This is a genomic window from Thalassobium sp. R2A62, from assembly GCF_000161835.1.
Classification (GTDB): Bacteria; Pseudomonadota; Alphaproteobacteria; order Rhodobacterales; family Rhodobacteraceae; genus Thalassobium.
The window spans coordinates 57,506-287,265 of record NZ_GG697169.2 but is presented as its reverse complement, the minus strand read 5'-3'; the positions used below and the strand labels follow the sequence as shown (position 1 = coordinate 287,265).

The following is a 229,760-nucleotide window of genomic DNA, read 5'->3' as shown; positions in this document are numbered from 1 at the left end:
GTCGGTTTGACGAACAATCCGTGGCGGCCGGTGTCGCCACAACAGCGCGCTCGCGCGGGGCTGCATTGGCCGATCTTGACGGTGACGGGCGTCTCGATTTGGTCATCGTCAATCGGCGCGCCGCAGTCGAGGTTTACCGCAACGAGACAGAAGACACCGGCAATTGGATAAAGATCGCCCTGCCCCACTCTGCGCTGGGAAGTCGGGTCACAGTAGTCGCAAACGACCAAATCCTCAGCCAACAGTTCACGATTGGCGGCGGGCATGCGTCGGGCGATGCAACACCACTTCACTTTGGCATTGGAACTGCGAGTTCGGTAATCCTGCGGGTGTCCCAGCCCGATGGCACTGTTACGACGCAAACGACATCGGCCAATCAAACGGTTCACTACTAGGGGCGGTTACGGCCGGGCGAGAGGCTCGATAGGCAACCCGCTCGGAACCGTTTCAGGAATACCCAGACGCCCGGTGATTGCAATCGGATCAGTCAAAGCACCCAAGAACGCGACCAAATCCGAGACCTGATCTGCGTTCAATCTGATTACGGGCGCGCGTACAGCGGCCGAGATTGCAGCGACTTCAACCGGATCATCCATGACCCGCCAATCGGCAGCATCGAACGGCGGCAAAATTGCCCAATCTCGCTGGTACCGATCAATCGCAGCAACCGGATCAGCATGATCCGTGACGAACTGGGTCAAATCAGAATGCGATCCCGTGTGCCCGTATGGCGCGGTCAATGCCACGTTGCGTAGCGACGGGGTGCGAAATGCATACGCGTCAGCGTCGTTTCCGGTCACCCGTGCACGACCCAAATCGCGAGCGTGGCTTTCAAAGCGTGCGGCCTTGCCCGGGCCAAACTGGGGCACGGCCGTTGCATGAAACTGGTGATCGGTTTGGAAGGGACCTGCGTGACAACTGCTGCATCCCGCATGCCCATAGAACAAGGCGCGGCCTTTCTCGGCCGCGGGGGCGAGGGGCGACTGGCCACGCAAATACGCATCAAACGGGGATGTGTCCGATCGCCATTCCCACTCGATAAATGCCGCAATCGCATTTGAGATATCCGTGAACCCGATGTCATCGGCAACTGCTAGGTCAGAATAAGCTGCCATGAACTGATCCGCGTAAGCGTCAATCTCTGAAACTCGCTTGGCGATAATATCCCACGCACCTCCGGCACCAGTAATCCGCCCTTGGCGTACAGCTTGGGACACATCGTTTTCGCTGTAATGCCCTGCCATCTCGTCTTGGGACAGAACCGGAAACATGGTTTGCGCAGACAGGATCGATGCGAAGCCTTGCATCATATCTTCGCCCATCGGCGTGCGCAGTCCTGATGGGCGCTGTGGATCAGCCTCGATCCGGCCATCATGAAACAGCACCGTGAATTCCTTGGCCCCAAGGTTAAACAACGCCTGTGCATGGCGTGGAATACGTTGTTCGGGGGCGTTGTTTGTTGCGATTTTACGACCGGGTCCGATACCGATACCGCCCTCGCCAATGCCCAATGACAAACCGTCCCCCGTTCCCAATTCTGGGTGATGACATGTGGCGCAGGAAATCACCTGATTTCCGGACAATATAGGATCATAAAACAGCTGCTGACCCAGCATCGCTTCGGCCAAATAGACGGGTGCATAGTCGGCATTCGCGACCGGCTCTGGCACAGAATTTGCCTGCGCATCTGAGACGACATAAAATGCGGGCGCGGCAAGCGCAAAAAGCAGAGAAATATTTTTCATTTCTTGACCTTAATCCCTTATTTTCTTGGTGCAAGCGTTACATCTTTCCTGCGGCAAAAAGGGCAAACATAGGGGTAGAACAAAATAGGAACATATGCTAATTTTGATTCCACCCCAACCCGGAGAGAGATGTGCCGTGCCCGCCCACGCCCCCTGTTGTCACCCCGCCTGTTGCGGATCTGTTTCAGCCGATCCAATCCTTGTCCGAAGTGTTGTCAGATGCAGCCGTGGACGGGGCCGCTGCGGGCTTTGTTGCAGCACAGTTGCAGCCCGGCGCGCCCGTGCTTTGGATACAAGACCGTCTGTCACAAAAGGAGACTGGAGCGCCATATTTGGCGGGGTTCCCTATGGGATTGAAAATGATCCGCGTCGATGTCTCGCGCGCGGTCGATGTGCTCTGGTCCATGGAAGAAGGGCTGCGTTGCGCAGGGCTAAGTGCGGTCGTCGGCGAGATTTGGGGCGACCCTCCCGCGCTGGATTTCACAGCCAGCAAACGTCTTGCCTTGCGGGCCGAGGCGCAGAAATGTCCCGTGTGGTTGATACGCCGTGCGGGCACCTCGAACCTGAGTGCGGCACGCAATCGCTGGCGGGTCAAAAGCCTGCCATCCGCGCCCACATCACACGACATCAGCGCCGCAGGTCACCCCCAATGGCATGTCGAACTGTTCCGCAGCAGATCTCACAAACCCGGCGACTGGGTGGTGCAGTATGATGCAGCTGCGCAAAAAATTATCCCTATTGTTCAACAGGATAAGGTCGACGCACCACTGCTACGCGCAATTTAACCTCGCACTACACGTGATTGAGAAACGGGTATCTCTGCCCTCGAAACTCCCGAGTTTCAAGCAAAGATACAGCCCATGATGCAAGGTGATCTTGTTGCAGGCATCCGGCCTCTCTTGGGTCGGCGGGTAGTGTCGATGTGGTTTCCCCACCTCAGCATCGAACGCTGGCAACGCAGTATGGAACGTCAACATATCGAACCACCCCCTGATGTGGCGGTCACGCTGGCTGTGGACGGCGCGCATGGACCTGTGGTGCATGCTGCCAACCCTGCCGCAATCGAGGCGGGCGTTCACACGGGCGCGCGCATTGTCGATATGCGCAGTTTGATCCCCGAGTTACGCGTTGAATATGCAGATGTTGGCGGTGATCAGATTTTGCTGCAACAGCTGATGCTCTGGACGCGGCGTTGGTGTCCATGGACATCCCTAGATGGCTCTGATGGTTTGATTTTGGACACCACCGGATCGGATCATCTACATGATGGCGAGGCGTTGATGCTCGCGGATATGCAAGCACGGTTTGCACAGCTTGGACTGACCGTACGATTAGCCGTGGCCCCCACCCGTGGGGCTGCTTGGGGCTTGGCGCGCTATGGTCCGGAACGGGCGATCTGCCCAGCTGAAGACATCGAATTACGACTGGGCGCACTACCAGTCAAAGCCTTGAGATTAAGCGATAAAACTGACCTTTTACTCAATCGGTTAGGCCTTAAAACCATTGGTGCGTTGACCGACGTGCCACGGGTCGCGCTGGTCCGCCGCTTTGCCCGGACCGAGCTGATCCACAACCCTGTCATGCGGTTGGACCAGATGATGGGACGGTTGGCAGAACCGGTCAACAGCCCCGAAGACCCGCCCCGTTTCATGGTGCGTGCCCGCCTACCCGAGCCGGTTCAGGACCCCACACCGCACCTGCCCGCGCTGTGCGAGGCGCTCTGCGCTGAGCTATCCAGCGCAGGGTTTGGCGCACGCCGCATCGTTGTGTCAGTCTATAAAACCGATGGCGACATCAGCCATGTTGAGGCCGCAACTGCCACAGGGTCACGAGACCCTGCGCATCTCTTGGGGCTGTTCCGCGACCGGATCGAGGCGATAAACCCCGGGTATGGCTTTGATCTGATCACCTTGACCGCCGCCCATGTAGAAGAAATGGCCGATGTTCAAAGCCGTTTGGGGGGTGGCACGGATGAAGGCACAGAACTGGCCCAGCTGGTCGACCGGTTGACCGCAAAATTCGGTGCGGCCCATGTCACCCGCCCCATCCCAGGCAACAGCCATATCCCAGAGCGTCGCGAGGCATGGATCCCCGCCATGAGCGGGCCACCTGCCCCGCTTGAGACCGCGCTGTTGCGCCCGCTGCGGCTGTTCCACACGCCCGAGGAAATCCGCGTGCTCTATGCCGTGCCCGAAGGTCCCCCCGCCCAATTCCAATGGCGGCGCCAATTGTTGCGCGTGGTGCGGTTCAATGGCCCCGAGCGGATTTCACCCGAATGGTGGAAAGACCGCCCCACCAGCCGCTTGCGCGACTATTACCGCATAGAAGAACAGTTTGGTCGCCGCATCTGGCTGTTTCGCGAGGGGCTTCATGGTGACGGGCGTGGGCGAGAGGACCCGCGTTGGTTCGTGCATGGGGTCTTTGCCTGATGCCCAAGAACGATCACCAACACCCGCGCCGCACACTGGACCCTGACATTGGGTTTACCCCCAACGCCCCCTGCGACTATGTCGAATTGGGATTGGCCAGTTGCTTTTCCTTTTTGCGCGGTGCCTCTGATGCCGTCGATCTCGCGTCCGAGGCATGGGCGTTGGGCTATGACCAGTTGGGCATCGCTGATTGGAACACGCTCGCGGGTGTGGTCCGGCTACACACAGAGGCGACCAAGGCACATATCCGCCCTCTGATCGGGGCGCGGATCGTATTGGTTACAGGCGAGGCTTTTCTTGCCTACCCCAACGACCGTGATGCCTACGGCCGCCTTTCGACCCTGATTTCCAAGGGGCGGCGTTACGATCCAGATGGGGTCTGGCAGGCCAAAGGGGCCTGTGACATCACCCTTGCCGATCTCGCCGCCACCAGTGACAACATCCAGCTGATTGTCATCCCACCGCGCAATCTGGATCTATTTGCGCGTGACCTCACGCGCATTCAGCATCGGTTGCCAACCTGTCGTCATGTGGCAGCCAGCTATCTCTATCACGGCGATGACGTCGCACGGCTCACTCAAATCGACTCCATCGCCCGCGCCCGTGGGCTGGACATGCTTGCCACCAATGACGTGCTCTACCATGCGCCTCATCGTCGCCCACTTCAGGATGTGATGACCTGTATCCGCGAAAAAACCAGAGTCGACCGCGCGGGCTATCTGCTGGAACCCAACGCCGAGCGGCATCTTAAATCCCCCGCCGAGATGCAGCGCCTCTTTTCCCGTTGGCCCCATGCAATTGCCGCCCCCCGCGTGGTCGCCGATGCCATCACCTTTGCGCTGACCGACCTCAAATACGAATACCCCAGCGAAACACTGCCCCCCGGCACCACGGCCAGCGCAGAACTGCGTCGCCTGACCTATCTGGGTGCCGACGACCGCTATCCCGCAGGTCTGCCAGCAAAGGTGCGCAAGATTATCGAAAAGGAACTGGCCCTGATCGATAAGATGGACATCGCCCGCTATATCCTGACCATCGACGACATCGTGCGCTTTGCCCGCCACGAGGCGACCCCACCGATCCTATGTCAGGGACGTGGGTCTGCCGCCAATTCCGCCGTCTGCTTTTGCCTCGGGATCACCGCCGTGGATCCCAACGAACATGACGTCCTGTTTGAACGCTTCATCAGCGAAGAACGCGACGAGCCGCCCGACATTGATGTGGATTTTGAACATGAACGCCGCGAAGAGGTGATCCAGCATATCTATGCCAAATATGGCCGCGACCGCGCGGGGCTGTGTGCCACGGTAATCCACTACCGCCCCCGCTCGGCGATCCGCGAGGTTGGCAAGGTTATGGGCCTTTCAGAGGATATCACTGGGGCATTGGCCAAGACCGTCTGGGGCTCTTGGGGGAGCGAGCTCGACGAAGACCGCGCGCGCGAAACCGGTGTCGACCTAAGCGACCCGCGCATTCGCCGAACCATCACTGTCGCACAAATGATGATCGGGATGCCTCGCCATCTGGGTCAGCACGTGGGCGGCTTTATCCTGACAGAACGCCCGCTGACCGAAACTGTGCCCATCGGCAATGGCGCCATGCCCGACCGCAGCTTTATCGAATGGGACAAGGACGACATCGACGCCTTGGGGATTTTCAAGATCGACATTCTGGCGCTTGGGATGCTGACCTGTATCCGCAAATGCTTTGACCTGATGCGCGCGCATCATGGCGTCGATTACGACCTCGCGATGATCCCGCAAGACGACCCTGCGACCTACAAAATGCTGCGCCGTGGCGACAGTTTAGGCGTGTTTCAGGTCGAAAGTCGCGCCCAGATGAACATGCTACCCCGCCTGCGTCCGCGTGTGTTCTATGATCTGGTCATCCAAGTTGCCATCGTCCGCCCCGGCCCCATTCAGGGCGACATGGTTCACCCCTACCTGCGCCGTCGCAACAACGAAGAGGCGGTCGAATACCCGCAACCGGAGCCACCTCATGATCCTGACGAGCTGCGCAATATTCTAAACCGCACGCTGGGGGTGCCGATTTTCCAAGAACAGGCAATGAAGATCTCGATCGAGGCAGCCGAGTTTTCCCCCGCCGAGGCCAATGAACTGCGCAAGGCAATGGCGACATTTCGATCCCGCGGGACCATCGAGAAACTACAGGACAAAATGGTCGGGCGCATGACGCGGCGCGGCTATGATCCGGTGTTCGCCCAACGCTGTTTTGACCAGATCAAAGGCTTTGGCGAATACGGCTTCCCCGAGAGTCACGCCGCCAGCTTTGCCAAACTTGTTTATGTGTCGAGCTGGATCAAATGCCACTACCCCGATGTCTTTGCTGCGGGCCTCTTAAATTCGCAACCCATGGGGTTCTATGCGCCAGCCCAAATCGTCCGCGATCTGCGCGAACATGACTGCGAGGTTCGCGAGATTGATGTGAACTATTCCAATTGGGACAATACGTTAGAGCCAACAGCTGATGGGTTTGCTCTGCGCATAGGGTTCCGCCAGATCAAGGGGCTGCGCGCAGATGCCGCCCACCAGATCATGGCAGGACGCGATGCGCCCTATACCAGCGCCGCTGATCTCAAAACGCGCAGCGCGATTGGGGCGCCGATCATTCGTCGCCTCGCCGCAGCAGACGCATTACGTTCGATGGGCATGGACCGCCGTCAGGCGCTGTGGGACGCTCGCGCGCTGCGAGATGCGCCTGATCTGCCGTTGTTTCAGGACCATGCGGACGAAGGTGCCGACACTCCCGTCACCCTGCCCCAGATGCCCACCTGCGAACAGGTCGTGGCTGACTATCAAACCACCCGTCTCTCGCTCAAGGCGCACCCCATCGCGTTTCTGCGCCGCTCGATGCAGCGCCAAGGGTTCATCGCAACCGACGTCCTGAAACAATCACGCAATGGCAAACGGGTAAAAATGGCTGGCATCGTCTTGATCCGCCAACGCCCCGGTAGCGCCAAGGGCGTGTGCTTTATCACGCTTGAGGACGAGGTCGGCGTCGCCAATCTGGTCGTTTGGCCCAAAGTGATGGAAACCTACCGCAAAGTGATCATGACCTCGCGACTGCTGAGCCTTTATGGCTACGTGCAGCGCGACCGCGACATCATCCACGTTGTCTGCACCCACCTCGAGGATCGCTCGGATGCGTTGTTGCGCCTTTCCCAAGACATGATGACCCCCGCCTTGGCCCACGCAGACGAGGTGGCCAAACCGATCCCCAGCACCCGAGGGCGCCACCCACGCGACGTCGAAGTCATCCCGAAATCTCGTGACTTCCACTAACCGTTCACAAAGATTGCGCCGCTGCCAGGCTCTGTGCAACGCTTGGATCAACACCTCTTGATTCTGGATCCCACCATGACAACCCAAGCCCCAAAACAGACCAGCTATGACGTTGTGATCGTCGGCGGCGCAATGCTTGGGTCTAGCGTCGCATGGTTCTTGTCTGACAACCCAGATTTCGATGGCAGCGTTCTCGTCGTGGAACGCGATACGACCTATGCCGCCTGTTCGACCGTTCACACCAACAGCTGCATGCGTCAGCAATTCTCGACCGAAGTGAACATCAAGATGAGCCAGTTTGCTGCTGATTTTGTTAAGAACTTTCGAGAGTATATGGGGAATGACGAGCGCGTCCCCCAACCCGTACTGCAAAGCTATGGCTATATGTACATGGCCGACACGCACGAATTTGTAAGCACACTCAAGGATACGCAACAGGTACAGGCCCGGCTCGGCGCAGGCACCAAACACATGTCCCCTGATGATATCGCCCGCGACTATCCGTTCTACAATCTCGACGGCATTCTGGGGGCCAATCACAATCTCAAGGACGAAGGTTATTTCGACGGCAACACTCTGTTTGATTGGTGGAAACGTGTGGCCGGTGAACGCGGTGTTGAATACGTCAACAACACCGTCACGGGTATGGGTTTAAACACGGCAGGCAACCGCGTTGAAACGGTCACATTGGCCTCGGGTGAGGTGATTTCCTGCGACACTGTGGTCAATGCCTCGGGCCCCCGCGCGAGCCTGACCAGTGAAATGGCAGGTATCCATCTGCCTATCGAGCCGCGCAAACGCTACACGTTCATATTCGCCGCAGAACGCCCTCTCGACCGCGACCTGCCGCTTACCATCGATCCCTCTGGTGTCCATATGCGCACTGATGGCACCTATTATCTGGCCGGCTGTCCCCCCGATGATGATCCAGCCGTCGACCACGATGACTATATCGAGGACCACAGCATCTGGCAGGACAAAGTCTGGCCAGCCATCGCCAACCGCATCCCACAATTCGAGGCGATTAAACTAATCAACTCTTGGGCGGGGCACTATGCCTACAATACGCTGGATCAAAACGCCGTATTAGGCCCCCACCCTGACGTGACCAACTTTGTCTTCGTCAACGGCTTTTCAGGTCATGGGTTCCAGCAGTCCCCAGCTGTAGGTCGCGGCACGGCCGAGATGATCGCACACGGCGAATACCGCACGCTGGACCTAAGCCTGTTTCACTATGAGAGAGTAACTCAAAACAACCCCATCATTGAAAAGGCCGTAATCTAGACGCCACTTCCGCCATAAACGAAACGGACCGCACCAGATTTCCCTGATGCGGCCCGTTGTTTTTTGCCGGTCTAAATCAGGCCGCGCTAGAAATCCGCGGCACCAGTGCGACGACCAAATCACGCATATCGATCTGGCCAACAGCTTCGCCGTCTTCCATCACGCGGTACTTGTGCTTGGTATCACCACCAGACAACGCAATCAGGCTCTCTAGGTTGTCGTTCGCGTCGACATCAGCCGAGAATTTGCCCTTGCTCAATGGTTGCATCACCGACCGCACACGCAAAACGCGCGCACGGTTAATGTCGCTGACAAAGTCCTCGATGTACGGATCAGACGGGTTCAGCAAGATGCCTTGCGGCTCGCCCTGCTGGACCACGGCGCCGTCCTTTAGGATCACGAGGTGATCCGCCAGTTTCAGGGCCTCGTCCAAGTCGTGTGTGATGAAAACGATGGTTTTGTGCAGCTCTTCTTGCAGCTCAAGAAGCAAGTTCTGCATGTCCGTACGGATCAGAGGGTCCAGCGCCGAAAACGCTTCGTCCATCAACATGATGTCGGTGTTTGCCGTCAGTGCGCGGGCAATGCCCACACGCTGTTGCATGCCACCAGACAGCTGTGCTGGAAAATGGTTCTCGTAGCCGTCCAGACCCACACGCGCGAGCCACTTCATGCCTTCGGCATTGCGGGTCGCCTCGTCGACGCCTTGGACCTCTAGTGCCATCGCCGCGTTCTGCAGCACCGTACGGTGCGGCAACAGCGCGAACTTTTGGAACACCATCGACATTTTGTCCTGACGCATCTTACGCAATTCAGCGTCCGACAGCTTCATCACGTCGATCCCGTCAATCAGGATCTCGCCATCAGTCGGGTCAATCAAACGGTTCAGGTGACGGATCAGAGTGGATTTCCCTGAGCCCGACAAACCCATTACAACCGTGATCTCGCCCGCTTGCACGTCGACATTGATGTTTTGCAGACCCAACACATGCCCGTGGGTTTCCAGCAGTTCAGGCTTGCCCATCCCTGCCTTGACGTGTGGCATCATGTCTTTGTGCCGCGCCCCAAAGATCTTGTAGAGGCCGCTCAGACGAACTTTTGGCATATCGCTCATGTCATTGCCTCCAATCAGTGGGATTTATGGGTCATATCGACCCGCGACAGCGCCGCCTTGGACACGCGGTCCAAGATGACAGCCAACAAAACGATGCCGATACCCGCAACAATACCCACACCCAATTCAAGGTTCCGGATACCGCGCAGCACGTTCACACCCAAACCAGGTGCCGACACCAACGATGCAATCACAACCATCGCGAGGCTCATCATGATGGTCTGGTTCACACCAGCCATGATGTTGGGCAACGCCAGCGGCAGCTCAACCTTGAGCAGCTTTTGGTTGGAATTCATGCCAAATGCGTTGGCCGCCTCGATGACGTCTTGATCAACCAGACGAATACCAAGGTCCGTTAGACGGATCACAGGTACGATCGCATAAAGAATGATCGCGATGCCATAGAGCTTGGATTCCGTGACCGAGAACAAGAAGATCAGCGGGATCAAATACACAAAGGTCGGTAAGGTTTGAAGCAGATCCAAAATCGGCACGACGGATCTTTGCAGCCTGTCGGATTTGGACATCGCAATGCCAATCGGCACCCCAAGCACAATCGATATCCCCGTACAGACAAAGATAATCGATAGCGTCTGCATCGCCACATCGTAGTGATCGACAAACGCCAGCAATAGAATGGAAAAGGCGACGAAGATCGTCACCGGTTTGGACCGAGATGCAAACCATGCGATGGCAACTAGGATCGGCACCATGATGAACCACGGTGTCGCGCTAAACGTCCACAACGCCCCGTCCAACAACCAGCTGAGTGGTTGGGTGATCGGGTCCAGCACGGACTTTAGCGCCGGTTTCGCCGCAAGAAAGCCGTCTTCGATGCCCTTGGTCAGGTCACGGGTCTGGCTAAGATTGCCACAGCTTTCATTCAAATTATCGAGTGAAGGGAAGGGGAAAAACGCGCCTTGCGCTGAGTCCTCACCATTCGATTGTGCCAACAGATCAGCCATCGAGAGAGGTGCATCAGACGCTCCTCCTCCGCACCAATCCTCTAGCCCCAAGAGCCGGAAAAGCCCGTCATAAAACGCCATTTTTTGTTCCCTGATATGGTTGACCCTCCCGTACCATATGGCCGGAAGGGTCGTGTCGTATAGGCTTTGCTTACTTGAGCAGAGCGGACAGCTTGCCCTTGGCTTCGTCGTTCAGCCAGTCAGCCCAAACGTCCTTGTAGGATGTCAGGAAGTAAACTGCGGCTTCTTCATTGGACGCGTTGTTGTCCAGACGCCATGCCAGCACTTCGCCCATCTGAGCGTTCGTGAAGGATACGTTCTTGAGCAGCTCAGCAACCTCTGGCTCACGCTCCATGAACGCGCCAGAAACAGCTGTTGTCACTTTCGCAGCAGGATATGCCGAGAATGTTGGGTCGGCACAGTCTACGTCACCGTTACACGTGTGCGCATCTGCATTGTACTCACCAACCTGAACCTGAACCATTGGGTACTTGCCCAAAACAGCTGTTGGTGCCCAGTAGTAGCCCAACCAAGGCTGCTGGTCTGCGTAGGCTGCAGCGATAGATGTCTGCAGTGTCTCACCGGAACCGTGCTGGAACCGCTCGAGGCCAGTGCCTTCGATGCCCAAAGCAGTCAGGTTGTTGTTGTTGATGATGTCACACGCCCAACCCGAAGGGCAGTCGTGAAATTTGCCACCGACAGCTGCGGGGTTCGCCATGATGCCTTCCCAAGTGGTCAGCTCTGGGTTGCTCTCTGCGAGATACGCAGGGATCCACCATGCTTCTACACCACCGTCAGACAGAACGTTAGTCAGCTCGATCAGTTTACCCTCTTCGAGCAGGCCAGCGTATGCTGGTGTCGAGTTTGCCCAAACTTCGGTCAGGATGTCCGGCTCGCCAGTTTCAGCCAACGATGTCAGCGCAGGAACAGTCGAGGATGGAACTTTTTGGACTTCGCAGCCATAGCCTTGCTCCATCAGGAACGAAGCAACCGCAGTCACAACCTGAGACGATGCCCAGTCCATTTCAGTGATCGAAACTTCGCCGCAATCTGCCATTGCAGACGTCGCACCGAGGCTCGCAGTTGTCAGCGCAACAGCGCCCAACATTTTCATTTTCATCTTTTTAGTCTCCCTGAGTTTCGCCGGCGTGGCGATTAGCCCGCCGACTATGGGGTAGCTTCGCACGAGCTTCTAGCGTGAAAAGCTGAAAAGCGACATTTCTCAGTCGGTATTCGTCACTTGCCCGAAAAATGAAAAACGTGAACAGAATTTCAGCCGCCCAAATATGCAAATTACGTAATTTTAACCCCAAAATACGCAAATTACTAAAACTAGCTGTCTTGGCCGACATTCTGACGTTGCTCGCCCAACCCTTGGATTCGCAAGATCATCTCGTCTCCGGCGGACAAATAGACAGGCTCTGGTTTGATCCCCATCCCCACTCCGGGGGGCGTTCCAGTGCTGATCACATCGCCCGGATGCAGCGTCATCAATTGGGACAAATGCGAGATGATCTGAGCGACGGAAAAGATCATCTTAGAGGTGTTTCCAGTTTGCATACGGACGCCGTTTATATCCAACGACAAATCCAATTTTTGTGGATCAGCCACCTCGTCACGTGTCACGAGCCACGGACCTGTCGGCCCGAACGTGTCGCAAGATTTGCCTTTGGTCCATTGGCCAGACAACTGGGTCTGGAAATGCCGTTCAGACACATCATTGACGATGCAATATCCGGCCACATGATCCAGAGCGTCAACTTCGTCGACGTATTTTGCGGCAAGTCCGATCACGACGCCTAGTTCGACTTCCCAATCCGTTTTGGTTGACCCACGTGGGATCAGGACGGTATCGTTTGGCCCGCAAACTGCTGAATTTGCTTTGAAAAACAGGATCGGATGTTCAGGTTCAGCCATACCCGCCTCTGCGGCGTGATCTGAATAGTTCAGACCGATGCACAGAAATTTCCCAATATTCCCTACACATGGGCCGATACGTGGGGCACCTGCGACTGAGGGCAATGCGCTTAGATCCAAACCGCGGAGCATGTCCAATTTCTCATCCGACAGAGCGTCACCGTCGATATCCGAAATCACACCGGACAGGTCACGTAGTGTGCCATCCTCGTCGATACATCCAGGCTGTTCTGCGCCGTGTTTTCCAAACCGTACCAGCTTCATTTTTTTGGTCCTTTAGTGACTGTCGCGCGGCAAGTACTTGCGCGAAATATCTTGGTATCCGTCCGCATCTCGCAGGATCATGCCTTCGTCAAAGCGACCAACAAGCTCGCGGAAATACTGCTGCCACGGCGTCTGGCTTTCAGGATGGGCATACCCGCCGTCAGCCACCAGCTTGGCGGCACGATCCGCCAACTCATCCATTGGAACCAGCATGTTAGCCGTGCAGGTGTTCAGATCAATCCGCACGCGATCACCGCTCTGCAACAGCGCCAAACCACCGCCGTCAGCGGCCTCTGGTGCGGCGTTCAGGATTGATGGGCTACCCGACGTCCCAGACTGGCGCCCGTCCCCAATACAAGGCAACGCATGAATGCCCTTTTTGATCAGATAGCTTGGGGGCCGCATGTTCACGACCTCAGCGCCACCCGGGTACCCTTTGGGTCCTGCGCCACGCATGAACATGATGCAATTCTCATCTAGCTCTTCCGACGGATCATCGACGCGGTGATGGAAATCTTCGGGCCCGTCATAGACAACCGCACGCCCCTCAAACGCATTCAGGTCGTCAGCATTCGACAAATACCGTTGGCGAAAATCTGCACTGATGACACTGGTTTTCATGATCGCGCTGTCGAACAAGTTACCAGAAAGGTTAATGAAACCGGCTTGCTGCATCAATGGATTTTCAACCGTCATAATGACGTCTGTATTGCTCGAACGGTGTGCGTGACAGTTGTCGCCCATCGACTGGCCATTGACCGTCACTGCGTTCGGGTGGGGCAACAAGTCCGCAGCCAGCAGCTCGGACACAACGGCAGGGACACCGCCAGCCTGCTGGTAATCTTCACCCAGATATTTGCCTGCTGGTTGCAGGTTTACCAACAGCGGGATGTGATGTCCGTGCGTTTGCCAGTCATCGTTGTTCAACGGCACACCCAGATGCCGCGCGATGCCATTCAAATGGATCGGCGCATTGGTTGATCCGCCAATGGCGGAGTTGATAACAATAGCATTTTCAAAAGCTTCACGCGTCATAACATCAGTTGGGCGCAGATCTTCCCACACCATATCGACGATGCGTTTGCCCGTTTCATAACTGATCTGACCACGTTCGCGGTATGGGGCTGGGATCGCGGCGGCGCCCGGCAACTGCATGCCCAGCGCCTCGGCCAGAGAATTCATCGTGGTGGCAGTGCCCATCGTGTTGCAGTACCCGACCGACGGAGCCGAGGCCGCCGCAATTTCCATGAATTCATCATCGTCGATTTCGCCAGCAGCGAGCTGTTCGCGTGCCTTCCAAATCACGGTGCCGGAGCCTGCACGCTCGCCCTTCCACCAGCCATTCAGCATTGGACCGACGGACAGTGCAATCGCCGGAATGTTAACTGTCGCCGCCGCCATCAAGAGCGCGGGCGTGGTTTTGTCACATCCGATATTCAGCACGACTCCGTCCAACGGATAACCAAACAAAGTTTCGACCAATGACAGGTAGGCAAGGTTTCGGTCCAACGATGCGGTTGGGCGTTTGCCCGTCTCTTGGATCGGATGTACCGGTACTTCGATTGGCGTGCCCCCTGCCGCAATGATCCCGTCGCGCACCCGTTTGGTCAGCTCCAAGTGATGGCGGTTACACGGGCTCAGATCGCTACCAGTTTGCGCAATCGCAATGATCGGCTTGCCGGACTGCAACTCTTCGCGCGTCAGGCCGTAGTTCAAATAGCGTTCGAGATACAGCGCGGTCATCTCCGCGTTGTCTTTGTTCATGAACCATTTGCGCGACCGCAGTTCTTCGATGTCGATTTTTTTCATCCCGAGGGTCTCCTATTCGTGGGCCATCAGCCTTTGAACACAACACTAGGCCTCAGTCTCGCAACACACCAGAGCGGCGCAGGTAAAAAATACAAATATTGGAACTCAGTTTCACTTAGTGGAACCTAGTTTGGTAGAAGGGCGCGAAGGCCATTGCTCAATGACCTGTCGCCAATACCGCCAACCACCTCACAATTAGACTGCGGATAGCCACGTCTTGTAGTCACTGACCAGCAAATGGGTCGGATCAACGTCTTCTTCGATTTGGGCAAAACGTCCAATCGGTTCGCGAAAAATGTTGTCGGTCTCGTCGTCGTTCACAGTCGACACTTCGCCCATCAATACATCGCCGCCTTCGCCCCAGAACGCATGCCAATCCCCGGGCATAAGAGTGACGCTTTCACCCGCTGCGAGCTTTAGCTTTTCTCCAGCGCCGAACTCACGGCGGATGCCATCGCACATGACCACACCGCCACGGTCCTCGGCAAAATTGCCGTCGTCATCTGAGCCGAACAACTCGATCACCAAGGTGGCCCCACCCCGATTGATTATGTCTTCCGCTTTGATGACATGCGTGTGCATGGGTGACAGTTGATCCTGCTTCGAAATCAATAATTTTTCAGCATAACACATGCCGCCTCCGCGCTGCAGGTCGGTCAGGCGACCGTTGCGCAAGGTGAACAGAAACAGGCCCATCTCGTCGTAGCGTCCAGCACCATAGTCGGTAATGTCCCACCCGCAACGTGCGGTGATCACGGCCTCCGCAGCCTCGGCATTGGCGCGGAACACATCAGCTGTCCAATAGGCCCAAGGCGGCAATGCAAAACCGTGATGGCGGATCAATTCATCCGCCTCTGCCATGATCGAATTAATAGTAGAACGTTTCATCTAAGCCTCGGCATTGGTTGCGCATTATTGCGCAGGTGGTTTGGCCTTTTGCAAGTAGTCGTCCATCGCTGGCGCGTAATGCGCAAGCTCGATTTCGACAGCCTCAAATCTATCCAGTCGCGCACGGTAATCCAACACCGATTGCGGCCAAACCACGGGCAAGCCCATCACGTCTTCAAACGCTGCTATCCATGCAAAGGTCACCGCAAACCCGCAATCGGACAGCCACAAAGTCTCGGCATCTAGCGGATTGTGGGCAAGCAGCAAATCCAGCGCATCAAGGTGTTTGGAAATGATAGCGCCGCCCGCGGCCAATGCCTCGGCGTCGCGTGTCGCATAGGCCACTTGGGGGTACATTGCGCGCACCGCAGGTTCGAGCCGTGTATCATGAAACCGCCCCATCTCGCGCGCCTTGGCACGCAATTGCAATGTCTCTGGCAGCATCGGCGTTTCGGGAAAGGCTTCGTTGAGGTATTCAGCAATAGCCTCGCTATCCGCCAACATAAAACCGTCATGGACCATCGCAGGTAAATTGCCCGATGGAACAATCGCCTTGTATTCGGCGGAACCGTATCCACCGGGTGGCGGCAGTTCGGTCCACTCAATGGATTTGTGCCGCATCATGACGCGCAGTTTTGCGCAGTAGGTCGCAACGGGGACGGTATAGATATTCAGCATGTGACTTCGATGATCCAAGTGTAGCAGGCAAAAAAAGGGCCAGTCGTTTCCGACCGGCCCCTAGGATGTATCACAATCCGACTTAGTCAACAGTCAGCTGCCACTTGTCGCCGAGTTCGTCAAAGAAACCCTGCTCTTGCTTGAGCGTGATCCACGTATTGATGTAGTTGATCCAAACCTGATCGGCCTGCGGCAACAGCATCGCAACCGGTGTTGGCGCGCGACCAGCCTCAACAGGAACGATCATCAATTGGTCGTATTGCGCGACCAATTTGTTCGCCTCGACATTCGACGTGATGCTTGCATCAGCACGGCCCGACAGGACCTCTTGGAAATCACGTGCTGGGGCCTCGACGATGCGGTGCTCGGCATTTGGGAAGAACTGTTTGACCTGCGTCTCTTGGGTTGTTCCCAAAGTCGCGGCAACGGATACGCCTTCCATGTTCAGACTTTCCCAGCTGTCGAAATTATCCATGTTGGATTTCAGCATCAGCGGCACAGTGACCAACGAGAAATAGCTATTCGAATAACCAGCGGCCTTGGCGCGGCTTGGCGAAACTGAAGCGGACCCTGTGATGTGGTACTGGCCCGAGGTCACACCGCTGACCAGAGTTTTCCAGTCTGTTGGCACGAACTCTACCTCGACACCGAGATCTGCAGCCAGTGCAGTCATCACATCGATGTCATAGCCTTCGTAAGTGTTGGTCGCGACGTCACGCATCGTCATCGGGTTCCAGTCACCTGTTGTGCCAACCTTGAGCACACCGGAGGAGAGGATTTCGTTCAAAGATGACTGTGCATTAGCAGCTACAGCAGAAGTCGCCAAAACAACGGCGGTGGCAGCAATCTTAAAGAATTTCATGGGTTTCCCTTTTCTCATGTGCGTTGCAATCTAGTGTGCCTGACGTATTTGCAAATGCAAAGGGACGTATTTTATTTCGCGCTCACGTCCGCGCGATCATCTGGGGTTCCAGAGAAAAGAGCGATCGACCATGGCCAAAACAGAGCCGTTAATCACCATTAGCAACGTGTCAAAGTTCTTTGGATCTTTTCAGGCTCTCAAAGATGTTAATTTGACAGTATCGTTAGGCGAACGTGTGGTGGTGTGTGGTCCATCAGGATCTGGCAAGTCGACATTGATCCGCTGCATCAACCGTTTAGAGGCGCATGAAGCGGGCGACATTGTCGTGGACGGCGTTACACTGACCGACAGCGATGAGAGCCTTGATAAAATTCGGGCCAATGTCGGTATGGTTTTTCAACAATTTAATTTGTTCCCTCATTTGACCGTTCTAGAGAATCTGACATTGGGGCCGCGCCGTGTGCTGGGCCTGTCGGTGGCCGAGGCCAACGAACGTGCGATGACATATCTAGAGCGGGTCCAAATCCCTGACCAAGCACACAAACTGCCAAGACAACTGTCAGGTGGCCAGCAACAGCGCGTCGCGATTGCGCGGTCATTGTGTATGGAGCCACGGATTTTACTGTTTGACGAGCCGACATCGGCGTTGGACCCTGAGATGATCGCCGAAGTTCTTGAGGTCATGACCGAGCTTGCAAGCTCTGGAATGACAATGATCGTCGTTACACACGAAATGGGGTTTGCTCGTCGTGTCGCCGACACCATGGTCTTTATGGACAAAGGTGAAATCGTCGAGGTCGGCCCACCAGACGACGTGTTTACAGCGCCCAAGTCCAAACGCTTTGGCATCTTCCTTCAACAAATTCTAAACCACTGAGAGGGGCCGATATGAAACGTCTCATAACACGCCTCGCACTGATCTTTGCCGTGCTCACCCTTGCGGGATGTTCGGGAAATTGGGGATGGTACGTCGTCGATCCCAGCACGCCAAAAGGCTGGAGCAACCTGCAATTTATGATGACGGGTGCGTACAACACGATCCTGATGTCACTGACGGCGATCTTAATCTCGGTCGTGGTCGGATTATTGGTCGCCCTGCCCGGTCTGTCAGACAAACGCGGCTGGCGCATCTTCAACCGCACCTATGTCGAAGTCGTCCGCGCAGTTCCGATCCTTGTTCTAATACTTTGGGTCTACTACGGCCTGCCGACACTGACCGGCCTTACGCTCAATGTCTTCTGGGCTGGTGTTCTAGCGCTTGCGTTGTCGGACAGCGCGTTTCAGGCCGAGATTTTTCGCGCAGGCATCCAATCTATTGGCAAGGGTCAGTATGAGGCCGCGCAGTCAATCTCGCTGAACTATCGCGACACGATGCGTTATATTATCCTGCCCCAAGCGATCCGGCGTATTCTCCCAGCCTTGGGGAACCAACTGGTTTATATGCTCAAAATGTCTTCACTGGTGTCCGTCATTGGTATGCAGGAATTGACCCGCAAAGCAAATGAACTGGTGGTCTCAGAATACCGGCCACTGGAAATCTACACCATTCTGGTGCTCGAATATCTGGTTCTCATCCTGATCGTTTCGGCAGGTGTACGGTGGCTAGAAAGCCGCATGACCGCGAGCGAGGCATAGGCATGGCGCAGGCAAAGGACGATCTAACGACCGGTGCGATCTCAGGACATTTTCGCAACCTTGCGATCCCCGCGGCCATCGGGATGTTGTTCACAACTCTCTACAATGTGGTCGACACGTATTTCGCAGGTAAAATCGGGACAGATGCGCAGGCGGGCCTGTCAATCGGCTTCCAAGCGTTCTTTATCATGATGGCCGTGGGGTTTGGCCTTAGCTCAGCCCTGTCGACATTGGTCAGCAATGCCAAAGGCGGCAAGGACGACGACAGCGCCCAGCGCTATGCGGCCCAAGGCATCAGCTTTGGCATCATCGCGACGGTCGTCTTGATGATTGGCGGCGCAATCTGGGGGCCTTGGCTGATCACGCTAGTGTCCGAACCCGGCAGCTATCGAGACGCAGCTACTGGTTACTTTGGCGTTCTTCTTTTCTCACTCCCAGGCTTTATGCTGGCCTATGGGATGAACGGGATTTTGCAGGCACATGGCGATACAAGGTCGATGCAACGGGCCTTGATGGTCGCGTTTTTCGCCAACGTCGTCCTGAACCCATTGCTGATATTTGGCATTCCGACTGTTTGGAACGGCATCGGGTTTAACGGGATCGCGTTGGCAACCGTCATCAGCCAAACGGGCGTGATGGCCTATATCCTGCTGCAAATTTCCAAACTCAAGACGATGGCCGGTGCACACCGCGCAGCATTCCGACCCGAGCTATCCACGTTCAAAGAAATCGCAGCACAGATGGCTCCGGCCAGCACGGCGATGATGGTTATGTTTATATCGGGCTTTGTCGTGCAATTCGCCCTCAAAGGGTTTGGCGGAGAAGCGATCGCAGCCTACGGCGTAGCACTTCGGATCGAACAAATCCTGTTGCTGCCTGTCTTGGGCATGACGGGTGCACTGTTGCCAATTGCGGCACAGAACTTTGGTGCAGCAGATCACGAACGCGTACGTGAAGCACTATTTTTCTGTTGGAAACTCGGCTTTGCCATGACCGTCATTGCGGCCCCTGCCCTTTGGTTCGGCGGTGGATACGCGATGGGGCTGTTCACCCAAGACGCACAAGTGATCGAAATTGGTCGCAGCTATCTGCGCATCGACAGCTTTTTGTTCCCGTTCTACATGATGCTGTTTTCTATCAACTCCTTCCTCCAAGCGCTGAAGAAACCGATTTGGACACTCTGGATCGGTATCTACCGCCAAGGGTTCGGCGTGGCGTTCTTTATCTGGCTGTTGGTCGGGATCGTCGGTATGGATGTTTGGGGCGTTTGGCTGGCTATTGGCACTGCCGTCTTTACCGGATGGATCATTGCTATGTTCGTGGCGATCCGAGTTGGGCGAGACAATATCGGCGGACTACGCCCCGCCACGTAAAGGAAGCGACACATGAACATTCTGTTTATCATGTATGACCAACTGCGGTTCGACTACCTCAGCTGTGCTGGGCATCCACATTTGAAGACCCCGAATTTCGATCGTGTCGCGGCCAAAGGGGTTCGATTTACCAATTGCTACGTCCAATCCCCGATTTGTGGCGCCAGCCGGATGAGCACCTATACAGGCCGCTATACGTCGTCTCACGGCGCACAGTGGAACGGATTTCCATTACGTGTCGGCGAGCAAACTATGGGCGATCACTTGCGCCGCGCTGGCATGGATTGTTGGCTGATCGGCAAAACCCATATGAAGGTTGACGCCGAAGGTATGGCCCGTCTCGGTCTAAGCCCAGACAGCATGATCGGTGCGCGCCAGGCCGAGTGCGGCTTTGACGTCTGGGTGCGGGATGATGGCCTATGGGCCGAAGGTCCAGACGGATTTTATGACGAGAAACGATCGCCTTATAATGAATTCCTCAATTCGCAAGGATACGCCGCTGAAAACCCTTGGGCGGATCATGCAAACGCGGGCCTAGACAACGGCACGGCGGCCTCTGGCTGGATGTTCGAGAACGCGGACAAGCCCGCAAACATCCGCGAAGAGGACAGTGAAACGCCGTGGCTCACATCCGAGACCATTCGGTTCATGGACCAAGCCAAAGGCCCGTGGTGCGCGCACGTCAGCTATATCAAACCACACTGGCCCTATATCGTTCCGGCCCCCTACCATGACATGTTCGGCCCCGAGCATGTCCCAGCAGCCTCGCGGCATGCGGTCGAGCGCGAGGACCCCCACCCCGTCTACGGCGCATACATGGGCAACAAAGTCGCCGCTGCGTTCCAAAATGACGACGTACGCGACAAGGTGATCCCTGCCTACATGGGCCTGATCAAACAATGTGACGATCAACTTGGACGGCTCTTGGATCATCTCGAGTCCATAGGTCAGGACAAGGAAACCATGATCGTTTTGACGTCCGATCACGGCGATTATCTCGGGGATCATTGGTTAGGCGAAAAGGATCTGTTTCATGATCCATCAGTTAAGGTTCCGCTGATTGTATTTGACCCGCGTGCGCAGGCCGACAACACGCGCGGCACGACCTGTGATGCTCTGGTCGAGGCTATTGATTTGGCCCCAACCTTTGTCGAGACCGCAGATGGCACCGTTGCAGATCATATCCTAGAGGGGCGCAGCCTCGTCCCGTATTTGACCGGGGTCGACACCACCGACCGGCGTTATGCGATTAGCGAATACGATTATTCGTCGACACCGCAATGCGCCAAGCTGGGCCTAGAGCCCCGTGATGCACGGCTCTTTATGGTCTTTGACGGGCGATACAAATTGATGCACGCCGAAGGCGGTTTCCGCCCGATGCTGTTTGATCTCGACACCGATCCTGACGAATTTGATGATCTGGCCAAAGACGACACCCATCAAAGCGAAATTGACAGGCTCTATGGGTATCTCGCCGAATGGGGCCGCCGCATGTCACAGCGTGTGACCAAGTCCGACGCCGAAATCGTCGCAAGCCGCGGTGCATCCCTGCGCAAGGGCGTTCTTCCGTTTCTCAACGACGGGAATGAAGTGCCAGAGGATTTGACCGAACGGTATCGCAGTACTGTTTCGCAGGATCATACACCCGAAGACTAGTTGCCATGCGCACAGCCACCAGAACCGGTGGTCACGTGGAAAACCGTTAGTTCAGACAGTTAGTCCGACGAGAGCGAAGCAGCCAACGGTCCCTGGGCCAAGGATGTCGCACCAATTTGCGCAAGCGTGATGCTCGTTTCATCACGCAGTACGCTCCACAGTTGGCTCAGCCCCTCTTCGCCGCCAGCGGTAATCGCGAATTGTAGGTTGCGCCCAAGGAACGCAAAGTTAGCCCCCTGCGCGTAGGCCTTAACCACGTCTTCGCCACCTAGCAGCCCACTATCAAAAAACAGCGGGTAGTCTGGGCCGACGGCTGCCCTGACCGCGCTCAATGCGTGAATAGGTGCTGGTGCGCTTTCAAGCTGGCGGGCGCCGTGGCTTGAGACTTGGACCGCATCAACACCCGCATCCCGCAGTGCGACGGCATCGTCAGGATCCAACACACCCTTTACGACCAGATTGCCTGGCCACATATCTCGCAGACGGCGCAAAGTGTCCCAATCCGCCCTCGTGCGGCTTTCGGTACGGTCAAATTCATAGCCGTCCCGCTGAAAATTCGCCATCTCAGGACGGCCTTTGAACAAAGTCGACAAAGACCACACAGGGTGCGCCGCGAAATCCAGAAACTGTTTTGGGCCAATGCGAAACGGCATTGTAAATCCGTGCCGCAACTCGCGAGGGCGTCGCCCAACCTCCGCCACATCGACCGTCAGGACGATCGTTTTATATCCGGCCGCCTTAGCCCGTTCGACAAGCTTGAACGTGCCGACCCCATCACCGCTAAAGTAGAGCTGGAACCATGCGTGACCTTCGGCCTCTTCTATCAGCGACTCCATTGCCGTCGAGGCGACCGTTGAAACACCAAGCGGCACCTGTTCGCGCGCAGCGAGCCGAGCCAGCATCAAATCCGCACCCGGCGCCGACAGATTGCACATACCCATCGGGCTGATCCCAAACGGTGCCTTTGTCGAGGTGCCAAAGACATTTGCCCCTAGATCACGCTGGCTGACATCACGTAGAATGCGGGGCGCAGGTCATTGCGTCAAAGGCGGCCCTATTACGCGCAGCCCCTGTTTCGCGGCCAGCGGCACCGTCGATATAGTCGAAAACCATCCACGGCAGTTTACGCTTGGCAATCCTGCGGGCGTCGTCGCTAGAATGTAGTTTCATATCAGGATCCTATCGGTCAGCCCTGCCTTGGGAACTAGGCCGCGACGAACCAAAAGACCAGTGTATTCGCTTTGGACAGTTTGCAGCGCCTTGGATATACATCCCGTGCAGCAGTGGCCCCCGACGCCGCAAGGAGAACGTATGATCGCGGCAGGATTAGACATTGGCGGAACCAAGATCGAGTGTCAGGTGTTTGATGCCGCTTGGACGCCAATCGCCCGCCAGCGCTGCGCGACACCTGATACGTACCCCGAACTCGTCTCCGCCATAGCAGATCAAATCGCATGGGCGGACGCGCAATCGGGAACACCATTGCCGGTTGGGATTGGCGCGGCTGGTGTGTTCCACCCGCAGACAGACCTGATCATTGCCGCCAATCTTGCCGCAAACAACATGCCTATGCCCCGCGATATTCATGCGGCAATCGGGCGGCCGATTTCCTATCTAAATGATGCCGATGCATTCACCATGTCGGAAGCCGTATTTGGTGCTGGCTGTGCGCACCGCACAGTTGCGGCCGTCATCCTAGGCACAGGATTGGGTGGCGGTGTTTGCATTGATAAGCGCCTCGCGGGCGGCCCTTCTGGGTTGGCTGGAGAGTTCGGACATATCGCGGCACCGGCGCACGTAATCGCAAACTATGACCTGCCTATCCTGCCCTGTGGATGCGGGCGCGATGGATGTTTTGAAAGCTATCTCTCTGGCCCCGGCCTACAGAAAATTGCCCAAATCATCGCCGGTCTAGATCTGACACCTACTAACATCGCCCAACGACGCACGGGCGATATGCACAGAGTTTGGACCGCATGGTGCGCAATCGCCGCCGAGCTTATCCAGACACTGACACTAACCATCGATCCCGATGTGATTGTCTTGGGCGGTGGGCTAAGCCAGATCGACGGCTTGGCAAACGAACTCATGCATGCGGCACAGACAATCCAAATAGGGACGTTCCCGCATCCCCCTGTTGTATGTGCCGAAGGTGGCGACGCCAGTGGCGCACGAGGTGCGGCCTATGCCGCATGGCAGGCACAAACCAATGAATGACAGGATTTTTAAACCGAACGCCTTGTTCGACGGGCTGCACTTGCAACGTGATGCTGGGTTCCGCATCTCGAATGGTAGGATTGCCGAAATTGTCGACGCAACACCACAGGCGCGCCAACTTGCTGGATGCGTTTCGCCCGGATTTGTAGACCTCCAAGTCAACGGGGGTGGTGGCGTCATGGTCAATACGACCCCCACACCAGATGGATTTCTCACGATTGCAGCCGCACATCGCAAACATGGCACAACGGCGATTCTACCAACGGTGATTACCGATCACCCTGACGTGCTAGACCGCGCCGTCCAAGCCGCGATCGCGTGCATTGGACAAGACGGGCTGCTGGGATTGCACATCGAAGGGCCCCACATTGCACAGGCACGGCGCGGCACTCACGCCTCAGAATTCATTCGTCCAATGGATGAAAGAACCTTGGACTGCGTCCGCGCGCTTCGTGCACATGATGTGCCGGTGATGATTACGGTTGCCCCAGAGGCTGCGACGACAGCTGATATCAGTGACCTGACCAATCTCGGCGCGATCGTATCTCTCGGCCATACAGATGCAACCGCTGGTGAAATTGACGCCGCGCTGAGTGCAGGTGCGCGATGTGGCACCCACCTATTTAACGCAATGTCGCAGATGCAAGGGCGCGCGCCGGGTGCGGTCGGTGCCTTGTTAGCTTCAGACGCTCATTTCGGGATGATTTGTGACGGACATCATGTCGACGACCGCATGATCAAACTGGCGCTAAACGCAGTTGCGGGCCAAAACCGCGCCTTTGCCGTGTCAGACGCAATGGCGACAGTCGGTGGGCCGGATCACTTTGTCCTCTATGGGCAAACCATAACACAGGCTGACGGCCGGCTCGTAAACTCGGCCGGAAATTTGGCAGGCGCGCACCTGACCCTGCATGAGGCCGTCAAACGTTTGGTGGATAGTGTTGGTGTTTCTCTTGGCACGGCCTTGCGGATGGCGACCTCTACCCCAGCGGCCGTCATTGCGAAGCCTGCTCTTAGGCAATTGGTTGGCCAACGCATCGAGAACGTAATCGTGTTGTCTGAAGACCTCGCAACCACCACCCCATTGATGACAATTCTTTAAACGCAAGCCGTCACAGATTTGTTATTTGATAAATCCCTACCTACTGGTAGGTAAAGGCAAACAAGACATAAGAGAGCGAAATGGACCTCAACACAGATTTTGACAGCCGCATTGTCGTGCATTCAGAACAAACCGACTGGATCGCCTCACCTATGCCTGGGGTCGACAGGCGGATGCTCGACCGCATCGGTGGTGAAGTCGCCCGCGCCACAACCATCGTCCGCTATGCACCTAACAGTGCATTTTCTGCGCACACGCACACTGGCGGTGAGGAATTCATCGTTCTTGATGGAGTGTTCCAAGACGAACACGGCGATTACCCTGCCGGAACATACGTACGCAATCCTCCGACGACGTCGCACACCCCCCGCTCTGACGAAGGCTGTACAATTTTTGTAAAGCTCTGGCAGTTCGACATGGAGGATCGCACCCAGTTCCGAAAGACGATGGCCGATCTTGTAGGCAGCTCTGTTGATGGTATTGCCAGCGCCGAGCTGCACCGTGATGACCGCGAAAACGTGAGCTATTGCGCATTGGATGTGGGTGCCGCGTTCAGCAATTCGGACACCGGCGGGACAGAGATTCTGGTATTGAGCGGATCCGTGGTTGAGAGCAACGAAACATTGGGACGCGGAGCATGGCTTCGCCTGCCAAACGGTGCGCCGCTTGAGGTCCAAGCCGGACCAGAGGGCGCAACCCTTTGGCTCAAAACCGGGCATCTCCCGTTTGCCAAAGCCCCCGCCCCATGAACAATCACCGCCTCGCGGACCAAACTGGAACCGTCATCATAGGTGGCGGCCTTTCAGGACTAGCGCTTGCTGATATCCTCGCGACCGCAGGCGAAGACTTTGTCGTGCTTGAAGCGCGTGACCGGTTTGGCGGCCGCATTCTGACACAGCAATTTGGTGCTGGTGGTTTCGACATGGGGCCTGCGTGGTTTTGGGACGGTCAACCTCGGATCGCCCGGATGATCGAACGGTTTGGTCTGTCTGTGTTCGAGCAATTCTACGACGGAACACTGACATTTGAGGATCAGGCCAGACAGGTTCACCGCGAGCGTGGCTTTGCGTCGATGCGTGGATCATACCGCTTGGACAACGGGCTCGCTGCGCTGATCCACGCCTTGGTCGCAGCACTGCCCCCTGAGCGGTTGCATTTGCAGTCCCAAGTGACTGCGGTGTCTCGCGAAAACGAAAGGTGCCGCGTCACGCTTGCATCAGGGGATAGTATTGTCGCCGATCACGTTGTTTTCGCCCTGCCTCCTAGGCTTGCAGCCACACTGACATTCACGCCGCCCTTGCCCATTGCGGCGACCAACGCAATGAGCAACATCGCAACTTGGATGGCAGGTCAGGCAAAAGCACTGGCCGTTTACGACACGCCGTTTTGGCGAGAGGCTGGATTCTCTGGCGATGCCCACAGCCGAGTTGGCCCAATGGTCGAAGTCCACGACGCGTCTCCTGCCGATCACGGGCCCTACGCATTGTTCGGCTTCATTGGCGTTCCGCCCCAAGGACGAAAAGACGAGGCGCTGTTACGCGAGCATCTGAAACGGCAATTTGAGCGACTGTTTGGCCCCAAGGCTGCCGATCCGAACGAGCTCTTTGTCAAAGATTGGGCGTTTGACCCTCACACTTCGACGCAAGCAGATCTCGAACCGCTTTTTGCGCACCCAACCTATGGATTGCCTGACGCGATGCAAAATCTGTGGGCTGGTGCGCTACATTTCTCGGGAACCGAGGTCGCCCCCCAGTTCGGTGGATACATCGAAGGCGCATTAGAGGCTGCAGAAAATACAGCCGCCACGCTCTTGTCCGAAAAGGTAGACTCATGAGTCCTGATACCAAAACAGCATTGTTGCAAGCCGCAGAACGTGTTGCACGGGCACGAGGGTTTGATGGGTTCAGTTATGCCGATCTGGCGCAAGAGGTCGGCATTCGCAAAGCCAGTGTCCATCATCACTTTCCGACCAAAGAGACCCTGTCAGTCGCTTTGCTTCAGCAGTATTGCGCGCATTTCAAAAAGCTCCGAAATGACATCGATCAAAGCCACGAAACGGGTGCCGGACGATTGAGGGCATTGGTTGATGTCTATCATGATGCGCTTCAAGACGGGGCAAGCATGTGTTTGTGTGTCGCGTTTTCAGCGAGCCGAGATAGCCTGTCGGGCGCTGCATTGACCGAGATTTGTGCGTTCCGGACAGACCTCAGACAGTGGCTGCGCGACGTGTTCCAAGCGGGACAACATGATAACAGCATCGCGGGCGTCAGCGATCCCAGATCAGAAGCTGCAGCAACCCTTGCTTTGCTCGAAGGTGGACAGCTGGCCGCCAGAGCCCAACGAGACCCCTCACTGTTTACAGCGTCTGTCGAACACATGTTAGCCCGCCTGAAGCACAACCAGACGCATTGAGTGGCCCAAGCGCTGATCTGCTTCAAAACAAAAATCAAACGATGGATCGTCATTCTGAATTTCTGCGATTCCAGCGTTGGCACCCTCTGCATGAACCGTGCCGCACCTTGTCTGCTTGTGATGACGGTTTCCTATGCGATCTAAAACATTGAGCGAAAATATTCCGCACTGTGCAGGCTTTTGCCAACGGCCTTTATAGGGCCAGAATGGGTCAGTTCTAAGGCCAGTTTAGATGTTGATTTTGACCAACCCGCCCAATTTTTGCGAGTTTCTCTAATGAATCTCCGCATTTTGGGACCACTTGGGCACAATTCAGAGGCTATTCCTATCATGTGTCACGCAAACTCAATCAAGGCAACTTGTTGCGCATGACTGCCTGATGTGCCTAGAAATTGTGTGACGGGATGAATGTCTCAACCTTAGTCACGCACTTCGAAATGCGGGTTTTACAAAATTGAAACTGTCCGGTGCCCGTACGCCAAAGGATAGTTCAGGGAGAACAAGATGAAAAAAGCAATTTTGGGTACGGTCCTCGGCGCTGTCGCTGCTCTGTCCGGCACAACGGTTATGGCCGGTGGCCATGGTGAAATCACTGTTGGCTATTTCCTCGAGTGGCCAATGCCGTTCTTGGCAGCAAAAGCCTCTGGTGCATATGACGAAGCGCTCGGCGTAAAAGTGAACTGGGTCTCGTTCGACACAGGTACTGCAATGTCCGCAGCTATGGCATCTGGCGACGTTCAGCTGTCCGTATCTCAGGGTGTTCCACCTTTCGTTGTTGCTGCATCAGGCGGTCAGGACATCCAGATCGTTGACGTTGCTGTGTCCTACTCGGACAACGACAACTGCGTTGTAAACTCGGGCCTCGAGATCGACGCTGCATCGGCGGCTGAGCTGGCGGGCAAAAAAGTTGCCGTACCACTGGGTACAGCTGCTCACTACGGCTTCTTGCGCCAGATGGACCACTTCGGTGTTGCTCTGGGCTCGTTGACTGTTGTTGACATGGCACCTGCTGAAGGCGCTGCTGCACTAAGCCAAGGCGACGTTGACTTCGCTTGTGGTTGGGGCGGCGCCCTGAACACAATGAAAGAGAGCGGCAACGTTCTGTTGACTGGTGCAGAAAAAGAAGCACTGGGCATCCTAGTGTTTGACGTCACAACAGCACCTGCTGACTACATTGCAGAGAACGGCGAAACAGTCGCTAAGTTCCTTGCTGTAACTGCTGAAGCAAACGCTTCTTGGGCTGCTGACGGTTCCGATGAGATGCTGGCAGTGATCGCTAAGGAGTCTGGTATGGACGTTGAAGCGACTGCAGCTTCGCTGTCGACATTCAAGTTCCCAACAGTTGAAGAGCAGCTGTCTGACGCTTGGTTGGGCGGAAACGCTGCGGCCTTCATGAAAGGCGTTGCAGACGTATTCGTCGAGTCCGGCTCGATCGATAGCTCGCTCGACAGCTACGAAGGCACTGTAAACCTCGGTCCACTTCAGTCCGCGGCAAGCATGTAAACCAAACGCAAAGGCCCGGCGCGTTCTGCGTCGGGCCTTTCGCTACTATTGAATAATTTTTGCGCTGCGCCCGGGACATAACCTGCGAGCTGCGTGCAATAGGGGACAAAATGACCGGTTTATCCATAGACAATCTATCAATGCGCTTTGAGCTCCCAAATGGTGGAGCTGTCCAAGCGCTTGAGAACGTTTCGCTGGACCTGAAAGAAGGCGAGCTGCTCAGCGTGCTCGGACCTTCGGGTTGCGGCAAGACAACATTGCTAAATATTGTGGCCGGCTTTCTGGCCCCCACCGGCGGTAAACTTATGCTGAACGGCAAACAGATCACCGGCCCCGATGCCGAACGTGGGATGGTGTTCCAACAGGGCGCTTTGTTCGAATGGATGTCCGTCCGTGACAACGTGAGCTTTGGCCCTCGCATGGCTGGCAAACCTGCCTCGGATTATAATTCCGAAGTTGATAACTTGCTCGATATCGTCGGCCTTCAGGACTTTAAGGAAAAGATGGTCTACGAACTGTCTGGCGGCATGCAGCAACGTGTGGCTTTGGCCCGCTGCCTCGCCAACGAGCCCGACGTCATCTTGATGGACGAGCCACTCGGTGCGTTGGACGCGTTGACTCGTGAAAAGATGCAGTCTCTTGTGCTAAAGCTATGGAAAGAGACCGGCAAGACGATCATCTTGATCACCCACTCGGTCGAAGAAGCATTGCTGCTGGGCGAGCGTCTGATTGTTATGGCGCCCCGTCCCGGTCGTATCCACACCGAATATCAATTGCCGTTCGCCGAACTTGGCGTCGGAGCAGACCTACGTGAGGTCAAGAAGCACCCCGAATTCAATCCGCGTCGCGAAGAGATCCTATCGATGATCTGGGACATGGAAGAAGAAATTATGGGCCGTACGGAGACAGGATCATGATCCCTCTTATTCTATATATCCTGATTTTCGCAACTGCGTTTTTCGTAGTCACCCGCATCCAAGGTGCCAGCGCGTCCGACTATACGTCGCTCAAGACAGTGACGTTTGGTGATGAAAGTGCAGTACGCCCTAACCGTGCTGCTGGTGTCATCTCTGTCCTGACATTGTTCCTGCTTTGGGGCATGTTCACAGGCTCCGCTCTGATCCCGCGTTTTCTACACGCTCCGGCCCCGTTTGAAGGACAGACGTCCTTTACATACTCAGCCGAAGCAAACGGTGAGCGCGACGATGCGACGGTGACGTTCATCGTGCACCCCCGTGCCGAGGATCCAGATCCTGTAGAAGTCGAACCCGGTGACGGTTTTGCTAAAAACGATACCGCGACCGTTGCACAATGGCGCTCGGCTCTCGTGCGTGTTGATAGCAACGATGACATTACCAAATCGGACGGTGCGGTCGTTGTCGCCATCAATGGCGAACCAATCAAACGCGGTGGTACTGTCGAAGTAGACGGCGGTGAAGTCACCTTGTCGGACAAGGGAACACCAAACTTTGTCCCATCCAAAGGGTGGCAGATGCAGCCTCTGTATCTTCCTTCGCCTGAAACAGTTTGGAGCCGGACGCTCAAAATTGCCAAAGAAGGTTTCCGTGACTTTAGCCTTTGGGAGCACCTCGGTTACTCGCTATTCCGCGTGGTCGTCGGCTTCTTCTTCGGTGCGTTGATCGGTATCCCACTAGGCTATGCCATGGGCCTGAGCAATTGGTTCCGCGGTTGGTTCGATCCAATCGTTGAATTCATGCGCCCTGTGCCGCCGCTTGCGTTGATCCCACTGGTCATCATCTGGTTCGGTATCGGAGAAAGCGGTAAGATCATTCTTCTGTTCCTTGCCGCACTCTGGATCATGGCGATTGCAGCCCGTTCAGGTGTCTCTGGTGTGAACATCAGTAAGGTACACGCGGCCTATTCATTGGGTGCCAGCAAATGGCAACTGATGCGTCACGTGATCATCCCGAACTCACTGCCCGAGATCTTTACCGGTGCACGCGTTGCGATGGGTGTTTGTTGGGGTACGGTTGTTGCCGCAGAACTCGTCGCTGCATCGCAAGGTGCAGGTATGATGATCATGACCGCGGCCAAGTTCCAGAACACTGACATTGTGATCATGGGCATCATCTTGATTGGTGTGATCGGCTTTGGCATCGACATGTTGATGCGCTACGCCGAACGCCTTTTGGTTCCTTGGAAGGGCAAGGCGTAAGCGCCTCACCCTACATCAAACTTTTGAAACAGGCCCCCTCTTGGGGCCTGTTTTCGTTTGGGGGCACCTTATTAGCTGAAGATTGCCTTGTGGCCTGTCACAACGGGCAGAACCCGTCGATCCACGCGGGCCTCTAATCGGTCTGTCCGCCTTCTAGACTTGGTGGCAAGCCGAATTTCTTGCTGTAGTCGCGGCTGAAGTGTGTCGGACTTTCATAGCCGACCGCATAGGCGGTATCGGTCACTGAACGGCCATCCTGAACGAGCAATGTGCGTGCCGCGATCAGGCAAAAGTCCTTTTGATACTGCAGCGGCGTCGTGCTCGTGAAAGCCTTGAAATGCGTATGAAAGGATGACGTGCTCATCCCTGCCCAATCTGCGAGTTCCGCCATGCTAATCGAGGTCCGGAATTCGTTTCGCAGCATTTGGATTGCCTTCGCGATACGGTTCGCATGGCTGTCAGCCGTCATCATGCGACGCAGCATGCCACCAATAGGTGAGAGCAAAAGACGATAGTGAATTTCGCGCAAGATCGACGGCCCAAGCACCTGAGTGTCCATCGTATTTCCGGTCAATTCCGCATATCTCGTCAGCGGCCCAAGCCATTTAGGATCAGCCTGCCAAACCGACAATGTCTGTGGGCTTGCCTCGGGCAGGTCTGCATCCGCGACCTGGTTACAGAGACTACGCACCACCCCAAGATCGAGAGCGAGGATCAAAGCGATGTATGGCTCGCCCACGCTCGCCTTGGTAATCCGCGACACAACCGGCAGGTCATGGCTGACCAATAACGCATCGCCGGCGGTCAGAACCGCAATCTCGTCACCAATGGACGTGGTCTTGCTGCCTTGTAGGATTAGGCAAACGAGTGGTTCGTAAATTGTGGCCTCAATCTCGCTCTTGCTGGATCGAGAATACAGCGTCAGATTTGGCGGGGTGGCAAAATCTGCATTTAAATCTGACTTTGCCCATGCCAAAATTCGGTGCCGCAACTTGGCGCACCCGCAAGATCCCTGCCCTAATGTCGTCAGCCACGACAAACTCGGGCAAAAGAGTGATGCCGAGGTCGCGTCGAACAAAGGCTTTGAGGGCCGCGATAGATTCAGTTTCCATCACTGCGCGCGCGCGAAATCCATAGGACGCTTCCATTTCGGCAATCACGGCCCCGACACCATATCCTCGGCTCAGAAACGCACAGGGAAGTTTGGCAAAATCCGCGACATTCATCGCGCCGTCCGCATAAAACTTGCCACCACTACGGCAAATCACAACGAGTTGGCGTTCCGTTTGGGCAATGACGTTCAGCCGTGGGTCGGGTGCCATATCAAAGGCCAGTCCGACATGAGCCAAATCCTCGGCCACCGCATCTTTTACTTGCTCGGTCGAACCAACATTTAGAGAAAACGTAATCTCGGGATGATCTCGGGAAAACGCCGCCAACACCGATTGCGAAAAATCACCGACAAACCCTTCGCCCAAAGCAACCGAGATTGTCCCACGCTCCATGTTCGCGTGAGCATCCAGTTGTGATCGCAACGTTTCCATTTCGCCACTTTGCCTTTGGACGTATTTCAACAGCAGCGCACCCGCCTCTGTCGGCATAACGCCTTTGCGGCCCCGCTCGATCAACGCCGTCGCCAGATGCTTTTCCAATGACGATATGTTCCGGCTAACGGTCGATGGTTCCAGCCCAAGCTGATCTGCCGCTGCGCGGATTGTGCCGGTCACAAGGGCGGTTCTAAAGCTCAAGATGTGTTTTGGTTCGAGCTGCATGGCGTTACCTCTCGCGCAACAGATCGTAACCTATGTTGCAACTGACGCAAGGAGCCAGGGGTTTCTTGTGGACAAAGAACAATGTTCAGCGCGAAAACAGAACGCGCCGATCATTCCACCCTGTGTCGCAGAAGCCAAACAAAGAACACGCCGCCGGCCAGCCCTGTCACGATACCGATCGGCATGTCGTCCGGCGCCATAACTGTTCTGGCAATAATATCCGCCCACACAAGGAACACAGCGCCGCAGATAGCAGCGATAGGCAAAAGACGACGATAGTCGCCACCCATCATCAGACGCACAATATGGGGGATCATAAGGCCAACGAAACCGATGATGCCAGAAAAGGCGACCATGACACCTGTGATCAATGCACCGATCACAAAGACCGTCAGCCGGAACCGCGCGACAGGTATGCCCAGCGTTGTGGCCGTTTCATCGCCAACCGTCATGGCATTGAGCGATCCAGATTTGAGCCACAGATATATGCCGCAGCCAAACAGTGTGACACCCGGGTAGAGCAGCTGGTCCCATTGCGCCAGGCCCAACCCACCTAACATCCAGAACACCACAGTATGTGCGGCCTTAGGATCACCGAGAAAAATCAGGACATTCGCGGCGGACATAACGATGAAGGAAACCGCGACACCGGCCAGAACCAATCTGTCAGCACTAGTGGCTGATGCAAATTGCGACACGGCTAGAACGATCATTGTGGCCCCAAGCGCGCCAAGAAATGCCAACAACGGGACAGTCAAGAGACCGATAAATAATCCCGTATGCAGCAATGCCAAAATTGCGCCAAATGCCCCGCCGGACGAGATGCCCAGCAGATGCGGATCGGCCAATGGATTGCGTGTCACGGCCTGAAGGCTTGCCCCAACAATCGCCAAGCCCGCACCAACAAAACACGCAAGGATCGCCCTCGGAAAACGGATATCCCAGACAATGGCTTCGCGACCTTTAGACCAGTCTACTGGCACAGTGTCTGGCGCGATCTTGTTGATTAGGATGCCCCAAACGGTCTCAAGCGGGATCGAGATTGCCCCGACACTGACAGCAATCGACAAGGATGCCACAAGGGCAAGAGCACCTAAGATGCCCGTGACCCAAACTCTGCCAAAGAGCTTGGGGTGTCCTTTATTCGATGGTGCTGTCGGTGTCATTTTCAATCACTCAGCACGAAAGGCCGCGGCAAGAGTTTTGACCGCTTGAATGTTGCGTGGCCCGGGGGTGGCTTCGACATACTCGAGCACAACAAACCGATCATTGCGCACAGCATCGATATCTGCAAACGCCGAGTTTGACATCATAAACTCGCGCTTTTGGACTGCTGTGACTTCACCGTAGTTCACGATCATGATGACTTCGGGGTTCCGTTCAACAACGGCCTCCCACCCGACTGTCGCCCAGCTTTTCTCAAAGTCGTTCATGATGTTGGTGCCACCTGCAGCTTCGATCAGCGCGTTTGGCATGGCATAGCGACCTGCAGTGAATGGAACGTCTTCGCCACTGTCATAGACAAACACCCGAGGAGCCGCATCAAGAGCAGGCTGTTCAGACAAGAACGTCGCCAGATCTGTTTGATAGCCTTCGATCAAGTCCTCGGCGCGGTCGGACACCTCGAAGATGGCACCGAGATTGCGAATGTCGTTGTACATGTCATCCATCGAGGCGGCTTCTTTTTCGCCAATGTGGATGCAGCTTTCCGTGAGTTCGTACACTTGGATACCAAAGGGGTCCAAAGTCTCGGGCGTGACTTCCCCCCCAACTTTCATGCCGTAGTTCCAACCCGCAAAGAAAAAGTCGGCGTCTGCACCAATCAAGACCTCTTTGGAAGGGTATTGTGATGACAGTTCGGGTAGCTCGGCCACCCCTTCGGCCATTTCTGCGTCCAACTTGTTCCAGCCGGAAATACCTGTGTAGCCCACCATCTTGTCAGCGAGGCCCAGAACCAGCATCATTTCAGTTAGGTTCACATCGTTCGAAATCGCCGCTTGCGGCGGGCCGTCAAAGCTTACTTCGCGATCACAGCTCTGGACTGTCGTTTCAGCCGCGACAGTGCCCGCAATCAACATGCCCGAAAGAGTTGTCAGTGTGAGTTTCATGTTCGAGTTCCAACCTTAATTAGGAAGAGTAAAAGTGAAATGAGATGACCCGCTCGTCGCAAGATTTTCGCGCCGGGCATCTACGTGAAAAGTGTCTGACACGAGCCTATCGGTTAGAAGTGTTTCGGGCGGGCCAAACCCCTTCGGGTGACCGTCCTTTAGAACGAGAACGTCGTCACAAACGCCAACAGCCATATTCAGGTCATGCAGCGAGACAACGATTGTCAGACCGAGACTGCGGATCAGCGACACGACCTCTAATTGGTGACGCACGTCGAGATGGTTGGTCGGTTCGTCAAGGATCAGAACCTGCGGTTCCTGCGTCAAAGCACGCGCAATCATAACCCTTTGGCGTTCGCCGCCCGAAAGAGTGCCAAAGACCCGACCCGCCAAATGGTGCAGGTCCAATCGCGTCAGGACAGCATCAACAACCTGTTCGTTCCCTGCCCCGCCGAACGAAAAGCCTGATAGATGCGGCGTACGGCCAAGGCTGACAATTTCCCGCACCGTCAGGCCAAATGCTGAGACTTGTTCTTGCAAGACCGCCGCAATTTGTTTGGCACAGTCGCGCGCTTTCATGGACCAAATATCGGTGCCACCGATTTGAACCTGACCTGTCGCCGGTTGCTGAAAGCGGTACAGCAGACGCAGCAGCGTGGACTTGCCTGCGCCATTTGGCCCCACCACACCTACGACACGCCCAGCGGATACTTTGAACGTCGTGGAATGCAAGACTGGCGCCATCGCTTTGGCGGGTCCCCAACTTACATCTTGCACGTCGAGATCGGCGGCGATCATGATGCCCGCGCAGTGCTGGCTTCGATCCCAATGATCGCTGATGGAATCCGCGCAAGTGTCGAGCCCCGCAATTTCCCGGGACGATCAACAGACGAACACCACCCGTCATGAAGATAGGCATATTGCTGGGCAAAGGTGACAAGGTCGTCCACATCGACATCTGGGTCGATATCGCCAAACAAATAGGTCGCTTTGTGGCTGCCATGATAGGCGACAGTGCACGGACGATCACAACCCGCCATGCAAGCCACGCCTGAGACCTCGAAATTCTCGGGGATCGTGTCGCCAGCAACCTCGATCGCTTTTCGCAACTTTTCAATCAGCTCGTAGCCGGGTCGGCATACGCTGCCTTTGTGCTTGCAAGACGTGCAAACCGTTATTCTATGGGTCGCTTGTTTGTCCATTTCGCCCTCCGCGATCACGCGGTGCCGATAGGTTGGATGTCATGAAGAACGAGAAATAGTGGCCCGTTTAACCATCATGATCCCCGAACCAGACACCCCGCCTGAATTGAGTAACGTGCACAACGCCGAAACGTCGCGTGATGGCAGGTCTCCTGACTTGCGGATCAGCGTTTCCTCGAGCCTTCCCAAGCCGAAGGCTCAGTGGCATCAATCGAGGTTACTCGCCGCATACAGTTGCGGGGGCAGTTACGGATTTGGCGCGTATTCGCTCTTCCTTACCGTATTCCCTTTTCATTCCAAACGCATGTTCGGCGCCTGAAAACCATCAGAGATTCTTGTGGGAGATTCTCGCTGGTTCGTCAAGTTGGGAAAAAGTGCCCGCTCGGCGATATCTGGCCAAAAAGATGCGCGAAGGCGGCACATCGCAGTAGAACAACTGCAGACTACCCCACTCTCAGGCTGGCGCTGGTTTCGTACCATCCAAGAGTGTCAGAAATTTCTCGCGCCATGTCCTGCAGTTCTTGCCCCATGTCTTCCCGCTTTTTGGCGGTGAGCACTCGCGTTGATGCGGTCACACCAATGGAAAGCGTTTTGCCGTGCCCAGATTTCATCAGTGTGGTCGCGACAGAACAAATACCTCTTTCGAGCTCTTCTATGCATTCGGCATAGCCTCGTGACCTGATGGCACCGAGCTCTTGTTCCAAAGCTTCGAGACTAGTGATGGTGTTTTCAGTGTATTTCTTGAGATGGCCCGTCAGGTCGTTTTTTGTGAGCAGCTCTGGTGAAAACGCCGCGATGACCTTGGAGCAAGAGCACGCATGAAGCGGACGTTTCCCGACACCCGGGTGCAGGTACGACACGCCGTTGTCAGGTGTCTCGACGTGGATGATTTCAACCGATCTCCCCCGAAGTCTTGAAACGAAAAAGGCCGCACCATGTGCCTGAGCCGCACGCGCAAGCGTGGGTGAAATGATCTCTAACAAGGCTGGATCGGAATCTTCGTTTCGAGTTATGCGGTTCAGTCGGCTACCAAGGGCGAAATGCCCCCGCTCAACCGAGCTCAACAACCCCACGGAAACGAGATCCTGCACCAACCGATATACCGTCGGCTTAGGAAGCTCTGTGTGGCTACAAACTTCAGCCACTGTCGCCACATTTTTCTGTCCGACAATTTCGAGAATACTGGTGAGGCGCTCTAAGTGCATTTTTTACCTTGTAAGAATCTAATTATCGATTTACGAGAATTGCGACTTGATCGCAAGAGAGGAATGTGATGATGGACCTAGAATGTTGTGGCCCCGGCTACTCTAGCCCTGCGGCAGCGATCAAAGCGCCTCGTGAAAAACTGCTTTACACCATTGCGATCTACACAGGTACGGGCATTCAAAAACCCGACTACCTCGCAACTGTAGATGCGGATCCCGATAGCCCCACGTACAGCCAAGTCATTCACCGGCTCGAGATGCCGGGCATTGGGGACGAGCTACACCACATGGGATGGAATGCCTGTTCGTCATGCCACGATGACGCAGGAATGAGCCGCAAGTACTTGCTGGTCCCCGGCGTGCGTTCCAACAACATTCACGTCGTTGATACCGCAACTGACCCCTATGCGCCGCGTTTGCACAAAGTGATTGATGGTGCCGAAATCAAATCAAAGACCGATCTAAGCGGGCCCCATACTGTCCACTGCCTAGGTTCAGAAATCATAATCTCCTTTCTGGGCAACGCAAAGGGTGAAGCCCCAGGTGGGTATCTGCACCTGAACAAAGATTTTGAAATTGTAGGCCGCTGGGAAGAGACGATGGGGGACATCCCCTTCAGCTACGATTTCTGGTACCAGCCGCGCCACAACGTGATGATCTCATCCGAGTGGGCCGCACCCAATACGTTTATGCCGGGCTTTGACCTCGAAGAGGTTGGACATCTCAAGTACGGGCGGCGTCTCCACATTTGGGATTTTGAGAAGAAGAAACCGATCGAGACGATGTATCTCGGCGAAGATGGCTTGATCCCACTAGAGGTAAAATTCTTACACGACCCTGACAGCAGTCATGGATTTTGCGGCGCGGCCCTAAGTGCAAACGTCATCCACTTCTGGAAGACTGACGAAGGCAAATGGGAATGGGAAAAGATCATCGATGTTGAGAACGAGCCGCATCCTGAATGGCCCATTCCTGTCCCGGGCGTGATGTCGGCAATCCTCGTTTCGATGGACGACAAGTACCTCTATTTGAACAACTGGCTGCACGGCGATATGCGCCAGTATGATATTTCAGATCCCCACAAGCCGGCACTGACGGGTCAAGTCTGGATGGGCGGATTGCTGGGCAAAGCGCCCGAAGTGAACGGCGTAAAAGTTGCAGGTGGCCCACAGATGTACCAGCTCTCGCTTGATGGAAAACGGCTCTATGTAACGACATCCCTCTTTTCGACTTGGGACAATCAGTTCTACCCCGAGATCCGCACCCAAGGTGGTGTCATGTTGATGATTGACTGCGACGTCGAAAATGGCGGCATGAAGGTCAACAAAGACTTTATCGTTGATTTTGGACAGGAACCTAATGGTCCCAGCCGTTGCCACGAAACCCGGTATCCGGGCGGTGATTGTACAAGCGACATTTGGCTGTGAGCGAGACACATACAATCACAATCGCCAATCGCGATGCTGCCACATACGAGATTGATGCACGCCGCCCCCTATTGGACAGCTTGCGCGACCACGGCGTCGACCTGCCCTATGGCTGCAAATACGGCGGCTGCATCACCTGCGCAGCCAAGCTAACGTCTGGAGAGGTCGATCAACGTCGCCAAGTTGCCCTTAACAATCGGCAACTCGACAACGGGTATGTCTTGCTGTGCGTTGCACGCGCCACGTCGGACTGTACCCTCGAGATCGGTATCGAAAGCCACGACAAACTCTATCGCAATCCCTTTCTTGATCCGCTCGAACCACACGAGTTGAAAGCGGACATCGCGACACCAAAGGAGGTCTGATCCATGCCAGCCAATGCATTGGACGAACTGTACGACTACGACGCCAAATACCTCGCTGATATCCTTAAATCGGTCAAAACCATCGCAATGATCGGGGCCAGCGCGGACAAGACAAAATTCAGCTATGGCGTACTGCGGGTGCTGCATGAAACCGGCTACGATATGATGCCGGTTAACCCCAACCCGAACCTCTCTGAGATCAGAGGCATCAAGGTCTTTCATTCGCTCGAAGAAATTGATCGACCTGTGGACATGGTCGAGGTCTTCCGCCCCAAAGAAGAGCTGTACGGGATAACGGAACAAGCGATCGCGATTGGCGCCAAGGTTTTGTGGGGCCAGATCGGCGTCTACGACGATGCGGCAGCAAAGCTAGCCGAGGATGCCGGATTGCAAGTCGTGATGAACAGATGCCCCAAGATCGAGCTCTTCCGTCCGTTTTGGAAGCCACGGCTTGATCTGGCGATATGAAGCAAAAATCGACGACCATGCGCGTACCTGCGGCCTGTGGCTGCGGATGCGGTGAGGCCGTTGATTGGCCAATCGGGGCGATGCTGAAATGGTATCGCTCGAAACGAACAAGGAATTCGGAAATGCCGCAAAACATCACAAAGAGCGCAAAGGACATCGTCAAAGATGCATTGTCCCAAGTCACCGCAATCAGCGCAGAAGAAGCGATGTCGCTGGTCGGCTCACCTGACCACGTCTTTGTCGATCTTCGCGATGGGATAGAACAGGCGAAAACGGGCATCATCGCTGGGGCCGTCGCCTCTTCGCGTGGAATGCTCGAATTTCACATCGACCCAGATAGCCCTGCACACAAGCCAGAGTTCAATCAAGACAAGACCTATGTGTTTTATTGCGCATCTGGCGGACGCTCGGCCTTGGCCGCGACAGTCGCGATGGAAATGGGATTGTCCCCATTGGTCAACCTAACGGGTGGCGTTGGCGCATGGAAAAAAGCCGGCGGCGACCTCGTTCAAGAATAGCACTTTCTCCAATAAATCCTGTCTGGAACATACAATGACCAACGACCTCGACTTCTCTCAATTCAGCTTTGGTACTCAGGTGCGCAAGTCACCCTTTTCAGACGCGGCGCTGCGCTGGGGGGCAAAGGGATTTTCCGTCTACAACCACATGTATATCCCGCGCGATTTTGGTGATCCGGTCCAGAACTTTTGGAACCTCGTGAACGAGGCGATTTTGTGTGATGTCGCGGTCGAACGTCAGGTCGAGATCAAAGGTCCCGATGCCGCCAAATTCACGCAATTCCTCAGCTGTCGTGATCTTTCCAAATGCGAAGTCGGCCAATGCAAATATGTTCTGATCACAGACCAAGCAGGCGGTATTATCAACGACCCAATCTTGTTGAAATTGGCAGATGACCATTTTTGGCTCTCAATTGCAGACAGCGATGTTTTGCTATGGGTGCGCGGTGTGGCCGTGAATGCAGGAATGGATGTTGAGATCTCCGAGCCTGACGTGTCTCCGTTGCAGCTGCAGGGCCCGAAATCGCGTGATGTCCTGCGCGCGGCCTTTGGAGATGCTCCGACCGAACTCAAATACTACCGGTTCATGGAATATAACTGGGACGGGGTTCCTCTCATCATCTCTCGCACCGGTTGGTCAAGCGAACTTGGATATGAGATTTTCCTGAGGGACGGTTCTGCCGGCGACGAGCTATGGGAACACATCATGCAGGTGGGAACGCCGCTTGGGCTAAAGCCAGGTCACACATCCAGCATTCGCCGCATCGAAGCTGGGATGATGTCCTATCATGCAGACATGACGCTTGCGAATAACCCCTACGAGCTAAACCTTGGCCGCTTAGTCGATTTGGGTATTGACGCTGATTTTGTCAGCAAGGCCGCTCTGAAAGACATCAAGGCAGAAGGTGTCGCACAGCGGCTCATCGGTCTCGAAATTGACGGTGAACCGCTTGTTGGCTCGAATGATTTTTGCTGGCCTGTTTTGGTAGAGGGCGCGCAAGTCGGTCAGGTAACCTCGGCAATCCACTCTCCAAGATTAGGCAAGAACATTGCCTTGGCTATGGTTCAATCCGAACATGCATCAGTTGGCGGGGTCGCTTGCGTTGACATCTTGGACGATCAGCGGATGTGCACGGTTGTGCCTATTCCATTTTACGATCCCAAAAAATCACTCGCCTCAACGAGCTAGTATGCTTGGCTGAATCAACATCCGGAACACAACGGACGCACTGCGCCGGTTGTGAATTTCAAACGACACCAAACAATATGCGCCCAGCCCTGTCATAGCAGTGCTGGCTAAACCTAGCGAACCCGTGCTTGAGCGAAAGAAACCAAACGTCTGGCATCTGCGTCCCACAACCGCAGCCGAACACTGTGAAAGCTTTGCCGGATCGTCATGCGATTGCTCTCTGCAAGCTCCGCATGATCACGCAACACCTCTGGCAGTCGATAGAACGGAATGCGGCTATAGAGGTGGTGAACGTGATGAATTCCAATGTTCGCACTGACCCATTGCAACATGGGCGGCAGGACATAATGCGAGCTTCCTTCGAGCGCAGCCTCGTGCAGCTGCCAATCGCTCTCAGGTTCCCAATGCGTCGTTTCAAACTGATGCTGAACGTAGAACAACCAGACCCCTGCCGTCGCGGCAAGAAGGGTCGATGGCAAGAAGATCAGCAAGATCGGTGCCAAACCACCAAAGTACAGAACCAATGCAACCCAAACAAAGATTGCAGCGTTCGTACACATTGCACTGACCCAGTATTTCCCAATACCCATCAGACCCAAAGGCAACCGGTTTTGAGCGAGGAACAGATACCCCGGACCAAGGCAGAACAAGACGATCGGGTTGCGGTAAAGCCGGTAAACCAGGCGATTGATCGGAGCCAGATCGCGGTACTCGGTCACCGTCAAAGTCATGATATCGCCGATTCCACGCCGTCCAAGATTTCCAGACGAACTGTGGTGAATAGAATGCGACCGGCGCCATACGTCATAGGGTGTCAAAGTCAGAACACCAATCACACGTCCGATCCAGTCACTAACCGTACGATTCTGAAAGAACGCCCCGTGGCCGCAATCATGCTGAATGGCAAAAAGGCGCAACAAGAACCCCGCGTTGAACAGAGAAATCGTGAAAGTCAGCCAGTAGCTGACCGACATCGACCACCATGCAAGCGCCCACAATAGTATGAAGGGGCCCAATGTAATCGCGAGCTCAAACGAACTACGCGACAAGCTGGGATCACGGTACTTAGACAGTACTTTGACCCAATCCCGCCCAGACTGGGTCTCGGCCTTTTGCAGGGGCGTCTCTGATATATCGAACATGTGCCTGTTTTCTTGTTGTTGATCGGTAGATGCATATACGGTTGGGCAGCATTCGCAAAGGTTAGTTCTGCAGGCGTTCACGACCCGTTGATGCCCACACCTATTCACCTGCCCCACCAAGCGCCGCAGCACGAATAGCTGACGCGTTTCAGAGTTGGAAATGAATTTGATAGAAGCACGTGTCGCACTGAGCGTCGGCACGCCCGGCAATCTCACAAAGTCATCCACTGACCGTTCGTTGCAAGCGCAACCGATCAGCTGCGACTTCAGAAAGTCACCCTCAGAAACTAGGTTTAGGCTTTCCTCGTGCAAAATCTCTAATCAAGGCCAGCCAATCGCCCCAAGCGGCGAGCCCTTTTCAACGCTCCCATTCCATTGCGCGTCGCACGGTCCACATGTGACCCCCATTCGTACCATGACGCCGAATGAGCGCCGACACGCAGGATGACAAGCTCTCCGAGCGGCTGACCCAGCGCCCCACCATCAACCGCGTAGTTCCGAAATCCCCACCACGCACCCAAAAGATCAGGACTATGAGCCATCAACTTGTGAACGTTGATGGGCGCGCCGTTCATATCTGCATAGACGTTTCGCAGGTCTTGCGCCCATTGATCCGGTTCAAGCGGTTTAATCGGCGCCTGTGTGTCATCGCCCATTGCCAATCCTTACACTCTTGCATTCACGTCCCTAAATGGAACCGTGCACAATGTAGACTGCAGTTCAAGCCGCAGCAGAATTTTGGATAAATCTGGGTGGTGACGTAGTCCCCCACACGGCCCACAAATAACACCACATTTCCCTCAAAAGTATTGACGATATGGACCACTCTTTTGGCTCGAACGGCCTCGAACATATCAATAGCTTAGCAGAATTGTGGACTACGTTTTCCGTCTGCTTTTTCGCTCAATGGCCGATCAAGTCGTATGATACATCTATCTCCTCTATTAGTTGAATTAGTGACGTGGCGTTTTGTTTGGTCTTAACCGAACAAACTTTACAGCCTCATAACTCATGAACTAAACGCTCCTCACAGACGAGGAGCTTTGCATGGCCAAAGACGCATCAGACGATCCAGTTAGGACCGATTTCATCGAGAAAACGGGTCTAATCACGCAGGCCGAAGGGTTACCACGCATTGCAGGGCGGGTGTTCGGCTTGTTGATCTATGACGGTGACGTTGTTTCCTTCGGTGATTTGGCAACCAAGCTTCAGGTCAGCCGTGCCAGCATCAGCACTAGTATTCGTATTCTTGAAGAACGCGGATTGGTGAAGCGGGTCACAAAGCCCAGTGAGCGTCAGGATTTTTTCCAGCTTGCCGCGAATCCCTACGGCACGATGTTGAAAGGTATCCAGAAGCGGAACCGTTCCATCCAAGATGACATTGCACAGACTATTCAAAGCCTCCCAGCCGACGCTGATACCGTAGGCAGGCTTACGGCCTACGCAAACTTCTACGCATCATTGGATGCGGCGGTTGCAGTCGCCCTCAGCGAACTCAATTCTTTCGACGACCCAACAACGGGGCAGCAGCCCACAGCCCTGAAGGATTAATAAAATGACCAATAAGAGCGACACGACGCCCCCCAAGGATGCAGCGAAAGATATTGCATCTAACGATTCGCCAGAGGTTAAGTCCGCAGAGACATCACCAGCGTCGCAGGACAAGACGCCTCAGAAAGATAACCTTTCTGAGGCTGACGAAGCACCACAGCGCCTGACATTCTCGTCGGACAAAGGTGCGTCACGTTCTAGCTGGTTCGCGGCGGTGTTGGTATTGGCCATCGTTGGCTGGATGGGAAGTGGATTTATCATTCCGTCCGAAGACACTGATACTGTCATCGGCCGCGAAGACCCGAAGCCCGTAGCGGTTGCTGTCACAACATCACTCGCTGAAACGGTCACGCAGTTTTATCAGGCCGAGGGTCAAGCCTTGCCTGATCGAGACACCCTGATGCGGGCCGAAACTTCTGGCGACATTGCAGAGGTTCTGGTGAGTAAGGGACAAGATGTATCAGCGGGAGATGTCATTGCCCGTTTTGATCCGACCAACAATGAAGCCGACGCGAACCGTGTGGCGCAGGAATTGGCATTAGCGCAGCGAGAGTTGGAAAATGCCGAGAGCCTGTTGCAACGTGGTGTAGCGACCGCGGACCGCGTTGCGGATGCACGGGCTGCACTGGTGGCAGTGCAAAGCCAAGTGACTGCGGTGGAGCAAGCCGCAAAGTCACTTACGATCACAGCGGCTTTTGACGGTCGTATTGAAACGTTGAACGTCGATGAGGGCGAGTTTGTGTCAGCTGGAACCGAGGTCGGTCGCCTGGTTGACATCACACCATTGACGGTTGCCATTCAGGTGCCACAGCAATCGCTTACCCAACTTTCTGTTGGTCAGCCTGCAACGGTTCGTTTCATCACAGGTGAAGAGCGTGATGGGGTTGTGACGTTTGTTGGCACTTCTGCTGCGTCAGAAACCCGCACGTTCCTTGCTGAGATCGAGGTTGAGAACGAAGATAGCGCAATCCCCGCAGGTATCTCTGCTGAGGTGATTATCCCCACAGGCGAAGTCACGGCGCACTTCCTGTCCCCCTCTATCGTGTCGTTGAACTCAGTGGGTGCGTTGGGCATCAAAACCGTCAACGCCGACAACGTGGTCGAGTTCTTTCTGGTCCAAGTCGTCAAAGCACAGATCGATGGTATCTGGGTCACGGGCCTGCCCAAAAGCGTGAATGTCATCACTGTTGGCCAAGGTTTTGTGAATGAGACTGAAACTGTGGCGCCCATGGCAGGGGAGCAAAGCGAATGAACGCTATCATTGATTTCGCCTTTTCGCGGTCTCGCGTTGTGGTCATGGCGCTGCTGTTGATCCTGTCGGTGGGGGCCTATGCGTATTCTGCTATTTCTAAAGAAGCTAACCCAGAGATCCCGTTACCTTTATTTTACGTCTCGTCAGGATTGGACGGGATCAGCCCGTCCGATGCCGAACGTCTATTGTTGGAACCAATGGAGTCGGAGTTCGGGTCTATTGCTGGCCTGATTTCGATGAACTCTGATGCGACCGAAGGGTTCGCATCTATCCAGCTTGAGTTTGCGCCAGGCGGCGATAATCAAGAGGCACTTGATAAGGTGCGCGAAGCGGCGAACCGTGCGCAGGGTGACCTGCCCGAAGATGCCCGTGACATTACGATTACCGAGATCAACACAGCTCTTTTCCCGATCATCACCGCAATCCTGTCTGGACCCATGCCAGAGCGGACTTTGAACGATCTTGCCAACGAAATGCAAGAAGAAATCGAAGGCCTGAGCGGTGTTCTTGAGGTCGATATTGGTGGCCAACGTTTCGAATTCCTTGAGGTGCTGATCGACCCCACAGTGTTTGAAACCTACAACCTGTCGTTCGATGAACTGATCGGCCAGCTTCAACGCAATAACCGTCTGATTGCTGCTGGTGCGATTGAGACAGGCGTCGGGCGTATTGTCCTGAAAGTCCCTGGCCTGATTGAAGACCTAGAGGACGTGATGTCCATGCCCGTAAAGGTGCGCGGTGATGCCGTGGTGACCTTTGGCGATGTGGCCACGATCCGCCGCACATTCGAGGACCCTACATCCTTTGCGCGCATCAACGGCCAGCCCGCTTTGGCGTTGGAGGTAACCAAACGTTCTGGTGCCAACATCATCGACACAGTAAATGAAGTAAAAGCACTGGTTGATGCGCTCAGCGTCGATTGGCCGGATAATGTTGAAGTCACCTACCTGCAAGACCAATCTGTGCAGGTTAAGGACTGGTTGTCTGACCTTGAGGCGAATGTGATCGCCGCCGTTATTCTTGTAATGATCGTGGTCGTTTTTGCGCTTGGCACACGGTCTGCCTTGCTGGTCGGTCTATCCATCCCTGGTGCGTTCTTGGCGGGTGTTGTCGCGCTTTGGGCGATGAGTTTTTCCATGAACATCATCGTTCTGTTTGCATTGATCTTGGTTGTGGGAATGCTGGTCGATGGAGCCATTGTGACCACCGAACTGGCCGACCGAAAGCTACAAGAGGGCTTGCCCGCAAAGCAGGCATACTCGGAGGCAGCCAAACGCATGGCGTGGCCAATCATTGCATCAACGGCGACCACGCTGTCCGTGTTTTTCCCACTCCTATTCTGGACAGGCATGGTGGGTGAGTTCATGAAATCCCTGCCCATCACAGTGATCCTGACTCTCTCAGCATCTTTGTTTATGGCGCTGATCTTCATCCCAGTCATGGGCGGTTTAATCGGCAAACGCCCACCGCAATCGGCCAATGCCAAGGCAGCCCTGTATGCTGCTGAACTTGGTGATCCACGCGAAATGGGTGGATTCACTGGCGGCTATGTAAGGCTGCTGGAATGGGCGATCACACGTCCTGCTGCTACGCTACTTTTAGCGATAGCTCTTTTGCTGGGCGGGTTCGGTGCCTACGGGCAGTTAGGCAAAGGCGTCAGTTTCTTCCCATCTATTGAGCCTGACTTCATGCAGGTGCAAGTTCGTGCCCGTGACAACTTCTCGATCTTCGAAAGGGACGCACTGGTGCGGGCTGTCGAGGATCGCATCCTACCCTATAAAGAAATCGCAAGTGTCTATGCACGATCCCTGATGTCCGCAGGCCAAGGGGACGAAGAAACGATAGGCACGTTGCAATTGGAACTCATGCCATGGGACACCCGTCGCACTGCCGCAGAGATTGGTGTTGATATCCGTGAAAGTGTGTCCGACATCGCAGGTATCGACGTGCAGGTGCAAACGGAAAGTGGCGGCCCGACGGCTGGAAAACCAGTGAACCTGCAAATCACAGCCCGCAATCCTGATGTGCAGAACGAAGCGGTGCAGCAAGTGCGCGACATCATGGACGGTCTTGGTGGGTTCAGCGATGTAACTGATACCCGCCCAGTGCCAGGTGTCGAGGTTTCGATCCTTGTGAACCGTGCGGAAGCAGCACGTTTCGGCGCAGACGTGAGCCTTCTGGGACAAGCCGTGCAATTGCTGACTCAAGGCATCACCGTGGCCGACTATCGACCTGATGACGTAGATGGCAGTTTGGATATCCGTGTGCGGTTCCCTCGTGAAGAACGCACATTGGCAGAGCTTGGCAGTCTGCGTGTGCCAACATCGGCGGGTCTAGTCCCGATCGCGAACTTTGTGACCTTCACACCGTCAGACCGTACAGGCGTAATCCGCCGTATAGATGAAAAACGTGTGGCTACAATTGAGGCAAACGTCGCACCAGGTATCTTGGTAAATGATCAGGTCATTGCACTTAATGCTGCGTTGAACGCCACCGATCTACCCGATGGTGTGGAGTTCAGCTTTGCTGGTGAGGCAGAGGATCAAGCCGAAAGCATGATCTTCCTCATCGGGGCATTTGCAACGGCCATCTTCCTGATGTTCGTGATTTTGGTTTTGCAGTTCAACAACTTCTACCAAGCCTTCGTTGTGATGTCGGCCATCATATTCTCTATCGCAGGTGTGCTGTTGGGCCTCATTGTTACAGGACGCCCATTCGGCATTGTCATGGGCGGGATTGGCGTCATAGCCTTGGCAGGGATCGTGGTGAACAATAACATCGTGCTGATTGATACATACAACGATCTCAAGAGGGCGGGGCAATCGCCACTAGAAGCGGCGCTTCGGACAGGCGCACAGCGTCTGCGGCCCGTGATCCTGACATCGGTCACAACAGCTCTTGGCCTGATGCCGATGGTGATCGGGGTGAACCTGAACTTCTTCACACGCGAAGTTGTCTATGGCGCACCGTCAACGCAGTGGTGGACAGAACTGTCATCAGCGATTGCAGGCGGTTTGGTGATTGCGACGATCCTGACGTTGGTCGTGACACCTGCGATGTTGATGCTGGGTGAGAAACGGGCAAGTCGACGTGTTCCCACCTCAGCTGTACCTGCCAAATAAGCTTTCAAGCCGACATTCAATTTAAGAGACCGAGTGTCGGCTTCGTCCGCAAAGCAGACATCGGGGCAGAATGTAGCAAAGGGCTGCTTCCTACCGTTTCCACCTCGGGCAGAGTGGCAGCCAGCTATGGTTCAGGATATGCCTTGTAGGTCATGTTGCAGCATATGCAGCGGGTGGCGTGATTGATATTCTGCTGGATATCTTTTGAATGAACAAAGCCCGCGCATTTAACCCGTTCTTGTGTTTGAAAGCAGATAAGTTGATGGCGCATGAAACGAAACACGCCAAAGGCAGTCTTGGACATCTTTTGGCTCCCTCTTCTTGAGCAGCCGCACTTGAGTGGTCCATGTTGAAAGTTAGTGCATGATTGGCCTTTGGTCCATCGGTACGATGGCTTCTGGCGCTGGTGGGCGGTAGCCCAATGCACTGTGTGGTCGCTTGGTGTTGTAATGGTTCCTCCATCTTTCGATAATGATTTTGGCCTCACGCAGCGAGTAGAAGATTTCGCCGTTCAGCAATTCATCCCTCATTCATCCGTTGAAACTCTCGCAGTATCCGTTCTCCCAGGGCGATCCGGGTTTGATATATGCGGTCTTGGCTCCAACAGCGTTGATCCAGTCCCTGACAGCCTCAGCGATGAACTCGGGACCGTTATCTGAACGGATGTGGGCAGGAACCCCTCGCAGGATGAACAGGTCTGTAAGAGCGTCGATGACCTCCGTCGAGTTCAACTTCCGTTTGACCCGGATCGCCAGACATTCCCGGCTGTGTTCGTCCAAGATGTTCAATGTCCGGAACGCCCTGCCATCGTCAGTTCGGTGATGAACGAAGTCCTTCTCAGCAGATTGCTACGCAATCGCCTGTCAGACAGTGCATAAGACCAGACATGATTGCGATACTCGGGGCGCAGCCGGACGCACGACCCATCATTGAGCCAGAGCCGCCCTTTCTTCGGTTGTTTCATGGGCACTTTAAGCCCCTCACGCCGCCACAGACGTTCCACACGTTTGTCATTCACTTGCCAGCCTGCGTCTCTCAGCAGGGCTGCAACCCGACGATAGCCATATCGACCGTATTGGCGTGTCAGCTCAATCATATCCGCGACCAAGCGTTCTTCGTCAGCACGCCCATGTGGCAATCGACGTTGTGTGGATCGGTGCTGGCCCAGAACGCGACAAACCCGTCGCTCTGAAACTTTGAACTGACTGCGAACATGGTCGATGCAGGCCCGCCGACGCGAGGGGCTCAGAAGTTTCCCGATGCGGCCTCCCTCAAAATCAGCTTGTCCAATGTCAGGTCGGATACTGCACGCCGAAGACGATCATTCTCTTTTTGTAGCCGCTTCAGTTCCTTCAGTTGTTCTGTGCCCATTCCGCACTCGACCGTTATTCTCGAACCAATGGCGAAAAGGTCTCGTTTCTTCTTCCAGCGATAATAGGTTTGTTCAGTCACACCGATCTGTCTGATTGCATCAATCCGGGGCATGCCTTGTCCCATCAGAACTTCAACCTGCCGTAACTTCACGACTATCTCTTCGGGCTTTGGTCTCTTAATGGCCATCGTTGGTCCTCCGCTTTCCTAACGATAGGGGCGGACCACTTCAAAGGGGGAGGCTCAGCGGCACAGTTCGGAAACCGGCACACCGTCCTCCGCCTGTTTCAAAATGCCCATGATCTGCGCGTCGCTATATCGTCCGTTCTTCATCGTAAATCTCCTCAGATATCTTGCCGAAAAAATCCTACTCGTGAACACCACTAATTTTAGGGGGGATTACCGCCCCAACAGGACTTCAACCTGCCGTAACTTCACGACTATCTCTTCGGGCTTGGGTCTCTTAATGGCCATCGTTGGTCCTCCGCTTTCCTAACTATAGGGGCGGACCACTTCAAAGGGGGAGGCTCAATCGGTTGTTGATTTACTTGTTAGACGTATTAACTACCGCACGAACCAACAAAGATAGGTAAAACTGTGCAAACTCATAAGTTCGAAGCCGATACAGGCAAGATTCTCAACATTGTAATCAATTCTTTGTATTCGGATAGTGATATTTTCCTTCGGGAACTTCTTTCTAATGCGTCTGATGCTATACACAAACGTAAGTTTATGGGGCTGTCACAGCCAAAGTTGCTAAACTCCTCCGATGACGAGATTTTCGTCGAGGTCGATGAGAAGGCTAAGACGATCAAGATTACTGACACTGGTATCGGGTTGAGCGCAGATGATCTGACTGAAACGCTGGGTACTATTGCTCGTTCAGGCACCTCATCTTTTTTAAACAGTATAGAGGAAGCATCTGACAACAAGGATGCCGCCAAAACTCTAATTGGTAAGTTTGGCGTTGGTTTCTATTCTGCCTTCATTGTCGCAGAAAAAGTATCTGTAACAACTAGAAAAGCAGGTGAAGCGGACACAAGCAGTTGGGAAAGTGATGGGCAATCAGGCTACACGCTTTCTAAGGTTGAGGAAGAGCATGAAGTAGGAACATCGATCAAACTGTTTCTTCGCAAGGATGCGAAGAAGTATGCTGATTTAAGCAAGATTAAAAGTCTTATTAGAAAGTATTCGGATCACATTTCGGTTCCAATTTTTGTCCAATCCAAGGATGTGGAAAGAGAGCAAGCTAACAGCGCACAGGCTTTATGGAGCAAATTGCCATCTGAAATTACGACTGAGGAATATACTGATTTCTATAAGAGCAGTCTTGGGTTCTTCGATGACCCCTACATTACGTTACACAATAAAACAGAAGGTTCGATTGACTTCACAAATCTCCTTTTTGTACCCAAAACGGCTCCTTTTGACTTATTTGAGCCTGAACGAAAGACGAAGGTAAGCTTGTATATCAATCGTGTATTTATAAGCAGTGACGTAGCAGGCGTTGTTCCTACATGGCTCCGATTTGTTAAGGGTATTCTTGATACAACAAGTCTAGATTTGAACGTCAGTAGAGAGATGGTTCAAGATAGTCCTGTGATCAAAAAAATCTCGAGGTCTGTGACTAAAAGGATTCTATCTCAGTTAAAGAAAAAGCTCAAAAAAGATGACTTAGAATATGATGCCTTTTGGGATCAATTTGGTAAGGTCCTTAAGGAAGGCCTATATGAAGATTTTGAGTATAGAGAAAAGATTGCTGAGATTACTCGAGTGTACTCCTTCAAGCATGATAAATTGATTAGCCTAGATACCTACGTCGAAGAGATGTCTGAGAGACAAGATAGGCTCTTTTATTTGACTGCCGATAGCTTGAAGCAAGCCAAATCCAGTCCCCACCTAGAAGGTTTCAAGGCAAAGAATTTGGATGTCTTACTGATGACCGATCATATTGACGCTTTTTGGATGTCACAAATGGGTTCTTACAAAGAGAAATCCTTCCTCTCCATTTCACGTGATAAATATGATCTTGCAGAATTGTCTGATGACACAATTGAGCCAAAAGCAGATAGTGAAGAAACCAATGTTGTATTGGCACTAATTAAAGATTGCCTTGGCGAACTTGTTGAGGACGTCATATCAACGTCTTCGCTGGTGGAGAGCCCAGTACGACTAGTTGCTGGTGAAGGCGGCCTAGACTACAACCTTGAACGCATTCTCAAGGCACAAAATTCAGATTTTGAGGGAAGTAAAAAATTATTGGAGGTCAATTGTGACCACGCATTAATTCAAAAGCTGCCAAGCCTAACAGCTAATTTGCAAAAATCTTTAAGCAGGGTTCTTTTCGAGCAAGCAAGGGTCTTGGATGGTGAAATGCCATCGGATCCACAGCAATTTTCTAAGGACCTTATTGCAATGGGTGAAGCAATTTAAGCTATTGGGTGAGTGTATAGAATGTATACTCACTCGCAGCTCCGACAAAAAGTTACTGATAACTTTGCTCATTTGGGATAACCCCACGCACCCCGCCTCTGGGATCAACGACCTCACCAACACGTCTTGGGATCAAGTGTACGTGTATATGAAACACAGTTTGACCTGCTGAGGCTCCTGCATTGATACCGACATTGAAGCCTGTGATGGTGTCATCTTGTTCAAGGATCGAATGTCGCTGCTCATGTAGCATTGCCTCAATAGCATTACGTTCAGGCTGATGCAGGTCGGAGTAGTCAGTTAAGCAGACTCAAGAGCGCCATTCCTGCGTTCAAGCACAATATAAGTTGCTATGGCGGCAAGCACTACTGTACCACCAATCACCATCATCCTATTTGGGCTTTCACCTACTCCCCACCAAACCCAAAGCGGACCTAATACAGTCTCTGACAGCATGATCAGACTAACCGTTGAAGATTTTACATTTCGTGCAGCATACGACAGCGCAATGAATGACAGCGGTAAAATGCAAATGCCAGTCAATCCAATGGACAGCATATTTATGGGAGGAAGCCACTGTAAATTGTTGGCGCACACGTAACCCACACAGGCTGCGCACATAGCCCCCAAAGCCATTGCTAATACGAATGGTGCGTCCTGATCTTTTCGTATCATGGTGAAATTCATGGCTAGCGCAAAAGCTACCCCTAAGCCCAGCAGCAAGCCAATGACGCTCGTTTCATTTATGGTGGCCCCATCGACGTCATGTCCTAGAAGGGAAATCGACAATCCAGCAAGCACCACAAAAGCAGTTACGAGCGTTAATTTAGACAGCGGCTCGTTTAGGATGAACCTTGATAAAAGTGCTGCAAAAACTGGGACTGTAGCCACGCCCAATAGAACTATCACAACTGGAGCCAGTGCAATCGCTAAGCTAAAAAATAAGACGTTGAGTAGCTGGCAGCACAGAAGAATGCTAAAACTAAGCGTTGTAATTTTTGACAAACTCTTCCAGCCGTCAAGCATCGCCCAAATGATCAAGTAAGCTACGCCACTTAGGCTTCCACGCCAGATAAGCATATTCCAACCATCCAACTGAGAAAGACGCATCAGCAACGTATCGGGCGTTAACAGCAACGCACCAATTATCGCTAGGGTAACCCCCAATGTCGTTTTGCGTGTTTGATCTGAAATCTGCTTAATCTTTCTATTTCCTCTAGTAATGGGAGAGGCATAGGAGACAGCCCTAAGTTCTCACATTTACTAGCCTACTCACTCAGCTTATACTCTGTCAGGCCTAGCCACTTAGCGAACTTAGCCTGTCGATCAAGATACTGACTGGTTGGATCAATACGGATAGGCGTGTGGTATGCAACAACTACAGGTTCTTCATATCCTTTAATATTCCCAGTCACCTTACCTGTATGGGTATTTCTCTCATTCTTAATTTCGTGATTGACAGTGTAATTGGTGACCTGATGGGTGGCTTGATCTAGGACACGCCGCAGTGAGCAGCCCCACTTGAGTGGTCCATGTTGAAAGTTAGTGCATGATTGGCCGTTGGTTGAACCGCCCCGGTTTTACCGGAGACTGTTTAGTTCTTCTCAAGCGACTTTATCGAGTGTGTTCATGTTTGCATAGAAGGCCTCCTCTGCCTCAGTTGGTGTGATGTATCCGATGGGTTCGAGCAGTCGGCGATTGTTGAACCAGTCGACCCAATTGAGCGTTTCCCACTCGACCGCGTCAGCGGATTTCCATGGCCCCAATCTGTGGATGACTTCGGCTTTGAACAGGCCAAACATCGTCTCGGCCAGCGCGTTATCATAGCTGTCACCGACTGTTCCAACAGACGGCTCCAAGCCCGCATCAGCGAGGCGTTCGGTATATTTGATCGACAGATACTGGCTGCCCCGATCGCTGTGATGGATCAGGCTCTCTGAAGGCCGTCTTTCGTAAAGGGCCTGTTCAAGCGCGTCCAAGACAAACTGTGTCTGCTGCGATCTGGAGGCCTTCCAACCGACGATCTTGTTGGCGAAGGTATCGATGACGAATGCCACATAGACAAACCCTTGCCAGGTCGAGACGTAGGTAAAATCTGACACCCAGAGTTGGTTGGGCATTATTGCGCGGAACTGCCTGTTCACTCGGTCCATCGGGCACGGCAAAGCCTTGTCTGCCCAAGTCGTTTTGACCTTCTTGCCGCGACGGACACCTTCGATACCGATGTCACGCATGAGCCGCTCAACCGTACAGCGCGCCAAATCATAGCCTTCGCGGCGCATGGCATGCCACAGTTTACGGGCACCATAGACAGACTGGTTATCGTCCCAAATCCGCTTCATCTCAGCGCGCAATTCAGCATCACGTTTGGCGCGATCCGACGCTTTGTCTGGATCATCCTCGACGGCCAGATGCGCGTAGAACGTCGAAGGGGCAATCTGCAAAACGCGACAAATCGGCTCGACCCCGCAGACATCACGATGTTCTTTGATAAAGCTGATCACTTCCGAAACGGGCGGTCGAGCTCCGCCTGAGCGAAATACGCTGATGCTTTCTTCAGTATCTCATTGGCTTGCCGAAGCTGGCGGTTCTCGCGCTCCAGGGCTTTGATCCGGTCACGTTCAGCCGTCGTCACACCATCACGTCGACCGCTGTCCGCCTCAGCTCGTCGAACCCACGCCCGAAGCGTATCAGGCCCACAACCAATCTTAGGCGCGATCGATTTGATCACTGCAGACTGACTGTCAAATTCGCCCTGATGCTCAAACACCATCCGTACAGCACGTTCGCGTACCTCTGGCGAACATCTGTTTCCACATTTGTTCTTTTCCATAACCCAGTATCCTTACTTCTGGGTCTCCGGCAAACAAGGGGCGGTTCACACGAAGAGACTGGAGAACTCCAGACAGTCGAACAAGCTTTCGAAGCAGGGTTCCGTCTAGGTGAGCAACAGGGACGCGATCAAGGGTATGTCGATGGGTATCAGGAATGCAGCAGATCTTCGACATTGCGGAGAGACAACGAAAATCGAACATATATCATCACCGCCAAGTGGATGATCTCCGGACTGGTTTAAAAGTAGCGGAATGGGCAACGTTTTGTCATCCACTGGGGCTACGGAACCACCCCGCCAACCTCAAGCTGATTTCTTCTGACAGTGCCGACCGACCCCCCTAGCGGCTAAACTTGATCGGCTTCACAGCTGTCTATATGCGGTGTACCGTTTCAAATAGATAAAGATAGCGAAGTAGAGGACCGGAACCGTGCGTGTCGTAACGATTGTCTAATCCTCGAAAAGGAAGCGACTAAATAAACCACGACCGATTCAGATGACCCGGCCACACGTCACACTCAATATATTAGGATCACTTCAATGACCGGAAAAGGCCCGCAGGTAGACACCAAATCCAAGCCAAACATCACGCGGCTTTCGCGCAATCCATATTCACTGGGCTTGGCCGTGCGCTATCTGGCGGGGATCGATCCGTTCACCCAATTCGAGTTTGGCGGAACCGTGTCGTCCATCATGCATCAGATAAACGACGGCACGCATCTTATACTCGAGCAGAACGATCTCATCGTCGGCTATCTAGGATGGTTACGGACGTCCGTGGAGCTTGCCGAGGCCTGGAGCAACAAAGGAGCGCGCTTGCTCAAGGTTCACAACGGCGATGCGATCGTCGTGACGATCTTTCATGCCGAAAACCCGGCGTATATAATACGAATGATCCGGGCCGCTAAGCAGGTGGAACCAGATACGCCCGTCTATTGGAAGCGATTCTATTCGGACGATCGCCCGCCCGCGCCACGTGCAGTCAAACTCAATCGGGCATATCAGACGCAAGACAGCGGATCGTAAAATCTGTGATGCGATCTACATCAGCAGGTCGCGACAAGGATGGGGGATGTGCCTCTCCGGCACAGATATGTTCGGCAAGTTCGATTAACTGCGCACGGGCATTTTTTTGGTCTTCGTTCGATGCCAGATGGCTATATTCGCCAAGCAAGGCCAAAGTCGGAATTTTCGACGCCGCCAGCGCGTCGGTCATGTCGAAATGGGACGTCCTGCCAATCTTATCTGCGAGAGCCGGATCATACCGCATTCGAAAAACATCGCCGACGCGCATTATGGACGCGGACGTCAGATCGTTCAATTGGTCGACCGGTAAATGGTAAAGCATTCGCGTAGACGTCAGATAGATTTGCGCACTCGACAAAGTACGAAAAATCAAGACCGCTTCGTCTTTCAGAAAGTCCTCATGTGGATAGGACAAATCCAGCAACGAGCGTATGGGGGTATCGTTAAGGACCAGTCCAACGGGATGCTTTTTAAAGTACGGTGCCATCAGCCCTGTCACCACGCCACCCCACGACGTCCCGACCATAATGAACGGCCCCTTCACCAGGGCAAGAGCTTCGAACAAGACTAACTGCTGCAATCGCATCGTATACAGCGACGCATCTCCTAGGAAATCCGACGCGCCACGGCCGGGCATGTCGATCGCCATAGTTGCGACCCCGCGCTCCGCCAGTGCTTTTGCGAGTACCGCAAAATCCATAGCGTTTCCAGCAAATCCGTGCAGGCAGAACGCGGTGGCGACCGGTCGCTCTACCCGCCATTCATGGATTGCAACCTTTACGACCAGCTGACCGCTGACGACCCTCAGGTGATGCGTCGTGTCGGGTCGGATGGAGGAAGTCATACGGTTTGCCTTGTCTGGAGCAGGATTTCGTTGCCCGATCTGCAAGAGGCGGTCAATTCGGCGAGGTCATCCGCTGTCAAATCTTGAATTGTGGTATTCTGGGGCTGTACCATTGCCGTGGCCCGCGCCAACCAATCTGTCGGCGCGTCTACGCCCAGAACGCCGGTAAGGGCGCGCAGGACCCGGTCCGGATCCTCGCACAGCTCTTCGTAGTCAATCCTTGCAACAGAGCCGTGCAAGAGCTTCTGACCATTGCGAATGGCACTGGACCACGACAGGCCAAATGCGCGAATGGGGATTTTGATACCGTGGAACCGCGCGGGTGTGACCATTTCCGGCAGCATACCGCGCAGGGCGGGCGGCAAAGTCTGAGCGCCTTCGAGATGGCCGCTCAGATATGGGTCGTGGCCCAGCTTGTTCCGCAAAATAATCCGAATAATATAGTGGCGAAAGGCAGGGTGCTTGCTCATCGACAGAGCGGTCGCCAAACCGTCACGCAGAAGAACGACGGGCTTCAGATTTGGCATCAAGTTGAACACACGACTGACGTTTGCGAGGGAACCGCCGGAACGCTCTACGATGATCTTACCCGAACGGGTGCTGGACATTACCTTCAACACAGCCTCGATATGTTGCCCCGCCACCTCTCCCTCACGCTTCTGAACGGCGGCAATTATGGTATCGAACAGTGCGTCAGGATCGTCTGAAAGTCGTGGCAAAGCAGATAATAGCGGAAACGGCAAGGCGTCCGTTGGCCCGTAACGCACACCCTGCTTGGCAAACGGGTAGCGGTTTTCGTCAATGCTTATACCAAGGTGCGCCAGCAGATTTTGGGTGGGCAGCCCCGATCTCAGGATATGGCAAAAATCAGGTGCGTCGATCGGTTGGTCGCGGTGATGTATCCCGCTGGTCCAGAGGCCCAGAAAAAATTCCGAAACGCTCACGACATCGGGGTGTTCATCCAGCATGTCGCTGATCAGAGTAGAGCCGGATCGCCCCGCGCTGAATATGACATGGACAGGGGGCAGCTGTGACGGGTTCTCCATCGCTATACGGCCTCGATGCTTACGCCAGCGAAAGATGCGGGACGCATTGCAAGCGCATATTCAAAGTCGACATCTGGCACTTTAGTCGAAAAGCGCCATTTGCGAAGGATCGCCGTCATGGCCGACATCATTTCCAGTTCGGCAAGACGTTTGCCACCGCATACCCGAGGACCGGACAGAAACGGGCGATAGGCTTTCGGGGTGGAGGCCGATGGCGCAAATTCGGGCCGCGCGGCGTGAAACTGGTTCGGATTCGACCATGCGTTGGGATTTTTGTGAAGGCCAATGATCGACAGGATGATTTGCTGGCCGGCCGGATAGGACACGCCGTTTCCGTCGTAGGCCTGCTTCGTTTCCCGCACGACAAACGGAATGGGTGGTATGCAGCGCATGACCTCGAACATGAAGCTCCTTAACAGCGGCGTATCCGCTTCACCTAAGCGAGCCTCGGTCCGCAGTTGATTCTGCAAAGTTCGGTTCTGCCCCATCAGTCGGACGGCCCAGCATAAGGTCGCGACGGTCGTTTCGGTCCCCGCGAATGCGTTCTGCATCAAATCCGTAATAGCTGGATGCCATTCTTCGGGGTGGGTGCCGCCGATGGCCTCCCGCACGAAATCACGACTGAGCGGATCGTCCATGAAGATCGCGTTGAAGCGTTGATCCAGCCAATTTGCGCGTTTCGCCAGAACCTCCGGTTCTCTGACCCCACTCCACGAGAAATATTGCAGCATTTTGGCGTGTATCCTGACCTGTGGAAACAAGTCCACGATTTGGTTGATATCCGGCGAGATACCCAATGCGTCGACAAACACCGACATCGCAGCGTTCGAAAGTAATGGTTCGACAGAGTCCATATCCCCGGGATCGAAAGCCTCTACAGCGCGATCATAATGGGCGGCAATATTGGCTCTTTCGGTCTTCCTACTTGCCTTGTTGTAGGAAGGTTGGGTTCGGTTCCTGAATAATTCCCATTGTTCGCCGTTGAGATTGAAGCGACTTTTGCCCAACGCCGCCACCAGAGCAAAATTCTTTTGGAAAATGGCCGGATTACGCATCATGTATTCAGCAAGGTGGGGATCCTCGACGACGGCCAAGGTTCCAAGATCTTTTGGTCGCTGATCGAACGGTTGCGTCGTCCGTGCCATCAGTTTCAAAACGAGATTGTTCAGGGTCCACTGTGCTTGAACCTCGACCGAAGGATCGGAGAACGGTTGCAGTCCATCGTGACATTCAGTGACCTGTGGCATTCCAGAACTCTTCGAGAAAGGTGTTTACGGTTTCTGGGTTCGTTAGATGCGGAAAATGGCTATCACTATCCAGAAACATGGTTTTCACCGGCCCTGCGACCAGCTCCGCAGATCGTTCCATCGTGTGCGGCCCCAAAACAAAATCGTCACGGCCAGCAATTAGCGCAATAGGCACATCTATACCGACGGGATCAGTCGAAATCGATCTTTGGCCACCTGAAACTATGTCGGAGTAGAGTGTCGAAATCCGGGTGAAATCAGTGTCTTTCAGATGTGCGGCGATTTGATCGCTTCCTCTCTCGCCACTTTGAACGAACGGCGAAACATAGGACGTGGGATCACGCAACAAATTGTCGATATAGCCCGTGCGTGTTTTGTAGTCGGGTGACCCGGTAAATTCTAGGTAGGCCTGTGGATGCGGGCACGACAGGATGCTCATGCTCGCCAAATTGCGGTTGGTTTCACCTTGCGACAACTTCCAAAGGACGAGAGCGCCGATATCGTGGCCAACAACGTGGGTCGGTTTCGCCATATGTTCATCAAGAATGGTGCGACAGTACGCGACGACGTTGTGAAAATTCAAAGTCCATTCGGGGATATGCGCAAGCCACGGCATCGGAACCGACAGGAAATCGCGGTCCGTATCGTGTGCGAGAAAATCCCAGTCAGTTGGATGGCCCGGGAAACCGTGCAAACAGATGACCCGAGCCTTTTTATCGACGGGATCGCCCAACCTAACGCCTTCTTCAGAAGTTAACATCCATCCCGATATATGCTGATGTCAGGCCGGACCGCACGGTAGAGATAGCATCATCGCCCTCGTATGTCACATGCTCCATCGAAGTCATATCGCGTCGGACACCGAACCGGACAGCGGTCGCATCACTTACCGCATATTTGATACCGACATATGCGCCAGCTGTCAGAAGCTCGCCGTCCTGACTGACCGATGACCGCATGGAAGAGAATTCATCGTCTTCGAAGGCGTTCAGGCCTTTGCTATGGGTATACTGCCCCGCGAGATAATTTACGTCAGCACCGCCGACAATCGTAAAACGCCCATCAGACGATATGGGCGCAGATTCCGCGTCTAACGTCATGCGTGGACCGATACCCTGAAACTCGGATTCGGTTTCGGCGTCAATAGAGTTCAGACCCTTGTTAGTCGTCTCGCTAAAGCTTAAGGAGCTGCTTGAGTTTGCGTTCGCATACGCCAGACCAAGACCGAAGCGCGCCTCTGAAGAGCCCAGCCTGAACGTCTGACCGACGGTAAATCCAGCCTGCGTACGATTTCCGCCATCGTTATTTAGCGAGAAGCTATCACCACCGTCTTCTACGAGAAAAACGTTAGCTTCAAAATCGGTTTGCGACACCGACAGCGCCCAGTCCCATGTGGTATCGAACGAACCACTGAGGCCGACAGACCCTGCGAACGCCCTGTCTGAATCGAATTCGTCAAAGCCATCAGCGCCAAACTTTTCGGAATAAAGCTCATTGCTGAAATCACCGCTTCCAGCGCCGAAATCTACGCTGAACGTGAGTTCGCCAACGTCCTGAGCCGTTGCCGGCGAAACACCTGCGCCCAACGCACCCAGTGCGGCGGTCGACGGAATGATGATTAGACTGCGATTCATAATCTTTACACTTTCTCAATAAGCGGCGGGCTATACACCCGATACCACTGCCAGTAGATGACGCTACGTAAATTATTTGTTGGCAACGTCGGAAGTTTTTGCGGTGTAGCTTCACGGCAACGCGCAGAGGCGTCCGCTAGAAAATGGGGCTGCCCGGGAGCTGCCAAACTAATTCGAACTCGTCTTGGCCAGAACAGTGACGCTACGATTGGGGCGGAGGGATCGCGCCACTCGGCAAAAGCAACAGTGCGGTTGAGCTTAAAGTGATGTCTGCTGTAGAGGCTGCGCGTAGTTGAAGTGATTATGAAGCGGAGAATGGACGGATGCGAATTTCTGCAGACATCACATTTGTCTAAAGTGAAGCATGGCCCTTACACGTCGTCGAAACGGCAGATGGGCATTTTCAACACGATTGTTCGACCATTGGCCAATTCCCTGCCTTTCCGCGTTGCCAATGACTTTCATAGCAGCACCGTATGATCTCAGTGTGTCGATCACGCTGATCTCTGGTTGGCCGTAGCGTTTCATTGATTTTCAAAGGGATTTCAATGCCGCTTTGCGATCCCGGCAGTTGGTCACGTAGCTTTCAAGCACCTCGCCCTCATGATCAACGGCGCGCCACAAGTAATGCGTTTCACCGCTGATCTTAACAACAACCTCATCGAAGTGACACGGACAGTTCGATGAGGGTCGCATCCGGCTGACAATGTTTTTGCAGATCTCAGATGCGAAAAATGGGCCAAATCTGTCCCACCAGAACCGAACCGTTCCATGACTAATCTCAATGCCACGCTCATGCAGCAGGTCTTCAACGTTGCACAGAGACAAGGAAATCGAACATACATCATTACTGCCTAGCGGACAATCTCAGGGCTGGTGTTGATGTAGCGAAATGGGGAGCGTTTTGTCATCCGGAGACGCTACGAAACCACCCTGCCCGACGCAACCAATTTTGCTCTGACAAGACCAGCGCGACAGGTGCTAACTAAGGGTCTTCGAGCTCCTCCAAGAGGCCGATAATCTCTTCACCTTGCAGGTTGACGTGATGGCACATTACGATTCGAGCGGCTCTTGCGTCGCCTTTTTCGATAAGAGAAATAACCTCTGCGTGTTCTACCACCGATTTTTTCATATAGCCGGGCACGCGCGTCAGGTGATGCCGGTACGGAAATGTAATGGGGCGGGCAGTGCTTAGTTGTTCTTGAAGCAGCTGGTTGTGTGAGCCTTCAATCACTGCATTATGAAACGCCATATTTGCTGCGTTGAATGCCTCTGGTGTGCTGGCCACACGGCACTCTTTATTCGACTGCTTAGCAATACATAACTGGTCTGGCGTCATGCGTCTCGCAGCCAAACGGGCGGCGATGCCTTCAAGTTCTGACACAACAAGAAACGCGTCAAGGATTGCCGAAACGTCTGGTTTTGCGACCTCAATTCCACTGCGCCCATAATCGTTTAACAGCCCAATAGAGGCGAGTTGGCGGATGGCCTCGCGGACGGGTGTGCGGGAGACATTGAACTCCTCAGCCAGACCACGTTCGTCCAGGCGGGCGCCCGGTGGGCGAATACCCTCGATGATCTCAAACTTGAGCTTTTCGACAATGATGTCAGCCTTGCGAGATGCAGCCATGAATCACCCGTACCGTGTTGAACCAGCGAACCAGTCATCGTGGCCCGGGGCGGTCCGCACAACAACGGATTTCTTGGTCATATAGGCCTTCAATGCGTCCCATCCGTTTTCTTTGCCAAAGCCGCTATCGCGCAGGCCACCCCAAACCGAGCGCGGGTCGTTGCGGTGATGATCGTTAAGCCAGACAACACCGCCCCTCACGCCAAGTGACAGGCGATGCGCACGCGCAATGTCACGTGACCAGATCGAAACGCCAAGCCCAAATGTGCCAGTATTGGCCAGCGCCAACGCCTCTTCCTCGTCTTTATACGGGGTTATCGAAATCACCGGGCCAAAGACCTCTTCAAGGAACAATTCCTGATCTGGCGACACGTCTTTGAAAACGGTTGGGCGCACGTAAAACCCTTTGTCAAAGGGTGCTTTTAGATCTGGATCGGAGTGACCCGCGATCTGAACCGCGCCATCTGCCTTGGCCCGGGCGATCATACTTGCACAGCGGTCTTGACTGGTTTTTGAAATCACTGGTCCCATTTGGGTCTCGTCCGCCATTGGATCGCCTATTGTGATAGCGTCGGCGCGCGCGGCAAGACCTTTTGTGAAACGATCGTAAATGGAATCATGAACAATAAAACGCGCGCCAGAAACGCAGGTCTGCCCGGAGGCGACGAAAGCTGCAAACAAAGTCCCCGCAATTGCGGCCTCAAGATCTGCATCTTCACAAACGACAATTGGGGTTTTCCCTCCAAGCTCCATCGTGGTGCGGATCAGGCGTTGGCCGGCCTGCGCCGCCACTTTGCGCCCTGTGGCCGTGCCGCCGGTCAAGTCGATATAATGAATGTCCTCTGCGCCGCACAGCGCGGCCCCCGTCTGTGGACCGCCCGTGACTACGTTCACTGCACCATCAGGCAAACCAGCCTCCGTAGCGAGAGCTGCAAGCACTATGGGAGAGCACGGCGCAAGCTCGGACGGTTTGATCACACAGGTATTCCCCGCAGCCAAGGCTGCAGCCATTTTCTTGACCAAAATCAGGATCGGATGGTTCCAGGGGGTCAGCAATGCCACCGGACCAAGGGGTTCGTAGTGGGTCATCGTGACGTAGCCACCTTTGACCAAGTTACTTTCGCCTTCCAGCCCCATGGCGATACCTGCGAAGTATTCAATCCACTCAGGGATACGGGCCATTTGCGCACGCATCTCCCTGATGGAGCGCCCTGTCACGGTCGTTTCCAGCAACGCCAGTTTCGGGATGTTTTGCTCAATAATAACAGCAAATCTGCGCAAGTGACGGGCGCGATCAATCGGGTCCAACTGAGACCATTCGTCAAATCCGGCCCGCGCAGCACTTACCCCCCGCGCAACGTCGCTTACATTGGCGCACGGGACAGTTGTAAAGACCTCTGCCGTGGCCGGATTGTAAACTTCTATAATGTCGTCACTGGCTGGAGACCGAAAGGTGCCGCCATAGAACAGGCCCTTGTTCACACCGGGCTTCAGGTATTCATCAACGATGTTCGTCATCTTCGCCCCTATTCTTTGGTATACCAAAATATGACGATCAGCAGCTTAAACATCAACAAATTTCTCGAATATTAACAGATAAGTACATGTTATATGTGCACTTGACAAATTTCATCCCCCACATTTTGGTATACCAAACAAATTGAAGGATGCAACTATGCCTATCCCATCAACGATGAAAGCCGCTGTCTTGCGAGAATACCATCAACCTCTCGCGTTGGCTGAAGTATCCACACCACAGCCAAAAGATGACGAGGCACTCGTGCGCATCGAAGCCAGCGGCTTATGTTTTACCGATGTCCACATCTGGAAAGGGGAACATGCCCCGCCCATATTGCCATTGATCATGGGGCATGAGGGCGTGGGCCGCGTTGTTGCACTAGGGCCAAATGCCAAACGGCTAAAGATCGGGGACCGCGTTGGCATCGGTTATTTGTATAGCGCGTGTGGGCACTGTCGCGATTGTTTAACAGGGGGCGAAAATTATTGCCCCGATTTTGATGCAACAGGGTTTTCGACTCAAGGGTGTTTTGCCGAATATGTCTGCCTACGAGATCAATGGGCCAACATTATCCCCGATGGAATTGACCCTGTTGAGGCCGCCCCCTTGATGTGCGCGGGAGCCGCGGCCTTTGCGTCGATCAAGAAAACCGAATTGCAGGCAGGGGACACGGTTGCAATTTTTGGCATGGGTGGGCTTGGCCAATACGCTGTGCAGATCGCCAAGCTGATGGGGCTGCGCGTGATTGCTGTTGATATCTCTGCCGACAAGCTGGCCACAGCCAAACAATTGGGCGCAGATAAAGCAGTTGTGGCTGATGAAAAGGCCGCAGAAAACATCATCGCGTTGGGCGGCGCGCACGGGTGCGTAAATTTTGCACCCGTCATCGCAACATGGCCCATCATGCTTGACGCCTGCAACCCACGCGCGCGGATCGTTTTGACAGGGGTGCCCGCCAAAGAGATGTCGTTTTACACCTATCAGGTGGTTGAACGCGGCCTCAGCGTGGTTGGCAGCTCTGCCTCTAACCGGCAGGAGATGAACGAGCTTTTAGCGTTGGCGGCCAGCGGCAACGTCAAGGGCGTCATCAATGCGGTTCCGTTTGATGATATCAACGACGCGCTCACGTCATTAATTGAAGGGCGCGTAGAGGGGCGTACCGTTCTGGCCATGACTGCAAGAGACAGCTTATGGACCTGAAACTAGACGGCAAAACGGCGTTGATCACCGGGGCATCCATGGGTATTGGCGAACATATTGCCGAAACCCTTGCGGCTGAGGGGGTGCACTTGCATCTCACAGCGCGCAGCGCGGATAAGCTTAAGGCTTTGAAGGCGCGCATCGCTGAGATATCTGATGTGTCGGTCACGCTTCACCCATTGGATTTAACTACAGACGGGGCCGCTGATCAGCTTGCCAATGCGACTAAGGGGATCGACATTCTGGTCAACAACGCAGGCGCAATTCCCAGTGGGGATTTGTGGGATGTTGACGAAGCCGCTTGGCGCAAAGGGTTTGACCTCAAGGTGTTTGGTTACATCAATATGTGTCGGCTGTTTTATAAGAAGATGAAGAAGGCAGGCGGCGGCGTCATTATCAACATCATTGGCAATGGCGGTGAAGTTCTGGATCGGGATTATATTGCGGGCGCGTCTGGCAATATTAGCCTGATGGGGTTCACGCGCGCGCTTGGTGGCTATGCTTTGGATGACAATATGCGTGTTGTTGGGATAAATCCGGGGCCCGTGAATACAGACCGCATCTTTAATATGTTGAAGAAATGGGCCGAAAAGGATTTGGGCGACGCAGACAGGTATCAAGAACTCGCTGACGGTTATCCGCTGGGCCGCCCCGCACATTGCCACGAAATCTCGGACCTTGTGGCGTTTTTGGCTTCTTACCGCGCGGGCTATACAACTGGAACCATTTTTACGGTAGATGGTGGCATCTCTGCGCGCACGTCAATTATATGAGGCGGTTTGGGCTGCTTATTCCGTCCTCAAACGTGGTGCTTGAACCTCTGATCAAACAGGCTTGGGTTGGTTCAACAATCCATGTTTCTCGGCTTGGCGTTCTGGATGTAAAGCTTAACGCGGCATCGCGCGCGCAATTTGAACAAGAAACGCAGCTCACTGCCGCCAAACTTCTGTGCGACGCAAAAGTCGAAGCTGTTGTTTGGGGCGGGACATCAGCGAGTTGGCTTGGGCTAGACCATGACATCCATTTTGTTGATTTGATGCAGCAGAAAACGGGCGTGCCGACGGGCAGCTGCGTGTTGGAGATTAACCGACAACTTCGCGCGCTAGGCGCAAAACGATTGGGAATTGTCACGCCCTATACCTTGGACGTGGCCGCGCAAATCAATCGCAACTACGAAGCCATGGGGTTCCAGATAGCTACATCAGTCAATGATGGCGGCGATCTAAGCAATGATTTTGCCGGCATCCCCCAAGACACCATCGCACGGATGATCCGAACCGCAGCCGCTGCGGGTCCCGATGCAATCATCATCATGTGTACCAACGTTGCCGGAGCAGCTTTGGCGCAGAGCATGTCTAACGAGGTGGGCTGTCCAATCATTGATAGTGCGGCGGCAACTTTGGCAGCGTTTGAGCAATTCTTATCTCGCTAAGCCCACCAACGCATATGTGCAACGATAACACGGAAAAATCATGCCTGAGTTAACGTCTAAAAACGGGGCCATGAAATTACCAGCTAGGGGGTACTGAAGGGCGAATGCGAACTCGTCTCTACCAGGACAGGGACGCTGCGAATTATTCCGCGCAGAGATTGTCCCAATCGGTGAGAGCGGCGCTTCTGTTAAGTTTGAAATTGTCTCGTGAGTAAAGGTGGCGTTCCTCCTTGAAATGTTTAAGGATCGAGGCCTCGACAAAAACTTTGCAAGGTTAGCGTTCATCATCGAAATAGCAGGTGTAAGTTCTTCTCTCGGTTATCTACCCACGCTTATACCCAACACTGAAGTTATGGTCCGTGTCACAGGCATCACCTGAACAGCACTCGAAGATGTTCGACTTACAAACAGCACACTTCTCATGCCTATAGAAGACTACTACTCAAGGGCGACTGGCATCTGGGGCATCGTTGCTTGTGTGCGTTGGCTGGGTGAAGGGGATTGTCCACGGGTGCGATAACTTAAAAAGGGATAACATCATTGTCCAAAGTGTCGCTGCCTTCAAAACAGCCATATACAGGCCCCTATCCAGGTATGAATTTCAAATGTGTTGCCAGGCCGACTGGTAGCTCGGCGCTGAACCCGACCCAATGATCAGGTGTTGCCAACCTTGACGACCATCTTTCCAAAGCTCTTGCCAACAAGGAGGTCGCTGAACGCAGATGGCGCATTTTCAAGCCCTTCCACAACCTGCTCCTTGTATTGAACTTTGCCCTCTTTCAGCCAACCCGTCATGTCCTCAACAAATTCCTTGTAGGTCTCGGGACCGAAACTATCGAAAATGATAAAGCCCTGTACCTTCACTTTCATGCGCAGGATTGTCCCCATGATAGCCGGGGCCATATCGGGCCCATCCGGCAGGCCGGTAAGATTGTACCAGGCGACGACGCCGCAGACCGGCATGCGGGCAAACGGATTAAGCAGAGGCAGAACACCATATAGAACCTTGCCGCCGACATTTTCAAAATAGACATCAATGCCATCGGGACATGCTGTCGCCAGTTGCCGGGCATAGTCGTCGGCTTTGTGATCAATGCACGCATCAAAGCCGAGGTTATCAACGACGTGGTCGCATTTTTCCGCACCGCCTGCAATGCCCACTACACGGCAACCTTTGATCTTAGCAATCTGGCCAACAGTGGCGCCAACCGGGCCAGAAGCCGCAGCGACCACGACGGTCTCCCCGGGTTTCGGCTCGCCTATTTTCAGTAGACCCGCATAGGCCGTGTATCCCGGCATTCCCAATATGCCCAAAGACCAGGAAGGGTTTTGCGGGTTCTTGCCCAGGTTTATAACCATTGACCCGTCCGAGATCGCATAATCCTGCCAGCCGCTACCTGCCAGGACGTAATCACCCGGCTGATACTCTTCGATATTGCAAGTGACGACCTCCGCGACGACTTGACCGGTCATTTCTTCACCGATTTTCACGGGCTCGGCATAGGACTTCGCATCATTCATCCGGCCACGCATGTAGGGATCCAGCGACAGATATTCGGTCCGCAGTAGCATTTCGCCTGCGCCTACAACGGGCACGTCTGACGTCTCAAGACGCAGAGTATCTGCATCCGGGGCGCCAACAGGGCGCTGGGCAAGGACGATCCGACGGTTTGTGCCAGCGGTTTGTGTCATTGAAGTCTCTTTTTCAAGATGAATGGTTGAGATGCAGGCGGACGTCGACGTTGCCCTGCGAGGGCCTTTGTTGCACAAATCTGCCTGAGGTCGATCTCCCCTTACCCCAGACGGATTTAGCCTTCCGCGACGGTACTTGATAGGCCAAGCTCTGTGAAGGGGTTTAGGATCGCAGCGCGGATTTAGATCTCCGCAACCAGGCGATCAAAGTCGCGCGCCGAGAGGCGCTGACCGAGTAATTTCACACAATGCATCTTGGTCTCGACGTGGCTTCTGCAGTGGTATCCGCCCACCTGTCGCCAGAGTTCGCGGCCTAGATACTTTGAGGCTCTCACCGCTTCGTTGCGTGCTCAGGCCCCCTCGGGTGTCGTGCTTCCACAATTTGGCATTCTCGCGCGGCAGTATGACTGCATGGACATCTCGTGCAGCAATCGCATCGTGACATTTGCGTGTGCCGCCGAAATCGTCTCCAGCAGATGTGGTCGTATTCAACCTAGCGATGGCATTGGGACGAGGCTTTTATGAAGATCAACGGCGAGCAGCGTTTTCTCTGGCGTGCCGTTGATCATGAACGGGAGATCCTGGAAAGTTTCATCACGAAGATAAGAGATCGCAAGATAGCATTGACCGGTTTCAATCATCCTGAGAAGCGGCTTCGCAATGGTCCAAGTCGGAATACATATCTGCAATACATCTCTGTAACTCGTCGGCAAAGGCCCGGGCGTCGTCCTCGGTCATGCCTGATGTTGAGATTGGTTCACCGAATTTGATACGGATAGTACCGGGACGGGCGCGTATTGATCCTAGCGGCATGGTTTGGTGGCCCCCGTGAATGGCAATTGGAATAACGGGCACACCCGCGCGTATGGCGATCAGACCCGCCCCTATTTTGAAACGATGGACGCCGTTGATACCTGAAAGGCGGCCTTCACCACCCCAGGATACGCGTTCACCATCGTCGATCCTTTCGATCATCTTGGCGATCAAGGCGTTCGTATTGGCCCGGTTTCCTCGCTGAACCAGTTCAAAACCTACACGCGGGAGCGCAGCGTGAGTGAATGGGAAAAACCCGTACAGATTAGCTGCAGCTGCGCGGTCCACGTGGTCGAGCACCGCTACGACGTAAGCCATCACGTCGGGAAAAGACGATTCGTTGTAGCATAATACACATCCCCTCCCTCGCATTGGCTGCGGGCCTTCTATTTCCACCGCAATGCTGCAGGTATCTAGAAACCGCTGGCAGTGGCGAACCAGCATCTCACGCCCATCACTTTTAGATCTGGCAAAATAGGCGATACGGGCATTGACTAAAGGAAGACCGAAGATCCAGTTTGCGCAGGCCAATATGCCGCGAGCGGTTTCGATCAGTGCCCTCATGAAGAGGAGTATTGAACCGAATGCCTTCATCTGCAAGCCCAGCTTGAGATATGATCAGAAAACTTGTTGTTTTCAGACGCCCTTGAGACGCTGACCATACAGAATCTTGTCATTCTTTTGATTGCGCCGAACCATTTTTCTTATCAACTTGCCCCTCTTTGGTATATCGCGAGCAGCAGCAGGTAAAAACCCTTTTTTAGCTATTTTTGAGAACAACGTTTGGATTTCGAAATATGCTTCGGCAGACAGCACTTTCATTGCCTCTGGCCCAGCCAATAAACTTTCGGATGGCATCCCGTTTGACCAGACTATCTCGTGCTCAGCAAACAATATTTGCCAATACTCTACAGCATCAGGGTTACGGTCTATTGTCTCAATGTCTGACGTCAGACACTTAAATCAGTGACGAAATCTCTTGCAAATTTATCAATATTACTCATCGGGGAGAAGAGCGCATTGCGCTAGTTGGCGACGCTCATTCTCTATAAGAAGACTAATTCTAGCGTCGAGCTGCCTTAGCTTAGCTTCTTCTCGCTCCATATCTATCGCAACTGGAGTTTCCTGAGTGCGGGATGCATTAATTGTGCATGTATAGTAATTTAAAAATTCGTCCTGACATTGCCCTTGATACGAGTAAGGAACCTGTTGCGTATGGACGGCATAGCCTCTTTCAAGGTTTTCTGCTATGTGCTCTCTTTCGCTCATAGCCAACCGTTGTGGTGCTTTGGCGTCTAAAACGCACTGCTCTCTTGGCGATAGGCAACCTGACAGCATTATGACTGCAGCAAGGCCAGATACGGTCAGTTTGTTCATAGCAATACCGTTATGTTATGAATGGTAGAAGGAGTATGTAACGAATTTCTATAGTGATTTAAAGGAATTTTAATTCTGACTTTGCTAATGACTGGGGCTGGAAGTTTATCAATGCCAAGTTATCACTGCTCTAACAACAACAGAGCATGTCTGACGTCAGCGCATGCTGGTGTCATGCCGCCTTTTGAGTTCGCAGCCCTGAGGCCATAAAAGCAATCCGTACCACATACTACTGAAGGCCTAGTCTAACCGCTCAAGGGTCACCTGCATCAAATCTCCTTCTTCCCAAGTTGTGCGGATCGCAGGAGCGTTCAGATCACCTTCAAAGCGGGTTGGATAAGCGCGTCCCGGGTCAAACAAATCAAGATCACCGGAGATGATCACCTCACCAGACGGACGATATCTCAATGAAAGCCCCTGCCGCAACGCGGGTGAAGGCTGAAAGCCCGCTCGTCCTTCAAAGCGTCCAATGCCTTTCTCTAATGTAATGAACTCAATGCCTTGCTGCTCCAGCATATTGCCCTGATTGACATTCCCAATGGACCATGTCGCGCGATAGTTTCCAGCAAACCTGTCCTCCACCAACGACCAATCCACTGGTGCCACCGGTGCAATCAAGCGGATTTCAACATTGCCATTGCTTTGGTCGATTCCCACGATATCTGTCAGGCCGTCGCCATTGAAGTCCCCAACCACCAGATCATCCAGACCGATCAAGGCCGACATATCGCGCACAGTATGATCAATCGGCAAATACCCGGCGTCTCCCTCGTTGATAAAGACAAATGGAAATGCCCGGTTCTTGCGATTTTGCGTCCAATCGGCATGAGCACCATCGGTCTGCAACACCAAATCGTCTCGCCCGTCGCCATTCACATCGCCCAGATGAAAGTTGTGAATATAAGGGCTCGTCCCATCGACCTGATACCGCCTGTTGCTGGTCTGATTGGGAAACAATTTCGCGGTTTGATCCTCAAAACAATCGCCGCGATTGATATAGGCCTTAAAACCAGAGCTCAGCCATAGACCGGAGGTCGAGAAATATTGCCCCTCCAAGATATCCAAACGTCCGTCCCCGTTGATATCCAAAAGCTCGATATTTGAATTACCCGTCAGGATTTTCTTAGGATCGTGACTGGCACCAGCAGTGCGCCGCGTTGGGGCGCGTGCAACGATCTCGCGACCGGCCTCATCACTCAACCAGATCGTTCCCAGCTTCAGCTCCAGATTATCCCGAAAATCGAAATCACCATCGCCATAGACGATGCGGAGCGTACCAATCTCGTTGTTCTCCGACGGCGTGCGTTTGTTGTTATTGGTCACCACAACAACAAAATCGGCAAAGCCATCACCGTTCAGATCTCCCGCATCCATGTCTGAACTCAGATAATAGCTGATTTCGCGTGAGTATTCGTGCGGCCCGAGCGTAAAGCGCCCTTCACCACGGTTTTGTAGCGGCACCGTGCGTTCGCGCTCTCCTTCGCTGAGCGGCAAAATATCTATCAAACCATCATTATCAAGGTCCGCCGCTGTTCCACCATGGTTCCAATCATTGCGCCGCACCTCAGGCAGGGCGACCGTGCGAAAGGACTGACCCGCTTCATTGATCAGCAAAACATCTGCCTCGCCACGCGGAATCTTTCGTCCATTCGTGCTGTGACCATTCTCAACCCAGCGATTGCCTGGATCGCCAGTCGTAAAACCCACAAAATCAAGCCAACCGTCATTGTTTACATCGACCACTTCAGCATTGCGAATATGACGGCGCTTGGCATCAGATCCATCATAGTTCAGCGTTTGAAATATTCCCGACGGATCGCCCATCAAAACCAAAGGCTGCACAGCAGTTTCAAAGTAATCCAAAATGAGATCATCGATCCCGTCTTGATTAAAATCCGCGACCCCTTTGATCTCGGGCGAGGGAGGTCCACCTATCCCCAGCCCAATTTCTCCAAAGGTAAATGAGCCATAGTTCGGAATATCGGTACGTATAACGCGATGCTGGCTTAGATCGAGGCTCTCAGAATACAGCTCATGCAAAGGCGCGCCATAGTCCTGAGCGTCTAGACAGGTTCCATAGGATGCCGGCACGCCGCGCCGTGTGGACACCGCGGCAAGCAACTCAGCAATATCGGCATTCTCAATCGTGCCATCGAAACGCCCGCCCTGGTCTTTATAAAAAACATCAAAAGCAGCCCGCGTTTTCTTGCCGGCCTGCCCATCAACCGTACCTGCATTGTACCCCAGCTCATTGAGATAAAACTGTGCGAGCTTGGCATGGTTGCGCGCGTCATAGGCCTGACCCGGCAGCGCCATCGAACTCATTATAACGGCGAAAAAAATAGCACGCATGGTGTCTTCCAGTTAATGCGCGCCCAGCGATAAGGCGGGCGCCTTCAAAATTACGTTAAAACAAAGGAACTGTTCACGTGTCTGTCATCAATCAACGGCAGGCTGTCTGGTCACATCCAGCTCTTCGCACGAATTCCCAATACGCACCTCATCATAATACATAACATGGGTCGGAACCGGTCCCTCCCATTCATGCAGACCCGCACGGTGTAGCCTAGACGAAGCTGTGGGACAGTTCCGTTGTTACTGTAGCTTGTCTCTGAGCGCTTCGTAAGGGGTTTGGGGTGCTGACAGATGAGCAGGTCAGTGACGGGATACAGCTGTTTCGTCAGCCTTTTTTTTTGCGAGCTGTAGCTTCCGACTTTTCGCGTGATTTCCACACTTTCCGCATTACTCGCTTTGATTCTTCTTTCGATAAAACGTGAAAGCCGGGAGCATGCGCCGACTTCTTTTTGTTGGGTTAGTTACTACCAGGGATTGAGCGCTTACGATTAAAACGCTCCAAGATTAACTGAAATCATTTTTTTTATTCTTTAGGTAGCGATGAATAACTAAAATAACGAAAAGCAGAAGCGCTGATGGTATTAGAAATATTGGGAGCAATACCACGTAGTAAACTGTAAATATGCCTGCCCCAGCTACACCAGAATTAATTTCGCTAAGAAAAATTAGTAAAAAACCAGTAATGTAAACAAGCAAAGCTAAAAAGAGACAAAGGCATAAATCTCCAAGATAGCTTTTGGGAGAGAATATTTTTTTAAAAATTTTTCTCATAATATTCCGCTTCCAGAGCAAATTGTACCTTTGATTTTAAATCATAGCCCAACTTCGCCTGTGTGGCTACCACCTGTGGAGAAGTCTATCGACAACTCGACACAACCCTCCGAAGAGATCGCCGAAACAGCACTGGCAGACACGCAGAAGGCTCTCTTTGAAACACGGGCCGCCCTCCTGTCTGCCGAGGCCCGTCTTGCGGAGCAAGATAAAATACTCGCGTTGTTCAATTCCTCAAATCTGTCCCAAAGGCGCTGACGTCAGACAGCTAAGGATTCTATCGATCGTGATGTCATCAGCAACATGATCACCGCTGGATCATCTCTTACATCGATAGCTAAGTCTCTGGGCATCTCTCGGCAGAGTGTCCACCGTATCAAAGCAGAGCTAGGGTTGTGATCTAGGCGATTAGGGTCCCCCCAGATTATCACCAAAGATTTTGGCCTGATCGGGTTTGCCCCTCGCAATCCAAGAGGAAGATTTAACTCTAAAGTCTCAATTTGATCTAACGGTAAAGTAACGCCGTACTTCATACGATGTTTTTTAATTCCCTGTTGGACATCTAAACTTTGTGGCTGGGCCTTCGGGTCTGGCCTTTTTCTTTTGGACGTGTCCGCAAATCGTGTTGGCTGGACGATGAACACAAAGCAACCATTCGCGTGTTGGTCACCTCATTAGTGATTTCCACGCCGTCATCTCACGCATTTTTTATTCAATGAAAACAGTCGCTTGGAAGGTGATAGTTTAGGGCGCGTAACAGGCCCAAATACATCCAATTGGATACTTAACCTATTCGAAGGAGTCGTGGCTTAGGGCGGGAGTGCTGTTTTATTCTCTGACCAAGAGCAAAAAGCACAAGCTAAAGCATGAGGCAACGAAATGACCACTCCCAGAGACCTCCCCATAATCAGTTTGGCAGATTTTGGAGCTAGCGGTTACGAGCAAGTTCAGAATAAAACCATAACCTTATCAAATAGCGCCCAAACAATTAACGCCAGTATCTTAGATGCCGACGATGCTATGCAAGACGAACCTGGCGGTAGTGGTCCGAACGATCCAGACGGGGCGCAGCCACTAGAAGCACCAATCACTGTCGGTGGTGTGACCTATAATGCGGGGACCAATCTTTGGAACCTTGGCGAAGCGACGATCACCAATACGACCACTGGCGAAACTGGCAAACTTTTGATGATTGGGACGTCCTTTAATACTACCACCATCTTTGGCGTGGCTAGCACAATTACAATGATCCCTGGCCAGTCCTACACAGTCAGTTCGGTGGCTTTTAGTGTCAACGACTATGAGTGGACTGAACTCGAACCTGTCGTCTGCTTCACCCGTGGCACCCTGATCAAGACCGATCAAGGCGAGCGTCCGATTGAAGAGCTTGCTGCTGGCGACATGGTGCTGACAATGGACCACGGCTATCAGCCTACACGCTGGATCGGGTCGTCCAAACGAGCGGCCACAGGCGATCTTGCCCCCATTTTGATCCGCAAGGGTGCTCTCGGGAATGACCGTGATCTACGCGTCAGCCCACAGCACCGTATGCTCCTGCAAGGCTGGCAGGCAGAGATGCTCTTTGGCGAACTTGAAGTGCTGGCAACAGCCAAGTCTCTGCTGAATGACCAGACAATCCTGCGTGACGAAGGGGGTGAGGTGGAGTATTTCCACATGCTGTTTGATACCCACGAGATTATCTACGCTGAAGGCTGCCCTTCTGAGAGCTTCCACCCGGGCAAACAGGGCTGGACAGCCTTGGATCAAGCCACACGGGATGAGATCCTCACGCTCTTCCCACAGCTTGCTGACGGCAACTTCAACGACTACGGCCCCGCCGCCCGCATGAGCCTCAAGCACAAAGAGGGCAAGCTCCTTGGGTCCTATATGGCTGGGAGCGTTTAGCGCTTGATCTAAGTCAAGTCACGGCTTGTCAGAGTTTTGGCCCGAGGACCGCGTAAGCCAAGAGTGTGGCTTAGGTCATCTGGTTGGTTCGAGTAGCTGTTGGCCCATACCAAGATGACAACCGTCCCAGCCAAGTGCATCTCGCAGTCATACCATTGGCACTACTGGTCGAGACTTACGTTAACCTGACGTCTTAAGGCGCAACCCATGAACACAGAGCTATCTGCGGTATCTGACAAACGGATGGACATCACGTGCAGTGCCTGTGGCCATAAGTTCAGTTACAAGGTTGATGATTTAGTCCTCGCAACCAGTGACGACACCACCACCCATGAGGTGCGTCAGAGGGCCGTGTGCAGGGGTTGTGGAGTTAGGGGTAATAACATCTATGTCATCACTTAGATGAGCCTGTGCGGGCCTCTGTGTGAGCATAAGGGCTATCGCTAACGTAATGACCAGTCGACATGGTTGATTGCTTCGCGTAGCCCCTTTGGCGCAAGGCCCTCTGAGTAGTTCCCAAACGTCGGCATGTCTTGGGTGTAGCCCATGAGGCGATCAACAACATTTGTTAGGTACGGAAATCACCCCAGTCTTTACACGCCAGTGCAGCTGAGCAGCCGCACTTGAGTGGTCCATGTTGAAAGTTAGTGCATGATTGGCCTTTGGTCCATCGGTACGATGGCTTCTGGCGCTGGTGGGCGGTAGCCCAATGCACTGTGTGGTCGCTTGGTGTTGTAATGGTTCCTCCATCTTTCGATAATGATTTTGGCCTCACGCAGCGAGTAGAAGATTTCGCCGTTCAGCAATTCATCCCTCATTCATCCGTTGAAACTCTCGCAGTATCCGTTCTCCCAGGGCGATCCGGGTTTGATATATGCGGTCTTGGCTCCAACAGCGTTGATCCAGTCCCTGACAGCCTCAGCGATGAACTCGGGACCGTTATCTGAACGGATGTGGGCAGGAACCCCTCGCAGGATGAACAGGTCTGTAAGAGCGTCGATGACCTCCGTCGAGTTCAACTTCCGTTTGACCCGGATCGCCAGACATTCCCGGCTGTGTTCGTCCAAGATGTTCAATGTCCGGAACGCCCTGCCATCGTCAGTTCGGTGATGAACGAAGTCCTTCTCAGCAGATTGCTACGCAATCGCCTGTCAGACAGTGCATAAGACCAGACATGATTGCGATACTCGGGGCGCAGCCGGACGCACGACCCATCATTGAGCCAGAGCCGCCCTTTCTTCGGTTGTTTCATGGGCACTTTAAGCCCCTCACGCCGCCACAGACGTTCCACACGTTTGTCATTCACTTGCCAGCCTGCGTCTCTCAGCAGGGCTGCAACCCGACGATAGCCATATCGACCGTATTGGCGTGTCAGCTCAATCATATCCGCGACCAAGCGTTCTTCGTCAGCACGCCCATGTGGCAATCGACGTTGTGTGGATCGGTGCTGGCCCAGAACGCGACAAACCCGTCGCTCTGAAACTTTGAACTGACTGCGAACATGGTCGATGCAGGCCCGCCGACGCGAGGGGCTCAGAAGTTTCCCGATGCGGCCTCCCTCAAAATCAGCTTGTCCAATGTCAGGTCGGATACTGCACGCCGAAGACGATCATTCTCTTTTTGTAGCCGCTTCAGTTCCTTCAGTTGTTCTGTGCCCATTCCGCACTCGACCGTTATTCTCGAACCAATGGCGAAAAGGTCTCGTTTCTTCTTCCAGCGATAATAGGTTTGTTCAGTCACACCGATCTGTCTGATTGCATCAATCCGGGGCATGCCTTGTCCCATCAGAACTTCAACCTGCCGTAACTTCACGACTATCTCTTCGGGCTTTGGTCTCTTAATGGCCATCGTTGGTCCTCCGCTTTCCTAACTATAGGGGCGGACCACTTCAAAGGGGGAGGCTCAAGGGTATCATTATGAGACCTCCTGTGTTAGCCGAGATTCTGCAACAAACTTAGTCTCATTTAGAGATTTATCAGAATGATATGAAATTATAGGGTCTAACAATGAAAAACATTCTACTAATGAGCGCGATTCTCGGTCTTTCTGCATGTGTTCAGCCTGTAGCGTCTCCTGCGGAGCGGGCGTCACGAGATGCTGCCGCCTTGCGACTAACCAACTCTCAGTGTGTCATCTATATGGGGGGTATTTCTGAAATGAGAGAGGTTGCGAGCGCTGCTAGTGATAAAGAAGCGTTAGCTCGCAGTTTGGGTGCAGATGATGCTTTGATAGCAAAAGGTGCCCAAGACGCACAGTCAACATTTAGCGCGATGGAAGTCCTAGCCGGAAAGAAAACGGCCTGTGAAAACTTCGTTAATATGACGGTTAATTTGGTAATGTAACGAATTTGTAGCCCTGATCAGGATCAATTCCTGAGCCAAAAGATCACCAGCTACTAAGGGCGCAAAGCTCAGCTGGGATCTTTTTTTGGGGGAGCTATGCCAGCTATCGTTAATGCCTCTAAGCAAGGTGTTATGGATGCTCGTAGACGTGGTGGTTCTATGAAGAACGCCTTTAGTTAAATAGCTATCCGGCGTAGGTACTCAGCGAGTTTAGGCAGACTATAGCCTTTACCATAGTTGGTTCCTACGCCCCCTACACTAGACCATCCACCAGCCTGATCTATGGCTTCTAAAGGCACGTCACAGTCTCTCAGGCGGTCCCTGAAGCCATGTCTTAGGCTGTGGGTGGTCTTACCGTCAAAGGACTGCTTGAGGTGTTTAAAGAACGTTGCTGAGGCCGTTGCACTGTTCAGGTAGCCACAAGAAGCATAACGCCGGAACAGGTAAGGACTGTCGCTCTGAGCCTCTAGTAACTTCTGTAGGGCTTTTGTGGCACTATCAGACACGACATGTAGCGACCTCTTGCTATTCTCAGTCTTGAGACCCCTGCAATCATTCTCTCTGATATTAATAACCAGTAAGTCCTCAGTGTGGATTACATCCTGTTTCATGAGGCCAAGAACCTCAGACAAGCGACAACCAGTTTCACCAAGAATAGGTAGTATCAAGCGTAGCTGACCATAGGCTAGAGAGGCGCTGTACAGCTTCTTGAGTTCAGCCACAGAGAACGGTTCCCTTGAGGTCGCATCCTTGACTTCACCCTTGATAATGATCCTAGCGAAAGGGTTCCTGTGCGGTAAATCCAACTCTTATATCGCGTAGTTAAACACTGCGTTCAGACTATTGAGCCTTCTACGAACTGTTGTGGTGGTTACTTTACCGAATCTGCTCACGTCCTTGTAGCTATCAACAAAAACTCTGGCATCCTGACGGGTGTATTCTTCTACAGTCTTAGAACCACAGACCGCAGCCAACCTATTTACAGCAATAAAAACAGGCTCAGGGTTTATGCCCTTCAGTTCAACGTATTCTTGTGTGATTTCGACTAAATTAGTCATTTTGTTATCCTTATGTTTTCCTAAGAGGAATCGACATAAGTATGGTGCCCCCACACGGACTCACTCGCCACGATAGATACTATCAAAGTACTTGATTATAAACAAAAGATTTAACACGGCCAAAATAGATTAGTACCATAATCGCAAAATATTTAGTACCAAAATTGGTCGCTCCTCCTGCAGACGGACCGACATTGACACCCCCTATAGGGATGTTCAGTTGTCCGGTGGGGAAGATTGGTATTGGGGTGCGTGCTTGCGGCATAGTGCCCTTCCTTGGGGGAGCTGGAGGCATTTTCAGCGTGAGCTCAGTATACTTTGTTTCAAGAATGGCAATACTGACGTTATATAGCATCATGATGCTATGATAACTTGTCTGCCCTGCCGCTTTTGAGAGAACCCAATGAAACTACTACTGCTCGTTCCTGTTGCCGCAATCGCAGCCGCCTTCATTGGCCAATCTGTGTCGAACATTTGCTATACGTTTTTACCAATGTGGCACTCATGCGTTGGGGCTGTGACACTTGATGAAGGGACTACCTACACCAGTACATGGGAGTGGAATGTCGCGACTGGAGAAGGAACGCTGCAGCGCACAGACGGAAGCAGCTATACCGGAGACGTAGTGGACGGGCAGCCCAACGGCGAGGGCGAGGAAATCCTTGCGGACGGTGACCAATACGTTGGTGAGTTCAAAGACGACACATACAACGGACAGGGCACCTACACTTATGCCGATGGCCGCCAATACGTTGGTGAATACAAGGATGGCCTAAAAAACGGACAGGGTACCTACACTTATCCTGATGACTCCCAATACGTTGGTGAATGGGCGGATGGAGACCGGAACGGACAGGGTACCTTCACTTTTGCTGATGGCGACCAATATGTTGGTGAATTCAAGGATGACCTACCGAACGGACAGGGCACCCTCACTTATGCCGATGGCGACCAATACGTTGGTGAAATCAAGGATGGCGCACCCCACGGCCAAGGCACCTACACTTATGCATCTGGCAGCCGGTACGTTGGTGAATTCAAGGATGGCGTATTCTACGGACAGGGCACCTACACTTGGCCCGATGGCCGCCAATACGTTGGTGAATACAAGGATGGCTTAAAACACGGACAGGGCACCTTCAGTTATGCCGATGGCGAACAGTACGTTGGTGAATTCAAGGATGGCGCATCCCACGGACAGGGTACCTACACTTATCCTGATGGCTCCCAATACGTTGGTGAATGGGCGGATGGGGACCGGAACGGACAGGGTACCTTCACTTCTACCGATGGCGACCAATATGTTGGTGAATTCAAGGATGGCGTAAACCACGGACAGGGCACCTTCACTTATGCCGATGGCGAACAGTACGTTGGTGAATTCAAGGATGGCGCATCCCACGGACAGGGCACCTACACTTGGCCCGATGGCCGCCAATACGTTGGTGAATTCAAGGATGGCGTAACACACGGACAGGGCGCCTTCACTTATGCCGATGGCGAACAGTACGTTGGTGAATTCAAGAATGGCGCATCCCACGGTCAAGGCACCTACACTTATGCATCTGGCGGCCGGTACGTTGGTGAATGGGCGGATGGGGACCGGAACGGACAAGGTACCGCCACTATGGCCGATGGCTCCCAATACGTTGGTGAATGGAGGAATGACGTACCGAACGGACAGGGTACCTACACTTGGCCCGATGGCCGCCAATACGTTGGTGAATTTAAGGATGGCCAAATAGCCGACTAACCAGACCCCTCAACACTTATGAACATGTACACGCTGATGCTACAGATGATGGGAAGTTTTGCTCAGTTCGAGAGGTCGATGATCCTCAAGAGACAGGCAGAGGGTATTGCAGCAGCTAAAGCAGGACCTGATGCCAAAGAGAAGTATGCTGGCCGTAAGGCTTCTATCGACCGTGATGTCATCAGCAAAATGATTAAGGCTGGATCATCTCTTACATCGATCGCCAAGTCTCTGGGCATTTCTAGGCAGAGTGTCCACCGCATCAAAGCAGAGCTGGGGTTGTGATCTCGGTTCGATAGGGTCCCTGACGATTCTGAGCGTAGGATCAGACTAGATCGGGTTTCCACCTCGCAATCCAAGAGAAAGATTTGGCTCTGAAGTCACAATTTGATCCAACGGCAAAGTGTGTGATTTCAGGGCTTATGGATCCAAATGGGGCAATTTGATAAGAGAGTGTTTCTGGCTCGTCGTGAGCACCAAAGATTGGGCGATGAGAAAGACAACCAAGACGAGGTCAAAGACCTGCGCCGTGAAGCCCGCGATCCGAATGAAGTTTGAGCCGAGAAAACGTTGGAATTGCGTCTTCTCAAAGAAAGTATGTCAGGGAATGGGGGCGACCACGATAAGAAATTAACTTCGTAGGTTGATATATATTTCCAGCGTATTTTATGCCACAATACGATCCTGATTATAAAATATGGAAGGTATTCGTTATGAAAGATACGGCCCCAAAACTTACTGGAATGATAGTCGTCGCTGCAATGTTTGGCTTACTTTCAGTAGGTGTATCCTCTGTAATATTTGAGCTTGAACAGGGTAGTCTAGCATTGGCTGGCAGTGGTGTGTTTGCGCTAGTGTTTGTTATATTGGCACTCGGATGGAGAGAGCCACAAAATGGCCCAAATCGTCCAACTAAGTGATAGCCTTACTGGTGAAGGGGCTACGTTAACCTGACGTCTTAGGCGCACCCCATGAACACAAAGCTATCTGCTATATCTAGCAAACGTATGGACCTCACTTGCTGTGCCTGTGGCCATAAGTTCAGTTACAACGTTGATGGGTGGTGTCAGACCAATTCGAACTCGTCTCTGCAAGGACAGTGAGGCTGTCCCTTATGCCGCACCGAGATCGCGCCACTCGGCAAGAGCGGCGGCGCGGTTGAGCTTGAAATTGTCTCTGCTGTACAGGGCGCGTTCCTTATTGAAATGGTTGCAGACAGAGGCATGAACGGAGGCGAATTTCTGTAAACTTCGCATGCTGCGGAAACGTTGCATGGCCCGTTCTCGTCGTCGAAACGGAAGGTGTGAATTCTCCGCGCGATTGTTGAGCCAGCGACCGGTTTCCTGCCTCTGCTCGTTGCCGATTTCCTTCATTGCAGCACCGTAAGACCGGAGTTTGTCGGTCACCAGGATATGAGGGTGACCGTGACGCTTCATAGTTTTCCTGAGGAATTTCAACGCTACTTTGCGATTCCGGCGCTTTGTGACATAGCTTTCCAGCACCTCGCCCTCTTGATCCACGGCACGCCAAAGATAATGCGTCTCGCCATTAGTCTTCACAAATACCTCATCCAAATGCCACTGCCAGTTCGAGTATGCGCGCATCTGCTGAACTCGCTTGCGGCGGATTTCAGCGGCGAACATTGGGCCAAATCTATTCCACCAATATCGAACGGTTTCGTGGCTGATGTCGACGCCGCGCTCGTGCAAAAGATCTTTGACGTTTCTCAGCGACAAAGGAAAACGAACATACAACATGACGGCGAGGCGGATAATCTCAGGGCTGCTATGAAAGCCCTTGAATGGGTCTGTTTTAATCATGTGGACAGGCTACGCAACCACCCTGCCCGCCTCAACTCAAATCCTTCTGACAAGACCCACGTCTATACTAGTGAATTTCACTTATCTGATATATCGATTTAGCCAACCATTCGGGATTGATTTCGACACCCCAGCCAGGGGCTTCAGTCACGCGCGCTTGACCGTTTTCGATATCGTATGGAAAGTTGACATAAAGGTCTTGTTGCCAAGGGTAGTAATCTGCGCCCTCTATCGAAAATTCGAGGTACTTTCCTGCGTTTGGAATGGCCCTCAGCAGGTGCATGGTGAACAGGGTCACCAAGGACCAGTTGGCGCAATGGGGGGTGACTGGTAAGTTTGCTTTCATTGCCATTTCGACAACACGCAAAGTGCGGGAAATGCCACCGATGTAAAGAATGTCAGGTTGGACGATGTCCACAGCGCGCATGTCGATCATACGTTTCCATGTGGGCAGATCGCAGTCCTGTTCGCCACCTGTCACGTCGATGTCGAGCCTGTCGGTTACTTGTTTGGTTTGCTCCAATTCCCAGTATGGGCAGGGTTCTTCGTAATGGCAAAAGCCATTGTCTTGCAGGATGTGGCCGACTTCGATAGCGCGTTCGGGCGTGAAGCAACTGTTGGCGTCGATGAGTAGATCTACGTCGTCGCCCAATTCGCGCCGCATGGTTGGGATGATCTCTTCTGTGCGGCCAGCCCATTCGTCTTGGTTGCGGCCAACTTCGGCACCTGCGCGCATTTTAAAGGCGTCGAACCCTTGGGTGTCGCGCAGATGTTTGAAGCGGTTAGCCTCCTCTGCTGGGGTGATGTCGCGTTTCATCGAGGACGCATAAGCGCGGATCGGTCCCGCTGACCCACCAAGCAATTCAGCGACGGATTTGCCCTGTTGTTTGCCGCGCATATCCCAGATCGCCGTGTCGAGGCCGGCCATTGCGCGCCGCAAGTAAGACCCCGGAAATTTGTGTTCCCGCTCAGCGACAATATCCAGCAAGTCGTCTAGGTCGGTTGTGTCCTGGCCTAAGGTCCATGGTGCAACTTGGCGATGCAATACTTGGCAAGTGATGTCAGAATTATAAGTGGAGACTTGACCCCAGCCTTGTGCGCCGTCCTCCATCGTGACGCGTACAAAGCCAACGGCCTCATTGGTGAAGGTTTCGATGGATTTCAGTTTCATGGCGTATCCTTTTTAGCCCGAGGCATCCGCAAGGATAAGGTCAGAGGCTTTCTCGCCCACCATAATGGTAGGAGCGTTGGTGTTTCCCGTTGGAATAGTCGGGAAGATGGAGGCGTCCGCCACGCGCAAATTTTGGACACCATGGACGCGTAAACGTTCGTCTACAACCGATGTTGTGGGATCACTGCCCATTCTGCAAGTTGAGCATTGATGGAACACTGTCCATGATTTCTGACGGACGTAGTCCGCAATTTGGTCATCAGTCGTCACATCTGCGCCCGGAAATAATTCGTTGGCGATTATCGACTGCATGGCCGGGGTTTGTGCAATACGGCGCATCAGTTTAGTTCCCGCAACCATCATCCGCAAATCGTATTCAGTGTCGAGATAATTTGGATGCATTTCCGGCTTTGCCAGCGGATCAGGCGAGCAAATTTGCAAGTGCCCGACGCTGGTTGGTTTGCACGGGTTAAAGCCCATCAGAAAGCCGGGGAATGGGTCAGGGTTTAGCAGCGGGCGGACGCCAACCGGCGCGCGGGTATAGCTGACAGGAGAGAAATATAGCTGCAAATCAGGGGTATTTGCGGTTTCATTGAGGCGGATGAAGCCACCGCCTTGGTTAAGGCTAAGCGACAGAGGGCCAGTGCGTGAGAGCGCGTATTGAAGCGCAACTTTTACCTTACCCAGAAAGGGGCGCAGTTGCTGGTTCAGCGTTGGCACAGTTGCACGGTAATAGTTGTCACTGCCAAGATGATCTTGCAAATTGCGACCAACTTGCGAGGATTTCTGTACGACTGGGATGCCGTGATTTTGCAGAACTTCGCTGGGTCCGACACCCGAGAGTTGCAGGAGTTGTGGGGAGTTGATGGCGCCGCCGCAAAGGATAATCTCAGCGCGTGCTTTTGCAGTTTTGCTTTTACCATTCTGGACGTAATCAACGCCTGTCGCGCGTTTTGCATCAAACAAAATGCGGGTGACGTGGGCCTTGGTTTGGATGCTTAGGTTTTGCCGTTTTTTTGCAGGGCGCAAATAGGCTCGAGACGTCGAGGCGCGCAGGCCATTTTTGGTGGTGATTTGGTAAAGGGCAGCGCCTTCCATATCCGCACCGTTATAGTCGGAGTTGATCTTGAAACCAGCCTGCTGTGCAGCTTGTAAATAGGTACGCGTAATGGGGTGGACTTCAGCAGAAACGTCGTGCACGCGGAGGGGACCTTCTGTTCCGCGTACGGCTGACACAGGCCCATCCCAGTCTTCCATCCGGTGAAATACCGGCGCGACTTCATCCCATCCCCAACCCGGCGCAACCGCATTCCATGCGTTGTAGTCCTCAGCGTGACCGCGCACATAAACCATCGCGTTAATAGACGAAGACCCACCAAGAACTTTGCCACGAGGCCAATACGTACGTTGATTAGCATGGTTTGGGCTGCGTTCTGTGATGTAGTTCCAGTTGACGCGCGCATCGTGAAAAACTTTGCCATAGCCTATGGGAACTTGGACCCAAGGGCTGCGGTCAGTACCACCTGCCTCTAGCAGCAAGACACTGTTTTTGCCACTTTCGGTCAACCGATTTGCCAACACGCAACCCGCAGATCCCGCGCCAACGATCACATAATCAAATTCGCTCACGTATGTTACTTTCCACTGTCCGTCGCCAGAGTTTTTGGTTCCAAAGGCGGTCTAACCTTAGATAGAGTTCGCCTCATCTGGTTGGTTTGATTATGCGGCGCGCTGTCTTTGATGCAAGCGCCGCGTTTCGAGCGTCTTTCGTTTGATCCTTTCCCTTTGCTGTAGAAGGGCTTTGTCGCGTCCGAAGTAGACGTCTGATGGTGTGACGTTGTTCAGGCTCTCGTGGAAGCGCTGATGGTTGTAATGGTCGACGAAGGCTTCCTCCCTCACCGGCCAGCAGGCCAGCCCTCACTGCACCGCGACGTCTTACGGGCCTACACAGCGACGCGCACGCGCGCGGGGGGCGGTGTGGCGCGGATGGGTTGCTAATTGCAGGCGTGAGGAAAGAGTGCGTTTTTACGGAATTAAACCGCTGTTCAACGCTCATTTGTCTCGCTGAGCGTCTCGCTGAACACATTTCAGGGAATTGCAATTTCGAGCTAAGTTATTGATTTTAATGGCGCCCCCACACGGAACCACACGGAACCACACTAATCTGTAAGTATTTATTTTTAAACGAAAATCTAGGACGCGAAATTCAAAAACAACCTCGTAAGGAACCCCGTAACACCACTGAAAAGAACTGACCAAGCGTCAAAAACTGACCTCGAAAAGTCAGAAACGGACGAACCCTGAACAGTCACTCTGGGCATTGTTTTCGCAACAGCCAAGGAGACAGTTTTGGACCATACTTTCAGAGAAGAAGACCGTGTTGTGATCGCAGAGCTCCACGGTGTTGGACCGTTCCGAGGAACAGTCATCCAAGCTGATGTTGAACAGGTCAAGGTTGGTGTACCAGTCGACTTGATCGATTTCCGCCACGATCCAACTGCGAATACTGTTCTGTCAATGCTTATGGTGTGCCGCGGTGCCAAATATGACATCAACCTACCTAAATTAAAGGGAACAACCAGCTCCGCCAGAGACCGGAAGACCGTCCAAGTATAATGAAACAGACCAGTTGAAAAAACGGTCTACCATCGAACTGGACGTCATTTTATCTTCGACAAAAATTACAATTTCATTTCCTGAATTGCTGACGCCACTAATTAGGTGGTCGTTCCCGAAGCTTTCGACTTTTGATGTTATGTAGGTTCGGTCTTGATTGGCCATACTTTTTATCTGGATTTGACCACTGTTCAAAGTCACTGTCCAAAACGGCTCTTCACCATAGCATTTTAAACCGTTCGGTAGATTTGTATGCAAAAAAGTTGGCACATTTACAGCCTCGATATAGCCCGAATGAACCCAGCCCGAATATTCTCCTAAGTTGACCCTGACCCATCTCCCATCTCGACCGTTCACCTCAAACAAAGGATGGTTATGGTGAAAAGCTCCGATGATTTCAGACCGTGATGTGGGCTGAGCGCGGATATTTAAAACGTCATTTGAGGCTACGTCGACTACTCGATAAAATACTTCCTTCATGGGCTGGATGGGTTCAGCAACCCCAGGAACCCCAACAGCCATCAGCAATCCAATCGCAGCAACAAAAGTCTTAATCATTTTCATCTCTCCCTGTTTGATGTAGATTTTAAAGATATTTGGCGGACTTACAATTCGTACAGCCTCAGCTACTGTCCGTGGGGCCATCTCCCCAGCTATCCCTCGTCACAAAATAAAACAATTGCTGCTAATTCAGAGTTCTCGGCTGGCTACATTTATCCCGATTTTTACACAAAAAAGGAATGACCGCCAATGACAACCCTGCATCACCTTTGCGCTGTCGAACTCGCAACCCTGGAGGACGAACACATTCAAATAAGCACTCAAAACTTGAACACTCAGCGGTTTCTCCGCACGAAGCGGATGAACAGCCTCTTGGCCTTGAAGCTAGAGTTTTTTTGCGACGAACTGTATATCTATTTCTGACGAATTTTGGTCTGTTTGTGACGTTGCTGTCAAAAAATGACGAGGTGGCTTCCAACCGTACCCGTAGGTGACCTTTACGATCTTTCCGAGTATGGCATTCCAACGGAGTGCCGTCCTGGGATCAAGAAGGTGATGCAGGCAGTCATCAACAGCCCAGAGATCCCAAGACTTTATATGACGACGGACACATCTAGGGCATCACTGCTTGTGTGCATTGGCTGGGTGCTGACGTCAGACAAGTGGGGCTTGGTAGCCAAAACGCTTGATCTCTTCCTGACAACTTTCTTCTATCAGTTTCGCAACGGTCGGATATTTTTTATACATCTCAACCGTTCCAGAACCGCTTCTAGGCCGATGGCCAGTCTTTGCACGCACGCCTTGAAAGGTCTTCCAAAGAAATCCCAGGTTATTTTTGTGCATGTCGTCTTCAAGATACTCATAGCGCAGGTGAAAATTCAGTTGGGTTGTGTCGTTCAGTGGAGCTATTTTTATATTTTCATGAAGGCGTTCAGGGAACTTTTCATAAAACTCATCAAACGCAATGTCTTCTACTTTACCGCGACTTAAGTCCCAGTAATATCTGGAAATTGCTCGATCAAACGGGTCACGTACAATCGTAAACTTGCAATAGTTGTCCCAGACTTTCTTTGGCAACAGCGCTCTGGCGTCGTTTACTGACATATGCTTCCGAAACTCTACTCTTTCCCGCCAAATGATCTTTCGTCTTTGCTTGAACGAATAATTCTGCGGACCAGGATATCCGAGAGCTTGTCGCAAACTCTCGTCAGTCTCAGAGATTTTGGTTATGATGCATCTTGGGCCGCAGTGACCGGCAAGCGCGATCTCAAGCGATGTCCCGGCCGTCTTTTTGGTCTTTAAAAAGATCAGCTTTTTTTCGTGGCAAACGATCAATTGATACTGCTCCCTGTGATTTCAATACAGCGAGTAACATCGGATTAGTTCTCGCTTAGAGTATTTTCAGACACTTACAACTAAAGATTCTATTCTCCACGAAAATTAGCGCGCAGCCAGGCATAGCGTGTGGTCGCATGTGACTGCTCTGGTGTCGTGCGACGCGCATGAAATTTATAGACTGGCGCATCATTCCCGCTGACGGCAGACCGAAATTTTTCATCAATCGGTTGCCCAAGTGTCTTGCTAAACATTAAAGCTTCTGTGGCAGAGATAGCAGGGACCTGCTCCCAACATTCTTTAAACTTGGGGCTTGTTCTCAGCAGGCGTGCAAAATGATAGTGGAATATGAAAGTTGGGTATCCGCCAAGCCTGCGAATAAACGTTTCGCTTCCCATGAGAGAGCTCAGATATGCATTTCGACAAAAGGTCTTCATAAGGCGTCTCCGTACAAATCCAAAAAACCTTTTCCGCCCATTTGCCGCTTCTTTAAGCAGATTGAAGTGTTCTCTGCAAAGCTCAGTGCAAATATAGTTATAAGGCTTTCCGGCAAGAAACCAGTTTGCCATTATGCGATCCGTTGTTTTAGAGAAAATTCGACTTCTTAAGTCTTGCTGTGTATCTGAATACCAAGCATCGCTATCAACGAAGCGGAAAGCGAAGAACCCAGATTGCGCCGCCTCGTAAACCCAATGATCAAGTGGTTTGGCGCAAAAGCAATCAGCATCCACCCAAACGCCGCCATGATGCGCGATCAAAGCAAGCCGGAGAATATTCGCTTTTTTCTTGTGAGGCAGTTTAAGCGCGAGAACTTCATTGCAGAATTCATCATCAAGATAGTCACTTATGTTATCGGCGCATAGCAGTATTATTTTCCATTCCGGGTTTCTTTGCTCCCATGACCTTACACACACATGCACAAGAGGCGAAGCAGATTCAAAGCCCTGCAGCCAAAATATCCAAACGATCTTAGGCATGGAAAACTCCTAACTTTTACAAAAAAAGGATCAACTAACTACGCTAACAGGCTATCAGACGTCGCCAAAGCGGGAATTGGCAAAGCTGCCCACCCAGTAAATTATTTGGTAAAGATAGCAACCATTTTGATCCCGAACGATTGGGTGACCATGGAGAATTCGCCAGGCGCGTGATCATAGTAGCAAGCCTATCTTGGTCGATATCTACAAAGTCGGCAACATCGCGACATTTTTCGGGCTTCGGAGCAAATTGGCCGCTCGCCAAGCGAGGATAGTCAAAATCAGAAAAAGTAATGTGATGAAGATGGTGCAAGCGTAAAGCTTGATCATTGCCGTAGTCAAAAAAGTCGCGCCATTCGGCCGTCAAAGTAGGCTTTTTTCTATCATCTTTTGCGTCCATGCGTTTGAGAACACGCATAAGCTTTCTTGTCTTTCCGTTGAAAACATCTTCCTGGTCGGCAAAATGAACGCGTCGAAAATTTTGCAAAACGGCCATAGCCTCTGCAGAAAAGCTCTCATTTACCTCAGTACTTTCCTGGACATTCTCAAGAATAGTCCGACATTCAGGAATATACGTTTCTGCAAAGTCAGAAACGATGTTTAAGCCGACAAGTGCCGGGCGCTCGAACAGACGCACACTTATCGTATGGCTTGCAAACAGCTTCTGGAAACCGGCAATGATTTCATTCAGCCGCCAATGGAAGATGGGTTTGAATTGATGCGAAGCACGCAGTCGTTGTTGCGAGGCCGAAAGGAAAAAATTTGATGGTCTTCGTGCGTATAATAGAACTTCAATGCTATCGGGCATTAAGCTGTCTATGAAATCCGAGAATTTATGCGCATCCTGATGATCATAGGCGCTGGCAAGCCACTCGGATGACAATATCAGTATATCAGGGCAGATCGTTTGAACGTCTAGCTTGATCCTTTCTTGCAACGATTTTCCGGCATCATAGTATTCTGCCTCGCTTAACTTCTTTAAGCCGCGTGGCGCGTCGCCATAAGGAACGAAAAGTGCACATAATTTGCCGTGGTTATAGTCGTTTTTATCCAGAGTATCGGGATACAAAACAGAGAAATCAACAAGTTTCTCTCTCGCAGAATAGAGTGCTTTTTGAAGTGCTGTCGTCCCTGTTTTCGCTGGACCAATGTGCAAGATAACCTTCATTCCGACTAAACGGATGCCATCCAAAATACAATCATGTCAAGCCGTAGATTGCGATGATGCAAAATGTCTGACGTCAGCACCATTGGGACAGATTTGAGGATTTGAATAAGGGAGGATTTCTGGTTCATCTTATCGATTAGGAGATCGAGATGACGAAGAAGCCACAGACATCGAAAGACGCCGCCGACAAGGTGGTCAAGAACATCCGCCGCAAGACGCGCCAAACCTATTCAGCTGAAGAGAAGATCCGCATTGTTTTGGCTGGTCTGCGTGGCGAGGAAAGCATCTCGGTTCTTTGCCGTCGTGAAGGCATTGCAGAGAGCCTGTATTACAGCTGGTCGAAGGAATTCCTTGAAGCAGGTAAGCGGCGGTTATCTGGAGATACAGCCCGCCAGGCCACCTCGCCTGAGGTAAAGGATTTGCGTTCTGATTCCTTGGCCCTGAAAGAATGCGTGGCTGATCTGACCCTTGAAAATCGTTTGCTCAAAAAAAGCATGACAGGAAATGGGGAGTACGGGGAATGAGGTATCCCGCGTCTGAAAAGCTTGAGATCATCCGCACAGTTGAGAGCTCGCACCAGCCAGTCAAACAAACCCTCGATATGCTATGCATTCCGCGTAGCACGTTTTACCGGTGGTACGATCTTTATGTCGACGGTGGCCTGGACGCATTGGCGGATCATTCGCCACGCCCTGGGTCAGTCTGGAACCGCATTCCGGATGCCCGCCGCGATGAACTCATTGAGTTTGCTCTGGAGCATGAAGCGCTGACCACGCGGGAACTGGCCGTCAAATACACTGATGAGAAACGGTATTTTATCTCTGAATCATCAGCTTATCGCATTCTCAAAGCAGCTGACCTGATCACTGCGCCGGAGTACGTAGTGATCAAAGCGGCCGATGAGTTCAAAAACAAAACCACGGCAATCAACGAGATGTGGCAGACCGACTTCACCTACTTCAAGATCATCGGCTGGGGATGGTATTATCTCAGCACGATCTTGGATGACTACAGCCGCTACATCATCGCTTGGAAGCTTTGCACGAACATGCGGGCTGAGGATGTGACAGACACGATCGAACTGGCGCTGGCGGCATCGGGTTGCGACCAAGCCGTCGTGCGCCACAAGCCGCGTCTTCTGAGCGATAACGGCTCCTGCTACATCTCGGCGGATTTAGCTGAATGGCTGGAAGGGCAAAATATGGCACATGTGCGTGGTGCTCCGTTCCATCCACAGACCCAAGGTAAAATCGAACGCTGGCATCAGACGATGAAAAACCGCGTGCTGCTGGAAAACTACTATCTTCCTGGCGATCTCGAACGCCAGATCGGGGCATTCGTCGATTATTACAACAACCAGCGTTACCACGAGAGCCTGAGCAACGTGACACCTGCCGACGTCTACTTCGGGCGCGGCAAAGCCATTCTCAGAGAAAGGGAAAAGATCAAGGTCCGTAGGACGACAATCAAACACCGCCGCTTGCAACATCAAAAACAAGCCGCATAATCAATCACACATAAGAGCCAGAGCCTCCATTGCTCAAACCGCTCTCATGTCCCATTTTATATGACGACGGACACACACAAACGAACCAGAGCCTCCAATACTTAAGCCGCTCTGATATCCAACTTTATATGACGACGGACAAAGATACCGCGCACAGGGTTGTTGAATGGCCGATATCAGGAAAAAATCGCCGATCCCGATGGGCTCTGTCACCCTAGCGGTGGTTCTCAGTCTTGTTTCTCTTTTATTTTTTGATCTGATGGGACTGGTCATCAAAAGTCTATCTGCGGATTACGGTGCCGCGGAATTGTCCGTATACCGCAATATCTTTGGGCTGGTACCCAGCTTTATCGCTCTTTGGTCATCGCCAGCCTGGCACCGAAGCGGCCGCCGCTTGCATGTCCGCCAATGGGGCTTGATCTGCGCGCGAGGTCTGATCGTTACTTTCGCACAGTTGATGTTTTATCTATCGCTCGGTCTGATCCCCTTCGCCATTGCAACGACAATTTCCTATTCCAGCGGACTTTTCATGACGGCCTTTGCGGTGCTGCTGCTGGGTGAGAGAGTAGGTTTAATCCGTTGGGTCGCAGTGTTGATCGGCTTTGTCGGCGTTGTGATGGTGATGGGGCCGGGGCGTGAGACATTTACTTTGGCGTCCCTCTTACCACTGGGCGCCGCTGCGCTCTACGCGCTGACTGGAGTAACGGCACGACTGATCGACGAAGAAGTGCCAAGCGCACTGATCAACTTGTACTCCACGGGCTTTGCCGTTGTCGGATCGGTGGTACTCGCGCTTTTCCTTGATGGTTTTTCCCCTGTCCAATCTGCGTCCGATCTCGCGTGGATTATGGCGATGGGAGGCTTTGGGGGTGCCGCTGTATTGCTTCTGATTGTCTCCTTCAGGATGACTGAACAAAGCAACCTTGCCCCATTCAGCTATTTCGGTATTCCGATGGCGTTCTTTTTCGGCTGGGTGTTCTTTGGCGAAGCGCCAATACGGGACCTGTTCCCCGGCTCCATCCTAATCGTCTTCGGTGGGGTGTTGGTCGTTTGGCGAGAACGCCGGCGGAACAAACCGGCCTAACCGACGTGAGCGACCCAAAACAGACGTTATCGCGTAACTTTAGGAATACACAGCAAGGACACCACGCCGCAAGCAGCCACCCCAACGCCTAATCTCCCCCACCGGACAACTAGGTACCCCTATAAGGGGTTGTCCGTGTCTGTCCGTCTGGATCGGGCGCTGACAAGGGTCGGACATGTCCGCTAGGTGGGCTGTGCGGGGCCACGTTGCCCCGCGCGCGTAGGCGTCGCTGTGTAGGCCCGTAAGACGTCGCGGTGTAGTGAGGGCTGGTCAGCAGGGCGCATCTGGTGGTCAGCCCCCCTTACGCCCCTCCCAGATACAAGCTGCAACAGACCGCTAGTTTTCCCCCGCGTCAGCCTCGGTTGCGATGCCAGCGGATTGAGCACATGCGTCTGGCGTGAGGGGTCTCAGCCTGTGGCGAAGGCGGGTGCCACCTCCCCATACGGGTTGACGTCAGACATGGCTTATGACTTGCCACGCTATTGTCACGATAAGTAGGCGTTTAAAGGCATGGATTATTTAATCCTGTCATGGGCCGGTCGCTTAGCATACATAAACCGCAATTAAGTTTTGCTTGGAGAGCACTATGAAACAGACACTCATCTCAGCGTCCATTGTTGCTATGCTTTCAAGCGGCGCAATCGCTGGCAACATTGATTTGGCAATCGCAGATCCGGTCATTGCGATCCCCCCAACCTCAAACGTGACCGACTGGTCCGGTAGCTATTGTGGCTTGTCCTATTCTTCCGCTGGTGGAACACTAAGTTATTCCTTCGGCAGCCCTTATGACTACGTTGACGAAACCGCGATTGGCGGCTTTTGTGGTAACAACTGGCAGCGCAGCAACCTTGTATATGGTGGAGAGCTGAACGTTACCGGGGGCTCGTTAGGCCATGACGACATTAACGTTGTGGGTGAACTGGGCACCAGAATCGAACTGCGTACTCGTGTAGGTTACGCGCTGGGCGACGCGCTGGTTTATGGGTTCCTCGGCTATGGTAGATCCGAAATCACGTGGGGCGGCAATGCCCCCGGTGAATACGGCGTCGCCGGCGGGACGTATGGACTGGGTGTTGATTATATGGTCACCGACAGCATGTTTGCTAGTTTTGAGGTGTCTAACCTTGAGCTGAAGGAAACGGTGACAACTGGCATCGTGACACACGACATCAACGTGATCTCTCTGCGTATTGGTTGGAAATTCAACTAAGCAACGCCGCATGTGAAACGCGAAGGCCGCACCTACCTAGGGCCGCCTTTTGCGTTTCAGGCCGTCAGTGCAAGTTGTGGGGACAGAACATCAATTCCCAACGCCTTGCCAACCGCATAATACGTCAACTGACCGGCATGGACGTCCAGCTGCCTGACGTCAGACAAAAGCTTCGGCTCTATAGAACAAGCTCCTCATGTTCGTAACAGAGGACGTGTCCCAGCTTCCAATGTCCTGATTGAAAGCGTCGGCACGAGAGAACATACCCCACATTCTCGTCACTGATGACGTATCCCAGTCAGTAATGTCTGGAATTGCGTTTCCATTCGGATCAGTTCCGTCTCGGAAATATTCATAAAGGTCATTTTGGGGTGCTGGCGTCGACATGATTCAATCCCTTAAGCCGGTCCTCAGTTGCGCATCTGCACACAACTGAAGAATCTCAATTTGAGATTAAGTATAACCTTTAGGGTATTCTGTCTATTCTGTCTGATGGGATACACTCTGATGAGCCACGCCCGCCATGAACTATTCGTTATGCTGATCGGACCAGGAGCAAACGGCAAGAGTGTGTTTCTGGCGATTTTAGAGGGCTTGGTGGGCGAGAAAAATGTTGCGGGCGTACAGCCAGCTAACTTTTCAGACAAATTCCAACGGGCTCATCTGCACAAAAAGCTCGCCAACATCGTGACCGAGCTAAAACAGGGTGAGATGATTGCTGACGCTGAGCTTAAGGGGATTACATCTGGAGAACCATCCACAGTAGAGCACAAACACCGTGACCCGTTTGTGCTGCGACCCTTCTCGACTTGTTGGTTCGGGACGAACTACATGCCTCGCACTCGCGACTTCTCGGACGCATTGTTTCGGCGTGCAGTCATCCTTCAATTCAATCGAACCTTCACAAAAGAAGAGCAGGACCCGCTCCTCAAAGACAAGTTGCTGACAGAACTGCCCGGCATTCTCAACTTGGCTCTCGACGCATACGACAGCGCGCTTGTCAGCGCCTTCACGCAGCCCGGCTCAACTGAAACCGCGAAGCAGGAGTGGCGTTTAGAGGCCGATCAGGTTGCGCAGTTTGTGGATGATGTTTGCAAGCGCGATCCCGATGCTTGCTCGAAGGCTTCTAAGGTCTTTGAGGCATATTTGAACTGGGCGCAGGGGAACGGCATCAAACAAACGATGAGCCAAAGAGGCCTGAGGGATCGGCTTACTCGGCTGGGCTTTGGACACAGGAGGGACAAAACCGCCCGATACGTGACTGGCCTGCGTGTGCCAGCGAGGGTGTCTGTCTTTCTATGACGCTGGTGACGCATGTGACGCATGTGACGCATGTGACGCATATTTCTACTGCACGGCCTATGGTGAAAAAATATATTCATTAGAAACCATGTTTTTTTGAATAGAGAGCGCAGTAAGAAAAAGCGTCACCAGCGTCACCCGAAAGCTTTTTGCACCTGCCCGCGGTGGCCCTCCCTACAGCGGACTTGCCCCCCTGCGCTGCGGTGTGCTTTATGCATGACGATCAGTATGTGTGGAGACTGTTATTCTAGAGCCGACATTCATACGTGACGCAGCGAATGGCCGTTGAGAGCCCAAAGTGACTGATGCTGCGCGCTCCACAAATGTCCGGATTGGTCAAAGGAGGGGGCAGCCGGAGCCGCTCCCGGCTTCCGGATCGGATCCGACGGGATTGCCAACTTGGTCAGTTGAGCATGCCGAACATGGCGTTCTTGGTCGCGGCCTATGTCTTGAAGAAGATGCAAATCAATGCGCCGAAAACGATTCTCCAGATCCCCTAATGCTAGCAAAATCCACTTTCTAGCATTAGGGGATTGTTTGGAACTCGACCCCGCTTAGCCGTCGGCCTCAGTGAAGTAGCGGCGAATGTTGGGGGTCAGCAGGAAGGCAAGCGCTACAATTTCAAGCACCATGTTGAAAACGAGCCAGGCCGTGAGAGCTGAAGATGGTGCGTTTGACGGAACATTTGCTGGGTAAAGCGCTTCGACGACCAAGCCATTGGTGAAATCCACAATTCCGAATATGAAAAATGAAACCCCAAGTGCATAACTGAGCACAGATGGGCGCTTGGCCATCATGAAAACAATTAACGGCGCAAGGAGGCCCGTGGCGGTGTCTTGCCATAACGGGATAACCCATGCGTTGGGAAACACATCCCCGCCGGACAAATGGAGGTCACCCCAGCCCACCGCGCCAACGACACGGTAGGTTTGCCAAGCGGCTATAATGAGAATGAATTTGAAGTAACGGGGGAAATGCGTCGTCATGATACTGTTCTTTCTTTGGAGCCGCGGCGTTGAGCTTGCAGTCGGTAGACTTTTTTGTCGTCGGCTGCTTGTCTCATGCAGCAAAAAGAAGATATAGTTGCTAAAATGCTCATTATACGTGCGAAAAAGTGACATCATACACAATGGATAAATGGACTGAGATCAAGACCGCCTACCAGGTCGCCCGCCTTGGGACAGTGAGCGCTGCCGCTGACCTTCTGGGGGTACACCGGGCAACGGTGATCCGACATATTGACAACTTGGAAGCCGAACTCGGCGCGAAGATTTTTCTGCGTCACAAAACTGGGTATGTGCCCACCGAAGTCGGTCTGGATCTCTTACGGGTCGCGCAGGCCACTGAAGAACAGTTTGATCAACTGGCCGGGCGAACACGGGGCCGTTCCGCCCGTATTAGCGGCGATCTCATCGTAACAGCGCTTGAGCGCATTGCCCCGCTTGTGTTGCCTGCAATCAAGAGGTTTCAGGAGGAAAACCCGAACACGGTAATCAAGTTCGTCGCAAGCGCGGCCCTGCTCAAACTGGAATATGGCGAAGCCCATGTGGCCATTCGGTCGGGTCCGAAACCAGATCAACCGGACAATGTTGTGCAACCTTACATGGATCTAAAACTGGGCCTCTATGCGCATCAAAGCTATGTGGCGCGTCGCGGTGTGCCACAATCGAAGGACGACTACAAAGAACACAAGTTTGTCTGCTGGGAGACAGCCAACGCCAACTTTCCTTTCACCGCGTGGATCAAACGCAACGTTCCCCAGTCGAGCAAATCCTTGATCAGCTCAAACCAGGGCGTTGCGGATCAAGCGCTATTTGCAGGAATGGGGATCGGATTTCACCCTGAGATATTCGCGCAAAAACGCGCCGATTTGGTCGAGGTGCTTGCGCCGAAACCAGATTGGGTGGTCCCGCTTTGGCTCGTGACGCACACCAATTTGCACCGTTCCGCAAAGGTGCAAGCTGTCTTAAAGTTTATTAAGAACGACCGATCATCGCGTTGAGACCGAAGCTAGAAAGCCGCCCTTGGTGCAGCCGCAGCGAAAGCCCTCTTCGTCCGCAAGGCAGACGCTCTTGCGATGTGCATTGAAGGTCCGCTTTCGGTTTGTTCCAGCTCTAATAGCTAGACTTCGCCACCCGAAGCCTTCTGAGCCGCGTACTCTTCCGCCGACAACTCGAACCGACTGCGCACCTGGTCAATGCAGGCACGTCGGTGCGAGGGGCTCAGAAGTTTCCCGATGCGGCCTCCCTTAAGATCAACTTGTCCAATGTCAGGTCGGAAACTGCACGCCGAAGACGTTCGTTCTCTTTCTGAAGGCGCTTAAGTTCCTTGAGTTGTTCCGTGCCCATTCAGCCATACTTCTTCTTCCAACGGTAATAAGTTTGTTCCGTCACGCTGATTTGCCTGATTGCATCAATCCGGGGCATGCCTTGCCCCATCAGAACTTCAACCTGCCGTAACTTCACGACAATCTCTTCGGGCTTGGGTCTCTTAATTGCCATCTATGGTCCTCCGCTTTCCTAGCTATAGGCGCGAACCACTTCAAAGGGGGAGGCTCAACGCCATCAACTTCATTGATCATATCATCGAAAAGTTCCCTTTCCGCATTCGCGAGGTGCGCACGGATAATGGTCATGAGTTTCAGGCCAAATTCCATTGGCATGTCGTAGATCTCGGGATCAGGTATGCATACATCAAGCGCGGCACACCACAGTTGAACGGCAAGGTCGAGCGATCACACCCCTCCGATCAGCAGGAATTCTACCAGCTCCTCAGTTACAAAGGTGACGTCGACCTAGAGGTCAAGCTGGAACAATGGGAGCAGTTCTACAACTTCTCCAGACCTCACGGCGCACACAATGGCCAGACCCGTTACGAAGCTCTCAGAGACAAGCTACAGTAACCTGACAAGTGTCCCGCAGGTCCGTTCAGGTTACACAAAACCGTCATCAATCTGCGCGGTCCTGAACTTGATCTAAACCTAGGCACATGATTGGATAGAAATCATGACAGTCGACAGCCTTGCCGTTCTCTTCATTGCAGCATGTATCGGTGCGATCTCCTTCCAGATAGCGATCGTGGCTGGCGCGCCTTGGGGGCACTTGACGCAGGGCGGCAGATTTCAGGGCAAGCTACCGATTGCCGGTCGAGCCGCCGCGTTGGTCTCGATAATCATCTTGCTCTTGATGGCTCTCGCCATCGGTTCGGCGGCAGGTGCTCGGCCAAATTGGCCCGACTGGACAGGTTGGGTCGCCCTGGTTCTGCAAACTGCTTCCACGGTGGTGAACTGGATCACCCCATCACGGCCGGAAAGACTGCTTTGGGGGCCAATTAACTCAGTCATGCTTGGTTTGGCTGCGGCAGTCGTGCTCTCGGGCTGACACATGCCTTATCTACACGTCAGTTGAATCATAGACCACTATCGCCCCGCCTCAAACTATGTGTGCCGCGGCCAGCCAGCAAAGTGCCGCCAGTGCCGAACCGGTGGTTCTTGAGTGGTTCAGCCGTGTCCATCGCTGCACATAGCGGGGCCAGCAGTTAGCAGTTTCGTCAGGCTGGCCGTCCATGGCGTCGAGGCGCACGTTCATCGGGATATTGCCCAATCCGGTCACGGCAAGGACACCAACCAAATATGCGACGCCTCCTGCAAGGGTCAGCGCCCGTCCGGCACCGTCAAATTGCCAGAACGCCCACAATCCCAGTGCAACCGATACTGGCACCAAACCCAGAAGCAGCACCATAAAAACGGACCGATAGACTGTGCGGTTTAGCGCGATCATGCCTGCTGCTCCTTGAGATGCGGGGGCTCGGATGAGTCCTCGCATGATGAAATCGGAAAACCCGAAGAAAACGCCAGCAACTAATGCAGCCGCGCCTCCTGCAATCATCAAAACCCATTCCATTTTCTGCCCCCTAGCTTGATAGGCCGACAGCGCGACCGATGTATTTGCGGTCAGATAGCTGACGGGTCAGGAACCTGGCCAATTCACTACGTGCGATTTTCAGATCAAGGCCACGGGCCGTATTGGGCACATCCTCGATCACTGGGCGCGACGTTGCTTTGTCGGTGAAGGCACCGGGGCGAACAGTAGTCCAATCCAGACCGCTGGCTTCAACAAGTTGTTCCTGCAATTCGTGGTCGCGGAAGACAGGGGCTAGCAGAGCACCAAACATGACGCGTTTCCACCAAAAATTCAATGTGGGCCAGCTATCGCGAGCGCCCAATGTGGATTGCACGATCAGCCGGCGGATACTGTGGTCATGCATCGCCTTGATCACGTTCATCGTGCCTTGCGAGCGGATCGTGCTCTTTCGTGACATGCCTGCACCAAGGGTGACAACAACAGCGTCGTGCCCTGCAACAGCATCTGACACGTCGGAGCGTTTCATCGCATCGCCCGCAATCAGACGCAGCTTTGGATCATTCAGGTTCAGTTTTTGGGGCGAGCGAGCAAAAGCGGTAACTCTGTGGCCCGACTTCAGTAGGTTTTCAACAGCGAGACGCCCAACGGTCCCGGTGGCTCCAAATACGATGACTTTCATTGTGGCTTTCCTTTCGAGGTTGTTACCGATCAATTGCTTGACACAGTGTAAAGTTGACTTGCCATCGATAATCGTTAACTTGACACCATGTCAAGAAATTCATCCGATACCCGCGCCCGCATCCTCGATTTCACTTGGAAACTATTGGAATCAGGCGATAAAAAAGTTCGTATGTCTGATATCGCCAAGGCGGTCGGCATTAGCCGTCAGGCGCTCTACCTACATTTTCCAACGCGGGCAGAGCTTCTCGTCGCCACAACTCGCCGCATCGATTCCGTCAAGAACGTTGATGCGCGATTGGCCGCAAGCAGGGCGGCAATCTCTGGCCATGAGCGACTGACAGCTTTCATCAACGCCTGGAGCGGCTATATTCCTGAGATCTACGGCATGTCCGTCGCCCTGCGCGCCATGCGCGCCAACGATGCTGAGGCCGCTGCGGCGTGGGATGACCGGATGCAAGCCGTCAGGCACGGGTGCGCGGCCGCAGTTCAGGCTTTAGCCGCGGACAAGATGCTAAGGTCCGACCTAAACGAGGACGTTGCAACCGATCTGCTGTGGTCGCTCTTATCGGTTGAAAATTGGGAACAGCTGGTCCGCGACTGTGGCTGGTCCCAAAGGGATTACGAGAGCCAGATTGGGCGTCTTGCTGAGGCGGCGCTTTTGGCACCGAATTGAGGAACCATCGATATCATCAAGTCTACAGCATCTAACGGGAACGCAGGCATACCAAAGCGGGTCCGCTATGGGCTCTTCGCGGCCATTAGATCGACAGCAGCATTCTTGGGCTTGGCCACTCGGTGAACGGCAGCTTTCGCGAGACCACCGTAGATACCGCGCATCCGCAGCGAACGGCTCCTTCCCGCCATTAGATCGGTCGCAGTATTTTTGCATCAGGGGCGTACAGTCACAGGCAAGGACGGCCCAAAGAAGACGTTTGCATTTGCAAAAATGCTGCTCCGCAGCGGTCGGCATTTCAAAGGCAATCAATCGAGATCAACCAGACAGATACTCTAACAATTCTGCAGTCGCCGCGTTTTTCATCAATCTAGCGCGAACAGGACCTACTCGGGTGGTGTCAGACCAATGCGAACCAGTCTCTACAAGGACAATGACACTGTCCCTTATGCTGCGCAAAGTTGACCCCAGTCAGCGAGAGCGGCGGCACGGTTGAGCTTGAAATTTTCGCGGGAGTAGAGGTGGCGTTCCAGATTAAAGTGGTTGTGAACGGAAGAACGAACAGCAACTAATTTCTGTAGACTGTTCATCTGCCGGAACCGCAGCATCGCCCGTTCTCGTCGTCGAAACGGAAGGTGAGAATTCTCAGCTCTGTTGTTTTCCCAGCGGCCCGCTTCCTGCCTCTGCTCGTTGCCGATTTCCTTCATTGTCGCGCCGTAGGACCGGAGTTTGTCTGTCACCAGGATATTAGGATAACCGTGACGCTTCATGGTTTTCCTGAGAAATTTCAATGCCGCTTTTCGATCCTGGCGCTTGGTCACGGAGCTTTCAAGTACCTCCCCCTCGTGATCCACGGCTCGCCAAAGGTAGTGCGTCTCGCCGTTAATCTTTACAAAAACCTCATCCAGATGCCACTGCCAGTTCGAGTATGCGCGCATCTGCTGAACCCGTTTTCTGCGGATCTCGGCTGCAAACATCGGTCCAAATCTGTTCCACCAGAACCGGACCGTCTCATGGCTGATCTCGATGCCGCGTTCGTGCAGCAGGTCCTCAACGTTTCGTAGCGAGAGCGGAAATCGGACGTAGAGCATAACAGCCAGGCGAATGATCTCAGGACTGGTTTTGAAGTAGCGAAATGGGGAGCGTTTTGTCATCCTCAAACGCTACGAGACCACCCTGCCCGTCTCAAGCAGCTTTCTTCTGACAAGACCTCAGCTAGGGTAACCATCAAACTACCCATTTTGGTCCAAGAAAGGGACGGCTTCATACTAGGGTGATGTCGCTCAATTTAACCACGCCCAGATACGCTCTTGCAGAGAGCCACCCTCCAACGGGAAATCATAAAAATCATTGAAAAGCATTCCATGAACCCAGTCGCCATAGTTAGGGTGTATCGCTTCGCCGTTCTGGATGGATAGGCCTTGCCCGTAATAGGCTAAATCACTTTCAATGCTCGCTCGATTGGCGTTGGTGTCGCCTCGCATGTAAGGATCGCCCATGTTCCAAATGAAGAACACGTTCTCAAATCCATATCGGTCAAAATGTGTTCTTTGTGGAAAACAACTAGCCCACTGTGACGCACATTGTTCAGGCATGTTGGCGTATACAAACTGCTCGATTGCATCCCAATTGGGCCCGCTCCAGCTATCTCGGACAGCTCTGGATTCAGTATCGAGCCAAAAACTGTCTACTAGCAGGTATGGGTTTTCAAATTGAGCAATCAAGTCAGCATTGTAACCCAATCCAATTGCTCCAGCACTTGAGCCACCAAATACTAAACGAGATGCAGTTGATAAATCAGGAGCCAATTGTTCGATGACATTTTCTACAATTGCTCGTCCTCGGAAATACACCGTTTCACCCCGGATAGTGTGCGTGTGAAAACCTTGGTATAGGTCATTCGAGCAATAGGGGATTACTGCCACATTGTAGCCTTTGTTAAGAAAATCTTCGACGGCGGGCATATCCTGAAGATAACCGGGTTGAGTGCGGGGTGTTGTCCAGGTCGGAATACGAGACAAATACTCTTCAGAGTTTGAAGCTAGGCCGCCACCCTGCAGGTATACGAACCATTGATCAGAGCCAGTGCGATAAACATGAAATGCTGCCGGTTCGCCATTACTACAAACTGCATCTGAAGAGCTGGTATAGAGAACCGAGCTTGATGTTTCCTCTGAACTGGGCTGACCGTTGACTTCCGCCACCTCAATGGTTTGTTCGTTGACAAGCATGTCTATCAATTGACCACCAACTGCAGTAAGGATTTCACTCCGTTGCTCGTTGGTGAGCATTGGCATTTTTACGATCAACTCTAGCCCAATTTCCTTACTATTCAGGTCGCTTAAAACTGCGTCTAAGCCGGTTGCTGAAATGTCAGGGTCAGCTTCCCAAGCGCCGACAGCGACACGACCTTGATAGAATGCGCAAGAGTTTGTTGCGAATTGCGCCAATTGATCAAAACCACCGAAACCCTGATCCGCGCCTAAAACCAGTCGGTTCGCAAGAAAGTCATACTGAGGGTAATATTCTTGGCACAACGTAGCGACAAACTCTCGTCCGGCCCACTCAATGATCACATCGTATTTGCCAGCCAGAACACGATCATGGATCTCTAAATTGCCCATTGCTGTGATGATAGCGCCAGAGGTTGGTAACTCGATTGGTGCATCCAAAATGGAGAAATCATCAAGAGAAAATGGCCGGCTGGAGTAGCCACTCACGAAGTCATCAAATGCTGCAGCATAAATATTACCAGAGGGAATATCTGAATTTCGCAGAATTCTGCCCTGGGCACCCGACCCGCCGAACAGGCTCTCAGGAACGCGAAGCACATGGTTTTGTGGGTCATTCGCCGGAATGTGTGAAAAAGCCAACCCACCAAGATTTTTGAGATACGAGCCTCTGACCATGGGAGCGTTTTGTTGATCGTCTCCTCCTCCGCCAATAAATGCCACGTCCACAAGGCCATCCAAATCAACATCATGAAACCGGAAGTTCTCAATGAAATTGTTCCACTCATTGCCTTCATGTTCTGCAACATATCCAGCTGGCGCAGTAACGATTGGATAGAATGAGGAATCGTAGGAACCATCGCCGAGGTTCTCGATAACTTGCACACCGGTGCCAACGTATAGGATACCCGCACGTGATAAGACGATGTCGAGATCACCATCTGTATCTAGGTCCCATAGGCTCAGTTCGGGAACTGTTCCCCAATCTTCAACAACAGGCAGCCGCACAGAGCGAATAAAATTGCCTCGGCCATCATTTAAAGCGATACCTGTTGGCGATGAGCCTCCATATTCATGACCAGAATGAACCAAATCCAGGTCACCATCTCCATCCATATCGCCTAGCTCAATAGCGAACGCATTAACATCGCCACATGTCCGCCTAGACATGGATCCAGAGCCATCATTGATCCAACAAGTCAGCTTGTTTGCAAGTTCGGTAAGGACAATGTCTACATCTCCATCTGCATCTATGTCTCCGACAGCACCACCATGATCGAAAATTTGGTAGCTTGGATCGCTCAGATGCGTGTTTGAGCTTTCAAACCATGTCCCATCGGGTTGGCTCAGAAAATAACTGTCCCGAATACCTTCATGATGACCGATTGCATGATCAGCAATGAAAAGGTCTGGAATATCGTCACCGTTAAAGTCAGCGACCAAGTTTTGTCTTGCTAAAGACTGGCCAGGAACACTGCGCAAATCTACAAAGAGGTCACTTCGGTCGATGAAAGCTCTATTTTGATCCTGCAAGAACAGCGTTGGCCCGGGCATGTCGCCCTCGCAATCACGGCCGCCGCACAGTCCCGCAGTATCTTCGCCCGTCACCTCAACGTTTTCTGGGTTCATGGTTCCCGTGTAGATGAAATCGAGAAGCCCATCGTTGTTGAAGTCGTAGTTCGACCAAAAATGCCCGAACCAATATCGCTCTCTAGTGATCGCCGGACTGATAGGTGGATAGAGAAATTCAGAAATAGAATTCTCGTGTTCAAAGCCAGAGAAAGGGACGGTTCTTAGCCCTGCTTCTTCCGCAACATTGATGAGAGAAAGCAGGTCTGAGGTATCGACTACAGTGGGGTCGTCATCATCGAGATTTGTTTCCTGATAAAATTCAGAAATTGCGGCAGCTGTTCTAGGGCCATAGTCGCCATCAACACGACCAGCGTCATATCCAAGCTGGTTCAATACGAACTGAGCTGTGAAAATTGGATGCTGTTCGAAACCTTTAGTCTCTACTTGCTGCGCATCGAGTGCTTGCGATGCCGCGGTCAGTGCTATTGCAGAAAAAATGACAAACTTTTGCATGACTACTCCCAAGATTGTCCGTCGTCATATAAAGTTGGACGGTGGTGTCAGACCAATTCGAACTCGTCTCTGCAAGGACAGTGAGGCTGTCCCTTATGCCGCACCGAGATCGCGCCACTCGGCAAGAGCGGCGGCGCGGTTGAGCTTGAAATTGTCTCTGCTGTACAGGGCGCGTTCCTTATTGAAATGGTTGCAGACAGAGGCATGAACGGAGGCGAATTTCTGTAAACTTCGCATGCTGCGGAAACGTTGCATGGCCCGTTCTCGTCGTCGAGACGGAAGGTGTGAATTCTCCGCGCGATTGTTGAGCCAGCGACCGGTTTCCTGCCTCTGCTCGTTGCCGATTTCCTTCATTGCAGCACCGTAAGACCGGAGTTTGTCGGTCACCAGGATATGAGGGTGACGCTTCATAGTTTTCCTGAGGAATTTCAACGCTGCTTTGCGATTCCGGCGCTTTGTGACATAGCTTTCCAGCACCTCGCCCTCTTGATCCACGGCACGCCAAAGATAATGCGTCTCGCCATTAGTCTTCACAAATACCTCATCCAAATGCCACTGCCAGTTCGAGTATGCGCGCATCTGCTGAACTCGCTTGCGGCGGATTTCAGCGGCGAACATTGGGCCAAATCTATTCCACCAATATCGAACGGTTTCGTGGCTGATGTCGACGCCGCGCTCGTGCAAAAGATCTTCGACGTTTCTCAGCGACAAAGGAAAACGAACATACAACATGACGGCGAGGCGGATAATCTCAGGGCTGCTATGAAAGCCCTTGAATGGGTCTGTTTTAATCATGTGGACAGGCTACGCAACCACCCTGCCCGCCTCAACTCAAATCCTTCTGACAAGACCAATGTCAGGGCTGCACAATTTTCAGACGTTGGCTTTGCGAATGTGAATTCTTACTTCGCGATACCCTCAATTGCCGACCCCTCAATCCAACTCCACTGGCCTTAAGCGAGTACCATCGCCCAGCAGGCCCACCACGCAGTCAAAACCTGTATTGAGGCAGTTTAGAACCACTTTTTCCATGATGTCAGGGTCCCAGCCATTCATCCAATCGGCGTGGATGCTTGAGCCGGGGATTGCTTCCCCCATATCTGATGAAAACCGCCACGCGCTAGAAGCCCCTAGGTGTTCGCTGACATATATCGAAAAGTTATATGAAATCTCGGGGATGGCGATGGGGTGTGATCGCGGGCATGCTCCTGTGCCTACATGCGGCGGAGTGGCGGGGCGAGGGTACGCCATATGGCTTTGATTGTCAGGTGCTGACAAGTGTATGCCATCCCAACATTGGGGAAACACGATCCGGATTTCCAACTGATCGCCTACGTCACAGTCGGGCAGGTAATTCACATGATCTAACGGGTCGGTTTGATCAAACCAAACCTGATTGGAACGCCACCCTGAACAGCGAAATTTAGCGACATGTACGCCTTGGGGGCGTGTGGCATGAGCGTTTCCCGCAATCATTCGCAACCCTTGGGGAGGCGGGCGGATGGACGCGGCCAGCACATGGTACCCCGTTTTATAATAAAACAGCGGATCAATATACCTTATCCGTTCACCCTGTTGGTCATACAGCGCAGGCACCCAATAGGCAGATCGGTTCAGTCTACCGCCATCGCATGTGGTGGTGGTGGCCCTTACTAGTGTCTCGATTGTGGTCTCATGATCTACGTTTGGATTTCCAAAAAAGACATGGCGATGCGTGGCCCCGGGCCGTCCGGGCCAGACCAACGGGTCATTATGGCTGTCGTGAGACTCAACGCAATGGGTGCGGAATGCACCACTGCCGTCTTCCCGGGGACCCACGTCGTCGGGTGTGCGTTGGATCCCATTGGGTGCATATTGCGCCAAGGTTGGGAAACCCGCGACCCCAAGTGCAATAGCAGCCAAAATCACTCGCAGGAGATAGGTCATGAATACTTCCCAAGTAGTCTTTCGTTATCAAGCGCTCAAAATTTACGGTGCCAGTTTTCATTGGTAACGGCAAGGTATTGCTTTTGAGGCTGCACTCCAAATTTAACAGGTTGTAGATCGAGGCATGGACAGCGCCGAATTTCAGTGCTGTTAGACCAATTCGAACCAGTCTCAGTTTACCGCCAAAGGCCGGAACGGTGCTGTCAGACGAATGCGAACCAGTCTCTACTAGGCCAGTGAGGCTGATCCTTATGCCGCGCCGAGTTGACGCCACTCGGCAAGAGCGGCGGTGCGGTTGAGCTTGAAATTGGTGCGTGAGTAGAGGTGGCGTTCCTGATTGAAATGGTTGTGAACTGAAGAATGGACGGTGGCGAATTTCTGTAAACTTCGCATGCGCCTGAACCGAAGCATGGCCCGCTCTCGTCGTCGAAATGGCAGGTGTGAATTCTCAGCGCGATTGTTTAGCCAACGGCCTGTTTCCTGTTTCGGCGCATTGCCGATGACCTTCATAGCAGCACCGTATGATCTCAGTCTGTCGGTCACAATAATCTGCGGTCGACCACACCGCTTCATTGATTTTTTTATGAATTTCAATGCTGCTTTGCGATCCCGTCGCTTTGTGACGAAGGATTCAAGCACTTCGCCCTCGTGATCCAAGGCCCGCCACAGGTAATGCGTCTCACCATTGATCTTCACGAAAACCTCGTCCAGGTGCCACTGCCAGTTTGAATAGGCGCGCATCCGGCTTGCCCGCTTTCTGCGGATCTCGGCTGCGAACATCGGACCAAATCTGTTCCACCAGAACCGGACGGTTTCATGGCTGATCTCAATCCCACGCTCATGCAGAAGATCTTCCACGTTCCTCAGCGAAAGCGGAAACCGAACATAGAGCATCACCGCCAGGCGAATGACCTCTGGGTTGGTTTTAAAATAGCGAAATGGGGAGCGTTTTGTCATCCTACAAGGCTAGGTCACCGCCCTGCCCGCCTCAACTCAAATCCTTCTGACAAGACCCCCCCTTGTGTTAAATTTCCGACTAATTTAATCAGGTAATATACAGCCGGTCCTAGTCAACCTATTTGGAGAGCCCGGACCAGAACCACTCAGGAGAAACGTCATGGTCTGGCAAACGCAAAAACCATCCAATGGACTAGCAGCGAAGACACCCACGCTGAACAAGAACGAAGTACTTGAAACGATGCTTGGTGAAGGGTCCGCGTCATTGGGTGTAGCCGAACTTGTTCTGGACAGGCTCGTGACCGAAGGGCGCGTTCAATGACCGACGTCGCAGTGCTTACCACCGCCAATGAACCTCCCCGCCCCAAGACATACGACGCGCATGAGTTGATGCCCGATGGGAATCCCGCCTGCATCGTTCTCGGTGATCAATCATATTATCTGCGCATCACGCGTGCAGGAAAGCTGATCCTCACAAAGTAACTCACACTGCGATCAAATACCGAGTATCGAGCAGCAATACGGCTGCTTGCTAAGCAAGGAAAACCGAATGCCGAAAACGCCCAGCCCTTGTGTTGATGTGTGTAAGTTCAAACGAGAAGGCCATTGTCTCGGATGTTCTATGACCAAGGCTCAGAAGTCTTTGTTTAAAGAGCTAAAGAAGAACAAGAGCCGCGAAGCCTTTGTTGAAATGTTGATCGAACAACAGAATAGGCTCGGGAAATACAGTCATTGGCTATCGAAATATAACAAGAAATGCGCAAAGAAAAAGGTCAATCCAGTCGCCGTGGAAAAGGACGTGGCTTGACCCCGCTTGGGTGGCGACCGGGCTTGCTTGCTGCCGATAGGTGGCTGTCTGGCTCGGTGGCTTCCTTCGCATTTAAGCCGCGGGGACGCGGCTGTTAGCTGAGGTGGGCCCGCAAGAACCACGCGAATTTTTCGTGGGTTTGGCCGCGTGCAATGCAAAGGTCTTCGGTCAACGTATCGCCGTGATCAGCCGCGATGGCCCCAGCACCAGCCAGCGTCGCGGCCAATGTTTCTTGGGCGATCTGCATCGCTTTGATCATTTCTTTATCCGTGGCGTGGCCGTCATGTTCCTTAACCTTTGAACGCGCCAACATACCAGCAAGCGTGCCTGCAGCGTGGGCATCAAGTGCTTTGATCCGCTCTGCCAGATCATCCTGTGCGATGAAGTGATCTTCATATATCTTCTGGAACAGGTCATGAAGCGGGCCAAAGCCCATGCCTGTCACGTTCCAGTGGAAATTCTGCGCCAACATCGTCGCGACCGCCGTCTCGGCAACGGACTGGTTCAAGGATTCGACAATTGCGATTTTTGCGTCCGTAGACAGCGCGACTGCAGTCTGTGTCATCTTTTTACTCCTGCTAATGAAAAGCTGGCTTGCGACAACGTCACTGGCTTGCTGTCGCTGACAATTAGCGCCTGCATCTCGTATTGCAAGAATTTTTAGAATAATTCTAAATCAGAGGGAAACAGTCAGCTATTCGCCTGATTAAAAAAGTGATCAATCTCCGGTTTTCATGGGCCACCCGGGACCGCAACAGAAAAGCGAGGCTCAGATCATCACCATCAGCACAGGCCGTTCCCACTTGAACCAACCATCGTTCATCAAATGTCAGTTCCGCCGTGCCAGGCGCCAACAACCGCGCCGGTTGCCCGAGCGCCTGCCCCAAACACCGCATCAACGCCTCTGAATGGGCCACTTGGCAATCACTTTGGGACACCTGAAGCAAAGCGCAGGCTTGAAACAACTCCGTTTGGGGTTTTGTTCGACACTGCATGGCTGTGAAGCGAAGATGATTCAAAAACGCGCCCGCCCCGACCTCATGGCGCTGAATAGAAACTTCTTCAACCACTTCAATCTGTTGGACTTGGGTCATGGGGCCCTCTGTTTAGGTTGCTCATCGCAGAAAGTTCATAGTTGACTATTATTGTCAGAAATTTCAAGCCCCACTTGAAAACCTTCCTTACTGATTTTCAACGGCAGAGTTGAGCATGCCAGAAAACGTTGGAATTGGACGGCATTCGTGGCGCACCTTTACCAACATTTACAGTCATCGGCTGCACTATTAGCACATAGACGGGTGGTGTCAGACCAATTCGAACTCGTCTCTGCAAGGACAGTGAGGCTGTCCCTTATGCCGCACCGAGATCGCGCCACTCGGCAAGAGCGGCGGCGCGGTTGAGCTTGAAATTGTCTCTGCTGTACAGGGCGCGTTCCTTATTGAAATGGTTGCAGACAGAGGCATGAACGGAGGCGAATTTCTGTAAACTTCGCATGCTGCGGAAACGTTGCATGGCCCGTTCTCGTCGTCGAAACGGAAGGTGTGAATTCTCCGCGCGATTGTTGAGCCAGCGACCGGTTTCCTGCCTCTGCTCGTTGCCGATTTCCTTCATTGCAGCACCGTAAGACCGGAGTTTGTCGGTCACCAGGATATGAGGGTGACCGTGACGCTTCATAGTTTTCCTGAGGAATTTCAACGCTACTTTGCGATTCCGGCGCTTTGTGACATAGCTTTCCAGCACCTCGCCCTCTTGATCCACGGCACGCCAAAGATAATGCGTCTCGCCATTAGTCTTCACAAATACCTCATCCAAATGCCACTGCCAGTTCGAGTATGCGCGCATCTGCTGAACTCGCTTGCGGCGGATTTCAGCGGCGAACATTGGGCCAAATCTATTCCACCAATATCGAACGGTTTCGTGGCTGATGTCGACGCCGCGCTCGTGCAAAAGATCTTTGACGTTTCTCAGCGACAAAGGAAAACGAACATACAACATGACGGCGAGGCGGATAATCTCAGGGCTGCTATGAAAGCCCTTGAATGGGTCTGTTTTAATCATGTGGACAGGCTACGCAACCACCCTGCCCGCCTCAACTCAAATCCTTCTGACAAGACCAGATTGGCGTATTGAGAGGTCGTGGCCACAGCGAATTGACAGATCGGTGACCGGCAGGGCTCAGGCGGGGATCGCTGTTGTATCGCCATTTTGTTTCATGAATTTTCCTCTGCCCCCTCTTTCGACAGCAGCACATTCAGCCACCGTTCATCACGCTCTGGGCGGACATCCTCGGTTTTCCATGTGTTGACCACTGATAGGCGCTGAATGGCGTCTACAGCCGCATCTAGCCGCCCAACATCCATATCATTGAAGAACCGGCCATTGCGGATTTGCTCACTCTCACCGATCTTAAAGGAGGCAAACATCCACCCGCTATCGTTCAACAGTCCGCTGAGGTGGTTTAGCGTCTTGGGGAGATCGGTACTTGGTACGTGCAACAGTGACGCACAGGCCCAGATGCCATCGAACTGATCGCCATCCGAATAGCCCAAGAATGTTGAGTGGATCGCTGGTCCATTGGAAAGACGACGCGTAGCCTCCACCATCTCCTTCGATGCATCAATTGCGACTACGTCATGCCCCATGTCACGGAACGCTTTGGTGTCGCGACCTGATCCTGAACCAGCATCTAAGATACGTGCACGTTTCGGCAGCTTTGAAAGAAACGGTACATAAAGCCCAGTCACATCTGCCTTGACCGTCTGTGCAACAAAAACATCCGCGTTGTCGTCGTAATACTTGACTGTATCAGAAACGTTCTGGCCCAAGCTGCTCTGGCTCCCATTCGTGTATGAGTATTGATTTGGCGTTGTCGAATTGTCGTTGCAAATACCGTATGCGATCTGCGGGTGATCGACCAGTTTGCTGGATCAGTGTTTCCCGAAGTGGGTGATGGCTGGTAATCAAGAATTCATTTCGCGTATTGAGCCGTTCCAGTAGTTTGAGAGAAGGCAGTTTGGCAAACTTTCCATTCTCACCACGATTGCAGTCGCGACATGAAAGGGTCAGATTCCAAACCCCGTCATAATTGGTTTTGTGATCATAGCTCCCCAACACGTGGGGGAAGAAGTGATCGACATCGGGCTGCAACGCGATCTGTGTCAGAGAGATGGGGGCGAAACAGAAGAAGCAGTGCCCCTTTTGATACCCGTTCAACGCGTCACGGGCCGAGGTTACGTTTATCCGATGGTTTTCTTTGTCCACAAACAGTGTGTGGCTGTCGGTGTCGTGTTTAACCGAAATCAGGTTCCGGTTCATGTTTAATTCCCAAGCGGTCTCGACCAATCGCCACCGTGATTGAACTTCACTATCCAGAGTGCCCACCATGTTTTCGTTGAGAAGGTTGAATGCGGCGGTGGTTAGTCGAATACCGCCATTGGTCTTTCGTTCATCAAGAAAAAACCGAGTTGGCACATCGTCTCCGTTCACCACATGGAACGCATCGATGACGTTGTTGAATCCAAGACGCACCGTTGTATCACGAAGCTGGGTCGCGTCGATGTGTCCATCGTTGAAGTTCTGACACGCCTCCAAGAAACGGCTGGATTTGGATGTTGCTTGAACCGGAGCATCCTTGATGTGCTGGCAGATGTGTCGAGCGAACGGTTCCGCCAGATCATCCAACCGAACCAGATCATCATTGTTACGAACGACCTCAACGAGGCTTCTGGCCAGCGCAAACTTGTACGATGCAACATTCCGACCAAACAGAATGATCGACCGCCAATATGTTGGATCGTCCAATGTCTTGTCGATGAAGTTGCCCATCAATCCTCTTTTCGAAAAGTGTTTTCTTATGGGTACTGTGCGCTCCGCAGCACCTTTTAGAAGAACACCTTGCCAGAGACTTCGCGGATGTCCTTCGGGACGTTGCGCTTGAAGCGAAACACACCAAAGGCAGTCCTGAACACGTACTTTGGCAACTTGTCTTGGCTAGTCTTGGACATCTTTCGGCTCCCTTTTCTGACCTTACGGGTACTATGGGAACACTTCCACCGAGGAGTTTGTCAGTTTCTGACGAAGCTTGGTTAGTTTTCGACGCTTTTGACGAACCATACAGAGACGTTTCTGAAGGAATCAACCTTGTGAAGCGATGCTGAGTAGCAGACTTTCGAGAACTCCCCGTAAACCGCAAAGAGTTCCCCAAAGCGTTCCCGTAAAATGTCCCCATATCGCTGATTATAACTGATAATCTATGATTTTATGGGAGTTTTGGGTGTAAAGTGGTGCCCCCACACGGACTCGAACCGCGGACCTACTGATTACAAATCAGTTGCTCTACCAGCTGAGCTATAGGGGCACTGCGAGAGCTTTTAGCAAAGATTCGCGGCAGTGCAAGCCCTACCTGTTCGCGCGCGCAAGTAATCCGACAGCGACCAGTCCGACGACAACAATTAGCAATGCGGGAGGGGCTGCTTGGGCGATATCTTCGAGCGACGCTTGATAGTGAACACGAGTTGCCAAGGTGTCGACATAGGTCGGCTTGAGCAGCAGTGTGGCGGGCAATTCTTTGATGCAATCGACAAAGACCAACAGCAAAGCAGACGCCACCGATGTTCGGATAAGCGGAGCATAGACAGCGGCCAAAGTGCCACCTGCCGTCCGCCCCAAGGACCGTGCCGCCATTGGCAGGCTGGGGGTCACGCGCCCGATTGCTGCGTCAGCGGTACCTTGAGCAATCGCAAAGAACCGCACAAAATACGCGATGACCAAAGCACCGATTGATCCCGTCATGATCAATCCGACCTCGAAGCCGGTGATGGCAACAATTGCGTCGGCAAGGGCGTTGTCGAATGCGGCCATTGGGATCAGGACACCAATTCCCAAAACCGCCCCCGGGACAGCGTATCCGATCAGCGTCGCTGGCATTAGCAGTTGCGGCAAACGGCGACCAGATAGACGGACCCCATAAACCATAAAGACCCCGCCCAAGACCGTGACGACCGCGGCAACACCACCAACAAGAACAGATGTGCCGAGTGCAGACAACAGGCCCTGAGAAATCCAAACCTCGGGGGCGTCCAGAGCATGAGACAACAATACGGATGTTGGCAGAACAAACCCCAACAGGAACGGCATCAAGCACAGTCCCCCTGCAATCCACCCACGAACACCGATGATCCGAGGCCGAACAATAGGTCGAACAGACCGCGCGGCGCCAAAGTAGCGGCTGCGCGCGCGCCCTACCTGCTCTAACACAACCAGAACCACAACAAGCGTCAAAACGAGACACGCGATCTGGGCCGCGCCTGCAGCATTGCGGCTCTCGTCCCAAAGCGAAAAGATTCCAGTCGTCAGCGTTTGGACAGCAAAGTAGTCGACTGTTCCAAAATCATTCACGGTTTCCATCATGACCACGGCCACACCCGCAGCAATTGCAGGTCTTGCAAGCGGCAGACCAACTTTGAAAAACCTGCGCCATGGCCCCACCCCTAACGCTTGGGCGACTTCATAGGCTGCACCTGACTGTTCTCTAAACGCGGCACGCGCCATCAGATAGACATAAGGGTAGAGCGACGCGGCAATCACGAGTGTCGCCATCGTGCGCGTTCGCACCTGTGGAAACCAATATGCGCGGGCGTTTTCCCAGCCGAACAGATCACGTAGCAACGTCTGGACAGGGCCCGCGTATTCCAAGAAATCGACCAACGCATAGGCCCCGACATAAGCAGGGATCGCGAGCGGCAACAGCAATGCCCATTCGAGCCAACGCACCATTGGAAAACGGTACATTGAAACCAACCAAGCAGTGCCGACCCCAACAACAATGGTCAGCCCGCCGACCCCCAGCATCAAAACAATCGTATTCCGCAAATATCGCGGCAGCGTGGTGGATACCAAATGGGGCCAGACGTTCGTTTCCGGATTGGCCGCGATCCAGATCACCGAAACAATCGGCAACAGCACGATCATCGCGATAATAATCGCCCCCAAACCCCAACGGTCTAGGCGCAAGCGCCGCCTGTTCTTTGGCAATATCTGACTGGTTTGCTCGGACATAGAACGCGGCCTATCTGAAAGAGGTTTGCCTGTCCAGAAAACCCCTGTAGTCTGGTCGCAAAGTTAAGTGTCTCACAGTTAGGTCCTCTATGCAGATCGTCTATCATATCGGTGCGAATTGCACGGATGATGACCGCCTCCTCAAATCGTTGCTCAAGAATGCCGAAGCGTTTCTAGAGCTTGGTGTTACTGTACCCGGCCCTAGCCGGTACCGCGCGATTATTCGCGAGACAATTCAGAACCTTGACGGCGCAACACCTGCCACTGACACGCGAGATATCTTGCTAGATGCGATTTTGGACGAAGCAGAAGCTGACCGTTTGGTGATGAGCCACCATTCATTTATCTGTGTGCCTCGCCGGGTGTTTTCTGACGGGCGTTTCTACGGCATGGCCGAACAAAAAATTCTGGCTTTGGCCCAGTTGTTTCCCGATGACGAAATCGAGATCTTTTTGGGCGTCCGCAACCCTGCGACCTTTGTCCCTGCGGCCTTTGAACGGGTCGAGGGCATGACGTTCCAAGAGTTCTTGCGCGGTGTACATCCCGGTCAAATCAAATGGTCGGATCTGATCACTCGGATCAAATCTGTTTGCCCCCAAGCAAACATCACGGTTTGGAGCAATGAGGACACCCCACTGATCTGGGCGCAGCTCATTCGCGAGATCGCAGGCGTCGATCCAATGACCAAAATCTCAGGCGGGTTCGATTTGTTGGGCCAGATCATGTCGGTCGAAGGGATGAAGCGTTTTCATTCTTATCTAAAGAGCCATCCCCCGCGTACAGAGGTGCAAAAACGCCGGATCATCGCCGCGTTTCTGGACAAATACGTCATCGACGATGAAGTCGAAGAGGAATTTGACCTGCCAGGTTGGACAGAAGAGATGGTTGATGAGTTGACCGAGCTCTACGAGGAAGACCTCTATACCATCGAGCGTATGGCGGGCGTGAACTTTATCGCCCCATAACATCCACAGCCTGCAAGAATGGGCTGCGGACGGAAACTTTAATCACCTCCCTGCTCTGCGGGCACTGGTCAGATCGCCTTGATCAACGTTAGAGTGACTGAAATTCAGTCCAAGGAGACCGCCATGCCCTCTTTCAAACAAACCTTCGCAACGGCTACCGCCATTACGCTGCTCGGCTCAGGCGCCGCGTTTGCACAGGCTACGGCCTGCGGCGGCCTCAATGGCCAGTGGATCGGCGGCAACGCGGCTGCGTCTGACATTGCGGTGGCTTCAACTGGTGTCGAACAGCTCACGCTTTTGCCCCTGAACACCGATTATGTTTCGCTGTTTACGCTGTCGGCTCCGGCCAGCGTTCGTGTCGAGGCAACGGGCCAAAACGGTGGCGATACCGTCATCGAATTGCGCAACGACACTGGCGAAATGATCCTCGAGGATGACGATTCAGGCGGCAATGGTGCGTCGCGGGGTGAAATGGATCTCGCTGCTGGAACATACTGTTTGTCCACTCGCAGCTTTGGTGGCGACGTCATGATGGCCCAAGTTCGCGTCGGTTTGACCGAGCACGAGCCCCTGACCGCCGGGAACCCCAACACCGAGAGCGCACGGTGTAATCGCGACACCCCTGCCAGGGCATTGGGTGACGCTGCACTTAACGCTATGCTTGCAGGCGACGGCATCAGCGCCTCGAACAACGCGACAAACGTCCCGTTTTATCGCTTTACGCTGGACGAAGCGTCCCCACTTAGCTTGACCGCGACAAACGAAGATGCCGACCCAGTGCTGTATCTCTTCGACAACGACGGGACTTTGCTGGCCGAAAACGACGACTTTGACGGGCTCAGCAGCCGCATCGACATGGCAGAGCCTCTTCCGGCTGGCAACTATTGTATCGGTATTCGCGCGCTATCAAATGCAGATGCCCCAATCGAGGTGTCCGTTTTTGAATACGACGAAGAAGCGATCATGACAGCGATGTTCGACAAGGGCGACGCAAGCCCGACACTGGACGGAAGCCACCCCGTCGAGAACCTTGGCGCATTGGAAGGCCGCACGCGTTTGGACGTTCGCACAACTGGGCCAGCGGTCTGGTACGCGATTGATGTTGAAGAAGCCGGGCTGTTGCTGATCGAAGGAATTGCTGTCGCGGACACTGATCCAATGATCGTTCTGTTTGATGATGTAGGCCGGGAAATTCAGCGCAATGATGACAACGCCGGTTCACTGGACAGCCTTGTCGCCGCACGGGTGTTTCCAGGCCAGTATGCCTTTGCAGTTATGCAGCCGGGCGGCTCGGGTAAAACAGGAACGATCCGCGTCGTGATCGAACGTTACGTACCAGCAGACTAACAGATTAACGCTCAGATTTTTGCGCCGTCCGAGACATCGGGCGGCGCTATTTATGTCCGCTAGCTGCGGATGTCGGGGCCATCTCGACCCGTCAGCTCGGTGATCCGAGCAAGGCGATCTGCCAATGCAATCATAGGTTCAAGCATCACTTGAACATCTCCATCCAACGCATTTTTATCATTGATGAAATCTTCGATGTAGACTCGCAATGTCGCGCCCTGCGTTCCAGTGCCTGACAGGCGGAAAACAATCCGACCACCACCCTCAAAACTCAGCCGCAAGCCCTGCGCGCTCGCCGTCGATCCGTCAACAGGATCAACATACGAAAACTCATCTGCGGCATCGATCGTGCGGCCCGCGAATGTTTGACCAGCTAGCATGCCCAGCTGGGCACGAAGTCCGTCCATCACGGCATTTGCTCGATCCACTTCAACCGCTTCATAGTCGTGACGGGTATAATAATTCCGACCGAACGTCGCCCAATGGCTGCTCATGATATCCCCGACGCCTTTGCCGGTTTCGGCCAATATGTTCAGCCAAAGCATCACTGCCCACAGCCCGTCTTTTTCGCGGACATGGTCGGATCCGGTGCCTGCGCTTTCTTCGCCACACAATGTGACCCGCCCGTCGTCCAGCAACGTGCCAAAGAATTTCCAACCTGTTGGGGTCTCATAGCACGGCATGTCCATCGCAGCGGCCACGCGGTCAACGGCGCGGCTGGTTGGCATTGAACGGGCAACTCCGGCTAGCCCAGCGCGGTACCCTTTGGCCAAATGCGCATTCGCCGCCAAAATTGCCAAACTGTCAGAAGGAGACACGTATTGTGACGGCCCAACAATCATGTTGCGATCCCCGTCCCCGTCTGACACCGCGCCAAAGTCAGGACCATTTTCTTGGTACATCACGTCCATCAGCGCGTGCGCCCAAATCGGGTTTGGATCGGGATGGCGACCTCCAAAATCAACCTGCGGCGTACCGTTCATCACTGTGCCCGGTGCGGCCCCCAGGCGACGTTCGATCACCTCAGTCGCATAAGGTCCCGTCACCGCGTGCATCGCGTCAAAGGCCATGCGGAAACCACCAGCAAACAGGCCCCTGATCTTGTCGAAATCAAATAGCTCTTCGAGCATTTCAGCATAGTCGGCCACCGGATCAACGATCTCGACTGACATTTCGCCAATCTTGCCCTGACCAACCAGATCAATCGAATAATCGGGCGTATCTAGCATCAGGTAGTGGTCAATCGCTTGCGAGGCCACAACCATGCGATCGGTCACCGCTGCTGTTGCTGGACCACCATTGGCACCGTTGAATTTGATCCCAAAATCCTCATCAATGCCGCCGGGATTGTGGCTCGCCGACAGAATGATACCTCCGTCAGCACCACGTTTGCGGATCAAATGAGAGGCCGCAGGCGTCGACAAGATACCACCTTGCCCAACGACGACCCGTGCGGCACCAGACGCCGCGGCCATGCGCAGGATCAATTGGATCGCTTCGGCATTAAAATAGCGGCCATCGCCACCCAAGATGAGTGTTTTACCAGAGACGCCGTCGATCGCGCTCCAGATAGATTGTACAAAGGCAGCAAGGTAGTGCGGTTCCATCATTACCCGCGTCTTTTTACGCAGGCCCGACGTACCAGGTGATTGGCCGCCAAAGGGGGTAACTTCAATCCGCTCTATTTGCATCACATACCCAGTGCTTCTTTATACATGTCCATGACAGCTTCTTCTTCAGCGATATCATTGCTGTCCCGTTTACGCAGAGCGATTATTTTGCGCATCACCTTTGTGTCGTAGCCACGGCCTTTGGCTTCGGCCATCACTTCTTTTTGCTGCTCGGCGAGGTCTTTCTTTTCCGCGTCCAGCCGCTCGACCCGTTCGATAAAGGCGCGCAATTCATCTGCGGTCACGCGGTAGCTTGCATCCAATACGTCGTCATTCATCTGCCATTCTCCGAAGCGAAATCTATAGGTCCGCCATCCCTATCTTTCCCGCCCGATTGGGACAAGGGCCAAGCCTCTTGCCAGCTCTCAAAAGCCTCGTTAGCAACAACGCAAAGAGGAGAAGACACATGGACGCACTTATTTGGATTGGGGCGTTAGTCTCGCTCATTGGTTTGGGCGGCATCCTCTATTGTATTTATCTGGTGCGCCGCGCCAAAAAGACGGCAGGCGACGATGATGGAATTCTCCGCGACGCTTTGCAAAAAGTTCTACCCATGAACCTCGGCGCGCTGTTTTTGTCAGTGATCGGCCTGATGATGGTGGTGGTTGGGGTTCTGCTCGGATGACCAACCTCGGCGCAATGAAGACCCAACTACACGGGTTGCTCGCCGATCTAGCGGCGGGTGCTGATGTCTCGGACATTTATCACGATGACGCGACACTATGGGGTTCGCACCCCGTCGGCGACATCTCGGGCTTGTCCAACATCACTGAATTTTGGGGCCGGTTGCGCATGTCCCTTCCGGAGATGGAGCGCCGCAATCTGATTTTTGTCGGTGGCGAGAACATGGATGACCCGCGTGTGCCTGACCGGTGGCGCGCGCCGCATCTCGTTGCCTCTATCGGGCACTATCAGGGAACATTCAAATCCCCTCTGTTCGACATCCCCGCGACACACGGGGCGATCAATCTACGGTTTTCCGAAGCACATTACCTCGACGGTGAAAAAATTCGCCGGTCATGGGTTTTCATCGATCTGCTCGACCTGATGCGACAGGCAAATGTCTGGCCCCTTCCCCATTCACTAGGGTCCGAAGGATTGTGGCCAGGTCCAGCCAGCAATGACGGCGTGCGACTGACCAATGACGGGCCCAGCGACACGTTGGCGACCGTGTTCAAGATGCACAATGCTCTGCTATCCTTTGACGGCAAAACGCTCGATAGCATGCCCCACAGTCAATATTGGGATCCGAATTTCATGTACTATGCCGGTGCAGGAATTGGCTCGATGCGGGGTCTCGCTGGCTTTCGCGCGCATCACCAAATCCCGTTCCTACACGCATTTCCGGACCGCGATGCAGAAGGGCACTTTATCCGGATCAGCGATGGCGACTATGCAGTGACGGGCGGGCGGGTCTTTGGTACCCATTCCGCAGCCTACCTAGGTATGACAGCCACCCATAAAACCGCGTGGATGCCGGTGATGGATTTTTACCGGCTCAAAGACGGCGTGATTGTCGAGAACTGGCTGCCAATTGACATCCTGGGGATGGCACATGGATTGGGCAATGATCTGCTCGCACGGATGCGGCACTATCTGGGTGAACATCCAACCGATCTTTAGAGAACATCGAACCCTTGGGGTGTTTTGATCGCTTCGGCCCACAACGGATGCGGTTTAAAAAAATCATTTCTGTCGGATAATGCATTCATTTCATTGCGTATTTTCAACAATCCATTGGATTGCGCCAGCCGCATAGGCCCACCATGCCAGCGCGGGAAATAGTAGCTGGACACCAACGCGAGATCGACCATCGACGTTGATACAATTTGGCGTCCGTCCAGCATCTCTAAACCTTCGTTGCTCAATGCCCCAAGCACCAAGTTTACAATCTGTGCATCATTGAATTCACTGGTCGGTTGGTCTGGCCCATCAATCCGATCCAGAAACGGGCGGGTGTCCCAATCAATGCTGTCGATCGCATTGGCCAGCTGGGAAATACTGACCCCCAAGCCCGCCAGATGTTGGGCCGCCTTGCGCAATGTGGCCATCGTGCGCGGCCCGACGCCCCACGCTTCGGGGCCGATCCACATGACCCGTTTGCGCATCTTTTGCGCCAGATATTCGGCGGTTGCCCGAGCCTGCGGTCCCGTCTTGGGACTACAGCGCACCTCGACCAAACGAGATCGGCGCGCACCTGTGGCGAAGCCTAGGCCAATAACATCAGAACTGCGGTCAATCTCGGCCCCGATATTACCAACAACGTTCCGGTATCCAGCCAACGCCAGCACACTGTCCGGCGCCATTTGCGCGGCCATTTTGCGCAGCCCGTCTTTGGCGCCCTTACCTGTGTCTTGGCCTGCATAAATCCCTAGCCCGACCCCAACCAGCGCATTGAAATCCGTGGTCAAAACCAATCGTTGCTGCTGCGACACGCGCACGGCGTCGGTCAGCGCGCCGCGGCTTACATCCGCGTCTAGCGATTGGTTGATCGCATCTCGTGTGGCGTCGAGGGTTTCAACATCTTCGCAAACCACCGTCACATCTGTCGCAGCCGCCATCAAAGATAACGCCCAGGACGATCCACTGCCGGGGCCGCCATAGACACCAACCCGATCAAGCGCTTCGACTTTACCCAAGGGTTTGGGGGATCGTCCAGCAGTTCGTTCGGCCAAGAACATATGACGCAGCGCGCTTGATTGGGCGCTCGCTTGGCAATCGTCAAAGGCAGCCGCTTCGAACGCACAGCCGACATCAAACGGCAGCAAACTCGCTGCTTCAATACAGTCGACAATCTTGTGCATAGCCAACGTTTTGGATCCTTTGATCGCGGCCCGTCTCTTGCTGATGTCAGCCTGATATCCGGCGAAATTCCCAAACCCACGGCGCATCTTGGAAACTGGGCGCGGCCCTTTTCCCGCCTCAAGCAATGCTTGGGCAAATTGAAAGGCTTGGGTCAGGACATGTCCCTCGGCCAAGGCATCAATCATTCCGCGGGCATGCCCTTCTCTCGCTTTGATTGGTCGCCCTGAAATCAACATGCCGAGGGCCACACCTGCCCCCACCAAACGGGGCAACCGCTGGGTCGCACCTGCACTTGGCAACATCCCCAGTGTGACCTCTGGCAGACCCAAAAGGCAGGCAGGTTCGGCCACTCGGTAGTGGGCAGCCAGCGCGATCTCGAACCCCGCCCCCAGTGCACGCCCATGCAAGGCGGCAACCACGGGCAGCGTGCAGTCTTCGATCAACTTGCAGATTTTGGCAAAGCTAGGCTCAGCCAAAGCCGCTCCTGTCTCGCGGACGTCTGCGCCTGCCGAAAAGACATCACCCTCGCCCGTCAGCACAACTGCTTTGACAGCATTTCGGCGTTCGATCCGTTCGAACACATCGGCCAGGCCCAATCGAACTTCTGCGGACAATGCGTTAACTGTCGGGTTGTCGATCGTGACAATAGCCACCCCGTCTTTCACGCGAAACCGTACGACCTTTGCCATGGGTGCCTCAAATTTGCCTGTTCCCATACTATTTTGGCAAATTTTGCGCCCCTTGCCCAGCTAGAACCCACTTTGGCTAGTCCTCTGAGCAAAACACCTCGTAAAGCCGCTCTAGAACGGGGCGGACACGGTCATCCCGCAGCCGGTATGTTATGGTCCGTCCCTCACGGTCACACGTCACCAAACCATCCACACGCAATCGCGCCAGTTGGTTTGATACATAGGCCTGTGGGGCATCCAGAATTTCGATGAGATCGCTGACACTGCGGTCTTGGGGAACCAGCGCGCACAACAGCCGCAACCGCGCAGGATTGGACAACGCCTTCATTATGGCGGCGGCCTCGGTTGCTGCTGCATCCATCTGATCGAGCTGACTGTCTTTCATTTCGGCATCTTGCCACACGGCCCAATACATTTCAATATTGAAATGTATTCCGGTTTGAAACATATTTACACGACTCATTTGCAAGGAGACCGCAATGTCCCCCGACGTTCATGCCTTTTTCGACACTGCAACCAACACCGTGTCATATGTTGTGCGCGACCCTGCAGGAGTATCCTGCGCGGTGATCGATAGTGTTCTCGATTTTGACTATGCTTCTGGCCGGACCGCGACGAAATCGGCTGACGAGATTGCCGAGTTTATTACGAAAAATGACCTACGGACCGAATGGATCATCGAGACCCATGTTCATGCTGACCACCTCTCCGCCGCGCCCTATCTCCAAGAACGCTTGGGCGGTAAAATTGGGATCGGAGACCAGATCACCGCGATCCAAGATACGTTTGGCAAAGTCTTCAACGAAGGCACCGCCTTTCAACGGGACGGCAGCCAATTCGATCAATTGTTCCAAGACGGCGACAGCGTGATGATCGGACAAATGCGCGTCGATGTCTTGCACACACCGGGACATACGCCAGCCTGCCTGACCTACGTGATCGGTGATGCCGCCTTTGTGGGCGATACGCTGTTCATGCCAGATTTCGGTACGGCCCGTTGCGATTTCCCCGGTGGATCTGCTCAAGATCTCTACGCCTCGATCCAGCGCATTCTAGCGCTGCCAGACGAAACGCGGATCTTTGTTGGTCACGACTACAAGGCCCCCGGCAGAGAAGACTTTGCATGGGAAACAACGGTAGGCGCTCAAAAAGCCAAGAACGTACACCTTGCTGGCAATACTCCAGAAGGGTTCGTCGAAATGCGCGAAGCTCGTGACGCGACGCTCGCAATGCCCAAGCTGATTGTGCCGTCTCTGCAAATTAACATGCGGGCGGGCAACATGCCCGAACCCGACGACCAAGGGGACGTATTCCTCAGGGTCCCAATCAACAAACTCTAAAGGACAACTCATGCCAATCGATTGGATTTACGGCCTGCTCGGCGGGCTGCTCATTGGCGCGGCTGGCGCCGTGTTCCTGCTCGCCAACGGGCGCATCATGGGCGCCAGCGGGATCATTGGTGGTCTTGTGGACGGCACAGGTCGACACAACAAAACCGAGCGGCTTAGCTTTCTTGCGGCCCTCATCTTTGTGCCGTTTGTGTTGGCTTTCGTCTTTGGCGGCGCTCAAACCTATCTCACAGGGAACATCGGTCTGGTGATTATCGGCGGATTGCTCGTGGGTCTCGGAACGCGGTTGGCAAATGGGTGCACGTCAGGGCACGGAGTTTGCGGCATTTCACGTCTATCAGTTCGTGGCATCGTCGCGACCTTGTTCTACATCGGTGCAGGCGCAGTGACTGTCCTATTGTTCAAACACACGTTGGGGATCATCGCATGAGAAACCTATTTGCAGCACTTGCCGGTGGGCTTTTGGGAACCGGGCTTTTGATCTCGGAGATGACCGATACCCGCAAGGTACAAGGATGGCTCGATATTTTTGGCGATTGGGATCCAACGCTCGCTTTTGTCATGGGCGGCGCGATCGTTCCGATGGCAATCGCATGGCAGCTAACACGCGCGCGTGCACCGATCGTAGGTGGCGCCTTTCCAGTACCAACTGACGCGGAAATCACACCAAAACTGACTATTGGGTCGATATTTTTCGGCATGGGTTGGGGACTAACGGGTTTGTGCCCAGGTCCTGCGATGGCATCGCTAGGTTTTGGTGGAACCGGAGGTCTCATTTTTCTTGCGGCGATGCTTGCTGGGATGATTGCCGCACCAAAACTGGCCATTAGGCTGGACCCCGCAACGGCCTAAGCTTAAAAAGCCCTATGGATATTCGACAGCTGACCCCCGACTTCGCCGTTTCGCCGCAAATCGACCCAACAGATGTGCCCCAGATTGCCGCTGCGGGTTTCAAAACAGTGGTTTGCAATCGCCCTGACGAAGAGGTGCCAGTCGAGCTTGGGTTCGAGACGATGAAAATTGCTGTCGAAGCAGCCGGGCTGACGTTCATCAATCTACCCGCCACCCATCAAACCTTATCGCTAAATATGGCACAACATCAGGCAAGCCTCGTTGATGATGCCGGTGGACCGGTCCTTGCATATTGCGCGTCTGGCACGCGTAGTTCGATCATCTGGTCCTTTGGAATGGCAGGTCGCCTGCCCACGGACGAAATCATCAGTGCGACGACCAAAGCTGGCTATCAATTGGGTCAGATGCGCCCGCAGCTAGACGCGATCGCGGCGCAATAACATCGGATCGTTTCGCGCCTAGTCGCCTTCTAGCGGTTCTCCGCCTTGATTTCTACATCAGACGCTAACGCTTGGATCTCTTCCAAAATATCTTCTGGCAGGGCCAATTCGTTTGTCTGAGCTGGTGTAAATGGCTGCGAGCCAGACACCTGCCCTCCGTTCAGGCACAAGGCACGCGTGCCATGAACCTGTCCTAGACGAGCCGTCGTGATCGTTTGGCTATCGAGCCCCCGAACCTGAACAGTCTTCAGCGAACTCGCCGCCATTTTGATCATGTCGCCAACTGCGAATGCACGCACCTCAGACAAAGGCATTGACACGGTATGTAGCACCGCATCGAGTTGCGAGGGTAGATCCAAGACGGTCGCCTCGACAGAGGCCTTCCAATTCTTGGCCGTGTCTTGTGCTATTTTCTCATCTTGCGACGCGCGCTTTGGCAGGCACAGCATGACGCGCCCTGTCTTGCTACCCTGCCCCAGTTCGAGAGACAGATCATAGACGTGGTACTGCACTTGCGGCATGATCAGCTCGACGGTGCATACGTCCAAAACACGCGTCATTTCATCATAACCTGACATCAAACTTGTCACGGGAACATCCGCGTCACCGCCGCTCACCTCGACCAACACTTGGCCCAAAAACGGAGTGATCAACGCCACATCTGTACGGGTCATCCGCCGCGCGGCTGAGTTGGCCGTTGTGACATGACCTATTGTCGACATTTCGATCAGGGCCGAAACCATTGGCCCGTCACACGTCATGATCGCCCGCGCACCGTCGCGGCCAATCAGCATCATGGTCAGATCTTGTTCGTTAAGCTGTTCGGCAAGCTCAACCAGCGACACCTCGCTTGCCTCGCCCCCCTTTAGCAGAACGGGCATTCCCACCACAAAATCCGCCGCACGACGCATCGCACGGGCCAGAACGTCCATATCTGTTGGACCAGATTTTGGTGGATCAGCTGGGCGCAGCATGCGGCGCAGCGGGTTCAGGGCTTCTGTGTCAGTCATGAGGGCTCTCACAAGGAATACCTTAATCTAGCCCTAGTTGGTTACCAACCGTTTAAGATGTCATTGCGCGGCGAGCGCTTGCGCACGGGGCAGAACCACGCGAAACGCGGCACCGCCTTTACCCGGTAGATAGGTGACCGAGCCACCCAAACGTTCCATAATTTCACGGCAAATCGCCAGCCCGAGGCCCGCACCACCAGCCGCCGCCTGATCGCTAAGCCGCGAGAATTTCTCAAAGATGACCGCCTGATGCTTGCGCGGGATGCCAGTCCCATTGTCAATAAAATCAACAAAAACATCCGGCTCCGATCGGCTGACCGCGATCTCGAGCGTCGGTCGATCCGCATCACAGTATTTCTGCGCATTCGCGACCAGATTGATGAACACCTGCCCCAAACGGTCCAGATCCGTGTGCAGCAATTCGCGTTCATGATCTGGTGCGCGGACGACCTTGAGCGATGCATCTTGTTTGCTGGCAACCAACGCCCGATCAATGATGTCGCGCAGGTTTCCGTCCTGTAGATTCAGGTGGACTTGACCGTTTTCCAAAACACTCAGATCTAATAAGTCATCCAACAGTCGTGTCAGGCGGATCGCCTCGTCATGCATGATACCCGCGAATTTCTGACGCTCTACATCGCTCACATCATCGTCTCGGAGCAGTTCCGAGAACGAACGGATCGACGTCATTGGTGTCCGCAATTCATGAGAAATCTGGCTCAGAAACCCATCCTTTTGAATCGATAGCGCAGTCAGCTTGTCATTGGCATCGCGCAGCTGTCGCGCCGTCCGAGTGAGTTCAACAGACTGCGCTTCGAGCCGACTGGAATATTCCATCATTTGCGCCGTTTCATCGGCCACAGCAATCAGGTCTTCAACTGATACCGCCGCGCCACCTAGTATCTGGCTGATCATCGCGTGGGCCGTCGCGGCCCCCACAGAACCGGCCAATTCTCGTTCAAGCCGCTCTAGAAAATCTGGAGTAATTTCAGGTAGATAACCCGACAACTCTTGTCGGTTTGCCTCTTGTTCGAACACCGTTTGGGCCTGTCGTGAACCTAGAATACGTTGCACCATCACCAACAAATCTTCGGCGGCAGGTGTCCCGCGGCTCCACCCACGCGGACCGCTGGAATGCTCAAAAACATTGACGATCTGCGCGCCCTGCAATCTCTCGACAGGCGATGGAAAACTAAGGACTGATCCGACACAAAACACGCTGGTGTTCAGCAACATAGACCACAAAACCGCATGTACGACGGGGTCTAACCCTTCGATCCCAAACAATGCCTGCGGCCGTAGCCAGCCAATTCCAAAGGGACCTTGGGCCAATAGCGCCTCGGACATAACGCCGCCTGCGCCAAAGCTGGGCAAAAACAATGCGTAGGCCCAAACAGCAAAGCCGGTCAGCAATCCACCTGCGGCGCCAAAACGTGTCGCGCCCCGCCAGAATATCCCGCCCAAAAGAGCTGGCAGGACCTGCGCAACACCACAAAACGAGATCAAACCAATTGCAGCCAGAGCCGTGCCGCCACCAGACATCCGATAGTACAACCATCCCAACGCCAGAACCGCCGCGATCGAAATACGCCGCGCCAAGATGACCACGCGGCGAACGTCGCCAGACACCGTCGCACCTTGTGGGCGCAATCCCAACCACAACGGCATGACAACGTGGTTGGATACCATCGTCGCCAGCGCCAAGGCCGCGACAATCACCATCGACGTGGCGGACGAAAAGCCACCTAGAAATGACAGGGTCGCGAGGCCATTGGCCCCTTGCGACAAGGGCAGTGTCAAGACAAACAAATCAGGGTTCGACCCCGCGGGCATCAAATCAAGCCCTACGACGGCAATCGGAATGACAAAGAGGCTCATCACAGCGAGATACAAAGGAAACGCCCAACCCGCAGTGGCCACGTGTTGTTCGTCGGCGTTCTCCACGACCAAAACCTGAAACATCCGAGGCAAACACAAGAAGGCCGCGGCAGACAGGAACGTCAAACCAACCCACCGGCCGCCATTGACCTGCCATTCGGCGATAGGCGACGCATCGATCCGCGCTAAGATATCAGTCGGCCCCGACGCGATCCCCCAAACGACAAAAACACCAACAGCGACCAGAGCGAAGAGTTTGACAATCGCCTCGACCGCGATGGCCATGACAACGCCATGGTGGCGTTCATTACTATCCAGCGTCCGCGTGCCAAATAGCACGGTAAAAGCAGCCAATCCCACAGCCACCCAAAGCGCCGTTCCACTCAAATCTTGGGCCGTCCACGGGCCGCTGTCACCTGCGAAGACGGAAAAACTAAGGGTGACCGACTGTAGCTGCAGCGCGATGTAGGGCGTTGTGCCGATCACTGCCAACACAGTGACAATGACACCCAGCGTGTTCGACTTACCAAACCGCGATGAGATCAAGTCAGCGATTGATGTGATCCGTTGACTGCGCCCGATCCGAACCAATTTGCGCAGGATCAACCACCAGCCTATCATGACCAACGTTGGCCCCAGATAGATCGTCAAGAACTCGAGCCCCGAACGCGCAGCATAACCAACCGCACCATAGAACGTCCAAGCGGTACAATAGACGGACAGCGACAAGGTATAAATCAAGGACGATCGCAGCCATCCCGTGTGCCCTTGGGCCGCGCGGCGCTCTGCGTAAAACGCAACCCCGAACAGCAGCACAACATACCCAAGTGCGACTGTGATCAGGATGTTAAAGCTCAGCATTTAGTCCGGTCCGTTGGATTGCTGAGCCACATCATCGCGGGTCTTCAACGGACGCGACAAGATTGCAGCCAACGCGATCAAAACGGCCCATGCGCCAAAGAGATAGACCATCGCCATAGCCGTGCGCGTCTCACCACCTGCGTTCCATAGCAGCGGAACGAGAAACAACAATGCCCCGATAAACGGCAACAGCCGCCCAACATCTCTGAGCCTGCGCCGTCGATAGGACGTGCGTTCCAGAAAGACTGCGGGTCGTTGTTCTGGGGGCGTGCGAGAATTCATGCGTCAGCCAGCGCGCGCACTTTGCTCAACACATCCTTGTTGGAAAACGGTTTGGTCATAAAGGCGGTGACACCCAATTTTTCCGCCAATTCGCGGTCCTTGGTTTGACCACGTGCCGTCAACATCATGATAGGCAGCGCGTTTGTCACCTTATCCTCGCGCAGCTCTCGCAAAATATCGAACCCACTGCGTCCGGGGAGCATGACATCAAGGATCAGAACTTCGGGCATGTCCTTGCGCACGCGTGCAGCGGCAGTTTCCCCGTCTGAATGTGTGTGCACCGTCCAACCATCGCGGCTCAGAATGAAACTGATCGCCTCGATGATGTTCGGCTCGTCCTCAATTAATAGAACCCTGCGGCCCATATTCGTTCCCCCTCGTGCAGCGCTAACTATTGCCGCAAAGACCACCTCTGTCAAAACCCCTCATGTCAAATTAGCGCAGGATCGACGTCTCGCGCCGCGCAGGGCATGGCTCGCGGGGACAAATCCGGCAACTTGTTCCAATGGGCGTGGCATTTGCATCTTCTTGTGCCGGCTCAATCAGCATAACGGCCTCCAGCACTTGGGGGGCATCGAAATCACCGGTAAACTTTGGCTCGGCGATGGCATGGCACACAAATTGCTGACGAGTGGTTCCTGGCACATCTACAGTCTTGCGCACAGGCACCATCGGACGGCTCAAGGCTTCAAAAATCGGCCAAAGGGCGCAGGCTGCACCAAGTCGCGGCATCGCAAAGCCTGCAATCTGTTTGTGCAAGGTCAGCGCACCAGACCCATCACACCGTACCATCCCCACGGTGCCGCCAGCGGCGGCTCGACGCCGCAGGACCAAAGCAAATGGCAGATTTAGCCGCGCCGCGGTGACACCCGGCGACTCGTCTGTTCGAAGTTCCGACAACGGCAACGCACGGGCGTCCTGTTTATACCGCGCCAGATAGGTGACCAACATCACACGCACAGCTTCGGATTGCGGAACACCCGGTTCGGCCATCACGTCCGCGACAACACCACCCTGTTCTAGGATCGGAAATGCAAACCCAACCTCTTCCAAGTAGGCCTCAAGGTCTTCAAGAGGCGTGATCGCTGCCCCACCTGCGTCTTGGCTTTGCTCTAGATAATCGACCAACGACTGACTGCTTTCGGCCAAACGTACGGAATCGTCGTAGAGGTTAGAATGGAACCGCCGTTGCCAATCGCTGTCCAAATCCTCGCCATTGACCAGAATGGATGACGTTGACCTGATCGAAGTCACTGACGAAATCACATCGTGCAGAGATCGCGCCAACAATGGATCATGGGTCATCCGATCACTAAGTGCTGCTATCCTCGCCTCGAGTTCGGTGATCCGATCATGCTGCTCGACGACCAAACCGGCCCAGCCGCGAAAACGTCCGGCAAACTCATCCGTACGCGCCAACTCAACCTCGGCCTGCCGCGCAGTCGCCGCTGCCGTACTAAGCTGGTCGAGCAAAACGGTCTCGGCACCCTCAGCCAACCCCGACGTTTCCACACCCAGCTCGCGAGCGAGGTTCGCCAACAGCTTGCCCCCGATTCTGCGGCGGTTGTGTTCAATCAGATTGAGGTAGGAAGCCGAAATTCCCGCTGCGCGGGCCAAGTCGGCCTGCCGCACCCCATTAATCAGACGTTGTTCCCGGATCCTTGAACCCGTCAAGCGCGAAGCTGGCATGTGGAATTCCTTAACCTTTTCAGCGGCTTTCTGCACTGCATTGAAAAAAAATTTACAAAGTATGCAATCGTATTGTGTAAGGATTTACATAAAAACCCAACAATCCAAAGCATTTGTTGAAAGGTTTTCGCCGCCTCCCCAATACTGCGTACACGCTGTCAAGCGCGCATGGGGGATGCGAGGAGGCAAATCCCGTGCAAAACACAAACGGGAGGATTTTATGTCCAATTCGAAACTGACCCGTCGTGGCCTCATCAAAACTGGCGCAGTTGCCGGTGCAGGTCTTGCGACACCGACGTTGTTCACCGGCAATGTATGGGCTGCGGCTCACGCTGGTTACACTAACGCACCACAGGGCGACACTGTCACTCTGGGCTTTAACGTTCCACAGACTGGTCCATACGCGGACGAGGGTGCGGACGAGCTTCGCGCATACCAGCTGGCTGTTGAGCACCTGAACGGTGGCGGCGACGGCGGCATGATGCAGACGTTCTCGTCCAAAGTTCTCGACGGCACAGGTATCCTGGGCAAGAAAGTCGAGTTCGTCACAGGCGATACACAGACAAAACCAGACGCAGCCCGCGCATCGGCACGTTCGATGATCGAAAAAGACGGCGCTGTCATGATCACCGGTGGTTCGTCCTCGGGTGTTGCTGTTGCTGTTCAGGCTCTTTGCCAAGAAGCAGGCATCATCTTCATGGCGGGTCTGACCCACTCGAACGACACAACAGGTAAGGACAAGAAGGCCAACGGTTTCCGTCATTTCTTTAACTCTTACATGTCTGGTGCTGCTTTGGCTCCGATCCTTGCCGACCGTTATGGTAACGACCGTAAAGCCTATCACCTGACAGCTGACTACAACTGGGGTTACACTACGGAAGAGGCTGTTCGTACGTCGACAGAAGCCATGGGCTGGGAAACTGTTGCAGCTGTTAAGACACCTCTCGCACAGACTGACTTCTCGTCCTACGTTGCACCAGTTCTGAACTCTGGCGCTGACGTGCTGGTTCTGAACCACTACGGCGGCAACATGGTGAACTCGCTGACTTCGGCTGTTCAGTTTGGTCTGCGCGCTGCGGAAGCCAACGGCAAGAACTTTGAAATCGTTGTTCCACTGTACTCGCGCCTGATGGCGAAGGGTGCTGGTGAGAACGTTGCCGGTATCTTTGGTTCCACAAACTGGCACTGGTCGCTCGAGAACGTTGCTGGCGCGAAATACGCAGGTACAAACGCCTTTGTTAAATCGTTCGGCGAAAAGTACGGCTTCCCACCAAGCCAGGCTGCTCACACAGTATACTGTCAGACACTGCTTTATGCAGATGCTGCACAGCGTGCGGGCTCGTTCAACCCATGTGCGATTGCCGAAGCTCTTGAGGACTATTCGTTCGACGGTCTGGGCAATGGCCCAACTATGTACCGTGGTGCGGACCACCAGTGCTTCAAGGACGTTCTGGTTGTGAAGGGTAAAGAGAACCCAGACAACGAATTCGACCTTCTCGAAATCGTAGACGTAACGCCAACCGAGCAGGTTTCTTATGACCCTGCAATCTTCGGCGGCGAGTTGGGCTCCTGTAACCCAGGCGCATAAGCTACTCCACGACCCTTGCCCCCTCGCCGTGTGCGTTGGGGGCAAGGCCATTGTGGCATCACACCTAAAAATTCAACCTTTCGATCGTGGGGACCGCAATGGACCAGATCATCCTGCAAATCCTGAACGGACTTGATAAAGGCAGCGCCTATGCCTTGATCGCGTTGGGACTTACCTTGATTTTTGGCACGCTGGGCGTTGTCAACTTTGCACATGGTGCACTGTTCATGCTGGGTGCATTTTGCACCGTCACACTCTCACGTTTGTTGGGCATCAGCCGCACCGTCATCGACGAGACGCGCACCGACTTTTTGGGCAACCCGCTCAAAGTTGAAATACCCTACCTCTATGACTGGTTCGGGGAAGCGACCGGTGCTGCGATCATTGATTGGGCGGTTCCGCTCTCGATCATCTTTGCCATTCCGATCATGATTTCCATCGGTGTCATCATGGAACGTGGCTTGATCAAGCATTTCTACAATCGCCCCCACGCGGATCAGATCCTCGTGACCTTTGGCTTGGCGATCGTTTTGCAAGAGATCATCAAATACTACTTTGGCGCAAACCAGATCCCTGCCCCTGCACCCGAAGCCTTTACTGGGTCATTCGACTTTGGTGCGGCCTTTGGAGCCAAAGCGGGCGCGATCATCTACCCCTACTGGCGCATCGTTTACTTCTGCTTTGCGATGATCCTGATCGGTGCCGTGTTTGCATTCCTGCGCTTTACCACATTCGGCATGGTTGTACGTGCCGGTATGGCTGACCGTGAAACTGTTGGCCTCTTGGGCATCAACATCGACCGCCGCTTTACCATCATGTTTGGTATCGCCGCTGCCGTCGCAGGTCTGGCGGGCGTTATGTATACGCCGATCAACTCGCCCAACTATCACATGGGTATGGATTTCCTCGTGATCTCCTTTGTTGTGGTTGTTGTGGGCGGCATGGGCTCTTTGCCTGGCGCGGTACTCGCCGGATTTGTTCTGGGTATTCTCGAAAGCTTTGCCTCGATGCGCGAAGTCATCGAATTCCTGCCCGGCATCAACCAAGTCGTTATTTATCTTGCAGCAATCATCATCTTGTTGACCCGCCCTCGTGGCCTGATGGGTCGCAAAGGCGTGATGGAGGACTAAGCCAATGTTCGGACTAGACAAAAAAGACGCACGGCTTTTGCTGATCGTCGCAGTGATGGTCGCACTTGCGCCCATCATCCTGAACCCCTTCCCGGAAGACTCGGCAATGGCCCAGTTCAACGCGGGCTATCCTGACCTGATGCAGCGATTTGTTATCTTTGGTATCTTTGCCATCGGCTTCAACATCCTCTTCGGTCTCACCGGCTACCTCTCGTTTGGTCACGCCGCCTTCTTGGGCGCAGGCAGCTATGCTGGCATGTGGATGATGAAACTCTTGTCGATCAACGTGATCCCAGCGATCATCCTGTCGACAGTTGTTGCCGGTGTTATCGCGCTGGCCATTGGTTGGATTTCGCTGCGCCGCTCGGGGATCTACTTTTCGATCCTGACCTTGGCCTTTGCGCAGATGGCCTTTGCACTGGCGGCTTCGGTTCTGACACCGATCACAGGTGGTGAGACCGGTCTGCAAACAAACCTAAACGACCCCCGGATCTTCCCCGAGTTTTTGGGTGGTGGCTCGTCGGTGGATGGTAACATTCCGAAACCATCGCTCTTTGGCATCGAGATGTCGTCCAGCTTTAAGGTGCCTGTTGGTGGCTGGGAATGGACGTTCAACTGGGGCTACTACCTGTGCGGCGTCATGATGCTGGTTGCATTCTATATCGCGATCCGGATCTTCCGCTCCCCCTTTGGCTTGATGCTCAAGGCTGTGAAATCAAACCAACACCGGATGAGCTATACTGGCCTTAACACACGCCCCTACATGCTGACATGCTTTGTCATCTCTGGGATGTATGCGGGTCTGGCTGGCGGCCTGATGGCAGCAATGGACCCACAGGTTGGCGCAGAACGGATGCAGTGGACTGCATCAGGCGAGGTCGTACTCATGACGATCCTTGGCGGTATCGGCACCTTGATCGGTCCGGTTCTGGGCGCAGGTCTCATCAAGTACTTCGAGAACATCTTCTCCAAGATCAACTCGTCGCTGTTGCACGAATGGTTCGCCTTCCTGCCAGACGGTCTGGAAAACTTTATCGTGGCGATCATCTATCCGTTCATTGGTAAAGGCTGGCACCTCACGCTGGGTCTGATGTTCATGGCTGTGATCATCTTCCTTCCTGGTGGTCTGGTTGAGCTTGGCAAACGTCTCAGCAAACGGTTCGGTAAAAAGAACCAAGACGCTGCTGGCGATACGAAACCCGCGGAATAAGGAACAGAAGAATGGGTATCCTTGAAGTAAAAGGCGTCAACAAACGCTTTGGCGGGTTGCAGGCCCTCGGTGATGTGAACCTTTCCATCCCCGAGAACACCGTACACGCCATCATCGGTCCGAACGGCGCGGGTAAATCCACCCTGCTGAACGTGCTGGTCGGAAAACTGATCCCTGACACGGGTTCGGTCATGTTCGACGGTCAGTCCGTACTGGGGCGCAAGCCGCACGAGATCAACCAGATGGGCATTTCGCGCGTGTTCCAAACGCCCGAGATTTTTGCAGATCTCACCGTTATGGAAAACGTGATGATCCCTTGTTTTGCCAAACGGGACGGCGCGTTTGAATTGAACGCGATTGGATCGGTCAGTTCGCAAAAGGACATCCGGCTCATGGCCGAAACGATCCTCGATGACGTGAACATGCTGGACAAGCGCAACATGCACGCAGCCTCGATGTCGCGCGGTGACAAACGTCGCCTCGAGATGGCAATGTGTTTGGTCCAAGAACCGCGCCTTCTATTGTTGGACGAACCGACCGCCGGTATGGCCCGTGCTGACACCAACAACACCATCGATCTGCTCAAAGAGATCAATGAAAAGCGCAACATCACCATGGCGATCATTGAGCATGACATGCACGTTGTGTTCTCTTTGGCCGAACGGATCACCGTTCTGGCCCAAGGAACGCCCCTGGTCGAAGAGACGCCAGAAAACATCAAAGGCCACCCAAAAGTGCGCGAAGCCTACTTGGGCGAAGCACAGATCTGATCCCCACACTTTGGACCAAGGCATGCACCTGCATCGTCTTGGTTCGGAACGTGGGCCTCGAACAAAAGGACGCGCTATGAACTCCTCATTCGACAAACGCCAGAACAACGCCGCGACACATCCGGCCTTTCTTTCGGTCTGGGACATCCAAGCCTACTATGGTGAAAGCTATATTGTTCAAGGCGTAAGCTTTAACATCCACGAGGGCGAAATTCTCGCGTTGTTGGGCCGTAACGGCGCTGGCAAAACCTCGACCTTGCGTACAATTGCCCGGATGGGTGATCCCCAGCTAAAGCACGGTGAGATTTGGCTCGATCACAAACCGTTGCACAAAATGGCCAGCCACGAAGCCGCGACAAACGGCATCGCGTTGGTGCCCGAAGATCGCCGGATTATTCCAGGCCTCACCGTTGAGGAAAACTTGCAGCTCGCACAAATCGCACCACCCATTGGTTGGAGCCTCGAGCGGGTCTATGAGTTGTTCCCAAGACTGAAAGAGCGCCGCAAGCAAGAAGGTGTGACCCTCTCTGGTGGTGAGCAACAAATGCTTTCGATTGCCCGCGCATTGTGCCGCGACATTAAGGTGCTGCTGCTGGACGAGCCCTACGAGGGTCTGGCCCCCGTTATTGTTCAAGAGATCGCCAAGACGCTCGAAATCATTCGCGACCAAGGCATCACAACGATTATCGTTGAACAGAACGCGGTCGCGGCACTCAAGCTTGCGGATCGCGCTGTGATCCTCGACACCGGCACGGTCGTCTATGACGGCTCGGCCAAAGAAGTGCTCGAAGATGAAAAATTGCGGGCCGAATACCTCGCAATCTAAATTGGTATAAGCGAGGCTCGACCTCGCCTATTCCCCCTGCCCTAGACCAATCGGGACCTATAACCATGACTGCCAAAACCTATGCCCCTACCGCTGACTTTGCCGCGAACGCCCATGCCGATGCCGCAAAGTACCAAGAGATGTACGACGCTTCTATTGCTGATCCCGCAGCGTTCTGGGGCGAACATGGTAAACGGATCGATTGGATCAAGCCCTATTCAGCCGTCAAGAACACGACGTATGAGTTCGGCAAGGTCGACATAAAGTGGTATGAAGACGGCAGCCTGAACGTCAGTGCCAACTGCATCGATCGCCATCTCGCGACACGCGGCGACCAGACAGCGATCATTTGGGAACCCGATAGCCCAGCTGAAGACGCCAAACACATCACTTACAACCAGCTGCACGCCGAAGTTTCCAAATTCGCCAACGTGCTCAAAGAACTGGGTGTCGGCAAAGGCGACCGCGTCGTCATATACATGCCAATGATCCCCGAAGCGGCCTATGCCATGCTGGCATCCGCGCGCATTGGTGCGATCCATTCCATCGTCTTTGCTGGCTTTTCGGCGGACGCGCTCGCCGCTCGTGTGAATGGCTCTGAGGCCAAGGTGGTCATCACGGCAGACGAGGCACCGCGAGGCGGCAAGAACACACCGCTCAAAACCAACGCCGATACAGCATTCGAGAAAATTACTGTTGGCGCAAAAATGCTCGTGGTTCAGCGCACTGGCGGCGACGTCCCAATGGTCGATGGTCGGGATCACTGGTTGCACGAAGTTTCCGCAACAGTCTCTGACACCTGCGAGCCAACCGAGATGAACGCAGAGGATCCACTCTTCATCCTCTACACCTCTGGATCAACGGGCATGCCCAAGGGCGTCGTTCACTCGACCGGTGGATATATCGTCTATGCCTCGATGACGCATCAGTACACATTCGATTATCACGACGGCGATATCTTCTGGTGCACCGCGGACGTGGGCTGGGTCACAGGCCACAGCTATATCGTCTATGGCCCCCTCGCCAACGGTGCGACGACTGTTATGTTTGAGGGTGTACCGACGTACCCAGACGCCAGCCGCTTTTGGCAGGTCTGCGAGAAGCACAAGGTAAACCAATTCTATACAGCACCAACCGCGATACGCGCGTTGATGGGGCAAGGCGACGACTTTGTCACCGGATCAGACCTCTCATCGCTCAAGCTCTTGGGCACAGTGGGCGAGCCAATCAACCCCGAGGCTTGGAACTGGTATAACGACGTTGTGGGCGGCGGCCGTTGCCCAATCGTTGACACGTGGTGGCAGACCGAAACAGGTGGTCACCTGCTGACGCCCCTACCCGGCGCAACGACGACAAAGCCCGGTTCGGCCACCAAACCGTTCTTTGGCATCCAGCCCGTGATCCTCGAGCCGACAACAGGCGAAGAAATCACTGAAACCGCTGCCGAAGGCGTGCTCTGCATCAAAGACAGCTGGCCTGCTCAAATGCGTACCGTCTGGGGTGATCACGAGCGATTCATGAAGACCTATTTTGCCGACTACAAAGGCTACTACTTTACCGGTGACGGATGCCGCCGCGACGCCGATGGCGACTATTGGATCACAGGCCGTGTTGACGACGTCATCAACGTCTCGGGCCACCGCATGGGTACAGCCGAAGTCGAATCCGCCCTCGTTGCCCACCCGAAAGTCGCCGAAAGCGCGGTTGTCGGCTATCCCCACGACATCAAGGGTCAGGGCATCTATGCCTATGTCACGCTGATGGGCGGCGAAGAGCCAACAGAAGAGCTGCGCAAAGAGCTAGAGGTTTGGGTCCGTTCTGAAATCGGCCCGATCGCCAAACCCGACTTGATCCAGTGGGCCCCTGGGCTGCCGAAAACACGTTCGGGTAAAATCATGCGCCGGATCCTGCGCAAAATCGCTGAAAATGACTTTGGTGCATTGGGCGATACATCGACGCTCGCTGATCCATCGGTGGTTGATGATCTGATCGAAAACCGCATGAACCGCAGCTGATCATACACACATATCTTTTGCAAAAGAGCGTCCCAATCGGGGCGCTCTTTTTGCATGAACGACAGCCAACCCATCACCCTTGGGCCGGAAATCAGCGTCTGTTGGCCGTTATCGGCCCAATATCCTGCAAAATATGGTGCCGAACATTGCAACAGTGCTGCCTTTCCACTACGTCACCCTTGATCTATGGTGCTGGTGGGAACCGGTGCTATGCCTTGCGACAAGGCACCAAAAAACAAGACAAATAGACGGGCTGAAACATCATGACCAAAAAAAACCAAGCTGACAGCGACGTTGATTTCATCCAAGCGCTGGCCGCAGTCCTGCGCGAGAACGATCTGACCGAATTGCAGGTCAAACGTGACTACGGCGAAAACGATACGCTGAACGTGCGTGTGAGCCGCCAACAGCCACAACAGATCGTAACCCAAGTTGCCGCTGCACCGGCCGCGGCGGCCCCTGTCGCCGCGCCTGCCGCAGCCGAGCCAGCCGCAGACCCAGCGTCGCATCCAGGTGCGGTGACGTCTCCGATGGTCGGAACCGTCTACATGGCCCCCGAGCCCGGCGCGCCCGCCTTTGCGACTGTCGGCGCCCAGATCAACGAAGGTGATACCATCTTGATCGTCGAAGCCATGAAGACGATGAACCACATCCCTGCACCAAAATCTGGTACGATCAAACGTATCTTGGTCGAAGATGGCGCACCGGTCGAGTTCGGCACGCCACTCGTTATTGTTGAATAATACCAACCACTTGGGGTCTGACATGTTCGACAAAATCCTGATCGCCAACCGTGGTGAAATTGCTCTGCGCGTCATTCGTGCGGCCCGCGAAATGGGTATCAAATCAGTCGCGGTACACTCAACTGCTGACGCCGACGCGATGCACGTACGCATGGCTGACGAAAGCGTCTGCATCGGGCCTGCCCGCGGCACCGATAGCTATCTTTCAATCCCTGCGATCATCTCGGCGTGCGAAATCACCGGCGCGCAGGCGATCCACCCGGGCTATGGCTTCCTGTCCGAGAACGCGAACTTTGTTCAGATCGTCCAAGACCACGACCTGACATTTATCGGCCCAACGGCCGAGCATATCCGCGTGATGGGCGACAAAATTTCGGCCAAGGACACGATGAAGCGTCTTGGCGTTCCTTGCGTGCCGGGCTCGGACGGTGGGGTGCCCACTCTCGAAGATGCCAAGCGTATCGGCGAAGACGTTGGCTATCCCGTCATCATCAAAGCAACCGCTGGTGGTGGCGGCAAAGGCATGAAAGTCGCTCAAACAGCTGCTGACATGGAAAGCGCATTCCAGACAGCCCGTGCCGAAGGCAAGTCGAACTTTGGCAACGATGAAGTCTATATTGAAAAATACCTGACGACCCCGCGCCACATCGAAATCCAAGTCTTTGGCGACGGCAAAGGCAAAGCCGTGCATTTGGGCGAACGCGATTGTTCGCTGCAACGGCGTCACCAAAAGGTTTTTGAAGAGGCTCCTGGCCCCTCAATTGACCCCGAAACGCGTGCCAAGATTGGTAAAATCTGCGCCGACGCTGTTGCGAACATCAACTATATCGGCGCTGGCACAATCGAGTTTCTCTATGAGAATGGCGAGTTCTACTTCATCGAAATGAACACCCGTTTGCAGGTCGAGCACCCTGTAACAGAAGCCATCTTTGGACAAGATCTGGTGCGTGAACAGATCCGTGTCGCCTCTGGGATGGACATGTCCTTTACCCAAGACGATCTCGAGATCAACGGTCATGCCATCGAGGTTCGGATCAATGCTGAAAAGCTGCCGAACTTTGCACCCTGCCCCGGAAAAATCACGCAATATCATGCACCTGGCGGTCTTGGTGTGCGGATGGATAGCGCACTGTACGATGGATATTCGATCCCTCCATACTACGACAGCCTGATTGGCAAACTGATCGTACATGGACGTGATCGACCAGAAGCATTGGCCCGTTTGGCCCGTGCCTTGGGCGAATTGATCGTCGATGGTGTCGACACCACCGTACCATTGTTCCACGCATTGCTCGCTGATCCAGACGTGCACAGCGGTAACTATAACATTCACTGGCTGGAACACTGGTTGGAGCACAATCTAAACTAATGCGCGGGCGGGCATTCTGATGACACCATCTCAGGGCCTAACCCCAGAGCTGTTGTTGCGCGCCTACTCCAACGGCATTTTTCCCATGTCCGAGGGGCGCGACACTGACGAGGTGTTTTGGGTCGATCCGCGCAAACGTGGTGTGTTTCCCTTGGATGGGTTTCGCATCTCACGCTCGCTGCGGCGCGCAATCCGGACGTCCCCGTTTCGCATCACGTTTGACACGGATTTTTCCAGTGTCGTCGCTGGCTGCGCCGACCGAGAAGAGACATGGATCAATGGCCCTATCACCCGTCTCTATGCGGCACTCGCCGATGCCGGGTTTGCCCATTCTGTCGAAGTCTGGGACGAACAGCGGTTGGTCGGTGGCGTCTACGGGGTCACAATCGGTGCCGCGTTCTTTGGCGAGAGCATGTTCTCAACCCGCACCAATGCGTCCAAGATCGCGCTCGCCTATTTGATCGACAAGTTGCGCAGCAGTGGATTTGTTTTGTTCGACACACAGTTCATCACGGACCATCTGTCGAGCCTCGGCGCCATCGAAATTCCCCGCGGGACGTATCGCAGGTATTTGGCAGAAGCGATTGAAATAGAGGCAGATTTTGACACGAATGCGGCTGTTTCAACCCCAGATCAGCTCTTGCAGCGCATGACCCAAACGTCGTAGCGCGGATGTTCCATCGCGTTCAACGCAGGTGCAGATGCAATCATCCAGCCACGAAATACCGGATCAGGCGTGCCCGCTTCTATAACAGTGAGCAACGCATAAGCGTTGCCAGACCGGTTTCCAGATGGATATCGACATTCAGCCAGCGTGACGGACAATCGACCCTGACGCGCTGTTCCACCGGTGTCGAGCTCAACATCGGCGACACGCCCAGTAATCTTGTCCAGTATACGCAACATAGCGCCCGATCCTGCGGTGACTTGTTGCGCACCAACAGGTGCTGCCAAGGCGCATAGAAGGATCATAGCTGATACGAAACGGGCCATAAGGGCTCCTATTCGGGGGTCCACGCCTCGTAGTCGCGTCGAAGTGCTGGGGACGCACGACGGATCGACCCTTGGGGCGCATAGGCCATCGCGGTGCCAGTCAGGTTCTCTTGGTGCGGCTTTTCCCACTCTTTGTGGGCAAACGGCGCATCAGTCGGAGGCGTGTCATAGGTGTGGTGTAGCCAGCCATGCCAATCAGGGCTTACGCGGCTTGCTTCTGGCTCTCCGTTAAAGATCACCCAGCGGCGCGCGCCATATTCGTAGAACACGTTGCCAGCGTCATCTTCGCCAACCTTGCTACCATTGCGCCATGTGAACAGCTGGGTGCCAAAGGTCGAGCCATGCCACCATGTCAAAGCGCGAAGAATTGATGTTTTCAGACCCATGTCCGTGCTCCTGAAGTATCGTAAGACTGCTATGCCGCATCCCGCGATGCGCGTCCAGCCCCAGCGCGGCAAACCGCCTATCCGATATAGGCGGTCGCTTCGATTTCGATTTTATATTTCGGATCGATCAAGCCGCACTCGACCATTGTCGCTGCCGGTGGCGCATCCCCAAACGCAGCGCGCAAAGCAGGCCAGCACGCTTCAAAATCTGCAGCGGTCGGAAGGTAATAGTTTACGCGGACCACGTCACCAAGCCCTGCACCGGCTTCAGCAAGTGCGGCTTTGATGATTGCCAACGCGCTTTCGCATTGCGCAACGACGTCAGTGGGCGGCTCACCCGTTTCTGCCGCCGGTGCGGATACAGTCCCGGCCACATGGACCCAATCGCCTGCGACAACTGCGCGGCAATAGCCAATCTTGGCTTCGAATGCTCCGCCTGAATGAATACGCTTCATCAGTTAACCAGCTTCGGCGGTTTCTTTATCCGCCTCTCCGTGGATCATCAGTGGTTGCGCGTCCGAGGTCACAGCCTCTTCGTTCACAACAACTTCGGTCACGCTGTCCATACCAGGAAGATCGAACATCGTCTCAAGCAAGATATCCTCGAGGATCGAACGCAGGCCACGTGCACCAGTTTTCCGCTCGATCGCGCGGCGGGCAATTGCCGTCAGCGCGTCATCGGTAAAGGTCAGCGCCGTTTCTTCCAGCTCGAACAGACGTTGGTACTGTTTGACCAAAGCATTCTTTGGCTCGGTCAGGATCGTGATCAGCGCGTCTTCGTCGAGGTCCTGCAATGTCGCGAGAACGGGCAAACGTCCGACGAATTCAGGGATCAAACCAAACTTCAGCAGATCTTCAGGCTCGAGATCGAGAAACAGCTCGCCGATACCCTTGTCGTTCTTTTCGCGCACATCCGCGCCAAAGCCCATTGCCGAGCCTTTGCCACGTTGGGCAATGATTTTGTCCAGTCCAGCGAACGCACCGCCAACGATGAACAAGATATTGGTTGTATCAACTTGCAGGAATTCCTGCTGCGGATGCTTCCGGCCACCTTGCGGTGGAACACTGGCAACCGTGCCTTCCATGATCTTGAGCAACGCCTGCTGAACACCTTCGCCCGAAACGTCACGTGTGATCGATGGATTGTCCGACTTGCGCGTGATCTTGTCGACTTCGTCGATGTAGACGATGCCACGTTGTGCACGCTCGACATTGTACTCAGAGGCTTGGAGCAGTTTGAGGATGATATTCTCGACATCCTCGCCCACATAACCGGCTTCGGTAAGAGTTGTGGCATCAGCCATCGTAAACGGAACATCCAGAATCCGCGCAAGCGTCTGAGCGAGAAGCGTCTTGCCGCAACCGGTCGGGCCAACGAGCATGATGTTGGATTTCGCCAGCTCAATATCGCCGCCAGATTTCGCTGCGTGGTTCAAGCGTTTGTAGTGGTTATGGACCGCGACAGACAGAACGCGTTTCGCGTGCGACTGACCGATCACATAGTCATCCAAAACTTCGCAAATTTCTTTGGGCGTCGGCACACCATCTGCGGCCTTGAGACCTGCTGTTTTAGTCTCTTCGCGGATGATATCCATGCACAACTCGACGCACTCATCACAGATGAACACAGTCGGTCCCGCAATTAGCTTGCGCACCTCATGCTGGCTCTTGCCACAAAAGCTGCAGTACAGGGTGTTTTTGCTGTCACCGCTAGAGTTGTTTGCCATCTCAATCCTCGAAGGGCGTTTGGCCCATTTTCATGCATTCGGGCTGCCCGTGATACAACACTATGGCAGCCCGAAACTGTCTACAACGCCAAAATGTGCCCCATCCAAACCCTGTTGCACGGGGAACAATTTGTTTAGTCTTTTGCGTCATCTTCTTTGTTGCGGTTCTCGACAATCTCGTCGATCAAACCCCAGTCTTTTGCATCCTCGGCAGACATGAAATTGTCCCGCTCCAGAGCGGCTTCAACCTTTTTCAAGGTCTGGCCTGTGTGGCGCACATAGATCGAATTCAACCGATCTTTGAGCTTTTGCGTCTCAGCGGCGTGGATCATGATATCCGTCGCCTGCCCCTGGTACCCGCCGGACGGCTGGTGAACCATGACGCGACTGTTGGGCAGCGAGAAACGCATCCCTTTTTCGCCAGCAGTCAACAACAGCGATCCCATAGAAGCCGCCTGACCAATCACGAGTGTCGACACCTTTGGTTTGATGTACTGCATCGTGTCGTAGATCGACAAACCAGACGTCACCACACCACCGGGCGAATTGATGTACATGCTGATTTCTTTGCTCGGGTTCTCGGCTTCGAGGTGCAGCAGCTGCGCCACGATCAATTGGCTCATACCGTCATGCACAGGACCATTCAGAAAGATGATCCGTTCTTTCAGCAAGCGGCTGAAAATATCATAAGCGCGCTCACCACGGCTGGTCTGCTCGACCACCATGGGAACAAGGTTCATATAGGTTTCTACTGGATCGTTCATTTGGCCTGCCAATTCATAACTTAGGGGACGGTAGTCCGGTTTGGTTAAAAGAACCTTAGTGCTGGCTCTGGGGTGCTTCAAGGGCATCCGGTTTTTCTTGACAAAAACGTAAGCCCTAACTAACCGTAAGTCATGACTAACACATCTGCAACCCCAGAAATGGCGATCACAGCACTTGCTGATCCAACACGTCGCGCGATCATGAATGCGCTGCGCGAGGGGCCGCTGGCGGTCAGTGCGCTGGCCAATGACCTCCCCGTGACCCGCCCCGCCGTTTCACAACACCTGCGCGTGCTCTCTGATGCTGGCTTGCTAACGGTCACGCCGCACGGAACCCGCAGGCTATATTCGATCGCACCCGATGGAATTGCCGCGATCCGCTCCTATCTCGATAGTCTGTGGACGGATGCGCTAGACGCTTTTGCAGTCCACGCCACCGCCCTTGCAGGAGACGACGATGACACGCAATCCGATCCGTAAAACCGTCACGGTCTCTCAAACACCAATGTGCGCCTTTACGATCTTTACCCGCGATCTATCACTGTGGTGGCCGCAGACGGGTTCGGCAAATGTCAGTCACGCCCCCAGCAGCCTCTCGCTCGAGCCTGAACTCGGCGGGGCAATTACTGAGACGCGTGCCGACGGCAGTATTGCAAAATCGGGCACCATCACGGATTGGACACCGGGGCACCGGCTGTCTGTTGATTGGTATTTGGATCGCGACGAGACTGCCGTGACGACCGTCAGCGTGACCTTTACCCAAGGGATCGGCGGCAAACAGGTTGATCTCGTCCATGACGGGTTCGAATCTCTTAGCACTCCAGACGCGACCCAACGCTGGACTGGGACTTGGGCGCAAAAAACAGCCGCCTGAGGGGTTGATTGCGGGCCGCCCCGCAACATCTCAGGCTCATGACACTCTCATTCCCTCCGACCCGTGCAGCGGCTCTGACCCGTCTTCATGCTTTTGCACCAGGCGCTGGCCGTGCCTATGCGCGAGATCGCAACTTTGACAGACCGGATGCGGCGGGCGTTTCTGCGCTTTCGCCCTATATCCGTCACCGCATGCTCACCGAACCCGAGGTGCTAGCCTCTGTGCGAGAAAACCACTCCGACGCGGACGCTGAAAAGTTTATCCAAGAGGTGTTCTGGCGCACTTATTGGAAGGGGTGGCTGGAACTGCGTCCCTCGGTCTGGGACGACTACGTTGTTGAGCGAGATCAGGCATGGAATGACGTGCAAACACAATCAGGGCTACGCACGGCGTGGGAAGACGCCTGTTTGGGACGCACGGGCATCGAGTGCTTTGACCATTGGGCACAGGACTTGGCCGCCACTGGTTACTTGCACAACCATTCGCGGATGTGGTTCGCCTCGATCTGGATTTTCACGCTGCGGCTGCCATGGTCGCTGGGCGCTGATTTCTTTCTGCGCCACCTTCTTGATGGGGACGCGGCATCGAACACACTGTCGTGGCGTTGGGTTGCCGGACTGCAGACAATCGGGAAAACCTACCTCGCACGACCAGACAACATCACCAAATACACCGGAGGACGCTTTCGGCCCAAAGAGCTCGCCACCCACGCATTTCCCGTGGACGGCACTCCGCCCCGTGCCCGCGGCCCAGCCCCGACGTCAAGTACCCTTGATCCCGCAAAACGCACGGGCCTCTTAATCACCGAAGATGACATGTCGACAGATTGGCTGGCCCAACGCCTTCCAAACCTGATTGCAACGGAGACGGTCCAGACAACTGAATATCGAAGCCCTCTTGCCCCCGCACCAAACGTCATACAATTCGTGGAACAGGCACTGTCTGAAATCGCCGCCCCCTTGGCCACAACGGAACAGGTACGTGAGTGGGCCACAGCCAACGGCATCGAACAAATCGCAACACCGTATATTCCGGTCGGTCCGACCCGAGACGCGTTGGGTGGTTTACCTTTGGTCCAGATTATCCGGCCCTACGATAACGCGGCGTGGCCACACGCGACGCACGGGTTCTTTCGCTTCAAAGATAAGATTCCGAAACTGCTCAGCCAGCTTTAAGGCTCGCGCAACGCCTCGCGGGATTTGTACAGCGGCCGCGTCAGGTACCGCAGAACTGTCCGCTCACCTGTATGCAATTCGACGGACGCCAGCATCCCTGAACGGATATCAATCATCTGCTGACGATCTGTCAGTTGGCTCAGATCAACGCGCAGGGTCACTTTGTAATGCGGATCGCCATCCGGCTTACGCTCGTCTTTGAACGTGTCCCCAGAAATCAGATGAACAGCACCTTTGAGCGATCCATAGATCGTATAATCATAGGCGCTTAGCTTGATCGTTGCATCCTGCCCGCGCACGACGTTTGCGATATCTTCTGGCTTGACCTGCGCCTCGACAAACAGCTCTTCATCCATTGGGATGATCTGGAAAATCTCTTCGCCCGGACGCACAACACCGCCGATTGTCGTCACACCTAGGTTGTTAACAATCCCGCGCATTGGCGACGTGATCAACGTCCGCGACAGCTGATCCTGTGCAATCCGCGCATCTTGGCGCAAAGTCGCGAGCTCTTTGGGCGTGTCAGAGTAGCTGCCTGCCCGCTCTAGTTCGGTCTTTGTGATGATCTCGTTGAATTTGATCTCAGCATCTGAGTGGGCTTTGCGCGCGCAGGTCACTTCGATCAGCGCCACGACCTCGCGGTTCAGCATGTCTTCCATCAGGTCCAATTCGCAGCGAGCCTCTGTCAGGATACCCTTGGCGCCGCGCACCTTGCTATCATAGTCCGACTGCCGCGCGTTCAACAACGCACGCTCAGACGCCACGATAGCCGGCTGACGTGTAGACAATTCGTTCGGCACGATAAAATCAAATTGGCCTTCCAGCTCGGCCTCAAGCCGCAAACGGCGAATGTCCAAACTGTAGATCTGGTCCTGAATGTCGTTGGCCGCTGTTTGAAAGCGTGTACTTTCTAGACGCGCAAGAACATCACCGGGCAATACAATGTCACCCTCGGACACCATCATTTCAGCCAGAATACCATCTTCGAGGTTCTGTATGATCTCCGGGCGTGACGAACTGACGATCTCACCATCCGCACGAACAATCTCGTCGATCCATGCAAAGGCGGCCCACGCGATAAAGATGAACACAGTCGCGCGCACCAGCCAGATCGTCATCGACGACCCGCGCATTTCATCGTTCAACTCTGCATCTACCGTGGCCATTTACGCGCTCTTTCTTTGTTTGAAATGGGCCAATACATCATCACGCGGCCCGTCAACGGACATGCGCCCGTTTTGCAAAATCAATGTCCGTTCTGTCAGCTCCAAGATCGGCACACGGTGTGTGGCAATCACCGCTGTCCGGCCTTTGAGCCATTTGTCCAAACGACCGACCAAGGCGCTCTCCAGCGCTTGGTCCAAGGCCGCGGTTGGTTCATCCAGCAGGCAAATCTTGGGGTCTTGCAACCATAGGCGCGCCCAACCGATAGACTGGCGTTGGCCGATGCTCATGCCTTCGCCGCCGTCCCGGATTTCCAAATCCAGTCCCTTGGCGTGGCCTCGCACAAACGGGCCGAGACCCGCGAAATCAAGCGCTTGGAGCATACGGTCGTCATTCCGCTCTAGCGTATTGAGGTTCAAGTTGTCGCGCAGTGTTCCGCTGAACAGACGCACCTCTTGGGACAGGTAGCCAATCCCACGACGCAGATCGCGGCTGTGCAACTGGTTCATATCAACACCGTCAACCAACACGCGTCCTGTTGACGGCGTATAAAGACAGCTCAGCAATTTCAGCAGCGTCGATTTGCCTGAACCATTAGAGCCCAAGATCGCAATCCGTTGACCCGGCATGATCCGGATACCTGGGATATCCAATGTCGCTGCATCATCATCATCATAGCGATACGTCATCTCGCGGATCTCAAACGATCCATCTAGGCTCTCGCGGCGCAGGTATGTGCGGTCTTCTTGCAAATCTTGCTCAGAGCTTGCGACCTGATCCAACGCTTCCAGCGCGGCCTTAACATTCGACCAGCGTGCGAGCGTACGCGCCAGCTGTGTCAGCGGCGCCAGTGTCCGTGATGTCAGAATACCAACCGCGATGATCGAACCGATTGTGAATTGCCCTTGGAACACAAGGAACGTGCCGCAAACAACAGCCGTTACATAGGTCGCCTGTTGGACGCCTTGGCTCCAGAACTGCAGAAACGATGCCAGTTTGCGCTGCTCGGCACTTGCCAGTGACGACAATGCTGTCAGCTCTCCCCAAAGACGCTTGAAACGGTCCTCGCCACGCTGGGATTTAACCGTGTCGGCGTCGTAGATTGCTTCGTGCAGCAGACGCGATGACTTAGCCGATGCGCCTTGGGTTTGCTGTGTCAGCTTGATCATCTTCTTTTGCAAAAAGAACGATGGGATCACCATCAGCAATCCGCCGATGACCAATACCCATACAATTGGGCCCGCAATCGATACCACAAGAGCAAGAAACAAGACAATAAACGGAAGGTCCGTCAGGCTGCCAATCGTCGAAGCCATAAAGAATTCACCCACCGAGCCGAACTCGCGCATCGCGTTGAACAGCCCGCTTGGTGTCTGACCTTTTTGGCCACCACGCATGCCCAGCAACCGATCCATCAACAGGGCCTGAACGCTCAATTCAATCTTGCGGCCCGCCCCATCCAAAATGCGCGCACGGCTCATTTTGAGAAAGCTCTCCATCAAAATCGCAAGTCCGGCACCAACGGCCAAGACCCACAACGTCGAAGTCGACTGATGCGGGATCACGCGATCATAGACCTGCAGCGAGAACAACGCGACCGCCACCGCAAGAATGTTCGCAACAAAGGATCCGAGGGTAATTTCTGCGATCTGGCGGCGGAACTTTGGAAATTCACCCCAGAACCAATGGTTCGAACCCAGTTTGCTCGCGTGCTTTTTCGTCAACTGCGTCACCGACATTTCCTTGCGGACCAAAAGCCCCGAGAAATGCGGCTCAAATTCAGCGCGTTTGATTTCGGTCCGGTGATCAGGCGCGTCCTTGTCATAGATTGACAGACGCTCACCCTCTTGCCCCAAGACTAACACGATCTGGCCACCACGCATGTAGGCCAGTGCTGGGAAATCATGCGGCAACACTTGCGCCACTGTTTCAACATTCGCGCTCAGACCCAACGCCGTCAGCGCATGAGCAATCGCATTTGCAGGGTTTTCTTTGTCAGCGTCCGCACCCATCTTTTCCAAGACGTCAGATACCGGCAATTCCACACCCAAAACACTAGCATATGTCGCGGCCAGTTCGGCGCGACCACGGGCTCGCGCAGTGAACGGTGATCCACCTGACTTGCCGTGCTTCGCCGCCTTGTTCGACGCAGCCTTGGCCAAGATCTCGGGCGAGATTTTCGCAATAGGTGCAAGGGCTTGCGTGTTTGCAGGTTGAGCATTCGCAGATCGAACGACGCGGCTTTCTTTGCCACCTGATGTCGTTCCAGCAAAGGCGATGACAGGTCCGGTCAAATCCGTTCTCCTTCAACAAGCGTGCCACGCTCGTTTGCAATCGCCAAACGCACACGCGCTTTTTGATACTTCACCACCGCAGCGTCAGCTTGTGTGTCCAGATGCGTCTCGTAGACCGAAATCACATCCATCACGGTGCGCTGACCAGCGCGGTATTGCTCGTCAAAGAGCTCGAAATTCGCTTTGGCTTGTGCCGCGATAGACTCGCGTTCGCCTTGCTGAGTATTGAGCGAGGCCAACTGCGCCTCGAGCGACCGCAAGACGCGGTTTGCATCCTCGCGAGACTGCCCAACACGCGCGGCGGCGGCGGCTTCTTCGGCTTCAATCGCTTTGAGAGAGGCACCTTTGCCCCAACCATATCCGTTGTCCGCACTAACGCCAATATTTGCACGGCTGCCGCCCGAGCCTACGGCACCAGTCAACGACACACCGGGCAAATACCCGGCCCGCGCTGCAATCGCACTGGCAACAGCACGGCTGCTCTCAGCTTCGACCTTCAAGACATCCAGAGGGTCCGCATTGTATCTCGTCACGGCCTTTGAGACAGAGCGGCAGTTTTGCTTAACGAGAGTTTTCGGTTCATCGTAATCCTTGAAATGATACGAGATGAGAACGAAGACAGGGCTGAATGGATCGGCCGACAAACACGTTAAAGAGATCAAGCGCAAGACGCGTCGGCAATTCTCTGCGCAAGAGACGATCCGGATCGTTTTAGATGGCTTGCGAGGAGAGAGTTCGATCTCTGAGCTTTGTCGTCGCGAAGAGATTGCCGAGAGCCTGTATTACAATTGGTCAAAGGACTTCATGGAGGCCGGAAAGAAGCGTCTGGCTGGCGATACAACCCGCCAAGCAACATCCAGCGAAGTCACGGGCTTGAAGCGTGAGGCACGCAATCCCTGGATAGGCCTCGAGGCATTGCAGCAAGAACCCCAGCTCGGCGTTCGAATGTTTGTCGTTGCTGTCCTTGACCTGCGTCGTGCGCTTGCCGAACAGCCCTTCCACTCCATCAAAAAGCAGAGCCGCCCCAGATCTGCGCACCGCCTCGAACACACACGCAAAATTCTTGGCCTTCTCACCGATATACTTGGACACCAACCCCGCGACGTTCACGCGGTACAATGGCACTGGCCCGCCGCCGTCTGGGGCCATCTCACGGACGATCGCCTCGGCCGCGGTGGTTTTTCCTGTTCCGCTGGGACCAAAGAACACAGCCGCCATACCCAAGCCACGTGTCGAAGATGCTCCAAATCCCCAATCGTCGATCACTTGTCCGCGGTGGGTCAAAAACGTCGTCATCTGCGACAGGGCCTGTTTTTGCGCAACTGGCAGGATCAAATCATCCCACCGCGCGCGCGCCTCGACCCGTTCCGCCAAAGGCCCCATCGTGTTGGACACATGTGCTTGGGCCGCATGCCAAAGGTCCGGCGCCAGACCATAGCCACCCCCCCGAACCGACCGTTCGACTTGGGCCGGCGTTAGTTGGTAAGATCCGCACACAGCAGCGATCTGCGCATCACGATTGTGCAGACCATCCGGCACCCTTGTCTCCCACGCGCCAACAGCATCGTTCGGAGGCGCCAGAGCGACAGCATGATCCATATCCTCGGGCGCAGTCGTCATCATAAAATGCGGCACCCCGAGCCGTTTGGACAATGCCCAAATCATCGGCCCATCACTTAGGACCAAAACACGCCCGCAGAGCATGGCATCCCGCGTGATCCGGCAGGCGGCCCCTGCCAATTCATCCAAAGAAAACTGCATCAACGCGCCGTCCAAGAACAACACACCATGTCCCAGCGCGTGCGACACTTCACAAATCACAGGTAATAGAGCGGCCGCATCACCGTGGTAAAACGCGCTTGGCTTGTGCCGCAACCCACCGCGGCCAGAACAACTCTAGGGTGACACGACAAGCGCCAGATCAGGTGTGAGTTTTCCTGTGAATTCCGTGAATTGTCTTTGAAAAAAGGTGTGAATTGCGGATCAGCCGGGGGTTTTCCTTACCTTAGGCCAGCTCTCTTCCTGCGTATGCCGGAACAGAACGGCAGACTGATTCTGCCCCAAGCCACACCCGTTGCAAAAATCTTGCATCCGGTTGCAATGGCCGTGCAATCACAGCAATATGCCCCAGCGCCGCTTGCGCACGTAAATATGAAAGACACTGGATGGCCGTTACTTTAAAAGATGTTGCACTCAAGGCCGGTGTCTCTCGATCAGCCGTTTCCCGTACATTTACTGCAGGCGCGTCCGTTTCGGAAAAGACACGCCGCAAGGTGCAAAAGGCAGCAACCGAACTGGGCTACAGTCCAAACGCGCTGGCCTCTGCGATGACAACAGGCCGAACAAAATTGATTGGCCTCGTCTCTAACAACTTTCACAATCCGATCTTTCTAGAGGTGTTCGATCTCTTTACGCGCGGCTTGCAGGACCGTGGCCTTCGCCCGCTGATTGTGAACCTTTCTGACGAAACGACCCCCGATAAATGGGTCCAGATGCTTCAGCAGTATTCTGTCGATGGGGTCGTTGTGGCCTCGTCCACGCTGCCCCCTTCTTTTGCCAAGGCATTTCGTGATGCGCGCATTCCGGTTGTCCATTGTTTTGGCCGTCATGCGTCGACACCCGAAGTCCACGTCGTCGGCATCGACAATATCGAGGCAGGCCGCATGGCCGCCCGCGAACTGATCCGGCGCGAGTATTCAAATGTCGGGTTTCTGGGTGGCCCCGAGGATGCGACATCGACCGGTGACCGTCTCGACGGCTTTTTACAGGAAATGGCGACGGCGCCGCATATCGAAGTCACCAGCAGCTTTGCCAGCGCCTATTCTTTTGATGCAGGCCGTGTCGAAATGACCAAGCGTCTGATGACCGATCCGGCCCAAGCCTATTTTTGCGGTGACGACGTTCTGACCATCGGGGCGCTTAGCGCCATCCAATCAGCGGGCCTTAGTTGCCCAGACGACATCGGGCTCATTGGTCTCAATGATATGGAAATGTCGCGCTGGGAGAACCTTGACCTGACGACGATCCACCAACCCGTTCGCCAAATCATCGCGTCATCCATCGAATTGATCGAAGCGATGCTAGAGGAACCAGACCGCTATCCCGAAGCGCGCCTGTTTCAGTGTCACGTCATTGATCGCGGAACCCTGCCCAAACGCAGCGCACCGTAAAAAAAAGCGGGCGATCCCGTTAACAGACCGCCCGCGATTGGGTTCAAAATATGCAAATTACGTAATTCGAAGTCAAAATTACGCAAATTACATAAAATTTATCGATAGATAGACGGACGGGCGTCTACCCACGCACCATCATCTTTTGCAGATTGCACAGCCGCATAGACCGCCGCCATCGACCGCACGCCATCCTCGGCTGTAGGCAGACCATCGCGGGTCTCGCCGCGAATGGCCGCTGCGAGATCGACATAGATGTTCGCCACAGCCAAAGGGAAGCCTTCGGGGTGCGCGATTGCCACCCGTGACAAACGCGATGCCTCATCAGACAAGCTGCCTTCGCCCTTCTCCATGATTTGTGTGCGACCACCTACAGGCGTGTACATCACTTGGTTTGGCTGCTCTGACATCCAACGCATGCCACCCGTTTCGCCAAACACTTGGATATCAAAACCGTGCTGACGACCAATCGCCACGGACGACGTCCACAGACGGCCTACAGTCCCGTTTTCCATACGGAAATTCACCATCGCATCGTCTTCCAGCTCGCGGCTAGAGATGGTCGAGGCAAAGTCCGCAGACAAGCTACGCACCTGATCACCTGCGATAAAGCTGGCCATATGCATGGCATGAATACCGCAATCTGCGAACTGGCCAGACACACCAGCCATCGCTGGATCATAGCGCCAGCGCACCCGCGGATTGTCCGCATCGGTCGCATCGCCGTGGTGTCCGTGGCTAAAATTTGTGACAACCAAACGTACCTTACCAACCTGTCCGGTGCGCACCATTTCACGCATCTCGCGGACCATCGGATAGGCCGAATAGCAGTAGTTCACCGCACAAATTTTGCCGGTCTTCTCGGCGATCTTGACGATCTCTTCACCTTGCTCGACGGTCATTGTCATCGGCTTTTCGCAAAGCACGTTGAACCCGGCTTCAAGAAAATTCTTGGTGATTTCAAAGTGGGTGTTGTTCGGCGTCGCAACGGTCACCAGATCGACCCGATCCTCGCGGTTGCGTTCGCCCTCTAGCATGTCCTGCCAATTTGCATAGGCGCGATCAGACTCGATCCCAAGCTCGGCTGCATAGGCGCGGCCTGCTTCAGCATCGATATCTAGCGCACCAGCAGTAAACGAAAAAATGCCATCAGCATGCGCGCCCATACGGTGTGCTGGACCGATTTGGCTACCTTTGCCGCCGCCGATCATACCCCAATTCAGTTTTGCCATGATCTGTTCCTTAAAAACCGATGGATTTCAGATAGTTGCCGTTCAAAAGCGCATCAGCTGCAGGCGACGTGTCACCTTCAGGATCGCAGTCTTGCTCAACAGTGCACCAACCTTCAAAGCCCGCGTTGACCAACAGCGCGCGCACCTTCGGGAAATCGACGTCGCCGTCGCCCAAATTGCAAAAGATGCCCTGCGCACATGCGTCGTAGAATCCTGTCCGTTTGGCAACGACGTCGGCTTTAACTTTGGGGTTGATATCTTTAAAATGCATATAAGAAATGCGATCCATGTTCCGTTCCATGAACGCAATCGGATCGTATCCTGCATAAGAGTGGTGACCAGTGTCAAAACAGATTTTCAAGTGTGATTCGTCGACTTCAGATAGCAGGCGCTCGAGCTCTGGTTCAAAATCGATGAAACCAGCCGCGTGGGCGTGCATTCCGACGGTCAACCCGTATTCTTCGGCACCCATTTTCGCGACAGTTGCGATGCGGTCACGGAACGCAATCCACTCCGCCTTGTCCATTTGTTCAGCCTCGTCGGGGCGACCTGCTGTCGGCGCACGACGTGGTGAAATTGAATCAATAAGAACAAGGTGTTGCGCACCATGCGCCACCAATGCTTTGCATGTCCGAACAGACGCATCCAAAACTTCGTCCCATTTTTCCAAATCATGAAACGGGCGGAAAACAACGCCACCGATCAGGGTCTGGCCCGTCTCTTCGAGCGCGTCTGCGACCAGTGGTGGATCCTCAGGCATAAAGCCGATCGGTCCCAATTCGATGCCGGTAAAGCCCGCTGACGCATTTTCAGCCAGCACGGTTTTCCAGTTTGGATTGCGCGGATCATCCGCGAATTCGACACCCCAACTACAGGGCGCGTTGCCAATAGTGATCATGTTTTCAAAGCCTTATCTAGTAATCTTTAACTGTTTTCCATTGACCGCCGTCTTGCGAACCCCAAGCGGCAGCGACGACGCGGTTGACCTCTAACCCTTCGGCAAAGGTCGGCCAGATGTTCTGGCCCTTTTCAATAGCGGCGAGGAAATCGCGCGCTTCGATGATGATTTGATCTTGATAGCCAGTGCCGTGACCCGGCCCCTGACAAAACGGAAGGTAATCCGGATGCGCAGGTCCCGTAAGAATTTTACGGAAACCGCGTGTCGCGTCAGGCCCGTCCATCAAATAGAGATGCAGCGCGTTCTGGTCCTCTTGGTCGAATTTGATCGACCCTTTGGTTCCGTGGATTTCATACGCATAGCCCATTTTGCGCCCTGTCGCGACGCGGCTAAAAAATAGGTGCCCCATGACCCCATTCTCAAACCGGCACATCATTTGCGCTTGGTCATCATTGGTAACGGCAACTCCGTTGCGCGTTTCGTGGACGGTCTCGATGCGGGCGTTCACTTCGGTTATTGGACCGATTAGCGCGCGGGCACCGTTGATCATATGCGGGGCCAGATCGCCCATCGTCCCGTTGGCCCGCCCCGTGGTCCGCCAATTCGCGGGTTTGGTCAGGTCGGCCAGAAAATCTTCTGTATGCTCACCGCGGAACCACGTGACATCGCCGATGGCACCCTCCGCGATTAGGTTCTGGGCATATTGCGAGGCTGGGGTACGGATGTAGTTGAACCCGATCATGTTCACACAGCCAGACGCCTTGGCTGCATCGACCATCGCCTGCCCATCTTCCATAGACGCACCCAGCGGCTTTTCACAAAACACAGGCTTGCCCAATACGAACGCCGCCAGCGCAATCTCTCGGTGTGTCTCTTGCGGGGACGCGATCACAACGGCCTCAACCGCCGGATCATTGACCAAATCCATCCAATTGTTGGCTGCCGATTCTGCGCCAAACGCCTCTTGGTAACGTTTCGAGCTCGCAGGAGTGCTGCCACAAACCGAAGCAAGATACGGCCGCAATGCAGTTCCAAACACCAATCCGACCGATGCATAGGCTACGGCATGCGCCTTGCCCATATAACCGCCACCCACCAATCCGATGCCAATTTTCGTCATGCGCGTCACCCATTTGAAAAACCGATTGCAACCGGTTGCAAAGTGAGTATCTTTGATTGGGTCGGCTGGTCAATGGTCAATCGACTCAAACTTGAATTTTACGAGAGGCGGACACAGCCGGTGAGCCAAGACACGCAGACCATTACCCTGACGACCGCACAGGCCATTATTCGCTATCTGGCCGCGCAATTCATTGAAATTGATGGGGTTCGCACCCGTGTCTGTGGCGGCGGCTTTGGCATTTTTGGTCACGGAAACGTCACCTGTTTGGGTGAAGCGCTCTATAACCAGCAAGAGGAACTGCCTCTCTATCGTGGTCAAAACGAACAGAGCATGGGATTCGCTGCTGCTGCATATGCAAAATATCATTTGCGCCGACGTTTCATGTTCTGCACCGCCAGCGCGGGGCCCGGTACGGCAAACCTTTACACGTCTGCGGCCCTCGCCCATGCCAACCGGCTGCCAATGTTGCTGCTGTGTGGCGACGCGTTTCAAACGCGCCTACCTGATCCGGTGCTTCAACAGCTCGAACACTTTGGCAATCCAACGATTGGCGTGAACGACGGATTTCAGTCTGTCAGCCGCTATTGGGATCGCATCACGCATCCTGCACAGATTGTTCAGTCGCTTCCTGCTTCGTTGGCAACGATGCTTGACCCTGCCGACTGCGGCCCGGCATTTATTGCACTGCCACAAGACATTCAGGGCTGGACCTACGATTATCCCGTCGAGTTCTTTGAAGAAAAGACATGGCGCATTCGTCGCTCTGCACCCGATGCAGACGAAATCGCAGATGCCGTGGCCGCCTTGAAATCGGCAGAACGCCCTGTGTTGATCGCAGGTGGTGGCGTGCAATATTCCCGTGCAGTGGCCGAGGTGACAGCCTTTGCCGAGGCGCACAATATTCCAGTCATCGAAACAATCGCGGGCCGCGCCAACCTGACCAATGATCACGCGCTGAACATCGGTCCAGTCGGCGTCACCGGTTCAGACAGCGCCAACCATGTGGCCGAACGCGCCGATGTAATCCTATCTGTTGGCTGCCGTCTTCAGGATTTTACCACGGGCTCTTGGACCGCATTTGCCAAAGACGCCCAGATCATTTCCCTGAATGCAGGGCGTCATGATGCGGGCAAACACCGGTCACTGCCGGTCGTGGGTGATGCCAAACTGGGAATCACTGCACTGACGAAAGCACTGGATGGCTATACCGCCCCAGCAGCTTGGACCGCAGAGGCGCAGGCGGAACGTGCCAAATGGAACGACTATGTCGCCGGCAACGTCAAACCCGGTAATCGCCCAAACTCTTATGCCCAAGCCATCGGGACCGTAAACGCCCTATGTGATCCCCGTGACCGCGTGGTGGCCGCTGCCGGCGGTCTACCTGCCGAGGTGACCGCCAACTGGCGGACCTTGGACATTGGCACCGTCGACGTCGAATTTGGTTTCTCATGCATGGGCTACGAGATCGCTGGCGGCTGGGGCGCACGAATTGCCCAGTCTGAATCTGAACCAGACAACGACACCATCATCTTTACCGGCGACGGATCGTATCTGATGCTGAACTCAGACCTCTATTCCAGCGTTCTGACCCAGAAAAAGATGATTGTTCTGGTGCTCGACAATGGGGGCTTTGCTGTCATCAACAAGTTGCAGAACAACACCGGCAACGAGAGTTTTAACAACCTGATCGCAGACACACCGACCGCGACCCATCAGGTTGGGGTCGACTTTGAGGCGCACGCCGCTGCGATGGGGGCCAATGCGGAAACCGTTGGAAATCCAGCAGAACTGGCCGAGGCGTTCAAACGTGCCAAAGCCAGCGACACGACCTCAGTCATCGTGATGAAGGTCGACGCCTATGACGGCTGGACAACCAAAGGTCACACTTGGTGGGAGGTGGGAACACCACATATCACCAACAGCGACCGCGTCCGCGAGGCACACGTCGATTGGGAATCCAGCCGATCCCGCCAGCGAAAGGGCGTCTGATGGACATCCTTACAGGGATCAAAAAGAACAGTTTTGTCGTTGTAGGGCGCGTGGGCATGGACCTGTCCCCGCCCACAGACGTCAAAACCGAAAACGCCGAAACGGTGGTCGTCGCCATGGGCGGCAGCAGTGCAAACATCGCCGCTGGCCTTTCGAAATTCGGGGCGTCTACCGCGCTTGTCACGCGTGTGTCGGACGACTCGATCGGACGCTACTGCTTGAACCAGTTGAAACACTACGGCGTTGACTCCACCCATGTGACACCCATTGCAGGCGAATTTCGCAATTCACTGGCGCTCTATGAAACCCGCGTTGAAGACCACCAATCGGTCATCTACCGCAACGGTGCCGCTGATTTTCAGATGAGCATCGAGGATGTCGAAGCCGTCGACTACAGCAAATACGGTGCACTGATCACCGCGGGTACAGTCTTTGCCGCAGAGCCGTCGCGCAGTGCTGCGTTTCGCGCGTTCGAATTGGCCCGTGCGGCCGGGCTGCCAATCATATTTGACGTAGATTACCGCCCGTATAGCTGGCCGAGCGCCGAAGTGGCCGAAGACGTGCTGTCACGTGCAGGCACGCTATCGGATGTGATCGTCGCCAATGACGAAGAATTCGGCTTTATGGCTGGTGGCATCGACAAAGGCCTCGCCAAAGCGCGCGAACTGGCCAGCACAACTGCCAGTATCGTGGTCTACAAGATGGGTCACCTTGGCGCGATTACATTTGCAAACGGAACAGAGACCCGCACCGGCATCTATGCCGTCGAAGCGGTCAAGCCGACAGGCGCAGGCGACAGTTTCATGGCGGGTTTCATCGCCAGCCTTGCCGAAGGTCGCGATATGGACGAGGCCGTTTTGCGCGGCTCGGCTTGTGCCGCGATTGTCGTGGCAAAACCCAGCTGCGCACCCGCTATGCCAAATAACGAACAACTCGAGGCGTTTCTCGCCACCCACCCCGGACCAAGTGACGTAAAAGGATAACCCATGCACATCGCCCCATTTGATAACAAGAACGCCCCGATCGTGGACGTAGATGATGCAACGGTTCCACTGAACTATTTCAACATCGTCAAACTGACCAAAGGTCAGGCATTCGAATACATGACCCCTGGCTACGAGACTTGCATCGTGCCAGCGACAGGCACCGTTGACGTCAATGTCGAAGGGTTCAAAGTCTCAAGCCTCGGCGGTCGCGTGATCGACGTTTGGGATGGCGAACCTGAGGGCGTATACGTCCCCACCGCAGCACGTGCCGAAATCGTATGTACTTCGGACACTGCCGAGATCTTTGTCGCTGGTGCGAAATACGATCAAGTACTCGAAGCCTTTGCCGTCCGTTCAGACGAGCTGGACAAGGTTCAATACGGCTCGGACGACACCAAAACCCACCGCAAGATCAAGCACATCTTGGGTCAGAAACAGCACGACAAAGTCGGGCGTTTGTTGGTGTCAGAACTCTTTACTGTCGGTCAGGGCGGCTGGTCCGGTTTCCCAAGCCACAAGCATGACACAGACCGTTTGCCTATCGAGACGCGTCATGACGAAACCTACAACTTCCGCTTCCGTCCCAACCATGGTTCCGGCGTGCAGATGTTGCAGCGCGAAGACGGCAAACCCGGCGACGCCTATCATCTCGTCGATGGATCGACCATTTGTCTCGACAGCGGCTATCACCCTTGCTGTGTGCTGCCCGGTTACGAGATGTATTATTTCACAATCCTTGGCGGACTGAGCCAGCGCAGCCTCATTCAGTATTTCCAGCCCTCTCATGCGGACCAGTTGGAAACCATCCCGGGCATCAAAGACATGATTGCCAAATTCAAATGACACTAGCCACACTTGCAGACGTCCTTCAGCCAGCGCTGAAGGGAAATTATGCTGTCGGCGGTCTTGTCACCCTTGGGTGGGAAGACATGCGGGCCTATGCCTATGCCGCACAATCCATTGGTGCGCCTGTTATTCTACAGGCAGGGCCGGGTTGCCGCGAACACACGCCCCTTCCGATTTTGGGCAAAATGTACCGGCACTTAGCCGCCGAGGTTGATGTGCCTGTCGTTGCCCATCTTGATCACGGCTATACCTTTGACGAATGCAGCAAAGCGCTCGATTCAGGCTTTACCTCGCTGATGTATGACGGGTCGCGCAAACCGCTGAACCAGAACATCGACGAGACCGCACGCATCGCAGAGCTTGCTAATGCAGCGGGCATTTCCTGCGAAGGCGAGATCGGCTTTGTCGGGTATGCCAACGGCGAAAACTCGGCCGGGACTGACCCAGATGAAGCCGCGCAATTCGCCCGCGAAAGCGGTGTTGACGCAATGGCAATCTCTGTCGGCAATGTGCACCTGCAACAGGACAAAGAAGGCGGGCTCGACCTGCCCCGCATCCAAGCGATCGAGGCCGTCACAAGCGTTCCACTTGTCATTCATGGTGGATCAGGTGTGCCCGTGGCCCAACGAACGTTGCTGGCACAGACATCGAAAGTCTGCAAATTCAACATCGGGACCGAACTGCGTATGGCCTTTGGCGCGGCATTGCGCGCGTCGGTCAACAGCGACCCCGATCAGTTTGATCGCGCTGTGCTCCTCAAGGCAACGCATGACCCAGTGATGACTGCCACTCAATCCGTTTTGCGCGCTTTTGGCGCCCCTGATCTACGAGGCTAGTATGCTCAACATAGGACTCTTGGGATGCGGCCGTATTGGTCAGGTCCACGGCATGACAATCAAGGGCTTGGACACCGCACGCGTTGTGGCTGTCTCCGACTTTGTCCCTGAAGCAGCACGGGCTCTTGCTGGTACATTGGGTGCAGCCGTTCAGATGTCAGAAGAGGTCATCGCGAACCCTGACGTCGACGCGGTTGTCATCGGCACACCGACCACAACACACTACGACCTGATCCACGCAGCCGCCGCCGCAGGCAAGGCGATCTTTTGCGAGAAACCAGTCGACATGTCCGTCGATAATATCCGTGCGTGTCTCGTCGCTGTCGAAACCGCTGGCGTGCCATTTCTGACCGCATTTAACCGCCGGTTTGACGCGAACTTTGCTCACCTTCAAAGCCAACTCTCCCAAGGTGCCGTAGGCGACGTCGAGATGGTCAACATTCTCAGCCGTGACCCTAGCCCGCCCCCCGCGAGCTATGTGGCAACCTCGGGCGGAATTTTCCGCGACATGATGATCCACGACTTTGACATGGCGCGCTTCCTCTTGGGCGAAGACCCCGTCGAAGTGCAGGCGATGGGCTCGTGCCTTGTCGATCCGGCAATCGGTGCCGAAGGTGATGTTGATACCGCGATCGTTCAGCTTAGAACTGCGAGCGGCAAGCTTTGCCAAATCTCGAACTCGCGCCGTGCCACCTATGGCTATGACCAGCGCATCGAAGTGCACGGTTCCAAAGGTCTGATCCGCGCTGACAATGTTCTGGAAAACCATGTGGAAATCGCAACCGAAGCCGGGTTCACCCGCGCGGTTGCTCAGAACTTTTTCCTCGAACGCTATGCACAAGCGTATCGGTCAGAGATGATCCACTTCATTGACGCCGTTACCAATAGCACTCCGATCAGCCCTGATGGCACTGACGGGCTCAAGGCCCAGATGCTTGCCGATGCAGCCACCCTCGCGTGGGAAACCGGCAAGGCCAAAGAGATCAGCGGCTAAGCTGTTCGATCAACGGCTGGATCCACGGCCACGCCTGCGCTGCATGCGCATTCAAGATCAAATAGGCGCGCCGTTGAAACACCGGCGCGTCCGCCAGTCGATGCAATTGGCCCGTTTTAATATAGGGCGCCACCATCCGCGCGGGCAGATACGCAGACCCACCCTGCCCCAGAATATGCGCAAGCCCCCAAGTCGCGCTGCCAAAGCTCAAACGCGCACTGGCCGCATCGGAATAAGCTGCAGCATGGGCACGCCCAAACTCTTCCCCACCCTCAACAAACACATACCCCGGATCAAACCGCAAAGGGGCCGCCGCATCGGTCGATACGAGGATCAAGTCCTCCGTTCCAATTGGAAAAATTTGTTGGTTTTGCTGAACTGTCGCGCTGTGTGTCAACGCAACATCAATCAACCCTGCAGCCAACCACGCAGTCAGTTCCGATGCGCTGCCTGGCCATACAGACAGCGCTGCATTAGGCCGCATCGTCCGAATATCGGTGATCAGACGCTCACCCAGATCCGACCACAGCTCGTGTTGGCAGCCAATATTGCACACTTCGCTGATCCGCTCAGGCAGCGCCGTTTCTTGGCGCGCTTGGCGCCACAGTTGGGTCATGACCTCGGCCGTGCGTTTGAGCCGCTGACCGGACGCCGTCATACGCGCACCCGACTTTTGCCGCACGATCAGCTGTTGGCCCAACTCCTGCTCTAATGATTGTAGCCGCGCAGTGACGGTCGACTGGGTTACGTTCATTTGTTCGGACGCCCGCGCAAGACTACCCGTCTCAACGATCGCCAAAAAGGTCTGGAGCGCAGTAATGTTCATATCACAACTTAATTCGAAAAAGTCGAACTATCTATTCAAATAGTTTCGTTTTTCAAATTACAAGAATCGCGTCATTCTACAACCAAGGGAGACACCACATGAGCGACTTACAATCCTTTCAGATGTTGATCGACGGCCAATGGGTCGACGCGGGCGATGGCGGCAGTTTTACCAGCATGAACCCCAGCACGGGCGTCGAATGGGCACGCATTCCAGAGGCCACAGCAGACGATGTTGATCGTGCCGTTCGTGCCGCAGATCGCGCGTTTAACACTGGACCATGGGCCGACATGACCCCCACGCAACGCGGCAAATGCCTGCGCAATCTGGGTGACCTACTAGCGGATAAATCCGAAGAGTTAGGCCGCATTGAGACCCGCGACACTGGGAAAATGCTCAAGGAAACCCGTTGGCAGGCTCAGTATATCGCTGAATTCTTTCACTTTTTTGCCGGTGCCGCAGACAAGGTGACGGGTGAAGTCCTGCCGATCGACAAACCCGACATGTTGGTCCTGACTGACCGCGAACCCTTGGGCGTAATTGCTGCGGTTGTGCCATGGAACAGTCAGTTGTTTTTGAGTGCGGTCAAGATTGGCCCAGCACTTGCAGCTGGCAACACGATGGTGCTCAAAGCGTCCGAGCACGCCTCGGCCGCGATGCTCGAATTTGGTAAATTGATCGCTCAGGCAGGCATCCCAGATGGTGTCGTCAACATCGTGACAGGCCACGGCGAGCCATGCGGCAAAGTGTTGACCTCACACCCTCTTGTTGCACGCATCGCGTTTACCGGCGGCCCCGTCTCTGCTCGGCACGTAATCCACAACTCTGCAGAAAATTTCGCCGAAGTGTCGCTCGAACTTGGCGGTAAATCACCCTTTATCGTCTTTTCCGACGCCGATATCGAAAGCGCGGTGAACGGTTCTGTCTCGGGTATTTTCGCAGCCACCGGCCAGAGTTGCGTGGCAGGCTCGCGGCTTTATCTGCACGAAGACATCGCTGACGATTTCCTCGCGCGCATGGTCAAGATCGCTGAAGGCGTCAAAATTGGCGATCCTGCTGCCGAGGAAACCGAAATGGGCCCACTGTGCACCCTTGCGCAGCTCGATCATATCAAACGCGAGGTCGCCCACGCCCATACCGAAGGTGGAACAGTTTTGACAGGCGGAGCCGAGCCCGACGGGCTGAATGGGCTCTATTACAAACCCACCATTATCGATTGCCCACGCCAAGATTTGCGGATCGTCGATACGGAACTCTTTGGCCCAGTTCTCAGCGTCATTCGGTTCCGAACCGAGGACGAAGTTATCGCACTGGCAAATGACACGAACCACGGGCTGGCCGCAGGCATCTTTACCACTGACAGCGCGCGGTCGATCCGTGTCGCAAAAAGGATCAAGGCAGGCATCGTTTGGGTCAACACATACCGCGTGATTTCCCCCATCGCCGAATTCGGCGGGATGAAGGGATCGGGCTATGGCCGCGAAAGCGGGATGCAAGCGATGTATGATTTCACCCGCCCCAAAACCATTTGGATCAACACGAGCGACCAACCGCTCGCTGGCGCCTTTGTCGCGCGCTAAGAAAGGTTAAGATCATGAAATTCCATATTGCGATTAACCTCGAACGGATGGACCCCACTGAAGATATCAGTGCCGTTAACGCCCATGTCATTGAGATGGTGAAAATGGCCGATGATGCAGGTTTCGAAGTCGTCTGGGCCGCTGAGCATCACGCGCTTGAAATGACCATTGCGCCAAACCCGTTCCAGCTGCTGTCCCATTGGGCCGCGCACACGAAAAACATCCGGCTGGGGTCAGGCGTCGCCAATGCCACATATTGGCATCCCATCAACCTTGCAGGTGAGGCCGCGATGGTCGACGTGATGTCAGGCGGGCGTCTCGAATTTGGCCTCGGATCTGGTGCCTATCAGCGCGAATTCGACCGCATGAAACCGGGTGTCAGCACCAAAGAAGGTCACAGCTACCTAGCCGAAGCACTGCCTGTCGTCCAAGCGTTGTGGCAAGGTGACGTCGAACATGATGGCGAACATTGGCAGTTCCCAAAATCGACGTCTTGCCCAAAACCTCTGCAAAAACAGGTGCCTATATGGGTTGCAGCACGCTCGCCCAGCACCTTTGACCATGCGGTCGAACATGGTGCCAACATCATGAGCTGGCCCCTGACCATGCCCTTTGCCGAGGCCGAAAAATATCGCGGGTTGCTCGACGAGGCGATCGCGAAATCAGACAAGCCTTACGCCGGTCAATTCGCAATGATGCGTCACACATCCGTTTGGGACGACGACGCAGACAAGGCGGCCACGATGGGCGCGATCCGCAATGTCTTGGGCCAATTCGGCAATCTGATGATGAAGGCTGGCGACGTCGTGAACGGCTTTCCTGACAAAATCCCGTTTGACGAGCTTGAGGGCAATGTGCGCGTAGAACCCGCAATGCTCGAGGAAAACCTGATGTTCGGCACCTCTGAGACCGTCGTCGGCAAACTTAAAGAATATGAAGATCTTGGTGTTGATGCGTTCATCTACTACGCGTCTATGGGACTTGATCCAGCGGTGCAAAAACGCTCGCTCCAGCTCTTTATCGACCGCGTCATGCCAGAATTCTCCTAAAGGACACGACCTATGACAACTGAAATCCGCCGCACTCTCTTGCACATCCAAGACACTCATATCGAAGGCGGCAAAGCTGTCTCAACGCCGACCAAATTGGTGGCCGCAATGGCAATCATCAAGAACCCTTGGTTCGGACGCGGGTGGATTGAAAACCTGCGCCCCGAAATTCGCGAAACTGGCCCTATCGTCGGCAAACTGCTGACCGACATGATCCTCGGTGTGACCGGTAACGCGCTGGAAGGGTACGGCAAAGCGTCTGTCGTCGGTATGGGCGGCGAGATCGAGCATGCCCAAGCGCTGACCCACACTCTGCATTTCGGCAACCAGTTCCGTGACGCCGTGAACGCCAAGAGCTACCTCGCCTTTACCAATACAAGAGGGGCGGCGGGCTGTTCCCTGATGATCCCGTTGATGGACAAAGATGACGGCGGTCGCCGCTCGCACTATCAAACCATTCACCTGACAGTCCCCGATGCGCCCGCTGAGGACGAAATCATCATGGCACTCGGGGCCTCTATCGGTGGCCACCCGCATCACCGCATCGGCGATCGCTACGAGGATCTGCGCGAGATGGGCCGCGACGTGGACAATCCTGCCGGTGTCTGACCTAGCGCCGCCCCATAGTCCGAACGGCACGGCCTACCGCATCAGCGGTCGCAGCGATGGGCCCGTGGTCATTATGATCCACGGGCTCGGTCTCTGCAGTGCTGTGTTCGATGGCATGATGGCAGCCTTTGATGCCGAATACCGCGTGGTGCGCTATGATTTTTGGGGGCACGGCGATAGTTCGGCACCTCCGGCACCCATGTCACTCACAGTGCTGTCGGAACAGATCATTGATCTTATGGATCACCTCGAGATCAACCGCGCCAGCCTTGTTGGCTTTTCAATCGGTGGGATGATCAACCGGCGCTTTGCGCTCGATCATCCGGACCGGTTAGACGCACTTGCGGTCTGGAACTCGCCCCACGAACGTGGCGTTGATGCTCAGGTTCAGGTCGAGGCGCGTGCCGCAAAGGTCGTAGACGAAGGCCCCATGGCCACGATGGACGCGGCCCTACAACGCTGGTTCACGCCCCGCTATCTGGCGTCAGGTGCGGACGGCCCTGCCCGCGTCGTTGCGTGGCGCGGTCGCGTTGATGTCACCAGCTACCCAGACGCCTGTATGGTGCTGGCCGCAGGCGTGACAGAGCTAATCCGCCCGCAGACGCCAATCACGGCCCCAACCCACGTGCTGACTTGTGAAAACGATACCGGCAGTACGCCCGCGATGTCCCACGCGATATCACGCGAAATCCACGGCGCGGAATCGCTCATCGTGCCGGATCTGCAGCACCTTGGCCTTATGGAAGACCCAGATGCATTTGCAGAACCCACACTTACTTTTCTCAATAAGGTTTTGAAACCATGACACAAATGTCCGGCGGTCAAGCCGCAGTTGCAGCGCTTCAAGCGGAAGATACCAAACATCTGTTTGGTCTCATTGGGTCCGCCACGATGGAGATATTCGACGCGCTCTATGACGCGAGCGACATCAATTTTGTTGGCGTCCACGATGAACGCACCGGCACCCACATGGCAGACGCCTATGCCCGCGTCACAGGCACCGCTGGCGTGTTCCTTGCGGGGCAAAATGGCCCAGGAACCACAAACCTTGTGACCGGGCTGGCCCAAGCCAAAGCGGCGTTTTCACCTGTCCTATCAATTGGTGGCGCGCTGGCCACCGGCCACGTCTACCGCGATGCATTCCAAGAGGTCGACCAGCAGGCGCTGTTCACCCCCGTAACCAAAAAAACATGGACAGCCACCGAGGCCGCACGTGTTCCAGAAATGGTGCGTGCCGCATTCCGAACTGCCCTAACCCCGCGCCGCGGCCCGGTGCAGCTAAACTTGCCAAGAGACGTTCTGGCAGGCCAAGCCGATTTTGAACCGATGCAGGATCCCAGCGCGTACCGGTGTCACACCCTGCCCGCAGCCCAAGCCGATGACATCGCACGGGCCGCCCAAATGCTTGATACGGCCACACGGCCCGTCATCGTCACTGGTGGCGGCATCAAATATTCTGGTGGTCACGCACAGGCCTTGGCATTAGCCGAAGCACTGAATTGCCCAATTGTGACCTCGCCTGGCCATGGTGATGCGATCCCATTTGGGCATCCGTTGAACGCGGGTCAAATGGGACCGCGCGGCAATGCCGTCGCCTCGAAACTGGTGAAAGAGGCCGATGTCATCCTCGCACTTGGCACGCGATTGGGCTTTAACTCAACCTTCTTCACATACGACAACATCAACAGAGACGCGGAAATCATTCAGGTCGAACTGGACCCCGAAGCGATCGGGCGCCATTTTCCGGTCGCGATGGGGATCTGGTCTGACGCACCGACGGCGGCACAGCAACTTGCCACGGCAGTGACATCTGGTCAGGCCAAGGCCGAAGTCGCCAAGTGGACCTCAGATTTTCAATCCGCGCGCGAATCACTTCTGACACAGCGCGATGCGGTCGCTGATTTGAGCCACCCTATCCAGCCATCGGGCCTGTTCAAAACATTGCGCGATGTGCTGCCTCAAGATGCCGCAATCACAATGGACGCTGGTACTCTTTGCCTACAGGCGACCGATGCGTTGAACTACTGGACGCCCAATAGCCTGTTCACACCGTTGGATTTCGGTCTGGTCGGCTTTTCCTTCGCTGCAGGGCTCGGCATCAAATTAGCACAGCCTGAACGCCCCGTTGTTAGCCTTATGGGTGACGGAGGGTTTGGTATGACCGTGTCCGAGCTTTCGACCGCTGTGGACCACGGCATCAACTCTGTCACGGTGGTGATGAACAACGGATGTTGGGGTGCCGAAAAGGCATACCAACGCGACTTCTTTGGCGGGCGCTATATTGGGGCAGATGTTTCAAGCCCGCCCTTTGACCAACTCGCTGATCTCTATGGCGCGGCGGGATTCAAAGCGGATCGCCTCGATCAGGTCGGTCCTGCAATCGAGGCCGCACTGGCCAGCGGCAAACCTAGCGTTGTTGACGTCTCAGTCGACCCTACCGCGCTTTACAGCTTTCGGCGCGACAGTTTCAAACATCGCAGTGGCTGAAGCAAAAAAAGCGCCCCACAGGATCCAGCCTGTACGATAAATGTTGAAAATGGAGCGCTCTGTCAGGCGTCTGGCGGATCGTTTTATATTGGAGATTGTTTATTGCGGAAGAAAATGGAGACACACTAGAGCCCATAGGATAAGTCTGTCTGCGAAAAGGGGAAGAGCGCTTTTTACCCGATTTGCGCAACAACCCAAATGTACTAAGGAATAGTTAAGAGGCTTCTTCGCGCGAGACTTCTTGCGCTAAAGAAATCAGCAGGCTCCTAGTCCGCTTATTAGGGATTTTCAAAATAGCTAATGCGATACGCGCTGTCTCCGCATCCATTGGTTGCTTTCTTTCATCCGCACCTTCTTCAAGTCCATCAAAGAAAAACGAGGGCGAGATACCGAATAATTGGCTCAGCTCAAAAAGACGGCTGGCAGAAATTCGGTTCTTGCCGCTTTCGTACTTTTGGATCTGTTGAAAGGAAATATCGAGTTCGCGTGCAATCTCGGATTGTGACTGGCCACGCAGAATTCTGGCTTCTTTGATGCGTTTTCCGACGTGAACATCAACCGGATGAACCATTATTACAGCCTCCTATATAACGTTTCCCTTAAAAGCTTCCCTTAAAAAAAGGCTGGATCCACAATCGATTCAAAGCCTTACTCATGCAACTTATGCGATTTTTTCATTACAAGGTAAAACAGAATTACAGCGTCAAGCTATGACCCCAAAGAATAGATTAAGTATTCGATCGGATATTACTGGACCTATTGCGCGCCCTAGACGTTCGTATGACCCGTGACTGCTTTCATTGGAGCCACAATGTGCGACGCCAACCGAAGGTTGTTGTAGACGTTTTTTTGACGCTCGCGAAGATTCCTTTGGGAGCCATGAGGCCAAATTACCTTTACTCCCCTGCGGCTCCCAATCTGCAAAAGAAAATGCTCCACCATACAGCTTATCGAGCGGTTCATTTTCAATATTTACCGCACAGGCTCTTATTGGGGGGCTTTTCCACGGGCAGTTTTGCCAAGAGATCACTAATCACTCCGTTGAGGTCTTTGCTCAGTTCCTTTCGCAGACCAGCTTGAGACTTCTTCTAAGGAAGAGGTACGAGGTTACCTTTTAGGAGGTCTCGGCTCACTGCATCTGTCACCGTTGTCTGATGTCAGCGCCTATGGGTTCAATTAGCGTTATTTAATAAGAAAGTTTATTTGGCTGATAAGTAACCCTGCGAAGCGGAATATGAGACAGATAACTGGAACACGCAAAAGGGCGGCCCCAGCAGGACCGCCCCTTAATCTTGGAAAATACGAAAACCTTAGCTTGCCACGGTCTTCATGAACCGGTCACGGATCACGACAGGGTCCATTGTGATCACTGGCAACTTGATGTTGCCGCTGTCACACTTCACTACAATGATGGTCATCTGTTTGCTGTCGATCGCCTCTTGCAACACTTTGCCAGTGTCCACATCGCGACAGGTCACAACGTTCTCACAGCCACAGGCCGCAGCGACATTTTCCAAACGGGTCTTTTTGCCCGCATAGGTCGGCTGGTCACCCGTTGATCCGTACGACCCATTGTCAATGATCATCAGGATAAAGTTTTCGGCCACGTTGTTGGCGATGGTCGGCAGTGTTCCGAGGTTCGTGAGAACCGATCCGTCACCGTCAATCGAAATCACGGTTTTGTCTTGCGCCAGTGCAAGGCCCAGACCGATGGACGACGACAATCCCATAGTGCCAAGCATGTAAAAATTGCTCGGCTGATCGTCGATCATATGAAGCTCTTGGCTCGGAAGACCGATGTTGCAAACGACCAGCTGGTCCCGAAGGATGGGCGCGATCTCGCGCAGAATTTCTGATCTGATCATTGGTCGCCGTAGCCTCCCCAGAACGACGCATCCGTCAGGATCGCCACAGGTTTGTTGCACATGAATGTGTATTTCAGGATCGTATCTAATTCGTCCGCATCACTTTCCTTGTGGAAATGATAGGTCGGGATATTCATCTGCGCCAACAGCGCTTTGGTGTGTACAGCCATCTCGACCTGACAGGCCACCGGCTCGCGCAGCTCACCACGGTACGAAATGATCATCGGCAACGGCATCCGGTAGTATTGGATCAACGTCGCCAGCGTGTTGATCGTTACACCGATCGCAGTGTTTTGCATGATGATCGCAGGACGTTTGCCGCCCATAAATGCGCCAGCACACAGGCCCATGCCTTCGTCTTCTTTGTTCGATGGAATGTGAAAAATCTCTTCGCGCGCTTCCACTTCGTCGATCACACCCGCCAGCTGTTTGCACGGCACGGTGGTTACAAACGAAACGTCATTCGCAACAAGATCATCAACGATCTTCTTGTCGATACTCATCTGGGTCACTCTCCTGTTGTGCCGCACCCACGCGGGGCTGCGACGATTTCATCTATGGGTTCAAAACAATCTTGGGCGCAGCCGTGCGGCCTGCGCGAATATCGGCAAAGGCCTCGGCCCCGTCTGCCAATTCCCGCGCTTGGGTCCAGTCAAGCGCACCTAGGCGCCCGTCAAACATGGCCGCTGCTGTGTCTCGGAAATCTTGGGCTGTATAGGTGTAGGTGCCGATGAACGTGATCTCTTGCAACGTCATGCGCCGGACATCCAGACCGCCCTCGCCTTCGCCCAGACCGATGTGACCGATCACTCCGCCCGGACGCGCGTGGGCGGACGCCACGGCACGTGTCGCAGCATATCCAACACCATCAACCACAAGATCAAAGAGCGCATCGTCGGGCAAATCATCAGGCGCAATCGACATCTGACCACACACACCGTTTAACACGTCGCGGCGCAATGCGTTTGGCTCAACAATCGTGACATCCCCAACGCCTTGGGCCGTCAGCGACAAAGCAGCACCCAGACCAATAGCGCCACCGCCAATAACCAAGGCGCTGTCAGAGGCACCATTCAACGTCTCGAGCGCCAAACGCACAGTGTGCCAACCACAGGCAATCGGCTCTGCCAAACAGGCCGCATCAAGCGACACGTGGTCCGGTACAGTGACGAGGTTTTCGTCCCGCATCACTACATATTGGGCAAAAGCCCCCTCTCGCGGCGGCATCGAAATGATCAGCCGTTCAGGGCAAAGGTTGTCGCGACCGGATGTGCAGGCCGCACAAACACCACAGGTAACCAACGGATTAACCGTGACCCGCTCGCCATTGCGGAGACCACCGACAATCGTGCCTGCTGCTTCATGACCCAAGATCAGTGGCGCAGGCCGTCGATCATCATGCCCCAAATAAGCATGCATGTCCGAGCCACAAATCCCGACACTTTCAACCTTGATCAGCTGCTGACCAGGTTTAGCGACCGGATCAGGCATTTCACGATATTGCAGGTCTTCGACCCCATCATACACCAATGCCTTCATTTCGCTGTGAACCCCCCATCAACCATCAACACCTGACCTGTTACATAACGGGACGCATCAGAACATAGAAACAGCAATGGCCCATCAATATCGTCCAACGCTCCATTACGCCCAACACACGTCTGCGCTGCATTGCGCGCTGCCCGCTCGGGGTCCGCAAAAACGGGGCCCGTCAATTCGGTAGGGAAAAATCCCGGTCCGATCGCATTGGCATTGATCCCGTCGCAGGACCACGCTTCTGCCATCGCGCGGGTGAGCTGTCCAATGCCAGCCTTGGATGCGCCATAGCTGACACCACCGGGAAAGGCCCGTGTCGTCTGAAGCGATGCAAAATTCACGACACGGCCCCACTGTTTGGCGCGCATCTGCGGGACAAAACATTGGGTCAGAAAGAACGGCGCGGCGAGGTTCAGGTTCATCGTGACGTCCCAACCCGCGTCGGTGACCTCGTCTGCTGTCTCGCGGGTGTTGATCCCCGCTGCATGAACCACAATGTCAGGCGTGCCAAAAGGCGTTGCAATGCGTTCCGCAATATCTGTGATCTGATCGCGCTGAGACAAGTCTGCGGCGACTGTGGCCGCCGCAGGTCCAACAGACTGCTCCCATTCAGCCAGCGCATCCGTACGTCGCGCCACACCGACAACCTGTGCTCCAGCCGCTGCCAATGCGATCGCGGCGCGCTGCCCCAATCCTGCACTGGCGCCGGTGACACAGGCCACACGGCCTGTCAGGTCAAACAGGCCGCTCATCTTATTCTTCAGCCGTCAGGTCAAAGTTTTCGCCGGGGAAATACTTGGCCAGACGCACATCCGCAGCCCGCGCATGTCCCTCCATCCCTTCCAACCGCGAAATCCGCGCTGTGGCTTCTGCCACGCGCTTGGATCCTTCGGGCGTCGAACGCTGCCAAGTTACGATCTTCATGTACTTGTGCACGCTCAAACCGCCCGTGTAGGACGCAGCACCAGACGTCGGCAGAACGTGGTTTGTCCCCGAAGCCTTGTCACCGTAAGACACAGTCGTTTCTTCGCCTAGGAACAACGACCCGTAGCAGGACAAACGTTCAAGCCACCAATCAAGATCAGCCGCCTGAACCGTCAGGTGCTCAGGTGCATATTTATCCGAACAGGCCGCCATCTCTTCACGGTCAGCACATAGGATGACTTCGGCATAATCACGCCACGCCGCGCGTGCGTTGTCACGGTTCAGCTCGGGCAGGTCCTCGATCAAGTCCGGCACGAGGCTCATTACCTTTTCCGCAAGCTCACGGCTGTCCGTCACCAACCATACGGGCGAGTTATAGCCGTGCTCGGCCTGACTGACCAGATCCACAGCAGCAATCATCGGGTCCGCGTCTGCGTCCGCTAGGACCAAACTGTCGGTTGGCCCAGCAATCATATCGATCCCAACACGGCCAAACAAAATCCGCTTGGCTTCGGCCACGAACTGGTTGCCCGGCCCAACAAGGATGTTCGCCTCTGGCAGGCCAAACAGACCATAGGTCATCGCCGCGACACCCTGAACACCGCCCAACGCCATGATCTTGTCCGCACCGCAAATATGCGCCGCATATACAATCGCTGGTGCCACACCAACACCCGGACGGGGTGGCGACGTCGCCGTGATATGGCCACAACCGGCCACTTTGGCTGTCGTCACCGTCATAATCGCTGACGCAATGTGGCTGTAGCGTCCGCCCGGGATGTAGCAACCCGCAGCGTTCACAGGGATCGCTTTTTGACCCGCGATCAAGCCCGGCTGAATTTCCAACTCAACATCGCTGACTGTGGCCTTTTGCGCCTCGGCAAACCGTTTGACGTTGTCATGGGCAAACCGAATGTCTGCCTTCAGCTTTTCAGGAACCAAGGCCGCCGCGGCCTCGATTTCTTCAGGTGTCAAAATGATGTTGCCGTCGTATTTGTCGAACTTGGCCGCGTACTCACGCGCGCTGTCGTCGCCACCAGCCTCAATGTCGGACAAGATGCCTCTGACGATATCATGCACGTCGCTCGCATCAGAGGTCGACGTTAACGTCGCCTTTTTCAAATACTCTCTTGCCATTGCGCAAATCCTTTGCCGGTCTCGGAGGCCCTGCATGATTCACATGCGGCCCTAGATGTTAGGGGGGATCACGGCACACAGCGGCCCTGATCGCCTGCCAATGGCTTAGGCCACTGCCCGCCGCCTATGCAAGGATTTGCCGAAAAACAGGCTCTCTTTCGGGTGTCGGACAGGGTCGCGTTCGGAAAACCCGAAATCCCCCTTCAGCGCAAGATCCGAAACTGATCTCGAATCTCAGCATCCTGTACCGCGCTTAGATAGCTAGGGTGATGATCACGCAGTACCTCACGCGCGACCCGCTTGGCGCGCACCCATGCGTCTTCACCGCCCGCGTCTTCCCATGCCTTGGGCTGCGCACGGTCGGCCAACTTGGGGTAATGATAATCCCGCTCCATCGCGGCATAGGTGTGACCCGCCCCTAGAAAATGCCCATCCCCCAAGATCGCCGTACAAATAGCGTCGTAGCCTAGGTTGTCTTCGCTCACCTCAACGCCGCGCAAAACGCGGTAGGTCATTGCGTGCATCTCGTCATCCAGCACAAAAGCCTCAAAGCTTGCGCCCAACAACGCGGCCGTCATGCCGCTGCTTTCGTAAATTAGATTCCCACCAGCCAACGCGGCCCCAAGGCTCGTCATGCCCTTTTCCACGCCGTATTGCGCATCAATCGCCTTGGCGTCGGTCATCGAACAGGCGACACCAGACGGCAGGCCCAGCCAATTAGACAATTGCGCCGATGCGGCATTGAGCAACGTCGTCTCGCCACCGCCCCCCGCAAACGCCCCACTGCGCAGATCGATAACCAATGGCCAGTTCGAAAACACCATTGGAAAGCCTGGTGAAATCACATTCACCATCACCAAACTGGCCAATGTTTCCGCCAGCGATTGTGCCAAGAACCCAGCCATCGTTGCGGGCGCCGTTGCACCAGCCTGTGCGGCCGTAATGCACGACATCGGGATGTTGTGCTCGATGCATTTATAGACAACCTCGACCGCGTCCTTGCCAAACCGCATAGGCGAAATCACAGGGCTGATGTGCGTCTTGATGAACGGGCGCTCTGCAAACTTTCCTGCGCCACCCGCCGCAATATCCAGCATCGCCACGATTGGGTCGACCGTCTCGGCAACGGTAAAGGCAGTCGCCACCGGCTTGGTCGTATTCCTCAACAACGCATAGGCCGTGTTGATATCCAAATCGACGATCTCGGGCACATCTGTCGCAATGCTACACCGCGTAAACCACGCCACATTGTCCAGCGTGTCTTGGAGACGGGTAAAATCATGCAAATCGCGCAATGTCGAAGGCCGGTACACGCCTGTATCAATATCCAGCGTATTCACCGCGGCCCCGCCCGTTCCAAAATAAACCGCGTCGCCGCCCACCTCGATAGTTCGATCCGGATCACGTCCATGCAATGGAAACCGCTTGGCGGCCCCATCGATAACACCTTCAACCATTAACCGCGGAAATCCGATGCGACCACCACCCAGATCGTTCGCTCCGGCCGCCAATAGGTCAGCCTCTAGTCGCGTTGGAACCTCGCCCATTCCTAGGTCCGCCAACAATCGCAACGCCGTGTCGTAAATCTGCTTTAGGTCATAGCCCGACAACGGACGGTACTGACCACCCATTTGCCCTGCGGGTGCAGGGTTCACTTTGGGCGGCGCCGCGCGTTGCGTCAAACGTGCTGACCGGCCAGAACGTTTGCTAGAGGTATCGGAACTGGTCATTGCTCATCCGTTTCATTGTGGTCTGCCATCACAGAAACGGTCCCAATTTTCAGACGCAAACGAAATTATGCAAATTACGTAAATTCGAAGGTAGAATATGCAAATTACGAATATTCGTGTCTGAATTGACGCCGAACCGCTGCTGATGCCCAATCGCATTCGGACAGCTAAACAGGAATGAAGATCATGAAAACGCAGACTCGAGCAGTCGTTATCGGAGGCGGCATCGCAGGCTGCTCAACGCTCTATCACCTCACCCAAGAGGGCTGGACTGATGTTGTTCTGGTTGAGCGTAACGAGCTGACATCCGGGACCACTTGGCATTCAGCGGCGCAGGTTACAAACTTTGGCGCGACCCAGACGATGGTAGGTCTCAAAACCCATTCGATTAATCTATACAAAGAGCTGGCCAACGATACGGATTATCCCATCAATTACAATCACGGCGACGGCGGCATCCGGTTGGCCAATACCGAGGCCCAGATGGATGGCTATCGCCACTTTTCGTCCATGGCCCGTGGCATGGGGGTCGAATTCGAAGTGCTCGACGCCGAAGAATGCGCCCGTCGCCATCCGCTGATTTCTACAGACAACCTGATCGGTGGTCTCTGGGATGGCAACGACGGCGATATTGATCCTGCCCAGCTGTGTCAGGCTCTCGCCCGCCGTGCCCGCAAGGCAGGTGCCGAAGTGTACCGGAACACGCCAGTTACCGCATTGACCCAACACAAAGACTCCAGCTGGACCGTCCATACAGACAAGGGTGATATCGACTGTGAAGTCGTTGTTAACGCCTGTGGCTACCGCGTAAACGAAGTCGGCGCGATGATGGGTGTCCATCACCCTGTCATGTCAATGGAGCACCAGTATTTCGTCACCGAAGAAATCCCTGCGATCCGCGATGCTGGTCACCGGATGCCGCTGTTGCGTTGCCCGATCAGCGACTATTATTGCCGCCAAGAAAAGAACGGATTGCTCGTCGGATTCTACGAGCAAGACTGCAAAACATGGGGAATGGACGGGATCGATCCGCATTTTGTGAATGCGCTGTGTCCTGACGATCTTGACCGCATTACTGATGTTCTCGAGGGCGCGTTTGAGCGGATGCCGGCCCTAACAGAGGTCGGAATTCACACGGTCGTCAACGGCCCCATCACCTACACGATCGACGGCGCCCCACTTGTTGGACCAATCCCGGGCAAGAGAAATGCATTTTGTATCATCGGCTTGCGTGCCGGACTTGGCGAAGGGGGTGGCCATGGTTGGTTGCTCGCTCAGCAAATTGTTCATGGCGAAGCGTGTTATGACACATGGGGGCTCGACCCTCGCCGTTTTGCCGCACACACGAATGTCGAACTGACAGCGCTCAAGGCGATTGAGGACTATCAGAACGAATTCCGGTTCCATTTCCCGAATGAACACCGACCCGCAGGTCGCAACGCCAAAACAACCCCATTGACCCCGGTCATGGCCGCCGAAGGTGCTGAATTCACGGTCGTGAACGGATGGGAGCGCGCAGAATACTTTAAGCCGTCGCCAGATCATCATGTCACGCACAGCTTCCGCTTTGACGAAAGCTTCGACATCGTCACCGCCGAAGTTGCAGCCGTGCAAAACAGCGTCGGGCTCAGCGAAGTAAACGGCTTTAATCGCATCGAAATTACGGGCGACGACGCACAGAACTTTCTTGATCGCATGATCTGTGGCCGCCTGCCTCGAAAAGCAGGGCGTGTCGGTCTCACCTATCTGCTGAACCACCAAGCTATGGTTAAGGCAGAGGCAACAATTGCTAACATACCTGCATCCAATCGCGGTCCAGACCGGATATGGTACGGATCGGCAGCTGCATCCGAACAGCATGATATGGACTGGCTGGCGTCACACATCCAAGACGTCGAAGATGTCCAGCTTAAGTCGCTGACAAATGACCAAACGATCCTTGTTCTTGCAGGCCCCAAGGCGCGTGATGTGCTGAGCCGCGCAAGCCGAGGGGATTGGTCAGCCGCTGGTTTCCCATGGCTGACGGTGCGCGAATGTTTTGTTGGGATCGCCCCAGCAACCGTGATGGCGGTCAGTTTTTCCGGCGAATTGGCTTATGAAATTCATGTGCCCAACGCCTCTCTCTATGCAGCTTATTTGGCGCTTCGCGAAGCCGGAGCCGCTCACGACCTTCGGCTCTTTGGTGCTCTTGCGATTGACAGCATGCGGATGGAAAAGGGTTATTTGCACTGGAAATCTGACATTCTGACAGAGTTTGACCCTTTCGAAACCGGCCTTTCGAGGTTCATCAAAATAGACAAACCTGACTTTGTAGGGCGACAGGCCCTGATCCAACGACAGTCCGAAGGTCCGCGCAAACTGCTTGTTAACTTGTCGCTCGATAGCCGCCACGCGGCCGCCCACCCAGGCGCATCTGTAATGCTAGATGGGGCTGTCGTCGGCACCGTGACATCAGGGGATTGGGGGCGCCGAACAGGTCTCAACATTGCCTACGCCTTTGTTGATCCGCCATTGGCCGACCTAGGAACAACGCTCGAGATTGATGTACTGGGGACGATGATCGCCGCCCAGGTGATTTCGCCCAGCCCCTATGATCCTCCGCTTTCTCGCGTGCGAGGCTAGCGCGATTTAGCGACGACTCTTGTCGTTAACTAGAGTGAACCGCTGACGACACCTGATAGCTTTGATGTCCCGCGTCCCAACGGCGGGGCATCTTGCACACGCATTCTTGCAAAATTTCTACGCCGATGCGCCGCGTGAACCGCCGTTGCAATCGATGAGAATGCTCCAACACAGCCGATCGCCTCACCTAAAAACATCAAAAGATATATGGAAAATAGCCTTTTCCACGGAATAGGTGCAAAATTTGTCTGGTTTTTCAAATGGATGATCTGGTCTACCCAATAGTCCTGATTGCATTCATCGGCAGAACTCTAGATCACGTCTGTAGATTTACTGACGTCTGACGGGCCGAGCATTGCATAGACCCCGACGAGCCTAGGGAGGGCAAAATGACAACTCAATACACAGACCGTGCCGGACTGCAGGTGGCCAACGTTTTGGCGGATTTCATCGAAACCCGCGCATTGCCCGGAACCGGGGTTGAACCCGCAACATTCTGGTCTGGTCTAGCAAGCTTGGTCCAAGATTTCCGGATGCGGAATGTGGACCTCTTGGCCGAACGCGAGACGATGCAGCAACAGATTGACAGCTGGCACATCGAACGCCGCGGCCAAGCTTTGGACGCTGACGCCTACAAGGCCTTCCTAGAAGAAATCGGGTATCTCCAACCGGAACAGGGTGATTTCGCGATTGAGACGGCCAATGTAGATCCAGAGATCGCATCGATTGCGGGTCCACAGTTGGTCGTACCTGTCACCAATGCCCGGTTTGTGCTGAACGCGGCCAATGCCCGCTGGGGCAGCCTCTTTGACGGGTTCTACGGCACAAACGCCATGGGCCCGCTGCCGACAACCACAGGGTTCGACGCAGGACGCGGCGCGCGCGTCGTCGCTCGGGCAGCCGTGTTTTTGGATCAGGCATTTGCAATCCAAGGCACCAGCCATGCCAAGGCAGCCAGCTACACCGTAGAGAACGGTCAGCTTTTGGTTGATGGCACCCCACTGGTAGCGCCTGAAAAGTTTGTCGGATTTACCGGCGATGCGGCGCGCCCATCGACCGTTTTGCTGCGTAACAATGGCCTATACGTAGAATTGATGTTCGACGCCGCGCACCCAGTCGGCAAGACCAATGCCTCTGGATTGGCGGATGTGATGATGGAAAGCGCCGTCTCGGCGATCGTCGATTGTGAGGACTCAGTCGCCTGCGTCGATGCCGAAGACAAAGTTCTGGCCTACTGCAACTGGTTGGGTCTGATGCAGGGCGATCTTGCCGAGACGTTTGAGAAAGGTGGTAAGACAATCACCCGCGCATTGCGCGATGACCGCACCTATAGCACACCAGATGGCGGGTCTCTTACCGTCAAAGGTCGCGCGTTGTTGTTGGTCCGCAATGTTGGGCATCTAATGACCAACCCTGCGATCCTCGATGCCGATGGCAACGAAATCTTCGAAGGCATGATGGATGCGATGATCACCACATTGATCGCGATGCATGACCTCAAGAAATCCGACGGCTTGCGCAACTCAGCGACGGGTTCTGTCTATGTCGTGAAACCTAAAATGCACGGCCCAGCCGAAGTCGCATTTGCCAATGAAATCTTTGGCCATGTCGAAGCCGCACTGGGTCTGCCACAGAACACAGTCAAACTAGGCATCATGGACGAAGAGCGCCGCACATCTGTGAACCTCAAGGAATGCATTCGCGCGGCCAAGCATCGTGTCTGCTTTATCAACACTGGCTTCTTGGACCGGACAGGTGACGAAATCCACACCTCGATGGAAGCAGGTCCCTTCAGCCGCAAAGACTTTATCAAGCGCAAGAGCTGGATCACCGCATATGAGAACCAGAACGTCGATATTGGGCTCGAGTGTGGTTTGTCTGGCAAGGCTCAGATCGGCAAAGGCATGTGGGCGGTTCCAGACAACATGGACGCCATGATCGAAACAAAGTCAGAGCACCCTAAATCCGGTGCAAATTGCGCATGGGTCCCTAGCCCGACTGCGGCGACGCTTCATGCTTTGCACTATCACCGCACCGACGTCTTTGCAGTGCAGGCTGGCCTCGCGGCCGGTGGCCGTCGTGCCTATGTCGACGCATTGCTGGCCATCCCAGTCGCGCGTTACCGCAAATGGTCCGATGCACAAATCAACCGCGAAGTTGAAAACAACGCCCAAGGCATTTTAGGGTATGTCGTGCGCTGGATTGATCAGGGCACTGGTTGTTCCAAAGTTCCGGACATCAATGATGTTGGCCTGATGGAAGATCGCGCAACCTGTCGAATTTCCGCACAGCATATCGCCAACTGGCTGCACCACGGGGTGGTCTCTCGCGACGCGGCGATGGATATCATGAAACAGATGGCTGTTGTCGTGGACCGTCAGAACGCCGACGACCCGACTTATACTGCGATGGCACCATCCTATGACGGCGTCGCCTTCCAAGCGGCGTGTGATCTGGTGTTTGAGGGTCGTATTCAGCCGTCCGGTTATACCGAGCCTGTGCTTCACGCGCGCCGTCTGGAACACAAAGCGTCCTAAAGGGACTGACATCTTCGGATTTTAGGGCGGCGGCAACGTCGCCCTTTTTCGTTACGCTGTGTCGCTGGCGGCTAATCACCAAACCCCCAAACGAAAAATGCCGAGGCGCGAGCCTCGGCATTCTTTGATTTTGGTGGAACTGATTACTTGATCAGTTCAGCAGCCCAAGCGCCGTCAACAACAGTCGACTTGGAGAACTCGCCAGCTACGTCGCCGTTGCCGTCAAAGTCTTGGTTGCCTGCAGCACCTTCGTAGTTGATCTCGCCACCAGCAGCCAAGATCGCTTTGGCCTTGGCCCATTCGCCTGGCAGGATGATCTCACCCGGAGCTGTTGCGACAGCACGCAGCGAAGCCGCGATGCCGTCACGGTCAGCAGAACCCGCAGCCTCGATTGCGAGCGCCATCAGGAATGTCGCGTCATACGAGTTTGGGACAAAGGGGTCAGACGCAGGAACGTCCGCCGCATCAGCCAAGGCCTTCCACGCGCCAAAGGCGGATGTGGATGCGTCAGAAGCGGATGTGGTGAAAGTAGTCGAACCCAGGTTCTCTGCACCGATCTGCTCGATCACTTCGTCAGACAGCATGCCGTCTGCGCCGATGAATGTGTCGAATGCTGCTGTTTCCAGAGCGTTACGCATCAGTGTGATGCCGCCGGAACCGTAGTAAGCGAAAAGCGCGAGGTTGTCAGATGTTGCACCCAATGTGGCAACTTCCGACCGGTAGGACGCTTTGCTTGGCTCGTGTGCTTCGTTGGCAGTGACTGTGCCGCCAGCTGCTACGAACGCTTCCGAGAATACACCCGCAATCGCCGCGTTGTAGTCGTCGTTTGCATAGGACACAGCAATCTCTGTGATGCCGTTGGCAATCGCCAGATCAGCCAATGCAACGCCCTGATAGGCGTCAGATGCCGCTGTACGGAATACGAGGTCTGTGCCGTCTTCCATTGTCGAGATTGCAGGCGAGGATGCCGAAACCGACAGTGTCACAACACCAGCTGGCATCGATACCGATTCCGCTTGTGCGATTGTGGCGCCGGAACATACTGGACCGATGATGCCTGCAACGTTGCTGACGTTGATCAGCTTGGTTACCGCGTCAACAGCAGCTGTTGGATCACATGCGCTGTCTGCGCGCTCGACCTTAAACATCTCTCCGCCAGCGAACATGCCGCCCTGCTCGTTGATGTGTGCAGCTGCCAGATCAACAGCTTTGGCCATAGGTGCGACAAGATCAGGGATCGGGCCTGTCATCGCCATTGGGTTACCAACAGTGACATCTGCCGCAGCAGCTGTCGCGAGCAGCGCAATCGCTGTATTCGCCAATAGTAGTTTTTTCATTTGTATTCTCCCAGTTTCCCGCTGTTTAAAGTTTCGAACGAGGCGACGCGGGTCGCACCTCGGGTAAAATCCCTTCAGGGAATTTCTGCAAGATCACCTGCATCAAGACACCAATCAGCATCATGCGCAAGAACCCAGCACGGGTTTCCAGAATTGTCGTGTCAAAGGATTGCGCGACAAAACCAACCAAATCAATGATCCCTGAGATCATCAGCTCGCTGGCTGACCAAATCGTCCAGATCAAAAAGGCACCCAACATCGCACCACGGTTGTTGCCCGATCCACCTAGGATCAGCATGACCCAAACGAGGAACGTCACCTTGGCCGGATCAAATGTATTTGTCGGTTCAATCAAACGCAGGTGCTGGGCAAACAGCGCGCCACCAAAGCCCATGATCGCCGCACCAATCACAAACGCCTCGACACGGCGTGCGGTCACGTTTTTACCTGCCGCCCGAACTGCTGGCTCGTTCTCGCGGATCGCCGTCATCATACGGCCCCACGGAGACACACGCGCACGCTCTAGCATCCGGTAGATGATATACATGAACAACAGGATCGTACCTGCAAAGCACGGCTGCCACCACCAGTTCGGCAAACCATCAAAGAACGCAGCCCAGTTTTCTGGGGTGCCAAACCAGCTCAGCGGCCAGCTTGAATAGAACCGTTCTTCCGAGAAATGCTCCCATGTGCGCGGGATTTTGTTGATCCCGCGTGGGCCGTTCGTGACATCAGTTTCGTTCTTGAGGATCAGCTTGATGATCTCTGCAATGCCGATCGTCGCAATGGCCAAATAGTCCGACCGAAGCCTGATACAGATCAAACCGATGACTGCAGCCACAAGCGCCGAGGTGATCATTGCAACGAACATCCCCACCGGCAGCGGCAATCCAAAGCCGCCATAGTGGAACGTGCTCTCAGCCGTCGTCAGCAGTGCGTAGGTATAGGCGCCAACAGCCGCAAAACCCACAATGCCCACGTTAAACAATCCGGCAAAGCCCCACTGAACGTTCAGGCCCAGCGCAAAGATTGCGTAGATGCCACCAACAGTCAGCAACGAAAGAAGGTAGAGGAAATATCCCAGATAGGCTTCCATTAGAACGACCTCCCCTTGAACAGACCTTGCGGACGCAGAATGAGCATCACGACCATAATGGCAAAGGCGACGCCCGTCTTATATCCGGGGCTCAGCAGTGGCTCGGTTCCGATCCACGGATAGGCCGACAGCTCTTCTGCTAGGCCAATGATCAAACCACCAGCAACCGCGCCATATGGCTTGCCGATCCCGCCAAGAATGGCCGCGGCAAACATAGGCAGCAACATCCGAAAGCCCATCGTCGTCTCGAGCAGCTGGATATCCATCGCCAAAAACACACCAGCCGCCAGCGCGCAAACGCCGCCAACAATCCATGTCGCACGAATGACTTGGTCAACGTCGATACCCGTGACATGGGCCAGATCAGGACTGTCAGAGACAGCGCGCATCGCTTTGCCGATGCGGGTCCGGTTCAGAATATAGCTAAGCACCACCACAAAGACGATTGTGCCTGCGAAAATCAAAAGGTGCTTGTTCGGGATCAGTAGTATTGCGCCAATGTCATCCGTCCAGCTCATCAAACCCGCATTGGGTTTGGCAATCCCGGGCACAAAGGTCAGCTGGTTTGGACCCCAGATCACCTGCACAGCCGAGCGCAAGATCAGCATCATACCAAAGCTGGCCATGACGACTTTGATCGTGTCCGCCTTGCGAAAGGGTTTGTAAAAGAACTTGTCAGTCCAGAAAAACAGATAAATCACCACGATCGACGCAGGAATGGCCGCAATCAATGGATGAACTGTGATCCCAATGACTGCGGTGATGATCGCCATGATCGTCCACGTCAGATAGGCGCCCATCATCATCAATTCGCCATGTGCGAAATTGGCGAAACGCAAAATACCAAAGGTCAGCGTGATGCCAATGGCACCCAACGCATAAATGCACCCCAACACCAATCCCGGGATCAGGTAGAAGTTTACGAACTCAAAACCGAATGCATCCCACATATCAGTGCCCCCCGCCCAAAAACATGCGCGCAATTTCGCGGTCGGCGATCAGGTCTGCGCCGGTGCCTGTGTATCTGTTGGCACCATCGACCAACACGTACCCACGATCTGCAACGCCGAGCGCCTGTTTCGCATTTTGCTCGACGATCATGATCGGCACGCCAGTCGATTTGATCTTTTGGATCGTGTTGAAAATTTCGCCGCGGTACTTGGGCGACAGACCAGCCGTCGGCTCGTCCAACAAAAGAATTTTAGCATCAACCATCAGCGCCTTGGCCATCGCGACCATTTGGCGTTGTCCACCCGACAGCGACCCTGCCGCTTGGTTCCGCTTTTCAGCCAGATCAGGGAACAATTCGTACATTTCCGCCAAACGCTCGGGAATACCAACAGGCCGTGTCCACGCACCCATTTCCAAGTTCTCTTGGACCGAGAGGTTCACAAACACGTTCTGAGTTTGCGGCACATATGAAATGCCCAACCGCACGACTTTGGCCGCAGGTGTGTCAGTGATGTCGGTGCCATTCAATGTGACAGAGCCCGAATTGATGTTGAGCAACCCAAGAACCGATTTCATCGCCGTCGACTTGCCCGCACCATTCGGCCCGATGATCGCAACAATTTCGTTGGCATCCACATGCATCGACAGATCATGCAAAATCTCAGTCTGGCCATAGCCAGCTTTGAGATTGTTCAGTGACAGGACTGTATCGGTCATACGACTTCACCTCCGAAATAGGCATCGATGACGCGTTCGTCGTTGCGCACCTCGTCCATAGTACCTTCCATCAGCACTTGGCCTTCTGCGAGCACAACCACCTTGCCACACAGGCGCGCGATCATGTCCATGTCATGCTCGATAATGCAGAACGTATAGCCGCGCTCGGCGTTCAGCTGTTCGATCATCTCGGCTACTTTGCGCATCAAGGTCGGGTTCACACCAGCTCCCGGCTCGTCCAACAGAACGACCTTACTGTCGTTCATCATTGTCCGGCCAATCTCGAGAAGCTTTTTCTGCCCCCCCGATAGGTTGCCCGCCAATTCATCAGTCACATGCGTGAGGCCCAAAAACTCAAGCGTCTCACGGGCCAGTTCGATCACCTCAGCTTCGCGCTTGCGCACTGCCGCTCCGGCAAACCAGCTTGCCCAAATGCTTTCGCCGCGCTGAACCGGTGCCGCCACTGCAAGGTTTTCCAGCGACGTCATTCGTGCGTATTCATGGCTTAGCTGGAAGGTGCGCATCAGCCCCTTGTGATACAACAGGTCAGTGCGTTGGCCAGTCACGTCCTCGCCCAGCAATTCGATCTTGCCGGTGGTAGGGGGAAGCTCGCCCGCGATCATATTAAAGGTCGTGGTTTTGCCAGCGCCATTGGGGCCAATCAGGCCAACGATAGCGCCTTCTTCGACTTCAAAGTCGACGCCACGTACGGCCTGCAATCCACCAAAGCTCTTGCTCAGACCCGATACGCGCAAAACTGAAGATGCGGCAGACATCAAACACCCCTCCCAAAAGATGTTAAGTGAAGAAAACGCATAGCAACATTGTCACAAATCGCAAACCAAAGTTGCCTGAAACGCAGGTGAAATGAGAATTGTCGTTTCAGGAACGTAGGGTTATTTGCCATGGTCTAGAAAAACAACGTCAATCCGGTCATCGATACGACCAGGAACAAGACCGTCATGATCCCACCCGATTTGACGAAATCGATCACTCGGTAACCTGCGGGACCCATTATCAGCGCGTTCACCTGATGGGTTGGTATCAAGAACGAATTCGACGTCGAGATGGCGACCGTCAGCGCAAAGATCGCCGGATCTCCGCCCGCCGAAACCGCAATCGACACAGCGAGTGGCACCAGCAGAACCGTCGCACCAACGTTGGACATCACAAGCGTGAAGGCAGTCGCCAGAACAGCAAGACCCGCCTGCAACGCCCACAGCGGCCATCCATCAAGAAGGATCAAGACATGCGCCGCAATCCAATTCGCCGTGCCTGTTTTTTGCACCGCCTGCCCCAACGGGATCAACGAGGCGAGCAAAAACACCGTGCTCCAACTGACGGCCTCATAGGCTTCATCAATCGACAAAACGCGGCTTAGGATAATGCCTGTCGCACCTGCCAAAAGGCACAGCGACAGCCGAACGTCCGTGAACAGGATCAGGCTCAGCGCCAAGAGAAAGAAAACCAGCGCCCAACCGACCTTGTGAGGACGCAGTTCTTCTTGGGGGAAGTCTGATGTGACAACGACAAAGTCCTTGTCTGATTTGAGCCGCGTCAAACGATCCCACTGGACGTGCACGACGGCCGTATCGCCCGCTTGCAGTGGGACCTGTCCAATATGTGTCGCGACGTGGTCTTCTGTCTCAACATGGCTCAGCGTGTCCTCACCGCGGTGGATCGCGAGCAAAGACAGGCCGTGGGTTTGACGCAAGCGCAAATCGATTGGACTCTGACCGATGATCGACGATCCCGGTGGGATCACGACCTCGGCCACACCAGACTGGGTCGAGGAAAAATCATCAGCGAAGACGTCCAGCTGCCGCATGATTTCCAAGCCATAAGGCTTGGCAAACTCTTCTTCGACGACGCGGCGCAAACCCAGAACCGCAAGACGTGCCGGAGTTTCGATGGTCGTATCCGCCATCGGCGCGATCACCTTGTGGCCACGATACGACGTCCCAAGAATGTACATGTGGTGGGCGACCATGAGATCGGCCAGCGTATGCCCCAAAAGGATCGACCCTTCAGGCACGCGCACTTCAAACAGATCCGCACGCAGCCCGTACGTGTTCTCAACAAATGACTGCATTGAACGTGCCGAACCCGCATCGGCGCCACGGTTTCGTTGTGTCGGCAGCACCCAACGCCCAAAAATTACAAAGTATAGGACACCCGTCGCCACCAGCATCAGGCCAACGGGCGTGACGGAAAACAGACCGAATGGCTCCATCCTCTGTTCCGGCGCTAGGGTTTCATTCGATGCGATCAGCAGGTCATTCAGCAAAATTAGCGGCGATGACCCAACCATTGTGATGGTCCCACCCAGAATGGCACAAAAGCCCATGGGCATAAGAAGTCGGCTCATCGGAATTTCAGTCCGCGCTGAAATTCGACTGATCACCGGCAGGAACAACGCCGCCGCGCCCACGTTTTGCATAAAAGAGCTGATGACGCCCACGACGCTGGATACGATCGGGATGATCCGTCCTTCGGTCGTCCCACCCCGTTTTAGAATAAGAGCCGCGACCTTGGACATTAGGCCGGTCTTATCGAGGCCTGCGCCAATAATCATCACAGCAATAATCGACATCACGGCGTTCGAGGAAAACCCAGAAAACAGTGTTGAGACATCTGCGAGGTTGTTTAAGCTGGGCAAATAGCTAAGCCCGCCAAGCAGAACCATAACGACAACAGCCGCGAGATCGATCCGGACAATTTCTGAGACAAACAAAAAGACGGTCAAGCCCAAAAGGCATAAGACCGCCGTCATCTCAAACGTAAGCGTCAATGATTCCATAACTTCTCCCACTGATACCTTACGCATAGTTTTGGCATGCGCAAAGAATTCGCGATGCCGAGCCGTAATCCAGTCGGGCGGTGTGTCAGCACAATCTTACAAAGGGCGCATCGCCCGAGCCAAATCAGCAATCAAATCTTGGGGCGTTTCCAACCCGATATTCAATCGTACAATCCGTCCGCCAAAGTCCTGATGCGGTCTGTCCAGATCAGGATACATCACGGCAAGACTGTTCACCCCACCCCAGCTAAGCCCGATTTTGAACCACTCGAGCGTGTTTAGAAACGCTTCGACCTGCTCTGGTGAAACCGTGTCTTTGAACACAAATGAAAAGACGCTGGTCGAGCCTTTGAAATCCCGCTTCCAATTCTCGTGCCCCGGACAGGTCGGCAACGCTGGGTGATACACAGTCTCTACGGTGGCCTGTGACGCCAACCAATTGGCGATTTCAAGCGTCGCTTTCTCTAGCGTATCCAACCGAACGGCGAGGGTTTGAAGGCCGCGCAATGCAAGACTGCAATCATCTGGCGACACCGCAAGCCCGAGCTGTTGATAGATTGGTCCCAGCCGTTCAAAGGCCGCACTGTCGCGTGCAGATACGGATCCAAGCAACAGATCACTATGGCCACCGACGTATTTGGTCAGCGCCTGCATGCTGACATCTACACCGTGAGCAAAGGCATCGAACATAACACCAGCAGCATAGGTGTTATCCAACGCGACCGAGACACCGCGCGCATGGGCCGCTGTGACAATCGCAGGCACATCCTGAATTTCCATCGTGACCGAGCCGGGGCTCTCGCACCAAATCAGCGTTGTCGTATCGCGGATCAAATCGGCGATCCCTGCCCCGATCAGTGGGTCATAGGGTTCAACTTCGACATTCAGTCCGCGCATCAGCCCCTCGGCCATCGCCTTGTTTGGGCCATAGGCAGAATAGGGAACCAGCGCGTGACTTCCTGCCGGACAGTAGGCCAGATAGATCAACGCAATCGCAGCCTGCCCCCCGGGGACGATCAAGCTCTTGTAGGCGTCTTCGATCCCAGCGATGCGAGCAGCAAGCTCTAGCGCTGTCGGCGTGCCGTACAATCCATACGAATACCCATGATCATCTTGCCGCCAATCGTCGGTGACAGATGCCTGATCGTCGAACACAACCGTTGATCCGCGATACACCGGTGTCACAAGCGACGAGTAGTCCCGCCGCGCCTGTGGTGTCGGATCCAAGAGTTTCGTGCGCCAATCCATCAGTCGCTCCTTTGACTTTTCGGGTCTGGACCAAGAGAAGCACACGAATGTGCGCCGCTCTTGGCTCTGTTTAAGATGACGCTATCACATCCCAATCAGGCCTGTCGGACGAAAGCCGCCAGTCTAGGTCGGAAAACGGCCCATCTCGAACAGACACCTGCCCAAAGTTTTGACCGGCGTGATCGGACACCTACGGGGATCACCAATCTAATTGCAGCATTCCAAGCGGTCATCCAAATAGAATCTTCAAGCCCAGAAGTCAGCTGCCTTATTTAGTAGCAAGTGCCTCGTTCCGTGATCAAAAAACACGCAGCCCTTCCGACGGCCGAGATATTTTAGGGGCAAACTTTGCCAACCCCCACCCATCCAGCAAGCGTTCGCAGGTCTCAAAGTTGTTGAGATATTAGTGCCACGCGAGGGAGTGATCGTGGAAGAAAACAACCCTCGCATGGCTGCAACTTAAAGCTGCGAAATCGAAATTATCAGTCTCGTCCGAGTTTGGGTAGGCTTATAATCATTCTGTGCGCAGCCCACTAGAAACGGGGACTGTTCCTTTGAATACGACACAAAAACTGCTCACTAGCTTGTCTGCCGAATAACCGCCCCTCACGAAGGAGTGACGGAGGATGATCAATCATTCCACCAGCATCAAAGGTTTGCCATGCGCGTTGTCCCAGCTGCTGCAAAACGGCGCGACCAAATTGCGCATAGGTGTAGTTGCGAAAGTCAATTCCGCCATCCACTTAACGCTCACCATACTTGCGCAACTTGATTGATTGTATCCACGCGTATACAATAAGGGTGAACAGCACCAAGGTTGAAGATGAAAACCGCCTACGATCAATTATTCCAAGCTATCGAACGCAGTGAAATAAAGCCCGGTGACAGGCTGCTTGAAACCGACCTCGCGGCACTCTTTGGGGTCAGCCGCACACCAGTTCGAGAGGCCATTCGCAGGCTCGAAGCCGAAGGTGTGGTCGAGCACAAACCGCGTGTCGGCGCAGTCGTGCGGACCTTGGGCCAACAAGAAATCATCGAACTCTATGAAATGCGGATCGTACTCGAAAAAACGGCTGCAACAATGGCATCGAAACATGCAGCCCCTGCTGAAATTCGTGCCTTGGACAACTTGAACGACGCGATGAAACAGGCGTCGGACGATCCCGTCCAAGTCGCCGTTCTAAACCGTCGATTTCACCGCTGCATCATGGACGCTGCGCGCAATCAGTTTTTGTCGCACAGCTACCAGAGCCTCTCACACGCGCTCATCCTATTGGGCAAGACAACTCTAGAGACACCCAGCCGTGTCGAGATCGTAACAGCCCAACACACAACCATTGTCGCGGCGATCGCGTCTGGCGATCCAGATGCAGCCGCAAACGCGATGCGAACACATATGGAAACATCACTCGACCATCGCCTGAGGGGACTTCACATTGCTGTCTAGGGTCGTTCTCACTCATGCGATCAGCCTGACAGGGGCCGTTGTCTTCCTTTGGCTTCACCTGCCATTGCCGTGGCTGTTTGGGCCAATGTTCAGCTGTTTGGTCACTGCCCTGTTGGGTGTGCAATTGGCCTCGGTCAAATGGCTTGGGGAGGGAATGAGAACCATTCTTGGCGTGGCCGTTGGCGCGACAGTCACCCTAGGATTTCTTGTCTCGCTACCCAGCATTTGGGCCACCCTACTGATTATTCCCGTTATGGTCATCACGATTGGCATTATGGGTGTTTGGTATTTCCAACGGTTCGCCGGCTACGATTTTGCAACCGCATATTACGCATCAATGCCGGGTGGTCTGCAGGACATGATCGTGTTTGGCGAAGAAGCCGGCGGCAATGTACGTGCAATTTCGTTGATCCATGCAACGCGTGTCCTCGTGATCGTCGTAATCCTACCCTTCATTTTGACGGTGTATTGGGGCGCAGACTTGGCGCAACCACCGGGCGCATCTATTGCGACCTTTAGCGCCGATCAGATTGCGATCTTGATCGTCTGCGCGCTTGCGGGATGGCAAATTGCAAAACGAATTGGAATGTTCGGATCATCCATCCTTGGACCACTTATTTTGACAGCAATCGCCAGCCTCTCCGGCATTTTGCACACACGCCCCCCGGCCGAGGCGATTTGGGCCGCCCAGTACTTTATCGCGATCGGGATAGGCACAAAATATGTCGGCATCACGACCAAGGAACTGCGGCGCGACATCGCCGCTGGGTTTGGCTTCTGCCTTGCCTTACTCGCATTGACTGCTGTGGTCGTCATTGCGGTACTGTCCCTGAACCTTGCGCCACCGGTCGAGACCATTCTGACCTTTGCGCCCGGTGGACAAGCCGAATTGGTCGTGCTCGCCCTCATCGTTGGGGCCGATGTAGGGTTCGTCGTGGCACACCATCTGTTTCGAATTTTCTTTGTGATCCTCGGCGCGCCCCTTATGGCGCGGTGGTTTGATCCCAAACGTTCGCGTTGATTATGTGGATTGATGCGCCATCACGAAACGCAACGACCTGATCAAAGATGTCCGCAAACTGCGGCTCGAATTCATCCTCGGTGAAGAACCCAATATGGCGCGCGAATGATTGAGCAACGGATCATAGTCCCAAGTGTTCGATTCTTGGTCAAAGATATTCAAAGCGGCCTGCCCCGGTCGCCCCGCATTCAACGGCTCTCCAGCACCGCGTCTGCAATCGCTGCCGCACAGGTTTTGGTATCTGCTGTGCCGCCTAGGTCGGGCGTCCGCAAGGATTGCTCGGAAAGGACCCGTTCAATCGCGGCGATGATCGCCGCCCCCGCTTAATGCTGACCCAAGTGTTCCAACATCATGTCTGACGTCAGCGCCTTAGGGACAGATTTGACCCTATGCTTCCCGAAAAAATCTTCGGGAGCCTGGGAAATGGGCTTGTAACAACCTTTCGTTTACCCACGCATTGTTTCTCAAATGAAAACAGTCGCTTGAAAAGTAACAGTTTAGGGTGCGTAACAGGCCAAATTATAAACCTTTGGATAATTTTCCTATCCGAAGGAGGCTTTGGTTAACGCCGACGTCTATTTTATGAACAGATATACGCCGCGCGGCGCCGCTGTCATTGGCGTGATGAGAGCTATGAAAAAGTAGGATCTATGGCGTTCATTTCAGAAATCAACTTCGAGGGATCGGACGCTACCACCGAGTGGGCCGAGGTTGCACTTGGACCGGATGACGACCCCAATGATTTTGTATTTAGCGTATATCGTGATAACGGCACGTTGCATACAGGAGCGGGCATTCTCTTTGGGGAATTCAACTTAGGTGATTTAGAGTTCGCCACAACAGTTTCTGTTGTGGCCGATCCAGATGATCCGGGTTGGACAATCTATCAGATTCCCGTTGGGATTAAAACCGCATCTTCCGACGGTGACGAAGGATCCGGCCTTGCCTTGACCGATATATCTCCCGGCGGGGGAGTGGTTGATTTTTACAGCGGCGTAGATATTGCGCCAATCACAGCAACAGCCGGTGCGGCTGCCGGTGCCACTTCTGACAATTCAATAGATTACAGGGTACTCGAGGAAGACGCGGAAAGCGTTCAATGGGACTATGAGGGCAACCGGTACAATGACGATCTTACACCCGGTGATGCCCGCCTTGTCTGCTTCACCCGTGGCACCCTAATCAAGACCGATCAAGGCGAGCGCCCGATTGAAGAGCTTGCTGCTGGCGACATGGTGCTGACAATGGACCACGGCTATCAGCCTACACGCTGGATCGGGTCGTCCAAACGAGCGGCCACAGGCGATCTTGCCCCCATTTTGATCCGCAAGGGTGCTCTCGGGAATGACCGTGATCTACGCGTCAGCCCACAGCACCGTATGCTCCTGCAAGGCTGGCAGGCAGAGATGCTCTTTGGCGAACTTGAAGTGCTGGCAACAGCCAAGTCTCTGCTGAATGACCAGACAATCCTGCGTGACGAAGGGGGTGAGGTGGAGTATTTCCACATGCTGTTTGATACCCACGAGATTATCTACGCTGAAGGCTGCCCTTCTGAGAGCTTCCACCCGGGCCAACAGGGCTGGAAAGCCTTGGATCAAGCCACACGGGATGAAATCCTCACGCTCTTCCCACAGCTTGCTGACGGCAACTTCAACGACTACGGCCCCGCCGCCCGCATGAGCCTCAAGCACAAAGAGGGCAAGCTCCTTGGGTCCTATATGGCTGGGAGCGTTTAGCGCTTGATCTAAGTCAGGTCACGGCTTGTCAGAGTTTTGGCCCGAACGAACCTTAACTGGGAAAGTTCTCGAACGGCTGCTGTCAAAAATGCAAACAAAAAAGGAGTGTCCTAGACATGTCAAAAATTAAATATCTCGTCATACCGCTGGCTTTCGGAGTTTCTGGATGCCTCAGTGCTGTGAACTATGAAACCGCACCGGTCGTCGTCTCTACAGCGCAGGGTCCAGTGACTTGCCAACTTTACACGAGAGAGCAAGTTACGTGGGACCGATCTATTGGGAGACCAGAAGAGATGTCTGTTCAAGTCGCTGATGCCGTCTGTGTTAACGAAGGGCTTAAACGCTCCAGGTGATGGATCCGCACTTCCTCGTGACCAGTCCGGTCTAATGTTTCAAGCGACTGCTTTCTCAATGAAAACAGTCGCCTGAAAAGTAACAGTTTAGGGCACGTAACAGGCCTAATTGTATACTTTTGGATGCTTAACATGTTCGAAAGAGTCGTGCCTCAAAGCTGCGGGCCGCTGTATTAGTTTAGGGTATATTCGCTGTCTTTCAGAACGCAGGCTTGCTTTCGGGCCAAGAGCGAAAAATGGTGAGTGTCCGTCGTCAGGTTTTTTGGGACCAATGGCGGCTTAAACTAAGAGAGAGTTTGGCTCATCTTGTTGGTTTGATTATGCGGCGTGCTGGCGGTGATGCAAGCGTCGCGCTTCGAGTGTCTTTCGTTTGATCCTTTCTCGTTGCTTTAGAATGGCTTTATCTCGCCCAAAATAGACGTCGGCGGGTGTGACGTTGTTGATGCTCTCGTGATAGCGCTGGTGATTGTAATGATCGACGAAGGCTTCGATCTGGGCTTCGAGATCGCCCGGCAGGAAGTAGTTTTCCAACAGGATGCGGTTCTTCAAGGTTTGATGCCAGCGTTCAATCTTGCCTTGGGTCTGTGGATGATACGGTGCCCCGCGAGAGTGCTTCATGCCTTTGTCTTGCAACCATTCCGCCAGATCCCCTGAGACGTAGCTTGATCCGTTATCACTCAGCAGGCGTGGCTTGTGGACGATATGCACCTGATCGCAACCAGATGCCCGAAGAGCGAGGTCCAGTGTGTCCGTCACGTCTTCAGCCCGCATGTTTGTGCAGAGCTTCCAGGAGACGATATAGCGGCTGTAATCGTCAAGGACCGTACTGAGATAGAACCAGCCCCATCCCAGAACTTTGATGTAGGTAAAGTCTGTCTGCCAGAGCTGATTGACCGCTGTGGTTTTGTCTTTGAACTCGCTGACCGCTTTGATGACAATGAAAGCTGGGCTGGTGATCAGATCATGTGCCTTGAGGATCCGATACGTCGAAGCCTCTGATACAAAGTAACTTTCCTTGTCAGTGAAGGTCACCGCCAGTTCTCGCGGTGACAATTCCGTCTCCTTCAACGCCAGTTTGATCACCTTGCGGCGCACTGCGTCGGGAATGCGGTTCCAGACGTGCCTTGGCTTAGGAGATTGGTCCTGCAATCCAGCTTCACCACGCTGCAGATACCGATTATACCAGCGGTAGAATGTGGTGCGGGGAATGCCGAGCTTGGCCAGTGTCAGACGCGCCGACATATGCGAACCTTCGACCAGCCTGATGATCTCTAGCTTCTCAGATGCAGGGTATCTCATTCGAGGCCGCCCCCATCGCCTGTCATGCTTTTTTGAGAAGACGCAGTTCAAGCGTCTGTTCCGCGACAACTTCCTTGAGATCCTTCGCTTCACGCCGCAGTTCCCTTACTTCGTCACTGTTTGCGGCGCGCGCGGTGTCCCCAGCCAGACGCTTCTTCCCGGCTTCCATGAAGTCCTTCGACCACTTGTAGTAGATGCCCTGCGATATGCTCTCACGACGGCAGAGCTCAGCAATGCTGTCCTCGCCACGCAGCCCATCCAACACGATCCTGATCTTCTCTTCAGATGAATAGTGTTTGCGCCCCTCTCATCGAAACAGCGTTTCGACTGCCGGGCAGTGGTCGGCGCGCTTGATGTCTTTGACGATCTTCTCGCCAGGGCTCTTCGTTGTCTTTCTCATCGTCCACTCCTCGGTGGTTACGATGTGCAACAAACCCTCTCTTAGCAAATGACCCTATTTGGACCCATAGGCGCTGACGTCAGACACTGCCGACGTCTACTTCGGGCGCGGCAAAGCCATTCTCAGAGAAAGGAAAAGGATCAAGAAACAGACAATCAAACACCGCCGCTTGCAACATCAAAAACAAGCCGCATAATCAATCACACATAAGAGCCAGAGCCTCCATTGCTCAAACCGCTCTCATGTCCCATTTTATATGACGACGGACAGCCCACTCTACTTTCAACTTTGGTCATTGATATACATTTTTGCTCTAGTGGAGATTTTATGCGCACGGCTATTGTTACTGGAGATTACTACAAGCACCAAGAAACGTTCATAAATCGGCACATTGAATGCCTTTTTGGCGGGAACACTTGCGTCATAACTGCTCGCTATAATCAGGAGAACCCGTTTGCTAAACCTGTTTACACTCGAAGAAGTCAACCTTCACTTAAGAAACTGATTACATCGCCACTTCCACTGCTTATGAACAGACTGAAGTATGGTACGATGCGTATTCCTCACGGCAAAGCTCGGTCTGATCTGAAAGCCTTTTTGAGAGATCAAAAGGTGGAGCTCATCTTGTCGGAATTCGGGACACAGGTTTTGCCGATCAGACCATTGGCCAAAGAACTTGGGCTTCCTATTTTTACATATTTTCGTGGCGTTGATGCGTCTAAGGCCCTACGCCGGACTGCAACTGTTAAGGCATACCGATCCTGCATACCGAAGCTGGATGGCGTTATTGCCGTATCACAATTTCTATTGGACAACCTTGCAGAGCATGGCATCCGAAACGACAATTCTCATGTTATTCCATCGGGGGTAAATGTCCGCCGGTTCATGCCCCGTGAAAAGACTCCCAAATCCTGCGTTGCGGTTGGCCGAATGGTTGAAAAAAAGGCGCCGCTGACAACGATAAGAGCCTTCGCGATCGTTGCTAAACATCATCCAGAAGCGCGATTGACAATAATTGGCGATGGGCCATTGCTCAGTGCAGCGCGCGCTTTAGTCAGGGACCTCGGGATACAAGATCGCGTTGAGTTACCCGGCAAAGGGACGCATGATCAGGTGCGAGCTGCCTTGGAGAACAGCGAAGTATTTTTGCAGCACTCAGTAACAGCCAAAGATGGAAATACTGAAGGCCTTCCCACCGCGATTCAGGAGGCGATGGCTTGTGGGTGCGTCATAGTTTCGACCCGTCACGCGGGCATTCCTGAAGCGGTCTTTAATGGCAAAAACGGTTTCCTTGCTGATGAAAGAGATGAAGTGGGTTATACAGAAAACCTGAACACGGTTCTTGAGTCTGACAGCCGGAAGGAAATGGGGCATAACAGTCGCCTCATGGCGGAAGAGCATTATGACAATAATGCGCTGTTAGGTGAAACTGAAAAAATACTACAAAGTTTAGTAGCGCGGAAAAAAGGGCAAATCGAGTGAATGACATTCCTGTCAATAAATGACAGGGTCACCTACAAACTCGCAAAATCTCGTCATGAATGAGGGACTTTGTAGGTACGTACGGGTTCTCGGAACACTTCCTGTAAATTCCCTGATTTGGGATGGAGGAAGCATCCTCCACGAAGAGTTACGGACGCCTCTCAGAGACGCCTACACCCTACTGTTCGAAAAGCACTCAGAGGACTTGTGAGGTGCCCCTAGTTTCCTATACGCCTGCCTCGTTCATTTTCCTTTGTTCTGTTTCATAGTCAACTGGCGACAGCATGCCGTTGTTGGTGTGCTTGCGAGTCGGGTTGTAAAACATCTCGATGTAATCGAACACGTCCTGCCTTGCTGTGTCGCGCGTGGTGTACGTCCGCCGCCTGATGCGTTCCCGTTTCAGCAAGTGAAAGAAGCTCTCGGCGACTGCGTTATCATGACAATTCCCGCGCCTACTCATGCTGGCATCCAGATTGTGTTTGCTGAGAAAAGATTGCCACACTTTGCCAGTGAATTGGGAACCTTGGTCAGAATGGATCAAGACCCTATGCTTTGGTTTGCGTCGCCAAACGGCGCTCAGCAATGCTTGTAGGGCTAGGTCGGTTGTCATGTGAGACTGCATCGACCACCCAACGACACGCCGTGAGAAAAGGTCGATGACCACAGCGAGGTACGACCAGCCTTCATGGGTCCTGATGTACGTGATATCGGTCACCCATACGCAATCAGGCGCATCCACCTCGAACTGTCGATCCAGTGTGTTGTCAGCGACGACTGCAGGCTTGCCGCCATATCGACCAGGTCGACGTTTGTATCCGATCTGCGCTGCAATGCCTGCCAAAGCTGGCCAAACGTGCCACACGGTTCTCTGAACAGGTCTCGCCAGCATCGCGCAGACAGTGGTACGCTCATCTGAATATCCCAAAAGATTTACGTTCAACTATTGGCAGACGCAGGTTTCTGAAATCACTCGGACGGAGTCCTTGAGTGTCGCTGAAGTTAAAGTCCTTCCCCTAATCATCGAATGGAAAAAAAAGATCGCTATAGCAAGGGGTACAGACATCGGGACCGATGATGAACTCCCAGACGTTTGGGAACTACTCAGAGGGTCTTGCGCTAAAAAGGCTACGCAAAGCAATCAACCATGTGGACTGGTCATTGCGATAGCGATAGCCCTGAGACCCACACAGAGGCCCGTACAGGCTCATCTAAGCGATGACATAGGTGTTACACCACAGCCCCTGCATAAGGCCTTCTGACGCAACTTATGGACTTATGGGTTGTCTGGTTGGGTGAGTTAAACCAATCTGTTGATTAAACTAGACATACGCTCTGAAGCCATTAACGTTAAAAAACGCACTGTCAGCGCGGCGAAATATTAGAAGGAATCTTAACAATGACTAAATATTTGGTTCGGGCAAGCTACAATGGTAGCGGCTTCAGAGGGATGATTTCAAAGCCATCTGATCGAGGTGAAGCAATTAAAAAAATGACGGCGGCGCTTAGTATTACAACCGAGTGCGTTTACTTCTCTCCGTCGACTGGTGAAGCAATAATGATTATAGATTCAGACGTTGAAAAGAACGCCAGATTGATGATGGTTGTGATGTCATCAGATACATTCACAGGTGGCTCAATAATTGATCTTATCGACACCGATAGTATGATGTCAGCTATGCAAGAGTCTGGATCTATGCTTGGAGCCTACAAATCAGTGGTTGACTAGAAAGTGAAGTTTTTAAAACACATCACGCACCGTGGTATCCGTACATATCTTCAGAGTAGTACTGTCGCTCAGGCTTACGGATCAGGGTATCTGGCAAAAAACATGCTAGAGAACCAGCTGGCTGCACTGGCGTGTAAAGACTGGGGTGATTTCCGTACCTAACAAATGTTGTTGATCGCCTCATGGGCTACACCCAAGACATGCCGACGTTTGGGAACTACTCAGAGGGCCTTGCGCCAAAGGGGCTACGCGAAGCAATCAACCATGTCGACTGGTCATTACGTTAGCGATAGCCCTTATGCTCACACAGAGGCCCGCACAGGCTCATCTAAGTGATGACATAGATGTTATTACCCCTAACTCCACAACCCCTGCACACGGCCCTCTGACGCACCTCATGGGTGGTGGTGTCGTCACTGGTTGCGAGGACTAAATCATCAACCTTGTAACTGAACTTATGGCCACAGGCACTGCACGTGATGTCCATCCGTTTGTCAGATACCGCAGATAGCTCTGTGTTCATGGGTTGCGCCTTAAGACGTCAGGTTAACGTAAGTCTCGACCAGTAGTGCCAATGGTATGACTGCGAGATGCACTTGGCTGGGACGGTTGTCATCTTGGTATGGGCCAACAGCTACTCGAACCAACCAGATGACCTAAGCCACACTCTTGGCTTACGCGGTCCTCGGGCCAAAACTCTGACAAGCCGTGACTTGACTTAGATCAAGCGCTAAACGCTCCCAGCCATATAGGACCCAAGGAGCTTGCCCTCTTTGTGCTTGAGGCTCATGCGGGCGGCGGGGCCGTAGTCGTTGAAGTTGCCGTCAGCAAGCTGTGGGAAGAGCGTGAGGATCTCATCCCGTGTGGCTTGATCCAAGGCTGTCCAGCCCTGTTTGCCCGGGTGGAAGCTCTCAGAAGGGCAGCCTTCAGCGTAGATAATCTCGTGGGTATCAAACAGCATGTGGAAATACTCCACCTCACCCCCTTCGTCACGCAGGATTGTCTGGTCATTCAGCAGAGACTTGGCTGTTGCCAGCACTTCAAGTTCGCCAAAGAGCATCTCTGCCTGCCAGCCTTGCAGGAGCATACGGTGCTGTGGGCTGACGCGTAGATCACGGTCATTCCCGAGAGCACCCTTGCGGATCAAAATGGGGGCAAGATCGCCTGTGGCCGCTCGTTTGGACGACCCGATCCAGCGTGTAGGCTGATAGCCGTGGTCCATTGTCAGCACCATGTCGCCAGCAGCAAGCTCTTCAATCGGACGCTCGCCTTGATCGGTCTTGATCAGGGTGCCACGGGTGAAGCAGACAAGGCGGGCATCACCGGGTGTAAGATCGTCATTGTACCGGTTGCCCTCATAGTCCCATTGAACGCTTTCCCCTACCTCCAGTATCAAATTATCCATTGAATTGTCGGAAGTAGCACCAGCCGCAGCACCAGTTGTTGGGGTGAGCGGCGAAAGTCTTTCGGCACTATAAAAGTCAATCACGCCCCCGCCCGCAGAGATATCGGTCAAGGCAAGGCCGGACGCTTCGTCATCATCGCTGCCGTGATAGTTGTTCTTCATCCCAACGGGAATTTGGTAAATTGTCCAACCCGGATCATCTGGATCGGGCACACCCGTTAGAGTGCCTAAGTTGACTTCTCCACCAGAAACGCCCGCTCCCGTATGCAACGCGCCGTTACCACGATACACGCTGAGCACAAAGTCATTGGGGTCGTCATCCGGCGAAAGTGCAACCTCAACCCACTCATTGGCAGCCTCCTCCCCCTTGAAGTTAATTTCCGAAATGAACGCCATAGGTTCTCCTATTGGATAACACTCAACCAACCAATGAGAGCGTTGCCAGCTTAGTGTGGCATTGCTAAAAGATGCCCCAGCTCTGCGCCACGACTCCTTCGAGTAGATTAAGTTCCTTCGAGTAGATTAAGTATCTAAATGGAATAATTAGGCCTGTTACGCGTCTAAACTAAGGTATTACTTTGGCGTTAGATCAAATTGAGGCTTCGGAGCTAAGTCTTTGTCTTGGATTCCGAGGAGCAAACCCGATCATGCCAAAATCTTTGGTGAGAAACCCAAGGGTCCCATGCCTAGTTGTCAGTTTGCCTTTAAACAGCGGTAGTAACTGGCCTTACTGATCCCAAGCTGTTCCTGCACCTGAACTCTAGAAACACCAGCGTCTACCGAAGCCTTCACCTTATCCGCTTGCTTCATAGCCGTGGGCACGCGGCCTTTGTACTTGCCTTCTGCTTGCGCCCTTTTGATGCCCTCTACCTGACGTTCCTTCTTCATCTCACGTTCAAACTGTGCGACTGACACCATCATGTTCAGGATGAGTTTGCCTGTAGCTGTAGACGTATCAACTGTCTCTGAGCCTAACGACAGGATCACAAGGCCAGCACCTTTGGCTTCGATCTGCTCCAGTAGTTCACCCATATGCATTACGTTACGAGCCAGACGATCCAGTTTGGTCACCACCAGCTTGTCACACTCACGCAGCATATCAATGGCACGTTCCAGTTCTTGTCGTGATGCTACGGCACTGACTTGCTCATGATACATACGCTCACAGCCATACGCTTCTAGTTCCACAAGCTGAGCTTCAAAACCTGCTTGTTGGTCTGTGGTGCTTGTTCTGGCATATCCGATAAGCATAGCGTGTGTCTCCACCTGACGAATCATTAGACCTTAAGGTCTATATGAGGCCACCACTGTATCAGAAGTGGAGCAAGCTATTGAGACAGAACTGACGGAAAAAGACCTAGCATAGGTGTCTCAAAGGGCATGTCACACGATCCGGACCTAGTGAGACTGGGCTATAACTCGTGTTACCGCTGCATGGGTCAGAGAAAGAACACCTGTGAAGGTCATCCAACTAGCTATCTGGCATTCACACGACACTGCGGACTTAGGGATGCAGGGGAATGTGGGTCACAGTATCCACCGACGGAATATGACTGGGATTGGAAGTTTATCAATGCCAAGTTATCTCTGCTCTAACAACAACGGAGCATATCCATTGGCAAAGCTAGAAGTTCTATACAACGATGACTGCCCAATATGTCGTAGGGAGATAAAGCACTATGCAGGTCTTTCGGATGGCAGTGTTGCATTCGTAAAAATCACAGAGCAGTCAGCCGCTGACTGGGGTCTAACTGAAGAACAGGCCGCAAAACAGATACATGCTAGGTCTGATGGCAATGTCACTGTGGGGGTTGATGCATTTGTGTCTGTTTGGAAGCAATTACCGTATTATCGATTGCTCGCATTGGTTATTGGCTGGCGACCCATCAGGTACATTACCGATGCTGTTTATCGGAAGGTCTTAGCTCCATTACTATTTGCAATGCATAAGAGGCGGCAAAGGCGGCAAGCAGGCTCAATAAGATAATGGCATTTTAGCATGCAGGGAAATATGGGCCGTAGTGAGCAGCCGCACTTGAGTGGTCCAACTTGAAAGTTAGTGCATGATCGGCCTTTGGTCCATTGGGATGATGGCCTCTGGCGCTGGTGGGCGGTAGCCCAATGCACGGTGCTGTCAGACGAATGCGAACCAGTCTCTGTATGACCCTCAATGCCGGAACTTATGCCGAACAAACCTGGCGCCACTCAGCAAGAGCGGCGGTTCTGTTGAGCTTGAAATTGGCGCGTGAGTAGTGATGACGTTCCTGGTTGAAATGATTGTAAACGGAGGCGTGAACGGAGACGAATTTCTGTAAACTACGCATATGACGAAAGCGCAGCATTGCCCGTTCTCTTCGTCGAAACGGCAAGTGTGAATTCTCTGCTCGATTGTTGAGCCAGCGGCCGGTTTCTTGTCTGTCAGCATTGCCGATGACCTTCATCGCGGCACCGTAAGACCGCAGTAGGTCGGTCACGATGACATGTGGTGGGCCAAAGCGCTTCATTGTTTTTCTGAGGAATTTCAATGCGGCTTTGCGATCTCGGCGCTTGGTGACAAAGCTTTCCAGCACCTCACCTTCGTGGTCAACGGCCCGCCACAGATAGTGCGTTCCACCGTTTATTTTTACGAACACTTCGTCCAAATGCCATTGCCAATTCGAATGTGCCCGTAACTGTTGGACGCGCCGTTTGCGTATTTCAGCGGCGAACGTCGGGCCAAATCTATCCCACCAAAACCGAACTGTCTCATGGCTGATATCGATCCCGCGTTCGTGCAGCAAATCTTCCACATTTCGAAGCGAAAGTGGATAACGCACATACATCATAACCGCCAGACGGATGATTTCAGGGGACGTCTTGAAGTAGCGAAAAGGGGAGCGTTTTGTCATCCGGCGACGCTAGGCGTCCACCCTGCCCGCCTCAACCAGTTTTCTTCTGACAACACCCGTCTGATCAAAGAGACCCACACTGCGCATTGCTGTCAAAGATGGTCCATGTAAATTCAGCTTGGCGCGAGCAAGGGCCAGAACTCGCTTAATTTGGCTGGACAACCTTGGCGCTAACAAGTCAGAGTGTTGGCCAGAAATGTCTTGGATTGGGTGGAGAGTACGGAATTGGAACTGTTTGCTGTCCTGATTATTCTGCTGTTTCTTCTCGTCTGGTTGCCACGTCGGATAGGCGCAGGATTAGCCCAATCCAAAACCGGGCGACATATTTTATTCCTTTTGGGTGCGCTGACAGTCGTCAGTTTTGCTGTCCTGTTGGCAATCGGATCCCAACTTTAGAACCCGCCCATCGAGAATATCCTCATTTTAGACCCTGACCAAGAAGCGCGAGCAAGTGTAAGCCAAGAGTGGCGCTTAGATCGTCTGGACGGTTCGTAGCGACACGCCTAATTCATTTGCCATCTTTTTCTGGTCCGCATTCAGTTCAGGATTAGCCGTTGGGCGGCCCCTCTTGCGTGGTTTTTCGATCAACTATCTTCTCCCTAATTTTCGACAGATGTCATTAATTGGGTATCGCACCATATGTAATCAATGGCTTAAGGTCCGTTGGTAGGCCATGGGCCCCCCCAGATTATCACCAAAGATTTTGGCATGATCGGGTTTCCCCCTCGCAATCCAAGAGAAAGAAAAACCCTTCAGCTTATCCCATCAGCCCAATACGCGCCTTCAGACACTCAGGTCACACTCACAAGATGAAGTCATCCACTGTGAGATCATAAAGACCCGTCAGCCTGATGCTCATCTCACGACCTGTATCGCCATCGGTATCAATAAAGGCCATCGTGTAGTCGTTCTCTGTGCCAGCCTTATCGAACTTCTTGAAGTAGATTTCGCCTTCGTCTCCTGAGCCAAACTTTGTGGTGCCATTAAAGCTAAACGTATCGTTCCCAACTAGCACTGTACTTGCATCAATGGCGCTGAGATCAATCACATCCAGACCTTGCTGGAAGTCCTCAATGACATCAGCCTTTGAGAGCTTAAACTTACTCTCAGACGTATTCTTAAACACAAACGTATCTTCACCAGTGCCACCAAGCATTACGTCTTTACCTTTGCCACCTTGCAAAAGGTCGTTACCCTTGCCGCCATTTAGAACATCATTTCCTTTGCCGCCGTTCAGAAAATCAAAGCCTTTATCGCCATTTAGAACATCATGGCCATTATTGCCGTAGAGCTTGTCCTTGCCGTTGCCGCCATAGAGCTTGTCGTTGCCGTTGCCGCCATAGAGTTTATCATTGTTGTTGCCACCATCGAGCTCGTCATTGCCAGCGTAGCCGGTCATAATATCATTACCACCATAACCAAAGGCACGATCACCCGAGCCACTCAAATTGAAGACATCAGCCTCTGAAAGCGCGGCGTTAATAATTGCAAAGTCATCTGATGTAGAAACAGTTGTTGCCGTGGCGTAAATATCAGCAGCATCTATATTAACGCCTTCAATCCCCCATATTCCCTCGTAAGTTTTGCCAGTCCAAACTGTTTCTATATAACCGGTTACGGTCCCCGTGATGGTTAATAATGATGTGTTGAAATTAATGTTGAGACCACCAAAAACTGAACCGTAATCGTAGCCGTTCAAAGACCAATCCACGACAAATAAATCAGTGTAAGTTACGTCATTGTAAGCGCCAAGATAATTATCTTGCAAAACACTATCAAAGTCGCTGTGGTCAAAAGCGATGGCATTTTCATAAAACCTGTTTAAGTCCAAGTTGCTGTGGTCAAAAGCGTAATTTGAAAAAATAGTAGCCATCTCTAAGTCCTTTCAGTCCTGCAGCAGCTGCGCATCTGTGTGTAACTGGAGATTGTCAATTAAAGACTTACATATTCATTCATAATCATTCACAATCATTAAAATATTTTTCTTTATCCTTAGGGTATATTTAACGACCTACAATTTGTTAGCCTTTTGACCCGAGGGCCGCGTAAGCCAAGAGTATCGTTTAGGTTATCTGGTTGGTTCGAGCAGCTGTTGGCCTAAGCCGAGGTGAACAAACCTACCAGCGAAGTCCTTCTCGCAGTCATAGCCTTGGCACTACTGGCAAAGACTTTCGTTGTCCTGACGTCTTAGGCTCACCCCATGAACACAAAGCTATCTGCGCCTACGGTTCTAATGATAGAATCCGATAAGGTGGGGCTCATTTCTGCGATGTCATTATGGGAGGGTGTTTTCGCAACTGGCGTGGGTGGTAAACGTGGGTGGTTGTCAATTTTAACGTTGCCACAAGATACTGAATGGTGCTGTCAGACGAATGCGAACCAGTCTCTACTAGGCCAGTGAGGCTGATCCTTATGCCGCGCCGAGTTGACGCCACTCGGCAAGAGCGGCGGTGCGGTTGAGCTTGAAATTGTTGCGTGAGTAGAGGTGGCGTTCCTGATTGAAATGGTTGTGAACTGAAGAATGGACGGTGGCGAATTTCTGTAAACTTCGCATGCGCCTGAACCGGAGCATGGCCCGCTCTCGTCGTCGAAATGGCAGGTGTGAATTCTCAGCGCGATTGTTTAGCCAACGGCCTGTTTCCTGTTTCGGCGCATTGCCGATGACCTTCATAGCAGCACCGTATGATCTCAGTCTGTCGGTCACAATAATCTGCGGTCGACCACACCGCTTCATTGATTTTTTTATGAATTTCAATGCTGCTTTGCGATCCCGTCGCTTTGTGACGAAGGATTCAAGCACTTCGCCCTCGTGATCCAAGGCCTGCCACAGGTAATGCGTCTCACCATTGATCTTCACGAAAACCTCGTCCAGGTGCCACTGCCAGTTTGAATAGGCGCGCATCCGGCTTGCCCGCTTTTTGCGGATCTCGGCTGCGAACATCGGACCAAATCTGTTCCACCAGAACCGGACGGTTTCATGGCTGATCTCAATCCCACGCTCATGCAGAAGATCTTCCACGTTCCTCAGCGATAGCGGAAACCGAACATAGAGCATCACCGCCAGGCGAATGACCTCTGCGCTGGTTTTAAAATAGCGAAATGGGGAGCGTTTTGTCATCCCACGAGGCTAGGTCACCGCTCTGCCCGCCTCAAGCTAGTTTCCTCTGACAGTGCCCTTCTCGAAACTCATCAGAGTTGTACTGGAGACCTGATCAGGATTCGATAGGGGGTATCGCGAAGTTCACGCCATGTGTTTTCCAGGCCAGGATTGACCTGACGATCCAGTTCAATCGAGATGCTTGGAAACGACCGTTTTTGAGAAGCGCTTCCACCCATAATATCTGACTAAATTTGTCAGGTTGACATATCCGATAATTTCACTCAGGATTATCTCAAGTCAAGCCACCCCGAATCCAAGCAGGGAAGCCCGACACGTGATCATGTGAGGACTTACCGATGCAGCCGAACCCAAACACGCCAAGGCGACCCACCGATGTATGTGAACAACGCCGAACCTTGCGCGTCGGGCAAGCTGACCGATTTGAGATATTGGTTGCTGCATCAGAAGCGGAAGACATCTGCCCGATCTGGATCACTGACCGTTTGTCAGAACGTGAACGGGTATCGCCATGAGCTTCCACTCAACCCCACCGCCACAGACGCCAGCCCCTACGCTGCCAAGCTACTCCGCCCGCGATCTGACTGAAGGTGCGGATCAGGCGCATATCGTTCTGGATGGTCAAACCTACACCTTGCGGATTACGCGGGCTGGCAAGTTAATCCTAACAAAATGAGCGATGCACAGCATAATCGTGGCGGCGCACCTGTTGGCTTCATCACCGAACTGGATGGTATCGAGGCCGCATCTGTCATCTATCTTCGGCTTTGGTGCGAAGGTCCCGATGCGCAAGCACAGGTCTGGAATGACTTTGCGTCTGGCCTTGGCCCTGATCAGGGGCGAAAGGCGCTGAAGTCGTTTGAGGACCTCTGTTCCCTTTGCACCCGTCATGGGCGTCGTCCGCTGATGCGGCATTCGGTTCAATGTAAGTGCTTAGGGGCAGACGAATCCTGCTTCGCCAACTTCATCGCCACGGCGGCAACGGGGGAACGCGAAGATGCCATGCTGATCGCGACGCTTCTTGTTCGCCCCGATGTGGCCCCGCTGATCGCGTCATTAGCTGCTGATGTCGGACACGCCTTTATGCGGATGCGACTAAGCGCCCCAAGGGACATCGAAACACATTCACACGACATACCAAAAACACTTCACTAAAGGGACACCCTCATGAAACGCTACCTCCTTACGACAGCCATTGCAGTTGGCCTCGCCACACCCGCACTTGCGGTTGAAACTACAGACGTGCTGGACACCTATGCCGATATCGCAGCAGCCAACTACGGCGACAGCCTAATCACAGCCCAGCGTTTGCAAGCGGCGGTGAATGCGCTGGTCGCTGATCCATCCGCAGAGAACCTGACCGCTGCCCGTGCTGCATGGTTGGCCGCCCGTGTGCCATACCAACAGACCGAGGTGTTCCGTTTCGGCAATGCCATCGTCGATGACTGGGAAGGCAAGGTGAACGCTTGGCCGCTGGATGAGGGGCTGATCGACTACGTGGATGCGTCCTATGGCGGTCCTTCTGACGAGAACGCTTTTGCGGCGCTGAACGTCATCGCCAACCCGACCTTTACGCTGTCTGGTCAGGACATCGACGCGACATCCATCACGCCTGCGTTGCTGGAAGACACCCTGCAAGAAGCCGATGGCGTCGAGGCCAACGTCGCCACGGGTTACCATGCGATTGAGTTTCTGCTTTGGGGCCAAGACCTCAACGGTCACGGCACGGGTGCAGGGGATCGACCTTGGACAGATTACGCCATGGGTGATGAATGTACGAACGGCAACTGTGATCGCCGTGGTGAATACCTGACTGCTGCCACAGACCTGCTGATTTCCGATCTGGAATATATGGCAGGCGCCTGGGCGATCGGCGGCGAGGCCCGCAGTGAACTGATGTCCGATGCCGATGCGGGTATCTCTGCCATCCTTACAGGCATGGGGTCTTTGTCCTACGGCGAAACGGCTGGGGAACGGATGCGACTTGGCGTGATGCTCAACGACCCAGAGGAAGAGCACTCCTGCTTTGCCGATAACACGCACAACGACCACTATTACAACGGCGTGGGCATCCAAAACGTCTACCTTGGTGAATATATCCGCGTTGATGGATCGTTGGTTACAGGGCCTTCGTTGTCTGATCTTATGGCCGAAACGGACGCAGCACTGGACGCTGAAATGCAAGGCAAGCTCGGCGATGCCGTCATGGCCTTGGGTCGTATCAAGATCGCAGCAGAGGCAGGCTTTGCCTATGACCAGATGCTCGAACGTGGCAATGTCGAAGGCGAAGCCCTGATCATGGGCGGCGTGAACGGGTTGATTGACCAGACACGGTTCATCGAACGGGTGATTGCGGCCCTTGGCGTGGATGGTGTTGGCATCGAAGGGTCAGACTCCTTGGACGATCCAAACGCTGTGTTCCAGTAAGAATAAGGTCTTGTCATCATGGTCAAACCGAAGGGTTGCATAAAATGATAGTCTGTCACTGCCAGCATATCACGGACCACGACATCCATGCCGCGATCAACTGGATGCGGGCGTCGGATGACAAGACCATCATCACACCTGGAAAGGTGTATCGCGCACTTGGTAAGGCAGCGGACTGTGGCGGGTGTATGCCACTGTTCCTGTCCACCATGCGCAGCAACGACAATACAGAAGTCCCCATGCAGCTGCGGAATTTGAAACCCGCAGCAACACAGGAAAAAGAAAATGAACGGCGACAAGAAAGTTATTGAATACCTCAACGATGCCCTGCGCAGCGAACTTACGGCGGTCAGCCAATACTGGTTGCACTACCGTATGCAGGAAGACTGGGGCCTTGGTCACATGGCAGCGAAATCCCGCGAAGAAAGCATCGAAGAGATGAACCACGCGGACAAGATTATTGCCCGCATTCTGTTTCTGGGCGGTCACCCGAACCTGCAAAAACTTGATCCTTTGCGCATCGGTCAGACGCCGAAGGAAACGCTGGAGTGCGACCTTGCTTCTGAGCACGGCGCACGTGATTTGTATATGGAGGCGCGTAAGCATTGCGAAGCTGTGGGTGACTTCGTGACCAAGAACATCTTCGAAGAACTGTTGACCGATGAAGAAGGTCATATCGACTTTCTTGAAACCCAACTGGACCTCGTGGCCAAACTCGGTGAAGAAAAATATGCGCAGCTTAATGCAAGCAAAATGGATGAAGCCGAGTAATCTGATTATCGCCACCTTGGTGGTAGGATCAGTTGCACTGGCCGAAACACCCGCCCAGACCGCGTATAACGGTCTGGGTGATCCGCATCTTGACGTGGTTCCCCGCACTGATGCTGAGGCTGAACGGATTGCCGCTTTCACCGCACTGGCGACGGTTTTTGCCGTGGCGCAGCCGTTCGAAGAACGCCAAGCAGGTGCAGCGACCGTGCGTGTCCTGCCTGATGCCAACGCCTTCTCGCAGCCTTCTGGCAACATCACGTTTGAGGATGAAATGGAGTTCAGGTTAGGCAACGGATTGTTCCGTAAGTTATGGGTCTCATCGCCTTCATCGACATTGGCCTCCGATGGTTTGGGGCCGTTGTTCAACGCACGGTCCTGCCAGCGGTGCCACATCAAGGATGGTCGTGGTCACCCGCCAGAGAACGCCGAAGACAATCCCGTTTCAATGTTCCTGCGTGTGTCGATCATGGACCCAGACGGTGTGCCAGATGACGCGATAATTGCCGAAATCGCCGACTATATCGCAACTCTGCCTGATCCGACCTATGGTGAGCAGTTGCAGGACTTTGCCGTGCAGGGCCATGCCTCTGAGTATTCGCTTGGGATTACCTACGAGGAAGAGATCGTAATGTTGGCCGATGGCACGGAAGTGTCCCTGCGCCACCCAACCTATACCGCTGACAACCTAGGCTATGGCCCCTTGGCTGATGGCGCGATGCTGTCCCCCCGCGTCGCCCCGCAGATGATCGGCCTCGGTTTGCTTGAGGCGATCCCCACAGCCGACATTTTGGCCAATGCAGACCCAGATGATCTGGACAACGACGGTATATCTGGCCGCCCAAACGTCGTCTGGTCCTTAGAGTTCGATCAACCCATGCTCGGTCGTTTTGGCCTCAAGGCTGGCAACCCGACTGTGATGCAGCAATCTGCTGGGGCCTTTGCGGGTGATATCGGCATATCCAATCCGCTGTTTCCGGCAGGGGCTGGCGAATGCACCACCAATCAAACCCTGTGTCAGGACGCGATCCACGGCGATGAAGACGCCCGTGACACGGAGATCGACGCGGAAGGTATGGACCTTGTGACGTTCTATAGCCGTAACCTCGGCGTTCCAGCACGGCGCGATGTGGACGATCCAGAGGTGCTGAGTGGCAAAGAAGTGTTCTACACCACAGGCTGCACAGCCTGCCACACGCCCAGCTTTGTCACCCACCGTCTTGACGATCAGCCTGAACAAAGCTTCCAACTGATCTGGCCATACACCGATATGCTGCTTCACGACATGGGGCCTACCTTGGCCGACAATCGCCCCGAAGCACGGGCAACGGGCAGCGAATGGCGCACCCCGCCACTTTGGGGGATCGGCCTGACCGAACAAGTCAGCGGCCACACATATTTCCTGCACGATGGTCGTGCGCGGTCGCTTCTGGAAGCAGTGTTGTGGCATGGTGGCGAGGCGCAGGGGCAAAGGGATGCGGTGGTCAATATGACGACTGAGGATCGCGAAGCCCTGTTGAGATTTTTGGAAAGCCTATGAGACGTATCCTATTGGCCGCCGCTGTTGCCTGCGCCCCACTCACCGCCACAGCGAACCCATCCATCTCAGCCATCATAGACGACCATATCCTGCCAAGGTTCGAGGCTCTGGCCTCGACCTCTCAGGCACTCTCGAAAGCAGCGATGCAGAACTGTGACCCAACCTCGGACGACCTGCGCACCGCCTATGGTGTGGCATTTGATGTTTGGGTGTCTACATCACATCTGCGGTTAGGCCCCACGGAAGTGGATGATCGTGCCTTTGCATTGGCATTCTGGCCAGACAGTCGTGGTGCCACGCCACGTGCGCTGGCGACGCTCATCTCGGATGAAGACCCCATCGGCCTTGATGCAGCCGCTTACAGCGAAGTCTCTATCGCAGCCCGTGGGTTCTATGCCTTGGAGTTCCTACTGTATGACGAGACCCTGATGCAGCCAAGCGAATACCACTGCGCCCTTGTGCAAACCGTCACCACAGACATCGCCGCTACATCCTCGGCCATCCATGACGATTGGCATTCCCATAAAGATGTCCTCCTATCACCAGGCCCCGATGCAACCTACCGTAGCGAAGAAGAAGTCCTGCAAGAAATGCTCAGGGCGCTGACCGCAGGGCTACAATTCACCCAAGACAGCCGCCTTGGCCGACCCCTTGGCACGTTTGATCGCCCCCAACCAGCCCGTGCAGAAGCCCGTAGGTCAGGTCGATCTGCCAAGCATGTCACGTTGAGCCTGATGTCTTTGCAGGATTTGGCGTCGCACCTTTCGGTGTCTGATGCCAACTTGTCCGATACCCTCAATCGCCAGTTCGAAGATGCCCTAGGCAAACTGGCGACCTTGAATGATCCTGTCTTCGCAGGTGTTGCGGACCCACAATCCCGTCTCAAGATCGAGGTCATCGGCCAATCCATTGGAACCATCCGCACCACTGTCCAAACAGAACTCGGCCCCACACTGGGTGTCGCCGCAGGATTCAATTCGCTGGACGGAGACTAGCATGGAAGCGGGTCGTCGTCAGTTCATAGCAGGATTATTAGCCACTGGGCTGGTCCCTAGACCAGCGTGGGCAGATGCAGGATCACCCTCGTTCCTCTCAGCCGCAGCCCTGCCTGATGGGACCTATGTGCTATGCGGCATTGATGCTGACCTGAACATCACATTCCAACTCCCGCTTCCCGCCCGTGGTCATGCCGCAGCAGCGCATCCGCTCAAACCCGAAGCAATTGCCTTTGCAAGACGACCAGGCACATTCGCAATCGTTATCGACTGCACGACTGGCGTTCAAAAGGCAATTCTGAACGCGCCCACTGGCCGCCACTTTTATGGCCACGGGGCATTCTCGGCAGATGGCACCCTGCTTTACACGACCGAGAATGACTATGAGGCTGGCCGTGGACGGATCGGCGTCTGGGATGTCGCGTCAGGATACGTCCGCATCGACGAATGGGACAGCGGCGGCATCGGTCCCCATGACATCAAACGTTTGCCAGACTCCGACGTGCTGGTCGTCGCAAACGGCGGAATAGACACGCATCCAGACTCTGGCCGTACCAAGCTGAACATCTCCACGATGAAACCGAACCTGTCTTACGTCCAAAATGGCACGGTCATTGAGACGGTCGAATTGCCCCCTGAGATGCACAAAAACTCGATAAGACATCTTGCTGTTTCGCAAGACGGGCACGTCGCCTTCGGGATGCAGTGGCAGGGTGATGGTGTGCCGCTAAGCCTCGTAGGCCAACATTACCGTGGAGGTGAAATTGACCTGATGCAGGCCACTCCCGATCAGATGCGAGATATGCAGGGGTATGTGGGTAGCATTGCTTACGTCGAAGAAGACATTACAATTGCTGTGACATCCCCACGGGGCGGTGCAATTCAATTCTATGAAACAGCGTCTTCACAGTGCATCGGATCGCTTTTCACAGTCGATGTGTCTGGCGTGGCAGCAATAAGAAACGGTTTTTTGCTGACCTCAGGAACAGGTGAGTTGGCATCGTGGGCGAAGGCTGATCTTGTCTCATCGAGAAAAGAAGTCGTTCAGTGGGATAACCACTTGGTCTCTGTGTAGGAGTTCAGGAGGGTGATGGCTTGCTTGGAACGAACAACATGCATTGCTTGAAGCCCTGATCTAAAAAGGTCCGATCAATCAGAGCTCAGATAGAAATGTTCGAATGCTAATTCGGGAATCGAACTGTCAATCACAAGTGATAGTTTCAATGCGCAAAACTGCTACAAGTATATGCTACGATTTATAGTTTTAACTTATTATATAATATATAAATCAATGATTAAACGGCCAAGACGTAACTTCCCTTCGTCTCCGCCACTTTTAATAGTGGTTTAGAATCAATAGCTTCGATGGCTTCCTGAGAATTTTTGCACACACGTTTTGCACACACGCAGACTTACGGAAAACATCTTCCCGTAGTGACATCGTAACCACCAGCCTGATCTATAGCTTCTAAAGGCACGTCACAGTCTCTCAGGCGGTCCCTGAAGCTATGTCTCAGGCAGTGCGCAGTTTTACCGTTGTGGTACTTTCTGAGGTGCTGGCAGAGCGTAGCTGAGGCCCCTGTGTTGTTCAGGTTGCCATAGGAAGCGTAGCGCGGGAACAGGTAAGGACTGTCGCTATTAGCTTCTAGTAATTTCTGTAGGGCTTTTGTGGCACTATTAGAGACGACAGGGAGCGACCTCTTGCAACGCAACCATGCCTGAGAATGATCCACAGTGATTGTTGAAGCTCCAGTATGCCTAGCAATTTCCCGTCATTCCAATACCGTAAGAATCTGTCTTGAGATTCTCTACAAAAGCATGTCGTGCCTACTTCTCCAGATACGTGATGTGTCGGTACAACGTGTGGGTAAGACATGTTCGATGACACCATCAAGCCATTGTTTCTAATGGTAAAATTAAGAAATTAGGATTGTGGCGGAGGCTCAGGGATTCGAACCCTGGGGACGCTTTCACGCCCGTCGGTTTTCAAGACCGGTGCATTCGACCACTCTGCCAAACCTCCACTGCGGGTTTCGTAACCGCCTCACTCGCTAAGAGCAAGACCCGAAAATGCGATCACGCTTTGGGGAATTCCGCCGATCTGGATGTCGACAGACTTTCAAAAATATCAAACACAGACTAGTGTCAGGCCAAGGACGACGTTCAGCCGCTGGCTGCTGCGTCAAAAGCAGTGGAAAACGTCGAAAAATCGGCAAGTCCTGGAAACCGGGCGATCAAAGGAACAGTAGCTATGGCAGGCATTTCTGGTATCAAAATTTCGGTTTTGGGGCTCTCTTTGATAGCTTTGGCCGGATGCGACGAAAACGGCCAATTCGCATTCCCCACGATGGCACCACAAAGCGCTGGAACAGCCTCTACCGCCGTTGGCGCGGTCGCGATGGTGGAACAAGACGTTGAATCGCCAGAAGTTTTCAATGCCAGTGAGGCCGGCCTTTGGGATGGTCGCCCGTCGCTTGGCGGTGTTTGGGTCGCGCACCCCGATGTCACCGATCCAGAACGTGTCATCATTCGCAACACCGCAAACGGTACCTTTGTGATCGGGGCATTGTTCCGCCGCGAACGCGACAATCCCGGCCCACGGCTTCAGGTCTCGTCAGACGCTGCCGAGGCATTGGGCATGTTGGCGGGCGCTCCTGCTGATCTCAGCGTGATCGCGTTGCGCCGCCAAGAGGTCGCTCAACCCGCCGCTCCGGCAGAGAGCAGAACTGAAACATTCGACGCGCCAGACGCTGTTGAGGCCACCAGTCTAGACCCGATTGCAAGCGCAGAAGCCGCGCTTGATGCGATCGAAGGGTCCAGCCCGCGCGCCGTTGCATCGACCGCACCTGCCGCGGCGGTGACACCGGCCGTTCCGATACAATCCTCTTCACTGACCAAAGCCTTTATTCAGGTCGGTATCTTTAGCGTTAAAGCCAACGCCGACCGCACAGCAGAGCGCCTTCGCGGCTCTGGCATCGTGCCAACGGTGATCCCAGGTGAAAGCCAAGGAGGCCAATTCTACCGCGTTGTCGTGGGGCCTGCGGGCAACAAATCGGAACGCGCCGCAATTCTAAAGAGCGTTAAATCCCAAGGCTTTACCGACGCTTATTTCGTCACCAACTAAGGGTCTAACCATGTTGCCACGCCTCGTTTCTGTCTTTGCGACTATTGCCGTTGTTGTCTTTGGGGCGAGCGCGGCAATTGCGCAAAATTTTGCAACACAGGCCACCGCCGCAATTGTCATTGATCAGACAACTGGCACCCTGTTGATGGAAAAGAACGCAGACGAGGCATTGCCACCTGCATCCATGTCGAAACTGATGACGCTCTACATGGCGTTCGAGGCTGTGTCGGATGGCCGGCTGCGTCTGGACGAAGAACTGCCCGTCAGCCAACACGCGATGAACTATGGAGGATCAACAATGTTCCTCAAACGCGGCGAGCGGGTCAAAGTTGAAGACTTGATCAGAGGCATCATTGTTCTGTCTGGCAACGACGCCTGCGCAGTGATCGCCGAAGCGCTATCGACCGACGGCACCGAAGCTGGGTTCGGTCGAATGATGACGGCTCGCGCCCGTGAACTGGGCATGATGAATTCGACATTCACAAACTCGAACGGCTGGCCCCAAGCGGGACACCGGATGTCCATGCGTGACCTGTCGATCCTCGCCGACCGCTTGATCACAGATTATCCGACATACTACCCGCTGTTCTCGCAAAAAGAATTCATGTTCGACGAGAAAGAGAGCAAGAACCGGCTAAACCGCAACCCACTGTTGGGTCTTGGGATTGGCGCAGACGGACTCAAAACCGGCCATACGAACGAAGCGGGGTACGGTCTTGTTGGGTCGGCTAAACAGGGCAACCGTCGCATCATATTTGTCATCACGGGCCTAGACAGTGCCGCTGCACGGGCTGAAGAAAGCGAAAAGATCGTGAACTGGGCCTTCCGCCAATTCGTCCATAGAGACATCACCGAAGCCGGCACCAAGATTGCCGAGGCCGATGTCTGGATGGGCGATGTTGATCGCGTCGGACTGACCACAGTCGAAGATCTGTCATTGCTGGTCCCAGTCCTCAAGCAGGACGATATCACAGCCGAAGTCGTCTACGACGGCCCGATCGAGGCCCCAATCGAAGAAGGCGCACAATTGGCCGAATTGGTCATCACCTTTGAAGGGCTCCCAGAAACGCGCCTGCCGTTGGTTGCAGATCGCAGCGTCGCCAAAGGTGGCTTTGGCCCAACCATGCGCCGTGCCGCCAATGTCCTGTTGGGCAAATTGGGTGCCGAGGGATCGCTCTGAACCATGGCGGATCATGGCCATTTCATCACATTCGAGGGTATCGACGGGTCGGGAAAATCGACCCAAGCCCGCATGCTGGTTGATCGTTTGGGGGCACAGACACTTTTGACCCGCGAACCTGGCGGCTCGGAAGGTGCCGAAGAAATTCGTGGCCTTTTGTTGTCCGGTGACACTGATCGCTGGTCGGCAGAAACTGAAATCTTGTTGTTTACCGCTGCGCGCAGGGATCATCTGGAAAAAACGATTGAACCCGCGCTTGCCGCTGGCACGACCGTGATCTCGGACCGTTTCGCCGACAGCACCCGCGTCTACCAAGGCGCGACCCGCGGCGATTTGCGCGCCACGGTTGATCAGCTGCATACACTGATGATCGGCCGCGAACCCGACCTAACCTTTATCATCGACATGGACCCCGCAATCGCGCTCAAACGCGGGCTTGCACGTGAGACCGGCGAAGATCGCTTCGAGGACTTCGGCCTCGCGTTCCAAGAAACCCTGCGGCACGGATTTTTGGCCCTCGCACGCGACATGCCAAACCGCTGCGTCGTGATCGACGGCAACAGAACGCCGGAACAGGTCGCATCCGAGGTTGCCGCCCATGCGATGGACGCGCTATCCGTCGCTGTATGAGCGACGACACACTTCTTGAACCGGACCGTATTGAGGGTGCACCGCACCCGCGCGAAACCGCGCGGCTGTTGGGCCAAAACGAGGCTGTCGCAGAATTCCTAGATGCTTACGCGACGGGCCGGTTACACCACGCCTGGATGATCACTGGGCCCAAGGGCACAGGCAAAGCAACGCTCGCATGGAAGATCGCCACTTTTCTGTTGGCCGAGACCGGCGATGACGGTGGCTTCTTTGGTGAGACGCCCCCTGCCCCAACATCGCTGGATGTGTCACCTGATGCGCCAGACGCCCGCCTGATTGCGGCCGGCGCCCATCCGCGCCTCACCGTGCTACGCCGCGCCGTCAACAAAGATACTGGCAAGCTGCGCGCGCAAATCACAGTTGATGAAGTGCGCAAACTCAAAGGTTTCTTCGAGATGTCAGCCGCTGATGGCGGTCGCCGTGTGGCCATTGTCGATGCCGCCGACGAGATGAACGTCAACGCCGCCAACGCGCTGCTCAAAGTGCTAGAAGAGCCCCCCGTTGACGCCACCCTCATTCTCATCGCGCACCAGCCATCGCGGCTGTTGCCGACGATCCGATCACGGTGTAGGACCCTGCGCGCCAACACACTGCCTCCCGAAACCATCGCAGCCGCGTTGGATCAGGCCGGAATTACCACGAACGAAGCCCCCGCACTTGGGGCCTTGGCCCAAGGGTCCGTGGGCGAGGCGATGCGGTTGATCACAATGGATGGCCTCGCGCTCTATGGTGACCTGATCAAACTCTTTACAGGCTTACCTCGCGTGGACCGCACGATCGCCCTTAAACTCGCTGACAGCGCAGCTGGCGTGCGCAACGTCAATCGCTACGACATGATTCTGGATCTGTTCGACGCATTTCTGGTGCGGACTGCACGCGCGGGTTTGATTGGCCCACCCGAAACCCAAGCCGCCTCAGGCGAGGCTCAGCTTATGGCGCGGCTCGCACCCCATGACGCGGCGGCCCGTCATTGGGCACAATTGCAACAGGACCTAAGCGACCGCGTCCGTCATGGGCGCGCTGTGAACCTTGACCCTGCGGCGTTGATCCTTGATATGATTTTCAAGATCGAAGAGACGGCCCGCCGGACCGTCGCAAACTAGGGTCGTTCCATGAGCATTCCACAGATTGTCGACAGCCACTGCCACCTCGACTTCGAGGATTTCGACGGCGAGCATTCCGAACTGATTGCACGCGCTGCCGAGGCGGGCGTCACACGCATGGTTACGATCTGCACACGTCTCAAGAACGAGCCCGCAGTGCGCGCCATTGCAGAAGCGCACGAACCCGTTTTCTATGCGGCAGGCACACACCCGATGAGCGCTGCAGAAGAGCCGCTTGCCTCTGTAGAAGAGCTGGTCACGATGGCGCAGCACCCCAAATTTGTGGGCATCGGCGAGACCGGCCTCGACTATCACTACACCGCCGACAGCATGGCGGTTCAACAAGAAAGCCTGCGCATCCATATCGAGGCGGCACGCCAAACGGCTCTGCCCTTGATCATCCATGCCCGCGCAGCCGATGACGATATGGCGCGCATACTGGCCGAGGAATACGCCGCTGGTGCCTATGCTTGCGTCATGCATTGCTTTTCCTCGTCGGCTGAATTGGGACGTGCCGCTGTGGACCTAGGGTTCTATCTGTCCATGTCCGGCATCGCCGCATTCCCAAAATCCACCGAACTACGCGAGATTTTTGCAGCCGCCCCGCGTGACCGCATCCTCGTTGAAACCGACAGCCCCTATCTTGCCCCACCGCCTCATCGCGGCAAACGGAACGAGCCTGCATATACCGCACACACAGCGCGTATCGGGGCCGAGACATTCGACATGGACTATACAGAATTTGCGGCTCAAACTTCGTCAAACTTTGACCGTCTGTTTTCCAAGGCCGCAGCTTGGACGCCTGATGGCTGAGTTGCGATTGACCATATTGGGCTGCGGCTCGTCTGGTGGGGTGCCACGTTTAGGTGGCCATTGGGGGGATTGCGACCCTGATAACCCCAAGAACCGCCGCCGCCGGTGTTCGGTTCTGGTCGAACGTGAAACCGACGCTGGCACGACCCGTGTCTTGATCGACACCTCGCCCGATCTGCGCAATCAGCTATTGGACGCCGGCATTGGCGAACTGAATGCCGTCGCCTACACCCACGGCCACGCCGACCACGTGCACGGCATCGATGATCTGCGGATGATTGTGTTCAACATGCGCGAACGTCTTCCAGTTTGGGCTGACGGGGCGACACAAACAGATCTGATCTCGCGCTTTGGCTATGCCTTTGTTCAGCCTGCGGGCTCTAGCTACCCACCGATCTGCAATCTGCATTCGATCACTGGTAGCTTTACGATTTCGGGTGCTGGCGGGGATATCACCTTGACGCCATTCGAGGTCGAACACGGCAACATCGACGCGCTGGGGTTCCGCATCGGCGACGTGGCCTATTTGCCTGATGTCTCGGACATCCCCGAGGACGTGTGGCCGCAGCTTGAAAACCTCGACACATGGATTGTCGACTGTTTACGCCGCACGCCACATCCCAGCCATGCGCATCTCGAGCGTACTTTCGAATGGATTGCGCGTGCCAAGCCCAAGTCCGCTGTGCTGACCAACATGCACATCGATCTCGACTATGCGGTTCTAGAGGCCGAGACGGCTGACCACATCACCCCCGCCTATGACGGTATGGTGCTGCGGTTTGAAGGCTAAGCGATGACCGCGCTCATCGACGTCATCCTTCCGGTCTTTTTGGTGCTAGGCTTTGGCTATGTTGCAGTCTGGCGCAACCTGTTCTCTGATAGCGGTGTCGACGGCTTGATGAAGTTCACTCAGAACTTTGCCATCCCTTGTTTGTTGTTCCGTGCGATCTCGACCCTTGATCTTGGGGCGGGGTTTGATCTGGCGCTGCTCAGCTCGTTTTACGCAGGTGCGGCCACCTGCTTCTTTGCCGGATTGTTTGCCGCACGCACGTTGCTCAAACGCAGCCTAGAGGACAGCGTCGCCATCGGGTTCTGCTGCCTCTTTTCAAATTCTTTGTTGCTGGGACTGCCGATCACCGAACGCGCCTATGGCACCGATGCACTGACTGCGAACTACGCGATTATCGCGATCCATTCTCCGTTTTGCTACGGCTTGGGGATCACTGTGATGGAAATTGTGCGCGCACGCGGCACGTCCCCCGCAGCCATCCCAGCCAAGGTGCTGCGCGCAATGTTTTCCAATGCGCTGATCCTCGGGATCACGTTGGGGTTCATCGTCAATCTGGGGTCTGTCGCCCTGCCCAGCGTGTTCATTGACGCGGTTGACCTGATGGTCCGTGCCGCGCTGCCTGCTGCGCTATTCGGCCTAGGGGGCGTGCTGTACCGCTACCGTCCCGAAGGCGACATGCGTGTTATCTTTTTTGTTTGTGCCGTCTCGCTGGGGCTGCACCCTGTGATCGTCTACAGCTTGGCCCAATGGAATGATCTGGCGACCCCTGCCCTGCGGTCTGCCGTTATGACGGCCGCGATGGCTCCTGGCGTCAATTCATATGTCTTTGCCAATATGTACGGGGTTGCACAGCGCGTCGTGGCCTCAGCGGTATTGCTGTCGACCGCGCTGTCTATTTTGACAATTTGGCTGTGGCTGGGCGTGCTGCCCTAGCTCACCCCCTAGCCCGGTGACATACCGCGCAAACGCTCGGACCGACGGCGCAACAACTCAACCGTTGTCAGCAATCCAATCGAAATCACAACAAGAATTGTAGCCACCGCCAAAATCGTCGGGCTGATCTGCTCGCGCAATCCGGTGAACATCTGCCATGGCAATGTCTTTTGCGCGGCAGCGCCGACAAAGAGCACCACAACAACCTCGTCGAACGATGTGATAAAGGCGAATAGACCACCCGAAATCACGCCCGGCAAGATCAACGGCATCTGCACTCGAAAGAACGTCGTCGTTGGGTTCGCGCCCATGTTGGCCGCCGCCCGTGTCAGCGATTGATCAAAGCCCACCAGCGTCGCAGTCACAGTGATGATAACGAACGGGATGCCCAATGCGGCATGCGCGAGGATTACTTTGATGTAGCCGGATAGGGATTGGGAAATACCAAAGGTACTTTCCATCCACAGGCCCATCTGGCTGTAAAAGAAGAACATGCCTGTCGCCGAAATAATCAACGGTACAATCATCGGCGAAATCATGATCGCCATAATCGCCTGTCGGAACGGCACGTGGGATTGCGACAAACCGATGGCCGCCAAAGTCCCAAGCGATACCGAAATCATCGTCGCAAAGGGCGCAATGATCAGCGAGTTCTTGAGCGGACGCAGCCAATCGGAATTGGTCAAAAAGTCTTCGTAGTGCTTGAGGCTATATCCAGCAGGATCCAGCGCCAGCATTTCAGGCGTAAAGGTAAAGAAGTCTTGCGCGTTGAAGGACAGTGGGATCACCGTCAGGATCGGCGCAATGAGGAAGAAAAAGATCAAACCACAGATCAGCCGGAACCCGTTGTGCCACAACACTTGGCCCGTTGTTGCATAGGGCGGCACGCCTTTGCGGTATTCACCCGTGAACAACCAATAAGCACACCATCCAATAGCAGCACCCGCGATGGCCCCAGCGACGAAGCCACCGAAACTACCAGTCAAGAACCCAACAAGCCCGAGCGTGAGAACCGCAAACCAGCGCCCCAGTTTGCGCGGGAAATAGCGGGCCAGCACAAATGCAAAGACTGCACCAACGACCGCACCGGTCAGGACGCCAATTGGCAGGCCCAGCCCCACCGCCTTGCCCGCGAGCACACCTAGAATTGCCCCCAAAAGCGCGGTGATCGGCATTGTGAACCCAATAAGGTTATCTTTGGAGGCGGCGCGTTCAGCCGCTGTCATCATGACGGTCATGGCCTTAGCCTCCCAACTTCACGTTATCGATGCCTACGATTTTGTCGTAGAGCCAGTAGAACAACAGAACCAGCGCCAACAGGATCGAACCAAGCGCAGCGGCAAGGCCCCAATTAAGCGAGCTGGAAATGTGATAGGCAATTCGGTTCGAGATAAAGACACCCTTGGTGCCACCCACGATTTCCGGCGTGATGTAGTAACCAATGGCGAGAATGAACACGAGGATAGACCCCGCACCGATACCCGGCACCGACTGCGGGAAATAAACGCGCCAAAATGCGGTCCAGTTGGTCGCACCCAGCGATTTGGCCGCACGCAGATAGGTCGGCGGAATGGTCTTCATCACGGAATACAGCGGCAAGATCATGAACGGCAGCAGGATGTGCGTCATCGCGATGATCGTACCGGTCGCATTGTTGATCAGCGCCAGACGGTTGTCGTCGGCGATCACGCCAATCCAAACAAGCAGCGAGTTAATCACGCCTTGGTCCTGCAACAGAACCTTCCACGCCGAGGTCCGCACCAACAGCGACGTCCAGAACGGCAACAGCACGAGGATCATCAGAATATTGGCAGACCGCATCGGCAGGTTGGCGAGCAGCCACGCGACAGGATACCCCAACAAGATGCAGGATGCGGTGATGGCAAAGGACATCAGTAATGTGCGCCAGAACAGCTCGATATAAATCTGCTCGTTTTCAGGGCGCCATTCGCTTCCGTCAGGTGTCTTTTGCAGATCAACCGCATTCAAAAAATAGCCGTTGGTCAGATCAGGGCTGTAGGTCTTGATCGTCGACCACGTATCATGGGTGTCCCAGTCTTCGTCGATATCAACAAAGCTGGCCCGCAGATCTTCGGTTTCAAACGACCCAACCTCAGCAGCGGCCGTCGCGATCAGTTCAGACTGCGCACCATCCACTTGGGTCGAGGCATCCGCCGATAGATCAGCATAGAGCGCTAGATAGACGGTGTTCCACGGCTCTTCTTCGGTCGGGCTATCGTTGTCTTCGATCTGAATAGTTGTCGCAAATGTCTGGTAGGCTGCGGCGGTCTTGGGCAATGCATTGGCTGCATCCGCGTTCAGACGAAACGCGGGCTCATCGCCTTCACCGTCCCATTCGGATTGCGCGGCAACCCATCTTAGATCGGCCATCAACGCGACCCATGTCGCGGGATCTTCCCATGCGTCATCGAGACCCACGAACTGGTCAGTATAGACCTCACCCATGTCGTCAACTTTGCGACCGGATTTGCGGAACAGGCTTGAGATGCCCGTCGTCTCATAGTTCAGGCGGCTGCCCAAACGTGTGTGATCCTTACGCACGACCGCGGCCATCAGGTCTTGGGTCAGCGCGTAAAATGTCTCGTCTCCGGGGGTCGTGCCTTCGGCACCGTCCCAATCCGCCAAAGACGCAACAGTGCTGGGCAGAACATCACTCACAATCTGGTTTTCGACCGACCGGAACAACATCTGCGCGATGGGCCAGATGAAGGTAATCAGAATGAACAACAGCAGCGGCGCAATCAGCATCAAAGCCCGAATTTTCTGCCGACGCAGCGCGCGGTTCAACGATCGTTTGAGCGGCGTTCCATCAGCGGCCAATACCGGTCCGCTGGGCTGTGTCGATGTGTCTGTCATGAGGGTCTGGTCCAGAACTCTAAATCAGGGCGGGGTCACGTCCCCGCAGGGTGTTTGGGGGCCACAATCGAGGCCCCCACCCATTCGTTCAAACAGTCAGCTTACTGAGCCAGCCACGCCTGGAATTTTGCATCCAGATCGTCGCGGTAATCAGCCCACCATTCGTAGTTGTTCACGAATGTGTTCTCAGCATTGTTCGGATCTGTTGGCATGTGTGGCGCCATATCGATACCGAGTGTTGCGTGCTTGCCAACAAGCGGTGCGGAAGACGCACGTGCCGGACCATAGCTGATGTATTTTGCCTGGTCTGCAAGACGCTGTGTGTCAGTTGCGAAGTTCAAAAAGTCCATTGTGCGTGCCAGCCGTTCTTCTGAAAGACCTGCTGGGACGACCCAACCGTCAAGGTCAAACATCTGCCAGTTCCAAGCCATTCCAAACGGCTGGTCCTGCTCAACAATCGCGGCGAACAAACGGCCGTTGTATGAAGAGGCCATGAAAACTTCGCCATCAGCCAAAAGCTGGATGGATTCAGCCGCGGAAGACCACCAAATTGTTTCACTTTTGATTGTATCGAGCATTGCAAATGCTTGTTCTTGGCCTTGCTCTGTTTCCAGAATGTCGTACACATCTTCATATGCTACGCCGTCACAAAGCAACGCCCATTCCATATTGGCGATAGGCTGCCTGTTTAGTCCGCGGCGACCCGGATATGTTTCGAGGTCAAAGACGTCACATGCACCTTTTGGTGCCACAGCGCCATCAGCCAACATGTCTGTGCGATAGCCAAATGTCGTAGAGAATACGATCTGTGGGATAAAGCATTCAGATACGATCATATCACCAAAGTCTTCTGATGCAGATGTTCCGTCAGGTGCGGCAGCAAGATCGGCATCGTGGTCGATTTCGAGCGCAAGACCTTCGTCACAAGCCCGAATTGCATCAGCAGCTTCGAGGTCAACCAGATCCCAAGTGATGTTGCCAGCTTCGTTCATTGCACGCATCTTGGCGATGCCCTCGCTGGAGCTATCATCGTTGATGATCGCAATGCCAGTATTCTCCATGTAAGGGTCGTGATATGCGGCTTGTTGCGATGCGGTATACGCCCCGCCCCAACTTACGATTGTCATTTCTGAGGCCATGTGGCCGTCTGATACAGCCATAGTAGCTGTCAATGTAAGATAGGACGTAGCCAGAAGTGTTTTGGTCAATTTCATTGATATTCTCCCTTTAGGTCACTCGGTTTGTTGCTCCAAGAGGCGGGGCCGAGTACCCCAACCTCTCGTTCAGGTGGCGTCAGGCGTTAAGCATCAAGTGCGCGACAGTCCTGCGGTAGCCAACCAATCTCAATCTCTCGTCCCGGAGTGAGGCGGGTCTGATCGGGTGCGTTGCGCGACTTGATGACAAAATCTTCGGTGCCCGCGACAGACAGACGCGTCCGGAAGATGTCACCCATGTAGATGAATTCTTTGACCGTCGCTTTGAGCGTATGCGCATATGGCGACAGACGGTTTTTGTCGAATTCAACTCGCTCGGGGCGGATCGAGACGCGCGTGCGCTCACCCACCGTTGCGACATTCACAGGTTTCGCATCAATGATATCGCCACTGTCGAGCTGAACGATGCACGTATCGCCCTTGATCTCTTTGACGACACCCTCAAGCGTGTTGTTCTCGCCGATGAACTGCGCAACGAAACTGTTTTGCGGCGCCTCATACAGCTCGTCTGGCGGAGCCAGCTGTTGGATGCGGCCATCATCGAACACAGCAACGCGGTCCGACATGGTCAGAGCCTCGGTCTGGTCGTGGGTCACGTAAACAACCGTAATCCCCAACTCGTGGGCAAGGTTCGTGATTTCAAACTGCAAGGTTTCGCGCAGCTGTTTGTCCAACGCACCCAGTGGCTCGTCCATCAAGACCAGTTCGGGTTGGAACACCAATGCACGGGCCAGCGCGATACGCTGCTGTTGGCCACCCGACAATTGTGCAGGACGGCGACCGGCAAAGGCACCCATCTGGACCATGTCCAAAGCGCGGCGTACTTTTTCATCGCGATCCGACTTGCCCATTTTGCGGACTTCCAGTGGAAAGGCGAGGTTTTCGCCAACTGTCATGTGCGGGAACAATGCGTAATTCTGAAACACCATGCCAATACCGCGTTTGTGCGGTGGGATGTTGTTGATCGACACGCCATCCAATCGGATTTCACCGTGTGTCGCGGTCTCAAAGCCCGCCAACATCATCAAGCAAGTCGTCTTGCCCGATCCCGATGGTCCAAGCATTGTCAGGAATTCGCCCTGAGGCATCGACAGATTCAAATCTTTGACGACGAGATTTTCGCCATCGTAACTCTTCTGCACACGTTCGAATTCGACGAATGCAGCATCGCTTGCGGTTGCTGACAACGCGCGACTCCCTTTGTTTCTTTGCAGTTATTGCTCTTCCCCTTTCGGGGCGGCTCTGCTTTTACCATGGCCGAGTAAAACGGACAGAATTTCTTATTGCAACTGAATTGACCGAAGAATTCCAGACTCGGGCCAGACGCCCTATAAATAGGCGATTTTCAGGCCTTTGGCCTCGAAAGAGATCGCCATCACTAGCGCGATTTTCGGCAACACCTCGGATTTTCGGCAAAATTTGGAGCGCTAACGGATTCGGTGCGTGGGCAGGCAGTACCTGTTTCACTCTCATCTCCGGGGGGGGGATTGGTGCGGTCGAGAAGACTCTTCAAGCCACCTCACTTCACTCGGCGGAACATTCCACGGGTGACTTACCGCAGTGTATCTCAAGTGTTCTGCGCGGTGGTCCTGTAGGGTATCTTAGGTTCTCTTAGGCTCTCTTAGGGGGCTACTGTCCATCTGAGGATGAGTTTCTAGTATGCGATGTGATGCATACGTGAGTTCTTCGAACTATGATGACTGCTCGTCACCAAAAGCATCTACCGTAGGAAGCCCTAGTGGTCGCTACGGTTAGCTACAGGACACTCAGTCACCGCAGTTTTGGTAGTTGCTAGACATACAGTCTTCAGCCATGACTTGAGCCTTTAAGATATAGCCAGCGGTCAGAAACCGCCGAGCTATATAGTCCCTGCCCGAGGCTCCAGCTTCATACCCTTTGGCACTGGCAATGTTATACCACATGTGCGCCATTAAGTAGTCTTGCAGAACGCCCTGACCTTTTAAGTGCATGACCCCCAAGTTGAATTGAGCGTTAGGATGTCCCTGTTCAGCTAAAGGTCTCCACTGCTGCAAAGCCGTGGCATAATCACCAGCCTCATAAGCCTTCCAACCCTTGTCGAAATCTTGAGCCTGAACCGTACCAGTCAAGGTGAAAACGATTGCTGCTGAAGCGAGAAACTTACGCATGATTACTACCTTTGAAATTGTCCAATGCGATTGCTAGAAAGGTGAAGAAGGGGCTTCAAGTGAGGACCGTACAGGGGTCTCTTAATCGCCATCTCTGGTCCTCCGCTTTCCTAACTATAGGGGCGGACCACTTCAAAGGGGGAGGCTCAGTATGTCGTTTAGCTTTAGCGGCTGCGATCCCCTCTGCCTGACGCTTGAGGGTCATAGAGCGTTCAAACTGAGCAAAACTTCCCATCATCTGTAGCATCAGCGTGGACATAGCATCATCACGGCCAGAGAAGGTGAGGTTCTCAGAGAAGAACGTGACGCTAGCATCCTTGCCGTTGATCTCTTTGATGATGTCCTCAAGGTCTCTGAGGTTACGGGCCAGACGGTCGATGCTGAATACCACAACCTCATCACCACCACGGATGTAAGCCAACATCTCTTTAAGCGCTGGCGATCAGCATCCTTATCGCCTGACTGAAACGACCCACACAGACACCCAGAGAGCCGCCCTACCGGCCATGTGTGACAAAGCCATCTCAGCATTCATAAGCAAGCGTGGTGAGGCCATATGTGCCACAGAGGGCCAGACAGCGGATATGTATCAGGCAGTGTCCGATTTTCAGGACCTAGCTCAATGAACCCAGGTCCGTCTAGGCACACTCGGGCCACCCAGAATTGAATATGTGTAGCTTTTTCGGTTTAAAAATGATTAACTGTTATTAACAAACACCTAGAAACCGAACACGACTAGGAAAGAAACAACATGAAAAAAGTAATATTAGCAGCTGCTATCGCGATGATTGCATCATCCTCTTTCGCCGGCTCTTTGGCTGAGCCTATTATGGAAGTCCCTGTCATTATAGAGGAAACCAGCTCCACCTCATCATCATCAGGGTTATTAATACCGTTGATTTTTATCGCAATTCTGATAGCCGCGATGAGCTCGTCTAGTAGTGGTAGTAGTTCAATGATAGATGCTATTGCGATCTCGAATTAAGATGTCCTTCTGAGGTTATCAAGCATATGTAGCTACCCGTTACAAAGGCTACGCGCAGTTTAGAGTAGAAGCGCAGTGTGTGAATCTTCGATGAGACGACCTCAAAACTCGCTACGACGATTGCTGGGAACTCAGATCGAAACCAACATCTGCCAAGGTGGCCAAGAACACTGGAAAGTCTTTGGGCTGATCGATGATGCTGAAGTGGTCAGGGAAACCATTGAGTCAGAGGTGAAACTTCAGGCAGCAGACAAGCACATCGCTGAACTTGAGGAAGATCGTGAACACTGGCGTCAACAGGCGACCCGTTTACTGGCTCACACGGACAAAGAAGGCCAAGGGTTTCGGAAACGTTTGTTCGGCTGAGAGTAGGACCGCAGATTTTTTTTGTCTTGGCTTCCGAGGAGCAAACCTGATCCAGTCCGATCTTTGGTGAGAATCTGGCGGGACCCTATCGACTAGATCACAACCCTAGCTCTGCTTTCATGCGGTGGACACTCTGTCTAGAGAAGGCCAGAGACTTGGCTATCGATGTAAGAGACGATCTAGCCTTGATCATGCTGCTAATCACATCACGGTCGATAGAAGCCTTACGTCCTTTGTAAGCACTCTTAGGCTTTGCAACAGCAATACTTTCAGCCTGACGCGGACAAACTGGGCCAGTGCCTAACCGATCTTCAGCTAGGTGCGCTTCTGGATGCCTTCACAAACAAGCATCCACAGTTCGATGGTATACTCAATACCGGTCAAGCCCTCAGGCTAATGAACATAGACAGCCAAATTGCGAACTTGGTGATTGATCACTTCACCCAGAAAGACATCCCAGTTCTGTGCATCCATGACAGCTTCATCATTCAGTGCGACAAGGAACCTGAGCTGCGACGTGCCCTAGATCAAGCAACCCATAAGGTAACAAACTATACGGTAGACCACGACATTAAGAATGAACGACACAATCATTCTGGGAAGGTATCTGGAAATATTAAAGGATATGAAGAACCTGTAGTTGTTGCATACCACACGCCTATCCGTATTGAACCTGTTAGCCAGTATCATGACAGGAAGACTAAGTTCACCAAGTGGCTAGAACTATCAGGGAATTACCTATCAAAATAATCATAGTAGCAGTGATAAAGGGACCGTTTCTATGGCCCTCCCATTACTAGAACAAATAGAGATTATCGTCAGAGAGAGGCCAAATGAAACTAGAGTTCCACCATATCAATTTCGTATCTGAAGACGTGGATCGCTTGCATGATTTCTACACGCAGGTGCTTGGCCTAGATGACATTCCAATCCAGTCATTCCCCAGACCCAATGCGACTAATTCAAGTGGCTATGACGGAAAGATTAGATTTGCCACGGACGGCAAGATGCAAATGCACCTAGCTACCAAGGACCTGACAGTAGCTTTCAAGAATGGTGAGGTCATCAACCCTATTGAAAAAGGTCATATAGCCTTTAAAACTGACGACATTGCAGCCTTCATGGTCCTTCTGGACAACAAGGGTATCCCGTACTCCGATTATGGCACAGCTTTCGCCAAAGAATGGCATCAGGTCTTCTTTCACGACCCAGAAGGCAATGTAATCGAAGTCCACCAATCAGTTGGATAATTCAGGTCAGACTGTGTTCCATGTACACGTACACTTGATACCAAGGCTTGATGGTGATGTCGTTGACCCGAGAGGTGGGGTGCGTGGGGTTATCCCAAGTAAGCAGGGGTACTGATGGCGTTCGCCCTTGAGGTGCCTAGGTGGGCGCGTCGTCAAAATCTCTGATTTCTTGTTCAACCATCTTCGAAGCCTAAACCAAGCTAATAATTGTCTGACACCAGCACCTAATAGGTAACACAGGTTGGCGTCAGACTAAGCCCCAAGGTTCAGCACCAAACCAATATGATATTTAAACTGGTTTGACTTAAGAGTAACGGCTTATCGTGCAGATCTACCCAAAACGACTAATCATGTATAAAAACCGTACTAGGGACCTTTAGAAATTAGCCAAATAGGAGAATGAAATGCTGGGTGATAGAGCCGGATCAATGAACCTTCAGGAAACTAGTAAACCGATAGACTCTGGGCAATATGGTTTACCCGCTATGGAAACAACCACTGTTGGTGACGGAAAACTTTTAGGCCATGATGTACAGACACAAGCAGCATTTACCGCTCACATGAGACCTGATGGCTCTTGGTTAGGTCATGCTCATGCAGGAGTTATTTTCTGTGCAGAAGGTGTTGCCACATACAAGTGTGATGGCGTTGGAAACATGACGGAAGCTGGTGGCGTATCATTTAGAGGCGGCGCTATATTTGAGACCGCCTCTGAGGCATTATCTGAGCTGAATGGTAAGTATTACATGTTTACTTACGAGTCTGATCCAGAGGGCAAAGCAGAGTGGAATCTTTACCCCTGTAAATAGTATAATGGGCTAAGAGCTTAA

Annotated in this window: 215 protein-coding genes, 2 tRNA genes, 16 pseudogenes, 1 riboswitch and 1 other annotated feature (1 of these 235 cut by a window edge); of the genes and pseudogenes, 112 read left to right on the top strand and 121 right to left on the bottom strand. The window is 54.0% G+C overall.

From position 1 onward, the window contains the following. Positions 1 to 395: the 3' end of a CRTAC1 family protein gene (locus TR2A62_RS01435; protein WP_009157345.1), read on the top strand. The gene continues 1,063 nt to the left of window position 1, outside the view; 395 of the gene's 1,458 nt are visible here — the last part of the coding sequence; its start codon lies beyond the left edge, outside the window; the stop codon is at positions 393 to 395. Between the two features lie 6 nt (positions 396 to 401). Here TR2A62_RS01435 and TR2A62_RS01430 read toward each other — a convergent pair whose 3' ends face one another. Then, on the bottom strand, positions 402 to 1,745 hold the full coding sequence (locus TR2A62_RS01430) for a cytochrome-c peroxidase (protein WP_009160764.1): 1,344 nt from the start codon (positions 1,743 to 1,745) through the stop codon (positions 402 to 404). A gap of 131 nt (positions 1,746 to 1,876) precedes the next feature. On the opposite strand from TR2A62_RS01430, the gene TR2A62_RS01425 reads away from it, so the two are divergent. The 4 genes from TR2A62_RS01425 to TR2A62_RS01410 all read left to right on the top strand — a co-directional run bounded on the left by TR2A62_RS01425 (position 1,877) and on the right by TR2A62_RS01410 (position 8,760). Then, the gene (locus tag TR2A62_RS01425) at positions 1,877 to 2,530 is read left to right on the top strand and encodes an ImuA family protein (RefSeq protein ID WP_009159960.1); all 654 of its coding nucleotides are present in this window, start codon (positions 1,877 to 1,879) and stop codon (positions 2,528 to 2,530) included. A gap of 75 nt (positions 2,531 to 2,605) precedes the next feature. After that, positions 2,606 to 4,174, top strand: a complete 1,569-nt coding sequence (locus TR2A62_RS01420) for a DNA polymerase Y family protein (protein ID WP_009159977.1) — start codon at positions 2,606 to 2,608, stop codon at positions 4,172 to 4,174. Then, the gene (locus TR2A62_RS01415) at positions 4,174 to 7,476 is read left to right on the top strand and encodes an error-prone DNA polymerase (protein ID WP_009159761.1); all 3,303 of its coding nucleotides are present in this window, start codon (positions 4,174 to 4,176) and stop codon (positions 7,474 to 7,476) included. Before TR2A62_RS01420 ends, TR2A62_RS01415 begins: the two co-directional genes overlap by 1 nt. A 75-nt stretch (positions 7,477 to 7,551) precedes the next feature. After that, positions 7,552 to 8,760 carry an FAD-binding oxidoreductase gene (locus tag TR2A62_RS01410; protein ID WP_009157874.1) on the top strand — a complete coding sequence of 403 codons (1,209 nt, stop codon included), beginning with the start codon at positions 7,552 to 7,554 and terminating at the stop codon, positions 8,758 to 8,760. Between the two features lie 76 nt (positions 8,761 to 8,836). Here the strand turns inward: TR2A62_RS01410 and TR2A62_RS01405 are convergent, their stop codons facing one another. The 8 genes from TR2A62_RS01405 to TR2A62_RS01370 form a co-directional block, all read right to left on the bottom strand. After that, positions 8,837 to 9,871 (bottom strand): glycine betaine/L-proline ABC transporter ATP-binding protein, encoded by a 1,035-nt coding sequence (locus TR2A62_RS01405; RefSeq protein ID WP_009160788.1) that lies wholly within the window; start codon positions 9,869 to 9,871, stop codon positions 8,837 to 8,839. A gap of 14 nt (positions 9,872 to 9,885) precedes the next feature. Continuing rightward, entirely contained in the window at positions 9,886 to 10,917 is a 1,032-nt protein-coding gene (locus TR2A62_RS01400) for a proline/glycine betaine ABC transporter permease (RefSeq protein ID WP_009159990.1), read from the bottom strand. Positions 10,918 to 10,987: 70 nt separating this feature from the next. After that, positions 10,988 to 11,956, bottom strand: a complete 969-nt coding sequence (locus TR2A62_RS01395) for an ABC transporter substrate-binding protein (protein WP_009159260.1) — start codon at positions 11,954 to 11,956, stop codon at positions 10,988 to 10,990. A 212-nt stretch (positions 11,957 to 12,168) separates the two neighbouring features. Then, positions 12,169 to 13,017, bottom strand: a complete 849-nt coding sequence (locus TR2A62_RS01390) for a fumarylacetoacetate hydrolase family protein (protein ID WP_009157472.1) — start codon at positions 13,015 to 13,017, stop codon at positions 12,169 to 12,171. A gap of 12 nt (positions 13,018 to 13,029) precedes the next feature. Beyond that, on the bottom strand, positions 13,030 to 14,826 hold the full coding sequence (locus tag TR2A62_RS01385; protein ID WP_009160373.1) for an IlvD/Edd family dehydratase: 1,797 nt from the start codon (positions 14,824 to 14,826) through the stop codon (positions 13,030 to 13,032). A gap of 195 nt (positions 14,827 to 15,021) precedes the next feature. Beyond that, positions 15,022 to 15,714 (bottom strand): D-lyxose/D-mannose family sugar isomerase, encoded by a 693-nt coding sequence (locus TR2A62_RS01380; protein WP_009159483.1) that lies wholly within the window; start codon positions 15,712 to 15,714, stop codon positions 15,022 to 15,024. 24 nt (positions 15,715 to 15,738) lie between these two features. Beyond that, complete coding sequence (locus TR2A62_RS01375; RefSeq protein WP_009158732.1) at positions 15,739 to 16,392, bottom strand: glutathione S-transferase family protein; 654 nt, start codon at positions 16,390 to 16,392, stop codon at positions 15,739 to 15,741. An 82-nt stretch (positions 16,393 to 16,474) separates the two neighbouring features. Beyond that, complete coding sequence (locus tag TR2A62_RS01370; RefSeq protein ID WP_009160584.1) at positions 16,475 to 17,254, bottom strand: transporter substrate-binding domain-containing protein; 780 nt, start codon at positions 17,252 to 17,254, stop codon at positions 16,475 to 16,477. Positions 17,255 to 17,384: 130 nt separating this feature from the next. On the opposite strand from TR2A62_RS01370, the gene TR2A62_RS01365 reads away from it, so the two are divergent. Genes TR2A62_RS01365 through TR2A62_RS01350 form a run of 4 tightly spaced genes read left to right on the top strand, consistent with a single transcriptional unit; the run spans position 17,385 to position 21,918 of the window. Then, the gene (locus tag TR2A62_RS01365; RefSeq protein WP_009157577.1) at positions 17,385 to 18,131 is read left to right on the top strand and encodes an amino acid ABC transporter ATP-binding protein; all 747 of its coding nucleotides are present in this window, start codon (positions 17,385 to 17,387) and stop codon (positions 18,129 to 18,131) included. An 11-nt stretch (positions 18,132 to 18,142) separates the two neighbouring features. Continuing rightward, positions 18,143 to 18,889 carry an amino acid ABC transporter permease gene (locus tag TR2A62_RS01360; RefSeq protein WP_009159881.1) on the top strand — a complete coding sequence of 249 codons (747 nt, stop codon included), beginning with the start codon at positions 18,143 to 18,145 and terminating at the stop codon, positions 18,887 to 18,889. Positions 18,890 to 18,891: 2 nt separating this feature from the next. Further along, positions 18,892 to 20,262: an MATE family efflux transporter gene (locus TR2A62_RS01355; protein ID WP_009159226.1), complete on the top strand. Its 1,371-nt coding sequence runs from the start codon at positions 18,892 to 18,894 to the stop codon at positions 20,260 to 20,262. A gap of 12 nt (positions 20,263 to 20,274) precedes the next feature. Further along, positions 20,275 to 21,918, top strand: a complete 1,644-nt coding sequence (locus tag TR2A62_RS01350) for a sulfatase-like hydrolase/transferase (RefSeq protein ID WP_009157762.1) — start codon at positions 20,275 to 20,277, stop codon at positions 21,916 to 21,918. A 59-nt stretch (positions 21,919 to 21,977) separates the two neighbouring features. On the opposite strand, the pseudogene TR2A62_RS01345 reads toward TR2A62_RS01350, so the two are convergent. Beyond that, a pseudogene (locus tag TR2A62_RS01345) lies at positions 21,978 to 23,088 on the bottom strand (alpha-hydroxy acid oxidase). A gap of 141 nt (positions 23,089 to 23,229) precedes the next feature. Between TR2A62_RS01345 and TR2A62_RS01340 the strand changes: the two are divergent. The 8 genes from TR2A62_RS01340 (at position 23,230) to TR2A62_RS01305 (ending at position 31,328) form a co-directional block, all read left to right on the top strand. Continuing rightward, positions 23,230 to 24,135: an ROK family protein gene (locus TR2A62_RS01340; protein WP_009160592.1), complete on the top strand. Its 906-nt coding sequence runs from the start codon at positions 23,230 to 23,232 to the stop codon at positions 24,133 to 24,135. After that, positions 24,128 to 25,237, top strand: coding sequence for an N-acetylglucosamine-6-phosphate deacetylase (gene nagA, locus TR2A62_RS01335; RefSeq protein ID WP_009157325.1), 1,110 nt, complete (start codon positions 24,128 to 24,130; stop codon positions 25,235 to 25,237). Before TR2A62_RS01340 ends, nagA begins: the two co-directional genes overlap by 8 nt. An 80-nt stretch (positions 25,238 to 25,317) precedes the next feature. Further along, positions 25,318 to 25,986, top strand: coding sequence for a cupin domain-containing protein (locus TR2A62_RS01330; protein WP_009158352.1), 669 nt, complete (start codon positions 25,318 to 25,320; stop codon positions 25,984 to 25,986). Beyond that, complete coding sequence (locus TR2A62_RS01325) at positions 25,983 to 27,071, top strand: NAD(P)/FAD-dependent oxidoreductase (protein WP_009159374.1); 1,089 nt, start codon at positions 25,983 to 25,985, stop codon at positions 27,069 to 27,071. Before TR2A62_RS01330 ends, TR2A62_RS01325 begins: the two co-directional genes overlap by 4 nt. Beyond that, complete coding sequence (locus tag TR2A62_RS01320; RefSeq protein WP_009160793.1) at positions 27,068 to 27,649, top strand: TetR/AcrR family transcriptional regulator; 582 nt, start codon at positions 27,068 to 27,070, stop codon at positions 27,647 to 27,649. The genes TR2A62_RS01325 and TR2A62_RS01320 overlap by 4 nt, the downstream gene beginning before the upstream one ends. A gap of 504 nt (positions 27,650 to 28,153) precedes the next feature. Further along, positions 28,154 to 29,152 carry an ABC transporter substrate-binding protein gene (locus tag TR2A62_RS01315; RefSeq protein ID WP_009158740.1) on the top strand — a complete coding sequence of 333 codons (999 nt, stop codon included), beginning with the start codon at positions 28,154 to 28,156 and terminating at the stop codon, positions 29,150 to 29,152. Positions 29,153 to 29,262: 110 nt separating this feature from the next. Then, positions 29,263 to 30,069: a taurine ABC transporter ATP-binding protein gene (locus TR2A62_RS01310; protein ID WP_009160382.1), complete on the top strand. Its 807-nt coding sequence runs from the start codon at positions 29,263 to 29,265 to the stop codon at positions 30,067 to 30,069. Beyond that, on the top strand, positions 30,066 to 31,328 hold the full coding sequence (locus TR2A62_RS01305) for an ABC transporter permease (protein WP_009157684.1): 1,263 nt from the start codon (positions 30,066 to 30,068) through the stop codon (positions 31,326 to 31,328). Before TR2A62_RS01310 ends, TR2A62_RS01305 begins: the two co-directional genes overlap by 4 nt. Positions 31,329 to 31,461: 133 nt before the next feature. Here TR2A62_RS01305 and TR2A62_RS01300 read toward each other — a convergent pair whose 3' ends face one another. The 7 genes from TR2A62_RS01300 to TR2A62_RS01270 all read right to left on the bottom strand — a co-directional run bounded on the left by TR2A62_RS01300 (position 31,462) and on the right by TR2A62_RS01270 (position 37,615). Further along, positions 31,462 to 32,304: an AraC family transcriptional regulator gene (locus TR2A62_RS01300; protein WP_190275688.1), complete on the bottom strand. Its 843-nt coding sequence runs from the start codon at positions 32,302 to 32,304 to the stop codon at positions 31,462 to 31,464. Further along, positions 32,216 to 33,100, bottom strand: a complete 885-nt coding sequence (locus TR2A62_RS01295) for a LysR family transcriptional regulator (RefSeq protein WP_009157675.1) — start codon at positions 33,098 to 33,100, stop codon at positions 32,216 to 32,218. Before TR2A62_RS01295 ends, TR2A62_RS01300 begins: the two co-directional genes overlap by 89 nt. Before the next feature lie 110 nt (positions 33,101 to 33,210). Beyond that, positions 33,211 to 34,266, bottom strand: coding sequence for an iron ABC transporter permease (locus TR2A62_RS01290; protein WP_009158433.1), 1,056 nt, complete (start codon positions 34,264 to 34,266; stop codon positions 33,211 to 33,213). Between the two features lie 6 nt (positions 34,267 to 34,272). Next, complete coding sequence (locus tag TR2A62_RS01285) at positions 34,273 to 35,208, bottom strand: ABC transporter substrate-binding protein (protein ID WP_009158969.1); 936 nt, start codon at positions 35,206 to 35,208, stop codon at positions 34,273 to 34,275. Positions 35,209 to 35,223: 15 nt separating this feature from the next. Then, complete coding sequence (locus tag TR2A62_RS01280) at positions 35,224 to 36,006, bottom strand: ABC transporter ATP-binding protein (RefSeq protein ID WP_009157621.1); 783 nt, start codon at positions 36,004 to 36,006, stop codon at positions 35,224 to 35,226. Then, positions 36,003 to 36,410 carry a DUF1636 domain-containing protein gene (locus TR2A62_RS01275; RefSeq protein ID WP_040820999.1) on the bottom strand — a complete coding sequence of 136 codons (408 nt, stop codon included), beginning with the start codon at positions 36,408 to 36,410 and terminating at the stop codon, positions 36,003 to 36,005. Before TR2A62_RS01275 ends, TR2A62_RS01280 begins: the two co-directional genes overlap by 4 nt. Before the next feature lie 124 nt (positions 36,411 to 36,534). Continuing rightward, a riboswitch (cobalamin riboswitch) is annotated at positions 36,535 to 36,752 on the bottom strand. Positions 36,753 to 36,853: 101 nt separating this feature from the next. Next, positions 36,854 to 37,615, bottom strand: coding sequence for an IclR family transcriptional regulator (locus tag TR2A62_RS01270; RefSeq protein ID WP_009158998.1), 762 nt, complete (start codon positions 37,613 to 37,615; stop codon positions 36,854 to 36,856). 68 nt (positions 37,616 to 37,683) lie between these two features. Here TR2A62_RS01270 and TR2A62_RS01265 point away from each other — a divergent pair, with 68 nt between their 5' ends. From TR2A62_RS01265 to TR2A62_RS01245, 5 genes are read left to right on the top strand one after another with little or no spacing between them, the layout of a single operon-like run. Continuing rightward, positions 37,684 to 39,042: a selenium-binding family protein gene (locus TR2A62_RS01265; protein WP_009158083.1), complete on the top strand. Its 1,359-nt coding sequence runs from the start codon at positions 37,684 to 37,686 to the stop codon at positions 39,040 to 39,042. Continuing rightward, positions 39,039 to 39,407 carry a 2Fe-2S iron-sulfur cluster-binding protein gene (locus TR2A62_RS01260; RefSeq protein ID WP_009159965.1) on the top strand — a complete coding sequence of 123 codons (369 nt, stop codon included), beginning with the start codon at positions 39,039 to 39,041 and terminating at the stop codon, positions 39,405 to 39,407. Before TR2A62_RS01265 ends, TR2A62_RS01260 begins: the two co-directional genes overlap by 4 nt. A gap of 3 nt (positions 39,408 to 39,410) precedes the next feature. After that, positions 39,411 to 39,875 (top strand): CoA-binding protein, encoded by a 465-nt coding sequence (locus TR2A62_RS01255; protein ID WP_009158967.1) that lies wholly within the window; start codon positions 39,411 to 39,413, stop codon positions 39,873 to 39,875. After that, positions 39,872 to 40,393 (top strand): rhodanese-like domain-containing protein, encoded by a 522-nt coding sequence (locus tag TR2A62_RS01250; RefSeq protein ID WP_009157870.1) that lies wholly within the window; start codon positions 39,872 to 39,874, stop codon positions 40,391 to 40,393. Before TR2A62_RS01255 ends, TR2A62_RS01250 begins: the two co-directional genes overlap by 4 nt. A gap of 34 nt (positions 40,394 to 40,427) precedes the next feature. Continuing rightward, entirely contained in the window at positions 40,428 to 41,582 is a 1,155-nt protein-coding gene (locus tag TR2A62_RS01245) for a glycine cleavage T C-terminal barrel domain-containing protein (RefSeq protein WP_009160504.1), read from the top strand. 113 nt (positions 41,583 to 41,695) lie between these two features. On the opposite strand, the gene TR2A62_RS01240 is transcribed toward TR2A62_RS01245, so the two are convergent. Next, the gene (locus TR2A62_RS01240; protein WP_040820003.1) at positions 41,696 to 42,724 is read right to left on the bottom strand and encodes a fatty acid desaturase; all 1,029 of its coding nucleotides are present in this window, start codon (positions 42,722 to 42,724) and stop codon (positions 41,696 to 41,698) included. A 317-nt stretch (positions 42,725 to 43,041) separates the two neighbouring features. Further along, the gene (locus TR2A62_RS01235; protein WP_009158491.1) at positions 43,042 to 43,380 is read right to left on the bottom strand and encodes a carboxymuconolactone decarboxylase family protein; all 339 of its coding nucleotides are present in this window, start codon (positions 43,378 to 43,380) and stop codon (positions 43,042 to 43,044) included. Between the two features lie 391 nt (positions 43,381 to 43,771). On the opposite strand from TR2A62_RS01235, the gene TR2A62_RS17450 reads away from it, so the two are divergent. Genes TR2A62_RS17450 through TR2A62_RS01220 form a run of 3 tightly spaced genes read left to right on the top strand, consistent with a single transcriptional unit; the run spans position 43,772 to position 48,649 of the window. Beyond that, positions 43,772 to 44,275 carry a GbsR/MarR family transcriptional regulator gene (locus TR2A62_RS17450; RefSeq protein WP_009159299.1) on the top strand — a complete coding sequence of 168 codons (504 nt, stop codon included), beginning with the start codon at positions 43,772 to 43,774 and terminating at the stop codon, positions 44,273 to 44,275. Between the two features lie 4 nt (positions 44,276 to 44,279). Then, on the top strand, positions 44,280 to 45,527 hold the full coding sequence (locus TR2A62_RS01225; protein ID WP_009160178.1) for an efflux RND transporter periplasmic adaptor subunit: 1,248 nt from the start codon (positions 44,280 to 44,282) through the stop codon (positions 45,525 to 45,527). After that, entirely contained in the window at positions 45,524 to 48,649 is a 3,126-nt protein-coding gene (locus TR2A62_RS01220; protein ID WP_009158423.1) for an efflux RND transporter permease subunit, read from the top strand. Before TR2A62_RS01225 ends, TR2A62_RS01220 begins: the two co-directional genes overlap by 4 nt. 124 nt (positions 48,650 to 48,773) lie before the next feature. On the opposite strand, the gene TR2A62_RS01215 is transcribed toward TR2A62_RS01220, so the two are convergent. The 3 genes and pseudogenes from TR2A62_RS01215 to TR2A62_RS18320 form a co-directional block, all read right to left on the bottom strand. Continuing rightward, positions 48,774 to 48,953 (bottom strand): hypothetical protein, encoded by a 180-nt coding sequence (locus TR2A62_RS01215; protein WP_040820000.1) that lies wholly within the window; start codon positions 48,951 to 48,953, stop codon positions 48,774 to 48,776. Between the two features lie 52 nt (positions 48,954 to 49,005). Then, positions 49,006 to 50,209 (bottom strand): annotated as a pseudogene (locus tag TR2A62_RS17950) (IS3 family transposase). A gap of 57 nt (positions 50,210 to 50,266) precedes the next feature. Continuing rightward, positions 50,267 to 50,353: pseudogene (locus tag TR2A62_RS18320) on the bottom strand (transposase); the annotation flags it as partial. A 264-nt stretch (positions 50,354 to 50,617) separates the two neighbouring features. Between TR2A62_RS18320 and htpG the strand changes: the two are divergent. Beyond that, positions 50,618 to 52,453, top strand: a complete 1,836-nt coding sequence (gene htpG / locus TR2A62_RS01190; RefSeq protein WP_009159839.1) for a molecular chaperone HtpG — start codon at positions 50,618 to 50,620, stop codon at positions 52,451 to 52,453. A gap of 52 nt (positions 52,454 to 52,505) precedes the next feature. Here the strand turns inward: htpG and TR2A62_RS17945 are convergent, their stop codons facing one another. The 4 genes and pseudogenes from TR2A62_RS17945 to TR2A62_RS18900 all read right to left on the bottom strand — a co-directional run. Further along, positions 52,506 to 52,739 carry an HIT family protein gene (locus tag TR2A62_RS17945; protein ID WP_223296141.1) on the bottom strand — a complete coding sequence of 78 codons (234 nt, stop codon included), beginning with the start codon at positions 52,737 to 52,739 and terminating at the stop codon, positions 52,506 to 52,508. A gap of 14 nt (positions 52,740 to 52,753) precedes the next feature. Beyond that, positions 52,754 to 53,620, bottom strand: a complete 867-nt coding sequence (locus TR2A62_RS01185; RefSeq protein WP_009160121.1) for a DMT family transporter — start codon at positions 53,618 to 53,620, stop codon at positions 52,754 to 52,756. Positions 53,621 to 54,057: 437 nt separating this feature from the next. Continuing rightward, positions 54,058 to 55,286, bottom strand: a protein-coding gene (locus tag TR2A62_RS01180; protein ID WP_369699496.1) for an IS3 family transposase whose coding sequence is annotated in 2 segments (ribosomal slippage) — positions 54,058 to 54,989 and positions 54,989 to 55,286 — 1,230 coding nt in all. Because the reading frame shifts where the segments join, the coding sequence is not laid out codon by codon here. Then, positions 54,883 to 54,999: a sequence feature (AL1L pseudoknot), on the bottom strand. Its footprint overlaps the gene before it by 117 nt. Positions 55,287 to 55,441: 155 nt before the next feature. After that, positions 55,442 to 55,558, bottom strand: a pseudogene (locus tag TR2A62_RS18900) (IS6 family transposase); the annotation flags it as partial. Positions 55,559 to 55,826: 268 nt separating this feature from the next. Here TR2A62_RS18900 and TR2A62_RS01170 point away from each other — a divergent pair. Then, positions 55,827 to 56,312, top strand: coding sequence for a hypothetical protein (locus tag TR2A62_RS01170; RefSeq protein ID WP_009160636.1), 486 nt, complete (start codon positions 55,827 to 55,829; stop codon positions 56,310 to 56,312). Here TR2A62_RS01170 and TR2A62_RS01165 read toward each other — a convergent pair. The 8 genes and pseudogenes from TR2A62_RS01165 to TR2A62_RS01130 form a co-directional block, all read right to left on the bottom strand. Continuing rightward, the gene (locus TR2A62_RS01165; RefSeq protein ID WP_009158027.1) at positions 56,275 to 57,156 is read right to left on the bottom strand and encodes an alpha/beta fold hydrolase; all 882 of its coding nucleotides are present in this window, start codon (positions 57,154 to 57,156) and stop codon (positions 56,275 to 56,277) included. The two genes, TR2A62_RS01170 and TR2A62_RS01165, sit on opposite strands and share 38 nt — an antisense overlap. Then, positions 57,153 to 58,202 carry a hypothetical protein gene (locus tag TR2A62_RS01160; protein WP_009159644.1) on the bottom strand — a complete coding sequence of 350 codons (1,050 nt, stop codon included), beginning with the start codon at positions 58,200 to 58,202 and terminating at the stop codon, positions 57,153 to 57,155. The genes TR2A62_RS01165 and TR2A62_RS01160 overlap by 4 nt, the downstream gene beginning before the upstream one ends. A 2-nt stretch (positions 58,203 to 58,204) precedes the next feature. Beyond that, positions 58,205 to 59,449: a cytochrome P450 gene (locus TR2A62_RS01155; protein ID WP_009158652.1), complete on the bottom strand. Its 1,245-nt coding sequence runs from the start codon at positions 59,447 to 59,449 to the stop codon at positions 58,205 to 58,207. Next, positions 59,433 to 60,209 carry an alpha/beta fold hydrolase gene (locus TR2A62_RS01150; RefSeq protein WP_040819996.1) on the bottom strand — a complete coding sequence of 259 codons (777 nt, stop codon included), beginning with the start codon at positions 60,207 to 60,209 and terminating at the stop codon, positions 59,433 to 59,435. Before TR2A62_RS01150 ends, TR2A62_RS01155 begins: the two co-directional genes overlap by 17 nt. Beyond that, positions 60,196 to 61,083: an Lpg1974 family pore-forming outer membrane protein gene (locus TR2A62_RS01145; RefSeq protein ID WP_009160075.1), complete on the bottom strand. Its 888-nt coding sequence runs from the start codon at positions 61,081 to 61,083 to the stop codon at positions 60,196 to 60,198. Before TR2A62_RS01145 ends, TR2A62_RS01150 begins: the two co-directional genes overlap by 14 nt. A gap of 221 nt (positions 61,084 to 61,304) precedes the next feature. Next, positions 61,305 to 61,994, bottom strand: a pseudogene (locus TR2A62_RS01140) (IS6 family transposase); the annotation flags it as partial. A 74-nt stretch (positions 61,995 to 62,068) separates the two neighbouring features. Next, entirely contained in the window at positions 62,069 to 62,713 is a 645-nt protein-coding gene (locus tag TR2A62_RS01135; RefSeq protein ID WP_009159969.1) for a GntR family transcriptional regulator, read from the bottom strand. A gap of 3 nt (positions 62,714 to 62,716) precedes the next feature. Continuing rightward, positions 62,717 to 64,231 (bottom strand): aldehyde dehydrogenase family protein, encoded by a 1,515-nt coding sequence (locus TR2A62_RS01130; protein WP_009160313.1) that lies wholly within the window; start codon positions 64,229 to 64,231, stop codon positions 62,717 to 62,719. 157 nt (positions 64,232 to 64,388) lie between these two features. Here TR2A62_RS01130 and TR2A62_RS01125 point away from each other — a divergent pair, with 157 nt between their 5' ends. The 3 genes from TR2A62_RS01125 to TR2A62_RS01115 are packed head-to-tail and all read left to right on the top strand — an operon-like array spanning position 64,389 to position 66,864. Continuing rightward, positions 64,389 to 65,432 carry an alcohol dehydrogenase catalytic domain-containing protein gene (locus TR2A62_RS01125; RefSeq protein ID WP_009157889.1) on the top strand — a complete coding sequence of 348 codons (1,044 nt, stop codon included), beginning with the start codon at positions 64,389 to 64,391 and terminating at the stop codon, positions 65,430 to 65,432. Further along, entirely contained in the window at positions 65,423 to 66,205 is a 783-nt protein-coding gene (locus TR2A62_RS01120; RefSeq protein WP_009159495.1) for a short-chain dehydrogenase/reductase, read from the top strand. Before TR2A62_RS01125 ends, TR2A62_RS01120 begins: the two co-directional genes overlap by 10 nt. 35 nt (positions 66,206 to 66,240) lie before the next feature. Further along, positions 66,241 to 66,864 (top strand): aspartate/glutamate racemase family protein, encoded by a 624-nt coding sequence (locus tag TR2A62_RS01115; RefSeq protein WP_223296053.1) that lies wholly within the window; start codon positions 66,241 to 66,243, stop codon positions 66,862 to 66,864. A gap of 654 nt (positions 66,865 to 67,518) precedes the next feature. Here TR2A62_RS01115 and TR2A62_RS01110 read toward each other — a convergent pair. Continuing rightward, positions 67,519 to 68,556, bottom strand: a complete 1,038-nt coding sequence (locus tag TR2A62_RS01110; RefSeq protein ID WP_009158276.1) for an NADP-dependent oxidoreductase — start codon at positions 68,554 to 68,556, stop codon at positions 67,519 to 67,521. 116 nt (positions 68,557 to 68,672) lie between these two features. After that, positions 68,673 to 69,009, bottom strand: a pseudogene (locus TR2A62_RS17935) (transposase); the annotation flags it as partial. Between the two features lie 56 nt (positions 69,010 to 69,065). Here TR2A62_RS17935 and TR2A62_RS18895 point away from each other — a divergent pair. Next, positions 69,066 to 69,179 (top strand): annotated as a pseudogene (locus tag TR2A62_RS18895) (DDE-type integrase/transposase/recombinase); the annotation flags it as partial. A gap of 10 nt (positions 69,180 to 69,189) precedes the next feature. Here TR2A62_RS18895 and TR2A62_RS18310 read toward each other — a convergent pair. From TR2A62_RS18310 to TR2A62_RS01090, 4 genes are all read right to left on the bottom strand, one after another. Beyond that, positions 69,190 to 69,963, bottom strand: a complete 774-nt coding sequence (locus TR2A62_RS18310) for a 1-acyl-sn-glycerol-3-phosphate acyltransferase (protein WP_040819992.1) — start codon at positions 69,961 to 69,963, stop codon at positions 69,190 to 69,192. Between the two features lie 42 nt (positions 69,964 to 70,005). Next, the gene (locus tag TR2A62_RS01100; RefSeq protein WP_009159690.1) at positions 70,006 to 70,227 is read right to left on the bottom strand and encodes a hypothetical protein; all 222 of its coding nucleotides are present in this window, start codon (positions 70,225 to 70,227) and stop codon (positions 70,006 to 70,008) included. Between the two features lie 138 nt (positions 70,228 to 70,365). Beyond that, positions 70,366 to 70,746 carry a hypothetical protein gene (locus TR2A62_RS01095; RefSeq protein WP_040819987.1) on the bottom strand — a complete coding sequence of 127 codons (381 nt, stop codon included), beginning with the start codon at positions 70,744 to 70,746 and terminating at the stop codon, positions 70,366 to 70,368. A gap of 240 nt (positions 70,747 to 70,986) precedes the next feature. Next, entirely contained in the window at positions 70,987 to 73,098 is a 2,112-nt protein-coding gene (locus TR2A62_RS01090) for an FG-GAP-like repeat-containing protein (protein WP_040819984.1), read from the bottom strand. Between the two features lie 1,053 nt (positions 73,099 to 74,151). Here TR2A62_RS01090 and TR2A62_RS17925 point away from each other — a divergent pair. Continuing rightward, entirely contained in the window at positions 74,152 to 74,271 is a 120-nt protein-coding gene (locus tag TR2A62_RS17925; protein WP_369699513.1) for a helix-turn-helix domain-containing protein, read from the top strand. A 621-nt stretch (positions 74,272 to 74,892) separates the two neighbouring features. Further along, positions 74,893 to 75,777: a Hint domain-containing protein gene (locus TR2A62_RS01080; protein ID WP_009159384.1), complete on the top strand. Its 885-nt coding sequence runs from the start codon at positions 74,893 to 74,895 to the stop codon at positions 75,775 to 75,777. 644 nt (positions 75,778 to 76,421) lie between these two features. On the opposite strand, the pseudogene TR2A62_RS17920 reads toward TR2A62_RS01080, so the two are convergent. Continuing rightward, a pseudogene (locus TR2A62_RS17920) lies at positions 76,422 to 77,625 on the bottom strand (IS3 family transposase). A 158-nt stretch (positions 77,626 to 77,783) separates the two neighbouring features. Between TR2A62_RS17920 and TR2A62_RS01055 the strand changes: the two are divergent. Next, positions 77,784 to 78,119: a hypothetical protein gene (locus TR2A62_RS01055; RefSeq protein WP_040819981.1), complete on the top strand. Its 336-nt coding sequence runs from the start codon at positions 77,784 to 77,786 to the stop codon at positions 78,117 to 78,119. A 176-nt stretch (positions 78,120 to 78,295) separates the two neighbouring features. Here TR2A62_RS01055 and TR2A62_RS18890 read toward each other — a convergent pair whose 3' ends face one another. From TR2A62_RS18890 to TR2A62_RS18305, 3 genes are all read right to left on the bottom strand, one after another. Continuing rightward, positions 78,296 to 78,841, bottom strand: a complete 546-nt coding sequence (locus TR2A62_RS18890; RefSeq protein ID WP_223296051.1) for a tyrosine-type recombinase/integrase — start codon at positions 78,839 to 78,841, stop codon at positions 78,296 to 78,298. Between the two features lie 87 nt (positions 78,842 to 78,928). Then, complete coding sequence (locus tag TR2A62_RS18885; protein WP_223296050.1) at positions 78,929 to 79,177, bottom strand: hypothetical protein; 249 nt, start codon at positions 79,175 to 79,177, stop codon at positions 78,929 to 78,931. Positions 79,178 to 79,259: 82 nt separating this feature from the next. Further along, a complete protein-coding gene (locus tag TR2A62_RS18305) occupies positions 79,260 to 79,442 on the bottom strand; it encodes a hypothetical protein (protein ID WP_150103442.1) in 183 nt (60 codons plus the stop codon). Positions 79,443 to 79,580: 138 nt separating this feature from the next. Here TR2A62_RS18305 and TR2A62_RS01045 point away from each other — a divergent pair, with 138 nt between their 5' ends. The 4 genes from TR2A62_RS01045 to TR2A62_RS18880 all read left to right on the top strand — a co-directional run bounded on the left by TR2A62_RS01045 (position 79,581) and on the right by TR2A62_RS18880 (position 81,850). After that, positions 79,581 to 80,930, top strand: coding sequence for an MORN motif precursor (locus TR2A62_RS01045; RefSeq protein ID WP_040819978.1), 1,350 nt, complete (start codon positions 79,581 to 79,583; stop codon positions 80,928 to 80,930). 18 nt (positions 80,931 to 80,948) lie between these two features. After that, on the top strand, positions 80,949 to 81,215 hold the full coding sequence (locus tag TR2A62_RS01040; protein WP_223296049.1) for a helix-turn-helix domain-containing protein: 267 nt from the start codon (positions 80,949 to 80,951) through the stop codon (positions 81,213 to 81,215). Positions 81,216 to 81,362: 147 nt separating this feature from the next. Beyond that, positions 81,363 to 81,488: a hypothetical protein gene (locus TR2A62_RS19290; RefSeq protein WP_009157759.1), complete on the top strand. Its 126-nt coding sequence runs from the start codon at positions 81,363 to 81,365 to the stop codon at positions 81,486 to 81,488. Between the two features lie 110 nt (positions 81,489 to 81,598). Continuing rightward, positions 81,599 to 81,850 (top strand): hypothetical protein, encoded by a 252-nt coding sequence (locus TR2A62_RS18880; protein ID WP_223296048.1) that lies wholly within the window; start codon positions 81,599 to 81,601, stop codon positions 81,848 to 81,850. Between the two features lie 192 nt (positions 81,851 to 82,042). Here the strand turns inward: TR2A62_RS18880 and TR2A62_RS01035 are convergent, their stop codons facing one another. The 4 genes and pseudogenes from TR2A62_RS01035 to TR2A62_RS18300 form a co-directional block, all read right to left on the bottom strand. After that, the gene (locus TR2A62_RS01035) at positions 82,043 to 82,747 is read right to left on the bottom strand and encodes an IS6 family transposase (protein WP_369699511.1); all 705 of its coding nucleotides are present in this window, start codon (positions 82,745 to 82,747) and stop codon (positions 82,043 to 82,045) included. A gap of 70 nt (positions 82,748 to 82,817) precedes the next feature. Beyond that, entirely contained in the window at positions 82,818 to 83,921 is a 1,104-nt protein-coding gene (locus TR2A62_RS01030) for a mandelate racemase/muconate lactonizing enzyme family protein (RefSeq protein ID WP_009160484.1), read from the bottom strand. A gap of 12 nt (positions 83,922 to 83,933) precedes the next feature. Next, positions 83,934 to 85,550, bottom strand: a complete 1,617-nt coding sequence (locus TR2A62_RS01025; RefSeq protein ID WP_009159433.1) for a GMC family oxidoreductase — start codon at positions 85,548 to 85,550, stop codon at positions 83,934 to 83,936. Between the two features lie 90 nt (positions 85,551 to 85,640). After that, a pseudogene (locus TR2A62_RS18300) lies at positions 85,641 to 85,811 on the bottom strand (IS3 family transposase); the annotation flags it as partial. Positions 85,812 to 86,270: 459 nt separating this feature from the next. Between TR2A62_RS18300 and TR2A62_RS17915 the strand changes: the two are divergent. Next, positions 86,271 to 86,537 (top strand): hypothetical protein, encoded by a 267-nt coding sequence (locus TR2A62_RS17915; RefSeq protein ID WP_083791015.1) that lies wholly within the window; start codon positions 86,271 to 86,273, stop codon positions 86,535 to 86,537. Here TR2A62_RS17915 and TR2A62_RS01020 read toward each other — a convergent pair. The 4 genes from TR2A62_RS01020 to TR2A62_RS01005 all read right to left on the bottom strand — a co-directional run bounded on the left by TR2A62_RS01020 (position 86,487) and on the right by TR2A62_RS01005 (position 90,518). Beyond that, positions 86,487 to 87,095, bottom strand: a complete 609-nt coding sequence (locus TR2A62_RS01020) for an SH3 domain-containing protein (RefSeq protein WP_190275687.1) — start codon at positions 87,093 to 87,095, stop codon at positions 86,487 to 86,489. The two genes, TR2A62_RS17915 and TR2A62_RS01020, sit on opposite strands and share 51 nt — an antisense overlap. A gap of 597 nt (positions 87,096 to 87,692) precedes the next feature. After that, positions 87,693 to 88,373 (bottom strand): sulfotransferase family 2 domain-containing protein, encoded by a 681-nt coding sequence (locus TR2A62_RS01015; protein ID WP_050761056.1) that lies wholly within the window; start codon positions 88,371 to 88,373, stop codon positions 87,693 to 87,695. 89 nt (positions 88,374 to 88,462) lie between these two features. Then, positions 88,463 to 89,350, bottom strand: a complete 888-nt coding sequence (locus TR2A62_RS01010; RefSeq protein WP_009157408.1) for a capsular polysaccharide synthesis protein — start codon at positions 89,348 to 89,350, stop codon at positions 88,463 to 88,465. Between the two features lie 43 nt (positions 89,351 to 89,393). Then, the gene (locus tag TR2A62_RS01005) at positions 89,394 to 90,518 is read right to left on the bottom strand and encodes a hypothetical protein (RefSeq protein ID WP_040819977.1); all 1,125 of its coding nucleotides are present in this window, start codon (positions 90,516 to 90,518) and stop codon (positions 89,394 to 89,396) included. A 149-nt stretch (positions 90,519 to 90,667) separates the two neighbouring features. Here TR2A62_RS01005 and TR2A62_RS00995 point away from each other — a divergent pair. The 3 genes from TR2A62_RS00995 (at position 90,668) to TR2A62_RS00985 (ending at position 94,319) form a co-directional block, all read left to right on the top strand. Next, a protein-coding gene (locus TR2A62_RS00995; RefSeq protein ID WP_150103440.1) for an IS3 family transposase occupies positions 90,668 to 92,025 on the top strand; the annotation gives its coding sequence in 2 pieces (ribosomal slippage) (positions 90,668 to 91,004 and positions 91,004 to 92,025; 1,359 coding nt in all). Between the two features lie 166 nt (positions 92,026 to 92,191). Continuing rightward, entirely contained in the window at positions 92,192 to 93,109 is a 918-nt protein-coding gene (locus TR2A62_RS00990) for a DMT family transporter (protein WP_009157813.1), read from the top strand. Positions 93,110 to 93,695: 586 nt separating this feature from the next. Continuing rightward, positions 93,696 to 94,319: an outer membrane protein gene (locus TR2A62_RS00985; protein ID WP_009160670.1), complete on the top strand. Its 624-nt coding sequence runs from the start codon at positions 93,696 to 93,698 to the stop codon at positions 94,317 to 94,319. 56 nt (positions 94,320 to 94,375) lie between these two features. On the opposite strand, the pseudogene TR2A62_RS18875 reads toward TR2A62_RS00985, so the two are convergent. After that, positions 94,376 to 94,510 (bottom strand): annotated as a pseudogene (locus TR2A62_RS18875) (alanine dehydrogenase); the annotation flags it as partial. Further along, complete coding sequence (locus tag TR2A62_RS19470; RefSeq protein WP_040819975.1) at positions 94,479 to 94,706, bottom strand: BspA family leucine-rich repeat surface protein; 228 nt, start codon at positions 94,704 to 94,706, stop codon at positions 94,479 to 94,481. The pseudogene TR2A62_RS18875 and the gene TR2A62_RS19470, both read right to left, overlap by 32 nt. A 105-nt stretch (positions 94,707 to 94,811) precedes the next feature. Between TR2A62_RS19470 and TR2A62_RS00975 the strand changes: the two genes are divergently transcribed. Then, a complete protein-coding gene (locus TR2A62_RS00975) occupies positions 94,812 to 95,621 on the top strand; it encodes a phage/plasmid primase, P4 family (protein ID WP_050761055.1) in 810 nt (269 codons plus the stop codon). 554 nt (positions 95,622 to 96,175) lie between these two features. Here the strand turns inward: TR2A62_RS00975 and TR2A62_RS00965 are convergent. After that, positions 96,176 to 96,607 (bottom strand): hypothetical protein, encoded by a 432-nt coding sequence (locus TR2A62_RS00965; RefSeq protein ID WP_009159667.1) that lies wholly within the window; start codon positions 96,605 to 96,607, stop codon positions 96,176 to 96,178. A gap of 143 nt (positions 96,608 to 96,750) precedes the next feature. Between TR2A62_RS00965 and TR2A62_RS00960 the strand changes: the two genes are divergently transcribed. Further along, the gene (locus tag TR2A62_RS00960) at positions 96,751 to 97,623 is read left to right on the top strand and encodes a LysR family transcriptional regulator (protein ID WP_009160696.1); all 873 of its coding nucleotides are present in this window, start codon (positions 96,751 to 96,753) and stop codon (positions 97,621 to 97,623) included. A 164-nt stretch (positions 97,624 to 97,787) separates the two neighbouring features. Here the strand turns inward: TR2A62_RS00960 and TR2A62_RS18290 are convergent. Next, a pseudogene (locus tag TR2A62_RS18290) lies at positions 97,788 to 98,122 on the bottom strand (transposase); the annotation flags it as partial. Between the two features lie 56 nt (positions 98,123 to 98,178). Between TR2A62_RS18290 and TR2A62_RS00950 the strand changes: the two are divergent. Together TR2A62_RS00950 and TR2A62_RS00945 are read left to right on the top strand one after the other, a co-directional pair. Continuing rightward, positions 98,179 to 98,523: pseudogene (locus tag TR2A62_RS00950) on the top strand (integrase core domain-containing protein); the annotation flags it as partial. A 103-nt stretch (positions 98,524 to 98,626) separates the two neighbouring features. Next, positions 98,627 to 99,001, top strand: coding sequence for a hypothetical protein (locus TR2A62_RS00945; RefSeq protein ID WP_009157969.1), 375 nt, complete (start codon positions 98,627 to 98,629; stop codon positions 98,999 to 99,001). Between the two features lie 51 nt (positions 99,002 to 99,052). Here the strand turns inward: TR2A62_RS00945 and TR2A62_RS00940 are convergent, their stop codons facing one another. Together TR2A62_RS00940 and TR2A62_RS00935 are read right to left on the bottom strand one after the other, a co-directional pair. Further along, on the bottom strand, positions 99,053 to 99,523 hold the full coding sequence (locus TR2A62_RS00940; protein ID WP_009158916.1) for a DUF1772 domain-containing protein: 471 nt from the start codon (positions 99,521 to 99,523) through the stop codon (positions 99,053 to 99,055). A 10-nt stretch (positions 99,524 to 99,533) separates the two neighbouring features. Further along, complete coding sequence (locus TR2A62_RS00935; RefSeq protein ID WP_009159656.1) at positions 99,534 to 100,163, bottom strand: NAD(P)-dependent oxidoreductase; 630 nt, start codon at positions 100,161 to 100,163, stop codon at positions 99,534 to 99,536. An 87-nt stretch (positions 100,164 to 100,250) separates the two neighbouring features. On the opposite strand from TR2A62_RS00935, the gene TR2A62_RS00930 reads away from it, so the two are divergent. Beyond that, positions 100,251 to 100,838 (top strand): TetR/AcrR family transcriptional regulator, encoded by a 588-nt coding sequence (locus TR2A62_RS00930; RefSeq protein ID WP_040819971.1) that lies wholly within the window; start codon positions 100,251 to 100,253, stop codon positions 100,836 to 100,838. A gap of 65 nt (positions 100,839 to 100,903) precedes the next feature. Here TR2A62_RS00930 and TR2A62_RS19285 read toward each other — a convergent pair whose 3' ends face one another. The 6 genes from TR2A62_RS19285 to TR2A62_RS00905 form a co-directional block, all read right to left on the bottom strand. Then, entirely contained in the window at positions 100,904 to 101,029 is a 126-nt protein-coding gene (locus tag TR2A62_RS19285) for a hypothetical protein (RefSeq protein ID WP_009157367.1), read from the bottom strand. Positions 101,030 to 101,284: 255 nt separating this feature from the next. Then, positions 101,285 to 101,992 carry an IS6 family transposase gene (locus TR2A62_RS00925; RefSeq protein WP_009160917.1) on the bottom strand — a complete coding sequence of 236 codons (708 nt, stop codon included), beginning with the start codon at positions 101,990 to 101,992 and terminating at the stop codon, positions 101,285 to 101,287. 129 nt (positions 101,993 to 102,121) lie between these two features. Then, the gene (locus tag TR2A62_RS17445; protein WP_009159896.1) at positions 102,122 to 105,154 is read right to left on the bottom strand and encodes a pectin acetylesterase-family hydrolase; all 3,033 of its coding nucleotides are present in this window, start codon (positions 105,152 to 105,154) and stop codon (positions 102,122 to 102,124) included. 93 nt (positions 105,155 to 105,247) lie between these two features. Then, positions 105,248 to 105,946 carry an IS6 family transposase gene (locus TR2A62_RS00915; RefSeq protein WP_369699512.1) on the bottom strand — a complete coding sequence of 233 codons (699 nt, stop codon included), beginning with the start codon at positions 105,944 to 105,946 and terminating at the stop codon, positions 105,248 to 105,250. A 141-nt stretch (positions 105,947 to 106,087) separates the two neighbouring features. Beyond that, positions 106,088 to 107,080: a DUF1996 domain-containing protein gene (locus tag TR2A62_RS00910; protein ID WP_009157766.1), complete on the bottom strand. Its 993-nt coding sequence runs from the start codon at positions 107,078 to 107,080 to the stop codon at positions 106,088 to 106,090. A 249-nt stretch (positions 107,081 to 107,329) separates the two neighbouring features. Beyond that, positions 107,330 to 108,037: an IS6 family transposase gene (locus tag TR2A62_RS00905; protein WP_009159185.1), complete on the bottom strand. Its 708-nt coding sequence runs from the start codon at positions 108,035 to 108,037 to the stop codon at positions 107,330 to 107,332. 160 nt (positions 108,038 to 108,197) lie between these two features. Between TR2A62_RS00905 and TR2A62_RS18645 the strand changes: the two genes are divergently transcribed. The 3 genes from TR2A62_RS18645 (at position 108,198) to TR2A62_RS00895 (ending at position 108,845) form a co-directional block, all read left to right on the top strand. After that, the gene (locus TR2A62_RS18645) at positions 108,198 to 108,359 is read left to right on the top strand and encodes a hypothetical protein (RefSeq protein ID WP_009158631.1); all 162 of its coding nucleotides are present in this window, start codon (positions 108,198 to 108,200) and stop codon (positions 108,357 to 108,359) included. After that, positions 108,356 to 108,520: a hemin uptake protein HemP gene (hemP, locus tag TR2A62_RS00900; protein WP_009158572.1), complete on the top strand. Its 165-nt coding sequence runs from the start codon at positions 108,356 to 108,358 to the stop codon at positions 108,518 to 108,520. Before TR2A62_RS18645 ends, hemP (TR2A62_RS00900) begins: the two co-directional genes overlap by 4 nt. A 67-nt stretch (positions 108,521 to 108,587) precedes the next feature. Beyond that, a complete protein-coding gene (locus tag TR2A62_RS00895) occupies positions 108,588 to 108,845 on the top strand; it encodes a DUF1289 domain-containing protein (RefSeq protein ID WP_040819969.1) in 258 nt (85 codons plus the stop codon). A gap of 94 nt (positions 108,846 to 108,939) precedes the next feature. Here the strand turns inward: TR2A62_RS00895 and TR2A62_RS00890 are convergent, their stop codons facing one another. From TR2A62_RS00890 to TR2A62_RS00860, 7 genes are all read right to left on the bottom strand, one after another. Next, positions 108,940 to 109,410, bottom strand: coding sequence for a Dps family protein (locus TR2A62_RS00890; protein ID WP_009160208.1), 471 nt, complete (start codon positions 109,408 to 109,410; stop codon positions 108,940 to 108,942). 785 nt (positions 109,411 to 110,195) lie between these two features. Next, a complete protein-coding gene (locus tag TR2A62_RS00880; RefSeq protein WP_369699511.1) occupies positions 110,196 to 110,900 on the bottom strand; it encodes an IS6 family transposase in 705 nt (234 codons plus the stop codon). Positions 110,901 to 111,055: 155 nt separating this feature from the next. Continuing rightward, the gene (locus TR2A62_RS00875) at positions 111,056 to 111,670 is read right to left on the bottom strand and encodes a bifunctional 2-polyprenyl-6-hydroxyphenol methylase/3-demethylubiquinol 3-O-methyltransferase UbiG (RefSeq protein ID WP_009158766.1); all 615 of its coding nucleotides are present in this window, start codon (positions 111,668 to 111,670) and stop codon (positions 111,056 to 111,058) included. Further along, on the bottom strand, positions 111,651 to 112,670 hold the full coding sequence (locus TR2A62_RS00870) for an HNH endonuclease domain-containing protein (RefSeq protein ID WP_009159401.1): 1,020 nt from the start codon (positions 112,668 to 112,670) through the stop codon (positions 111,651 to 111,653). Before TR2A62_RS00870 ends, TR2A62_RS00875 begins: the two co-directional genes overlap by 20 nt. A 56-nt stretch (positions 112,671 to 112,726) precedes the next feature. Continuing rightward, positions 112,727 to 112,849 carry a hypothetical protein gene (locus TR2A62_RS19280; RefSeq protein WP_009160444.1) on the bottom strand — a complete coding sequence of 41 codons (123 nt, stop codon included), beginning with the start codon at positions 112,847 to 112,849 and terminating at the stop codon, positions 112,727 to 112,729. A gap of 277 nt (positions 112,850 to 113,126) precedes the next feature. Continuing rightward, positions 113,127 to 113,202, bottom strand: a tRNA-Thr gene (locus TR2A62_RS00865). Between the two features lie 41 nt (positions 113,203 to 113,243). Continuing rightward, on the bottom strand, positions 113,244 to 114,902 hold the full coding sequence (locus TR2A62_RS00860) for an iron ABC transporter permease (RefSeq protein WP_009157474.1): 1,659 nt from the start codon (positions 114,900 to 114,902) through the stop codon (positions 113,244 to 113,246). A gap of 89 nt (positions 114,903 to 114,991) precedes the next feature. Here TR2A62_RS00860 and TR2A62_RS00855 point away from each other — a divergent pair, with 89 nt between their 5' ends. Beyond that, positions 114,992 to 115,867, top strand: coding sequence for a hypothetical protein (locus TR2A62_RS00855; RefSeq protein ID WP_009158399.1), 876 nt, complete (start codon positions 114,992 to 114,994; stop codon positions 115,865 to 115,867). A gap of 123 nt (positions 115,868 to 115,990) precedes the next feature. Next, positions 115,991 to 117,214, top strand: coding sequence for a DVUA0089 family protein (locus TR2A62_RS00850; protein ID WP_009158593.1), 1,224 nt, complete (start codon positions 115,991 to 115,993; stop codon positions 117,212 to 117,214). A gap of 59 nt (positions 117,215 to 117,273) precedes the next feature. On the opposite strand, the gene TR2A62_RS00845 is transcribed toward TR2A62_RS00850, so the two are convergent. Both TR2A62_RS00845 and TR2A62_RS00840 read right to left on the bottom strand, forming a co-directional pair. Continuing rightward, complete coding sequence (locus tag TR2A62_RS00845) at positions 117,274 to 118,905, bottom strand: alpha-D-glucose phosphate-specific phosphoglucomutase (RefSeq protein ID WP_009159611.1); 1,632 nt, start codon at positions 118,903 to 118,905, stop codon at positions 117,274 to 117,276. Beyond that, positions 118,905 to 119,162: a DUF2312 domain-containing protein gene (locus tag TR2A62_RS00840; RefSeq protein ID WP_009160127.1), complete on the bottom strand. Its 258-nt coding sequence runs from the start codon at positions 119,160 to 119,162 to the stop codon at positions 118,905 to 118,907. Before TR2A62_RS00840 ends, TR2A62_RS00845 begins: the two co-directional genes overlap by 1 nt. A 128-nt stretch (positions 119,163 to 119,290) precedes the next feature. Between TR2A62_RS00840 and TR2A62_RS00835 the strand changes: the two genes are divergently transcribed. Both TR2A62_RS00835 and TR2A62_RS00830 read left to right on the top strand, forming a co-directional pair. After that, positions 119,291 to 119,509, top strand: a complete 219-nt coding sequence (locus TR2A62_RS00835; RefSeq protein ID WP_009159225.1) for a hypothetical protein — start codon at positions 119,291 to 119,293, stop codon at positions 119,507 to 119,509. Then, positions 119,506 to 120,507 (top strand): ester cyclase, encoded by a 1,002-nt coding sequence (locus TR2A62_RS00830; protein ID WP_009158046.1) that lies wholly within the window; start codon positions 119,506 to 119,508, stop codon positions 120,505 to 120,507. Before TR2A62_RS00835 ends, TR2A62_RS00830 begins: the two co-directional genes overlap by 4 nt. Here TR2A62_RS00830 and TR2A62_RS00825 read toward each other — a convergent pair. Then, positions 120,504 to 122,378, bottom strand: coding sequence for an enoyl-CoA hydratase-related protein (locus TR2A62_RS00825; protein WP_009160196.1), 1,875 nt, complete (start codon positions 122,376 to 122,378; stop codon positions 120,504 to 120,506). The genes TR2A62_RS00830 and TR2A62_RS00825 overlap by 4 nt on opposite strands. A gap of 76 nt (positions 122,379 to 122,454) precedes the next feature. Beyond that, positions 122,455 to 122,841 (bottom strand): helix-turn-helix transcriptional regulator, encoded by a 387-nt coding sequence (locus tag TR2A62_RS00820; RefSeq protein WP_223296047.1) that lies wholly within the window; start codon positions 122,839 to 122,841, stop codon positions 122,455 to 122,457. 16 nt (positions 122,842 to 122,857) lie between these two features. Here TR2A62_RS00820 and TR2A62_RS00815 point away from each other — a divergent pair, with 16 nt between their 5' ends. The 4 genes from TR2A62_RS00815 to TR2A62_RS00800 are packed head-to-tail and all read left to right on the top strand — an operon-like array spanning position 122,858 to position 125,019. After that, positions 122,858 to 123,718: an MBL fold metallo-hydrolase gene (locus TR2A62_RS00815; protein ID WP_009159607.1), complete on the top strand. Its 861-nt coding sequence runs from the start codon at positions 122,858 to 122,860 to the stop codon at positions 123,716 to 123,718. Positions 123,719 to 123,728: 10 nt separating this feature from the next. Then, positions 123,729 to 124,157, top strand: coding sequence for a YeeE/YedE family protein (locus tag TR2A62_RS00810; RefSeq protein WP_009160674.1), 429 nt, complete (start codon positions 123,729 to 123,731; stop codon positions 124,155 to 124,157). Further along, a complete protein-coding gene (locus tag TR2A62_RS00805; RefSeq protein WP_009160279.1) occupies positions 124,154 to 124,579 on the top strand; it encodes a DUF6691 family protein in 426 nt (141 codons plus the stop codon). Before TR2A62_RS00810 ends, TR2A62_RS00805 begins: the two co-directional genes overlap by 4 nt. A 14-nt stretch (positions 124,580 to 124,593) precedes the next feature. Next, positions 124,594 to 125,019 carry a TIGR01244 family sulfur transferase gene (locus TR2A62_RS00800; RefSeq protein ID WP_009157647.1) on the top strand — a complete coding sequence of 142 codons (426 nt, stop codon included), beginning with the start codon at positions 124,594 to 124,596 and terminating at the stop codon, positions 125,017 to 125,019. A gap of 29 nt (positions 125,020 to 125,048) precedes the next feature. Here TR2A62_RS00800 and TR2A62_RS00795 read toward each other — a convergent pair whose 3' ends face one another. The 5 genes from TR2A62_RS00795 to TR2A62_RS00775 form a co-directional block, all read right to left on the bottom strand. Next, positions 125,049 to 126,029: a FliM/FliN family flagellar motor switch protein gene (locus TR2A62_RS00795; protein ID WP_009158370.1), complete on the bottom strand. Its 981-nt coding sequence runs from the start codon at positions 126,027 to 126,029 to the stop codon at positions 125,049 to 125,051. Between the two features lie 60 nt (positions 126,030 to 126,089). Next, on the bottom strand, positions 126,090 to 128,768 hold the full coding sequence (locus TR2A62_RS00790; RefSeq protein ID WP_009159293.1) for a sensor histidine kinase: 2,679 nt from the start codon (positions 128,766 to 128,768) through the stop codon (positions 126,090 to 126,092). Next, positions 128,769 to 129,050, bottom strand: a complete 282-nt coding sequence (locus tag TR2A62_RS00785) for a hypothetical protein (protein WP_040819958.1) — start codon at positions 129,048 to 129,050, stop codon at positions 128,769 to 128,771. Then, positions 129,047 to 129,415, bottom strand: a complete 369-nt coding sequence (locus TR2A62_RS00780) for a response regulator transcription factor (RefSeq protein ID WP_009160553.1) — start codon at positions 129,413 to 129,415, stop codon at positions 129,047 to 129,049. Before TR2A62_RS00780 ends, TR2A62_RS00785 begins: the two co-directional genes overlap by 4 nt. A gap of 70 nt (positions 129,416 to 129,485) precedes the next feature. After that, on the bottom strand, positions 129,486 to 130,739 hold the full coding sequence (locus TR2A62_RS00775) for a short-chain fatty acyl-CoA regulator family protein (RefSeq protein WP_040819956.1): 1,254 nt from the start codon (positions 130,737 to 130,739) through the stop codon (positions 129,486 to 129,488). 220 nt (positions 130,740 to 130,959) lie between these two features. Here TR2A62_RS00775 and TR2A62_RS00770 point away from each other — a divergent pair, with 220 nt between their 5' ends. The 9 genes from TR2A62_RS00770 to aat all read left to right on the top strand — a co-directional run bounded on the left by TR2A62_RS00770 (position 130,960) and on the right by aat (position 141,057). Next, positions 130,960 to 132,327, top strand: a complete 1,368-nt coding sequence (locus tag TR2A62_RS00770; protein WP_009160171.1) for a substrate-binding protein — start codon at positions 130,960 to 130,962, stop codon at positions 132,325 to 132,327. Positions 132,328 to 132,425: 98 nt separating this feature from the next. After that, positions 132,426 to 133,457: a branched-chain amino acid ABC transporter permease gene (locus TR2A62_RS00765; RefSeq protein ID WP_009157532.1), complete on the top strand. Its 1,032-nt coding sequence runs from the start codon at positions 132,426 to 132,428 to the stop codon at positions 133,455 to 133,457. Between the two features lie 4 nt (positions 133,458 to 133,461). Further along, positions 133,462 to 134,667 carry a branched-chain amino acid ABC transporter permease gene (locus TR2A62_RS00760; protein WP_009158608.1) on the top strand — a complete coding sequence of 402 codons (1,206 nt, stop codon included), beginning with the start codon at positions 133,462 to 133,464 and terminating at the stop codon, positions 134,665 to 134,667. 11 nt (positions 134,668 to 134,678) lie between these two features. Next, entirely contained in the window at positions 134,679 to 135,437 is a 759-nt protein-coding gene (locus tag TR2A62_RS00755; protein ID WP_009159661.1) for an ABC transporter ATP-binding protein, read from the top strand. A 76-nt stretch (positions 135,438 to 135,513) separates the two neighbouring features. Beyond that, positions 135,514 to 136,263, top strand: a complete 750-nt coding sequence (locus TR2A62_RS00750; protein WP_009160640.1) for an ABC transporter ATP-binding protein — start codon at positions 135,514 to 135,516, stop codon at positions 136,261 to 136,263. Between the two features lie 65 nt (positions 136,264 to 136,328). Beyond that, positions 136,329 to 138,278 (top strand): acetate--CoA ligase, encoded by a 1,950-nt coding sequence (gene acs / locus TR2A62_RS00745; RefSeq protein WP_009157992.1) that lies wholly within the window; start codon positions 136,329 to 136,331, stop codon positions 138,276 to 138,278. Positions 138,279 to 138,541: 263 nt separating this feature from the next. After that, positions 138,542 to 139,021: an acetyl-CoA carboxylase biotin carboxyl carrier protein gene (gene accB / locus TR2A62_RS00740; RefSeq protein ID WP_009158165.1), complete on the top strand. Its 480-nt coding sequence runs from the start codon at positions 138,542 to 138,544 to the stop codon at positions 139,019 to 139,021. A gap of 22 nt (positions 139,022 to 139,043) precedes the next feature. Next, positions 139,044 to 140,390, top strand: coding sequence for an acetyl-CoA carboxylase biotin carboxylase subunit (gene accC / locus TR2A62_RS00735; RefSeq protein WP_009158568.1), 1,347 nt, complete (start codon positions 139,044 to 139,046; stop codon positions 140,388 to 140,390). A gap of 19 nt (positions 140,391 to 140,409) precedes the next feature. Next, entirely contained in the window at positions 140,410 to 141,057 is a 648-nt protein-coding gene (gene aat / locus TR2A62_RS00730) for a leucyl/phenylalanyl-tRNA--protein transferase (RefSeq protein ID WP_009157611.1), read from the top strand. Here the strand turns inward: aat and TR2A62_RS00725 are convergent. From TR2A62_RS00725 to TR2A62_RS00705, 5 genes are all read right to left on the bottom strand, one after another. Continuing rightward, positions 141,024 to 141,383, bottom strand: coding sequence for a DUF2155 domain-containing protein (locus TR2A62_RS00725; protein ID WP_009159130.1), 360 nt, complete (start codon positions 141,381 to 141,383; stop codon positions 141,024 to 141,026). The two genes, aat and TR2A62_RS00725, sit on opposite strands and share 34 nt — an antisense overlap. 8 nt (positions 141,384 to 141,391) lie before the next feature. After that, positions 141,392 to 141,769 carry an NADH:ubiquinone oxidoreductase subunit NDUFA12 gene (locus tag TR2A62_RS00720; protein WP_009158630.1) on the bottom strand — a complete coding sequence of 126 codons (378 nt, stop codon included), beginning with the start codon at positions 141,767 to 141,769 and terminating at the stop codon, positions 141,392 to 141,394. Between the two features lie 77 nt (positions 141,770 to 141,846). Further along, positions 141,847 to 142,224, bottom strand: a complete 378-nt coding sequence (locus tag TR2A62_RS00715; RefSeq protein WP_009159003.1) for a Rid family hydrolase — start codon at positions 142,222 to 142,224, stop codon at positions 141,847 to 141,849. Between the two features lie 3 nt (positions 142,225 to 142,227). Continuing rightward, a complete protein-coding gene (gene clpX / locus TR2A62_RS00710) occupies positions 142,228 to 143,496 on the bottom strand; it encodes an ATP-dependent Clp protease ATP-binding subunit ClpX (protein ID WP_009159622.1) in 1,269 nt (422 codons plus the stop codon). 134 nt (positions 143,497 to 143,630) lie between these two features. Next, positions 143,631 to 144,260, bottom strand: a complete 630-nt coding sequence (locus TR2A62_RS00705) for an ATP-dependent Clp protease proteolytic subunit (RefSeq protein WP_009157352.1) — start codon at positions 144,258 to 144,260, stop codon at positions 143,631 to 143,633. 132 nt (positions 144,261 to 144,392) lie between these two features. Here TR2A62_RS00705 and TR2A62_RS00700 point away from each other — a divergent pair, with 132 nt between their 5' ends. Genes TR2A62_RS00700 through TR2A62_RS00690 form a run of 3 tightly spaced genes read left to right on the top strand, consistent with a single transcriptional unit; the run spans position 144,393 to position 146,309 of the window. Continuing rightward, on the top strand, positions 144,393 to 144,740 hold the full coding sequence (locus TR2A62_RS00700; RefSeq protein ID WP_040819949.1) for a helix-turn-helix transcriptional regulator: 348 nt from the start codon (positions 144,393 to 144,395) through the stop codon (positions 144,738 to 144,740). Next, complete coding sequence (locus TR2A62_RS17440; RefSeq protein ID WP_009158992.1) at positions 144,718 to 145,134, top strand: SRPBCC domain-containing protein; 417 nt, start codon at positions 144,718 to 144,720, stop codon at positions 145,132 to 145,134. The genes TR2A62_RS00700 and TR2A62_RS17440 overlap by 23 nt, the downstream gene beginning before the upstream one ends. A 38-nt stretch (positions 145,135 to 145,172) precedes the next feature. Then, on the top strand, positions 145,173 to 146,309 hold the full coding sequence (locus tag TR2A62_RS00690) for an FAD-binding domain-containing protein (RefSeq protein ID WP_009160804.1): 1,137 nt from the start codon (positions 145,173 to 145,175) through the stop codon (positions 146,307 to 146,309). On the opposite strand, the gene TR2A62_RS00685 is transcribed toward TR2A62_RS00690, so the two are convergent. From TR2A62_RS00685 to TR2A62_RS00675, 3 genes are read right to left on the bottom strand one after another with little or no spacing between them, the layout of a single operon-like run. Next, on the bottom strand, positions 146,306 to 147,475 hold the full coding sequence (locus TR2A62_RS00685) for an HlyD family efflux transporter periplasmic adaptor subunit (RefSeq protein WP_009160327.1): 1,170 nt from the start codon (positions 147,473 to 147,475) through the stop codon (positions 146,306 to 146,308). The two genes, TR2A62_RS00690 and TR2A62_RS00685, sit on opposite strands and share 4 nt — an antisense overlap. Beyond that, a complete protein-coding gene (locus TR2A62_RS00680) occupies positions 147,476 to 149,767 on the bottom strand; it encodes an ATP-binding cassette domain-containing protein (protein WP_009159619.1) in 2,292 nt (763 codons plus the stop codon). Next, on the bottom strand, positions 149,764 to 150,300 hold the full coding sequence (locus TR2A62_RS00675) for a TolC family protein (protein WP_190275685.1): 537 nt from the start codon (positions 150,298 to 150,300) through the stop codon (positions 149,764 to 149,766). Before TR2A62_RS00675 ends, TR2A62_RS00680 begins: the two co-directional genes overlap by 4 nt. Before the next feature lie 73 nt (positions 150,301 to 150,373). Between TR2A62_RS00675 and TR2A62_RS17905 the strand changes: the two are divergent. After that, a pseudogene (locus TR2A62_RS17905) lies at positions 150,374 to 150,655 on the top strand (transposase); the annotation flags it as partial. Here TR2A62_RS17905 and TR2A62_RS18870 read toward each other — a convergent pair. Continuing rightward, positions 150,560 to 150,916 (bottom strand): AAA family ATPase, encoded by a 357-nt coding sequence (locus TR2A62_RS18870; protein ID WP_369699510.1) that lies wholly within the window; start codon positions 150,914 to 150,916, stop codon positions 150,560 to 150,562. The pseudogene TR2A62_RS17905 and the gene TR2A62_RS18870 overlap by 96 nt on opposite strands. A gap of 1,016 nt (positions 150,917 to 151,932) precedes the next feature. Here TR2A62_RS18870 and TR2A62_RS00665 point away from each other — a divergent pair. Continuing rightward, positions 151,933 to 152,937 carry a LacI family DNA-binding transcriptional regulator gene (locus TR2A62_RS00665; RefSeq protein WP_009159158.1) on the top strand — a complete coding sequence of 335 codons (1,005 nt, stop codon included), beginning with the start codon at positions 151,933 to 151,935 and terminating at the stop codon, positions 152,935 to 152,937. Between the two features lie 98 nt (positions 152,938 to 153,035). Here the strand turns inward: TR2A62_RS00665 and TR2A62_RS00660 are convergent, their stop codons facing one another. The 3 genes from TR2A62_RS00660 to TR2A62_RS00650 are packed head-to-tail and all read right to left on the bottom strand — an operon-like array spanning position 153,036 to position 156,187. Then, positions 153,036 to 154,169, bottom strand: a complete 1,134-nt coding sequence (locus TR2A62_RS00660; protein WP_009158372.1) for a Gfo/Idh/MocA family protein — start codon at positions 154,167 to 154,169, stop codon at positions 153,036 to 153,038. Positions 154,170 to 154,179: 10 nt separating this feature from the next. After that, a complete protein-coding gene (locus tag TR2A62_RS00655; RefSeq protein WP_009157381.1) occupies positions 154,180 to 155,067 on the bottom strand; it encodes a TIM barrel protein in 888 nt (295 codons plus the stop codon). A 16-nt stretch (positions 155,068 to 155,083) separates the two neighbouring features. Further along, a complete protein-coding gene (locus TR2A62_RS00650) occupies positions 155,084 to 156,187 on the bottom strand; it encodes a Gfo/Idh/MocA family protein (RefSeq protein WP_009160456.1) in 1,104 nt (367 codons plus the stop codon). 120 nt (positions 156,188 to 156,307) lie between these two features. Here TR2A62_RS00650 and iolD point away from each other — a divergent pair, with 120 nt between their 5' ends. From iolD to iolG, 5 genes are read left to right on the top strand one after another with little or no spacing between them, the layout of a single operon-like run. Then, a complete protein-coding gene (iolD, locus tag TR2A62_RS00645; RefSeq protein WP_009158778.1) occupies positions 156,308 to 158,179 on the top strand; it encodes a 3D-(3,5/4)-trihydroxycyclohexane-1,2-dione acylhydrolase (decyclizing) in 1,872 nt (623 codons plus the stop codon). Further along, positions 158,179 to 159,162: a 5-dehydro-2-deoxygluconokinase gene (gene iolC / locus TR2A62_RS00640; RefSeq protein WP_009160096.1), complete on the top strand. Its 984-nt coding sequence runs from the start codon at positions 158,179 to 158,181 to the stop codon at positions 159,160 to 159,162. The genes iolD and iolC overlap by 1 nt, the downstream gene beginning before the upstream one ends. A gap of 3 nt (positions 159,163 to 159,165) precedes the next feature. Continuing rightward, entirely contained in the window at positions 159,166 to 160,008 is an 843-nt protein-coding gene (locus tag TR2A62_RS00635; protein ID WP_009159273.1) for a 5-deoxy-glucuronate isomerase, read from the top strand. Beyond that, entirely contained in the window at positions 160,005 to 160,847 is an 843-nt protein-coding gene (locus TR2A62_RS00630) for a class II fructose-bisphosphate aldolase (RefSeq protein ID WP_009159341.1), read from the top strand. The genes TR2A62_RS00635 and TR2A62_RS00630 overlap by 4 nt, the downstream gene beginning before the upstream one ends. Position 160,848: 1 nt before the next feature. Continuing rightward, complete coding sequence (gene iolG, locus TR2A62_RS00625) at positions 160,849 to 161,841, top strand: inositol 2-dehydrogenase (RefSeq protein WP_009158086.1); 993 nt, start codon at positions 160,849 to 160,851, stop codon at positions 161,839 to 161,841. Here iolG and TR2A62_RS00620 read toward each other — a convergent pair. Further along, on the bottom strand, positions 161,831 to 162,667 hold the full coding sequence (locus TR2A62_RS00620; RefSeq protein WP_009158953.1) for a LysR family transcriptional regulator: 837 nt from the start codon (positions 162,665 to 162,667) through the stop codon (positions 161,831 to 161,833). The two genes, iolG and TR2A62_RS00620, sit on opposite strands and share 11 nt — an antisense overlap. Before the next feature lie 98 nt (positions 162,668 to 162,765). On the opposite strand from TR2A62_RS00620, the gene TR2A62_RS00615 reads away from it, so the two are divergent. The 5 genes from TR2A62_RS00615 to TR2A62_RS00595 are packed head-to-tail and all read left to right on the top strand — an operon-like array spanning position 162,766 to position 168,392. After that, positions 162,766 to 164,247 (top strand): aldehyde dehydrogenase, encoded by a 1,482-nt coding sequence (locus tag TR2A62_RS00615; protein ID WP_009160535.1) that lies wholly within the window; start codon positions 162,766 to 162,768, stop codon positions 164,245 to 164,247. A gap of 14 nt (positions 164,248 to 164,261) precedes the next feature. Continuing rightward, complete coding sequence (locus tag TR2A62_RS00610) at positions 164,262 to 165,296, top strand: LLM class flavin-dependent oxidoreductase (protein WP_009160549.1); 1,035 nt, start codon at positions 164,262 to 164,264, stop codon at positions 165,294 to 165,296. Positions 165,297 to 165,308: 12 nt separating this feature from the next. Further along, positions 165,309 to 165,905 carry an amino acid synthesis family protein gene (locus TR2A62_RS00605; protein ID WP_009158507.1) on the top strand — a complete coding sequence of 199 codons (597 nt, stop codon included), beginning with the start codon at positions 165,309 to 165,311 and terminating at the stop codon, positions 165,903 to 165,905. Then, positions 165,898 to 166,710: an alpha/beta fold hydrolase gene (locus TR2A62_RS00600; protein ID WP_009157520.1), complete on the top strand. Its 813-nt coding sequence runs from the start codon at positions 165,898 to 165,900 to the stop codon at positions 166,708 to 166,710. The genes TR2A62_RS00605 and TR2A62_RS00600 overlap by 8 nt, the downstream gene beginning before the upstream one ends. Then, on the top strand, positions 166,707 to 168,392 hold the full coding sequence (locus TR2A62_RS00595) for a thiamine pyrophosphate-binding protein (RefSeq protein ID WP_009159942.1): 1,686 nt from the start codon (positions 166,707 to 166,709) through the stop codon (positions 168,390 to 168,392). Before TR2A62_RS00600 ends, TR2A62_RS00595 begins: the two co-directional genes overlap by 4 nt. A 214-nt stretch (positions 168,393 to 168,606) precedes the next feature. On the opposite strand, the gene TR2A62_RS00590 is transcribed toward TR2A62_RS00595, so the two are convergent. The 7 genes from TR2A62_RS00590 to TR2A62_RS00560 form a co-directional block, all read right to left on the bottom strand. Beyond that, positions 168,607 to 168,963 carry a helix-turn-helix domain-containing protein gene (locus tag TR2A62_RS00590; protein ID WP_009159121.1) on the bottom strand — a complete coding sequence of 119 codons (357 nt, stop codon included), beginning with the start codon at positions 168,961 to 168,963 and terminating at the stop codon, positions 168,607 to 168,609. Positions 168,964 to 169,702: 739 nt separating this feature from the next. Beyond that, the gene (comE, locus tag TR2A62_RS00585) at positions 169,703 to 170,257 is read right to left on the bottom strand and encodes a sulfopyruvate decarboxylase subunit beta (protein ID WP_009158338.1); all 555 of its coding nucleotides are present in this window, start codon (positions 170,255 to 170,257) and stop codon (positions 169,703 to 169,705) included. Continuing rightward, positions 170,254 to 170,760 (bottom strand): sulfopyruvate decarboxylase subunit alpha, encoded by a 507-nt coding sequence (gene comD, locus TR2A62_RS00580; protein ID WP_009158656.1) that lies wholly within the window; start codon positions 170,758 to 170,760, stop codon positions 170,254 to 170,256. The genes comE and comD overlap by 4 nt, the downstream gene beginning before the upstream one ends. Before the next feature lie 52 nt (positions 170,761 to 170,812). Continuing rightward, the gene (locus tag TR2A62_RS00575) at positions 170,813 to 171,796 is read right to left on the bottom strand and encodes an alcohol dehydrogenase catalytic domain-containing protein (protein WP_009157812.1); all 984 of its coding nucleotides are present in this window, start codon (positions 171,794 to 171,796) and stop codon (positions 170,813 to 170,815) included. Further along, a complete protein-coding gene (locus TR2A62_RS00570) occupies positions 171,793 to 172,545 on the bottom strand; it encodes an SDR family NAD(P)-dependent oxidoreductase (RefSeq protein WP_009160732.1) in 753 nt (250 codons plus the stop codon). The genes TR2A62_RS00575 and TR2A62_RS00570 overlap by 4 nt, the downstream gene beginning before the upstream one ends. A gap of 1 nt (position 172,546) precedes the next feature. Beyond that, positions 172,547 to 173,854 carry a histidinol dehydrogenase gene (gene hisD, locus TR2A62_RS00565; protein WP_009159944.1) on the bottom strand — a complete coding sequence of 436 codons (1,308 nt, stop codon included), beginning with the start codon at positions 173,852 to 173,854 and terminating at the stop codon, positions 172,547 to 172,549. A gap of 203 nt (positions 173,855 to 174,057) precedes the next feature. Then, a complete protein-coding gene (locus tag TR2A62_RS00560; protein ID WP_009158081.1) occupies positions 174,058 to 175,584 on the bottom strand; it encodes a trimethylamine methyltransferase family protein in 1,527 nt (508 codons plus the stop codon). Between the two features lie 186 nt (positions 175,585 to 175,770). Here TR2A62_RS00560 and TR2A62_RS00555 point away from each other — a divergent pair, with 186 nt between their 5' ends. Then, the gene (locus tag TR2A62_RS00555) at positions 175,771 to 178,206 is read left to right on the top strand and encodes an FAD-dependent oxidoreductase (RefSeq protein WP_009157405.1); all 2,436 of its coding nucleotides are present in this window, start codon (positions 175,771 to 175,773) and stop codon (positions 178,204 to 178,206) included. Positions 178,207 to 178,595: 389 nt separating this feature from the next. Further along, positions 178,596 to 180,743, top strand: coding sequence for a malate synthase G (locus tag TR2A62_RS00550; protein ID WP_009160318.1), 2,148 nt, complete (start codon positions 178,596 to 178,598; stop codon positions 180,741 to 180,743). 143 nt (positions 180,744 to 180,886) lie between these two features. Here TR2A62_RS00550 and TR2A62_RS00545 read toward each other — a convergent pair whose 3' ends face one another. The 7 genes from TR2A62_RS00545 to TR2A62_RS00515 form a co-directional block, all read right to left on the bottom strand. Then, on the bottom strand, positions 180,887 to 182,080 hold the full coding sequence (locus TR2A62_RS00545) for an ABC transporter substrate-binding protein (protein WP_009159700.1): 1,194 nt from the start codon (positions 182,078 to 182,080) through the stop codon (positions 180,887 to 180,889). 25 nt (positions 182,081 to 182,105) lie between these two features. Next, entirely contained in the window at positions 182,106 to 183,176 is a 1,071-nt protein-coding gene (locus tag TR2A62_RS00540) for a branched-chain amino acid ABC transporter permease (RefSeq protein ID WP_009157440.1), read from the bottom strand. After that, complete coding sequence (locus tag TR2A62_RS00535; RefSeq protein ID WP_009158006.1) at positions 183,176 to 184,126, bottom strand: branched-chain amino acid ABC transporter permease; 951 nt, start codon at positions 184,124 to 184,126, stop codon at positions 183,176 to 183,178. The genes TR2A62_RS00540 and TR2A62_RS00535 overlap by 1 nt, the downstream gene beginning before the upstream one ends. Position 184,127: 1 nt before the next feature. After that, positions 184,128 to 184,844, bottom strand: a complete 717-nt coding sequence (locus tag TR2A62_RS00530; RefSeq protein WP_009159521.1) for an ABC transporter ATP-binding protein — start codon at positions 184,842 to 184,844, stop codon at positions 184,128 to 184,130. Next, entirely contained in the window at positions 184,841 to 185,620 is a 780-nt protein-coding gene (locus TR2A62_RS00525; RefSeq protein WP_009160085.1) for an ABC transporter ATP-binding protein, read from the bottom strand. The genes TR2A62_RS00530 and TR2A62_RS00525 overlap by 4 nt, the downstream gene beginning before the upstream one ends. 134 nt (positions 185,621 to 185,754) lie before the next feature. Next, on the bottom strand, positions 185,755 to 187,644 hold the full coding sequence (locus TR2A62_RS00520; protein WP_009157824.1) for an SLC13 family permease: 1,890 nt from the start codon (positions 187,642 to 187,644) through the stop codon (positions 185,755 to 185,757). 96 nt (positions 187,645 to 187,740) lie between these two features. Then, positions 187,741 to 188,892, bottom strand: a complete 1,152-nt coding sequence (locus TR2A62_RS00515) for a cystathionine beta-lyase (RefSeq protein WP_009158425.1) — start codon at positions 188,890 to 188,892, stop codon at positions 187,741 to 187,743. Between the two features lie 626 nt (positions 188,893 to 189,518). Between TR2A62_RS00515 and TR2A62_RS18640 the strand changes: the two genes are divergently transcribed. The 4 genes from TR2A62_RS18640 to TR2A62_RS17895 all read left to right on the top strand — a co-directional run bounded on the left by TR2A62_RS18640 (position 189,519) and on the right by TR2A62_RS17895 (position 193,096). Next, on the top strand, positions 189,519 to 189,668 hold the full coding sequence (locus TR2A62_RS18640) for a hypothetical protein (protein ID WP_009159291.1): 150 nt from the start codon (positions 189,519 to 189,521) through the stop codon (positions 189,666 to 189,668). A 47-nt stretch (positions 189,669 to 189,715) separates the two neighbouring features. Then, complete coding sequence (locus tag TR2A62_RS00510) at positions 189,716 to 190,339, top strand: GntR family transcriptional regulator (RefSeq protein ID WP_009158865.1); 624 nt, start codon at positions 189,716 to 189,718, stop codon at positions 190,337 to 190,339. Next, positions 190,329 to 191,360: an AbrB family transcriptional regulator gene (locus TR2A62_RS00505; protein ID WP_009157279.1), complete on the top strand. Its 1,032-nt coding sequence runs from the start codon at positions 190,329 to 190,331 to the stop codon at positions 191,358 to 191,360. The genes TR2A62_RS00510 and TR2A62_RS00505 overlap by 11 nt, the downstream gene beginning before the upstream one ends. 650 nt (positions 191,361 to 192,010) lie before the next feature. Further along, positions 192,011 to 193,096 carry a Hint domain-containing protein gene (locus TR2A62_RS17895; protein ID WP_009159467.1) on the top strand — a complete coding sequence of 362 codons (1,086 nt, stop codon included), beginning with the start codon at positions 192,011 to 192,013 and terminating at the stop codon, positions 193,094 to 193,096. A gap of 671 nt (positions 193,097 to 193,767) precedes the next feature. On the opposite strand, the pseudogene TR2A62_RS00490 reads toward TR2A62_RS17895, so the two are convergent. Continuing rightward, positions 193,768 to 195,148, bottom strand: a pseudogene (locus TR2A62_RS00490) (IS3 family transposase). Between the two features lie 327 nt (positions 195,149 to 195,475). On the opposite strand from TR2A62_RS00490, the gene TR2A62_RS00480 reads away from it, so the two are divergent. Beyond that, positions 195,476 to 196,630, top strand: coding sequence for a glycosyltransferase (locus tag TR2A62_RS00480; RefSeq protein WP_009159066.1), 1,155 nt, complete (start codon positions 195,476 to 195,478; stop codon positions 196,628 to 196,630). A 226-nt stretch (positions 196,631 to 196,856) separates the two neighbouring features. Here TR2A62_RS00480 and TR2A62_RS00475 read toward each other — a convergent pair. Further along, positions 196,857 to 197,526 (bottom strand): annotated as a pseudogene (locus tag TR2A62_RS00475) (IS3 family transposase); the annotation flags it as partial. A 500-nt stretch (positions 197,527 to 198,026) separates the two neighbouring features. Between TR2A62_RS00475 and TR2A62_RS00465 the strand changes: the two are divergent. Further along, positions 198,027 to 198,356, top strand: coding sequence for a hypothetical protein (locus TR2A62_RS00465; RefSeq protein WP_040819935.1), 330 nt, complete (start codon positions 198,027 to 198,029; stop codon positions 198,354 to 198,356). A 730-nt stretch (positions 198,357 to 199,086) separates the two neighbouring features. Here TR2A62_RS00465 and TR2A62_RS17880 read toward each other — a convergent pair. After that, on the bottom strand, positions 199,087 to 200,157 hold the full coding sequence (locus TR2A62_RS17880) for a Hint domain-containing protein (protein WP_009160291.1): 1,071 nt from the start codon (positions 200,155 to 200,157) through the stop codon (positions 199,087 to 199,089). 297 nt (positions 200,158 to 200,454) lie between these two features. After that, positions 200,455 to 201,012 carry a recombinase family protein gene (locus TR2A62_RS00450; protein ID WP_009159590.1) on the bottom strand — a complete coding sequence of 186 codons (558 nt, stop codon included), beginning with the start codon at positions 201,010 to 201,012 and terminating at the stop codon, positions 200,455 to 200,457. A gap of 259 nt (positions 201,013 to 201,271) precedes the next feature. Between TR2A62_RS00450 and TR2A62_RS19465 the strand changes: the two genes are divergently transcribed. Continuing rightward, the gene (locus TR2A62_RS19465) at positions 201,272 to 201,748 is read left to right on the top strand and encodes a thiol-disulfide oxidoreductase DCC family protein (protein ID WP_369699495.1); all 477 of its coding nucleotides are present in this window, start codon (positions 201,272 to 201,274) and stop codon (positions 201,746 to 201,748) included. A 193-nt stretch (positions 201,749 to 201,941) separates the two neighbouring features. On the opposite strand, the gene TR2A62_RS00440 is transcribed toward TR2A62_RS19465, so the two are convergent. The 3 genes from TR2A62_RS00440 to TR2A62_RS00430 form a co-directional block, all read right to left on the bottom strand. Further along, positions 201,942 to 202,649 carry an IS6 family transposase gene (locus tag TR2A62_RS00440; RefSeq protein ID WP_009160923.1) on the bottom strand — a complete coding sequence of 236 codons (708 nt, stop codon included), beginning with the start codon at positions 202,647 to 202,649 and terminating at the stop codon, positions 201,942 to 201,944. Positions 202,650 to 203,451: 802 nt separating this feature from the next. After that, positions 203,452 to 204,522 (bottom strand): calcium-binding protein, encoded by a 1,071-nt coding sequence (locus TR2A62_RS17430; RefSeq protein WP_009157671.1) that lies wholly within the window; start codon positions 204,520 to 204,522, stop codon positions 203,452 to 203,454. Between the two features lie 537 nt (positions 204,523 to 205,059). Then, on the bottom strand, positions 205,060 to 205,767 hold the full coding sequence (locus TR2A62_RS00430; RefSeq protein ID WP_009160129.1) for an IS6 family transposase: 708 nt from the start codon (positions 205,765 to 205,767) through the stop codon (positions 205,060 to 205,062). Positions 205,768 to 206,278: 511 nt separating this feature from the next. On the opposite strand from TR2A62_RS00430, the gene hemP (TR2A62_RS17875) reads away from it, so the two are divergent. From hemP (TR2A62_RS17875) to TR2A62_RS00390, 8 genes are read left to right on the top strand one after another with little or no spacing between them, the layout of a single operon-like run. Further along, complete coding sequence (hemP, locus tag TR2A62_RS17875; RefSeq protein ID WP_009158759.1) at positions 206,279 to 206,443, top strand: hemin uptake protein HemP; 165 nt, start codon at positions 206,279 to 206,281, stop codon at positions 206,441 to 206,443. Next, positions 206,440 to 206,922 carry a hypothetical protein gene (locus TR2A62_RS00420; RefSeq protein ID WP_009159919.1) on the top strand — a complete coding sequence of 161 codons (483 nt, stop codon included), beginning with the start codon at positions 206,440 to 206,442 and terminating at the stop codon, positions 206,920 to 206,922. The genes hemP (TR2A62_RS17875) and TR2A62_RS00420 overlap by 4 nt, the downstream gene beginning before the upstream one ends. Before the next feature lie 12 nt (positions 206,923 to 206,934). Continuing rightward, positions 206,935 to 208,194 carry an imelysin family protein gene (locus tag TR2A62_RS00415; protein ID WP_009160869.1) on the top strand — a complete coding sequence of 420 codons (1,260 nt, stop codon included), beginning with the start codon at positions 206,935 to 206,937 and terminating at the stop codon, positions 208,192 to 208,194. Between the two features lie 44 nt (positions 208,195 to 208,238). Then, on the top strand, positions 208,239 to 208,505 hold the full coding sequence (locus TR2A62_RS00410) for a bacterioferritin-associated ferredoxin (RefSeq protein ID WP_009158804.1): 267 nt from the start codon (positions 208,239 to 208,241) through the stop codon (positions 208,503 to 208,505). Then, on the top strand, positions 208,480 to 208,965 hold the full coding sequence (gene bfr, locus TR2A62_RS00405) for a bacterioferritin (RefSeq protein WP_009160502.1): 486 nt from the start codon (positions 208,480 to 208,482) through the stop codon (positions 208,963 to 208,965). The genes TR2A62_RS00410 and bfr overlap by 26 nt, the downstream gene beginning before the upstream one ends. Further along, entirely contained in the window at positions 208,952 to 210,502 is a 1,551-nt protein-coding gene (locus TR2A62_RS00400) for a di-heme oxidoredictase family protein (protein WP_009157377.1), read from the top strand. The genes bfr and TR2A62_RS00400 overlap by 14 nt, the downstream gene beginning before the upstream one ends. Then, positions 210,499 to 211,497 (top strand): imelysin family protein, encoded by a 999-nt coding sequence (locus tag TR2A62_RS00395; RefSeq protein ID WP_009158369.1) that lies wholly within the window; start codon positions 210,499 to 210,501, stop codon positions 211,495 to 211,497. The genes TR2A62_RS00400 and TR2A62_RS00395 overlap by 4 nt, the downstream gene beginning before the upstream one ends. Before the next feature lies 1 nt (position 211,498). Next, positions 211,499 to 212,572 (top strand): DUF1513 domain-containing protein, encoded by a 1,074-nt coding sequence (locus TR2A62_RS00390; RefSeq protein ID WP_009158391.1) that lies wholly within the window; start codon positions 211,499 to 211,501, stop codon positions 212,570 to 212,572. An 858-nt stretch (positions 212,573 to 213,430) separates the two neighbouring features. Here TR2A62_RS00390 and TR2A62_RS00385 read toward each other — a convergent pair. Next, positions 213,431 to 213,520, bottom strand: a tRNA-Ser gene (locus tag TR2A62_RS00385). A gap of 228 nt (positions 213,521 to 213,748) precedes the next feature. Between TR2A62_RS00385 and TR2A62_RS00380 the strand changes: the two genes are divergently transcribed. From TR2A62_RS00380 to TR2A62_RS00350, 7 genes are read left to right on the top strand one after another with little or no spacing between them, the layout of a single operon-like run. Beyond that, positions 213,749 to 214,621, top strand: a complete 873-nt coding sequence (locus TR2A62_RS00380) for an SPOR domain-containing protein (protein ID WP_009160133.1) — start codon at positions 213,749 to 213,751, stop codon at positions 214,619 to 214,621. A gap of 10 nt (positions 214,622 to 214,631) precedes the next feature. Beyond that, positions 214,632 to 215,801, top strand: a complete 1,170-nt coding sequence (locus tag TR2A62_RS00375; protein WP_009157690.1) for a D-alanyl-D-alanine carboxypeptidase family protein — start codon at positions 214,632 to 214,634, stop codon at positions 215,799 to 215,801. Positions 215,802 to 215,804: 3 nt separating this feature from the next. Beyond that, entirely contained in the window at positions 215,805 to 216,431 is a 627-nt protein-coding gene (gene tmk, locus TR2A62_RS00370) for a dTMP kinase (RefSeq protein WP_009158495.1), read from the top strand. Then, positions 216,428 to 217,555, top strand: coding sequence for a DNA polymerase III subunit delta' (locus TR2A62_RS00365; protein ID WP_009159236.1), 1,128 nt, complete (start codon positions 216,428 to 216,430; stop codon positions 217,553 to 217,555). The genes tmk and TR2A62_RS00365 overlap by 4 nt, the downstream gene beginning before the upstream one ends. A 9-nt stretch (positions 217,556 to 217,564) precedes the next feature. Beyond that, the gene (locus TR2A62_RS00360; protein ID WP_009160473.1) at positions 217,565 to 218,368 is read left to right on the top strand and encodes a TatD family hydrolase; all 804 of its coding nucleotides are present in this window, start codon (positions 217,565 to 217,567) and stop codon (positions 218,366 to 218,368) included. Further along, the gene (locus TR2A62_RS00355; protein WP_009157396.1) at positions 218,361 to 219,158 is read left to right on the top strand and encodes an MBL fold metallo-hydrolase; all 798 of its coding nucleotides are present in this window, start codon (positions 218,361 to 218,363) and stop codon (positions 219,156 to 219,158) included. Before TR2A62_RS00360 ends, TR2A62_RS00355 begins: the two co-directional genes overlap by 8 nt. Before the next feature lie 3 nt (positions 219,159 to 219,161). Further along, the gene (locus TR2A62_RS00350; RefSeq protein ID WP_009158007.1) at positions 219,162 to 220,091 is read left to right on the top strand and encodes an AEC family transporter; all 930 of its coding nucleotides are present in this window, start codon (positions 219,162 to 219,164) and stop codon (positions 220,089 to 220,091) included. Between the two features lie 8 nt (positions 220,092 to 220,099). Here TR2A62_RS00350 and TR2A62_RS00345 read toward each other — a convergent pair whose 3' ends face one another. The 6 genes and pseudogenes from TR2A62_RS00345 to TR2A62_RS00320 all read right to left on the bottom strand — a co-directional run. Further along, positions 220,100 to 221,320 (bottom strand): ABC transporter permease, encoded by a 1,221-nt coding sequence (locus TR2A62_RS00345; RefSeq protein ID WP_009159034.1) that lies wholly within the window; start codon positions 221,318 to 221,320, stop codon positions 220,100 to 220,102. Between the two features lie 13 nt (positions 221,321 to 221,333). Beyond that, the gene (locus TR2A62_RS00340) at positions 221,334 to 222,968 is read right to left on the bottom strand and encodes an ABC transporter permease (RefSeq protein ID WP_009159646.1); all 1,635 of its coding nucleotides are present in this window, start codon (positions 222,966 to 222,968) and stop codon (positions 221,334 to 221,336) included. A gap of 101 nt (positions 222,969 to 223,069) precedes the next feature. Further along, entirely contained in the window at positions 223,070 to 224,182 is a 1,113-nt protein-coding gene (locus tag TR2A62_RS00335; RefSeq protein ID WP_009158696.1) for an extracellular solute-binding protein, read from the bottom strand. An 86-nt stretch (positions 224,183 to 224,268) separates the two neighbouring features. Further along, a complete protein-coding gene (locus tag TR2A62_RS00330) occupies positions 224,269 to 225,369 on the bottom strand; it encodes an ABC transporter ATP-binding protein (RefSeq protein ID WP_009160017.1) in 1,101 nt (366 codons plus the stop codon). A 579-nt stretch (positions 225,370 to 225,948) separates the two neighbouring features. After that, positions 225,949 to 226,329 carry an SEL1-like repeat protein gene (locus TR2A62_RS00325; RefSeq protein WP_009160323.1) on the bottom strand — a complete coding sequence of 127 codons (381 nt, stop codon included), beginning with the start codon at positions 226,327 to 226,329 and terminating at the stop codon, positions 225,949 to 225,951. A gap of 55 nt (positions 226,330 to 226,384) precedes the next feature. Continuing rightward, positions 226,385 to 226,756: pseudogene (locus TR2A62_RS00320) on the bottom strand (recombinase family protein); the annotation flags it as partial. Between the two features lie 324 nt (positions 226,757 to 227,080). On the opposite strand from TR2A62_RS00320, the gene TR2A62_RS17865 reads away from it, so the two are divergent. From TR2A62_RS17865 to TR2A62_RS00300, 6 genes are all read left to right on the top strand, one after another. Further along, positions 227,081 to 227,314: a hypothetical protein gene (locus TR2A62_RS17865; protein ID WP_083791011.1), complete on the top strand. Its 234-nt coding sequence runs from the start codon at positions 227,081 to 227,083 to the stop codon at positions 227,312 to 227,314. Positions 227,315 to 227,404: 90 nt separating this feature from the next. After that, entirely contained in the window at positions 227,405 to 227,680 is a 276-nt protein-coding gene (locus TR2A62_RS00315) for a replication initiator protein A (protein ID WP_150103437.1), read from the top strand. Positions 227,681 to 227,932: 252 nt separating this feature from the next. Then, entirely contained in the window at positions 227,933 to 228,430 is a 498-nt protein-coding gene (locus tag TR2A62_RS00310; protein ID WP_009157768.1) for a hypothetical protein, read from the top strand. Positions 228,431 to 228,513: 83 nt separating this feature from the next. Then, complete coding sequence (locus TR2A62_RS00305) at positions 228,514 to 228,930, top strand: VOC family protein (RefSeq protein WP_009160855.1); 417 nt, start codon at positions 228,514 to 228,516, stop codon at positions 228,928 to 228,930. Then, the gene (locus TR2A62_RS17855) at positions 228,923 to 229,045 is read left to right on the top strand and encodes an HIT domain-containing protein (RefSeq protein WP_150103436.1); all 123 of its coding nucleotides are present in this window, start codon (positions 228,923 to 228,925) and stop codon (positions 229,043 to 229,045) included. The genes TR2A62_RS00305 and TR2A62_RS17855 overlap by 8 nt, the downstream gene beginning before the upstream one ends. A 289-nt stretch (positions 229,046 to 229,334) precedes the next feature. Continuing rightward, entirely contained in the window at positions 229,335 to 229,739 is a 405-nt protein-coding gene (locus TR2A62_RS00300) for a hypothetical protein (protein ID WP_040819924.1), read from the top strand. Positions 229,740 to 229,760 lie beyond the last annotated feature (21 nt).

Bases quoted from the DNA above. Each gene is read 5' to 3' on its own strand.
- TR2A62_RS01430 (WP_009160764.1), bottom strand. From the start codon at position 1,745: ATGAAAAATATTTCTCTGCTTTTTGCGCTTGCCGCGCCCGCATTTTAT.
- TR2A62_RS01420 (WP_009159977.1), top strand. From the start codon at position 2,606: ATGATGCAAGGTGATCTTGTTGCAGGCATCCGGCCTCTCTTGGGTCGG.
- TR2A62_RS01415 (WP_009159761.1), top strand. From the start codon at position 4,174: ATGCCCAAGAACGATCACCAACACCCGCGCCGCACACTGGACCCTGAC.
- TR2A62_RS01410 (WP_009157874.1), top strand. From the start codon at position 7,552: ATGACAACCCAAGCCCCAAAACAGACCAGCTATGACGTTGTGATCGTC.
- TR2A62_RS01405 (WP_009160788.1), bottom strand. From the start codon at position 9,871: ATGAGCGATATGCCAAAAGTTCGTCTGAGCGGCCTCTACAAGATCTTT.
- TR2A62_RS01400 (WP_009159990.1), bottom strand. From the start codon at position 10,917: ATGGCGTTTTATGACGGGCTTTTCCGGCTCTTGGGGCTAGAGGATTGG.
- TR2A62_RS01395 (WP_009159260.1), bottom strand. From the start codon at position 11,956: ATGAAAATGAAAATGTTGGGCGCTGTTGCGCTGACAACTGCGAGCCTC.
- TR2A62_RS01390 (WP_009157472.1), bottom strand. From the start codon at position 13,017: ATGAAGCTGGTACGGTTTGGAAAACACGGCGCAGAACAGCCTGGATGT.
- TR2A62_RS01385 (WP_009160373.1), bottom strand. From the start codon at position 14,826: ATGAAAAAAATCGACATCGAAGAACTGCGGTCGCGCAAATGGTTCATG.
- TR2A62_RS01380 (WP_009159483.1), bottom strand. From the start codon at position 15,714: ATGAAACGTTCTACTATTAATTCGATCATGGCAGAGGCGGATGAATTG.
- TR2A62_RS01375 (WP_009158732.1), bottom strand. From the start codon at position 16,392: ATGCTGAATATCTATACCGTCCCCGTTGCGACCTACTGCGCAAAACTG.
- TR2A62_RS01370 (WP_009160584.1), bottom strand. From the start codon at position 17,254: ATGAAATTCTTTAAGATTGCTGCCACCGCCGTTGTTTTGGCGACTTCT.
- TR2A62_RS01365 (WP_009157577.1), top strand. From the start codon at position 17,385: ATGGCCAAAACAGAGCCGTTAATCACCATTAGCAACGTGTCAAAGTTC.
- TR2A62_RS01360 (WP_009159881.1), top strand. From the start codon at position 18,143: ATGAAACGTCTCATAACACGCCTCGCACTGATCTTTGCCGTGCTCACC.
- TR2A62_RS01355 (WP_009159226.1), top strand. From the start codon at position 18,892: ATGGCGCAGGCAAAGGACGATCTAACGACCGGTGCGATCTCAGGACAT.
- TR2A62_RS01350 (WP_009157762.1), top strand. From the start codon at position 20,275: ATGAACATTCTGTTTATCATGTATGACCAACTGCGGTTCGACTACCTC.
- TR2A62_RS01340 (WP_009160592.1), top strand. From the start codon at position 23,230: ATGATCGCGGCAGGATTAGACATTGGCGGAACCAAGATCGAGTGTCAG.
- nagA (WP_009157325.1), top strand. From the start codon at position 24,128: ATGAATGACAGGATTTTTAAACCGAACGCCTTGTTCGACGGGCTGCAC.
- TR2A62_RS01330 (WP_009158352.1), top strand. From the start codon at position 25,318: ATGGACCTCAACACAGATTTTGACAGCCGCATTGTCGTGCATTCAGAA.
- TR2A62_RS01325 (WP_009159374.1), top strand. From the start codon at position 25,983: ATGAACAATCACCGCCTCGCGGACCAAACTGGAACCGTCATCATAGGT.
- TR2A62_RS01320 (WP_009160793.1), top strand. From the start codon at position 27,068: ATGAGTCCTGATACCAAAACAGCATTGTTGCAAGCCGCAGAACGTGTT.
- TR2A62_RS01315 (WP_009158740.1), top strand. From the start codon at position 28,154: ATGAAAAAAGCAATTTTGGGTACGGTCCTCGGCGCTGTCGCTGCTCTG.
- TR2A62_RS01310 (WP_009160382.1), top strand. From the start codon at position 29,263: ATGACCGGTTTATCCATAGACAATCTATCAATGCGCTTTGAGCTCCCA.
- TR2A62_RS01305 (WP_009157684.1), top strand. From the start codon at position 30,066: ATGATCCCTCTTATTCTATATATCCTGATTTTCGCAACTGCGTTTTTC.
- TR2A62_RS01295 (WP_009157675.1), bottom strand. From the start codon at position 33,100: ATGCAGCTCGAACCAAAACACATCTTGAGCTTTAGAACCGCCCTTGTG.
- TR2A62_RS01290 (WP_009158433.1), bottom strand. From the start codon at position 34,266: ATGACACCGACAGCACCATCGAATAAAGGACACCCCAAGCTCTTTGGC.
- TR2A62_RS01285 (WP_009158969.1), bottom strand. From the start codon at position 35,208: ATGAAACTCACACTGACAACTCTTTCGGGCATGTTGATTGCGGGCACT.
- TR2A62_RS01280 (WP_009157621.1), bottom strand. From the start codon at position 36,006: ATGATCGCCGCCGATCTCGACGTGCAAGATGTAAGTTGGGGACCCGCC.
- TR2A62_RS01275 (WP_040820999.1), bottom strand. From the start codon at position 36,410: ATGGACAAACAAGCGACCCATAGAATAACGGTTTGCACGTCTTGCAAG.
- TR2A62_RS01270 (WP_009158998.1), bottom strand. From the start codon at position 37,615: ATGCACTTAGAGCGCCTCACCAGTATTCTCGAAATTGTCGGACAGAAA.
- TR2A62_RS01265 (WP_009158083.1), top strand. From the start codon at position 37,684: ATGATGGACCTAGAATGTTGTGGCCCCGGCTACTCTAGCCCTGCGGCA.
- TR2A62_RS01255 (WP_009158967.1), top strand. From the start codon at position 39,411: ATGCCAGCCAATGCATTGGACGAACTGTACGACTACGACGCCAAATAC.
- TR2A62_RS01250 (WP_009157870.1), top strand. From the start codon at position 39,872: ATGAAGCAAAAATCGACGACCATGCGCGTACCTGCGGCCTGTGGCTGC.
- TR2A62_RS01245 (WP_009160504.1), top strand. From the start codon at position 40,428: ATGACCAACGACCTCGACTTCTCTCAATTCAGCTTTGGTACTCAGGTG.
- TR2A62_RS01240 (WP_040820003.1), bottom strand. From the start codon at position 42,724: ATGTTCGATATATCAGAGACGCCCCTGCAAAAGGCCGAGACCCAGTCT.
- TR2A62_RS01235 (WP_009158491.1), bottom strand. From the start codon at position 43,380: ATGGGCGATGACACACAGGCGCCGATTAAACCGCTTGAACCGGATCAA.
- TR2A62_RS17450 (WP_009159299.1), top strand. From the start codon at position 43,772: ATGGCCAAAGACGCATCAGACGATCCAGTTAGGACCGATTTCATCGAG.
- TR2A62_RS01225 (WP_009160178.1), top strand. From the start codon at position 44,280: ATGACCAATAAGAGCGACACGACGCCCCCCAAGGATGCAGCGAAAGAT.
- TR2A62_RS01220 (WP_009158423.1), top strand. From the start codon at position 45,524: ATGAACGCTATCATTGATTTCGCCTTTTCGCGGTCTCGCGTTGTGGTC.
- TR2A62_RS01215 (WP_040820000.1), bottom strand. From the start codon at position 48,953: ATGTCCAAGACTGCCTTTGGCGTGTTTCGTTTCATGCGCCATCAACTT.
- TR2A62_RS01170 (WP_009160636.1), top strand. From the start codon at position 55,827: ATGACCGGAAAAGGCCCGCAGGTAGACACCAAATCCAAGCCAAACATC.
- TR2A62_RS01165 (WP_009158027.1), bottom strand. From the start codon at position 57,156: ATGACTTCCTCCATCCGACCCGACACGACGCATCACCTGAGGGTCGTC.
- TR2A62_RS01160 (WP_009159644.1), bottom strand. From the start codon at position 58,202: ATGGAGAACCCGTCACAGCTGCCCCCTGTCCATGTCATATTCAGCGCG.
- TR2A62_RS01155 (WP_009158652.1), bottom strand. From the start codon at position 59,449: ATGCCACAGGTCACTGAATGTCACGATGGACTGCAACCGTTCTCCGAT.
- TR2A62_RS01150 (WP_040819996.1), bottom strand. From the start codon at position 60,209: ATGTTAACTTCTGAAGAAGGCGTTAGGTTGGGCGATCCCGTCGATAAA.
- TR2A62_RS01145 (WP_009160075.1), bottom strand. From the start codon at position 61,083: ATGAATCGCAGTCTAATCATCATTCCGTCGACCGCCGCACTGGGTGCG.
- TR2A62_RS01135 (WP_009159969.1), bottom strand. From the start codon at position 62,713: ATGGCTGCATCTCGCAAGGCTGACATCATTGTCGAAAAGCTCAAGTTT.
- TR2A62_RS01130 (WP_009160313.1), bottom strand. From the start codon at position 64,231: ATGACGAACATCGTTGATGAATACCTGAAGCCCGGTGTGAACAAGGGC.
- TR2A62_RS01125 (WP_009157889.1), top strand. From the start codon at position 64,389: ATGCCTATCCCATCAACGATGAAAGCCGCTGTCTTGCGAGAATACCAT.
- TR2A62_RS01120 (WP_009159495.1), top strand. From the start codon at position 65,423: ATGGACCTGAAACTAGACGGCAAAACGGCGTTGATCACCGGGGCATCC.
- TR2A62_RS01110 (WP_009158276.1), bottom strand. From the start codon at position 68,556: ATGACACAAACCGCTGGCACAAACCGTCGGATCGTCCTTGCCCAGCGC.
- TR2A62_RS18310 (WP_040819992.1), bottom strand. From the start codon at position 69,963: ATGAAGGCATTCGGTTCAATACTCCTCTTCATGAGGGCACTGATCGAA.
- TR2A62_RS01100 (WP_009159690.1), bottom strand. From the start codon at position 70,227: ATGCCATCCGAAAGTTTATTGGCTGGGCCAGAGGCAATGAAAGTGCTG.
- TR2A62_RS01095 (WP_040819987.1), bottom strand. From the start codon at position 70,746: ATGAACAAACTGACCGTATCTGGCCTTGCTGCAGTCATAATGCTGTCA.
- TR2A62_RS01090 (WP_040819984.1), bottom strand. From the start codon at position 73,098: ATGCGTGCTATTTTTTTCGCCGTTATAATGAGTTCGATGGCGCTGCCG.
- TR2A62_RS01080 (WP_009159384.1), top strand. From the start codon at position 74,893: ATGCAAGACGAACCTGGCGGTAGTGGTCCGAACGATCCAGACGGGGCG.
- TR2A62_RS01055 (WP_040819981.1), top strand. From the start codon at position 77,784: ATGAAAAACATTCTACTAATGAGCGCGATTCTCGGTCTTTCTGCATGT.
- TR2A62_RS18885 (WP_223296050.1), bottom strand. From the start codon at position 79,177: ATGACTAATTTAGTCGAAATCACACAAGAATACGTTGAACTGAAGGGC.
- TR2A62_RS18305 (WP_150103442.1), bottom strand. From the start codon at position 79,442: ATGCCGCAAGCACGCACCCCAATACCAATCTTCCCCACCGGACAACTG.
- TR2A62_RS01045 (WP_040819978.1), top strand. From the start codon at position 79,581: ATGAAACTACTACTGCTCGTTCCTGTTGCCGCAATCGCAGCCGCCTTC.
- TR2A62_RS01040 (WP_223296049.1), top strand. From the start codon at position 80,949: ATGAACATGTACACGCTGATGCTACAGATGATGGGAAGTTTTGCTCAG.
- TR2A62_RS19290 (WP_009157759.1), top strand. From the start codon at position 81,363: ATGGGGCAATTTGATAAGAGAGTGTTTCTGGCTCGTCGTGAGCACCAA.
- TR2A62_RS18880 (WP_223296048.1), top strand. From the start codon at position 81,599: ATGCCACAATACGATCCTGATTATAAAATATGGAAGGTATTCGTTATG.
- TR2A62_RS01030 (WP_009160484.1), bottom strand. From the start codon at position 83,921: ATGAAACTGAAATCCATCGAAACCTTCACCAATGAGGCCGTTGGCTTT.
- TR2A62_RS01020 (WP_190275687.1), bottom strand. From the start codon at position 87,095: ATGATTAAGACTTTTGTTGCTGCGATTGGATTGCTGATGGCTGTTGGG.
- TR2A62_RS01010 (WP_009157408.1), bottom strand. From the start codon at position 89,350: ATGCCTAAGATCGTTTGGATATTTTGGCTGCAGGGCTTTGAATCTGCT.
- TR2A62_RS01005 (WP_040819977.1), bottom strand. From the start codon at position 90,518: ATGAAGGTTATCTTGCACATTGGTCCAGCGAAAACAGGGACGACAGCA.
- TR2A62_RS00990 (WP_009157813.1), top strand. From the start codon at position 92,192: ATGGCCGATATCAGGAAAAAATCGCCGATCCCGATGGGCTCTGTCACC.
- TR2A62_RS00985 (WP_009160670.1), top strand. From the start codon at position 93,696: ATGAAACAGACACTCATCTCAGCGTCCATTGTTGCTATGCTTTCAAGC.
- TR2A62_RS19470 (WP_040819975.1), bottom strand. From the start codon at position 94,706: ATGTCGACGCCAGCACCCCAAAATGACCTTTATGAATATTTCCGAGAC.
- TR2A62_RS00975 (WP_050761055.1), top strand. From the start codon at position 94,812: ATGGGATACACTCTGATGAGCCACGCCCGCCATGAACTATTCGTTATG.
- TR2A62_RS00965 (WP_009159667.1), bottom strand. From the start codon at position 96,607: ATGACGACGCATTTCCCCCGTTACTTCAAATTCATTCTCATTATAGCC.
- TR2A62_RS00960 (WP_009160696.1), top strand. From the start codon at position 96,751: ATGGATAAATGGACTGAGATCAAGACCGCCTACCAGGTCGCCCGCCTT.
- TR2A62_RS00945 (WP_009157969.1), top strand. From the start codon at position 98,627: ATGACAGTCGACAGCCTTGCCGTTCTCTTCATTGCAGCATGTATCGGT.
- TR2A62_RS00940 (WP_009158916.1), bottom strand. From the start codon at position 99,523: ATGGAATGGGTTTTGATGATTGCAGGAGGCGCGGCTGCATTAGTTGCT.
- TR2A62_RS00935 (WP_009159656.1), bottom strand. From the start codon at position 100,163: ATGAAAGTCATCGTATTTGGAGCCACCGGGACCGTTGGGCGTCTCGCT.
- TR2A62_RS00930 (WP_040819971.1), top strand. From the start codon at position 100,251: ATGTCAAGAAATTCATCCGATACCCGCGCCCGCATCCTCGATTTCACT.
- TR2A62_RS19285 (WP_009157367.1), bottom strand. From the start codon at position 101,029: ATGGCGGGAAGGAGCCGTTCGCTGCGGATGCGCGGTATCTACGGTGGT.
- TR2A62_RS00925 (WP_009160917.1), bottom strand. From the start codon at position 101,992: ATGACAAAACGCTCCCCATTTCGCTACTTCAAAACCAGTCCTGAGATC.
- TR2A62_RS17445 (WP_009159896.1), bottom strand. From the start codon at position 105,154: ATGCAAAAGTTTGTCATTTTTTCTGCAATAGCACTGACCGCGGCATCG.
- TR2A62_RS00910 (WP_009157766.1), bottom strand. From the start codon at position 107,080: ATGACCTATCTCCTGCGAGTGATTTTGGCTGCTATTGCACTTGGGGTC.
- TR2A62_RS00905 (WP_009159185.1), bottom strand. From the start codon at position 108,037: ATGACAAAACGCTCCCCATTTCGCTATTTTAAAACCAACCCAGAGGTC.
- TR2A62_RS18645 (WP_009158631.1), top strand. From the start codon at position 108,198: ATGGTCTGGCAAACGCAAAAACCATCCAATGGACTAGCAGCGAAGACA.
- hemP (WP_009158572.1), top strand. From the start codon at position 108,356: ATGACCGACGTCGCAGTGCTTACCACCGCCAATGAACCTCCCCGCCCC.
- TR2A62_RS00895 (WP_040819969.1), top strand. From the start codon at position 108,588: ATGCCGAAAACGCCCAGCCCTTGTGTTGATGTGTGTAAGTTCAAACGA.
- TR2A62_RS00890 (WP_009160208.1), bottom strand. From the start codon at position 109,410: ATGACACAGACTGCAGTCGCGCTGTCTACGGACGCAAAAATCGCAATT.
- TR2A62_RS00870 (WP_009159401.1), bottom strand. From the start codon at position 112,670: ATGGGCAACTTCATCGACAAGACATTGGACGATCCAACATATTGGCGG.
- TR2A62_RS19280 (WP_009160444.1), bottom strand. From the start codon at position 112,849: ATGTCCAAGACTAGCCAAGACAAGTTGCCAAAGTACGTGTTCAGGACT.
- TR2A62_RS00860 (WP_009157474.1), bottom strand. From the start codon at position 114,902: ATGTCCGAGCAAACCAGTCAGATATTGCCAAAGAACAGGCGGCGCTTG.
- TR2A62_RS00855 (WP_009158399.1), top strand. From the start codon at position 114,992: ATGCAGATCGTCTATCATATCGGTGCGAATTGCACGGATGATGACCGC.
- TR2A62_RS00850 (WP_009158593.1), top strand. From the start codon at position 115,991: ATGCCCTCTTTCAAACAAACCTTCGCAACGGCTACCGCCATTACGCTG.
- TR2A62_RS00845 (WP_009159611.1), bottom strand. From the start codon at position 118,905: ATGCAAATAGAGCGGATTGAAGTTACCCCCTTTGGCGGCCAATCACCT.
- TR2A62_RS00840 (WP_009160127.1), bottom strand. From the start codon at position 119,162: ATGAATGACGACGTATTGGATGCAAGCTACCGCGTGACCGCAGATGAA.
- TR2A62_RS00835 (WP_009159225.1), top strand. From the start codon at position 119,291: ATGGACGCACTTATTTGGATTGGGGCGTTAGTCTCGCTCATTGGTTTG.
- TR2A62_RS00830 (WP_009158046.1), top strand. From the start codon at position 119,506: ATGACCAACCTCGGCGCAATGAAGACCCAACTACACGGGTTGCTCGCC.
- TR2A62_RS00825 (WP_009160196.1), bottom strand. From the start codon at position 122,378: ATGGCAAAGGTCGTACGGTTTCGCGTGAAAGACGGGGTGGCTATTGTC.
- TR2A62_RS00820 (WP_223296047.1), bottom strand. From the start codon at position 122,841: ATGAGTCGTGTAAATATGTTTCAAACCGGAATACATTTCAATATTGAA.
- TR2A62_RS00815 (WP_009159607.1), top strand. From the start codon at position 122,858: ATGTCCCCCGACGTTCATGCCTTTTTCGACACTGCAACCAACACCGTG.
- TR2A62_RS00810 (WP_009160674.1), top strand. From the start codon at position 123,729: ATGCCAATCGATTGGATTTACGGCCTGCTCGGCGGGCTGCTCATTGGC.
- TR2A62_RS00805 (WP_009160279.1), top strand. From the start codon at position 124,154: ATGAGAAACCTATTTGCAGCACTTGCCGGTGGGCTTTTGGGAACCGGG.
- TR2A62_RS00800 (WP_009157647.1), top strand. From the start codon at position 124,594: ATGGATATTCGACAGCTGACCCCCGACTTCGCCGTTTCGCCGCAAATC.
- TR2A62_RS00795 (WP_009158370.1), bottom strand. From the start codon at position 126,029: ATGACTGACACAGAAGCCCTGAACCCGCTGCGCCGCATGCTGCGCCCA.
- TR2A62_RS00790 (WP_009159293.1), bottom strand. From the start codon at position 128,768: ATGCTGAGCTTTAACATCCTGATCACAGTCGCACTTGGGTATGTTGTG.
- TR2A62_RS00785 (WP_040819958.1), bottom strand. From the start codon at position 129,050: ATGAATTCTCGCACGCCCCCAGAACAACGACCCGCAGTCTTTCTGGAA.
- TR2A62_RS00780 (WP_009160553.1), bottom strand. From the start codon at position 129,415: ATGGGCCGCAGGGTTCTATTAATTGAGGACGAGCCGAACATCATCGAG.
- TR2A62_RS00775 (WP_040819956.1), bottom strand. From the start codon at position 130,739: ATGCCAGCTTCGCGCTTGACGGGTTCAAGGATCCGGGAACAACGTCTG.
- TR2A62_RS00770 (WP_009160171.1), top strand. From the start codon at position 130,960: ATGTCCAATTCGAAACTGACCCGTCGTGGCCTCATCAAAACTGGCGCA.
- TR2A62_RS00765 (WP_009157532.1), top strand. From the start codon at position 132,426: ATGGACCAGATCATCCTGCAAATCCTGAACGGACTTGATAAAGGCAGC.
- TR2A62_RS00760 (WP_009158608.1), top strand. From the start codon at position 133,462: ATGTTCGGACTAGACAAAAAAGACGCACGGCTTTTGCTGATCGTCGCA.
- TR2A62_RS00755 (WP_009159661.1), top strand. From the start codon at position 134,679: ATGGGTATCCTTGAAGTAAAAGGCGTCAACAAACGCTTTGGCGGGTTG.
- TR2A62_RS00750 (WP_009160640.1), top strand. From the start codon at position 135,514: ATGAACTCCTCATTCGACAAACGCCAGAACAACGCCGCGACACATCCG.
- acs (WP_009157992.1), top strand. From the start codon at position 136,329: ATGACTGCCAAAACCTATGCCCCTACCGCTGACTTTGCCGCGAACGCC.
- accB (WP_009158165.1), top strand. From the start codon at position 138,542: ATGACCAAAAAAAACCAAGCTGACAGCGACGTTGATTTCATCCAAGCG.
- accC (WP_009158568.1), top strand. From the start codon at position 139,044: ATGTTCGACAAAATCCTGATCGCCAACCGTGGTGAAATTGCTCTGCGC.
- aat (WP_009157611.1), top strand. From the start codon at position 140,410: ATGACACCATCTCAGGGCCTAACCCCAGAGCTGTTGTTGCGCGCCTAC.
- TR2A62_RS00725 (WP_009159130.1), bottom strand. From the start codon at position 141,383: ATGGCCCGTTTCGTATCAGCTATGATCCTTCTATGCGCCTTGGCAGCA.
- TR2A62_RS00720 (WP_009158630.1), bottom strand. From the start codon at position 141,769: ATGGGTCTGAAAACATCAATTCTTCGCGCTTTGACATGGTGGCATGGC.
- TR2A62_RS00715 (WP_009159003.1), bottom strand. From the start codon at position 142,224: ATGAAGCGTATTCATTCAGGCGGAGCATTCGAAGCCAAGATTGGCTAT.
- clpX (WP_009159622.1), bottom strand. From the start codon at position 143,496: ATGGCAAACAACTCTAGCGGTGACAGCAAAAACACCCTGTACTGCAGC.
- TR2A62_RS00705 (WP_009157352.1), bottom strand. From the start codon at position 144,260: ATGAACGATCCAGTAGAAACCTATATGAACCTTGTTCCCATGGTGGTC.
- TR2A62_RS00700 (WP_040819949.1), top strand. From the start codon at position 144,393: ATGACTAACACATCTGCAACCCCAGAAATGGCGATCACAGCACTTGCT.
- TR2A62_RS17440 (WP_009158992.1), top strand. From the start codon at position 144,718: ATGACACGCAATCCGATCCGTAAAACCGTCACGGTCTCTCAAACACCA.
- TR2A62_RS00690 (WP_009160804.1), top strand. From the start codon at position 145,173: ATGACACTCTCATTCCCTCCGACCCGTGCAGCGGCTCTGACCCGTCTT.
- TR2A62_RS00685 (WP_009160327.1), bottom strand. From the start codon at position 147,475: ATGGCCACGGTAGATGCAGAGTTGAACGATGAAATGCGCGGGTCGTCG.
- TR2A62_RS18870 (WP_369699510.1), bottom strand. From the start codon at position 150,916: ATGGCCCCAGACGGCGGCGGGCCAGTGCCATTGTACCGCGTGAACGTC.
- TR2A62_RS00665 (WP_009159158.1), top strand. From the start codon at position 151,933: ATGGCCGTTACTTTAAAAGATGTTGCACTCAAGGCCGGTGTCTCTCGA.
- TR2A62_RS00660 (WP_009158372.1), bottom strand. From the start codon at position 154,169: ATGGCAAAACTGAATTGGGGTATGATCGGCGGCGGCAAAGGTAGCCAA.
- TR2A62_RS00655 (WP_009157381.1), bottom strand. From the start codon at position 155,067: ATGATCACTATTGGCAACGCGCCCTGTAGTTGGGGTGTCGAATTCGCG.
- TR2A62_RS00650 (WP_009160456.1), bottom strand. From the start codon at position 156,187: ATGACGAAAATTGGCATCGGATTGGTGGGTGGCGGTTATATGGGCAAG.
- iolC (WP_009160096.1), top strand. From the start codon at position 158,179: ATGGACATCCTTACAGGGATCAAAAAGAACAGTTTTGTCGTTGTAGGG.
- TR2A62_RS00635 (WP_009159273.1), top strand. From the start codon at position 159,166: ATGCACATCGCCCCATTTGATAACAAGAACGCCCCGATCGTGGACGTA.
- TR2A62_RS00630 (WP_009159341.1), top strand. From the start codon at position 160,005: ATGACACTAGCCACACTTGCAGACGTCCTTCAGCCAGCGCTGAAGGGA.
- iolG (WP_009158086.1), top strand. From the start codon at position 160,849: ATGCTCAACATAGGACTCTTGGGATGCGGCCGTATTGGTCAGGTCCAC.
- TR2A62_RS00620 (WP_009158953.1), bottom strand. From the start codon at position 162,667: ATGAACATTACTGCGCTCCAGACCTTTTTGGCGATCGTTGAGACGGGT.
- TR2A62_RS00615 (WP_009160535.1), top strand. From the start codon at position 162,766: ATGAGCGACTTACAATCCTTTCAGATGTTGATCGACGGCCAATGGGTC.
- TR2A62_RS00610 (WP_009160549.1), top strand. From the start codon at position 164,262: ATGAAATTCCATATTGCGATTAACCTCGAACGGATGGACCCCACTGAA.
- TR2A62_RS00605 (WP_009158507.1), top strand. From the start codon at position 165,309: ATGACAACTGAAATCCGCCGCACTCTCTTGCACATCCAAGACACTCAT.
- TR2A62_RS00595 (WP_009159942.1), top strand. From the start codon at position 166,707: ATGACACAAATGTCCGGCGGTCAAGCCGCAGTTGCAGCGCTTCAAGCG.
- TR2A62_RS00590 (WP_009159121.1), bottom strand. From the start codon at position 168,963: ATGGTTCATCCGGTTGATGTTCACGTCGGAAAACGCATCAAAGAAGCC.
- comE (WP_009158338.1), bottom strand. From the start codon at position 170,257: ATGATCAGATCAGAAATTCTGCGCGAGATCGCGCCCATCCTTCGGGAC.
- comD (WP_009158656.1), bottom strand. From the start codon at position 170,760: ATGAGTATCGACAAGAAGATCGTTGATGATCTTGTTGCGAATGACGTT.
- TR2A62_RS00575 (WP_009157812.1), bottom strand. From the start codon at position 171,796: ATGAAGGCATTGGTGTATGATGGGGTCGAAGACCTGCAATATCGTGAA.
- TR2A62_RS00570 (WP_009160732.1), bottom strand. From the start codon at position 172,545: ATGAGCGGCCTGTTTGACCTGACAGGCCGTGTGGCCTGTGTCACCGGC.
- hisD (WP_009159944.1), bottom strand. From the start codon at position 173,854: ATGGCAAGAGAGTATTTGAAAAAGGCGACGTTAACGTCGACCTCTGAT.
- TR2A62_RS00560 (WP_009158081.1), bottom strand. From the start codon at position 175,584: ATGACCAGTTCCGATACCTCTAGCAAACGTTCTGGCCGGTCAGCACGT.
- TR2A62_RS00555 (WP_009157405.1), top strand. From the start codon at position 175,771: ATGAAAACGCAGACTCGAGCAGTCGTTATCGGAGGCGGCATCGCAGGC.
- TR2A62_RS00550 (WP_009160318.1), top strand. From the start codon at position 178,596: ATGACAACTCAATACACAGACCGTGCCGGACTGCAGGTGGCCAACGTT.
- TR2A62_RS00545 (WP_009159700.1), bottom strand. From the start codon at position 182,080: ATGAAAAAACTACTATTGGCGAATACAGCGATTGCGCTGCTCGCGACA.
- TR2A62_RS00540 (WP_009157440.1), bottom strand. From the start codon at position 183,176: ATGGAAGCCTATCTGGGATATTTCCTCTACCTTCTTTCGTTGCTGACT.
- TR2A62_RS00535 (WP_009158006.1), bottom strand. From the start codon at position 184,126: ATGTGGGATGCATTCGGTTTTGAGTTCGTAAACTTCTACCTGATCCCG.
- TR2A62_RS00530 (WP_009159521.1), bottom strand. From the start codon at position 184,844: ATGACCGATACAGTCCTGTCACTGAACAATCTCAAAGCTGGCTATGGC.
- TR2A62_RS00525 (WP_009160085.1), bottom strand. From the start codon at position 185,620: ATGTCTGCCGCATCTTCAGTTTTGCGCGTATCGGGTCTGAGCAAGAGC.
- TR2A62_RS00520 (WP_009157824.1), bottom strand. From the start codon at position 187,644: ATGGAATCATTGACGCTTACGTTTGAGATGACGGCGGTCTTATGCCTT.
- TR2A62_RS00515 (WP_009158425.1), bottom strand. From the start codon at position 188,892: ATGGATTGGCGCACGAAACTCTTGGATCCGACACCACAGGCGCGGCGG.
- TR2A62_RS18640 (WP_009159291.1), top strand. From the start codon at position 189,519: ATGATCAATCATTCCACCAGCATCAAAGGTTTGCCATGCGCGTTGTCC.
- TR2A62_RS00510 (WP_009158865.1), top strand. From the start codon at position 189,716: ATGAAAACCGCCTACGATCAATTATTCCAAGCTATCGAACGCAGTGAA.
- TR2A62_RS17895 (WP_009159467.1), top strand. From the start codon at position 192,011: ATGGCGTTCATTTCAGAAATCAACTTCGAGGGATCGGACGCTACCACC.
- TR2A62_RS00480 (WP_009159066.1), top strand. From the start codon at position 195,476: ATGCGCACGGCTATTGTTACTGGAGATTACTACAAGCACCAAGAAACG.
- TR2A62_RS00465 (WP_040819935.1), top strand. From the start codon at position 198,027: ATGACTAAATATTTGGTTCGGGCAAGCTACAATGGTAGCGGCTTCAGA.
- TR2A62_RS17880 (WP_009160291.1), bottom strand. From the start codon at position 200,157: ATGGCGTTCATTTCGGAAATTAACTTCAAGGGGGAGGAGGCTGCCAAT.
- TR2A62_RS00450 (WP_009159590.1), bottom strand. From the start codon at position 201,012: ATGCTTATCGGATATGCCAGAACAAGCACCACAGACCAACAAGCAGGT.
- TR2A62_RS19465 (WP_369699495.1), top strand. From the start codon at position 201,272: ATGCAGGGGAATGTGGGTCACAGTATCCACCGACGGAATATGACTGGG.
- TR2A62_RS00440 (WP_009160923.1), bottom strand. From the start codon at position 202,649: ATGACAAAACGCTCCCCTTTTCGCTACTTCAAGACGTCCCCTGAAATC.
- TR2A62_RS17430 (WP_009157671.1), bottom strand. From the start codon at position 204,522: ATGGCTACTATTTTTTCAAATTACGCTTTTGACCACAGCAACTTGGAC.
- TR2A62_RS00430 (WP_009160129.1), bottom strand. From the start codon at position 205,767: ATGACAAAACGCTCCCCATTTCGCTATTTTAAAACCAGCGCAGAGGTC.
- hemP (WP_009158759.1), top strand. From the start codon at position 206,279: ATGAGCTTCCACTCAACCCCACCGCCACAGACGCCAGCCCCTACGCTG.
- TR2A62_RS00420 (WP_009159919.1), top strand. From the start codon at position 206,440: ATGAGCGATGCACAGCATAATCGTGGCGGCGCACCTGTTGGCTTCATC.
- TR2A62_RS00415 (WP_009160869.1), top strand. From the start codon at position 206,935: ATGAAACGCTACCTCCTTACGACAGCCATTGCAGTTGGCCTCGCCACA.
- TR2A62_RS00410 (WP_009158804.1), top strand. From the start codon at position 208,239: ATGATAGTCTGTCACTGCCAGCATATCACGGACCACGACATCCATGCC.
- bfr (WP_009160502.1), top strand. From the start codon at position 208,480: ATGAACGGCGACAAGAAAGTTATTGAATACCTCAACGATGCCCTGCGC.
- TR2A62_RS00400 (WP_009157377.1), top strand. From the start codon at position 208,952: ATGAAGCCGAGTAATCTGATTATCGCCACCTTGGTGGTAGGATCAGTT.
- TR2A62_RS00395 (WP_009158369.1), top strand. From the start codon at position 210,499: ATGAGACGTATCCTATTGGCCGCCGCTGTTGCCTGCGCCCCACTCACC.
- TR2A62_RS00390 (WP_009158391.1), top strand. From the start codon at position 211,499: ATGGAAGCGGGTCGTCGTCAGTTCATAGCAGGATTATTAGCCACTGGG.
- TR2A62_RS00380 (WP_009160133.1), top strand. From the start codon at position 213,749: ATGGCAGGCATTTCTGGTATCAAAATTTCGGTTTTGGGGCTCTCTTTG.
- TR2A62_RS00375 (WP_009157690.1), top strand. From the start codon at position 214,632: ATGTTGCCACGCCTCGTTTCTGTCTTTGCGACTATTGCCGTTGTTGTC.
- tmk (WP_009158495.1), top strand. From the start codon at position 215,805: ATGGCGGATCATGGCCATTTCATCACATTCGAGGGTATCGACGGGTCG.
- TR2A62_RS00365 (WP_009159236.1), top strand. From the start codon at position 216,428: ATGAGCGACGACACACTTCTTGAACCGGACCGTATTGAGGGTGCACCG.
- TR2A62_RS00360 (WP_009160473.1), top strand. From the start codon at position 217,565: ATGAGCATTCCACAGATTGTCGACAGCCACTGCCACCTCGACTTCGAG.
- TR2A62_RS00355 (WP_009157396.1), top strand. From the start codon at position 218,361: ATGGCTGAGTTGCGATTGACCATATTGGGCTGCGGCTCGTCTGGTGGG.
- TR2A62_RS00350 (WP_009158007.1), top strand. From the start codon at position 219,162: ATGACCGCGCTCATCGACGTCATCCTTCCGGTCTTTTTGGTGCTAGGC.
- TR2A62_RS00345 (WP_009159034.1), bottom strand. From the start codon at position 221,320: ATGATGACAGCGGCTGAACGCGCCGCCTCCAAAGATAACCTTATTGGG.
- TR2A62_RS00340 (WP_009159646.1), bottom strand. From the start codon at position 222,968: ATGACAGACACATCGACACAGCCCAGCGGACCGGTATTGGCCGCTGAT.
- TR2A62_RS00335 (WP_009158696.1), bottom strand. From the start codon at position 224,182: ATGAAATTGACCAAAACACTTCTGGCTACGTCCTATCTTACATTGACA.
- TR2A62_RS00325 (WP_009160323.1), bottom strand. From the start codon at position 226,329: ATGCGTAAGTTTCTCGCTTCAGCAGCAATCGTTTTCACCTTGACTGGT.
- TR2A62_RS17865 (WP_083791011.1), top strand. From the start codon at position 227,081: ATGAAAAAAGTAATATTAGCAGCTGCTATCGCGATGATTGCATCATCC.
- TR2A62_RS00315 (WP_150103437.1), top strand. From the start codon at position 227,405: ATGAGACGACCTCAAAACTCGCTACGACGATTGCTGGGAACTCAGATC.
- TR2A62_RS00305 (WP_009160855.1), top strand. From the start codon at position 228,514: ATGAAACTAGAGTTCCACCATATCAATTTCGTATCTGAAGACGTGGAT.
- TR2A62_RS00300 (WP_040819924.1), top strand. From the start codon at position 229,335: ATGCTGGGTGATAGAGCCGGATCAATGAACCTTCAGGAAACTAGTAAA.